At 52.9% G+C, this 230,686-nt stretch carries 205 protein-coding genes, 6 tRNA genes, 6 rRNA genes, 5 pseudogenes and 2 riboswitches (2 of these 224 cut by a window edge); of the genes and pseudogenes, 78 read left to right on the forward strand and 144 right to left on the reverse strand.

Annotated elements, in window-relative coordinates; all coding sequences use genetic code 11:
* The 3 genes in view from nrfC to nrfA are tightly spaced (at most 44 nt apart) and all read right to left on the reverse strand, a layout consistent with a single transcriptional unit that may run on beyond the window.
* Positions 1-78 carry the start of a cytochrome c nitrite reductase Fe-S protein gene (nrfC, locus tag HV314_RS23320; RefSeq protein WP_016155373.1) on the reverse strand. 594 nt of this gene lie to the left of the window's left edge, so the window shows 78 of its 672 coding nt (coding positions 1-78); the start codon lies at positions 76-78; its stop codon lies beyond the left edge, outside the window.
* Positions 75-641 (reverse strand): cytochrome c nitrite reductase pentaheme subunit, encoded by a 567-nt coding sequence (nrfB, locus tag HV314_RS23325; RefSeq protein WP_005132587.1) that lies wholly within the window; start codon positions 639-641, stop codon positions 75-77. Before nrfB ends, nrfC begins: the two co-directional genes overlap by 4 nt.
* Positions 642-685: 44 nt before the next feature.
* Positions 686-2,122: an ammonia-forming nitrite reductase cytochrome c552 subunit gene (gene nrfA / locus HV314_RS23330; protein WP_016155372.1), complete on the reverse strand. Its 1,437-nt coding sequence runs from the start codon at positions 2,120-2,122 to the stop codon at positions 686-688.
* A gap of 180 nt (positions 2,123-2,302) precedes the next feature.
* Between nrfA and HV314_RS23335 the strand changes: the two genes are divergently transcribed.
* Positions 2,303-3,706 (forward strand): ISNCY-like element ISKpn21 family transposase, encoded by a 1,404-nt coding sequence (locus HV314_RS23335; RefSeq protein ID WP_001567368.1) that lies wholly within the window; start codon positions 2,303-2,305, stop codon positions 3,704-3,706.
* 28 nt (positions 3,707-3,734) lie between these two features.
* Here HV314_RS23335 and HV314_RS23340 read toward each other — a convergent pair whose 3' ends face one another.
* Positions 3,735-4,367 carry a DUF6904 family protein gene (locus HV314_RS23340; RefSeq protein ID WP_001567369.1) on the reverse strand — a complete coding sequence of 211 codons (633 nt, stop codon included), beginning with the start codon at positions 4,365-4,367 and terminating at the stop codon, positions 3,735-3,737.
* A 472-nt stretch (positions 4,368-4,839) separates the two neighbouring features.
* Between HV314_RS23340 and acs the strand changes: the two genes are divergently transcribed.
* The 3 genes from acs to actP all read left to right on the forward strand — a co-directional run bounded on the left by acs (position 4,840) and on the right by actP (position 8,995).
* Positions 4,840-6,798 carry an acetate--CoA ligase gene (gene acs, locus HV314_RS23345; RefSeq protein ID WP_016155371.1) on the forward strand — a complete coding sequence of 653 codons (1,959 nt, stop codon included), beginning with the start codon at positions 4,840-4,842 and terminating at the stop codon, positions 6,796-6,798.
* A gap of 236 nt (positions 6,799-7,034) precedes the next feature.
* The gene (locus HV314_RS23350; protein ID WP_016155370.1) at positions 7,035-7,349 is read left to right on the forward strand and encodes a DUF485 domain-containing protein; all 315 of its coding nucleotides are present in this window, start codon (positions 7,035-7,037) and stop codon (positions 7,347-7,349) included.
* Entirely contained in the window at positions 7,346-8,995 is a 1,650-nt protein-coding gene (gene actP, locus HV314_RS23355; RefSeq protein ID WP_016155369.1) for a cation/acetate symporter ActP, read from the forward strand. Before HV314_RS23350 ends, actP begins: the two co-directional genes overlap by 4 nt.
* Before the next feature lie 42 nt (positions 8,996-9,037).
* Here the strand turns inward: actP and HV314_RS23360 are convergent, their stop codons facing one another.
* Positions 9,038-9,727, reverse strand: a complete 690-nt coding sequence (locus HV314_RS23360) for an LrgB family protein (protein ID WP_016155368.1) — start codon at positions 9,725-9,727, stop codon at positions 9,038-9,040.
* Positions 9,720-10,130, reverse strand: coding sequence for a CidA/LrgA family protein (locus HV314_RS23365; protein ID WP_065554808.1), 411 nt, complete (start codon positions 10,128-10,130; stop codon positions 9,720-9,722). Before HV314_RS23365 ends, HV314_RS23360 begins: the two co-directional genes overlap by 8 nt.
* A 101-nt stretch (positions 10,131-10,231) precedes the next feature.
* Here HV314_RS23365 and HV314_RS23370 point away from each other — a divergent pair, with 101 nt between their 5' ends.
* Positions 10,232-11,122 (forward strand): LysR family transcriptional regulator, encoded by an 891-nt coding sequence (locus HV314_RS23370; protein ID WP_016155366.1) that lies wholly within the window; start codon positions 10,232-10,234, stop codon positions 11,120-11,122.
* Between the two features lie 84 nt (positions 11,123-11,206).
* Here the strand turns inward: HV314_RS23370 and HV314_RS23375 are convergent, their stop codons facing one another.
* From HV314_RS23375 to soxR, 3 genes are all read right to left on the reverse strand, one after another.
* On the reverse strand, positions 11,207-12,853 hold the full coding sequence (locus HV314_RS23375) for a Na+/H+ antiporter (protein ID WP_016155450.1): 1,647 nt from the start codon (positions 12,851-12,853) through the stop codon (positions 11,207-11,209).
* Between the two features lie 157 nt (positions 12,854-13,010).
* The gene (gene ghxP / locus HV314_RS23380; protein ID WP_016155449.1) at positions 13,011-14,360 is read right to left on the reverse strand and encodes a guanine/hypoxanthine transporter GhxP; all 1,350 of its coding nucleotides are present in this window, start codon (positions 14,358-14,360) and stop codon (positions 13,011-13,013) included.
* 604 nt (positions 14,361-14,964) lie between these two features.
* Positions 14,965-15,423, reverse strand: a complete 459-nt coding sequence (soxR, locus tag HV314_RS23385) for a redox-sensitive transcriptional activator SoxR (RefSeq protein WP_016155363.1) — start codon at positions 15,421-15,423, stop codon at positions 14,965-14,967.
* A gap of 86 nt (positions 15,424-15,509) precedes the next feature.
* Between soxR and soxS the strand changes: the two genes are divergently transcribed.
* Entirely contained in the window at positions 15,510-15,833 is a 324-nt protein-coding gene (gene soxS, locus HV314_RS23390) for a superoxide response transcriptional regulator SoxS (RefSeq protein WP_016155362.1), read from the forward strand.
* A gap of 2 nt (positions 15,834-15,835) precedes the next feature.
* On the opposite strand, the gene HV314_RS23395 is transcribed toward soxS, so the two are convergent.
* On the reverse strand, positions 15,836-17,422 hold the full coding sequence (locus HV314_RS23395) for an EAL domain-containing protein (RefSeq protein ID WP_181546817.1): 1,587 nt from the start codon (positions 17,420-17,422) through the stop codon (positions 15,836-15,838).
* 551 nt (positions 17,423-17,973) lie between these two features.
* On the opposite strand from HV314_RS23395, the gene HV314_RS23400 reads away from it, so the two are divergent.
* Positions 17,974-18,255 carry a YjcB family protein gene (locus HV314_RS23400; RefSeq protein ID WP_016155360.1) on the forward strand — a complete coding sequence of 94 codons (282 nt, stop codon included), beginning with the start codon at positions 17,974-17,976 and terminating at the stop codon, positions 18,253-18,255.
* A gap of 66 nt (positions 18,256-18,321) precedes the next feature.
* On the opposite strand, the gene ssb1 is transcribed toward HV314_RS23400, so the two are convergent.
* Positions 18,322-18,849 carry a single-stranded DNA-binding protein SSB1 gene (ssb1, locus tag HV314_RS23405; protein WP_016155359.1) on the reverse strand — a complete coding sequence of 176 codons (528 nt, stop codon included), beginning with the start codon at positions 18,847-18,849 and terminating at the stop codon, positions 18,322-18,324.
* Between the two features lie 251 nt (positions 18,850-19,100).
* On the opposite strand from ssb1, the gene uvrA reads away from it, so the two are divergent.
* Positions 19,101-21,923, forward strand: coding sequence for an excinuclease ABC subunit UvrA (gene uvrA, locus HV314_RS23410; protein ID WP_181546818.1), 2,823 nt, complete (start codon positions 19,101-19,103; stop codon positions 21,921-21,923).
* Positions 21,924-22,017: 94 nt separating this feature from the next.
* Here uvrA and HV314_RS23415 read toward each other — a convergent pair whose 3' ends face one another.
* The 5 genes from HV314_RS23415 to dnaB all read right to left on the reverse strand — a co-directional run bounded on the left by HV314_RS23415 (position 22,018) and on the right by dnaB (position 27,329).
* A complete protein-coding gene (locus HV314_RS23415) occupies positions 22,018-22,374 on the reverse strand; it encodes an MmcQ/YjbR family DNA-binding protein (protein ID WP_016155357.1) in 357 nt (118 codons plus the stop codon).
* 126 nt (positions 22,375-22,500) lie between these two features.
* The gene (gene aphA, locus HV314_RS23420) at positions 22,501-23,214 is read right to left on the reverse strand and encodes an acid phosphatase AphA (RefSeq protein ID WP_003826615.1); all 714 of its coding nucleotides are present in this window, start codon (positions 23,212-23,214) and stop codon (positions 22,501-22,503) included.
* A gap of 249 nt (positions 23,215-23,463) precedes the next feature.
* The gene (tyrB, locus tag HV314_RS23425; RefSeq protein ID WP_181546820.1) at positions 23,464-24,657 is read right to left on the reverse strand and encodes an aromatic amino acid transaminase; all 1,194 of its coding nucleotides are present in this window, start codon (positions 24,655-24,657) and stop codon (positions 23,464-23,466) included.
* A gap of 129 nt (positions 24,658-24,786) precedes the next feature.
* Positions 24,787-25,866, reverse strand: coding sequence for an alanine racemase (alr, locus tag HV314_RS23430; protein WP_016155354.1), 1,080 nt, complete (start codon positions 25,864-25,866; stop codon positions 24,787-24,789).
* A gap of 47 nt (positions 25,867-25,913) precedes the next feature.
* Positions 25,914-27,329, reverse strand: coding sequence for a replicative DNA helicase (dnaB, locus tag HV314_RS23435; protein WP_003826610.1), 1,416 nt, complete (start codon positions 27,327-27,329; stop codon positions 25,914-25,916).
* A 64-nt stretch (positions 27,330-27,393) separates the two neighbouring features.
* Between dnaB and HV314_RS23440 the strand changes: the two genes are divergently transcribed.
* A complete protein-coding gene (locus HV314_RS23440) occupies positions 27,394-28,377 on the forward strand; it encodes a quinone oxidoreductase (protein ID WP_016155445.1) in 984 nt (327 codons plus the stop codon).
* Positions 28,378-28,609: 232 nt separating this feature from the next.
* On the opposite strand, the gene pspG is transcribed toward HV314_RS23440, so the two are convergent.
* The 3 genes from pspG to HV314_RS23455 all read right to left on the reverse strand — a co-directional run bounded on the left by pspG (position 28,610) and on the right by HV314_RS23455 (position 30,580).
* Positions 28,610-28,852, reverse strand: a complete 243-nt coding sequence (gene pspG / locus HV314_RS23445) for an envelope stress response protein PspG (RefSeq protein WP_016155352.1) — start codon at positions 28,850-28,852, stop codon at positions 28,610-28,612.
* Between the two features lie 133 nt (positions 28,853-28,985).
* The gene (gene dusA / locus HV314_RS23450; protein WP_016155444.1) at positions 28,986-29,984 is read right to left on the reverse strand and encodes a tRNA dihydrouridine(20/20a) synthase DusA; all 999 of its coding nucleotides are present in this window, start codon (positions 29,982-29,984) and stop codon (positions 28,986-28,988) included.
* A gap of 107 nt (positions 29,985-30,091) precedes the next feature.
* Positions 30,092-30,580, reverse strand: coding sequence for a cupin domain-containing protein (locus tag HV314_RS23455; protein WP_016155350.1), 489 nt, complete (start codon positions 30,578-30,580; stop codon positions 30,092-30,094).
* Between the two features lie 115 nt (positions 30,581-30,695).
* Between HV314_RS23455 and zur the strand changes: the two genes are divergently transcribed.
* Positions 30,696-31,214 (forward strand): zinc uptake transcriptional repressor Zur, encoded by a 519-nt coding sequence (gene zur / locus HV314_RS23460; protein WP_003031709.1) that lies wholly within the window; start codon positions 30,696-30,698, stop codon positions 31,212-31,214.
* 48 nt (positions 31,215-31,262) lie between these two features.
* On the opposite strand, the gene HV314_RS23465 is transcribed toward zur, so the two are convergent.
* The 4 genes from HV314_RS23465 to HV314_RS23480 form a co-directional block, all read right to left on the reverse strand.
* A complete protein-coding gene (locus HV314_RS23465) occupies positions 31,263-31,472 on the reverse strand; it encodes a CsbD family protein (protein WP_019077869.1) in 210 nt (69 codons plus the stop codon).
* 135 nt (positions 31,473-31,607) lie between these two features.
* Positions 31,608-32,927: an MATE family efflux transporter DinF gene (gene dinF, locus HV314_RS23470; RefSeq protein ID WP_047357732.1), complete on the reverse strand. Its 1,320-nt coding sequence runs from the start codon at positions 32,925-32,927 to the stop codon at positions 31,608-31,610.
* Between the two features lie 134 nt (positions 32,928-33,061).
* A complete protein-coding gene (lexA, locus tag HV314_RS23475) occupies positions 33,062-33,670 on the reverse strand; it encodes a transcriptional repressor LexA (protein WP_003826596.1) in 609 nt (202 codons plus the stop codon).
* A 109-nt stretch (positions 33,671-33,779) separates the two neighbouring features.
* Positions 33,780-34,148 (reverse strand): diacylglycerol kinase, encoded by a 369-nt coding sequence (locus tag HV314_RS23480; RefSeq protein ID WP_003826594.1) that lies wholly within the window; start codon positions 34,146-34,148, stop codon positions 33,780-33,782.
* A 171-nt stretch (positions 34,149-34,319) separates the two neighbouring features.
* On the opposite strand from HV314_RS23480, the gene plsB reads away from it, so the two are divergent.
* Positions 34,320-36,740, forward strand: a complete 2,421-nt coding sequence (gene plsB, locus HV314_RS23485; RefSeq protein ID WP_046275043.1) for a glycerol-3-phosphate 1-O-acyltransferase PlsB — start codon at positions 34,320-34,322, stop codon at positions 36,738-36,740.
* A gap of 84 nt (positions 36,741-36,824) precedes the next feature.
* Here the strand turns inward: plsB and HV314_RS23490 are convergent, their stop codons facing one another.
* From HV314_RS23490 to HV314_RS23500, 3 genes and pseudogenes are all read right to left on the reverse strand, one after another.
* Complete coding sequence (locus HV314_RS23490; RefSeq protein ID WP_181546822.1) at positions 36,825-37,868, reverse strand: pilus assembly protein; 1,044 nt, start codon at positions 37,866-37,868, stop codon at positions 36,825-36,827.
* The gene (locus HV314_RS23495) at positions 37,868-38,605 is read right to left on the reverse strand and encodes a fimbrial biogenesis chaperone (protein ID WP_181548124.1); all 738 of its coding nucleotides are present in this window, start codon (positions 38,603-38,605) and stop codon (positions 37,868-37,870) included. Before HV314_RS23495 ends, HV314_RS23490 begins: the two co-directional genes overlap by 1 nt.
* A gap of 15 nt (positions 38,606-38,620) precedes the next feature.
* Positions 38,621-38,884 (reverse strand): annotated as a pseudogene (locus HV314_RS23500) (FimD/PapC C-terminal domain-containing protein); the annotation flags it as partial.
* Positions 38,885-38,976: 92 nt separating this feature from the next.
* Here HV314_RS23500 and HV314_RS23505 point away from each other — a divergent pair.
* A protein-coding gene (locus tag HV314_RS23505; RefSeq protein ID WP_110129298.1) for an IS3-like element ISEc36 family transposase occupies positions 38,977-40,205 on the forward strand; the annotation gives its coding sequence in 2 pieces (ribosomal slippage) (positions 38,977-39,292 and positions 39,292-40,205; 1,230 coding nt in all).
* Between the two features lie 12 nt (positions 40,206-40,217).
* On the opposite strand, the pseudogene HV314_RS23510 reads toward HV314_RS23505, so the two are convergent.
* The 7 genes and pseudogenes from HV314_RS23510 to malK form a co-directional block, all read right to left on the reverse strand.
* A pseudogene (locus tag HV314_RS23510) lies at positions 40,218-42,488 on the reverse strand (fimbria/pilus outer membrane usher protein); the annotation flags it as partial.
* A gap of 84 nt (positions 42,489-42,572) precedes the next feature.
* Entirely contained in the window at positions 42,573-43,133 is a 561-nt protein-coding gene (locus HV314_RS23515) for a fimbrial-like protein (RefSeq protein ID WP_181546509.1), read from the reverse strand.
* A 560-nt stretch (positions 43,134-43,693) separates the two neighbouring features.
* Positions 43,694-44,566 (reverse strand): 4-hydroxybenzoate octaprenyltransferase, encoded by an 873-nt coding sequence (ubiA, locus tag HV314_RS23520; protein ID WP_053389642.1) that lies wholly within the window; start codon positions 44,564-44,566, stop codon positions 43,694-43,696.
* A 13-nt stretch (positions 44,567-44,579) separates the two neighbouring features.
* A complete protein-coding gene (ubiC, locus tag HV314_RS23525; protein WP_016155346.1) occupies positions 44,580-45,077 on the reverse strand; it encodes a chorismate lyase in 498 nt (165 codons plus the stop codon).
* A gap of 180 nt (positions 45,078-45,257) precedes the next feature.
* The gene (gene malM / locus HV314_RS23530; protein ID WP_016155345.1) at positions 45,258-46,205 is read right to left on the reverse strand and encodes a maltose operon protein MalM; all 948 of its coding nucleotides are present in this window, start codon (positions 46,203-46,205) and stop codon (positions 45,258-45,260) included.
* A gap of 113 nt (positions 46,206-46,318) precedes the next feature.
* Positions 46,319-47,662, reverse strand: coding sequence for a maltoporin (locus tag HV314_RS23535; protein ID WP_047357737.1), 1,344 nt, complete (start codon positions 47,660-47,662; stop codon positions 46,319-46,321).
* Positions 47,663-47,838: 176 nt separating this feature from the next.
* Positions 47,839-48,948 (reverse strand): maltose/maltodextrin ABC transporter ATP-binding protein MalK, encoded by a 1,110-nt coding sequence (malK, locus tag HV314_RS23540; protein ID WP_016155343.1) that lies wholly within the window; start codon positions 48,946-48,948, stop codon positions 47,839-47,841.
* A gap of 359 nt (positions 48,949-49,307) precedes the next feature.
* On the opposite strand from malK, the gene malE reads away from it, so the two are divergent.
* The 4 genes from malE (at position 49,308) to HV314_RS23560 (ending at position 53,458) form a co-directional block, all read left to right on the forward strand.
* Positions 49,308-50,498 (forward strand): maltose/maltodextrin ABC transporter substrate-binding protein MalE, encoded by a 1,191-nt coding sequence (gene malE / locus HV314_RS23545; RefSeq protein WP_016155342.1) that lies wholly within the window; start codon positions 49,308-49,310, stop codon positions 50,496-50,498.
* A 187-nt stretch (positions 50,499-50,685) separates the two neighbouring features.
* A complete protein-coding gene (gene malF / locus HV314_RS23550) occupies positions 50,686-52,230 on the forward strand; it encodes a maltose ABC transporter permease MalF (RefSeq protein WP_181546824.1) in 1,545 nt (514 codons plus the stop codon).
* A gap of 14 nt (positions 52,231-52,244) precedes the next feature.
* Complete coding sequence (gene malG / locus HV314_RS23555; RefSeq protein WP_016155340.1) at positions 52,245-53,135, forward strand: maltose ABC transporter permease MalG; 891 nt, start codon at positions 52,245-52,247, stop codon at positions 53,133-53,135.
* Positions 53,136-53,167: 32 nt separating this feature from the next.
* Positions 53,168-53,458, forward strand: coding sequence for a hypothetical protein (locus tag HV314_RS23560; protein ID WP_181546826.1), 291 nt, complete (start codon positions 53,168-53,170; stop codon positions 53,456-53,458).
* A gap of 45 nt (positions 53,459-53,503) precedes the next feature.
* On the opposite strand, the gene psiE is transcribed toward HV314_RS23560, so the two are convergent.
* Positions 53,504-53,914 (reverse strand): phosphate-starvation-inducible protein PsiE, encoded by a 411-nt coding sequence (gene psiE, locus HV314_RS23565; protein WP_003031674.1) that lies wholly within the window; start codon positions 53,912-53,914, stop codon positions 53,504-53,506.
* Positions 53,915-54,052: 138 nt separating this feature from the next.
* Here psiE and HV314_RS23570 point away from each other — a divergent pair, with 138 nt between their 5' ends.
* Positions 54,053-54,505, forward strand: a complete 453-nt coding sequence (locus HV314_RS23570; protein WP_016155439.1) for an acyltransferase — start codon at positions 54,053-54,055, stop codon at positions 54,503-54,505.
* 34 nt (positions 54,506-54,539) lie between these two features.
* On the opposite strand, the gene HV314_RS23575 is transcribed toward HV314_RS23570, so the two are convergent.
* The 5 genes from HV314_RS23575 to pgi all read right to left on the reverse strand — a co-directional run bounded on the left by HV314_RS23575 (position 54,540) and on the right by pgi (position 60,439).
* Positions 54,540-56,636, reverse strand: a complete 2,097-nt coding sequence (locus HV314_RS23575; RefSeq protein WP_181546828.1) for a YjbH domain-containing protein — start codon at positions 56,634-56,636, stop codon at positions 54,540-54,542.
* Positions 56,636-57,373 (reverse strand): capsule biosynthesis GfcC family protein, encoded by a 738-nt coding sequence (locus HV314_RS23580; protein ID WP_181546830.1) that lies wholly within the window; start codon positions 57,371-57,373, stop codon positions 56,636-56,638. Before HV314_RS23580 ends, HV314_RS23575 begins: the two co-directional genes overlap by 1 nt.
* Entirely contained in the window at positions 57,370-58,008 is a 639-nt protein-coding gene (locus HV314_RS23585) for a YjbF family lipoprotein (protein ID WP_181546831.1), read from the reverse strand. Before HV314_RS23585 ends, HV314_RS23580 begins: the two co-directional genes overlap by 4 nt.
* Before the next feature lie 63 nt (positions 58,009-58,071).
* Positions 58,072-58,323 carry an exopolysaccharide production protein YjbE gene (gene yjbE, locus HV314_RS23590; RefSeq protein ID WP_181546833.1) on the reverse strand — a complete coding sequence of 84 codons (252 nt, stop codon included), beginning with the start codon at positions 58,321-58,323 and terminating at the stop codon, positions 58,072-58,074.
* Between the two features lie 469 nt (positions 58,324-58,792).
* Positions 58,793-60,439, reverse strand: a complete 1,647-nt coding sequence (gene pgi / locus HV314_RS23595; protein ID WP_181546839.1) for a glucose-6-phosphate isomerase — start codon at positions 60,437-60,439, stop codon at positions 58,793-58,795.
* 302 nt (positions 60,440-60,741) lie between these two features.
* On the opposite strand from pgi, the gene lysC reads away from it, so the two are divergent.
* The 3 genes from lysC to HV314_RS23610 all read left to right on the forward strand — a co-directional run bounded on the left by lysC (position 60,742) and on the right by HV314_RS23610 (position 63,484).
* Complete coding sequence (lysC, locus tag HV314_RS23600) at positions 60,742-62,091, forward strand: lysine-sensitive aspartokinase 3 (RefSeq protein WP_080860367.1); 1,350 nt, start codon at positions 60,742-60,744, stop codon at positions 62,089-62,091.
* 92 nt (positions 62,092-62,183) lie between these two features.
* Complete coding sequence (panS, locus tag HV314_RS23605; protein WP_101700860.1) at positions 62,184-63,110, forward strand: ketopantoate/pantoate/pantothenate transporter PanS; 927 nt, start codon at positions 62,184-62,186, stop codon at positions 63,108-63,110.
* A gap of 101 nt (positions 63,111-63,211) precedes the next feature.
* Positions 63,212-63,484, forward strand: a complete 273-nt coding sequence (locus HV314_RS23610) for a DUF3811 domain-containing protein (RefSeq protein WP_003826541.1) — start codon at positions 63,212-63,214, stop codon at positions 63,482-63,484.
* On the opposite strand, the gene rluF is transcribed toward HV314_RS23610, so the two are convergent.
* Both rluF and ftrA read right to left on the reverse strand, forming a co-directional pair.
* The gene (rluF, locus tag HV314_RS23615) at positions 63,481-64,356 is read right to left on the reverse strand and encodes a 23S rRNA pseudouridine(2604) synthase RluF (protein WP_016155331.1); all 876 of its coding nucleotides are present in this window, start codon (positions 64,354-64,356) and stop codon (positions 63,481-63,483) included. The two genes, HV314_RS23610 and rluF, sit on opposite strands and share 4 nt — an antisense overlap.
* A 68-nt stretch (positions 64,357-64,424) precedes the next feature.
* The gene (gene ftrA / locus HV314_RS23620; RefSeq protein WP_181546841.1) at positions 64,425-65,405 is read right to left on the reverse strand and encodes a transcriptional regulator FtrA; all 981 of its coding nucleotides are present in this window, start codon (positions 65,403-65,405) and stop codon (positions 64,425-64,427) included.
* A gap of 84 nt (positions 65,406-65,489) precedes the next feature.
* Here ftrA and HV314_RS23625 point away from each other — a divergent pair, with 84 nt between their 5' ends.
* Together HV314_RS23625 and pepE are read left to right on the forward strand one after the other, a co-directional pair.
* Positions 65,490-65,909, forward strand: coding sequence for a rhodanese-like domain-containing protein (locus HV314_RS23625; protein WP_181546843.1), 420 nt, complete (start codon positions 65,490-65,492; stop codon positions 65,907-65,909).
* A 156-nt stretch (positions 65,910-66,065) separates the two neighbouring features.
* Positions 66,066-66,755 (forward strand): dipeptidase PepE, encoded by a 690-nt coding sequence (gene pepE / locus HV314_RS23630; protein WP_181548126.1) that lies wholly within the window; start codon positions 66,066-66,068, stop codon positions 66,753-66,755.
* 56 nt (positions 66,756-66,811) lie between these two features.
* Here the strand turns inward: pepE and HV314_RS23635 are convergent, their stop codons facing one another.
* Both HV314_RS23635 and metH read right to left on the reverse strand, forming a co-directional pair.
* A complete protein-coding gene (locus tag HV314_RS23635; protein ID WP_016155327.1) occupies positions 66,812-68,443 on the reverse strand; it encodes a Na/Pi cotransporter family protein in 1,632 nt (543 codons plus the stop codon).
* Positions 68,444-68,684: 241 nt separating this feature from the next.
* Positions 68,685-72,368: a methionine synthase gene (gene metH / locus HV314_RS23640; protein WP_047357747.1), complete on the reverse strand. Its 3,684-nt coding sequence runs from the start codon at positions 72,366-72,368 to the stop codon at positions 68,685-68,687.
* Positions 72,369-72,563: 195 nt separating this feature from the next.
* On the opposite strand from metH, the gene iclR reads away from it, so the two are divergent.
* A complete protein-coding gene (gene iclR / locus HV314_RS23645) occupies positions 72,564-73,388 on the forward strand; it encodes a glyoxylate bypass operon transcriptional repressor IclR (RefSeq protein WP_047357748.1) in 825 nt (274 codons plus the stop codon).
* 17 nt (positions 73,389-73,405) lie between these two features.
* Here iclR and aceK read toward each other — a convergent pair whose 3' ends face one another.
* The 7 genes from aceK to HV314_RS23680 all read right to left on the reverse strand — a co-directional run bounded on the left by aceK (position 73,406) and on the right by HV314_RS23680 (position 84,610).
* Entirely contained in the window at positions 73,406-75,133 is a 1,728-nt protein-coding gene (gene aceK, locus HV314_RS23650) for a bifunctional isocitrate dehydrogenase kinase/phosphatase (RefSeq protein ID WP_181546845.1), read from the reverse strand.
* Between the two features lie 102 nt (positions 75,134-75,235).
* A complete protein-coding gene (gene aceA / locus HV314_RS23655) occupies positions 75,236-76,540 on the reverse strand; it encodes an isocitrate lyase (protein ID WP_016155323.1) in 1,305 nt (434 codons plus the stop codon).
* Between the two features lie 35 nt (positions 76,541-76,575).
* The gene (gene aceB / locus HV314_RS23660) at positions 76,576-78,177 is read right to left on the reverse strand and encodes a malate synthase A (protein ID WP_181546847.1); all 1,602 of its coding nucleotides are present in this window, start codon (positions 78,175-78,177) and stop codon (positions 76,576-76,578) included.
* Between the two features lie 268 nt (positions 78,178-78,445).
* Positions 78,446-79,375, reverse strand: coding sequence for a homoserine O-acetyltransferase MetA (metA, locus tag HV314_RS23665; RefSeq protein WP_016155321.1), 930 nt, complete (start codon positions 79,373-79,375; stop codon positions 78,446-78,448).
* A gap of 340 nt (positions 79,376-79,715) precedes the next feature.
* Positions 79,716-79,831 (reverse strand): 5S ribosomal RNA (gene rrf, locus HV314_RS23670).
* 96 nt (positions 79,832-79,927) lie between these two features.
* Positions 79,928-82,834: ribosomal RNA gene (locus tag HV314_RS23675) — 23S ribosomal RNA — on the reverse strand.
* Between the two features lie 234 nt (positions 82,835-83,068).
* Positions 83,069-84,610, reverse strand: a 16S ribosomal RNA gene (locus tag HV314_RS23680).
* Together the 16S, 23S and 5S rRNA genes form the textbook arrangement of a ribosomal RNA operon.
* Positions 84,611-85,229: 619 nt before the next feature.
* Between HV314_RS23680 and purH the strand changes: the two genes are divergently transcribed.
* Together purH and purD are read left to right on the forward strand one after the other, a co-directional pair.
* The gene (purH, locus tag HV314_RS23685; RefSeq protein ID WP_181546849.1) at positions 85,230-86,819 is read left to right on the forward strand and encodes a bifunctional phosphoribosylaminoimidazolecarboxamide formyltransferase/IMP cyclohydrolase; all 1,590 of its coding nucleotides are present in this window, start codon (positions 85,230-85,232) and stop codon (positions 86,817-86,819) included.
* Positions 86,820-86,834: 15 nt separating this feature from the next.
* Positions 86,835-88,124: a phosphoribosylamine--glycine ligase gene (gene purD, locus HV314_RS23690; RefSeq protein ID WP_016157951.1), complete on the forward strand. Its 1,290-nt coding sequence runs from the start codon at positions 86,835-86,837 to the stop codon at positions 88,122-88,124.
* Here purD and zraR read toward each other — a convergent pair.
* Together zraR and zraS are read right to left on the reverse strand one after the other, a co-directional pair.
* On the reverse strand, positions 88,121-89,446 hold the full coding sequence (gene zraR, locus HV314_RS23695; RefSeq protein ID WP_181546850.1) for a sigma-54-dependent response regulator transcription factor ZraR: 1,326 nt from the start codon (positions 89,444-89,446) through the stop codon (positions 88,121-88,123). The genes purD and zraR overlap by 4 nt on opposite strands.
* Positions 89,447-89,451: 5 nt before the next feature.
* Positions 89,452-90,837 carry a two-component system sensor histidine kinase ZraS gene (zraS, locus tag HV314_RS23700; protein WP_181546852.1) on the reverse strand — a complete coding sequence of 462 codons (1,386 nt, stop codon included), beginning with the start codon at positions 90,835-90,837 and terminating at the stop codon, positions 89,452-89,454.
* 264 nt (positions 90,838-91,101) lie between these two features.
* On the opposite strand from zraS, the gene zraP reads away from it, so the two are divergent.
* Positions 91,102-91,542 (forward strand): zinc resistance sensor/chaperone ZraP, encoded by a 441-nt coding sequence (gene zraP / locus HV314_RS23705; RefSeq protein WP_016155316.1) that lies wholly within the window; start codon positions 91,102-91,104, stop codon positions 91,540-91,542.
* 59 nt (positions 91,543-91,601) lie between these two features.
* Here zraP and HV314_RS23710 read toward each other — a convergent pair whose 3' ends face one another.
* The 6 genes from HV314_RS23710 to nudC form a co-directional block, all read right to left on the reverse strand.
* Positions 91,602-92,294: a DUF1481 domain-containing protein gene (locus HV314_RS23710; RefSeq protein WP_016155315.1), complete on the reverse strand. Its 693-nt coding sequence runs from the start codon at positions 92,292-92,294 to the stop codon at positions 91,602-91,604.
* A gap of 11 nt (positions 92,295-92,305) precedes the next feature.
* Positions 92,306-92,578 (reverse strand): nucleoid-associated protein HU-alpha, encoded by a 273-nt coding sequence (hupA, locus tag HV314_RS23715; protein ID WP_001044509.1) that lies wholly within the window; start codon positions 92,576-92,578, stop codon positions 92,306-92,308.
* 186 nt (positions 92,579-92,764) lie between these two features.
* Positions 92,765-93,355 (reverse strand): YjaG family protein, encoded by a 591-nt coding sequence (locus HV314_RS23720; protein ID WP_003842015.1) that lies wholly within the window; start codon positions 93,353-93,355, stop codon positions 92,765-92,767.
* A 33-nt stretch (positions 93,356-93,388) separates the two neighbouring features.
* Positions 93,389-94,069, reverse strand: coding sequence for a deoxyribonuclease V (nfi, locus tag HV314_RS23725; RefSeq protein ID WP_181546854.1), 681 nt, complete (start codon positions 94,067-94,069; stop codon positions 93,389-93,391).
* A gap of 9 nt (positions 94,070-94,078) precedes the next feature.
* The gene (hemE, locus tag HV314_RS23730; RefSeq protein WP_016155313.1) at positions 94,079-95,143 is read right to left on the reverse strand and encodes a uroporphyrinogen decarboxylase; all 1,065 of its coding nucleotides are present in this window, start codon (positions 95,141-95,143) and stop codon (positions 94,079-94,081) included.
* Between the two features lie 43 nt (positions 95,144-95,186).
* Entirely contained in the window at positions 95,187-95,960 is a 774-nt protein-coding gene (gene nudC, locus HV314_RS23735) for an NAD(+) diphosphatase (RefSeq protein WP_016155312.1), read from the reverse strand.
* Positions 95,961-96,056: 96 nt separating this feature from the next.
* Between nudC and HV314_RS23740 the strand changes: the two genes are divergently transcribed.
* The 7 genes from HV314_RS23740 (at position 96,057) to thiH (ending at position 102,168) form a co-directional block, all read left to right on the forward strand.
* Complete coding sequence (locus HV314_RS23740) at positions 96,057-96,545, forward strand: Rsd/AlgQ family anti-sigma factor (protein ID WP_016155311.1); 489 nt, start codon at positions 96,057-96,059, stop codon at positions 96,543-96,545.
* Positions 96,546-96,594: 49 nt separating this feature from the next.
* Positions 96,595-96,717: riboswitch (TPP riboswitch) on the forward strand.
* Between the two features lie 83 nt (positions 96,718-96,800).
* Complete coding sequence (gene thiC, locus HV314_RS23745; protein ID WP_181546856.1) at positions 96,801-98,699, forward strand: phosphomethylpyrimidine synthase ThiC; 1,899 nt, start codon at positions 96,801-96,803, stop codon at positions 98,697-98,699.
* Positions 98,699-99,334 carry a thiamine phosphate synthase gene (thiE, locus tag HV314_RS23750; RefSeq protein WP_142418371.1) on the forward strand — a complete coding sequence of 212 codons (636 nt, stop codon included), beginning with the start codon at positions 98,699-98,701 and terminating at the stop codon, positions 99,332-99,334. Before thiC ends, thiE begins: the two co-directional genes overlap by 1 nt.
* Positions 99,327-100,085: a HesA/MoeB/ThiF family protein gene (locus HV314_RS23755; protein WP_181546858.1), complete on the forward strand. Its 759-nt coding sequence runs from the start codon at positions 99,327-99,329 to the stop codon at positions 100,083-100,085. The genes thiE and HV314_RS23755 overlap by 8 nt, the downstream gene beginning before the upstream one ends.
* Positions 100,066-100,266 carry a sulfur carrier protein ThiS gene (thiS, locus tag HV314_RS23760; protein WP_016155307.1) on the forward strand — a complete coding sequence of 67 codons (201 nt, stop codon included), beginning with the start codon at positions 100,066-100,068 and terminating at the stop codon, positions 100,264-100,266. Before HV314_RS23755 ends, thiS begins: the two co-directional genes overlap by 20 nt.
* Position 100,267: 1 nt before the next feature.
* Positions 100,268-101,038 (forward strand): thiazole synthase, encoded by a 771-nt coding sequence (thiG, locus tag HV314_RS23765; RefSeq protein ID WP_137380804.1) that lies wholly within the window; start codon positions 100,268-100,270, stop codon positions 101,036-101,038.
* Positions 101,035-102,168: a 2-iminoacetate synthase ThiH gene (gene thiH / locus HV314_RS23770; RefSeq protein ID WP_181546859.1), complete on the forward strand. Its 1,134-nt coding sequence runs from the start codon at positions 101,035-101,037 to the stop codon at positions 102,166-102,168. Before thiG ends, thiH begins: the two co-directional genes overlap by 4 nt.
* 120 nt (positions 102,169-102,288) lie before the next feature.
* Here thiH and cspE read toward each other — a convergent pair whose 3' ends face one another.
* Positions 102,289-102,501 (reverse strand): transcription antiterminator/RNA stability regulator CspE, encoded by a 213-nt coding sequence (cspE, locus tag HV314_RS23775; protein WP_016155304.1) that lies wholly within the window; start codon positions 102,499-102,501, stop codon positions 102,289-102,291.
* 1,090 nt (positions 102,502-103,591) lie between these two features.
* On the opposite strand from cspE, the gene HV314_RS23780 reads away from it, so the two are divergent.
* Positions 103,592-103,897 (forward strand): PTS sugar transporter subunit IIB, encoded by a 306-nt coding sequence (locus tag HV314_RS23780; protein ID WP_181546861.1) that lies wholly within the window; start codon positions 103,592-103,594, stop codon positions 103,895-103,897.
* Positions 103,898-103,901: 4 nt separating this feature from the next.
* Entirely contained in the window at positions 103,902-104,219 is a 318-nt protein-coding gene (locus HV314_RS23785; RefSeq protein WP_016155302.1) for a PTS lactose/cellobiose transporter subunit IIA, read from the forward strand.
* Between the two features lie 148 nt (positions 104,220-104,367).
* Here the strand turns inward: HV314_RS23785 and rpoC are convergent, their stop codons facing one another.
* The 13 genes from rpoC to HV314_RS23850 form a co-directional block, all read right to left on the reverse strand.
* On the reverse strand, positions 104,368-108,591 hold the full coding sequence (gene rpoC, locus HV314_RS23790; RefSeq protein WP_016155301.1) for a DNA-directed RNA polymerase subunit beta': 4,224 nt from the start codon (positions 108,589-108,591) through the stop codon (positions 104,368-104,370).
* A 76-nt stretch (positions 108,592-108,667) separates the two neighbouring features.
* Positions 108,668-112,696 carry a DNA-directed RNA polymerase subunit beta gene (gene rpoB / locus HV314_RS23795; protein ID WP_181546863.1) on the reverse strand — a complete coding sequence of 1,343 codons (4,029 nt, stop codon included), beginning with the start codon at positions 112,694-112,696 and terminating at the stop codon, positions 108,668-108,670.
* A gap of 320 nt (positions 112,697-113,016) precedes the next feature.
* Positions 113,017-113,382, reverse strand: coding sequence for a 50S ribosomal protein L7/L12 (rplL, locus tag HV314_RS23800; RefSeq protein ID WP_000028882.1), 366 nt, complete (start codon positions 113,380-113,382; stop codon positions 113,017-113,019).
* Positions 113,383-113,448: 66 nt separating this feature from the next.
* Positions 113,449-113,946 (reverse strand): 50S ribosomal protein L10, encoded by a 498-nt coding sequence (gene rplJ / locus HV314_RS23805; RefSeq protein WP_005132895.1) that lies wholly within the window; start codon positions 113,944-113,946, stop codon positions 113,449-113,451.
* Between the two features lie 359 nt (positions 113,947-114,305).
* Entirely contained in the window at positions 114,306-115,013 is a 708-nt protein-coding gene (rplA, locus tag HV314_RS23810) for a 50S ribosomal protein L1 (RefSeq protein WP_016155300.1), read from the reverse strand.
* A 3-nt stretch (positions 115,014-115,016) separates the two neighbouring features.
* Complete coding sequence (rplK, locus tag HV314_RS23815) at positions 115,017-115,445, reverse strand: 50S ribosomal protein L11 (RefSeq protein WP_003033122.1); 429 nt, start codon at positions 115,443-115,445, stop codon at positions 115,017-115,019.
* Between the two features lie 155 nt (positions 115,446-115,600).
* Positions 115,601-116,146, reverse strand: a complete 546-nt coding sequence (nusG, locus tag HV314_RS23820) for a transcription termination/antitermination protein NusG (RefSeq protein WP_003033125.1) — start codon at positions 116,144-116,146, stop codon at positions 115,601-115,603.
* A gap of 1 nt (position 116,147) precedes the next feature.
* Complete coding sequence (gene secE / locus HV314_RS23825; RefSeq protein ID WP_003033128.1) at positions 116,148-116,531, reverse strand: preprotein translocase subunit SecE; 384 nt, start codon at positions 116,529-116,531, stop codon at positions 116,148-116,150.
* 230 nt (positions 116,532-116,761) lie between these two features.
* Positions 116,762-117,946: an elongation factor Tu gene (gene tuf, locus HV314_RS23830; protein ID WP_003031109.1), complete on the reverse strand. Its 1,185-nt coding sequence runs from the start codon at positions 117,944-117,946 to the stop codon at positions 116,762-116,764.
* 118 nt (positions 117,947-118,064) lie between these two features.
* Positions 118,065-118,140, reverse strand: a tRNA-Thr gene (locus HV314_RS23835).
* 5 nt (positions 118,141-118,145) lie between these two features.
* Positions 118,146-118,220: transfer RNA gene (locus HV314_RS23840), tRNA-Gly, on the reverse strand.
* 114 nt (positions 118,221-118,334) lie between these two features.
* Positions 118,335-118,419: transfer RNA gene (locus HV314_RS23845), tRNA-Tyr, on the reverse strand.
* An 8-nt stretch (positions 118,420-118,427) separates the two neighbouring features.
* Positions 118,428-118,503, reverse strand: a tRNA-Thr gene (locus tag HV314_RS23850).
* Positions 118,504-118,522: 19 nt separating this feature from the next.
* On the opposite strand from HV314_RS23850, the pseudogene HV314_RS27460 reads away from it, so the two are divergent.
* Together HV314_RS27460 and coaA are read left to right on the forward strand one after the other, a co-directional pair.
* Positions 118,523-118,603 (forward strand): annotated as a pseudogene (locus HV314_RS27460) (hypothetical protein); the annotation flags it as partial.
* Between the two features lie 289 nt (positions 118,604-118,892).
* Positions 118,893-119,843 (forward strand): type I pantothenate kinase, encoded by a 951-nt coding sequence (gene coaA / locus HV314_RS23855; protein WP_003031107.1) that lies wholly within the window; start codon positions 118,893-118,895, stop codon positions 119,841-119,843.
* 32 nt (positions 119,844-119,875) lie between these two features.
* Here coaA and birA read toward each other — a convergent pair whose 3' ends face one another.
* The 9 genes from birA to btuB form a co-directional block, all read right to left on the reverse strand.
* A complete protein-coding gene (gene birA, locus HV314_RS23860; RefSeq protein ID WP_047498825.1) occupies positions 119,876-120,838 on the reverse strand; it encodes a bifunctional biotin--[acetyl-CoA-carboxylase] ligase/biotin operon repressor BirA in 963 nt (320 codons plus the stop codon).
* Complete coding sequence (murB, locus tag HV314_RS23865; protein ID WP_047359268.1) at positions 120,835-121,863, reverse strand: UDP-N-acetylmuramate dehydrogenase; 1,029 nt, start codon at positions 121,861-121,863, stop codon at positions 120,835-120,837. Before murB ends, birA begins: the two co-directional genes overlap by 4 nt.
* A 251-nt stretch (positions 121,864-122,114) precedes the next feature.
* Positions 122,115-122,230 (reverse strand): 5S ribosomal RNA (gene rrf, locus HV314_RS23870).
* Positions 122,231-122,328: 98 nt separating this feature from the next.
* Positions 122,329-125,235: ribosomal RNA gene (locus HV314_RS23875) — 23S ribosomal RNA — on the reverse strand.
* Positions 125,236-125,443: 208 nt separating this feature from the next.
* Positions 125,444-125,519 (reverse strand) — tRNA-Ala (locus tag HV314_RS23880).
* Positions 125,520-125,627: 108 nt separating this feature from the next.
* A tRNA-Ile gene (locus tag HV314_RS23885) sits at positions 125,628-125,704 on the reverse strand.
* 71 nt (positions 125,705-125,775) lie between these two features.
* A 16S ribosomal RNA gene (locus tag HV314_RS23890) occupies positions 125,776-127,317 on the reverse strand.
* A gap of 352 nt (positions 127,318-127,669) precedes the next feature.
* The gene (gene murI, locus HV314_RS23895; protein ID WP_016157938.1) at positions 127,670-128,521 is read right to left on the reverse strand and encodes a glutamate racemase; all 852 of its coding nucleotides are present in this window, start codon (positions 128,519-128,521) and stop codon (positions 127,670-127,672) included.
* Positions 128,466-130,304 (reverse strand): TonB-dependent vitamin B12 receptor BtuB, encoded by a 1,839-nt coding sequence (gene btuB / locus HV314_RS23900; protein ID WP_181546865.1) that lies wholly within the window; start codon positions 130,302-130,304, stop codon positions 128,466-128,468. Before btuB ends, murI begins: the two co-directional genes overlap by 56 nt.
* A gap of 65 nt (positions 130,305-130,369) precedes the next feature.
* Positions 130,370-130,556, reverse strand: a riboswitch (cobalamin riboswitch).
* Positions 130,557-130,671: 115 nt separating this feature from the next.
* Between btuB and trmA the strand changes: the two genes are divergently transcribed.
* Positions 130,672-131,772, forward strand: a complete 1,101-nt coding sequence (gene trmA / locus HV314_RS23905; RefSeq protein ID WP_019077891.1) for a tRNA (uridine(54)-C5)-methyltransferase TrmA — start codon at positions 130,672-130,674, stop codon at positions 131,770-131,772.
* A 45-nt stretch (positions 131,773-131,817) separates the two neighbouring features.
* Here the strand turns inward: trmA and HV314_RS23910 are convergent, their stop codons facing one another.
* Complete coding sequence (locus HV314_RS23910) at positions 131,818-132,177, reverse strand: YijD family membrane protein (RefSeq protein ID WP_016155292.1); 360 nt, start codon at positions 132,175-132,177, stop codon at positions 131,818-131,820.
* Positions 132,178-132,192: 15 nt separating this feature from the next.
* The gene (gene fabR, locus HV314_RS23915; protein ID WP_003028862.1) at positions 132,193-132,828 is read right to left on the reverse strand and encodes an HTH-type transcriptional repressor FabR; all 636 of its coding nucleotides are present in this window, start codon (positions 132,826-132,828) and stop codon (positions 132,193-132,195) included.
* Positions 132,829-133,019: 191 nt separating this feature from the next.
* Between fabR and sthA the strand changes: the two genes are divergently transcribed.
* Positions 133,020-134,420 (forward strand): Si-specific NAD(P)(+) transhydrogenase, encoded by a 1,401-nt coding sequence (gene sthA, locus HV314_RS23920; protein ID WP_016155291.1) that lies wholly within the window; start codon positions 133,020-133,022, stop codon positions 134,418-134,420.
* Here the strand turns inward: sthA and oxyR are convergent.
* Positions 134,403-135,320 carry a DNA-binding transcriptional regulator OxyR gene (gene oxyR / locus HV314_RS23925; protein ID WP_003028858.1) on the reverse strand — a complete coding sequence of 306 codons (918 nt, stop codon included), beginning with the start codon at positions 135,318-135,320 and terminating at the stop codon, positions 134,403-134,405. The two genes, sthA and oxyR, sit on opposite strands and share 18 nt — an antisense overlap.
* 481 nt (positions 135,321-135,801) lie before the next feature.
* On the opposite strand from oxyR, the gene HV314_RS23930 reads away from it, so the two are divergent.
* Positions 135,802-137,973: a ricin-type beta-trefoil lectin domain protein gene (locus HV314_RS23930; protein ID WP_181546867.1), complete on the forward strand. Its 2,172-nt coding sequence runs from the start codon at positions 135,802-135,804 to the stop codon at positions 137,971-137,973.
* Between the two features lie 64 nt (positions 137,974-138,037).
* Here the strand turns inward: HV314_RS23930 and argH are convergent, their stop codons facing one another.
* The 3 genes from argH to argC all read right to left on the reverse strand — a co-directional run bounded on the left by argH (position 138,038) and on the right by argC (position 141,316).
* Positions 138,038-139,411 (reverse strand): argininosuccinate lyase, encoded by a 1,374-nt coding sequence (gene argH, locus HV314_RS23935; protein ID WP_181546869.1) that lies wholly within the window; start codon positions 139,409-139,411, stop codon positions 138,038-138,040.
* A gap of 116 nt (positions 139,412-139,527) precedes the next feature.
* Complete coding sequence (gene argB / locus HV314_RS23940; protein WP_181546871.1) at positions 139,528-140,301, reverse strand: acetylglutamate kinase; 774 nt, start codon at positions 140,299-140,301, stop codon at positions 139,528-139,530.
* 10 nt (positions 140,302-140,311) lie between these two features.
* Positions 140,312-141,316 carry an N-acetyl-gamma-glutamyl-phosphate reductase gene (argC, locus tag HV314_RS23945; protein WP_046276415.1) on the reverse strand — a complete coding sequence of 335 codons (1,005 nt, stop codon included), beginning with the start codon at positions 141,314-141,316 and terminating at the stop codon, positions 140,312-140,314.
* A gap of 155 nt (positions 141,317-141,471) precedes the next feature.
* Here argC and argE point away from each other — a divergent pair, with 155 nt between their 5' ends.
* From argE to HV314_RS23965, 4 genes are all read left to right on the forward strand, one after another.
* Positions 141,472-142,623 carry an acetylornithine deacetylase gene (gene argE, locus HV314_RS23950; protein WP_019077897.1) on the forward strand — a complete coding sequence of 384 codons (1,152 nt, stop codon included), beginning with the start codon at positions 141,472-141,474 and terminating at the stop codon, positions 142,621-142,623.
* Between the two features lie 342 nt (positions 142,624-142,965).
* Positions 142,966-145,617 carry a phosphoenolpyruvate carboxylase gene (gene ppc, locus HV314_RS23955; RefSeq protein ID WP_016157932.1) on the forward strand — a complete coding sequence of 884 codons (2,652 nt, stop codon included), beginning with the start codon at positions 142,966-142,968 and terminating at the stop codon, positions 145,615-145,617.
* Positions 145,618-145,826: 209 nt separating this feature from the next.
* The gene (locus HV314_RS23960) at positions 145,827-147,560 is read left to right on the forward strand and encodes a phosphoethanolamine transferase CptA (RefSeq protein ID WP_053388896.1); all 1,734 of its coding nucleotides are present in this window, start codon (positions 145,827-145,829) and stop codon (positions 147,558-147,560) included.
* 86 nt (positions 147,561-147,646) lie between these two features.
* Positions 147,647-148,507, forward strand: coding sequence for a helix-turn-helix transcriptional regulator (locus HV314_RS23965; RefSeq protein WP_181548127.1), 861 nt, complete (start codon positions 147,647-147,649; stop codon positions 148,505-148,507).
* On the opposite strand, the gene HV314_RS23970 is transcribed toward HV314_RS23965, so the two are convergent.
* The 5 genes from HV314_RS23970 to HV314_RS23990 form a co-directional block, all read right to left on the reverse strand.
* A complete protein-coding gene (locus HV314_RS23970; RefSeq protein ID WP_016155282.1) occupies positions 148,494-148,850 on the reverse strand; it encodes a PTS fructose-like transporter subunit IIB in 357 nt (118 codons plus the stop codon). The genes HV314_RS23965 and HV314_RS23970 overlap by 14 nt on opposite strands.
* A 1-nt stretch (position 148,851) precedes the next feature.
* Positions 148,852-149,730: a [formate-C-acetyltransferase]-activating enzyme gene (locus HV314_RS23975; RefSeq protein ID WP_181546873.1), complete on the reverse strand. Its 879-nt coding sequence runs from the start codon at positions 149,728-149,730 to the stop codon at positions 148,852-148,854.
* A complete protein-coding gene (locus HV314_RS23980) occupies positions 149,696-151,993 on the reverse strand; it encodes a formate C-acetyltransferase (protein ID WP_181546875.1) in 2,298 nt (765 codons plus the stop codon). The genes HV314_RS23975 and HV314_RS23980 overlap by 35 nt, the downstream gene beginning before the upstream one ends.
* A gap of 101 nt (positions 151,994-152,094) precedes the next feature.
* A complete protein-coding gene (locus tag HV314_RS23985; RefSeq protein WP_016155279.1) occupies positions 152,095-152,415 on the reverse strand; it encodes a PTS fructose-like transporter subunit IIB in 321 nt (106 codons plus the stop codon).
* Between the two features lie 14 nt (positions 152,416-152,429).
* Positions 152,430-153,509 carry a PTS fructose transporter subunit EIIC gene (locus tag HV314_RS23990; protein WP_181546877.1) on the reverse strand — a complete coding sequence of 360 codons (1,080 nt, stop codon included), beginning with the start codon at positions 153,507-153,509 and terminating at the stop codon, positions 152,430-152,432.
* A gap of 308 nt (positions 153,510-153,817) precedes the next feature.
* Here HV314_RS23990 and ptsP point away from each other — a divergent pair, with 308 nt between their 5' ends.
* The 3 genes from ptsP to gldA are packed head-to-tail and all read left to right on the forward strand — an operon-like array spanning position 153,818 to position 158,113.
* On the forward strand, positions 153,818-156,319 hold the full coding sequence (gene ptsP / locus HV314_RS23995; RefSeq protein ID WP_181548128.1) for a phosphoenolpyruvate--protein phosphotransferase: 2,502 nt from the start codon (positions 153,818-153,820) through the stop codon (positions 156,317-156,319).
* 15 nt (positions 156,320-156,334) lie between these two features.
* Positions 156,335-156,997 (forward strand): fructose-6-phosphate aldolase, encoded by a 663-nt coding sequence (fsa, locus tag HV314_RS24000; protein ID WP_016157926.1) that lies wholly within the window; start codon positions 156,335-156,337, stop codon positions 156,995-156,997.
* Positions 156,998-157,009: 12 nt separating this feature from the next.
* Complete coding sequence (gldA, locus tag HV314_RS24005) at positions 157,010-158,113, forward strand: bifunctional L-1,2-propanediol dehydrogenase/glycerol dehydrogenase (RefSeq protein WP_016155275.1); 1,104 nt, start codon at positions 157,010-157,012, stop codon at positions 158,111-158,113.
* Positions 158,114-158,198: 85 nt separating this feature from the next.
* On the opposite strand, the gene katG is transcribed toward gldA, so the two are convergent.
* From katG to HV314_RS24020, 3 genes are all read right to left on the reverse strand, one after another.
* Complete coding sequence (katG, locus tag HV314_RS24010; protein ID WP_016155274.1) at positions 158,199-160,379, reverse strand: catalase/peroxidase HPI; 2,181 nt, start codon at positions 160,377-160,379, stop codon at positions 158,199-158,201.
* A 168-nt stretch (positions 160,380-160,547) separates the two neighbouring features.
* Positions 160,548-161,435 carry a methylenetetrahydrofolate reductase gene (metF, locus tag HV314_RS24015; protein WP_016155273.1) on the reverse strand — a complete coding sequence of 296 codons (888 nt, stop codon included), beginning with the start codon at positions 161,433-161,435 and terminating at the stop codon, positions 160,548-160,550.
* A 157-nt stretch (positions 161,436-161,592) separates the two neighbouring features.
* On the reverse strand, positions 161,593-162,501 hold the full coding sequence (locus HV314_RS24020; RefSeq protein WP_181546879.1) for a LysR family transcriptional regulator: 909 nt from the start codon (positions 162,499-162,501) through the stop codon (positions 161,593-161,595).
* An 88-nt stretch (positions 162,502-162,589) separates the two neighbouring features.
* Between HV314_RS24020 and HV314_RS24025 the strand changes: the two genes are divergently transcribed.
* Entirely contained in the window at positions 162,590-162,967 is a 378-nt protein-coding gene (locus HV314_RS24025; RefSeq protein ID WP_016157923.1) for a carboxymuconolactone decarboxylase family protein, read from the forward strand.
* Between the two features lie 37 nt (positions 162,968-163,004).
* Here the strand turns inward: HV314_RS24025 and HV314_RS24030 are convergent, their stop codons facing one another.
* Positions 163,005-164,561, reverse strand: a complete 1,557-nt coding sequence (locus HV314_RS24030) for a bifunctional metallophosphatase/5'-nucleotidase (protein WP_181546881.1) — start codon at positions 164,559-164,561, stop codon at positions 163,005-163,007.
* Between the two features lie 133 nt (positions 164,562-164,694).
* On the opposite strand from HV314_RS24030, the gene HV314_RS24035 reads away from it, so the two are divergent.
* Positions 164,695-165,870, forward strand: a complete 1,176-nt coding sequence (locus HV314_RS24035) for a cytoplasmic protein (protein ID WP_181546883.1) — start codon at positions 164,695-164,697, stop codon at positions 165,868-165,870.
* On the opposite strand, the gene metL is transcribed toward HV314_RS24035, so the two are convergent.
* Positions 165,845-168,277: a bifunctional aspartate kinase/homoserine dehydrogenase II gene (gene metL / locus HV314_RS24040; RefSeq protein WP_016155268.1), complete on the reverse strand. Its 2,433-nt coding sequence runs from the start codon at positions 168,275-168,277 to the stop codon at positions 165,845-165,847. The genes HV314_RS24035 and metL overlap by 26 nt on opposite strands.
* Positions 168,278-168,279: 2 nt before the next feature.
* A complete protein-coding gene (gene metB / locus HV314_RS24045) occupies positions 168,280-169,440 on the reverse strand; it encodes a cystathionine gamma-synthase (RefSeq protein WP_016155267.1) in 1,161 nt (386 codons plus the stop codon).
* A gap of 265 nt (positions 169,441-169,705) precedes the next feature.
* Here metB and metJ point away from each other — a divergent pair, with 265 nt between their 5' ends.
* On the forward strand, positions 169,706-170,023 hold the full coding sequence (metJ, locus tag HV314_RS24050; protein WP_003825168.1) for a met regulon transcriptional regulator MetJ: 318 nt from the start codon (positions 169,706-169,708) through the stop codon (positions 170,021-170,023).
* 53 nt (positions 170,024-170,076) lie between these two features.
* Here metJ and HV314_RS24055 read toward each other — a convergent pair whose 3' ends face one another.
* From HV314_RS24055 to rpmE, 3 genes are all read right to left on the reverse strand, one after another.
* Complete coding sequence (locus tag HV314_RS24055) at positions 170,077-171,501, reverse strand: MFS transporter (RefSeq protein WP_016155266.1); 1,425 nt, start codon at positions 171,499-171,501, stop codon at positions 170,077-170,079.
* Positions 171,502-171,588: 87 nt separating this feature from the next.
* Positions 171,589-172,269 carry an oligogalacturonate-specific porin KdgM family protein gene (locus HV314_RS24060; RefSeq protein ID WP_016157918.1) on the reverse strand — a complete coding sequence of 227 codons (681 nt, stop codon included), beginning with the start codon at positions 172,267-172,269 and terminating at the stop codon, positions 171,589-171,591.
* A 339-nt stretch (positions 172,270-172,608) separates the two neighbouring features.
* Positions 172,609-172,821 (reverse strand): 50S ribosomal protein L31, encoded by a 213-nt coding sequence (rpmE, locus tag HV314_RS24065; RefSeq protein WP_008787040.1) that lies wholly within the window; start codon positions 172,819-172,821, stop codon positions 172,609-172,611.
* A gap of 204 nt (positions 172,822-173,025) precedes the next feature.
* Between rpmE and priA the strand changes: the two genes are divergently transcribed.
* The 7 genes from priA (at position 173,026) to rraA (ending at position 181,009) form a co-directional block, all read left to right on the forward strand.
* A complete protein-coding gene (priA, locus tag HV314_RS24070; RefSeq protein ID WP_016155264.1) occupies positions 173,026-175,224 on the forward strand; it encodes a primosomal protein N' in 2,199 nt (732 codons plus the stop codon).
* 156 nt (positions 175,225-175,380) lie between these two features.
* On the forward strand, positions 175,381-176,406 hold the full coding sequence (cytR, locus tag HV314_RS24075; protein ID WP_016157916.1) for a DNA-binding transcriptional regulator CytR: 1,026 nt from the start codon (positions 175,381-175,383) through the stop codon (positions 176,404-176,406).
* 93 nt (positions 176,407-176,499) lie between these two features.
* Positions 176,500-177,471, forward strand: coding sequence for a cell division protein FtsN (gene ftsN / locus HV314_RS24080; protein WP_181546884.1), 972 nt, complete (start codon positions 176,500-176,502; stop codon positions 177,469-177,471).
* A 91-nt stretch (positions 177,472-177,562) separates the two neighbouring features.
* The gene (gene hslV, locus HV314_RS24085; RefSeq protein WP_003028805.1) at positions 177,563-178,093 is read left to right on the forward strand and encodes an ATP-dependent protease subunit HslV; all 531 of its coding nucleotides are present in this window, start codon (positions 177,563-177,565) and stop codon (positions 178,091-178,093) included.
* Between the two features lie 9 nt (positions 178,094-178,102).
* The gene (gene hslU / locus HV314_RS24090) at positions 178,103-179,434 is read left to right on the forward strand and encodes an HslU--HslV peptidase ATPase subunit (RefSeq protein WP_003028803.1); all 1,332 of its coding nucleotides are present in this window, start codon (positions 178,103-178,105) and stop codon (positions 179,432-179,434) included.
* Positions 179,435-179,501: 67 nt separating this feature from the next.
* Positions 179,502-180,431, forward strand: a complete 930-nt coding sequence (gene menA, locus HV314_RS24095; RefSeq protein WP_019077909.1) for a 1,4-dihydroxy-2-naphthoate polyprenyltransferase — start codon at positions 179,502-179,504, stop codon at positions 180,429-180,431.
* A 92-nt stretch (positions 180,432-180,523) separates the two neighbouring features.
* Entirely contained in the window at positions 180,524-181,009 is a 486-nt protein-coding gene (gene rraA / locus HV314_RS24100) for a ribonuclease E activity regulator RraA (protein WP_008787034.1), read from the forward strand.
* A gap of 221 nt (positions 181,010-181,230) precedes the next feature.
* Here rraA and zapB read toward each other — a convergent pair whose 3' ends face one another.
* The gene (zapB, locus tag HV314_RS24105; protein WP_019077914.1) at positions 181,231-181,476 is read right to left on the reverse strand and encodes a septal ring assembly protein ZapB; all 246 of its coding nucleotides are present in this window, start codon (positions 181,474-181,476) and stop codon (positions 181,231-181,233) included.
* Positions 181,477-181,904: 428 nt separating this feature from the next.
* Here zapB and HV314_RS24110 point away from each other — a divergent pair, with 428 nt between their 5' ends.
* From HV314_RS24110 to fpr, 4 genes are all read left to right on the forward strand, one after another.
* Positions 181,905-182,750, forward strand: a complete 846-nt coding sequence (locus tag HV314_RS24110; RefSeq protein ID WP_181546886.1) for an MIP/aquaporin family protein — start codon at positions 181,905-181,907, stop codon at positions 182,748-182,750.
* Positions 182,751-182,772: 22 nt separating this feature from the next.
* A complete protein-coding gene (gene glpK / locus HV314_RS24115; RefSeq protein ID WP_016155254.1) occupies positions 182,773-184,281 on the forward strand; it encodes a glycerol kinase GlpK in 1,509 nt (502 codons plus the stop codon).
* A 135-nt stretch (positions 184,282-184,416) separates the two neighbouring features.
* Positions 184,417-185,427, forward strand: a complete 1,011-nt coding sequence (glpX, locus tag HV314_RS24120; protein ID WP_016155253.1) for a class II fructose-bisphosphatase — start codon at positions 184,417-184,419, stop codon at positions 185,425-185,427.
* 95 nt (positions 185,428-185,522) lie between these two features.
* Positions 185,523-186,269, forward strand: a complete 747-nt coding sequence (gene fpr, locus HV314_RS24125) for a ferredoxin--NADP(+) reductase (RefSeq protein WP_049040560.1) — start codon at positions 185,523-185,525, stop codon at positions 186,267-186,269.
* Positions 186,270-186,307: 38 nt separating this feature from the next.
* Here fpr and HV314_RS24130 read toward each other — a convergent pair whose 3' ends face one another.
* Positions 186,308-186,739 (reverse strand): DUF805 domain-containing protein, encoded by a 432-nt coding sequence (locus tag HV314_RS24130; RefSeq protein WP_046276397.1) that lies wholly within the window; start codon positions 186,737-186,739, stop codon positions 186,308-186,310.
* A 100-nt stretch (positions 186,740-186,839) separates the two neighbouring features.
* Between HV314_RS24130 and HV314_RS24135 the strand changes: the two genes are divergently transcribed.
* Both HV314_RS24135 and tpiA read left to right on the forward strand, forming a co-directional pair.
* Positions 186,840-187,436, forward strand: a complete 597-nt coding sequence (locus HV314_RS24135) for a YiiQ family protein (RefSeq protein WP_016155250.1) — start codon at positions 186,840-186,842, stop codon at positions 187,434-187,436.
* Between the two features lie 111 nt (positions 187,437-187,547).
* Positions 187,548-188,315, forward strand: a complete 768-nt coding sequence (gene tpiA, locus HV314_RS24140; RefSeq protein ID WP_003028783.1) for a triose-phosphate isomerase — start codon at positions 187,548-187,550, stop codon at positions 188,313-188,315.
* A gap of 81 nt (positions 188,316-188,396) precedes the next feature.
* Here tpiA and HV314_RS24145 read toward each other — a convergent pair whose 3' ends face one another.
* The 7 genes and pseudogenes from HV314_RS24145 to fieF all read right to left on the reverse strand — a co-directional run bounded on the left by HV314_RS24145 (position 188,397) and on the right by fieF (position 195,098).
* A complete protein-coding gene (locus tag HV314_RS24145; RefSeq protein ID WP_016155249.1) occupies positions 188,397-189,701 on the reverse strand; it encodes an SLC13 family permease in 1,305 nt (434 codons plus the stop codon).
* Positions 189,702-189,774: 73 nt separating this feature from the next.
* Positions 189,775-190,251 (reverse strand): annotated as a pseudogene (locus HV314_RS24150) (CDP-diacylglycerol diphosphatase); the annotation flags it as partial.
* The gene (locus tag HV314_RS24155; protein WP_001254932.1) at positions 190,250-191,401 is read right to left on the reverse strand and encodes an IS30-like element IS30 family transposase; all 1,152 of its coding nucleotides are present in this window, start codon (positions 191,399-191,401) and stop codon (positions 190,250-190,252) included. The pseudogene HV314_RS24150 and the gene HV314_RS24155, both read right to left, overlap by 2 nt.
* Positions 191,402-191,467: 66 nt before the next feature.
* Positions 191,468-191,747 (reverse strand): annotated as a pseudogene (locus tag HV314_RS24160) (CDP-diacylglycerol diphosphatase); the annotation flags it as partial.
* A 104-nt stretch (positions 191,748-191,851) separates the two neighbouring features.
* The gene (gene sbp, locus HV314_RS24165) at positions 191,852-192,841 is read right to left on the reverse strand and encodes a sulfate/thiosulfate ABC transporter substrate-binding protein Sbp (RefSeq protein WP_016155247.1); all 990 of its coding nucleotides are present in this window, start codon (positions 192,839-192,841) and stop codon (positions 191,852-191,854) included.
* 206 nt (positions 192,842-193,047) lie between these two features.
* Entirely contained in the window at positions 193,048-194,010 is a 963-nt protein-coding gene (gene pfkA, locus HV314_RS24170) for a 6-phosphofructokinase (protein WP_003028778.1), read from the reverse strand.
* A 185-nt stretch (positions 194,011-194,195) separates the two neighbouring features.
* A complete protein-coding gene (fieF, locus tag HV314_RS24175) occupies positions 194,196-195,098 on the reverse strand; it encodes a CDF family cation-efflux transporter FieF (RefSeq protein ID WP_016155246.1) in 903 nt (300 codons plus the stop codon).
* Between the two features lie 286 nt (positions 195,099-195,384).
* On the opposite strand from fieF, the gene HV314_RS24180 reads away from it, so the two are divergent.
* Positions 195,385-196,098: a hypothetical protein gene (locus HV314_RS24180; RefSeq protein ID WP_088902869.1), complete on the forward strand. Its 714-nt coding sequence runs from the start codon at positions 195,385-195,387 to the stop codon at positions 196,096-196,098.
* 32 nt (positions 196,099-196,130) lie between these two features.
* On the opposite strand, the gene HV314_RS24185 is transcribed toward HV314_RS24180, so the two are convergent.
* Both HV314_RS24185 and HV314_RS24190 read right to left on the reverse strand, forming a co-directional pair.
* Entirely contained in the window at positions 196,131-196,373 is a 243-nt protein-coding gene (locus HV314_RS24185) for an ogr/Delta-like zinc finger family protein (RefSeq protein WP_001251454.1), read from the reverse strand.
* A 48-nt stretch (positions 196,374-196,421) separates the two neighbouring features.
* Positions 196,422-197,540, reverse strand: coding sequence for a phage late control D family protein (locus HV314_RS24190; protein ID WP_154850620.1), 1,119 nt, complete (start codon positions 197,538-197,540; stop codon positions 196,422-196,424).
* 157 nt (positions 197,541-197,697) lie between these two features.
* Between HV314_RS24190 and HV314_RS24195 the strand changes: the two genes are divergently transcribed.
* Genes HV314_RS24195 through HV314_RS24220 form a run of 6 tightly spaced genes read left to right on the forward strand, consistent with a single transcriptional unit; the run spans position 197,698 to position 203,288 of the window.
* A complete protein-coding gene (locus tag HV314_RS24195) occupies positions 197,698-198,891 on the forward strand; it encodes a phage tail sheath subtilisin-like domain-containing protein (protein ID WP_181546888.1) in 1,194 nt (397 codons plus the stop codon).
* Positions 198,892-198,903: 12 nt separating this feature from the next.
* Positions 198,904-199,419: a phage major tail tube protein gene (locus tag HV314_RS24200; protein WP_001207579.1), complete on the forward strand. Its 516-nt coding sequence runs from the start codon at positions 198,904-198,906 to the stop codon at positions 199,417-199,419.
* A 14-nt stretch (positions 199,420-199,433) separates the two neighbouring features.
* Positions 199,434-199,769, forward strand: a complete 336-nt coding sequence (locus HV314_RS24205; RefSeq protein ID WP_000047593.1) for a hypothetical protein — start codon at positions 199,434-199,436, stop codon at positions 199,767-199,769.
* 50 nt (positions 199,770-199,819) lie between these two features.
* Positions 199,820-199,894 carry a GpE family phage tail protein gene (locus HV314_RS27465; protein ID WP_322928566.1) on the forward strand — a complete coding sequence of 25 codons (75 nt, stop codon included), beginning with the start codon at positions 199,820-199,822 and terminating at the stop codon, positions 199,892-199,894.
* Positions 199,895-202,828 (forward strand): phage tail tape measure protein, encoded by a 2,934-nt coding sequence (locus tag HV314_RS24215; RefSeq protein WP_181546890.1) that lies wholly within the window; start codon positions 199,895-199,897, stop codon positions 202,826-202,828.
* Between the two features lie 10 nt (positions 202,829-202,838).
* Positions 202,839-203,288: a phage tail protein gene (locus tag HV314_RS24220; protein ID WP_000979934.1), complete on the forward strand. Its 450-nt coding sequence runs from the start codon at positions 202,839-202,841 to the stop codon at positions 203,286-203,288.
* Between the two features lie 106 nt (positions 203,289-203,394).
* On the opposite strand, the gene HV314_RS24225 is transcribed toward HV314_RS24220, so the two are convergent.
* A complete protein-coding gene (locus HV314_RS24225) occupies positions 203,395-203,976 on the reverse strand; it encodes a recombinase family protein (RefSeq protein WP_021567694.1) in 582 nt (193 codons plus the stop codon).
* An 89-nt stretch (positions 203,977-204,065) separates the two neighbouring features.
* On the opposite strand from HV314_RS24225, the gene HV314_RS24230 reads away from it, so the two are divergent.
* Both HV314_RS24230 and HV314_RS24235 read left to right on the forward strand, forming a co-directional pair.
* Entirely contained in the window at positions 204,066-204,518 is a 453-nt protein-coding gene (locus tag HV314_RS24230) for a phage tail protein (RefSeq protein ID WP_181546892.1), read from the forward strand.
* The gene (locus HV314_RS24235) at positions 204,518-205,117 is read left to right on the forward strand and encodes a tail fiber assembly protein (RefSeq protein ID WP_181546894.1); all 600 of its coding nucleotides are present in this window, start codon (positions 204,518-204,520) and stop codon (positions 205,115-205,117) included. The genes HV314_RS24230 and HV314_RS24235 overlap by 1 nt, the downstream gene beginning before the upstream one ends.
* Here the strand turns inward: HV314_RS24235 and HV314_RS24240 are convergent.
* The 18 genes from HV314_RS24240 to HV314_RS24325 all read right to left on the reverse strand — a co-directional run bounded on the left by HV314_RS24240 (position 205,089) and on the right by HV314_RS24325 (position 216,687).
* Positions 205,089-205,697 carry a tail fiber assembly protein gene (locus tag HV314_RS24240; protein ID WP_181546896.1) on the reverse strand — a complete coding sequence of 203 codons (609 nt, stop codon included), beginning with the start codon at positions 205,695-205,697 and terminating at the stop codon, positions 205,089-205,091. The genes HV314_RS24235 and HV314_RS24240 overlap by 29 nt on opposite strands.
* Complete coding sequence (locus HV314_RS24245) at positions 205,697-207,226, reverse strand: phage tail-collar fiber domain-containing protein (protein WP_181546899.1); 1,530 nt, start codon at positions 207,224-207,226, stop codon at positions 205,697-205,699. The genes HV314_RS24240 and HV314_RS24245 overlap by 1 nt, the downstream gene beginning before the upstream one ends.
* Positions 207,216-207,830 (reverse strand): phage tail protein I, encoded by a 615-nt coding sequence (locus HV314_RS24250; protein ID WP_181546901.1) that lies wholly within the window; start codon positions 207,828-207,830, stop codon positions 207,216-207,218. Before HV314_RS24250 ends, HV314_RS24245 begins: the two co-directional genes overlap by 11 nt.
* On the reverse strand, positions 207,823-208,734 hold the full coding sequence (locus tag HV314_RS24255; protein WP_181546903.1) for a baseplate assembly protein: 912 nt from the start codon (positions 208,732-208,734) through the stop codon (positions 207,823-207,825). The genes HV314_RS24250 and HV314_RS24255 overlap by 8 nt, the downstream gene beginning before the upstream one ends.
* Positions 208,731-209,093: a GPW/gp25 family protein gene (locus HV314_RS24260; RefSeq protein WP_000108899.1), complete on the reverse strand. Its 363-nt coding sequence runs from the start codon at positions 209,091-209,093 to the stop codon at positions 208,731-208,733. Before HV314_RS24260 ends, HV314_RS24255 begins: the two co-directional genes overlap by 4 nt.
* Complete coding sequence (locus HV314_RS24265) at positions 209,090-209,719, reverse strand: phage baseplate assembly protein V (protein ID WP_023276962.1); 630 nt, start codon at positions 209,717-209,719, stop codon at positions 209,090-209,092. Before HV314_RS24265 ends, HV314_RS24260 begins: the two co-directional genes overlap by 4 nt.
* Before the next feature lie 157 nt (positions 209,720-209,876).
* Positions 209,877-210,521, reverse strand: a complete 645-nt coding sequence (locus HV314_RS24270; protein WP_023276963.1) for a phage virion morphogenesis protein — start codon at positions 210,519-210,521, stop codon at positions 209,877-209,879.
* Positions 210,482-210,976 carry a phage tail protein gene (locus HV314_RS24275; protein ID WP_000917105.1) on the reverse strand — a complete coding sequence of 165 codons (495 nt, stop codon included), beginning with the start codon at positions 210,974-210,976 and terminating at the stop codon, positions 210,482-210,484. The genes HV314_RS24270 and HV314_RS24275 overlap by 40 nt, the downstream gene beginning before the upstream one ends.
* A 57-nt stretch (positions 210,977-211,033) precedes the next feature.
* Positions 211,034-211,318 carry a hypothetical protein gene (locus HV314_RS24280; RefSeq protein ID WP_181546904.1) on the reverse strand — a complete coding sequence of 95 codons (285 nt, stop codon included), beginning with the start codon at positions 211,316-211,318 and terminating at the stop codon, positions 211,034-211,036.
* On the reverse strand, positions 211,318-211,842 hold the full coding sequence (locus tag HV314_RS24285) for a DUF2514 family protein (RefSeq protein WP_181546906.1): 525 nt from the start codon (positions 211,840-211,842) through the stop codon (positions 211,318-211,320). The genes HV314_RS24280 and HV314_RS24285 overlap by 1 nt, the downstream gene beginning before the upstream one ends.
* 114 nt (positions 211,843-211,956) lie before the next feature.
* Entirely contained in the window at positions 211,957-212,349 is a 393-nt protein-coding gene (locus HV314_RS24290; RefSeq protein WP_181546908.1) for a M15 family metallopeptidase, read from the reverse strand.
* Positions 212,339-212,659: a phage holin family protein gene (locus HV314_RS24295; RefSeq protein WP_063159706.1), complete on the reverse strand. Its 321-nt coding sequence runs from the start codon at positions 212,657-212,659 to the stop codon at positions 212,339-212,341. Before HV314_RS24295 ends, HV314_RS24290 begins: the two co-directional genes overlap by 11 nt.
* Positions 212,643-213,032, reverse strand: a complete 390-nt coding sequence (locus tag HV314_RS24300; protein ID WP_064001002.1) for a putative holin — start codon at positions 213,030-213,032, stop codon at positions 212,643-212,645. The genes HV314_RS24295 and HV314_RS24300 overlap by 17 nt, the downstream gene beginning before the upstream one ends.
* A 40-nt stretch (positions 213,033-213,072) precedes the next feature.
* Positions 213,073-213,273 carry a tail protein X gene (locus HV314_RS24305; protein WP_001102549.1) on the reverse strand — a complete coding sequence of 67 codons (201 nt, stop codon included), beginning with the start codon at positions 213,271-213,273 and terminating at the stop codon, positions 213,073-213,075.
* The gene (locus HV314_RS24310; protein ID WP_181546910.1) at positions 213,273-213,761 is read right to left on the reverse strand and encodes a head completion/stabilization protein; all 489 of its coding nucleotides are present in this window, start codon (positions 213,759-213,761) and stop codon (positions 213,273-213,275) included. Before HV314_RS24310 ends, HV314_RS24305 begins: the two co-directional genes overlap by 1 nt.
* Positions 213,762-213,863: 102 nt before the next feature.
* On the reverse strand, positions 213,864-214,712 hold the full coding sequence (gene gpM, locus HV314_RS24315) for a phage terminase small subunit (RefSeq protein WP_063159707.1): 849 nt from the start codon (positions 214,710-214,712) through the stop codon (positions 213,864-213,866).
* A gap of 42 nt (positions 214,713-214,754) precedes the next feature.
* Positions 214,755-215,801, reverse strand: coding sequence for a phage major capsid protein, P2 family (locus HV314_RS24320; protein ID WP_181546912.1), 1,047 nt, complete (start codon positions 215,799-215,801; stop codon positions 214,755-214,757).
* A gap of 40 nt (positions 215,802-215,841) precedes the next feature.
* Positions 215,842-216,687, reverse strand: a complete 846-nt coding sequence (locus tag HV314_RS24325) for a GPO family capsid scaffolding protein (RefSeq protein WP_016246750.1) — start codon at positions 216,685-216,687, stop codon at positions 215,842-215,844.
* 153 nt (positions 216,688-216,840) lie between these two features.
* Here HV314_RS24325 and HV314_RS24330 point away from each other — a divergent pair, with 153 nt between their 5' ends.
* Together HV314_RS24330 and HV314_RS24335 are read left to right on the forward strand one after the other, a co-directional pair.
* Positions 216,841-218,553 carry a terminase large subunit domain-containing protein gene (locus HV314_RS24330; RefSeq protein ID WP_016246749.1) on the forward strand — a complete coding sequence of 571 codons (1,713 nt, stop codon included), beginning with the start codon at positions 216,841-216,843 and terminating at the stop codon, positions 218,551-218,553.
* Positions 218,554-219,603 (forward strand): phage portal protein, encoded by a 1,050-nt coding sequence (locus tag HV314_RS24335; protein ID WP_000014576.1) that lies wholly within the window; start codon positions 218,554-218,556, stop codon positions 219,601-219,603.
* 395 nt (positions 219,604-219,998) lie between these two features.
* Here the strand turns inward: HV314_RS24335 and HV314_RS24340 are convergent, their stop codons facing one another.
* From HV314_RS24340 to HV314_RS24390, 11 genes are all read right to left on the reverse strand, one after another.
* Positions 219,999-220,448 (reverse strand): hypothetical protein, encoded by a 450-nt coding sequence (locus HV314_RS24340; RefSeq protein WP_326928835.1) that lies wholly within the window; start codon positions 220,446-220,448, stop codon positions 219,999-220,001.
* Between the two features lie 43 nt (positions 220,449-220,491).
* Positions 220,492-222,882, reverse strand: a complete 2,391-nt coding sequence (locus HV314_RS24345; RefSeq protein WP_181546915.1) for a replication endonuclease — start codon at positions 222,880-222,882, stop codon at positions 220,492-220,494.
* Positions 222,879-223,058 carry a hypothetical protein gene (locus HV314_RS24350; protein WP_016246746.1) on the reverse strand — a complete coding sequence of 60 codons (180 nt, stop codon included), beginning with the start codon at positions 223,056-223,058 and terminating at the stop codon, positions 222,879-222,881. Before HV314_RS24350 ends, HV314_RS24345 begins: the two co-directional genes overlap by 4 nt.
* Positions 223,058-224,029, reverse strand: coding sequence for a DNA adenine methylase (locus HV314_RS24355; RefSeq protein ID WP_060707433.1), 972 nt, complete (start codon positions 224,027-224,029; stop codon positions 223,058-223,060). Before HV314_RS24355 ends, HV314_RS24350 begins: the two co-directional genes overlap by 1 nt.
* Positions 224,030-224,037: 8 nt before the next feature.
* Positions 224,038-224,286, reverse strand: coding sequence for a DUF7446 family protein (locus HV314_RS24360; RefSeq protein ID WP_060707431.1), 249 nt, complete (start codon positions 224,284-224,286; stop codon positions 224,038-224,040).
* A 15-nt stretch (positions 224,287-224,301) separates the two neighbouring features.
* Positions 224,302-224,514 carry a hypothetical protein gene (locus HV314_RS24365; RefSeq protein ID WP_060707430.1) on the reverse strand — a complete coding sequence of 71 codons (213 nt, stop codon included), beginning with the start codon at positions 224,512-224,514 and terminating at the stop codon, positions 224,302-224,304.
* A gap of 87 nt (positions 224,515-224,601) precedes the next feature.
* Positions 224,602-224,832 (reverse strand): phage filamentation protein Fil family protein, encoded by a 231-nt coding sequence (locus HV314_RS24370; RefSeq protein ID WP_016246743.1) that lies wholly within the window; start codon positions 224,830-224,832, stop codon positions 224,602-224,604.
* The gene (locus tag HV314_RS24375) at positions 224,822-225,025 is read right to left on the reverse strand and encodes a DUF4761 family protein (protein WP_032654192.1); all 204 of its coding nucleotides are present in this window, start codon (positions 225,023-225,025) and stop codon (positions 224,822-224,824) included. Before HV314_RS24375 ends, HV314_RS24370 begins: the two co-directional genes overlap by 11 nt.
* 1 nt (position 225,026) lies before the next feature.
* Positions 225,027-225,269 carry a hypothetical protein gene (locus HV314_RS24380; protein WP_032654195.1) on the reverse strand — a complete coding sequence of 81 codons (243 nt, stop codon included), beginning with the start codon at positions 225,267-225,269 and terminating at the stop codon, positions 225,027-225,029.
* Positions 225,270-225,276: 7 nt separating this feature from the next.
* Positions 225,277-225,480 carry a hypothetical protein gene (locus HV314_RS24385; protein WP_060707429.1) on the reverse strand — a complete coding sequence of 68 codons (204 nt, stop codon included), beginning with the start codon at positions 225,478-225,480 and terminating at the stop codon, positions 225,277-225,279.
* A gap of 10 nt (positions 225,481-225,490) precedes the next feature.
* Positions 225,491-225,772 carry a Cox family DNA-binding protein gene (locus HV314_RS24390; RefSeq protein ID WP_021312625.1) on the reverse strand — a complete coding sequence of 94 codons (282 nt, stop codon included), beginning with the start codon at positions 225,770-225,772 and terminating at the stop codon, positions 225,491-225,493.
* A 100-nt stretch (positions 225,773-225,872) separates the two neighbouring features.
* Here HV314_RS24390 and HV314_RS24395 point away from each other — a divergent pair, with 100 nt between their 5' ends.
* Positions 225,873-226,193, forward strand: a complete 321-nt coding sequence (locus HV314_RS24395) for a helix-turn-helix domain-containing protein (protein ID WP_000229411.1) — start codon at positions 225,873-225,875, stop codon at positions 226,191-226,193.
* Positions 226,194-226,262: 69 nt separating this feature from the next.
* The gene (locus HV314_RS24400) at positions 226,263-227,243 is read left to right on the forward strand and encodes a phage integrase (protein ID WP_023276977.1); all 981 of its coding nucleotides are present in this window, start codon (positions 226,263-226,265) and stop codon (positions 227,241-227,243) included.
* A gap of 176 nt (positions 227,244-227,419) precedes the next feature.
* Here the strand turns inward: HV314_RS24400 and cpxP are convergent, their stop codons facing one another.
* Positions 227,420-227,920 (reverse strand): cell-envelope stress modulator CpxP, encoded by a 501-nt coding sequence (gene cpxP / locus HV314_RS24405; RefSeq protein ID WP_016155211.1) that lies wholly within the window; start codon positions 227,918-227,920, stop codon positions 227,420-227,422.
* A gap of 150 nt (positions 227,921-228,070) precedes the next feature.
* Between cpxP and cpxR the strand changes: the two genes are divergently transcribed.
* Positions 228,071-228,769, forward strand: a complete 699-nt coding sequence (gene cpxR / locus HV314_RS24410; RefSeq protein WP_006686193.1) for an envelope stress response regulator transcription factor CpxR — start codon at positions 228,071-228,073, stop codon at positions 228,767-228,769.
* Positions 228,766-230,139 carry an envelope stress sensor histidine kinase CpxA gene (gene cpxA / locus HV314_RS24415; protein WP_137351783.1) on the forward strand — a complete coding sequence of 458 codons (1,374 nt, stop codon included), beginning with the start codon at positions 228,766-228,768 and terminating at the stop codon, positions 230,137-230,139. The genes cpxR and cpxA overlap by 4 nt, the downstream gene beginning before the upstream one ends.
* A gap of 40 nt (positions 230,140-230,179) precedes the next feature.
* Here cpxA and HV314_RS24420 read toward each other — a convergent pair whose 3' ends face one another.
* A protein-coding gene (locus tag HV314_RS24420; RefSeq protein WP_181548129.1) for an MFS transporter crosses the window boundary here: on the reverse strand, positions 230,180-230,686 show its 3' portion. The gene runs 744 nt beyond the window's last position; the window shows 507 of its 1,251 coding nt (coding positions 745-1,251); its start codon lies off the right edge, out of view; its stop codon occupies positions 230,180-230,182.

Consider the following 230,686-nt stretch of genomic DNA (forward strand, 5'->3'; position numbering starts at 1 on the left):
CACAACGCGTCCCGCCGTCCCGCTCACTGCCACCAGCGCGCCGACGCGGGTGATAAACTGGCGACGAGAGCAACTCATGGATGCTCCTTAAGCAACGGAACCGACGCCGGGTTAAAGTTCGGATTGTTACGCTGATCGCTGTGGCAATCGACGCAAATCTTGATCCGTCCTTTATCACTTAGCGTCTGCATCGTGTCTTGCTTCGGATGCAGTGAGTGACAGCTGGCACACGCCACTTTGGTTACGTGGACATCGTGTGGCCAGAACGCTTTTTGTAGCTGCTCAGGCAGGTGGCAGGACATACAGACGCTGTTCTGCTGTTCAACGTTGTACATCGGCTCATTAAAGCGCATCACATCCTTCACCCCTTCACGGTGGTTCGGTGACGGCTGGCCGTGACAGTTGGTGCAGGTGACCGGCAGTTTGTTATTCGGGTTGATGACTTCTGCATGCTTACCATGCATGCCTTCGGTATCTGGCTTGTGACAATCCAGACAGGCGGCATCCGGATTACGCTGTTGGGTAACCGTCCAGCGTTGATCCGACTCCTGCGGCGTTGGCGTGGCAGTGATTCCACTCAGGCTCCAGAACAAGCCTGACGCCAGCACCCCAGCAGTTAATAACGAACGTAATACGCTCATATTCACTCCGTTGAGTTATCCGCCCCTGACGGGGCGAAATGGGGTTATTGGCTTAACAGACCGTTTTTACGCGCCTGATCTTCCCACTGCGGAATCACCGTTTTGATGAAGTCCTGCTTCTCAGCATTGATTTGCTGCATGTTCAGACCAATCGCCGCCTGGGCTTTCTCTTTGGTAGAGATATCCGGTAACGGGATTTCATGGGTGATGCCTTTAGTCGCCAGCAGACGGACCAGTTTGGTACGCGCATCGGCGGCTTTATCCATGGCGCTACCCAGCATCCGCAGACCCTCTTCCGGAGCGTGCATGTGAATACCGTGTGAGGCGATAGACAGGTCCCAGCGCCATTGTGCGTGACGGATATCTTCCAGAATCGGCTTCATTTCCGCTTCAGTCGCACCCGCATCCCATGCGGCTTTCGCTTCGAAGTGCGCATGAACCAGCTGATCTTCGACCTTGATTTTCAGGTCATGAATAGCCTGTTTACGCTCGGCGACCACTTTTTGCAGGGACGCTTTATCCTGGGTGTGGCAGTTCGCACAGGTCTGAGCAAAGTTATCGAACGGGTTACCAATTTTATGGTCGGTGTAGATCTTGCCTTCCGCGTTTTGCACTTTCGGCATGTGACAGTCGATACAGGTCACGTTGTTCTTGCCGTGAATGCCCGCGCTCCAGGTTTCATATTCCGGGTGCTGCGCTTTCAGCATCGGCGTTTTCGACAGGGAGTTGGTCCAGTCAGAGAAGGCGATGGTGTCGTAGTATTTCTCCATGTTCTCGACTTTCATGCCCTCGTCCCACGGGAACTTAACGGCTTTGTTTTTACCGTCGAAGTAGTATTCCACGTGGCACTGACCGCAGACCATGGATTGCTGATCAAAGCGACCGGCTTTCTCAAACGGTTTGCCGATTGCTTCCATCGCACGTTCTGCATAAGGACGCGACAGCGTCAGCTCTGGCTTGCCTTTGGCGAAGTCTGGTGACGCAGTGTTATGGCAATCTGCACAGCCGAGATTGTTAACAATTTCTGGACCGCCGCGCGCCCATTTACCATGGAAGTAGCCATCTTCACCGTCTTTCTGGATCAGACGTGCTACGTCCGGGCTTTTACAGCTCCAGCAGGCCATCGGCAGCGGGCCGTCTTCAGCCGTTTTTGGTGCGCCGGTACGTAAGGTTTCACGTACATCGGTCACGGCATAGGCGTGTCCACGCGGTTTGTTGTAATCGCGCGAGAATGGATATCCCGCCCACAGGATCACCAGACGCGGATCTTCTGCCAGCGCATCTTCACGGGCTGATTGCTCAGACGTGGCTTTCCAGGAGAGATATTGATCGGGATGCTGAGGAGCGAAGGTTTCATTCTTCGCTTCAACGGTGACGGTTTTTGCGGGTACAGGAGTTTGTTCAGCGTGAACAGCAGAAATAAATAATAAAGGTAATAACAGGCTGAAGAAACGGCGTACACGTGATTTTATCCTTGCCATAGGGGTCTCATCCAGATGACGCCATTATCTGCAATGGCGGTTCTTTTATTGTTTTCCATAACAGCAACCACACGAATACTGTCTGTAATGGCTCAATAGTAATGTCCGCCTGTGGCTCAATTCAGATGTCCGCGCTATGGTAAGCTTCACTGGTCCGTTTAAACTACCGGGAGGCATATCATGAGCGCAGAAAGCTCAGGAGTGTTTACTTTGAAAGAGATCAACCGGATCAAGATTATACAGGACGTCATTGAACGTCGCATCACAACGCGCCGTGCGGCCGAGCACCTCGGTATCAGCGACAGGCAATGCCGCAGACTTCTTGCCCGTTACCGTGAAGGCGGACCGCTTGGTATGGCCAGCAGACGATGTGGCATGCGTGGTAACCGCCAGTTGCCACCCGGGCTCGCAGATCAGGCTCTGGAACTGATCAAGACGCGTTATGCTGATTTCGGTCCGACTCTGGCGCGTGAAAAGCTCGAAGAACTCCACGGACTGTTTCTTGGCAAAGAAACTGTCCGGCGCATCATGGTGCGGGCTGGCTTATGGGTTCCCCGTAAACAACGTGCCGCAAGGATCCCTCAACCACGGTACCGGCGTCCGTGTACTGGTGAGCTGATACAAATAGATGGCTGTGATCACGACTGGTTTGAAGGCCGTGGCCCGGCCTGCACCGCGCTGGTCTATGTTGATGATGCAACCAGCAAACTGATGGAACTGTTGTTTGTTAAATCGGAGTCCACGTTTTCTTACTTCGAAGCCACGCGGCGCTATATCGATAAGCATGGTAAACCGCTGGCACTGTACAGCGATAAAGCCGGTGTTTTTCGTGTTAACAATAAACACGCCACAGGCGGAGACGGGCATACTCAGTTTGGGCGAGCCATGCATGAACTGAACATCCAGACTATCTGTGCAGAAACCAGTCCCGCCAAAGGGCGTGTAGAACGAGCTCACCTCACTTTACAGGATCGTCTGGTCAAAGAGCTGCGGTTACAGGGCATTTGTTCAATGGAGGCTGCAAATGACTTCGCTGAGGCCTATATGGCTGACTATAACCGCCGTTTTGGCAAAGTACCGCGACATGATTTTGACGTACACCGTGCTGTAGAACATGATGAGGACCTGGGGCTTATTTTCACTGTTCGTGAAAAACGTAAAGTCTCAAAATCGTTGACGATACAATATGATAAAATGTTGTACCTGATTGAAGACAGCGAACTGAGTCGCCGTGCAATAGGTAAATATATCGATGTGTATCACTATCCTGATGGCAGAAAAGAGCTGCGCCTGAACGGTACGCTACTTCCCTACTCTACCTACGACCGACTGTCAGAAATCGACCAGGGCGCGATTGTCGATAACAAGCGTCTTGGCCGAACCCTGGAGTTTATCAGTCTGGTGCAGAGCAAGCGGGATAACACGCGCTCTCAGTCAATTCCCGCTGGAGATGGCCCTTCCCGACGACGGCCAAAGCAGGAAGGGAAGAAATCCCAGCGCTCACTGGATAATGATGACATGCTCGAAGCACTCAAACAGCTTCAGTCACGTTCAGAGGACATTTTTGGTAAAAGAGCCCGCTGATGGTACTCACTGGCCGGACAGTGGTTGCTCACCAGTTGATATTGTCCGGCCAGACCCATGATGTATTATTCATTTCGTTCAGCATCTTTATGTCCTGCTTTTCACGGGCATACTTACCCCATAATGAATGAAAAGAACGAACAATACTGATTAACTGCTTTTTTCTTTGCTCCGGAGATAGGCTGATAAAATAGCAGCACCTGCTGTCAATATTATCCTCAATGAAATTAAAATCAGAGTCTGATGCATATTTTACTGTTAGCATAATATCATTCGACGTTGTTCTCTCAGACTCTGTTAATGCTGATTCTATCAGGTATTCAAAGGCATACATGACAGACAGCTGGTTTTTGTCTGTCTGAATATAACCCATTGAGTTTCTGAGTATTGAGGACTGTACCAGGACCAGAGGCCATAAAAGCTCAACACCATAAAGCTTATATGTATCATGTTGATCATACTGATGTTGCTCAACACGACGATTACCTTCCCGTGCTTTACGAATATCATAGGCAAGGGATAACATAAATCCGTCTTTAACTTTAATCAGTGGGCTTTCATCCACGATGTAATGAATGAGTTCATGTAATTCATTCAGGGCTTCTGAATCTCCCCACAGTATAAAACCTGCATTGTTCGGCGTTAACTCGTATCGAAGCATGGGCTCAATCATCCTGTTGTTTCAGTCGGAGGAAAGTCTATCAGTAAAGAGAATGAGAGATCAAAGTGGTCATTTTAATTGAGCTGGATAACGGACATTTCAATTGAGCCTTGACACTGTCATGACATTGCTCCACCCTATTTGTAACAAGAAACCACACTGAAAATGTTGTCTTTAATCAATTGTAAGTGTATGTAAAATACCACTTTAGAGTTATAAACCCCCTCTAACTCCTCACTCTTTTGTCTAATTCAGAGATAGATCACCTTTTCAATAATCCTTTAGATAACTACATGTTATCGCGAGATTTAATCAATTTTTGCTAGTTCCCTTCAAAATTAAGTTTGCCGCTAATTTGCACAATTCGTTTATTGCGTGATCTGCCGCGCAAATACTAAACAAAACTCTCAAAGCCCCTACATTTAACGTTTATGAGACATATTATTAACATCCTACAAGGAGAACAAAAGCCATGAGCCAAATACATAAACACGCTATTCCCGCAAACATTGCGGATCGTTGCCTGATAAACCCGGAGCAGTACGAAGAGAAATACCAGCAATCCGTTAACGAACCCGACACATTTTGGGGCGAGCAGGGAAAGATACTTGATTGGATCAAGCCGTACAGCCAGGTGAAGAACACTTCCTTCGCACCAGGCAACGTGTCGATTAAATGGTACGAAGACGGCACCCTGAACCTGGCCGCAAACTGCCTTGACCGTCATTTACAGGCAAATGGCGATCGCACCGCCATCATCTGGGAAGGCGATGACGCCACCCAAAGCAAAAACATTACTTATCGCGAACTGCATCGCGATGTTTGCCGTTTCGCCAATACGCTACTGGATTTAGGCATTAAAAAAGGCGACGTGGTGGCCATTTATATGCCGATGGTGCCGGAAGCGGCGGTTGCTATGCTGGCTTGCGCCCGCATTGGCGCGGTGCATTCGGTCATCTTCGGTGGTTTTTCACCAGAGGCGGTCGCCGGACGTATCATCGACTCCAATTCACGTCTGGTGATCACCGCCGACGAAGGCGTGCGCGCCGGCCGCGCTATCCCGCTGAAAAAGAACGTCGATGATGCGCTGAAAAATCCGAACGTCAAAACCGTGGAACATGTGGTCGTCCTCAAACGTACCGGTGGAAAAACGGAATGGCAGGAAGGCCGTGACCTGTGGTGGTCCGATCTTATCGAGAAAGCCAGCCCGGAACATCAGCCGGAAGAAATGAACGCGGAAGATCCGCTGTTTATCCTCTATACCTCCGGTTCAACCGGCAAGCCAAAAGGCGTACTGCATACCACCGGCGGATATCTGGTCTACGCCGCAACCACCTTTAAGTACGTGTTTGACTACCATCAGGGCGATATTTATTGGTGTACCGCTGACGTGGGTTGGGTAACCGGGCACAGCTACCTGCTGTACGGTCCGCTGGCCTGCGGCGCAACCACGCTGATGTTCGAAGGCGTGCCAAACTGGCCAACCCCGGCGCGTATGTCGCAGGTTGTGGACAAGCACCAGGTCAATATTCTGTATACCGCGCCGACCGCCATCCGCGCCCTGATGGCAGAAGGTGATAAAGCGATTGAAGGCACTGACCGCTCCTCGCTGCGTATCCTGGGTTCCGTTGGCGAGCCAATTAACCCGGAAGCATGGGAGTGGTACTGGAAGAAGATCGGCAACGAAAAATGCCCGGTCGTCGATACCTGGTGGCAGACCGAAACCGGTGGATTCATGATCACCCCGCTGCCGGGCGCCACCGAGCTGAAAGCGGGTTCCGCAACCCGTCCGTTCTTTGGCGTACAGCCTGCGATTGTCGATAACGAGGGTAATCCGCTGGAAGGCGCGACCGAAGGCAACCTGGTGATCACCGACTCGTGGCCGGGCCAGGCGAGAACGCTGTTCGGCGATCACGAACGCTTTGAGCAGACCTACTTTTCTACCTTCAAGAATATGTACTTCAGCGGCGACGGCGCGCGTCGTGACGAAGATGGCTATTACTGGATCACCGGTCGTGTGGACGATGTGCTGAACGTCTCTGGCCACCGTCTGGGAACGGCAGAAATCGAATCGGCGCTGGTGTCGCATCCGAAGATTGCCGAGGCCGCGGTGGTGGGTATTCCGCATAATATTAAAGGCCAGGCGATCTACGCCTACGTCACGCTGAATCACGGCGAAGAGCCGTCACCGGAGCTGTACGCCGAGGTGCGCAACTGGGTACGTAAAGAAATTGGTCCGCTGGCAACGCCAGACGTGCTGCACTGGACCGACTCACTGCCGAAAACCCGCTCCGGCAAAATCATGCGCCGTATTCTGCGTAAAATCGCGGCGGGCGATACCAGCAATCTGGGCGATACCTCGACCCTCGCCGATCCTGGCGTGGTAGAGAAACTGCTCGAAGAGAAGCAGGCCATCGCGATGCCATCATAACCATAACCGTGAAATGCCCGATGGTGCGCGGCTTATCGGGCCTACAAATCCTACCCCTACCCCTCCCCTGACCGGGAGGGAAAATATAATAACCCACCCCAAAGGATTTCGCGTTGCAGGAAGGCGGCAAGCGAGCGCATCCCCAGGAGCATAGTTCACTATGTGACTGAGGTGGGCGAGTGCGGCCAACACACTTGCAACGTGAAAGACGAAGGGGGCCTCTGGAGAACTCTGTGATGAATGACTCTATTTATCAGCGGATAGAAGACAGTGCGCGTTTCAGGGAGTTAGTTGAAAAAAGGCAACGGTTTGCCACCATTCTGTCCATCATCATGCTGGCAGTTTACATCAGCTTTATTTTACTGATTGCCTTTGCGCCTGGCTGGCTGGGTACGCCGCTACACGCGGGAACCAGCGTCACCCGGGGTATTCCGATTGGGGTCGGTGTGATCCTCATCTCCTTCATCCTGACCGGGATCTATATCTGGCGGGCAAACGGTGAATTCGACCGCCTGAACAATGCGGTTCTGCACGAGGTTAAAGCATCATGAAGAGAGTCCTGACGGCGCTTGCCGCCACGCTGCCCTTCGCCGCAAACGCGGCGGATGCTATTAGCGGTGCAGTCCAACGCCAGCCAACCAACTGGCAGGCGATTGTCATGTTCCTGATTTTCGTCATCTTTACGCTCGGTATTACTTACTGGGCGTCTAAGCGCGTACGTTCGCGTAATGACTACTACACCGCCGGCGGTAACATCACTGGTTTCCAGAACGGGCTGGCGATTGCGGGCGACTATATGTCGGCGGCATCGTTTCTCGGGATTTCCGCGCTGGTGTTTACCTCCGGTTATGACGGGCTGATCTATTCACTCGGCTTCCTGGTCGGCTGGCCAATTATCCTGTTCCTGATTGCTGAGCGTCTGCGTAACCTGGGTCGTTACACCTTTGCAGATGTTGCTTCTTATCGTCTGAAGCAAGGACCAATCCGTATTCTGTCGGCCTGTGGTTCTCTGGTGGTGGTAGCGCTGTATCTGATCGCCCAGATGGTCGGCGCAGGTAAGCTGATTGAGCTGCTGTTTGGTCTGAACTATCACATCGCCGTCGTACTGGTTGGCGTGCTGATGATGATGTACGTCCTGTTTGGCGGCATGCTGGCGACCACCTGGGTACAGATCATCAAAGCCGTTCTGCTGCTGTTCGGTGCCAGCTTTATGGCCTTTATGGTGATGAAGCACGTCGGCTTTAGCTTCAACAACCTGTTCACCGAAGCAATGGCGGTACACCCGAAAGGTTCAGCCATTATGAGCCCGGGCGGACTGGTAAAAGATCCGATCTCCGCCCTATCGTTAGGTCTCGGCCTGATGTTTGGTACGGCAGGCTTGCCGCACATCCTGATGCGCTTCTTCACGGTCAGCGATGCCCGCGAAGCGCGTAAGAGCGTGTTCTATGCCACCGGTTTTATGGGTTATTTCTACATCCTGACCTTTATCATCGGCTTTGGCGCGATCATGCTGGTGGGCGCTAATCCGGCGTATAAAGACGCTGCTGGCGCGCTGATCGGCGGTAACAACATGGCGGCGGTTCACCTGGCGAATGCGGTGGGCGGTAACCTGTTCCTGGGCTTCATCTCAGCCGTGGCGTTTGCCACCATCCTGGCGGTGGTTGCAGGCCTGACGCTGGCGGGCGCATCGGCCGTTTCTCACGACCTGTATGCCAACGTGTTCCGTAAAGGCGCAACCGAACGTGAAGAACTGAAGGTGTCGAAAATCACCGTACTGGTGCTGGGGGTGATTGCCATCCTGCTCGGCGTGCTGTTTGAGAACCAGAATATCGCCTTCATGGTAGGTCTGGCGTTTGCTATCGCAGCCAGCTGCAACTTCCCGATCATTCTGCTCTCCATGTACTGGTCAAGACTGACCACGCGTGGCGCGATGTTGGGCGGCTGGTTAGGTCTGCTGACGGCGGTGGTGCTGATGGTGCTTGGCCCGACGATTTGGGTCCAGATCCTTGGTCACGAAAAAGCCATTTTCCCGTATGAATATCCGGCGCTGTTCTCCATCAGCGTAGCGTTCCTCGGGATCTGGTTCTTCTCTGCTACCGATAACTCAGAAGAAGGTAATCGCGAACGCGAGCAGTTCCGTGCTCAGTTCATCCGTTCCCAGACCGGGTACGGCGTAGAACAAGGTCGCGCGCACTAACCACACCTCCTCTTCCCCGGTCTGAACGACCGGGGCATTTTTTCAGAACATCACCATCGCGACCAGCGGCGCAACCAGCACCATCACCACGCCGGAAAGCATCATCACCAGGCTGGCGACCACGCCCTCCTGCTGGCCGAGCTCATAAGAGCGCGCCGTGCCCGCACCATGCGAGGCTGCGCCAAATCCTGCGCCTTTCGCCATCCCTTCCCGAATAGAAAGCCGTAAAAACAGCACATCGCCAACCGCCATACCGAATACACCGGTCACTACCACGAACAATGCCACCAGGTCTGGCTGCCCGCCCAACGGCTCTGCTGCCGCCAGCGCAAACGGCGTGGTGACGGAGCGCACCGCCAGACTACGCTGGATTTCATCAGGCAACATAAACAGACGCGCCAGCCACACGGAACTGGTAACGGCCACCAGCGTTGCCGTCACCACGCCCGCCGTCAGTGACATCCAGTGCCGCTTAATCACGGCAAGGTTGTCATAGACCGGAACGGCAAAGGCGATGGTCGCAGGGCCTAACAGCCACAGTAGCCAGTGCGATTCACCAATATAGTTTTGCCAGGAGATATGCCCAAAGACCAGCATCAGGACCAGCAGCGCCGGAGTGAACACTAACGGCATCAGCGGTAATTTACGAAAACGGCGATACAGGCGCTTGTTGGCAAAATAGATGCCCAGCGTAATCACCAGACACAGCACGCTTAGCTGGAAATTACTCACGGTTTAGCCTGCTCATTTCATAGCGATACACTCTATCCACGACCCATGCCGTTGCGCCAAGCACCATCAACGTACTTAGCGCAATGACGGCAAATATGCGCCAACCATCGACCAACAACAGCTGCGTATAGTTGACGACAGCCACCACCGCCGGAACAAAAAACAGCAACATTTCAGCCAGTAACCAGCGAGCGCCTGCGCGAATCCAGTTCAACGGGATAACCCGGCAGACAATCAGCGCCAACATCAGCACCATCCCAACCAGGTTGGCAGGAAGCGGCAGATGCAACCAGGAGACAAGATATTGAGCAAATACAAATAGACCTGCGTACAACAGAACCTGAACGGGGATCTGGAGTCGATGAATAACGGCAGGCGTCACGCGGCTTATCGCCACAGCCATGAGGGTATGTCCTTAAAAAATAGAGAGCGCCAGTATAGAGAGCCCCCGTCCAGGACTGAAATGAATTAAACTCATTGCAGGCATAGTCTTAAGGAATAATCATGGATATCAGAACGCTGCGCTATTTTGTTGAGGTGGTTCGTCAGCAGAGCTTTACCCGCGCAGCGGAGAAGCTTTTTGTCACCCAGCCCACCATCAGCAAGATGTTGAAGAACCTTGAAGACGAGCTTAACTGCACGCTGTTAATCCGCGACGGTCGGCGACTGCTGTTAACCGACACCGGACAGGTTGTTTTCGAACGCGGCCTGGCGATCCTCGCCGAGTTTCGCCAGCTCGAAGCAGAACTCAGCGACATTAATCACCTCAACAAGGGAGTGCTGCGCCTCGGCATCCCCCCCATGGTCGGTATGTTGATGGCCGGGCCTATCAGCCTGTTTCGCCAGCGCTATCCCGGCGTTGAACTGAAGGTGTCTGAATTTGGAGGCTTAACCGTCCAGCAGGCGGTGATGAATGGCGATCTGGATGTCGCGATGACCGCGCTGCCGGTTGAAGAAGAGAGCGGCCTGGCGACCTTACCGCTTTTTAGCCATCCGCTCTGTGTGCTGGTCCCCCGCTCCGGTCAGTGGACAACGTGTGAATCCATTTCCCCCGAGGCGTTAGCGGAGCATCCCCTGCTTATCTATAACGAAGATTTCGCGTTGAGCCGTCAGTTGCTTGAGCTATTTAACCAGCACAACGTCAAACCCCGCATCGCGGTACGCAGTGGGCAGTGGGATTTTCTGGCGGCGATGGTGCAAGCCGGAGTCGGGATCGCCATTTTACCGGAGCCGATTTGCCAGCGATTGGATAAGCAGACGCTGCGCTGGATCCCTTTGGAGAGTGATTTACGCTGGCAGTTGGGCATGATTTGGCGCGAAGGGGTGTATCTGTCGCACAGCGCCCAGGCGTGGCTCAAATGCTGTGAAGGGTTCTGGCTAACGCAAGAGTCGTAACATGCCGGATGCGGCTTAACGCTTATCAGACCTACAATTGGATTCCGTAGGCCTGATAAGCGTAGCGCCATCAGGCACAACCGTTTATTCGTTCTCGATCAACAGCGCTTCCAGCAAATCCAGATCGTGCAGCAGTTTTTGCAGCGTCTCATTGCTGATTTCCCGCGTGGCGCGCAGGTGATAAAGTTCCGCGCGCTCGGAACGCAGGGCCGCCAGACGGAAACGCCGCTCGAGGTTTTCTTCCTGCATCGAGCTTTCTACGTCGTTGCGTCCGTCGGCGCGTCGACGCAGGTTACCGATGACGCGTGAACTTACCTCGGTGAGCAACTGATTGTCGATGTTCTCTTCGGTGTCTGCGGCCAGACGCTCCTCCATTTTCTGGATGGCGACAATCGCCACTTCCGCCGTGGCAGCGCGGGCAATTCGTTCCTCTTTCTGCTGCTGCGAGTGGTCTGCCACTTCCAGGTGTTGCAGCAGAAGCGGCAGCATCACCACGCCAACAAACAGCGAGAACAGAATCACGCCCGCGGCAAGGAAGATCAGCTCATATCGCGCCGGGAAGCCGCTACCATCCGGTAACAGCAGCGGAATGGAGAGCACACCGGCGAGGGTAATGGCCCCACGCACGCCCGCAAAGGAGGCGATCATGATTTCACGCGTCGTCCAGGAACCAAACTCCATCGGCTTTTTCTTCAGGAAGCGCAGGCTAAACTTCTTCATCGTCCACAGCCAGCCAAAACGAACCAGCATCAGCGCCACGTAAATCAGCACGATATCGGTAAACAGCATCCAGATTTCAACATTCGGATCGGCTTCTGCCGCCGCCAAAGAAGACTCCAGAATCCCCGGCAACTGCAGTCCTAACAGCAAGAAAACCATGCCGTTAAACACAAACTCCAGCATTGCCCAGGTGCTGTTAGCACGTAAACGCATCGCCAGCGGCGCCCGGCGCATTACCCCGGAACGGGTAATCGTCATCCCGGCTGCGACCGCCGCGAGGATGCCGGAAACACCGATATGTTCCGCAATCAGGTAAGACGCAAACGGCAGCAGGAACAGCAGAACGATTTGCGTTGCCGGTTCATCACCCCCCCAACGGCTGAGAAAACGCAGGGAGCGCCCGTACAGCCAACTGACGACAAAACCGGCCAGGATACCGCCAATCGCTACCTTGAAGAATTCAAGCGTTGCGCCACCAACCGTAAACACCATCGTGCCCATCGCCACGGCGACGGCAAATTTCAGTGATACCAGACCGGAGGCGTCGTTCATCAACGCTTCGCCCTGCAGGATACCCATGATTTTCTTCGGTATGCGTCCCTCTCCCACAATGCCGGAAAGGGCAACGGCATCGGTTGGCGACAGGACAGCGGCCAGCGCAAAGGCCGGGATGAGAGGGATCCCCGGCACCAGCCAGTAAATCATAAAGCCAATCCCGACCACCGTGACCAGAACCAGCGCCAGCGCAAGGCCGAAGATCTCTCGCCCGTGCTCCAGAAACTCACGGGTTGGCGTCTTCCAGCCATCGGCGAAAAGCAGCGGCGGGATGAACAGAACCAGAAAAAGCTCAGGATCGAATTCCACATGCAAACCAAACGTCGGCCACGCCAGCAAGGCGCCGATGGCGATCTGCATAAGGGGTAAAGGGAGTTGGAATGGCAATACGCGAGTAAAAACCCCCGACAGCGAGACCACAAGGGTCATGATGAGTATGGTGAAAAAGATTTCCATGCGTTCCCTGTTTGCGATGTTTCTTATGATCAGTGATGAGAGGCGTCGTGCCTCAATTCTATCTACTTGAGAGTAACGCAAAAGACAACGAGAGTGTTGTGAAAATAAAAACGGGCGGCCAAAGCCACCCGTTTTCAGAATCTTCATCAAATGAGGATTAGATAGCCCAACCACCAGCGTAGAAGGCCACCAGCGCGATGGCGATGACCACAGTGCCGATGTTCAGTTTGCGCCATTCGCCAGAGACGATACGGCCAATCACCAGGGTAGCAAAGCCAATCATAATGCCGGTCACGATGTTACACGTCAGCACGATAAATACGGCCGTTACCAGCCCCGCCATAGCGTCGACAAAGTCAGCAAAGTCGATTTTCGCTACGTTGCTCAACATCAGCAGACCCACATACATCAGCGCAGGCGCCGTTGCATATACTGGTACAAGATAAGAGAGCGGAGAGAGGAACAGGATCAGCAGGAACAGTACGCCAACGGTGATCGCCGTCAGGCCGGTTTTGCCGCCTGCCGCCGTACCCGCTGCGGATTCAATATAAACCGCCGCCGGTGCAGCGCCCACCAGGCCAGAGAACACGCTGCTCAGGGAGTCGGTGGTCAGCGCTTTGCCGCCGTCAATAATCTGTCCGTCTTTATCCAGCAGATTCGCCTGTCCGGCTACCGCACGGATGGTTCCGGTCGCATCGAAGACAGCGGTCATGACCAGCGCCAGCACGCTCGGCAGTACGATCGGGTTTAGTGCGCCCATAATATCCAGGCTACCGATCAGCGAGTTACCGTTTTCGTCGCTCAGAGACGGCATGGCAAAAATACCGGAGAAATGTACGGCCGGGTCGAAAATCAGACCCACTACGGAAATACCGATAATAGTCAGCAGGATGCCGCCCGGTACTTTCAGTTTTTCGAGGCCAATAATCACCGCCAGACCTACCAGCGACATAATCACCGGGAAGGTATCGAAATCGCCCAGCGCAACCGGCAGGCCGTCCAGCGGGTTTTTAATAACCAGACCCACGCCGTTTGCCGCAATCAGCAGCAGGAACAGGCCGATACCAATCCCCGTACCGTGCGCAACACCCTGCGGTAGATTGCGCAGGATCCAGCTACGAATACCGGTCGCGGAAATGATGGTAAACAGGACACCCATCAGGAACACCGCACCCAGCGCAACAGGCACGCTGATATGTTGTCCCAGTACCAGGCTGAATGCGGTAAACGCCGTCAAAGAAATGGCGCAACCAATCGCCAGCGGCAGGTTTGCCCACAGGCCCATCACAATAGAACCGACGCCCGCGACCAGACAGGTTGCCACAAATACAGCGGCAGGCGGGAATCCGGCTTTACCCAGCATCCCCGGAACCACGATAACGGAGTAGACCATGGCCAGGAACGTCGTTAATCCGGCAACGACTTCCTGACGAACGGTACTGCCGCGGAGCGAAATTTTAAACCAGGCGTCGAGTGAACCGCCGGTACGCGCTGAAGGCGTAGACATAGAAAACATCCCCTGAGAGTTTATTTTTTCGTCATTATGCGTGCTGGACAATCCACTGCCTGCTAAACGTTTTCTCCATGTGCCAGGTTTGCGTCAATAGGGGTGTCGCAAAAAAGCAAACGTTTAGCTCCGCGCATAAAAAACGGGTGGTAAAAAAAAGCAAACGATTATCCAGCGATCATACGCTGGTTTTCAACTGAACTTTGCCGCTTTTTACTCATTTCTTCTTATAACGCGCAATAAATAATCAGTCGATGCGCAAACGTTATCGTCAATACGCAGTCTGGCAACAAAATTTGCGGAGTTATTACAACATCGGTGTGCCTTTTTCACGCAAACTTGCGCAAGAAAACCGGTGAAGATGCGGAAAATTTTTTGGCTAAAAAATCACCATTTCACTGGTAAATGGAGAGAGGTGGCTTACAATTACATTATCAACACAGACCGGAACCTCACCTAATGTGCTCGACTGAGGGGTGTTGATGTCGGGGGAAACCCTCCCGTGAACCAGCGGGATAGAGTGAAAGACAAAGACCGGAACCAAACTAAAGCGCCCTCTGTGGCGCTTTAGTTTTATATCCGTCAATCCATCAGATATTTCACATCAATCATCTTCCAGCAGACGTGCCCCGGTCCCCTTCTCGCCAAGCTGATCGCCTGGGTTACGCAACGGGCAATCGCTGCGCGACAAACAACCGCAACCAATACACCCATCCAGTTCATCGCGTAGCGCCACTAAAGTATGAATGCGTCGATCCAGCTCTTCACGCCATTGCGAAGAGAGCTGCTTCCACTCTTTAGCACTGAGCGAATGTCCTTCAGGTAATACGCCGAGCGCATCACCGATCGTTGCCAACGGGATCCCGATGCGTTGAGCAATCTTGATAATCGCCACATAACGCAACACATCACGTCTGTATCGGCGCTGATTGCCGCTGTTGCGCATACTGCTGATTAACCCTTTGCTTTCATAGAAATGCAGGGTTGATACCGCTACGCCGCTACGCTTTGCGACTTCACCTGGCGTAAGCAGCGCTTTTATTCGGGGTAATTTCTTTTCCATAAATCGCTTTACCTCAAGTTAACTTGAGGAATTATACTCGCCCACAGACAAAACGACGAATCGAATACTGAAAAAGAGGCAGCCCTATGTCCCATCAGCAGATTATTCAGACCCTTATTGAATGGATTGACGACCATATCGATCAGCCGCTGAACATTGAGGCGGTGGCGAAAAAATCAGGTTACTCGAAGTGGTATTTACAGAGAATGTTCCGCACGGTGATGCGCCAGACGTTGGGTGACTATATCCGCCAGCGTCGACTCCTGCTGGCTGCTGTTGAACTGCGGACGACCGAGCGACCTATTTTCGATATCGCAATGGATCTTGGTTACGTATCACAACAAACCTTCTCACGCGTGTTTCGCCGCGAGTTTGATCGTACCCCCAGCGATTACCGCCACCGCCTGTAAGATTATTGCCCGCTCTGCGTCAGTATGGCGGGCGACCGTTGCATCCAGTGCATGAACTCCTGTGGCGGCAGCGCCTTCGCAAAATACCAGCCCTGACAATACTGTACGCCACGTTCGCGCAGCCACTCGATTTGCTCAACCGTCTCTACCCCTTCCGCAATCATCTTCAGGTGTAAGCTTTGCGCCATTTCGATGATATGTTCGGCAATCCGGTGACTGGTGCTGTTGGTGGACAACGTACTAATAAATGATTTGTCGATCTTCAGGATATCGATATTCAACGCGGATAAATTGTGTAGATTGGAATATCCCGTCCCAAAATCATCAAACGCCACTTCATAACCCGCCTGACGAAACGCCTGGATTACCGCGGTCATTTTATCTACATCAATAAACCCGCGTTCCGTCACCTCGACTTTAATTTGCTGGGCCGCCACAGAGTACTCACGGTTTTTGTCGGTAATCAGGGCAATAAGTCGGGATGAATGAAAGTCAGAAGCAGAGAGGTTTATCGAGATATAAAGCTGAGGATGCGCCGAAAGAAAATATCCTAAATCGTTGAATACCTCTTCAATCACGTAATCCGTGATCCGCTCAATCATTCCCTCTTTTTCAGCCAGCGGAATAAACTCGGTTGGGCTCATTACTTCACCATCACAGCCCGGCCAGCGCAGCAGAGCCTCAGCCCCTACGCACTGACCGTTTTCGATATCAATGATCGGCTGGTAGTGCAGACACAGTTGACGTTTTTTGATTGCGCGTTTTAACAAGCGGCGGGGAGATAAGTATTCCTGACGCGTGCGCCACCACATTAACAGCATCAGGATGCTGCAGATAATCCCGAAAGGAATCGTTAAGGCAGCCTCATGATAGAAAATCGAATGTATGCGTTTATCCGAGGTCGACACAATAATCGCAATCGGGCGTTTTTCTGAATGCACTTTGGTGTAAAAGCGATCGTCCAACTGGAAGGTTGAGGCTTCACCGTGCACCAACGGCAATAACTGCGCAATAGGCGCCCCTTCGCTGGCAGAGAAAAAAGTACCCGTTACCGTGTCATACACGCCCCAGGACAGGTCCGGGTCATCTGACATAACTTCGCTGTAAGATAATGGGTTGATGACGACAACGTAGTTTCCACGTTGCATATACGTCATTCTGTAGCCAGCGAAAAAGGGGGTATCGCGATAGTAATAAATGGAGATGTCCGGCGTACGTTTATAGTCGGCGGTCGGCATAATATAGGCGACTGGCGGCGCCATCGACGTAGAGCACAAAAAATGATCGCCCTGCGCATAAATTAGCTCGCTGATATATAAACGACCACGAATAATATCTAGCATATTTTTCTGATGTGCCGGGGTACACATCTTACCTTGATACAACAGGGCCATATCTCGCGCTAAATCGGCTTGTTGGATCACCAATTCAGTTTTATTTAACACCAGTTGCGCAAAAGAGCGAAGTTGATTACGGGTTTCGGACATTGCCCGGATTTGAGCAAACCATAACGCCAGCACCACGGGGAGCAATACCACCATGAATGTTCCGAGGAACTTCAGTATCTTGCGTCGCGCACTGTGATTCATGTCAGCCCTGTTTCCCTGTTTCGTATATGCTAGAACCCATTAAGGCAAGATGCTATAAACACCGACTGATTAAGTTGCATGAATCTATCAGTATTAGCAACAGACTTCTCTATGTAAAAGTCTGATAATAGTTGATGATGATATTATTTTTCCGTAAGGCAAACTTAAAGTTATGCTTATTTCATAACGTTATTATCCCCAAGGAGTAATTTTTTATAAGCACTATCCTGGCTTTATTTAAGAAATTCATTAGATTTTTTTAACGATGAATTTAGGATAAATAAAACAGGTAATAAAAATACATCTTTAAGATTGATTATTTAGTATCGTTGCTTCCTTGAATATAACCACATATTTAACATGGTTATCGTCCTGCAAAAAATACGCCCAACACTGGTGAACAAACGAGCATATGTGATATAGTTCACAAAAATCATGTAACAGAAACGATGTTTCATTCATGTTATTGCCCGTCGATAGCCAGAGTACTACACCCTCGGTGAACACCCCCGCGCTGTCCTGGGCATCCAGACTTTCTGAGGACGTTTTTCATGGCAACGATAACAACTGGCGTAGTTCTTCTGCGGTGGCAATTACTCAGTGCAGTGCTGATGTTTTTAGCCAGTACGCTCAATATACGTTTTCGTAAATCAGATTATATTGGCCTGGCCGTCATTAGCAGCGGTTTAGGGCTGGTATTTGCCTGCTGGTTTGCGACCGGATTACTCGGCATAACCCTGGTGGATATGTCCGCAATCTGGAAGAACATTGAAACCGTAATGGTTGAAGTGATGAGCCATACACCGCCAGACTGGCCGATGGTGCTGAACTGATAACAGAATTGCATATGGCTACCCCAGTCCTGAGGTAGCCATAATTTTCAGCGAAAAGCAGAAGGATTAGAACGGAATATCGTCGTCGAAATCCATCGGCGGCTCATTAGACGGCGCTGCCGGAGCCGACTGCTGCTGCGGGCGAGACTGCGCGCCGCCGCTGAACTGATTGCCACCTTGCGGCTGCTGAGGCTGACCCCAACCACCCTGCTGCTGGCCGCCACCTGCCGGAGCCCCACCACCCTGACGACCGCCCAGCATTTGCATGGTGCCGCCAACGTTAACCACAACTTCAGTGGTGTACTTTTCTACGCCGGATTGATCGGTCCATTTACGGGTACGCAGCTGACCTTCGATATAGACCTGGGAACCTTTACGCAGATATTCGCTGGCAACTTCCGCCAGTTTGCCGAACAGCACCACACGGTGCCATTCAGTCTGCTCTTTCATTTCGCCGGTCGCTTTATCACGCCAGGATTCGGAAGTAGCCAGCGTAATGTTGGCAACTGCGCCACCATTCGGCATATAGCGTACTTCCGGGTCCTGGCCCAGATTACCGACGAGAATCACCTTGTTTACGCCTCTGCTGGCCATGATCGTGTCTCCTGAAAAACGTTACTGAATAAGTGTAAGCGCGGGATTGTAGCATTTCCAATAGCGCTTTTACTACGTTGCGAGATCGATTCCAGTAAACAACCCCAGACAGACATTGTTGCACAGGCATCTGCGTTTTGCATTCCAATACTGTATATCCATTCAGGTCAGGTTGTGTCATAATTAACCGTTTGTGATCGCCGGTAGCACCATGCAGCCAGGCAAAAAAGCGTTTAATCCGGGAAAGATGAATGGATAAGATCGAAGTTCGGGGCGCCCGCACCCATAATCTCAAAAACATCAACCTCGTCATCCCGCGCGACAAGCTGATTGTCGTCACCGGGCTTTCGGGCTCAGGCAAATCTTCGCTCGCTTTCGACACCTTGTATGCCGAAGGGCAGCGTCGTTACGTTGAATCCCTTTCCGCGTACGCGCGTCAGTTTCTGTCGCTGATGGAAAAGCCGGATGTCGACCACATTGAGGGGCTGTCTCCCGCCATCTCAATTGAACAAAAATCGACATCCCACAACCCGCGATCCACGGTAGGTACGATTACCGAAATTCACGACTATCTGCGTCTGCTGTTTGCCCGCGTTGGCGAACCGCGCTGCCCGGATCACGACGTTCCCCTGGCGGCCCAGACCGTTAGCCAGATGGTGGACAACGTTCTGTCGCAGCCGGAAGGCAAACGTCTGATGCTGCTGGCGCCGGTGATTAAAGAGCGTAAAGGCGAGCATACTAAAACGCTGGAAAACCTGGCAGGCCAGGGCTATATCCGCGCCCGTATCGACGGTGAAGTGTGCGACCTTTCCGATCCGCCCAAGCTTGAACTGCAAAAGAAACACACTATTGAAGTGGTGATTGACCGCTTTAAAGTACGCGACGATCTCACCCAGCGACTGGCTGAATCCTTTGAAACCGCGCTGGAACTGTCCGGTGGTACGGCGGTGGTCGCCGATATGGACGATCCGAAAGCGGAAGAGTTGCTGTTCTCCGCCAACTTCGCCTGTCCGATCTGCGGCTACAGCATGCGCGAGCTGGAACCACGTCTGTTCTCGTTCAATAACCCAGCGGGCGCATGCCCGACCTGTGACGGTCTCGGCGTGCAGCAGTATTTCGATCCTGACCGTGTGATCCAAAATCCGGAACTGTCGCTGGCCGGTGGTGCTATCCGCGGCTGGGATCGCCGTAACTTCTATTACTTCCAGATGCTTAAGTCACTGGCGGAACACTATAAATTCGACGTCGAAGCCCCATGGGCCAGCCTGAACCCTGCCGTGCATAAAGTGGTGCTGTACGGTTCCGGCAAAGAGAATATCGAATTTAAATACATGAACGATCGCGGCGATACGTCCGTACGCCGCCATCCGTTCGAAGGCGTATTGCACAATATGGAGCGCCGTTATAAAGAGACGGAATCCAGCGCGGTACGTGAAGAATTAGCCAAGTTCATTAGCAACCGACCGTGCGCCAGCTGTGAGGGGACGCGTTTACGCCGGGAAGCCCGCCACGTATTTGTCGAAAATACGCCGCTGCCCGCGATTTCCGACATGAGCATCGGTCACGCCATGGATTTCTTCAACAACCTGCAGCTTGCGGGTCAGCGAGCGAAGATTGCAGAGAAAATTCTCAAAGAGATTGGCGATCGTCTGAAGTTCCTGGTCAACGTCGGCCTCAACTATCTGACGCTGTCGCGTTCAGCAGAAACGCTCTCCGGCGGCGAAGCCCAGCGTATTCGTCTGGCAAGCCAGATCGGCGCAGGTCTGGTCGGCGTAATGTACGTGTTGGATGAACCGTCTATCGGTCTGCATCAGCGCGATAACGAGCGTCTGTTAGGCACGCTTATCCACCTGCGTAATCTGGGCAATACCGTCATTGTGGTTGAGCACGATGAAGACGCGATTCGCGCCGCTGACCACGTCATCGACATCGGCCCCGGCGCGGGCGTTCACGGTGGCCAGGTGGTTGCCGAAGGTACGCTAAAAGATATCATGGCCGTGCCTGAGTCGCTGACCGGCCAGTACATGAGCGGTAAGCGCAAGATTGAAGTGCCGAAACAGCGCGTGGCGGCAGACCCGGAAAAAGTGTTGAAGCTGACCGGCGCGCGCGGTAACAACCTGAAAGATGTCACCCTGACGCTGCCGGTTGGTTTATTTACCTGCATTACCGGTGTTTCCGGTTCGGGTAAATCGACGCTAATTAACGACACGCTGTTCCCGATTGCGCAGACGGCGCTGAACGGCGCCACGCTGGCGGAACCCGCGCCATATCGTGATGTTCAGGGCCTGGAACATTTCGACAAAGTGATCGACATTGACCAAAGCCCGATTGGCCGTACGCCGCGCTCTAACCCGGCAACCTACACCGGCGTGTTTACGCCAGTGCGCGAACTGTTTGCCGGCGTGCCGGAGTCGCGTGCGCGCGGTTATACTCCGGGTCGTTTCAGTTTTAACGTCCGCGGCGGACGCTGTGAAGCCTGTCAGGGCGACGGCGTGATCAAAGTCGAAATGCACTTCCTGCCGGATATCTACGTGCCGTGCGATCAGTGTAAAGGCAAGCGCTATAACCGCGAAACTCTGGAGATTAAGTACAAGGGCAAGACTATCCACGAAGTGCTGGATATGACGATTGAAGAAGCGCGTGAGTTCTTCGATGCCGTTCCGGCGCTGGCGCGTAAGCTGCAAACGCTGATGGACGTGGGTCTGACGTACATTCGACTGGGTCAGTCCGCCACCACGCTCTCGGGCGGTGAAGCGCAGCGCGTGAAGCTGGCGCGTGAACTGTCCAAACGCGGTACCGGTCAAACGCTGTATATTCTCGACGAACCGACCACCGGTCTGCATTTTGCGGATATTCAGCAACTGCTGGACGTGCTGCATCAGCTCCGGGATCAGGGCAACACCATCGTAGTGATTGAGCACAATCTGGACGTGATAAAAACCGCTGACTGGATTGTCGATCTCGGTCCGGAAGGCGGCAGCGGCGGCGGGGAAATTCTGGTTTCAGGCACACCAGAAACGGTCGCTGAGTGTGAAGCCTCACACACGGCCCGTTTCCTCAAACCACTGTTGTAATCATGCCGATGGCGCTACGCTTATCAGGCCTACAAAATATGCATCATTGCTTGTAGGCCGGATAAGGCGCTGGCGCCTCATTGCGGAAAACAGATCAGGACTGCGCCAGTATCCGGCGTTTATCTTCCGGCAGCGTGTTTACGGCCTGCTGATAAGAGGCGTCTACCAGGTAGTAGATTTGCGAATCCGGCAGCGAGCCGTCCAGATACACCGTACTCCAGTGCGCCTTATTGAGATGCCGGCTTGGCCGTACATCGCTATGCTGCTGACGTAACAACTCTGCCAGTTCCGGGCTGGTTTTCAGTGACACCGCCGGGCGTTCTTCCACCTCTTTTACCATGGCAAAAAGCACATCTTCGACTTTGATTTGTGTGGCCTTCCAGTCACTGTGTACGCTCTGCTCGGCGCCCATTTTTGCCATGCAGTATTGCAGCAACTCCGAATTCGTCATCTTAATTCCCCTTACCAGCATATTGCCTAATGAGAACATCTTTTATTCAGTGTGCAGCAAGTCCGCAAAAGGTAAAAGCAGGTAACGCAAATTTGTTTAAAAAAACAACAACCGCAAGCAACGTCCTCAATACTCCGAGTTGACGATCACCTCTTCACCAAACGCGCCGGCCTGTGGCAACGGTTTATAAGTGGAGTTAGAAGCGCGTAAAATACGAATGCCGCGAATACCCACGTCTCGGGCGGCGGTAATGTCATTATCAGAGTCGCCGTAGAACATACGGATATTTTTATCCTGCAGCCACTGCGTTTTCGTATTCTGGCCCGGCTTATCACCGGCAAAAATGACCGGGTTCATATTGCCGGCCGGGATGTGAAAGTTATCGGACAGCGTTTTCGACACCGTTTCGGTCTTCGTCTGGCTACGCCCGGTTACGAAAAAGATGCTGTCGCCGCGACGCACGTGCATATCAATCAACTGACGCGCCACTTCTTTCGGAATGCTGAATTCGTCCCAGCCATTGTTCATTTTTTCCCAGAAGGCCGGATTTTTCAGGTAATCCTCACTGTCCGGAGAATACGTTTTTTTTCCGCGCCAGAAGCCTGGGCTGGAAAAGAGGACGGTGTCATCGATATCAAACCCGACGGCCATCGGCGGGCGTCCGGTCAGGCTGTTTTCAATTTGTGCCACGGAGACCCAGTGAATGGGTGCCTGCTCAGCGAGTTTTGCAACGTTGGTGCCTGGATTAAGCTGAGAGGGAGAGGAAACTAACGCCTGGGCCGGCTGATTTAGCGTGAACAATAAACAAACGGCACTCAGTGCCAACGTAAATTTGCGCATATTTTTCCCTAAGTAGTCAGTTAGTTATCATTTTTTTATTAACAACTGGTCAAAAAACTATCTGACCTTACCCCTTAGGGGGAGGGAAAGGAAGGATTTTCTCTGGTTTTGTCCTGGAAAAAGAGCATGATCACATTGGAAAACAGACCAATAGCACGGTGAAAGAAAGTAGGCCGGATAAGGTGATTACACCGCTATCCGGCAATACAATGCCTGATGGCGCGACGCTTATCAGGCCTAAAAACCCGGTTACATGACGGCGGCAAATGCCTTCGCCACCCGCTGCACGTTACCGTGATTCAACCCGGCCACGCACATACGACCGCTGGCTATCAGGTACACACCGAACTCATCGCGCAGGCGATCGACCTGAGCAGCGCTGAGTCCGGTATAGCTGAACATCCCGCGCTGTTGCAGCAGGTAATCAAAGTTACGACCAGGGATCTCCGCATTCAATACGTTAACCAGCGCCTGGCGCATCGCCAGAATACGGGTACGCATCTCTTCGACTTCCGCCAGCCAGCTGGCTTTCAGCGCGTCATCACCCAACACTGCGGCCACGACCTGCGCACCAAAGTTTGGCGGGCTGGAATAGTTACGACGCACCGTCGCTTTTAGCTGCCCCAGAACGCGGCTGGCGGCATCAGCGTCTTCACAGACCACTGAAAGTCCGCCGACACGCTCGCCGTACAAAGAGAAAATCTTCGAGAATGAGTTGCTGACCAGTGCAGGCAATCCGGCGCTGGCAATGGCGCGGATCGCATAGGCATCGTCTTCCATTCCACCGCCGAAACCCTGGTAAGCAATATCCAGGAACGGGATCAGATCGCGAGCTTTCAGGATCTCAATGACACCATCCCATTGCGCGGGGGTTAAATCCGCACCCGTCGGGTTATGGCAGCACGGATGCAGCAGTACGATGCTGCGCGCCGGTAAGGTGTTCAGCGTGGCCAGCAGGTCGTTGAAACGCACGCCATTGGTGGTGTTGTCATACCAGGGGTAAGTACTTACTTCGAACCCAGCACCTTCAAAAATCGCGATGTGGTTTTCCCAGGTCGGATCGCTGACCCACACGCCAGAATCAGGGAAATAGCGTTTCAGGAAGTCTGCGCCAACCTTTAGCGCACCGGAGCCGCCCAGCGTCTGAATCGTTGCGACGCGCTGCTGCTGGAGAACCGGATGATCTGCGCCAAACAACAGCGGCGCAATAGTATGGCGATAAGTGTTCAGACCTTCCATCGGCAGATACAGCGAAGCGCAATGCGGTTTGGCATTCAGTCGGGCTTCCGCTTCTGCCACCGCTTTAAGCTGAGGAATAATGCCGTCTTCGTTGTAGTACAGACCGATGCTGAGGTTCACTTTGTCGCTACGTGAATCTTCTTTGAAACGCTCCATGAGCGATAAAATCGGGTCGCCGGCGTAGGCGTCAACTTTTTGAAACACGTGTGGTTCTCCGGGTTTACAGGCAGGGGTTAAGAACACAATAAACCGGAAGCGGGAGAAGATCGAGAGGATGTTGAGAGGAATATTGCCGGACAGCGGCGTAACCGCCTTATCCGGCACATCATGAATTTAATCGATATACTTCATTGCCACCCTTGAGGTCAGGCGCGTGATAAGTTCGTAAGCACTTACTTTCGTCATTTCAGCAATGCGTTCAACGGGCAGGCCTTCACCCCACAGGATAACCGAATCGCCGGCTTTGTCCTGCGCCTCAGGACCTAAATCGACGCAAATCATATCCATCGCGACGCGACCGACGATCGGCACTTCACGGCCATTGACCAGTACCGGTGTCCCAGACGGCGCAGCGCGCGGATAACCATCGCCATAGCCCATCGCCACCACGCCCAGACGCGTGTCGCGCTCGCTCAGCCAGGTTCCACCATAGCCAACCGGCTCGCCCGCTTTGTGTTCACGCACCGCAATCAGGCTGGAAGTGAGCGACATCACCGGCTGGCAGCCAAAATCGGCACCGATAGAGTGGTTTTCCAACGGCGATACGCCATACAGAATCAGCCCCGGACGCGCCCAGTCGAAGTGAGACTGCGGCCACAGCAGAATACCACCCGACGCGGCGATCGAACGCTGACCCGGTTTACCTGCGCAAAAGCTATTGAAGATATCGAGCTGCTTTTCGGTCGCACCGCACTCAGGCTCGTCCGCGCGCGCAAAGTGGCTGACGATATTGACCGGCTGGCGCACGTTTTCACATTGCGTCAAGCGCTGATAAAACGCCTCGGCCTGCTCAGGACGCACGCCCAGGCGGTGCATTCCCGTGTCGAGCTTCATCCAAACGGTGACCGGTTCAGCCAGTACCGCGGCTTCCAGGGCTTCAAGCTGCTCCTGATTATGGACGGCAGTATGCAGACGCTGCGCGGAGATAGTCGGCAGATCGGAAGCATCAAAAAATCCTTCCAGCAGCAGGATGGGCTGCGTGATCCCTCCCGCTCGCAACCGCAGGGCTTCTTCAAGACGAGCGACACCAAAAGCGTCCGCATCGGGGAGCGTTCGCGCGGTCTCTAACAGACCATGGCCGTAAGCGTTCGCTTTCACGACCGCAACCAGTTTACTGGCTGGAGCCAGTTCACGCAGACGTTGCAGGTTGTGTCGCAGAGCGCGGCGGTTAATGACTACAGTTGCCGCTTGCATTTGTATTCCTTGATAAGTATTTGCTTGAGTAACCTGATTCAGTGTTGTTATTCGTCGTCGTACTGCGGGCCAGCATAGTTATCGAAGCGCGACCACTGACCGTTAAACGTCAGGCGCACCGTACCGATCGGGCCGTTACGCTGTTTACCGATAATGATCTCGGCGATGCCTTTCAAGTCGCTGTTTTCGTGATAAACCTCATCACGATAGATAAACATGATTAAGTCGGCATCCTGCTCGATGGAGCCGGACTCACGCAGATCCGAGTTGACCGGACGCTTATCGGCGCGTTGTTCCAGAGAGCGGTTAAGCTGCGACAGCGCCACCACCGGCACATGCAGTTCTTTCGCTAACGCTTTCAGCGAGCGGGAAATTTCAGCAATTTCCAGCGTACGGTTGTCGGAGAGCGACGGCACGCGCATCAGCTGCAGGTAGTCGATCATGATAAGTCCGATACCACCGTGTTCGCGGGCGATACGACGGGCACGTGAGCGCACTTCCGTTGGCGTCAGGCCGGAGGAGTCATCAATATAGATGTTTCGTTTCTCCAGCAAAATACCCATTGTTCCGGAAATTCGCGCCCAGTCTTCATCATCCAGTTGACCGGTACGGATTTTGGTTTGGTCTACACGTGAGAGTGAGGCCAGGGAACGCATCATGATCTGTTCTGAGGGCATTTCAAGACTAAAGATAAGAACCGGCTTATCTTGCAGCATCGCCGCATTTTCGACGAGGTTCATTGCAAATGTCGTTTTACCCATCGACGGACGCGCGGCGACGATAATTAAGTCTGACGGCTGCAAACCAGCAGTCTTTTTATTAAGGTCGTCATAACCGGTGTTGACCCCGGTGACACCATCGTGTGGCTGCTGGAACAGCTGTTCGATACGCGCGACGGTAGCGTCGAGCACATCGGTAATATTTTTCGGACCTTCGTCTTTGTTGGCGCGGCTTTCAGCAATTTTAAAGACGCGGGATTCCGCGAGGTCCAGCAGATCTTCACTGGAACGGCCTTGCGGATCAAACCCAGCTTCCGCGATCTCGTTCGCCACCGAAATCATGTCACGAACAACGGCACGTTCGCGGACAATATCCGCATAGGCACTAATGTTCGCTGCACTTGGCGTATTTTTAGATAACTCAGCCAGGTAAGCAAAACCGCCGACGCTGTCCAGTTGCCCCTGAACTTCCAGCGATTCTGCAAGCGTGATCAGATCGATGGGTTTTCCCATCTCCTGCAGGCGATGCATTTCGGTGAAGATGTGCCGGTGCGGCCGGGTATAAAAATCTTCCGCCACCACACGCTCAGCCACATCGTCCCAGCGCTCGTTATCCAGCATTAAACCGCCCAACACCGACTGTTCCGCTTCAATCGAGTGCGGCGGTACTTTCAGCCCGGCGACCTGGGGATCGCGCTCACGAGCATCAGTCTGTTGTTTGTTGAAGGGTTTATTTCCTGCCATAGTGAATGGAGTTACCGAGATAATGATTGGGTCGAAAGATTACCACATTTCTTTTGGAGGAAGCATGGCAACACGTATTGAATTTCACAAGCATGGTGGCCCTGATGTACTCAAGGCTGTGGAGTTTACGCCTGTAGACCCGGCGGAAAATGAAATCCAGGTCGAGAACAAAGCGATTGGGATCAACTATATCGACACCTATATCCGCAGTGGTCTTTATCCGCCGCCTTCTCTGCCCAGCGGTCTGGGTACCGAAGCCGCAGGCGTGGTCAGTAAAGTCGGTAGCAAAGTGACGCACATTAAAGCCGGCGATCGCGTGGTTTACGCTCAGTCTCCCCTGGGCGCCTATAGCTCAGTGCATAACGTCCCGGCTGATAAAACCGCTATTTTGCCCAACGCTATCTCGTTTGAACAAGCTGCCGCCTCATTTCTTAAAGGACTCACCGTTTTTTATCTGTTGCGTAAGACCTATGAAATTCAGCCCGATGAACCGTTTTTGTTTCATGCGGCTGCAGGCGGCGTCGGTATGATTGCCTGCCAGTGGGCAAAAGCATTGGGTGCGAAGCTGATTGGCACCGTCGGTAATGCGCAAAAAGCGCAAATTGCGCTGCAGGCCGGCGCATGGCAGGTCATTAACTATCGTGAAGAGAGCATTGTAGAACGAGTAAAAGAGATCACTGGCGGTAAAAAAGTGCGGGTGGTGTATGACTCGGTGGGGAAAGATACCTGGGAAGCCTCACTGGATTGCCTGCAGCGCCGGGGGCTCATGGTCAGCTTTGGTAATGCTTCCGGACCGGTGACTGGCGTTAACTTAGGCATTCTGAATCAGAAAGGTTCGCTGTACGTGACTCGCCCTTCACTCCAGGGTTACATCACCAACCACCATGAATTAACCGAAGCCAGCAATGAGCTTTTCTCGCTGATTGCCAGCGGAGTGATCAAAGTGGATGTCGCACCGGGCCAGACGTTCGCACTGCACGACGCGCAGCGTGCTCATGAAGTGCTGGAAAGCCGGGCCACACAGGGGTCGAGTTTGTTGATCCCGTAATGCCCTCATTTCCGCTAAATAATTCAAGCCGCCAACAAACCTGCGGTTTGAATTATGAAGGGGGAAGAAAGAATTAGGGCTTCCCGTAGGAAGCCCTTTCTTTTTTTAGTTCGGCTGTATGTAGGGTACAGCTCGATGAATTCGTTAACCTGGCAATAGTGACAGATTTGATAATCAATTCCTATTTGCTTCTAAAGGCAATGTTGCAGGTTGTGACACACCGCTCAATACCTTAGTAAAATCGGCGGTTATTGCGCTGATACTGTGGGACTTTTGGCGCTTTTATCGCCTTGATAACCCACACCACGGCAACGGCCAATAACAGCCAGGGCAACAGTTTAATCATCAACGCAAATAGTCCGCCCAAAAACATCACCACAGTGGCTACCACCAATGCGGCCAGCACTCCCAGCAAAGATACGCCGGTGACCATCAGCATGATAAAAAATCCAATCACAAAAAGTAGTTCCAGCATGGCTCTCTCCCGAAATGAAATACTCTCCACAGCTTTACAAGAAACATGCCAAAATTAATATATTGATTTATAAAGCAAACGCCCCGCGACGAAGCGCAGGGCGTGGTGAAATTCACTAACTTTTGGCGAAAACTTAACGTTTGTCTGCCACCAGCTTCAGCGCATGTTCCAGAACCTCAATATCTGCCCCGGCTTTATGCGCATTTTCGCTCAGATAGCGACGCCACTGCCGTGCCCCTGGAATCCCCTGAAACAGTCCCAGCATATGGCGCGTGACATGCCCCAAATAGGTTCCTTTACTCAGTTCACGCTCAATATACGGATACATCGCACGCACTACGGCGACCGGATCGGCATCTTCGCTGGTGACAGCAAAAATCTCGCGGTCAACGGACGCCAGAATGCCTGGGTTTTGATAAGCTTCGCGCCCCACCATCACGCCATCCATATGTTGCAGATGGATTTTCGCTTCTTCCAGCGATTTTATACCACCGTTGATCGACATTGTCAGATGCGGAAAATCGCGCTTTAGCTGGTAAACACGGTCATAATCCAGCGGTGGGATTTCGCGGTTTTCTTTCGGGCTTAACCCGGACAACCAGGCCTTACGGGCGTGGATGATAAACATCTCACATTCACCGTTACCGGAGACCGTGTTGATGAAATCGCACAGGAATTCGTAGCTGTCCTGGTCATCAATACCGATACGGGTTTTCACCGTTACCGGAATCGATACCACATCGCGCATCGCTTTGACGCAATCAGCGACCAGTTGCGCATTTCCCATCAGACAGGCACCAAACATTCCATTCTGTACACGATCGGAAGGGCAACCCACGTTGAGGTTAATTTCGTCATAGCCCCGTTGTTCAGCAAGCTTTGCGCACTGCGCCAGCGCAGCCGGATCGCTCCCGCCCAGTTGCAAAGCGACCGGATGTTCTTCTTCGCTATACGCCAGATAATCGCCTTTACCATGAATGATCGCGCCGGTGGTTACCATCTCCGTGTAGAGCAGCGTCTGGCTGGACAGTAAGCGCAAAAAGTAGCGGCAATGTCTGTCCGTCCAGTCGAGCATCGGCGCGATAGAAAAACGATGAGCGGGAAAAGCGGTAGACTGAGATTCAGGCAGCATGGCGAATATTCAAGCATCCGGTTAAAAAAGGGGCGCTACTATAGCATAGACCGTTACGATAGTGAGCCACATCCTCGCAGTTCCCCCTCCCTGCTCCCCGACAAGCGCTATTTACGCCCTGGTTTTCCGTCGTGAGATCCAAAAAACTGCGGCGGATGGTCGACCCAACGGTCCTCACGCGTGGCGGCATAAACCGGATTAAGCGGATAATAAATACGATTGTATTTTTTGTTCGCCTCACCCACGACCAGCAGACGTACCTCTTCACTGGTGTTATTGATAAAGGTGTGACACACGCCGGTGCCCGCCGGGAAACCGACGCTGTCGCCCGGTTCCAGCTTCCATAAATAACCGTTAATCCAGGCTTCAGGATATCCCTCCAGCACATAGATAAACTCTTCCTCATCGCTTTCAGCGTGCGGATATGAGGTGCGTCGGCCCGGCGGCAGGCGCTCATGATGAATGCCGAGTCGCCCTAACCCCAGCTTGCGGGCAAGCGGAGCACCTATGGAAAACAGCTCATCGCTGTCGGGATAGGTGGAGTCATCAGCCCCCTCAACTTCACGCCAGTGACGAATACAATCGGGTCTTTTCATGATTATTTTCCAGTATTGCGATGGGTCAGGTATAGCACACCGTGGTGGATCTCGGTGTTTTAAACAGAACATGTTAAAGTAAGGGATTAACCTTGCACGCAAATCGAGGCGCCAAATGGACAAAACCACCACGCAGGAGTTATTGGCTCAAGCTGAAAAACTCTGTGCGCAACGCAACGTACGGCTTACGCCACAACGCCTCGAAGTGCTGCGCCTGATGAGCCTGCAGGAAGGCGCAATCAGCGCTTACGACCTACTTGATCTGTTGCGGGAAACCGAGCCGCAGGCCAAGCCGCCGACCGTGTATCGTGCGCTCGATTTTCTGCTGGAACAAGGGTTTGTGCACAAGGTGGAATCCACCAACAGCTATGTGCTTTGCCATCTGTTCGATCAGCCAACCCACAGTTCCGCAATGTTCATTTGCGACCGCTGTGGTGTGGTAAAAGAAGAGTGCGCGGAAGGCGTGGAAGACATCATGCATACGCTGGCAGCAAAAATGGGTTTTGCCCTGCGACATAACGTTATTGAAGCCCACGGACTGTGCCCGGCCTGTGTGGAGGTTGAGTCATGTCGTCACCCTGGCGAATGCCAGCATGACCATACGATTCAGGTGAAGAAGAAAGTTGGGCGTTAAACGGGTGGGAGAGCGTACATCCTTGTACTCTCAGGAGGGAAGGGTTAATTACCAGCGGTAATCATTACGTTTTTCCCAATCGGTCACTTCTTTCTCCGCCTGATCTTTCGCGTAACCGTAACGCTCCTGGACTTTACCGACCAGTTGGTCACGTTTACCTTCAATGACCGTCATATCATCATCGGTCAGTTTGCCCCATTGCTCTTTCACTTTACCTTTAAACTGCTTCCAGTTACCGCCGACTTCGTCTTTATTCATCATCAAGTCCTCATCGTTAGGTTGTGAATAGCGAGAGTGCCATGTCCAGACACATGCTGTTTTTGCTGGACGTGAGAATAAGTGTAGTCAGGGATTCTGGGTTTTATTTATTATTCGGAATTTTTAACCATCCGCTCAGGCAAACCAGGTTCCATTACGCCAGTGACGCCGCCAGATAAAGGCCAGGGAAAGCCCACGCAGCGCGAGAAAAACGGTTAACGCCAGCCACAAACCATGATTTCCCAGCAACGGTAAAGCCAGTAGCGTTAATGCGAATCCTGCTGCGGCAACGGCCATACTGTTGCGCATTTCTGCAGCCCGTGTCGCGCCAATAAACATACCGTCGAGCAGATAACACCACACTCCCACTAGCGGCAAAACCACCTGCCAGAAAAGATAGCGATCGGCCAAAAGTTGGATTTGCGGCAGCGAGGTCAGCAGCGCAACGATCTGCTCGCCAAACAGGGCATAAACCAGCGAAAACAGAATAGCCACAATACCGGACTGTCGACAGGCCGCCCGCCAGACATCAAGCAACTGGCTGCCATCCCTCGCCCCATAGGCCTGACCCGAATGCGCTTCCACAGCATAGGCAAATCCATCCAGCGCGTAGGCGGTAAACGTCAGCAGAGTCATCAGAACGGCGTTAACCGCGATGATATCGCCTCCCAAACGCGCGCCAAGAACCGTAATGGCCCCAAAGCAGAGCTGTAGCAGCAGAGAACGCAGCATGATGTCGCGGTTGAGCGCCAGCAAACGACGGAAGTTGCCACGCCACGCCAGCTTCAACATTGCCAGCGAAATTCCACGCATATGCAGGACTTTGCGTACCATCATCAGGCCAATCAGCAGCGTGGCATATTCGGCAATCACCGTCGCTAACGCCGCTCCCTGCACGTTCATATGCAGGCCCATTACCAGCCATAAATCGAGCACAATGTTGAGAATATTGCCGACAATCAACAGGATAACTGGCGCGCGCGCATACTGAACGCCAAGCAACCAGCCGAGCAGCACCAGATTCGCCAGCGACGCAGGTGCGCTTAACCAGCGGATTTCCAGGAAGCGTCGGGCCTGCTCCAGTACCGCCTCACTTCCGCCGACAATATGCAGAGCCAGCTCGATAATCGGCGTCCGAAACAGTGCGATAAGCAGCCCCGCCCCCAGCGCCAGCAATAGCGGCTGCACCAACGCGCGCGCCAGCGCCTGCGGATTTTTCGCGCCAAATGCCTGCGCGGTAAGGCCGGTGGTACTCATGCGCAAAAAAAGCAGCAGCATAAAGAGAAAGCTGGTCGCCGTGGCGCCAACAGCAACGCCGCCAAGATAGACCGGACTGTCCAGATGACCAATCACCGCGGTGTCCACCAGTCCCAACAGGGGAACGGTGATATTGGAGAAGATCATCGGTAAGGCGAGGTGCCAGAGTGCTTTATCAGAAGAGGTAAAGAAAGGCATACAGGAGAGCCTGAGAAGAAGTTAGATGTACTGAAAAAAGATGCTGTGTAGGCCCGGTAAGCATAGCGCCACCGGGCAAGTTGCCGGATAGCGACGTAAACGTCTTACCCGGGCTACAGGGAATCAACAGAAAATTACAGCCATTCACCGTTACGAATGACGCCTACCGCCAATCCTTCAATAGTGAAGTTTTGCTCGCGCAGGTCGACAACAATAGGTTTAAATTCGCTGTTTTCTGGCAGGAGTTCAACCTTGTTGCCCTGCTTTTTCAGGCGCTTAACGGTGACTTCGTCGTCGATACGGGCAACAACAACCTGACCGTTACGCACATCCTGAGTTTTATGCACAGCCAGTAAATCACCGTCCATAATACCGATGTCTTTCATCGACATACCGCTGACGCGCAGCAGAAAATCGGCGTTCGGTTTGAACAGTGAAGGATCGACCTGATAGTGGCCTTCGATGTGCTGCTGCGCCAGCAGTGGCTCGCCTGCCGCTACGCGTCCGACAAGCGGTAACCCTTCTTCTTCTTCCTGCAGCAGTCGAATACCGCGCGATGCGCCGGATACAATTTCAAGTACGCCTTTACGCGCAAGCGCTTTCAGGTGTTCTTCAGCGGCGTTTGGGGAACGGAACCCCAAACGCTGCGCGATCTCCGCACGCGTCGGTGGCATACCTGTCTGGCTGATGTGATCCCTAATGAGATCAAACACCTCTTGCTGCCTGGCCGTTAACGCTTTCATTCCGCCCCCTGGGTGTATATACAGTTATGCTGTGAGTATATACAGCTAAAGGTGATTTTGGAACCGCAAACTGCACAAAAAACAGGAGATTTATGCAGTTGTGGAATCTTTATCGCAAATGCGACCACAACAGGATGCCCCAGGTGATCAGAGCGACAAAAATAGACAGCAATACCGCCGCCGAGCCCATATCTTTCGCCCGACCGGAAAGTTCGTGATACTCAGAGCCAATACGGTCAACCACCGCCTCAATCGCACTGTTGAGGATTTCAACGATCATCACCAGCATCACGGAACCAATCAACAGCACGCGGGTAATGGCGTCAACGTCCAGCCAGCAGGCGATGGCTACGCCCAACAGCACGGCAACGCTTTCCTGGCGGAATGCCGCCTCATTGATCCATGCGGCGCGAAAACCTTTCCAGGAATAGCCTGCAGCTTTGATAATTCGGGTGAATCCAGTGGTATTATTGGCCATCAAAAAGAACCTTTTTACATTATTAGCGTCAATGTCATTGTAACGTTACCCCGTTTGTTTCAGGGTGTGGCAAAGCAGCGCGAAGTATGACCGGATACACCAGAAATTCACTAAACTTTCTGATATCCTTGCAGCGCATTTGCATTATTAACCAGAGGCTTTACATCGTTTATGTCCGGCTGGCCACGAATTTACTACAAATTACTGAATTTACCATTAAGCGTCCTGGTAAAAAGCAAGTCTATTCCGGCAGAACCTGCCCCGGAATTGGGGCTCGATACTTCTCGTCCCATTATGTACGTCCTACCGTACAATTCAAAAGCAGACTTGCTGACGCTGCGTGCCCAATGTCTGGTGCACGATCTCCCGGATCCCCTGGAACCGCTGGAGATAGACGGAACTCTGCTGCCGCGCTACGTGTTTATTCACGGCGGCCCGCGCGTGTTCACCTATTACACGCCGAAAGAAGAGTCCATTAAGCTGTTCCATAACTATCTCGACTTGCACCGCAGCAATCCAGACCTGGATGTGCAAATGGTGCCGGTTTCGGTGATGTTTGGCCGCGCGCCTGGGCGTGAAAAAGGCGAGGTCAATCCGCCGCTGCGCATGCTGAACGGCGTACAGAAATTCTTTGCTGTGTCCTGGCTGGGTCGCGACAGTTTTGTCCGCTTCTCCCCGTCGGTCTCCCTGCGTCGCATGGCGGACGAACACGGTACGGATAAAATCATCGCTCAGAAGCTGGCTCGCGTGGCGCGCATGCACTTTGCTCGTCAGCGTCTGGCCGCAGTCGGCCCGCGCCTCCCTGCCCGCCAGGACCTGTTCAATAAACTGCTGGCCTCAAAAGCTATCGCTCGCGCGGTAGAAGATGAAGCGCGCAGTAAAAAAATCTCCCACGAAAAAGCGCAGCAAAATGCCATTGCGCTGATGGAAGAGATTGCCGCTAACTTCTCATACGAGATGATTCGTCTGACAGACCGTATTCTGGGCTTTACCTGGAACCGTCTGTATCAGGGGATTAACGTTCACAATGCGGAGCGTGTACGTCAGTTGGCGCACGATGGGCACGAAATCGTCTATGTTCCGTGCCACCGCAGCCATATGGACTATATGCTGCTGTCGTACGTTCTGTACCACCAGGGGCTGGTTCCGCCGCACATCGCTGCCGGTATCAACCTGAACTTCTGGCCAGCAGGTCCGATTTTCCGTCGTCTGGGCGCGTTCTTTATTCGTCGTACCTTCAAGGGCAACAAGCTCTATTCCACCGTTTTCCGCGAATACCTGGGCGAGTTGTTCAGCCGCGGCTACTCGGTTGAATACTTTGTCGAAGGAGGCCGTTCACGTACCGGGCGTCTGCTCGACCCGAAAACCGGCACGCTGTCGATGACCATTCAGGCGATGCTGCGCGGCGGTACGCGTCCGATTACCCTCGTACCCATCTACATCGGCTACGAGCACGTAATGGAAGTGGGCACGTACGCGAAAGAGCTGCGTGGCGCGACGAAAGAGAAAGAGAGTCTGCCGCAAATGCTGCGTGGCTTGAGCAAGCTTCGTAATCTGGGTCAGGGGTATGTCAACTTTGGCGAACCGATGCCATTGATGACTTACCTCAACCAGCATGTACCGGAGTGGCGTGAATCGATCGATCCTATCGAGTCCATCCGCCCAGCCTGGCTGACGCCGACGGTGAATAACATTGCCGCCGATCTGATGGTACGCATTAACAATGCAGGCGCGGCCAATGCCATGAACCTGTGCTGTACCGCGCTGTTGGCCTCCCGCCAGCGCTCTCTGACCCGTGAGCAACTGACTGAACAGCTCGACTGCTATCTGAGTCTGCTGCGCAACGTGCCGTACGCGGCGGATGCTACGGTTCCTGCGCAGAGCGCCAGTGAATTGATCGACCATGCCTTACAGATGAATAAGTTTGAGGTCGAGAAAGACACCATCGGTGACATCATCATTCTGCCGCGCGAGCAGGCGGTATTGATGACGTATTACCGCAACAACATTGCGCATATGCTGGTTCTGCCTTCGTTAATGGCAGCCATTGTGACTCAGCATCGTCGTATTTCTCGCGCCGCGCTACAGCAGCATATTGATGCGCTGTACCCGATGCTGAAAGCAGAGCTGTTCTTACGTTGGGAGCGTGATGAACTCGCCGGAGTGATTGACGAACTGGCCAGCGAAATGCAGCGCCAGGGACTGATCGCCCTGAACGATGACGAATTGCATATCAATCCGGCCCGCTCCCGTACGCTACAGCTGTTGGCGGCGGGTGCTCGCGAGACGTTGCAACGCTACGCCATTACCTTCTGGCTGCTGAGCGCGAACCCGTCTATCAACCGTGGCACGCTGGAGAAAGAGAGCCGCACCGTGGCGCAACGCCTCTCCGTACTGCACGGCATTAACGCGCCGGAATTCTTCGATAAAGCCGTGTTCAGCTCTCTGGTGCTGACGCTGCGTGACGAGGGATTCATCAGCGATACCGGAGATGCCGAACCGGAAGAGACGATGAAGATCTATCAGATGTTGGCCGAACTGGTCACGTCAGATGTGCGTCTGACCATTGAAAGCGCAGCTCAGGACGAATAAATATGCGGCAGATATGGTTTGAAGTATAACGAGCATCTAAACAAAAAGCGGGCCACATAATGTGGCCCGCTTTTTTAGCTCTGGCTACTCATAGTTGAGCTTGAGGATCAAATCCTTGCTGAAAGGACCGAATTCAACCTCTCTCTGCGGATTTTTCGTTAGCTTCGCTTTATAGTTATGGGTCACCGTACTTGCATCATTTGGATTGTAGGCCGCAAATTCATAATAGCGATTCATCTCAAGGTCTACTGCATCCGTTTCATCTCTTATTTGCATTAATAAACCATTGCCCATATCCGCGTGGCTCAGGTCATAGAGATCGTCAGTATTAAAACTTAGGGTAACATCAAACGATTGTGAGCATTCTGCGGTCGCATCCCTGATCGTTGAAACCGAAAATGGCCTTTCGACCACAGTAGTATCACCCATTGTAAATGCCCCAAAATTGACGATTTGGCTTTCCGGGAAAACTTTGATATCGACACTACAATCAAGGAAACGAACGTTCTCCAGCCCAGTAATGTTGTAATTAAAGTTTTTCGCATCGGACATTAAATTCGCACCGCCTTCACCATCAAACTGCAACACGTTAATAGTGCCGAAGCTATAGACAGCATCAGGGTCAACAGGAAAGGCTTTTAGCTTCACATATAAACGAAAGCGAGCGGGAAAAGTAGTATTTTCCTGTAATGTGACACCATTACACACCGGATCATACCAGTAATGATTACCGTAGCTGACATCGCTTTTATCCAGACAAGCACCGGTTGGAACCTGTACATCAATTCCATCGTAATCCACACCGTTATAGGTTACGCCAAAGATAAAATAATCATTATTTAAGACGCTGGTGTCATTTTTCGCTGATAATTTAACCCACGCGTACAGTTCTTCCGTTGGGTTCCAAGTTTGGTACTCCACTGCATTATCACAATACACGGTGACGTTGATGTCCGAACTTTCCCATATTTTACTACCCAGTATTGCATTTGAAGGCACACTAAATGTCGGCAACGAAACCATGACAGATGTATTTCCGCCATGTTGCCCCTGATAGCAATCAACCGCCCATGATGACGATGAGGCAAGGAAAAGCAATGCACAAAACAGCTTAATCATCGTTTTCATTATTTCCCCCTCTGCACGGGTTCGCTATGACAAACAGGTTGCACCGTTGTACAGCTCACGCTAAACATGTTTAAACCGCCATAGTCACCGATATAACCAATCTGGAATTTAGCTGGCAGATTTTTGATCTCTGAAGTGGCCTGATCAAAAGGACTAACCATAAAACTCTTTGTTCCCGGCAAAAGCGTTTTACCATCAACACCGATATAACCGATGGTCATGTGGTAAGGCGTGCCATTTTTAACGGTAATTCCCGATACCGTGCGCGAGACGTCCACCTTTTCCATGGGTACCGCCTGCCCCTCTTTCAGAACGATAGCTTTGGGACGCCAGAATAATTTCAGCCGACTCTGCATGGCCATTTGCATGACGTTTTGTTGTTCTGTACGCGGCGGAATTTCTCGTATGTTGTAGTAAAAGAGGGATTCTCTGTCTGCCGGGAGTTGCTTCAACGCGGGTTGCCCCATCAGACGCACCTGGCTTTGTTCATTGGCTTCAATACGCAGCAGAGGCGGCAAAGGTGAGATAAACTGCCGCGTTTTTTTACTGTCTTTATCTTCAACCCACGACTGAGCCAAATAAGGCAAGGCTTTGCTCTGGTTGGTTAATCTGATAGAGACGCTTTTATCCGTCTCATTAAAGATAATGCGCGTTCTGTCCGGAGAGACCGCGGCATTTGCAACAGAGCAAACGCTTAATAAACCGATTAGTCCTTTAACAATGTATGTGGGTTTCATTTTATTCATCCTGAATTAATTTACTTTTTTACACGGTAAAATTAGTACCTGACCGCCAGTATTACTTTCGTCTGGAGGCGTGATTTCACAGGTATTATCTCCCCACTGAAGACGTAATTTACTGTCTTCCTGAAGCCCACTGAGATAGGCATAACCCTCATCAGCAACCAGACCGACATCTTTACCGCTGGTAATATCCACGATGGTCACGCCCAGCGGTGGATAGCGGCCATCTTCCTGTCTGATAACACCGAATATCTGATTACCTTTTGTTGCATTCTAGACTGGCCCCCTGAATCTCCAGACAGTTGGTATCACTTAAGTTAGTGATAGTCTTAATACTAGTTTTTAGACTAGTCGTTGGAGTCCGAATGATTGATGTTTTAGGTCCAGAGAAGCGCAGACGGCGAAGTGTTCAGGAAAAAATCGCCATTGTTCAGCAGAGTTTTGAGCCCGGAATGACCGTGTCGCTGGTCGCCCGTCAGCATGGCGTTGCTGCCAGTCAGCTGTTCCTGTGGCGTAAGCAGTATCAGGAAGGCAGCCTTACAGCCGTTGCCGCAGGAGAACAGGTTGTGCCCGCGTCGGAGCTGGCATCTGCGATGAAGCAAATTAAAGAGCTGCAGCGCCTGTTGGGCAAGAAAACCATGGAAAACGAGCTGCTAAAAGAAGCCGTTGAATATGGCCGACAAAAAAAGTGGATAGCGCACGTGCCCTTGTTGCCGGAGGATGGCGAATAAGCCTTGTCAGTCGTTGCCTCCGGGTCTCACGTGCGCAACTGCATGCCATGGCCCGTCGGTCGAAGGACTGGCAGGATCGTCGGTGCAAGCGCAAGCCTGATGATACTGACGCGCTGGCCCGTATCCATACCGTTATCGGCGATCTGCCCACCTATGGTTATCGTCGGGTATGGGCACTGCTGCGCAGACAATCAGAAACTGACGACATGGCGGTGATCAATGCCAAACGCGTATACCGCATCATGCGTCAGAATGCGCTGCTGCTTGAGCGTAAACCGGAAATACCGCCATCGAAGCGGGCGCATACAGGGAAAGTGGCCGTTGGAGAAAGTAACCAGCGGTGGTGCTCTGACGGCTTCGAGTTCAGCTGTGATAACGGTGAAAAACTGCGGGTCACGTTCGCTCTGGACTGTTGCGATCGCGAGGCACTTTACTGGGCGGCCAGTAACGGTGGATATGACAGTGAAACCGTGCAGGACGTCATGCTGGGTGCCGTGGAGCGTCGCTTCGGTAACAGCCTGCCGACATCCCCAGTTGAGTGGCTGACAGACAACGGTTCAGCCTACCGTTCTTATCAGACGCGTCAGTTCGCCAGAATGGTAGGACTGGAGCCTAAACATACGGCGGTACGTAGCCCGGAAAGCAACGGGATGGCAGAGAGCTTCGTGAAAACGATGAAGCGCGATTACATCAGCATCATGCCGAAACCCGACGGGTTAACAGCGGTAAAGAACCTTGCGGAGGCCTTCGAACATTACAACGAATGGCATCCGCATAGTGCACTGGGGTATCGTTCGCCACGGGAATATCTGCGGCGACGAACCAGTCATGGGTTAAGTGATAAAAAGTGTATGGAAATATAGGGGCCAATCCACATTCAGCTTCGCATAGCCAATTGCCCCTTCGGTGAGCGTCGTGCTAATGACTGAATTATTGATATCTACGCCATCCGGTAATTTATCGCTGTCCACACGAACAGAGGAAGTCATGTAATTACTGACCGAGTTGGTAACAGCAATACCCATCATGTTGGTCACCGTGCGTTTATCACTCAACGGAACACCGCTAATACCATCGCTGTCGACCATCATGCGGGCATTATTGCCGTTGCTGTTATCATGAAGCGCCATTCCATGACGCGTAGAAGTGAACGATCCGTTCCAGCCCGCCATAATGGAGTTATAAGCGTTGGGCTGAACGCTGCCGTTTACGTTTAAACGTCCATAAGGCGAGTAGTGCTGGTAGCCCGCACGGAGGGTCGGCTCTGCCTTGCGGAAATCACTTTCGTCGCCCGCTGCCGAAATGTTCCATGAATTGTTGAGGTCGGAAGAGTCATAGTAAGAAGCCGTATGGGACATACCGCCGCTACCATTTTTCTGCATACTCCAGGAAAGTCTTTTGTTTTGCTCCAGCGGAACTGAGAACGTCAGATAATATTGCGTTTGTTCTGTGCCATCCCATTCCGAACGACCGATCGACATTGAGGAGGAGATCCCCCTGAAGCTGCCAATATCAAAATTTCGGCTAACAGACAGCGTATAGTTAGTGCTGGCAGACTCATCCCAATACGTATTTCGTGACAGGTTGAGATAGGTATTAACCGCTAACGCATCAATATACTGGTTAAAAGAAAGGACATAGCTCTCTTTCTCGTTGTAATTCGAGTTGTCACCGCTTCGTGCCGTGAGGTATTCACTCATGGTAACGTATTCTTTGTCGGAGAAACGATAGCCTGCAAACGTCACTTGACTGCCAGTCGATTCAAACCGTTTGGCATAGTTCATTCGGTAGCTATAGCCACGCTGTTTCTCGTCATCCTTCTTATTCCCGGTGCGCAAATTTGCCTGCGCCCGCGTCACATCAAATGAGAGAGATCCAAAGCTGTTCAGGTTAAAACCCATACCTGCGGTGGCGGCCTGGTAGTCGTCAGCTGTCAGTAACGCCCCGCCATAAAGTGAGGTATTCCCCGCCCATCCCCAGGAAAATTCGCCGGTCCAGAACATGGGGTTATTTACATCGGTATGACCCACAGAGGTAGGTTTACCGGTTGAAGCTTTGTAACGTACCTGACCTTTACGGGTCAGGAAAGGGATTGAAGATGCGCCGACCTGGAAGGTATTTTTGCGTCCATCCTCTTCTTCCACGGTCACATCAAGCTGCCCCTGGAAAGTATCACCGATATCCGTGATATTAAACGGCCCAGGGGAAACCGTCGTTTGGTAAACCATTCGTCCGTTCTGGGTGACGGTAATTTTAGCGTTAGTCTGCGCAATACCGGTAATTTGCGGCGCGTATCCCTGCAAGTCAGGCGGCAGCATATTGTCGTCACTTTCCAGCGACGCACCGGTAAAATGGAACGTATCGTATAAATCTGAATTCAGATCGTACTGACCCAGAGTCAGTTTCGAGGCAATAGAGGGAATGGGACGAAACAGATAGGTACGATCCATTCCGCTATTGCTGCTGGTTGAATGGCCATCTACGTACGATTTGTCGTACTGATAATCCGAGCGCAAACGCCATGCGCCAAGGTTAAAACCCAGCGTGCCATAGGAGCTGAGACTCTGGCTCTTATCACCCTCATCAGGATCATACTGACTGGCATACACGTTGTAATCCAGTATGAGTCCGGCAATACCATCATCCCAAAACTCCGGTGGCGTCCAGTTTTTGGCCTGATATTTCATCCACGCCTGGGGCGCAATAAGGGTGACGACCATATCGGCTTTGTCCAGCCTGACGACAAGTTCAGGTTTGTTGACGACATCTAAACACCCCTGTGGGTTGATGGGGTGCAACTGCTGGATGAATTCATCCGCGAAACCAAACGCTGTTAAGTCTTCATTGGTCAGACAAAGAAGCGAACCACTTTCGTTATCGGCTTTGATCCACTCAAATGACCATGTATTCGGGAAGCGTCTTTTATTGATATCAACATTGGCAATATATTGCCCCGCCGGAATAAATCCTTTTTTTTCAAATTGGCTGAGGTCAATATTTTCTTTATCTTCAAGATCGAGCATACCAGTATTGAACTGAACCGCCCAGGCAGGTGTAAGTGTTGCCGCAGTGATGATCACCGGGTACAGAGACTGTTTTATTAAAACAAATAATTTGCTTAAAGCGACCTTTTTTTTATTTTCCATAAAATTCGTTTCTTTTAATAAAACATTGAAAAGTCGGTGATTCCCTCACCGACTTTGACTACAGAATAATCAATCGCGAAGCGATTAGTTGTAAGCCAGAACGTAATTGACGTCGGATTTAACGTTACCCGGGGTTACAGCACCCGGCGTTGCCACAGCTTCCATACGGGCTTTGAAAGTCAGAACCTGATTAGAGTTGTCCGCAACCAGATTCACGAGCTGTTCAGTGCCCATTACTACGTTTGCACCACTCTGGGTCAGGAGACGAACGCCCACGCCTGTCGCTGAGCCGTAGAGACCGTCTTCAGTGTTTTTCAGCAGGTTAGTGCTGCTATCCGCATTAGCAGATGAGAAAGTCACTTTTACTTTATCGATAGTTGTGCCCCCCGTCGTCAGAATACAATCTTGCAGACGGATATTGACGTCAACCGGTCTTGATTTGCTATCGCCATTCAGGACTTTATCAGCGACCTGGCCCAGATTAATTGTCTGATCTTCATCGCCTGGAACGATAGAGCAAGGCGCGGTAATAACGATGCCCTGGAACGTAATTTTCCCGTGGCCCTGGTCAGCAGCAGAGGCATTGAAAACAGCGCCAGAAAAAGCAGAAGCAGCGATTACAGCTAATAGTGTTTTTTTGAACATTTTATATAATCCTTTACAATAATAATACCTAGTCACCCTCCAACTGATAATTTAATATCATTAGAGGTGATTCTTAGATAAGAATGAATAAAACTATTTGAGTGTAATATTTCTCTCTAGTCCTTATTACAGATAAAAATGTACCATTAAGGATTTACTTTATTAAATTAGATAAATTTAATAAAGAATTCAGTCAACCTACATACATACACACACAAAATGAAACAAACAGAAACATAAACAAATTCTTAAAGTATAGTGATAAACACCGTTTTTCATCACATGCAAACTCATTGAAAAAACGGATTATTGATTTATTTATCAAAATTAAATAAATTAATGATATGTATAATCATAAAACATTTAAATAATATATAAATTTAATGAATAATAAATTTCAGCTCTGTAAAGCTGATTGACAAAAAATGACGTTTTATAGTGAGTAAAAGATAGCTATCACGAGAAAGGTATCATTAGAAGCAAAGAAGAGCCAAGATCTCTTTACAACGTTGGCTCTTCTTCGCTGCTTTTGCAGCATAAATGATGATGAGTACAAGCAATTAAGGCTGCCAGTAGCTCATCGCCAGCCCTAAGAACAGCACCAAACCGACGTAGTTATTGTTCATAAACGCTTTAAAACAGGCATCACGCTCGCGATTGACGATCAGTTTCTGCTGATATACAAACAGCGCGCCAGCCACCAGTAGAGACCAGTAATAACCCAGTCCCAGCCCGTTTAGCCAACCCACCAGCGCCATCAGCACCAGTACGCCCACCTGCAGGATACCAATGATCAGCTTGTCGTTTTGACCGAACAGAATCGCGGTCGATTTAATGCCGATCTTCAGGTCATCATCGCGGTCAACCATCGCATATTGGGTGTCGTAGGCCACCGCCCAGAGAATATTGGCGAGGAACATCAGCCAGCAGCTCAGCGGTACGGACTCGCTCACGGCGGCGAACGCCATCGGGATCGACCAGCCAAACGCCGCCCCCAGCACCACCTGCGGCAGGTGCGTATAGCGTTTCATGAACGGGTAAACCCACGCCAGCGCTAACGCCGCAACGGACAACAAAATGGTCATCGTGTTGAGCGTTAAAACCAGCAGGAAGGCCAGCAGTACCAATACGACGAACAGCGTTCGGGCCTCTTTTTCAGTAACGGCCCCGCTCGGCAACGGTCGATTTGCGGTGCGTTTAACGTGTCCGTCAAATTTCCTGTCGGCATAATCATTCACCACGCAGCCGGCGGCGCGCATTAACCAAACGCCAGCGACAAAAACCGCCAGGATCCACAATTGCGGCATGCCTGGGGTTGCCACCCACAATGCCCACAGCGTAGGCCAGAGCAGCAGTAAGGCACCGATTGGCTTATCCGTACGCATCAAGCGGTGAAATGCCAGCAGCTTATTCTGCGTCAGACTCCACTCCATCTTTATCTTCCTCTCAGTACAACGGCGATGCAGGTAGAAAAAGCTCGGTAAGCATCAGCGGCTTACCGCTCAGCCGCAGGCGGGAACGGCGCCCCCACAGCGCTGCATCGCGGCCAATCTCAATAAAATCTCGAGTCAATGTCGATGATGTAAACAGGTAACGTCCGAGCGGGGTTTTCCCCAGATTTTGCAAGGCCAGCTCAGGGCCGCACAAGGTTGATTCAGGCACCACGGTCCGCCCGGCAAGCCAGGGTTCACCATCCGCGCATAACAGGATCTCACGTAACCAATAACGGGACTCTTTAGGCAGCAACGGCAGCTCTTCAGGCACCTCATTTTGCCCAACGAATGCTTCGCGAATCAACGTTACGGTGACCTGTTTTCCCTGCTGCTCAAAACGTTTAGTCATGGAATCTTCCAGTAACAACCAGTCGAGCAGTTGGGCGTCCAGCGCCGGGATCGCATCAAAATAACGCAGCGCACGCAGTTGCGTTAACGCAGGGTGTGGCATGCCTTACTCTCCGATTTATAACTTGAAGGCATTGTATCGCAGAAAATGCATTACGGGGTGAGCAAACACAATTAAGTGATCGCCAGAGCAACATAAGTGTAACAATTAGCACCGAAGGATAAAAAAAGGTGCGCCAGGAGACGCACCAGTTGTTGCAAAATCAACAATGCGGGGCGATGTTTACCCCTTGCCTTTTACACTGCTGATAAAGGTGGATCGGGCAGATTTGGATCCCAGACGCTCAGCTTCATCAAGCAGCTTCAGCGCTTTATCGACATCGCCTTTCGCAACGGCATCCTTAATGCCCTGGTTAAAATAACTTTCCGTGTCGTTCAGCATCGGCTCACTTTTCTTCACCGGTTGTGGCGCTGGAGCAGCAACGGCTGCTGCCGGAGCCGCATAGGTCACCGCAGGCGCGGCGGTATTGCCCACCGTGACAGGACCAGGGCCGGATGAGCCAAACAGCGGCCCGACCAGAACACTGGAGGAGGAGCTGGTTTTGACTTTCAGTTTCAGTAAACCGTCGGTCGTATGACGGGCGATCGGGTCTGGAATATCCGGAATAGCGTTACCTACGCCCTTGGCATAGGCTTTTGCCGGGTCAAGCAGGGTTGTGGTCTGCTGGAGATCTTTATCAGTGGTAAAGACCAAAACATAGAGTTTTTGCTGACCCAGCGCTGGCGTCAGACGCATTACCCCTTCCAGACGATCGGCACTCATCACGCCGGGCTCCTGGTAGGTAAAATAGCTGCTGGGGAAGAACGCAGATGGCGTCATGTTTTGGTCAAGAATTAATACGTTTGGCGCAAATACGCTGGTTTGTTTATTCACTTCACTGGACAGCGTCAGAGTGAGCTCGCCAATATTCGCCGGGACGCTATACGCAGCGACCGGGCCAGTAATACCGGCGACATCCAGACGCTGACCCGCTGTCGCAAGCGGCGAAGACTGGGTTTTGGATTGATCAACAGGCGTCCAGGTTAACTGCTGCAGCGCCGCAGTGGGAATAGATGGGGCCGCGGTGGTGTTCTGCGGAACAATATTCACATCGGCCAGGCTGATGCCAGGTGCGCTGGCAAATAACCCTGCAGATAAACAAAGGGCAACGAGACTTTTCTTCATTTTCATTGTTATCACCTCAGATAGCATGGGTTCAGCGGTGGCCAGGCAATAGCGCGCTAAACCGTAATCAAGAGGGGCTTGCGCCCCTCTTTCGGTCTTTACGTCAGGTTAGTGCTGAATTACCACCAGATTTCCATCTGGGCACCGAAGGACCACTCATCGCTGTCGCCACGGCTGGTTGTGCTGAGGCCAGAGTTCGTTGCAGCTGCGAATTTGGTTACGTCGTTACCATTTTTGATGTAACCCCACTCTTCATCCCATTTTGCATAGGTTGCGAAGACGCGGATTGCCGGACGAGACCAGATGCTGTCACCCGCCTGCCATTGTTGGGCCAGGGTGATTTTGTACTGGCTGTTGCGATCGCTGGTCTGCTGAGATTTGACGTTGTCGTAACCGACTTCCAGCAGGGTGCTCATGATTGGCGTCCATTTATACATCGGGCGAATACCGACGGTGTACCATTCGGTCCCCAGGTCGTTATCCATGTCGAGGTTCTGGTACATACCGACGTACATCAGGTCCCACTTGTCGCCAAGGGAGATTGCACCGTGGTCCAGCACGCGGAACAGGCTACCGTTGTTATTAATAACGTTATTGGCAACGTTGTTACCGTTGTTATCAACACCGGTAGAAGAACCATAAGAACCCTGGTTCAGGCCTTTGCCCTGGGTGGTCATGGAATCTGTGGCGTACTGAACGACAAACTTGTTGTAGCCCTTGAGCATGCTCTGGGTATGTTCAGCGGTGAACATCCAACCATCTTTAGATGCGCCGTCCGCCAGCCTGTAATCATCGGTGGTATTTGCGCGACCATAGTCAACGCCCAGTTCCAACATCCCATCCGGGTTAGTTGCCAACTGCGCTAAACGAACGTCAAAGACATCGTTCGCGGTGTCTTTGGTACGATCATAGATATTCTGGCTGCTGAAAGCGTATGAACCACCCGCTTCCTGTGAACGGCTCGCTGCCAAAGACAGTTTACCGAAGCCCAGATCGATGTTTTCAATACCGGCGCCAGGACCTGAAATATCCCAGTAGTAGAAGTCGATCATGTGTACGTCATGACGCTGGTAGAAGCGCTTACCGGCCCAGATAGTGGAGCCTGGCAGCCATTCGATCAGGTTTTTACCCTGCACGTTTGCTTCACGGAATGCCGGGTCTGTGCCTTCCCAGTCATTCTGCTGTGCGACGGAGTAAGCAACGTTGGTGTCGAAGTAGAAGCTCTTATCGCCTTCTTTCCACACTTCCTGACCTAATTTGATTTCCGCATAGGTTTCACATTCGTTACCGAGACGGTATTTACTTTGTGCACCGGTTGCCTGGAAACACTGTTGTTCACCGCCACTCCCTGTCCAGCCAATACCGGAACGAGCGTAACCGTGGAAATCTACAGCCATTGCCTGAACAGACATAATGCCTGCTGCTACAGCAACCGCCAGAGGGAGTTTGCGCAGAGTAATCATCGTTCTATCTCCTGAGATCATTGCTTTTCTTTAAACGCGTCCCCCTTCGGGCTGCCTCTTTGTTGGCTGCGTTCTTTCACCCCAGTCGCGTACTCTTTGTACACTCCCGGGGATTCATTTACTTGCCGCCTCGATGTAGCTTCGAATGGCTTTGCGTTTCGTTTTTTATGGGGACCTTAAACGCCCGGCTCTTGATGCAACCGACGACATGCAGTGCCATCCTCACGGAACAGATGGCAACGCTCTGGCGGCAGGCCGATAGCGAATGTGGCACCCTCTTCTACCAACACCACGTCGTTCTGGCGGTAAACCAGGTTTTGACGGATGGCGGGGATCTGGATATGAATTTGAGTTTCGTGACCAAGCTGCTCGACCACCTGCACTTCACCTTCGAGGGTGACATCGGCGATATCGCTGGGCAGCAGATGTTCCGGGCGGATACCTAAAGACATGTTGGCACCAACCTGTACCGCATGGCTGTCCACTGGTAGCCATATTTGCTGGCGGTTGGGCAGTTCAACCTGCACCTGATCGATGGCCGTCCCGGTGACTTTCACCGGCAGGAAGTTCATCTTCGGCGAACCAATAAAGCCCGCCACAAAGCGGTCAGCTGGATAGTGGTATAGCTCCAGCGGTTTGCCGACCTGCGCTACGCGACCGGCATCCAGCACCACAATTTTGTCGGCCAGCGTCATCGCTTCGACCTGATCGTGGGTGACGTAAATCATCGTGCGGCCAAGACGTTTATGCAGGCGGGAGATTTCAATACGCATTTGCACGCGCAGAGCGGCGTCGAGGTTCGACAGCGGTTCATCCAGCAGGAATACGCGTGGCTCGGCAACCAGCGTTCGGCCAATCGCCACACGCTGACGTTGTCCGCCGGAAAGCGCTTTCGGTTTACGCTCCAGCAGGTGCGCCAGTTGCAGAACTTCCGCGACCTGATTCACGCGCTGATTCATCACCTCTTTTTTTGCGCCAGCCAGTTTGAGGCCAAACGACATGTTTTCTGCGACGGATAAATGGGGATACAACGCGTAGGACTGAAAGACCATGCCCACGCCGCGTTCGGCGGGGGGAATGTCGTTCATCCGGGTCTCCCCGATAAACAGGTCGCCACTGGTGATGGTTTCAAGTCCGGCGATCATACGCAGCAAGGTCGACTTACCGCAGCCTGACGGTCCGACAAACACCACGAATTCCCCTTCGTGAATGTCGAGATTGATATCTTTCGATACCACCACGTCACCCCAGGCTTTCGTTACATTTCGCAGCTGTACGCTCGCCATGCCCTTCTCCCTTCGTTACAACCTGTCATCGACAGCAACATTCATGATGGGCTGACTATGCGTGATCCCTTGACTGCGTGAATCCTCCACCCCCGGCTTTTTTATGGGGGAGGAGGCGGGAGGATGAGAGAACAGCGTCTGAGACCCGGGCCGTACGCCGCGGAGGAATTTCGTGATGCAGCCTGCAAAAATCAGTGGGTTTTTATGTGCGCCAGTACGCAATACTCACATTTATGTAACACAGATCACATAAAGAGCGGGTGGGGCGTAGGGGTAAGGAGGATGGAAAGAGGTTGTCGTATAAAGAAACTAGTAACCGTTAAGCCACCTCTGCAAAATCACCAAACAGGATGGGAACTATGAAAATCAAAACTGGCGCACGCATCCTCGCATTGTCTGCATTAACGACGATGATGTTTTCCGCCTCGGCTCTCGCCAAGATTGAAGAAGGTAAGCTGGTTATCTGGATTAACGGCGACAAAGGCTATAACGGCCTCGCTGAAGTGGGCAAAAAATTCGAGAAAGACACCGGTATCAAAGTCACCATTGAGCACCCGGACAAACTGGAAGAGAAGTTCCCACAGGTTGCCGCGACTGGCGACGGCCCGGACATCATCTTCTGGGCACATGACCGTTTTGGCGGCTACGCTCAGTCTGGCCTGCTGGCTGAAATCACCCCAGATAAAGCGTTCCAGGACAAACTCTATCCGTTCACTTGGGATGCCGTACGCTATAACGGCAAACTGATTGCCTACCCAATTGCGGTTGAAGCGCTGTCGCTGATTTACAACAAAGACCTCGTTCCGAACCCGCCAAAAACCTGGGAAGAAATTCCTGCGCTGGATAAAGAGCTGAAGGCGAAAGGGAAATCCGCGCTGATGTTCAACCTGCAAGAACCGTACTTCACCTGGCCGCTGATTGCCGCCGACGGCGGTTACGCGTTCAAGTTTGAAAACGGCAAGTACGACGTGAAAGACGTGGGCGTGGACAACGCGGGCGCAAAAGCGGGTCTGACCTTCCTGGTTGATCTGATCAAGAACAAACACATGAACGCGGATACCGATTACTCCATCGCCGAAGCGGCCTTTAACAAAGGTGACACCGCGATGACCATCAACGGTCCGTGGGCATGGTCCAACATCGATAAGAGCAAGGTGAATTACGGCGTTGCCCTGCTGCCAACCTTCAAGGGTAAACCGTCCAAACCGTTCGTGGGCGTTCTGAGCGCAGGTATCAACGCTGCCAGCCCGAACAAAGAACTGGCAAAAGAGTTCCTCGAAAACTACCTGCTGACCGATCAGGGTCTGGATGAAGTGAATAAGGACAAACCGCTGGGCGCGGTTGCGCTGAAATCCTTCCAGGATCAGTTAGCGAAAGACCCGCGTATCGCGGCCACCATGGATAACGCCCAGAAAGGCGAGATCATGCCGAACATCCCGCAGATGTCCGCATTCTGGTATGCCGTTCGTACCGCAGTGATCAACGCTGCCAGCGGCCGTCAGACCGTCGATGCCGCGCTGAAAGATGCACAAGGTCGTATCACCAAGTAATACGGTTTCCCTTATTTCTTAGGGAATCAGGTTTATTGAATACGTTGTTACGCGAAATCATTCGCGCTACATCGAGGCGGCAAGGAGGCAAATCCCCAGGAGCTTACATAAGTAAGTGACTGGGGTGAGCTTCCGCAGCCAACAAAGAGGTAGTGCGAAGGATAAAGCGTAAAGAGGATTGATCCCCATGGATGTCATTAAAAAGAAACACTGGTGGCAAAGCGACCGGCTGAAATGGTCAGTGATGGGTCTGCTTGGGCTGCTGGTCGGTTACCTTGTTGTTTTGATGTATGCTCAGGGGGAGTACCTGTTTGCCATCATGACGCTGATTTTAAGCTCTGCTGGCCTGTATATTTTTGCTAACCGTAAAGCCTACGCCTGGCGCTATGTTTACCCAGGCGTTGCCGGGATGGGGCTGTTTGTCCTGTTTCCGCTGATTTGTACTATCGCAATTGCCTTTACCAACTACAGCAGCACCAACCAACTGACCTTTGAACGTGCTCAGGAAGTCCTGATGGACCGTTCTTATCAGGCGGGGAAAACCTACAACTTCGGCCTGTATCCGGCGGGTACGGAGTGGCAACTGGCCCTCACCGACGGTGAAACTGGCAAGAATTATCTCTCCGACGCCTTTAAATTTGGCGGCGAACAGAAACTGCAGTTGAAAGAAGCCGAGGCGCTGCCAGCGGGCGAACGTGCGACGCTGCGTATCATCACGCAAAATCGCCAGGCGTTAACCCAACTCACCGCCATCCTGCCAGATGAAAGCAAAGTGATTATGAGTTCACTGCGCCAGTTTTCCGGCACGCAGCCACTCTATACGCTCGCTGATGACGGCACGCTTACCAACAGCCAAAGCGGCGTAAAATACCGCGCCAACAACGATATTGGTTATTATCAGGCAATTAACGCTGACGGTAGCTGGGGTAACGAAAAACTCAGCCCAGGCTATACCGTTGCCATCGGTTGGGACAACTTCACCCGCGTATTTACCGACGAAGGCATTCAGAAACCGTTCTTCGCCATCTTTGTCTGGACGGTGGTCTTCTCCGTTCTGACCGTGATCCTCACCGTGGCCGTGGGGATGGTACTAGCCTGTCTCGTACAGTGGGAGTCTCTCAAAGGCAAAGCGATTTACCGTGTCCTGCTGATTCTGCCGTATGCCGTACCGTCGTTTATTTCGATTCTGATTTTCAAAGGGCTGTTCAACCAGAGCTTCGGTGAAATCAACATGATGCTGAGCGCACTGTTTGGCATCAAACCGGCCTGGTTCAGCGACCCAACCACCGCGCGTTCGATGATTATTATCGTCAACACCTGGCTTGGTTACCCGTACATGATGATCCTGTGCATGGGTCTGCTTAAAGCGATCCCTGACGACCTGTATGAAGCGTCGGCGATGGATGGTGCAGGTCCGTTCCAGAACTTCTTTAAGATTACGTTGCCACTGCTGATTAAGCCGCTGACGCCGCTGATGATCGCCAGCTTCGCCTTTAACTTTAACAACTTCGTGCTGATTCAACTGTTGACCAACGGTGGTCCAGACCGTCTTGGTACCACCACGCCAGCAGGCTATACCGACCTGCTCGTGAGCTACACCTACCGTATCGCCTTCGAAGGCGGCGGTGGTCAGGACTTCGGTCTGGCGGCGGCGATTGCCACGCTGATCTTCCTGCTGGTCGGTGCGCTGGCCATCGTGAACCTGAAAGCCACGCGTATGAAGTTTGATTAAGGGAGACAACGAACATGGCTATGGTACAACCCAAATCTCAGAAACTGCGTCTCTTAACAACGCACTTGCTGCTGCTGATTTTCATTGCAGCGATCATGTTCCCGCTGCTGATGGTTATCGCTATCTCGCTGCGTGAAGGTAACTTTGCCACCGGCAGCCTGATCCCGGAAAACATCTCCTGGGAACACTGGAAACTGGCGCTGGGCTTTAGCGTTGAACACGCGGATGGCCGCGTGACGCCGCCGCCGTTCCCGGTGCTGTTATGGCTGTGGAACTCGGTGAAAGTAGCCACCATTACCGCGATCGGTATCGTGACGCTTTCCACCACCTGCGCTTACGCCTTTGCCCGTATGCGCTTCCCGGGCAAAGCAACCCTACTGAAAGGGATGCTGATATTCCAGATGTTCCCGGCGGTGCTGTCTCTGGTCGCGTTGTATGCTTTGTTTGACCGCCTGGGCCAGTACATTCCGTTTATTGGTCTGAACACTCACGGTGGCGTGATCTTCGCCTATCTCGGCGGTATTGCGCTGCATGTGTGGACGATTAAGGGCTATTTCGAAACCATCGACGGTTCGCTGGAAGAAGCGGCCGCGCTGGATGGCGCAACGCCATGGCAGGCATTCCGCCTGGTGTTGCTGCCGCTTTCCGTTCCGATTCTGGCGGTCGTGTTTATTCTGTCTTTCATTGCCGCGATTACCGAAGTACCGGTCGCATCACTGCTGCTGCGTGATGTGAACAGCTATACCCTTGCGGTAGGTATGCAGCAGTACCTCAATCCACAGAACTATTTGTGGGGCGACTTTGCCGCCGCAGCTGTACTTTCAGCCATTCCGATCACTCTGGTGTTCCTGCTGGCACAGCGCTGGCTGGTCAACGGACTGACGGCGGGTGGTGTGAAAGGTTAAGTTTTACCGAAGTAACTGCCCGGCAACGGGCAATGCCACTGCAACCCTCAACTTATGTTATCCCAACCTGTGACTGTTATTCGGCGCTCTACGGAGCGCCCTTTTTTTATGTTATTTTGCATTACGCTTACGATTATTTCCTTTCGTGCCCCCCATCACTGCAAATCAATTTTTCGCCTGAAACTCGACAAATTAAACAGAATGAGTTTGGCGCAGGCGTTATCAACCTAAGCTTTACCGTATTAGCGATCATGACGGTGGATAAATTTGAAGAACTGTGGGAACCCGCGGCGGAGAAAACCCAGCCGGCCTCTGCGCAGTAATTCTTACCCAAAACACGCCGCAGCCCAATTGCGGCGTGTTGTCTTTTACTCTCGCTTCAGCCGTTTGGAATTACACAGCCACAGGGTGATCACCAGCAGCAGGATCGCCGCAGAATAGATCAGCACATCCATCGGCGCTTTATGATCGACAATGATCAGCCGCACAATCGCAGTGATCCCGATATAGACAAAGTAGCGCAGCGGAAAGTGAAAACCTGACTGAAAGTACTTCACAATCAGCGCGATAAATTCAAAGTAGAGAAAGTAAACCACCAGCCCTTCCACCAGTTCATACTTGCTGGTTTGTTCCGGCGCGAACAGCACATCCGCCAGATGCAGCGTTTCTTTCCCGAGGAATACGACCAGGATCAGGCCCAGACTCAGCAACCCCAGATTCAACACGGTCTGTAAAATAGTGGAGATAAACTCCACGCGCGGACGAGATAGCGACGTCATAACAGCACCTCTTACTCAGTGGCAAGGTTCCTGTATAACGCAAAAATGTGACAGAGATCTACATTTTTTGTTTATATTTTGTGCAAGAAAGGTCAGCAGGGAATGATGAGTGTCACGACACATTTCACAGGATGAATTATGCAGCTAAGACAATCCGCTGTTCGCAACGTTACCTGCGGTGAGAACGTGGTGATCTATGAACCCGCAAATCTCTACGACTGCACATTGGGTGACAACGTTTTTGTCGGACCATTTGTTGAAATCCAGGGTAATACGCAGATTGGCGCAGACAGCAAAATTCAGTCGCACACCTTCATCTGCGAATATGTCACCCTCGGCGCTCGCTGTTTTATCGGTCACGGCGTGATGTTCGCCAACGATATGTTTCGCGAAGGAAAACCCAATGCCGACCGCAACAGTTGGGGACGTATTACGATTGGCGACGATGTCTCGATCGGCAGCGGAGCGACCATTCTGGCGGTCACTATCTGTGATGGCGTGGTCGTCGGCGCGGGAAGCGTGGTGACCAAATCGATCACCGAGAAAGGCGTGTATGCGGGAAATCCGGCAAAATTATTACGTCGTTTATAGAGCCGGATAAGCGCAGATCCCATCCGGCCATCTATCAGCGGAATTTTTCACTCCTGTCGCTGGTCATGTCGTACAGACCAAACTTACGTCCAAGCTGCTGGCCGCCATCGCGTGTTAACGGCGTCCAGCCAATCGCCGCACGACTGCGGGTTGGGCCTGACGAGAACAGATCCAGCGGCACAGAAACGTACACCCCTTTGGTAAAATCACCCTCTCCGTACTCATCCGGCGAGGCGTCGGTGATGGTCGCATAACCACCCACCACTACGCCGCTGTCAAAGCGTTTCGCCACTTCCAGCGTTCCGCCCTTATCCCCCGCCAGATACTGCCCCACGCTGGCTTTCACCAGTACATCCTGGGCGAACGAAGGATTCCAGTAAGCCGTCAAATGCCCGGTCTTCACGCTGTAGTCGGTGAACTTCATCATGTCCTGCGCGCTGCGCCAGTCACGCTGTTTCACGTAGTTGGCATCAACACCAAACGCCCAGTTGCTGTCCAGCGGGCGATACAGCACTTCTGCCCCCGCTCCGCCGTACATAGTTTCCAGATAGCCCCCGTAAACCTGTCCGTAGAACCCATTTCCGAGTGACTGGAAGTAGTTGGCCTGCAGGTTATTCACGTAGACATCGTTTTGCACATACTCACGCACATGGGTACGCACGCGTGGTAAATGCGAATCCTGCGGCGGGTTGGTGTAGTTAAACTTGTCATAGTTATTGGCGAGGTTGGCGAACAAACTCCCGGTGGTCAGCAGATGATCGGTAACCCACAAATCCGCCGTTCCCATCACGCCCAACTGATACATATAGAAGTTTTCCGGGCCGCCCACCGACTGGTTTAGCACCGGATCGATATGGAAATTGAAGCGTGACTTATCAATATACCAGCCCTGCTCGGTCGTTTTCGGTACCACGGGCTCGACGCGTTTTTGTGCCAGTTGAGTTTCATGGCCCAACGGCTCGCCTTCCAGATGGCGCTTGAGGCTGGAAACCTCCGTTTCGGTCGTCACCTGCGGCAAGTTAAGGCGGTTTTCCGTAATGCTGATCGTGCGAATCCCATCGGGAAGATCGTTCATCACGATCCGGTTAGCACGCTCGATCCCTTCGCGCGAATCACGGGATTTCACCTGTTCACCCGTCACATACAGCGTATCGCCCTGCACCTGAATTTTAGGATCCGCCAGCCCGGCGTTATATTTCAGTAGCGTTAACTGATTCGCCACCACCGAATGTTGCAGGATGGCATCCTGCGGCTGTGGTTGATATTTCGGGCGGGTATTGTCGTTATAGTTTGGTCGCAGATCGTTAAAGTTAGTCCGCAGCGTGACCCCAAACATCAAGGTGTTCCCGCGCTCATAGCTGAGGTTAACGTCGGCCCAATCGGTGACGCGATAAATAGCGCCGACGTTAAACTTGCTCTTCTGATCCAACTTGCCGGCAAAATCCTGCTGGTAATTATTACCTTCATACTCCAGTTTCAGGCGCAGCGGCTGCCAGGGAGTCTGATATTCTACGCCGCCAAACAGCGACGCCGGGCCGTGGAACATCTGGCTACCGTCAATAGAACCGGCCTGCTTGTAGCTGTTATCGCGATGGCAGAATTTATCACTGTATGAGCAAAACGGATTGCTAACGTTGCCGCTGGTCCCGAGATATCCCCAGCCAAGGCCGAGAGAGAAATCAAACGGGCCCCAGGCTTTGTTCGCCACCACATACTCCGCATCAAACAGGCCGGTACCACCGATATCCCGCGCGCCAACCGCCACCTGCGGCATCCAGTAGCTCTCTTCCCACAGGCGAAGTTTGAGATCAAAAGCCTTATCTTTATAAGTCTGATCGCCAGAAAACGACTCCACGCCGCTGTATTTTTTGGTACGCACATCGGTATAGCGCAGGGTAGTTTCCAGCCAGGGGAAGAGTTGTACCGACGCAGAGTAGTAACGGTATTGATCGTTATCGCGGTAGTTAAGGCTCATTTCGCCTTCACGCGCCATGCGTGCGGTTGGGGTTTGCAGCAGTCCCACGCCGCCAAAATCGGACTGGGAAGGTCCAATGGGCGCGGGCCAGGTTTCACCATGGCAGGCAACGCTTACGCCCAGCGCCAGTAAGCTGAGCAGATAAATTTTTCTCATTATTCGGGTATCCGCTGGGTCAGGGTGCGAAGAATGTCGGCATTGATTTCATCCGGGGTGCTGCGCCAGACGGCATCAGAGAGTCCGACAAAAATGATGCTGCCGGGCATCGGCTCAACGTGACGTTTGTTCCAGTAGGCGACCGGGACTTTTTGCGTGCGTCCGTCGGGATAGATGACCCAGGCGTAGCTACGATCTGCGCCGCTGAGCCGACGTTGCCCATCGAGATAGCTGGCGATATCGCGCCCAGGTATAAACGGTTGTTTACCCGGATGACTTAGCAGGCCAAACAGCGTTATATCCGTTGGCTGCGGTCCGACCCACAGCGTGTAATTGCCCTGCAACGGCGGGTTGCCTCGCTCACTGACGCGCACAACATCCGGGTCGAGATTAATCTTCTGTCTGCCGGTCACCTTCAGCGCCTGAATTTGCTGGCGCAATGCGTTGATAGCCGCGGCATCGTCACCGCTTTCTTCAGCGCTGAGCATCGCCAGACGAGCCAGTAATGCCTGCTGCTGACGCTCTGCTTCCGTCGTTGCCCGCTCTTCGCTGATAACCGCTCCTGGCCACCAGCTATTACTCAACCGCGGCTGCCCAACCAGGTCGAGCAGATGTTCGGCCCCGGTCAACGTTTTTGGCTCTTCGCTGGCGGAGGTAAAGACCTTAACGCTACCCGCAGCAAAAACTGACGCTGCGCTCAGGCTCAATAGCAGCGCCATAACGGCTCGTTTCATCATGATTTTGCCGCCTTAATCAGCGTGGTTTTCACCGGGAAGTAACGTGCGCCAAGATACTGTTCCGATTGGCGAATCTGCCCTTCGCTGTCGATCCAGTAGCGGTTATGCCAGCGCGTTTGAGCGGTGGTGACTTCTTCGTCAAGGATTCGTACTGGCGTATCTTCGCTACCAACCTTAATGGTGTCAGTGCCATCCCATTCGAAAACCGAGCGGGCGGTGGCATAGCGCACCTGCTGATGTTCGGTCCAGCCCATCGTGCGGGTCCATGTTGCCCCATCAACTATCTGGTTTGGTTTGATGAGCGGATCTGCCGCGAGATTATTCACCTCGATCAGGTTATCCCCGCCGAGATGCGTTTTCACCATGCGCCCAGACTGCGTGACGAGAATGGCCCGATCCTGAGTCACCCATTTCTGCTGTCCGTTTTCCACGAACGCGAGTACCACAAACAGTTGTGGGCCGCCGTTGAGCTGCATGTACTGGCTGGCGTAGGGCATGTTTTTGATTTCATCGTCCGTCATCTGTACGCCGGGAGTACCAAACACGCTATCCCATAGCGAATGACCCAGCCCTTCGGTGGTGGCTGAGCACGCCTGTAATAACAGGCAAACCATTATCAGCGCTGGTCGCTTCACGACATTTCTCCGCAGCGGCAAAATAACCACACCGAAGTGTGGTTAGAATTAAACGTACCGGTATTACTGGGTACTGGTGGTTGTGGTGGTTGTGGTGGTTGTGGTTCCGGTGTTAGAACCATCGCCGCCACCGGTTGCCGCAAGGGCAACCCCCACCGCAGAACTTACGGTGCTCACGCTGGTTGCGGAGGAACTTCCTGCCGAAACCGACGCGGCAGCCGACCCTGCAGCCTCACCCACCTGAATGGGGGCAGCATAGACAGAAGTCGCCGCAAGCGCAGATATAGCCCAAAGGCCATACAGAACTTTTTTCATCACAAATTCCCTTCATTGTATGAATGGAGATTTACCCAAAAGAATTTCGGGCGAGATCGAGTATACACAAGCCAAAGTGTGCAAATTACGCCAGGCGGGAATTTAGGATAATTAGATAGCAAGAAATAAAATGATTAACGTCAGATAATTAAATCAATACAATCATAAAGTTAAAATATAAAAACAAAAACACAACATCCGGTAATTCTGAAAAAACCAGAAACACGATAACGTTGAATGAATTATTTTAGGATTAAGCTCAATAAAGGTGTAAAGCAAAAGCGTAGATATTCGGGAGCCAGATTATAAAAAAAGCCGATATTAATATCGGCTTTTTTATAAGTAATCTGCAAATTCATTCGAATTGCAGCAAGGCGGCAAGCTCGTGAATCCCCGGGAGCATAGATAGCTATGCGACCGGGGTTAACGAACGCAGCCAACACCGCTGCGGCTCGAAGGAAGAAGCAGATTAACGCCAGGACTTATAACGGTTAATCAAACCGTTAGTTGAGCAATCATGGCTGGTGATTTCTTTATCATCATTCAGCTCTGGCAGAATGCAATTCGCCAGCTGTTTGCCCAGCTCAACGCCCCACTGGTCAAAGGTGAAGATATTCAGGATCGCGCCCTGAGTGAAGATTTTGTGCTCGTACAGCGCAATCAGCGCCCCCAGGCTGAACGGTGTGATTTCGCGCAGCAGGATGGAGTTAGTTGGACGGTTACCTTCGAACACTTTGAACGGCACAACGTGGTCAAGCGTTGCAGGATCTTTACCCTGGTCGCGGTATTCCTGCTCAACCACTTCACGAGATTTACCAAAAGCCAGCGCTTCGGTCTGAGCGAAGAAGTTAGACAGCAGTTTCGGATGGTGATCCGACAGCGGGTTGTGGGTGATTGCCGGAGCGATGAAATCGCACGGCACCATTTTGGTACCCTGATGAATCAGCTGGTAGAACGCATGCTGACCGTTAGTACCCGGCTCACCCCAGATGATTGGGCCTGTCTGGTAATCCACCGCATTGCCGTTACGGTCAACGTATTTACCGTTGGATTCCATATTGCCCTGCTGGAAGTAGGCCGCGAAACGGTGCATATACTGGTCGTACGGCAGAATCGCTTCGGTTTCAGCACCGAAGAAATTGTTGTACCAGATACCGATCAGCGCCAGCAGCACCGGCAAGTTTTTCTCCGCCGGAGTGGTGGAGAAGTGTTTGTCCATGGCGTGCGCGCCAGAAAGCAGCTCAACAAAGTTGTCGAAGCCCACAGAAAGGATGATGGACAGACCGATTGCAGACCACAGGGAGTAACGACCGCCAACCCAGTCCCAGAACTCGAACATATTGGCGGTATCAATACCAAACTCGCCAACCGCTTTACCGTTAGTGGAGAGCGCTGCGAAGTGTTTGGCAACGTGCTTGTTGTCGCCAGCGGTCGCCAGGAACCAGTCGCGCGCGCTGTGGGCGTTAGTCATGGTTTCCTGAGTGGTGAAGGTTTTGGAAGCGACCAGGAACAGCGTAGTCTCCGGATTCACTTTCTTCAGCACTTCGGCAATGTGCGTACCATCGACGTTAGACACAAAATGCATGTTCAGGTGATTTTTGTACGGGCGCAGCGCTTCGGTCACCATGAACGGGCCGAGGTCTGAACCGCCGATACCGATGTTCACGACATCAGTAATGGCTTTACCGGTATAGCCTTTCCAGCTTCCGGAGATAATCGCTTCAGAGAAGGATTTCATCTTCTCCAGCACCGCGTTCACTTCCGGCATCACATCTTTGCCGTCAACGATGATTGGAGTGTTGCTACGGTTGCGCAGCGCCACGTGCAGCACGGCACGATCTTCAGTGCGGTTAATTTTCTCACCGGAGAACATGGACTTGATGGCGCCTGCCAAATCGGTCTCTTTCGCCAGATCCTGCAGTTTAGCCAGCGTCTCTTCAGTGATGCGGTTTTTGGAGAAATCCACCAGCATCAGATCGTCAAACGTCGCGGAAAATTTAGCGAAACGATCGCTATCTTTCGCGAACAGATCCGCGATAGTAACGTCTTTCATCTCTTCAAAGTGTTTTTGTAGTGCCTGCCAGGCTGAGGTCTGCGTTGGATTGATGTTTTTCATTAGCAATACTCTTCTGATTTTGAGAATTGTGACTGAGATCGATTGTAACGCCAGTCACAGAAAAGTGTGATTGTTTTAATGCCATCGCCCTTGTATCCATCGAACCAGGGTAAAAAGTATAGATGTTATAAGCGCTGTTACTGAACGGAAACGCAGCATGAAAAATCCGCATAATCCCAGCGTTGACAGTGCAAGCTACACATTTTATTTATAAATACGGTATTTGCATTTGCGCCTGCACCGGTTTTCGTTCTGCCTTATGTGCCATGGTCGCTCTATTCATTCCCTGACACGAGGTATTTATGACTGATGTAGTTGTCTCCAAGTTTGGCGGTACCAGCGTGGCGGATTTTGATGCCATGAATCGCAGCGCTGATGTGGTGCTTTCTGATGCTAACGTCCGTGTAGTGGTACTTTCCGCTTCCGCTGGAATTACCAACCTGCTGGTCGCACTGGCTGAAGGGCTGGAGCCAACCGAGCGCTTCGAAAAACTCGACGCCATTCGTCAAATTCAGTTCAATATTCTGGAACGCCTGCGTTATCCAAACGTAATTCGTGAAGAGATTGAACGTCTGCTGGAAAATATCACCACGCTGGCAGAAGCGGCGTCACTGGCGACCTCAACCGCCCTGACCGACGAACTGGTCAGCCACGGTGAACTGATGTCTACCCTGTTGTTCGTCGAAATCCTGCGTGAACGCAGCGTGCAAGCGCAGTGGTTTGACGTGCGTAAAGTGATGCGCACCAACGATCGTTTTGGTCGCGCAGAACCCGACGTCGCGGCGCTGGCTGAACTGGCAACGCTTCAGTTGGCCCCGCGTCTGAGCGAAGGTCTGGTAATCACTCAGGGTTTTATCGGCAGCGAAGGCAAAGGCCGCACCACCACGTTGGGGCGCGGCGGTAGCGATTATACAGCCGCCCTGCTGGCCGAAGCGCTGCACGCAACGCGCGTCGATATCTGGACCGATGTTCCTGGCATTTACACTACCGATCCGCGCGTTGTTCCTGCTGCGCAGCGTATTGATGAAATCGCCTTTGAAGAGGCCGCGGAAATGGCGACCTTTGGCGCGAAAGTGCTGCACCCGGCAACCCTGTTGCCGGCCGTACGTAGCGATATCCCGGTATTTGTTGGCTCCAGCAAGGATCCAAAAGCAGGCGGTACGCTGGTCTGTAATAAAACCGCGAATCCACCGCTGTTCCGTGCGCTGGCGCTACGCCGTAAGCAGACGCTGCTGACGCTGCATAGCCTGAATATGCTGCACTCTCGCGGCTTTTTAGCAGAAGTGTTCGGCATCCTTGCACGCCACAATATCTCGGTAGATTTAATTACCACATCTGAAGTCAGCGTAGCGCTGACGCTGGATACCACCGGTTCAACCTCCACCGGCGATACGCTGTTAACGCAGTCTCTGCTGATGGAACTGTCTGCCCTGTGCCGGGTTGAAGTCGAAGAAGGCCTGGCGCTGGTGGCGTTGATTGGCAACGATCTGTCCAAAGCCTGCGGGGTGGGTAAAGAGGTGTTTGGTGTACTGGAGCCGTTCAACATCCGCATGATTTGCTACGGCGCGTCCAGCCATAACCTGTGCTTCCTGGTGCCCGGTAGCGAAGCCGAACAGGTGGTACAGAAGCTGCATCATAATTTGTTTGAATAATATTTCATCACGCGATAAACAATAACTATAGCCGGGCTCGAACCCGGCTTTTTTATAACAACACAACACATTTCAATCGCAAGGAAGATAACATGCTCGCTACTCTCACGCGGCTGTTCCCGTTATGGGCGCTGCTGCTCTCTGTTATTGCGTATTACACGCCCTCCACCTTTACGCCTGTCGGGCCATTCGTGCCGTCGTTGCTGATGCTGATCATGTTCGGCATGGGCGTTCACCTGAAGGTGGACGACTTTAAACGCGTACTCTCACGCCCCGCACCTGTCGCGGCGGGTATTTTCCTGCACTATCTGGTGATGCCGCTCGCCGCATGGATTTTGGCGCTGGCATTTAATATGCCGCCGGAACTGTCGGCAGGGATGGTGCTGGTCGGTAGCGTCGCCAGCGGAACGGCATCGAACGTCATGATCTATCTGGCAAAAGGTGATGTGGCACTCTCCGTGACTATTTCATCGGTTTCAACGCTGGTCGGCGTTGTCGCCACGCCGCTGCTGACACGGCTGTATGTCGACGCGCATATCCAGGTGGATGTGATGGGTATGCTGCTGAGTATTCTGCAGATCGTGGTCATTCCGATTGCTTTGGGGCTGGTCATTCACCATCTGTTCCCACGCGTCGTAAAAGCCGTGGAACCGTATCTGCCGGCGTTTTCTATGCTGTGCATCCTGGCGATCATCAGCGCCGTCGTGGCGGGTTCCGCCTCGCACATTGCGTCCGTCGGCTTTGTGGTGATTATCGCCGTGATCCTGCATAACACCATTGGCTTGCTCGGCGGCTACTGGGGCGGAAAACTGTTTGGTTTCGACGAGTCAACCTGTCGTACGTTGGCTATTGAAGTGGGCATGCAGAATTCAGGGCTTGCCGCTGCGCTGGGCAAAATCTACTTTGGCCCGCTTGCGGCGCTGCCCGGCGCGTTGTTCTCGGTCTGGCATAACCTTTCCGGTTCGCTGCTGGCAGGTTACTGGTCCGGTAAACCGATTGAAGAAAAAGAACGCCGCTAATTGGCGGCGGCAGGCCGGATAGCGGCTAACACCTTATCCGGCCTACCCAGCCTCTGCACTTTGCCGTACACTGCGGATATCGGCTAACAGAGGGCACCCTTATGGCACTCCCCCGCATTACCCAAAAAGAGATGACCGAGCGCGAACAGCGCGAACTGAAAACGCTGCTCGACCGCGCGCGCATTGCGCATGGTCGACTGCTGACCAACGCTGAGACCAACAGCATCAAGAAAGAGTACATCGATAAACTGATGGCCTTGCGTGAAGCAGAAGCTAAAAAAGCCCGCCAGTTGAAGAAAAAGCAGGCTTATAAACCGGATGCGGAAGCATCATTTTCCTGGTCAGCGAATACGCCAACGCGCGGCAGACGTTAACGCCCTTTCTTCTTACGCCCCGGCGAGGTAAAACGCTTCCCGTTTGCCGCCGGGCGCGATTTCTCTTTCTCTGCCGATTTTTCGATTTTCACCACCGGGCGCTTAATGCCTGCGGTTTTTGGCTTCGCTTTCGCCTTCGGTTTGGCTTCTGAGGACGAGTTCTCAATCAGCTTGAACAGGTCGATCAGTTCGTCATCCGTCAGGTCGCGCCATTCACCCAGCGGCAGGCCGGACAGACCAACGTTCATGATACGTGTACGCTCAAGCTTAGTAACTTCATAGCCAAAGTGCTCGCACATACGACGGATCTGGCGGTTCAGCCCCTGAATCAGCGTGATGCGAAACACAAACGGCGCTTCTTTCTTGACCTTACATTTCTTGGTAACGGTGCCAAGGATTGGCACACCGGCACTCATCCCACGGATAAAGTCATCAGTGACCGGCTTATCTACCGTCACCAGATACTCTTTTTCGTGATCGTTACCGGCACGCAGGATTTTATTCACCAGGTCGCCGTGGTTGGTCAGAAAGATAAGTCCCTGGGAATCTTTGTCCAGACGACCGATTGGGAACACGCGCTTGCTGTGGTTAACGAAATCAACAATGTTGTCGCGTTCGCTGTCTTCAGTGGTGCTGACAATCCCTACCGGCTTGTTCAGCGCGATAAAAACCAGATCTTCCGCTTCACGCGGCTCAATCAACCGACCATTCACTTTTACGACGTCGCCAGGCATCACCTGATCGCCAATGGTGGCGCGTTTACCATTCAGGAAGACATTCCCTTGTTCGATAAAGCGATCCGCCTCGCGGCGCGAGCAGATTCCGCTTTCACTGATGTATTTATTTAATCGGATGGATGAGTCGGGCAGCATAATTTCTCCTTTGACAGCGAAATATACCCTACCTTGCGGGGGATAAAAAAGCAGAGCGTGAAAATGTGCTATCGCATCTGATTACGTAATGCCTGCGGGCTGATACCAAATCGTTTTTGAAAGTGGTAACGCAAAGAGTTTGCGCTGCCGAACCCGGTTTGCTGCGCGATCTGCTCAATACTGATATGGGATGTATTGAGCGCCTGCTGCGCACGGTTTAGCCGTTCATTCATCAGCCAACGTGCGGGAGTAAGCCCTGTTGACTCCTGAAATCGCCGCATCAACGTTCGGGGACTCATACCGACCTGGCTGGCCAGAGCGTCAAGGGTATGCTTCTGCGCGATATTGTTATGTAACCAGTCAAGCAAAAGACCAAAACGCTGGCTTTCCCGACTGCGGGCAACAGGACGCAGTTGCTGCTGAGTCTGGCTGCCATCCCTGTGGGGCTGCAGCACCAGGCGACGGGCCACGTTATTGGCAATCTCAAGTCCAAAATCAGTGCGCACCACATGCAAACATAAATCAATCCCTGCCGCACTACCTGCCGAAGTGAGCACGTCGTGGTCACCGACATACAGGACATCTTCCACGACGTTGATGGCGGGAAAGCGTCGCTGGAGTTCACTGACGTAACGCCAGTGCGTCGTCGCCTTACGGTCATCCAGCAAACCTGCCGCAGCCAGAACAAATACACCAGAACAGATAGAGATGACTCGACAACCGCGTTGATGTGCTTCACGAAGCGCATCGCATAATGCTTCCGGGACCGGTGAGCTCACGTCACGCCAGCCAGGAATGACAATAGTGTCTGCTTCCTGCAGCAATTCATATCCACCGTCCACCACGATACGAACCCCGCCAGTTGCCCTTAATTCACCTTGATCAACCGAAGCCACAGCAAAACGATACCAGCCCTCTCCCAGTTCAGGTCGCGGAAGCCCAAAAACTTCCACTGCGACGCCAAACTCGAAAGTACATAGCCCGTCATAAGCGAGTGCAACGACCAACGGGCGAGAAGATGTTGTCATGATCCTGGCGGAATCTGTCATGGTCAGAGGGTGTTTCGAGGTTAATTTTTTGATGAGATAAGAGGTAACACAACAGCTGATTTCACCACAAGAGAAAACAACAATATGAGTACCGTAACTGATATTCCAGTCGCTTCATCTGCACAAGCTATCGCCCATTTCCAGCAACGTCTGAATATGGAGACGGATTGTTCTGACGTTCATTCCGCGATGGCTGCTGACGACAAAGATTTTGTGCTTTTACATGTAGTGGGGAGTGCAGAGAGTTTTTCTCGTTGTCATATCCCTGGCGCGATTCATCTCCCCCATCGACTGATAAATACGGAATCCTTGAAAAAATGGCCACAGGACACACTGTTTGTCGTCTATTGCGCTGGCCCACACTGTAACGGGGCCGATCGCGCGGCGCTGAAGTTGGCGCAGCTAGGTCGACCGGTGAAAATAATGATTGGTGGTATTAAGGGCTGGGAGGACGAAGGCCTGGCGTTTGCCACTACGCAAAAGGACGCTGTTTCAATCGATTGATCGTTGTTAAGTCCGAACGGGCTTTTCCAACAGGAGGTTGTGGTTAACCCGTTCGGCTTTCCCCCCTTCCAACATCGTGAGCCATATCAGTAAGGCGTTACGCTGATAGTGGTAGCATGAGCGCGGTTTGTAATTTTCTGATTACATGGAGAAATGATGGAACTGCTTTTATTGAGTAACTCGTCGCTGCCGGGCAAAGGCTGGATGGAACATGCGCTACCACTGATTGCTGAGCAGCTGAATGGTCGCCGTACGGCGGTGTTTATTCCGTTCGCTGGCGTGACGCAAACCTGGGATGAATACACGGCGAAAACGGCAGCCATCTTTGCGCCAATGGGCGTCAACGTTACTGGCATTCATACCGTTGCCGATCCGATCGCTGCCATTGAAAACGCAGAGCTGGTGATTGTCGGCGGGGGTAACACCTTCCAGTTACTGAAAGAGAGCCGCGAGCGCGGACTGCTGGCGCCGATTGTGGATGTCGTCAAACGCGGTGCGCTGTACATCGGCTGGAGCGCAGGTTCTAACCTCGCCTGCCAGACCATCCGCACCACCAACGACATGCCGATTGTCGATCCAAAAGGTTTTGATGCCCTGGGTCTGTTCCCGCTGCAGATTAACCCACATTTCACCAATGCGCTTCCGGAAGGCCACAAAGGCGAAACGCGTGAACAGCGTATTCGCGAGCTTCTGGTTGTGGCACCAGAGCTGACGGTAATTGGTTTGCCGGAAGGAAACTGGATTAAGGTGAGTAACGGCCAGGCGGTTCTTGGCGGTCCGAACACCACTTACGTCTTTAAAGCGGGTGAAGACGCGGTTGCCCTCGAAGCAGGTCACTGCTTCTAACCGACGTTGCCGGATAACGGCATAAATGCCTTATCCGGCCAACCGGTCCACCTCACTCAATAATCGTCGCGCTCATCGTCCTCATCCGGCTGTTCCAGCACGCTATAGGCCACGGAACAAAACAGCGAGTTCAGACGCTGCATATCGCCCAGCAGCGCCAGGTGCAAGGAGCTGGTCTCGATGCTCTGCACGTTCTGCTGATGCAGACGGTCAACGTGCGCATGCGAATACCGACGGTTGAGAATACGGAAACGGTGCTTGCTACGGCGCAGACGTCGGGCGCTGGTCACGTCACCAGAGAAGAACACCGACATCGCCAGCTGCAGATTGCTGAGCAGCTGATCGAAGAGCGCATCCAGCTCTTTCAATCCTTCCACGGAGAATGCGCGACGGGCAGCCAGCGACTTATCCGCTATCTCACTGCCCATACGTTCGACAATATCGGAAGCCTGCTCGAGGTTAAGCGACATTTCGATAATCTCCGCCCAACGGCGTGATTCCTCTTCCGCCAGTTCATCCTTTGGCATCCGCGCCAAATAAAGCTTGATTGCCGTGTATAGCACGTTAATGTCGTCCGCCATCCTGCGCAGCTCTTTCTCTTCACGCGGCTCGCCGTGCATCACCTTCTTCAGCCCGTCCATCATCTGCTCCATCGCGTCGCCGATGCGCAGAGCTTCACGAGCGGCATTGGCCAGGGCCAGCGTCGGCGTATCCAGCGCACTGACGTCCAGATGCTTGGGCTTCAGATGCGCATCCAGCTCCGGCTCATCGCGGATGATGCGCTTACAAAAACGCGCCATCGGTTCTGCAAACGGCACCATCGCCACGCAGCGCACCAGGTTGTAGAAGACATGGAAGTAAATAACCAGTTCAGATTTCGGCAGCGGCAGTTCATCCATCAGATTTGCCAACGGATGAACAAACGGCAGGATAATCAGGCTTCCCACCAGCTTAAACAGCAGGCTACCGAGCGCCACACGGCGGGCGGCGGCGTTAGCGGCGCTGTTATTAAGCATCGCCAGCAGGCCAGAGCCGAGGTTGGCGCCAATCACCAGACACAACGCCACCGGGAACGAGATAATGCCTGCCGCGGTCAGCGTTGCCGTCAGCAGCACCGCCGCAAGGCTGGAGTAACTGATAATCGCGAACATAGCGCCAATCAGCGCATCCAGCATGATATCGCCGGTGAGCGAGGCGAAAATAACCTGTACGCCGTTAGCCTGGGTGATCGGTGTTACCGCCTGCACAATCAGTTCCAGCGCCAGTAAAATCAACCCCAGTCCAATACCAACCCGCCCCAGTTGCCCCACACGGGACTGCTTACGTCCGAGAAAGAAGATCACGCCGATAAAAATCAGCAGTGGCGACAGCCAGGAGAGATCGAAAGTCAGGATACGCGCCATCAGCGCGGTCCCGACGTCGGCGCCGAGTACAATCACCAGCGCAGGGGTGAGCGCGACGAGGTCCTGCGCGACAAACGAGGTCACCAGCATGGTGGTGGCGTTGCTGCTTTGTACCAGCGCCGTCACGCCGATACCCGCACAAAAGGCGAGCGGCTTCTTTTCAACACTACGGCTGAGTACGGTACGCAAACGGGCGCCGAAGACGCGCATCACGCCGGTGCGCACAATATGAGTACCCCAAACCAGCATAGAGACAGCAGAAAGCAGGTGTAACAGAGTTAGCACGGAATCAGGTTCTCCTTATCGTTATATGTTCCTGAGGTTCATAGTGATGACATAGCACCTGATGACGCCACGCTTATCAGGCCTACAAAAATATGCCAGTAGCCGGCTAAGGTGTTTACGCCGCCATCCGGCAAGCACTACCGATGAACGTTCTTTCAGTATAAGGGTTTAAACGTAATAAAGAGACAAGGCACTCATTGAGTGCCCTGTTTGTTGTAAATAAAGATGACAGTTTTGTGAATCAGTCAGCGTCATAGCCCAGATTAGGCGCTAACCAACGTTCGACTTCCGCCACGCTCATGCCTTTACGGAAGGCGTAATCTTCAACCTGATCGCGCTGGATTTGCGCCACGGCGTAGTACTTGCTGTCTGGATGACTGAAATACCAGCCGGAAACCGACGCACCTGGCCACATCGCGAAGGATTCGGTGAGCTTCATCCCGGTGTGCGCTTCTACATCCAGCAGTTCCCAGATGGTGGCCTTTTCGGTGTGTTCCGGGCAAGCCGGATAGCCCGGTGCCGGGCGAATTCCCTGGTAGTTTTCGCGGATCAGTTCCTCGTTACTGAGGTTCTCATTCGCCGCATAGCCCCAGTAGACTTTACGCACGCGCTCGTGCAGATATTCCGCGAACGCTTCCGCCAGGCGGTCGGCGATCGCTTTCACCATGATCTTGTTGTAGTCGTCATGCTGGGCTTCGAAGGCGTCCGCCAGTGCATCTTCCTCCAGACCGCCGGTAACTGCGAAAGCACCGATGTAATCCGCTTTGCCACTCAGTTTCGGCGCAACAAAGTCAGACAGGCAGTAGTTGGCGAAACCGACTTTTTCCGTCTGCTGGCGCAGGTGATGACTGACGTTGATGACGTGCGTACGCGTCTCGTCACGGTAAATCTCGATGTCGTCCCCCACGCGGTTAGCCGGGAACAAGCCCACCACGCCGCGCGGATTCAGGGTCTTCTCAGCGCTGAGTTTATCCAGCATGTCATTGGCGTCTTTGAACAGACGTTTCGCCTCTTCTCCCACCACCTCATCTTCGAGGATGCGCGGGTATTTCCCGGCCAGCGACCAGGTCATAAAGAACGGCGTCCAGTCGATGTAGTTGCGCAGCGTTTCGATACTGGCTTCAACGCTCTGTACGCCGAGGCGGTGCGCCACCGGCGGCGTGTAGTTTTCCCAGTCGAAGGCCAGATCGTTGTCGCGGGCAGCCTGTAACGTTACTGGTGGGGTCCGCGGTTTCTTACGCGCATGCTGGATACGCACGGTTTCGTACTCTTTACGCGTACGGGCGACAAAGTCATCGCGCTGAGTGTCAGAGAGGAGTGCGGCAACTACGCCAACGGTACGCGAGGCGTTCTGCACATAAACCGTCGGGCCACTGTAGTTCTGCTCGATTTTCACCGCCGTGTGCGCTTTTGAGGTGGTCGCGCCGCCAATCAGCAACGGAATAGTGAACCCCTGACGCTCCATCTCTTTCGCCACGTTGACCATTTCGTCCAGCGACGGGGTAATCAGCCCGGAAAGACCAATCAGATCGGCATTCACTTCACGTGCCGTTCTGAGGATTTTCTCCGCTGGCACCATCACGCCAAGATCGACGATTTCGTAGTTGTTACATTGCAGCACCACACCAACGATGTTTTTGCCGATATCGTGCACATCGCCTTTCACGGTAGCAATGACCATCTTGCCGTTGCTGGAGCCTTTCTCTTTGCTGGCCTCAATATACGGTTCGAGGTAGGCCACCGCCTGCTTCATCACGCGGGCGGATTTCACCACCTGCGGCAGGAACATTTTGCCCTCGCCAAACAGATCGCCAACCACGTTCATCCCGTCCATCAGCGGCCCTTCAATCACCTCGATCGGACGCGCGGCCTGCTGGCGAGCTTCTTCAGTATCCTGCTCAATAAATTCGGTAATGCCTTTCACCAGCGAATATTCGAGGCGCTTTTTCACGTCCCAACTGCGCCATTCCGCCATCTGGGCATTGGCAGTGTCATCAGTTTTGCTACCGCGATATTTCTCAGCCAGCTCCAGCAGACGCTCGGTGCCATCGTCACGACGGTTGAGGATCACATCTTCAACCGCATCGCGCAGCTCGGCGGGCAGGTCGTCGTAAATCGCCAGTTGTCCGGCGTTGACGATCCCCATGTCCATGCCGTTGCGAATGGCGTAGTAAAGGAATACCGCGTGAATGGCTTCACGAACCGGGTCGTTACCACGGAAGGAGAACGACACGTTGGAGACGCCGCCGGAGATCAACGCGTGCGGTAGTTCGCGTTTGATGTCCTCACAGGCGCCGATAAAGTCCTGGGCGTAGTTGTTGTGCTCATCAATCCCGGTCGCGACCGCAAAGATGTTCGGGTCGAAGATAATGTCTTCCGGCGGGAAGCCTACCTCTTCGGTAAGAATGTTGTACGCCCGACGGCAAATCTCAATTTTACGCGCGCGGGTGTCGGCCTGTCCCTGCTCGTCAAAGGCCATCACCACCACTGCGGCACCATAGCGTCGCAGCAACTTCGCGTGGTGGATAAAGGTCTCAACCCCCTCTTTCATCGAGATGGAGTTAACGATGCCTTTACCCTGAATGCACTTCAGCCCTTTTTCGATGACGTCCCATTTCGAGGAGTCGATCATAATCGGCACGCGGGCGATATCCGGCTCACCGGCGATAAGGTTGAGAAAACGCACCATCGCCGCTTCGGCGTCGAGCATCCCCTCATCCATGTTGATATCGATAATCTGTGCGCCGCTTTCCACCTGCTGACGGGCGACATCCAGCGCTTCGTTGTATTTCTCTTCTTTGATCAGTCGCTTAAATTTCGCCGAACCGGTGACGTTGGTACGCTCGCCGACGTTCACAAACAGGCTATCGTCGCCAATATTCAACGGTTCAAGGCCAGACAGACGGCAGGCTACCGGGATTTCCGGCAAGCGGCGAGGCGGCAAGCCTTCCACTGCGCGGCTCATCGCGGCGATGTGTTCCGGCGTGGTGCCACAGCAGCCGCCGACCACGTTGAGGAAGCCCGCTTGCGCCCACTCGCGTATTTGCGCCGCCATGGTGTCTGCATCAAGATCGTATTCGCCAAAGGCGTTCGGCAACCCGGCGTTCGGGTGCGCGGTAACGTAGCATTCGGCAATGCGCGACAGTTCCTGCACGTACTGGCGCAATTCGTCCGGACCTAAGGCGCAGTTCAGACCGAAGGTCAGCGCATCGGCGTGGCGCAGTGAGTTATAGAACGCTTCAGTTGTCTGACCGGAGAGCGTACGCCCGGAAGCATCGGTGATGGTGCCGGAGAGCATAATCGGCAACTCAACGCCCAGCGCTTCAAATTCGGTTTTAACCGCGAAAATAGCGGCTTTGGCGTTCAGGGTATCGAAGACGGTTTCAATCAGGATCAGGTCGCTGCCACCTTCCACCAGCGCTTTGGTGGATTCACGGTAGGCGGCCACCAGCTGATCAAAGGTAATATTGCGGTAAGCCGGGTCGTTGACGTCAGGCGAGATAGACGCCGTACGGTTGGTTGGGCCAAGCACGCCCGCGACATAGCGCGGTTTTTCCGGTGTGCGTGCCGTCCATTCGTCTGCCGCCGCGCGCGCCAGTTTGGCTGCTGCAAAGTTGATTTCCGCCGACAGGGATTCCATCTGGTAATCCGCCATGGCGATCGTCGTGGAGTTAAAGGTGTTGGTTTCGATGATATCCGCGCCCGCCTCAAAATAGGCGTTATGGATGGCGGCGATCACCTCAGGTTTGCTGAGCACCAACAGGTCGTTATTGCCTTTCAGATCGCACGGCCAGTCGGCAAAGCGTTCGCCGCGGAAATCCTCTTCGCTCAGACGATATCCCTGGATCATGGTGCCCATACCGCCGTCCAGCACCAGAATACGTTCATTTAACTGCTGACGTAATTGTTCAACTTTGCTGCTCACACTCGCTCCCGACAACGCTCAACCAGACCGAAAAAAACTCAACAGACCATACTGGCACAAACCTGAGAGGTGGAAAAGAGAACAACGGCCAACATGAGACATGTTCAGCTTCACTCATCCGATCAGTACAGGAATTCTTGCATTATAATTGAATAAAACGAAAATGATTTCCACGATACAGAAAAGGAGTCCGCCATGGTTGCCACAATCCCCGCGAAACGCGGTAGAAAACCCGCCGCAGCTACTACGCCTGCAACCGGGCAGGTTCAGTCTCTGACCCGCGGCCTGAAGCTACTGGAGTGGATTGCAGAATCCAACGGCAGCGTGGCACTAACCGAGCTGGCACAGCAGGCCGGTTTGCCAAACTCCACGACTCACCGTTTGTTGACCACCATGCAGCAGCAAGGATTTGTCCGTCAGGTGGGTGAATTAGGCCACTGGGCCGTGGGTGCGCATGCGTTTATCGTCGGCAGCAGCTTTTTGCAAAGCCGTAATTTGCTGGCGATTGTCCACCCGATCCTGCGCAAGCTGATGGAAGACTCCGGTGAGACGGTAAACCTGGCCGTGCTGGATCAAAGCGACCATCAGGCCATTATTATCGACCAGGTGCAGTGTACCCAGCTGATGCGCATGTCCGCGCCTATCGGCGGCAAACTGCCGATGCACGCCTCCGGTGCGGGTAAGGCGTTTTTATCCCAACTGAGTGAAGAACAGGTGACTGGCCTGCTGCACCGTAAAGGGCTGCACGCTTACACCCACGCCACGCTAGTGTCGCCGGTGCATCTGAAAGAGGATTTAGCCCAGACGCGCAAGCGCGGCTACTCCTTTGATGATGAGGAGCATGCGCTGGGTCTACGCTGCGTGGCGTCGTGCATTTATGATGAACACCGCGAGCCGTTTGCCGCTATTTCCATCTCCGGACCCATTTCGCGCATTACCGACGATCGAGTGACCGAATTTGGTGCCATGGCGATCAAAGCGGCGAAAGAAGTCACGCTGGCATACGGCGGATTCCGTTAAGAAAGGGTTACCGGGCGTCAAGCCGCAAATCTGATGCAAAACCGCTGTTTGCGCCGGTAGGCGTAAACATCTTCCACGTGTCCTTCACGGATCCGCGTTTGCAGACCTCGCCAGTAGTCGGCACTGAACAGGTCTGCATGCATCTCTTCAAATAGCGGCCCGATACGCGGGTCAGCGCATAGCCAGTGACGAAACTCTTCCGGGAAGACATCCCCCGGCGATACGCTATACCACGGTTCAGCGCTCATCTCATCTTCCGGGTAACGCGGCGGCGGGATATGACGGAAATTCACCTCCGTCATGTAGCAAATTTCATCGTAGTCGTAGAACACCACGCGCCCGTGGCGAGTCACGCCGAAGTTCTTAAACAGCATATCGCCGGGGAAAATATTGGCGGCGGCCAGCTGACGAATGGCATTGCCGTACTCTTCAATTGCATCGCGCAGTTGCTGGCCTTCGACATGCTCCAGCCAGATATTCAGCGGCACCATCCGTCGTTCGATATACAAATGGCGAATGACAATCTGCTCGCCGAGATCGGTAATTTTTTCCGGGGCTTCCTGTAGCAACAGCGCCATCAGCGACGGATCGATTTGCCGTTTATCCAGCACAAAGTTCTCGAACTCCTGAGTATCAGCCATCCGCCCGACACGATCGTGCTCCTTGACCAGTTGATAACAGGCGCGGACGTGGGCGGCCGACATCTCTTTTTGCGGCGCAAATTTGTCTTTGATGACTTTAAAGACGCGGTCGAAGCCTGGCAGGGTAAATACCAGCATCACCATGCCGCGGATCCCCGGCGCTTCGATAAATTGCTCATCGCAATGGGCAAGATAGAGCAGATATTCGCGGTAACTTTCGGTCTTCGCGTGTTTCTGACAGCCGATCGCCATATACAATTCAGCGGTGGTTTTACCGGGCAGGATCTCGCGCAGCCACTCCACTAACGCGGCGGGCAGCGGGGCGTAAACCATAAAATACGAGCGGGCGAAGCCAAACACGATACTGGCTTCCGCCGTCGTGGTCAGGCAGGTATCGACAAACAGTTCGCCCTCGTCAGTACGGTGAATTGGCAGTAAAAACGGCAGCGTCCCGGAAGGGGTAATCAACTTCCCGACCAGCCAGGCGGCCTTGTTGCGATAAAACAGTTCGTTCGCCACCTGCAAATGACTGCGCTGCAACAGATCCGCTCCCAGCGTTTCGGTCAGGTGTTCGATGATGTAGTGGATATCCCGATGTCTGTTCTGCCACGGCAGACGCAAGGGCAGATCGCTGAGGACGCGCGTAAGCAGCCACTCCCAGCCGGTATCGGGAAAAAAGTCTTTCGCCAACGGGCGTGGGATCGTGCGAAAACGGCGCTCTGGCTGAGAGCTGAAAATAAACAGTCGCTCGGGAGTCAGCGAGCGGTGGTCAAATAACCGGCAATAGACGGAGTTAAAGAAACTCTCCGCAATCTCGAAGCGTGGATAATCTGGCAATAGCCGGGTGTAATGCTCTTTCACGCGAAGTAAAAAATCCGCGTCGGTACTTTTGCCATCAGTAATGCAGCGCAGTTGCTCCACCACCAGACCCACATGATGATCGTAAAGGTGGATACGGCTTTTCATCGCCTGCTGAACCGCGTGCCAGTCGGCATGTTCAAAACGCTGCTGCGCGCCGGAGGTCACTTCCAGAAAACGCCCGTACTGGGCGTCGAAACCTTGCAAAATCGTCTGAGCAATCAGTAATTCCAGGCCACGCGTCATCAATTTCTCCCATCCGGCACAATGTCATGCCGGATGGCGCGTTCGCTTATCCGGCCTACATCCCTTCGTAGGCCCGGTAAGCGCAGCGCCACCGGGCATTGATCAAAACTGCGATTCTTCAGTCGAGCCGGTCAGCGCGGTCACTGAAGAAGTGCCGCCCTGAATGATGGTGGTTACTTTGTCGAAGTAGCCTGTCCCTACTTCCTGCTGATGGGACACGAAGGTGTAACCGTCTTTAGCCGCCGCAAATTCCGGCTGCTGAACCTTCTCAACGTAGTGGCGCATGCCTTCACCCTGCGCATAGGAATGCGCGAGGTCGAACATGTTGAACCACATGCTGTGGATACCCGCCAGCGTAATGAACTGGTATTTGTAACCCATATCGGACAGCTGTTGCTGGAAGCTGGCAATGGTTTTGTCATCCAGGTTTTTCTGCCAGTTAAACGATGGCGAACAGTTGTAGGCCAGCAGTTTGCCTGGGAATTTCGCATGAATAGCATCGGCAAAGCGCTTCGCCAGTTCGAGGTCCGGCGTGGAGGTTTCACACCACACCAGATCCGCATACGGTGCGTAGGCCAGGCCACGGCTGATCGCCTGCTCAATGCCCGCATGCGTACGGTAGAACCCTTCGCTGGTACGTTCGCCAGTGATGAACTCGCTATCGTATGGGTCGCAATCAGACGTAATCAGATCGGCTGCGTCAGCATCGGTACGCGCAATCACCAGCGTCGGAACGCCCATAACGTCTGCAGCCAGACGGGCTGCCACCAGTTTTTGGATAGCTTCCTGAGTCGGCACCAGGACTTTGCCGCCCATGTGACCACATTTTTTCACCGATGCGAGCTGATCTTCGAAGTGAACGGCCGCTGCACCAGCCTCAATCATCGATTTCATCAGTTCAAACGCGTTCAGTACCCCGCCAAAACCCGCTTCCGCATCGGCAACGATCGGCAGGAAGTAATCCACATAGCGCGGATCGTTCGGCTCAATACCGGTTGACCATTGGATCTGATCGGCACGACGGAATGTGTTGTTGATCCTGTCCACCACCGCCGGAACGGAGTTCGCTGGATACAACGATTGATCCGGATACATGCTGGAAGCCAGGTTGGCATCTGCCGCCACCTGCCAGCCTGAAAGGTAGACCGCTTCAATACCAGCTTTCGCTTGCTGCAGCGCCTGACCACCAGTCAGCGCACCGAGGCTGTTGATATAACCTTTCTTCGATTCGCCGTGTAGCAGACGCCACATTTTCGCCGCGCCAAGCTGCGCCAGCGTGCATTCCGGGTTGACCGAGCCACGTAATTTCACCACTTCCTCCGCGCTATAGGGGCGCGTGATGCCTTCCCAGCGCGGTTGAGTCCATTCTTTCTGTAATTCTTCGATTTGTTGAGTACGGGTTTTCATGTGCAGATGCTCCATTAGGATAAATTGTGGGTAAATTAGGCCAACAGGCGGTAGCCCGGTAACGTCAGGAAGTCAATTAACTCGTCGGAAGTGGTGATTTGCTCCATCAGGCGCGCGGCATCGTCAAAACGCCCACTGCTGTAGTGGTGTTCTCCCAGTTCGTCCTGAATCACCAACATCTCTTCGGCCAGCATCTGGCGGAACAACGGTTTGGTAACCGGTTTGCCGTTGCTGAGCGTTTTCTGGTGGTGGATCCACTGCCAGATGGAAGTACGAGAGATTTCGGCGGTGGCCGCATCTTCCATCAGACCATAAATCGGTACGCAGCCATTACCGGAGATCCACGCTTCGATGTACTGCACCGCGACACGAATGTTGGCACGCATGCCTTCTTCAGTACGCTCACCTTCACAGGGTGCCAGCAATTGTTCTGCGGTAATCGGCGCATCTTCTTCACGGGTCACGAACAGCTGATTTTTGTTTTCACCGAGTACGTCGTTGAACACCGCCATTGCGGTATCTGCCAGTCCTGGATGGGCAATCCATGTGCCGTCATGACCGTTATTGGCTTCCAGCGCTTTGTCCGCTTTTACCTTGGTCAGAACCTGGTTGTTACGTTCCGCATCTTTGCTGGGAATGAACGCGGCCATGCCGCCCATCGCGAACGCGCCGCGTTTATGACAGGTTTTAATCAGCAGACGCGAATACGCACTGAGGAATGGCTTATCCATCGTCACCACCTGACGGTCCGGCAACACGCGATCCGGGTGGTTCTTCAGTGTTTTGATATAGCTGAAAATGTAGTCCCAGCGACCGCAGTTCAGGCCCACAATGTGATCACGCAGCGCGTGCAAAATTTCGTCCATCTGGAAAACGGCTGGCAGCGTTTCAATCAGCAGGGTCGCTTTAATTGTGCCGCGCGGCAGATTAAAGCGATCCTCTGCATAGCTGAACACTTCACTCCACCATGCCGCTTCTTGCCAGGCCTGCGTTTTGGGTAGATAGAAATAAGGGCCACTGCCTTTTGCCAGCAACGTTTTGTAGTTGTGGAAGAAATAGAGGGCAAAGTCGAACAGGCTGCCCGGGATCGATTCGCCACGCCAGGTGACGTGTTTTTCCGGCAGATGCAGACCGCGAACGCGGCACACTAACAGGGCCGGATTGGGTTTGAGTTGATAAATTTTACCGGCTTCGTTGGTGTAGCTAATGGTGCCATTGACTGCATCGCGCAAGTTGATCTGCCCGTCGATAACTTTGCTCCACTCAGGAGCCAGCGAATCTTCAAAATCAGCCATAAAGACTTTGACGTTCGCGTTCAGCGCGTTGATAACCATCTTGCGCTCAACCGGTCCGGTAATCTCTACACGGCGATCCAGTAAATCATCAGGAATACCGCGAATTTTCCAGTTACCTTCGCGAATGGAAGCTGTTTCCGAAATAAAGTCAGGCAACTTACCGTCATCAATATCCTGCTGCTGCTGGATACGTGCAGCCAGAAGTTTATTCCGCTTTGGCGTAAATCTTGTCACCAGCTCGGTCAGAAACTCCACCGCTTCAGCGGTCAGAATCTGCTGTTCCTGTTCGCCACGCGGCCTGGTGAAGATCAGTTCATCGGTTGTCGTTGCCTGTTGATTCATTGCGTAGTTCCTCGTCATTGATCCAAACACATCCCCAATGCGAACGAAGGATCGTTGTGCGGTTTTCGTTCAACACAACTAAGACTACTCATTTAAATTTCAAAATCAAAAACAATTTCCATTTTTAATTTAATTATCAATTAACCTATTGATAACAATATAAATAAAATTTAATTACACAGTGAGGTGCGTTTCGGAAATAAAAAAGGCACCCGAAGGTGCCTGATTCAACATGCTGAAACGCTTAAGGATCGTCTGTTACAGAAGATTAATCCAGCGTTGGATTCATGTGACGCAGATCATATGGCGTGATCTGGTAAACGTAATAGTTGAGCCAGTTGGTAAACAACAGATTGCCGTGGCTACGCCAGGTTGCCCGCGGTTTATTTTGCGGGTCATCTTTTGGGAAGTAGTTATAGGGCACTTCCGGCGTTAAGCCCGCTTCGACGTCACGAAAATATTCACTGCCGAGTGTATGGGCGTCATATTCAGGATGGCCCGTTACGAAGGCGATACGTTTATCTTTGCTGGCAAACAGGTAGGCATCTCCCTCTTCTGTTTCGGCAAAAATCTCGAGATCGGTGTAGTCCCTGATAAGGGCAGCAGGAAAATCGGCATAGCGCGAATGCGGGGCCAGGAACGCATCATCAAATCCACGCGTCAGCAGCGCATGAGGATGAAGAATATGGTGCTCATAGACGCCTGAGAGTTTATCCGTACGGGTTTGCTTGGGAATTCCGTACAGGATATTCAATGCGGCTTGCACCGCCCAACAGACAAAGAGCGTCGATGTAACATGATCTTTCGCCCATTCAAGCACTTGTTTAATCTGCGGCCAGTAAGCCACGTCATTAAATTCAACCAGACCCAACGGCGCGCCGGTCACGATCAGTCCATCAAAGTTCTGATCGCAGATATCCTCGAAATTACAGTAAAAGTTATTCAGATGCTCCGTAGGGGTGTTGCGTGACTCGCGGGCATCAATGCGCAATAGCTGAACATCTACCTGCAGCGGTGAGTTAGAGAGTAAACGCAGGAACTGGTTTTCCGTTTCAATCTTCTTGGGCATCAGGTTGAGGATGAGCACCTTCAGTGGACGAATTTCCTGACCAGAAGCGCGAGATGACGTCATCACAAAGACGTTTTCCTCACGCAAGAAATTGACGGCGGGTAGCTCGTCCTGCACGCGAATTGGCATAACCTGATAACCTCACTACATACGTTTAAACGTTTAGACATCCAGATAGCTGAAGATACCCAGGAATCATGCGAATGTCGAGCCTGCATCCTCAAGTTGAGAAAGTTTCACGGCTCCTTGCTGTAGATTAGTGCAGTAAAGAAAAAAGGAGAATGCTATTCGTCGTTCGCGTAACAGGCAATGTGCTGCCGGGAGAGCCAGGTGCGCTGCGCTTCTCAGGCCTGCACACCGGTTACAACATGATGGGCTGGATAAAATGGTACGCTGCATCCGGCAGTTTTCATTCCGCGCAGACGCAAAAAAGCCCATCCGGCAGGATGGGCTTTTTCACTTGTCTGATGCCTGGCAGTTCCCTACTCTCGCATGGGGAGACCCCACACTACCATCGGCGCTACGGCGTTTCACTTCTGAGTTCGGCATGGGGTCAGGTGGGACCACCGCGCTACAGCCGCCAGGCAAATTCTGTCTATCAACACACTTTTCGCATGTCGATGTAATCTGTAATCAAGCTGAATTTCGATGTCTCATCCGCCAAAACATCTTCGGCGTTGTAAGGTTAAGCCTCACGGTTCATTAGTATCGGTTAGCTCAACGTATCGCTACGCTTACACACCCGACCTATCAACGTCGTCGTCTTCAACGTTCCTTCAGGACCCTTAAAGGGTCAGGGAGAACTCATCTCGGGGCAAGTTTCGTGCTTAGATGCTTTCAGCACTTATCTCTTCCGCATTTAGCTACCGGGCAATGCCATTGGCATGACAACCCGAACACCAGTGATGCGTCCACTCCGGTCCTCTCGTACTAGGAGCAGCCCCCCTCAATTCTCCAGCGCCCACGGCAGATAGGGACCGAACTGTCTCACGACGTTCTAAACCCAGCTCGCGTACCACTTTAAATGGCGAACAGCCATACCCTTGGGACCTACTTCAGCCCCAGGATGTGATGAGCCGACATCGAGGTGCCAAACACCGCCGTCGATATGAACTCTTGGGCGGTATCAGCCTGTTATCCCCGGAGTACCTTTTATCCGTTGAGCGATGGCCCTTCCATTCAGAACCACCGGATCACTAAGACCTGCTTTCGCACCTGCTCGAGCCGTCACTCTCGCAGTCAAGCTAGCTTATGCCTTTGCACTAACCTCCTGATGTCCGACCAGGATTAGCTAACCTTCGTGCTCCTCCGTTACTCTTTAGGAGGAGACCGCCCCAGTCAAACTACCCACCAGACACTGTCCGCAACCCGGATTACGGGTCTACGTTAGAACACCAGCCATTAAAGGGTGGTATTTCAAGGTTGGCTCCATGCAGACTGGCGTCCACACTTCAAAGCCTCCCACCTATCCTACACATCAAGGACCAGTGTTCAGTGTCAAGCTATAGTAAAGGTTCACGGGGTCTTTCCGTCTTGCCGCGGGTACACTGCATCTTCACAGCGAGTTCAATTTCACTGAGTCTCGGGTGGAGACAGCCTGGCCATCATTACGCCATTCGTGCAGGTCGGAACTTACCCGACAAGGAATTTCGCTACCTTAGGACCGTTATAGTTACGGCCGCCGTTTACCGGGGCTTCGATCAAGAGCTTCTCCTTACGGATAACCCCATCAATTAACCTTCCGGCACCGGGCAGGCGTCACACCGTATACGTCCACTTTCGTGTTTGCACAGTGCTGTGTTTTTAATAAACAGTTGCAGCCAGCTGGTATCTTCGACTGATTTCAGCTCCATGAGTAAATCACTTCACCTACATATCAGCGTGCCTTCTCCCGAAGTTACGGCACCATTTTGCCTAGTTCCTTCACCCGAGTTCTCTCAAGCGCCTTGGTATTCTCTACCTGACCACCTGTGTCGGTTTGGGGTACGATTTTGTGTTACCTGATGCTTAGAGGCTTTTCCTGGAAGCAGGGCATTTGTTACTTCAGCACCGTAGTGCCTCGTCATCACACCTCAGCGTTAACAAGACTCCGGATTTACCTGGAATCTCCGCCTACATGCTTAAACCGGGACAACCGTCGCCCGGCTAACATAGCCTTCTCCGTCCCCCCTTCGCAGTAACACCAAGTACAGGAATATTAACCTGTTTCCCATCGACTACGCCTTTCGGCCTCGCCTTAGGGGTCGACTCACCCTGCCCCGATTAACGTTGGACAGGAACCCTTGGTCTTCCGGCGTGCGGGTTTTTCACCCGCATTATCGTTACTTATGTCAGCATTCGCACTTCTGATACCTCCAGCATGCCTCACAGCACACCTTCAACGGCTTACAGAACGCTCCCCTACCCAACAACACATAGTGTCGCTGCCGCAGCTTCGGTGCATGGTTTAGCCCCGTTACATCTTCCGCGCAGGCCGACTCGACCAGTGAGCTATTACGCTTTCTTTAAATGATGGCTGCTTCTAAGCCAACATCCTGGCTGTCTGTGCCTTCCCACATCGTTTCCCACTTAACCATGACTTTGGGACCTTAGCTGGCGGTCTGGGTTGTTTCCCTCTTCACGACGGACGTTAGCACCCGCCGTGTGTCTCCCGTGATAACATTCTTCGGTATTCGCAGTTTGCATCGGGTTGGTAAGTCGGGATGACCCCCTAGCCGAAACAGTGCTCTACCCCCGAAGATGAATTCACGAGGCGCTACCTAAATAGCTTTCGGGGAGAACCAGCTATCTCCCGGTTTGATTGGCCTTTCACCCCCAGCCACAAGTCATCCGCTAATTTTTCAACATTAGTCGGTTCGGTCCTCCAGTTAGTGTTACCCAACCTTCAACCTGCCCATGGCTAGATCACCGGGTTTCGGGTCTATACCCTGCAACTTAACGCCCAGTTAAGACTCGGTTTCCCTTCGGCTCCCCTATTCGGTTAACCTTGCTACAGAATATAAGTCGCTGACCCATTATACAAAAGGTACGCAGTCACCCCATAAAGAGGCTCCCACTGCTTGTACGTACACGGTTTCAGGTTCTTTTTCACTCCCCTCGCCGGGGTTCTTTTCGCCTTTCCCTCACGGTACTGGTTCACTATCGGTCAGTCAGGAGTATTTAGCCTTGGAGGATGGTCCCCCCATATTCAGACAGGATACCACGTGTCCCGCCCTACTCTTCGAGTTCACAACACATGCACTTTTGTGTACGGGGCTGTCACCCTGTATCGCCGGACTTTCCAGACCGTTCCACTACCACACATGCTGATTCAGACTCTGGGCTGCTCCCCGTTCGCTCGCCGCTACTGGGGGAATCTCGGTTGATTTCTTTTCCTCGGGGTACTTAGATGTTTCAGTTCCCCCGGTTCGCTTCATTACGCTATGTATTCACGTAATGATAGTGTGACGAATCACACTGGGTTTCCCCATTCGGAAATCGCCGGTTATAACGGTTCATATCACCTTACCGACGCTTATCGCAGATTAGCACGTCCTTCATCGCCTCTGACTGCCAGGGCATCCACCGTGTACGCTTAGTCGCTTAACCTCACAACCCGAAGATGTTTCGTAAAACACTTCAGTGTTGCGAAAATTTGAGAGACTCGAACACACCGCTTTTCATTTCTTGTTTACGGAGAAATGAAACAGTGTGTCGTTTCAATTTTCAGCTTGATCCAGATTTTTAAAGAGCAAAACTTCTTAATGCACTCGAAAGTACATTCAGAAGTTCATCATTCATCAGACAATCTGTGTGAGCACTACAAAGAACGTTTCTTTAAGGTAAGGAGGTGATCCAACCGCAGGTTCCCCTACGGTTACCTTGTTACGACTTCACCCCAGTCATGAATCACAAAGTGGTAAGCGCCCTCCCGAAGGTTAAGCTACCTACTTCTTTTGCAACCCACTCCCATGGTGTGACGGGCGGTGTGTACAAGGCCCGGGAACGTATTCACCGTGGCATTCTGATCCACGATTACTAGCGATTCCGACTTCATGGAGTCGAGTTGCAGACTCCAATCCGGACTACGACATACTTTATGAGGTCCGCTTGCTCTCGCGAGGTCGCTTCTCTTTGTATATGCCATTGTAGCACGTGTGTAGCCCTACTCGTAAGGGCCATGATGACTTGACGTCATCCCCACCTTCCTCCAGTTTATCACTGGCAGTCTCCTTTGAGTTCCCGACCGAATCGCTGGCAACAAAGGATAAGGGTTGCGCTCGTTGCGGGACTTAACCCAACATTTCACAACACGAGCTGACGACAGCCATGCAGCACCTGTCTCACGGTTCCCGAAGGCACCAAGGCATCTCTGCCAAGTTCCGTGGATGTCAAGAGTAGGTAAGGTTCTTCGCGTTGCATCGAATTAAACCACATGCTCCACCGCTTGTGCGGGCCCCCGTCAATTCATTTGAGTTTTAACCTTGCGGCCGTACTCCCCAGGCGGTCGACTTAACGCGTTAGCTCCGGAAGCCACGCCTCAAGGGCACAACCTCCAAGTCGACATCGTTTACGGCGTGGACTACCAGGGTATCTAATCCTGTTTGCTCCCCACGCTTTCGCACCTGAGCGTCAGTCTTTGTCCAGGGGGCCGCCTTCGCCACCGGTATTCCTCCAGATCTCTACGCATTTCACCGCTACACCTGGAATTCTACCCCCCTCTACAAGACTCTAGCCTGCCAGTTTCGGATGCAGTTCCCAGGTTGAGCCCGGGGATTTCACATCCGACTTGACAGACCGCCTGCGTGCGCTTTACGCCCAGTAATTCCGATTAACGCTTGCACCCTCCGTATTACCGCGGCTGCTGGCACGGAGTTAGCCGGTGCTTCTTCTGCGAGTAACGTCAATTGCTGCGGTTATTAACCACAACACCTTCCTCCTCGCTGAAAGTACTTTACAACCCGAAGGCCTTCTTCATACACGCGGCATGGCTGCATCAGGCTTGCGCCCATTGTGCAATATTCCCCACTGCTGCCTCCCGTAGGAGTCTGGACCGTGTCTCAGTTCCAGTGTGGCTGGTCATCCTCTCAGACCAGCTAGGGATCGTCGCCTAGGTGAGCCGTTACCCCACCTACTAGCTAATCCCATCTGGGCACATCCGATGGCAAGAGGCCCGAAGGTCCCCCTCTTTGGTCTTGCGACGTTATGCGGTATTAGCTACCGTTTCCAGTAGTTATCCCCCTCCATCGGGCAGTTTCCCAGACATTACTCACCCGTCCGCCACTCGTCACCCAAGGAGCAAGCTCCTCTGTGCTACCGTTCGACTTGCATGTGTTAGGCCTGCCGCCAGCGTTCAATCTGAGCCATGATCAAACTCTTCAATTTAAGTTTGATGCTCGTGAATTAAACTTCGTAATGAATTACGTGTTCACTCAGAGACTTGGTATTCATTTTTCGTCTTGCGACGTTAAGAATCCGTATCTTCGAGTGCCCACACAGATTGTCTGATAAATTGTTAAAGAGCAGTTGCGACGCGCTTTAGCGCTCTGTCGCGAGGTGGCGTATATTACGCTTTCCTCTTTCAGAGTCAACCCTCATTTTCAGGTTTTTCTCTTCAACCGAACCGGCTGTTTGTGTGAAGTGATTCACATCTGCCGTGTCGATGGAGGCGCATTATAGGGAGTTTCCCGCGGCCCGCAACCCTTAAATTGCAGAAAAATGACTGACCGCTGCATTCCACAGCAAAACCCCGCCTTATACCCATTTACACACAGAGTTATCCACAAACCACGCGATCGTTTGTGCACGTCTCTGTTTATATAAGCATCCTTCAACGGAAAAAGAAGAGGTCAAAATCGAAAATTAAAAATTCGCGAGCGTTGCGCAAACGTTTTCGTTACAATGCCCCCGCACAACAAGGATGCCCCGTAAGGGGCGTTAGCTGAGTTTTTAGCCAAGAATTCACCTAACGCTCTCTGTAATAGTCAAATCCAGGGGATTTACCATGCAACAACGTCGTCCAGTCCGCCGCGCTCTGCTCAGTGTTTCTGACAAGGCCGGTATCATCGAATTCGCTCAGGCACTTTCCGCACGCGGTGTGGAGCTGCTGTCTACAGGTGGCACTGCGCGCCTGTTAGCTGAGAAAGGTCTGCCAGTGACCGAAGTTTCCGATTACACCGGCTTCCCGGAAATGATGGATGGACGCGTAAAGACCCTGCATCCGAAAGTCCACGGCGGCATTCTTGGTCGTCGCGGTCAGGACGACGGGATTATGGAACAGCACGGCATCGCACCTATCGACATGGTGGTTGTTAACCTGTACCCGTTCGCCGAGACCGTTGCCCGTGAAGGCTGCTCGCTGGACGATGCGGTAGAAAACATTGATATCGGCGGCCCGACGATGGTGCGTTCCGCTGCCAAAAACCATAAAGATGTGGCTATCGTTGTGAAGAGCAGCGACTACGCCGCCATTATTAAAGAGATGGATGCCAACGACGGTTCTCTGACCCTCGACACGCGTTTCGACCTCGCGATTAAAGCCTTCGAACACACCGCCGCTTACGACAGCATGATCGCCAACTACTTCGGTAGCATGGTTCCGGCCTACCACGGCGAAAGCAAAGAAGCCGCCGGTCGCTTTCCACGTACACTGAACCTGAACTTCATTAAGAAGCAGGATATGCGCTACGGCGAGAACAGCCACCAACAGGCTGCCTTCTATATAGAAGAGAATGTTAAAGAAGCGTCCGTTGCCACCGCGCAGCAGGTACAGGGCAAAGCACTTTCCTACAACAACATCGCCGATACCGATGCGGCGCTGGAGTGCGTAAAAGAATTCAACGAGCCAGCCTGTGTGATCGTCAAACACGCTAACCCGTGCGGCGTGGCTGTCAGTACCTCTATTCTCGATGCTTACGACCGCGCCTATAAAACCGACCCGACCTCCGCGTTCGGCGGCATCATCGCCTTCAACCGCGAACTGGATGCCGAAACTGCTCAAGCCATCATTTCCCGTCAGTTCGTGGAAGTGATCATCGCGCCATCCGCAACCGAAGACGCACTGAAAATCACCGCCGCCAAACAGAACGTCCGCGTGCTGACCTGCGGTCAGTGGGCACAACGTGTGCCGGGCCTGGACTTCAAACGCGTTAACGGCGGTCTGCTGGTTCAGGATCGTGACCTGGGTATGGTGAGCGAAGGTGAACTGCGCGTAGTTTCCAAACGTCAGCCGACCGAACAGGAACTGCGCGATGCGCTGTTCTGCTGGAAAGTAGCTAAGTTTGTAAAATCCAACGCCATTGTTTACGCCAAAGAGAACATGACTATCGGCATAGGCGCAGGCCAGATGAGCCGCGTATATTCCGCAAAAATCGCCGGGATTAAAGCCGCCGACGAAGGTCTGGAAGTTCAAGGTTCCTCTATGGCATCCGACGCCTTCTTCCCGTTCCGCGATGGGATTGATGCCGCCGCCGCCGCCGGTGTGACCTGCGTGATCCAGCCGGGCGGTTCTATCCGTGATGATGAAGTCATTGCTGCCGCCGACGAGCACGGCATAGCGATGGTGTTCACCGACATGCGCCACTTCCGCCATTAATCCACGGAGCAGACGATGAAAGTATTAGTGATTGGCAACGGCGGGCGCGAACACGCGCTGGCCTGGAAAGCGGCGCAGTCGCCAAAAGTCGAAACGGTATTTGTCGCACCAGGCAACGCGGGCACCGCGCTGGAACCTGCGCTGCAAAACGTGGCAATCGGCGTGACCGATATTCCGGCGCTGCTGAGCTTTGCCCAGAATGAGAAGATCGATCTGACCATCGTTGGCCCAGAAGCGCCTCTGGTAATTGGCGTGGTCGATGCGTTTCGCGCCGCCGGTCTGAAAATCTTCGGCCCAACCGAAGGTGCAGCGCAGTTGGAAGGCTCCAAAGCCTTCACCAAAGATTTCCTTGCCCGTCATAACATTCCAACGGCGGAGTATCAGAACTTCACCGAGATTGAGCCTGCGCTGGCCTATCTGCGTGAGAAAGGCGCGCCGATCGTTATCAAGGCCGACGGCCTGGCCGCCGGTAAAGGCGTTATCGTCGCGATGACGCTGGAGGAAGCCGAAGCCGCTGTTCATGACATGCTGGCAGGTAACGCTTTTGGCGATGCGGGCCACCGTATCGTTATCGAAGAGTTCCTCGACGGTGAAGAAGCGAGCTTTATCGTGATGGTTGACGGCGAGCACGTGCTGCCAATGGCCACCAGCCAGGACCACAAACGCGTGGGCAACGGCGATACCGGTCCGAATACCGGCGGTATGGGCGCTTACTCACCTGCACCGGTGGTGACTGACGACGTTCATCAGCGCACCATGGAACGCATCATCTGGCCAACCGTAAAAGGCATGGCAGCGGAAGGGAACACTTACACCGGTTTCCTGTACGCAGGTCTGATGATCGACAAACAGGGCAACCCGAAGGTTATCGAGTTCAACTGCCGCTTCGGCGATCCGGAAACCCAGCCGATTATGCTGCGTATGAAATCGGATCTGGTGGAGCTGTGCCTTGCCGCCTGTGATGGCAAGCTGGATGAGAAAACCTCTGAGTGGGACGAACGCGCCTCTTTGGGCGTAGTGATTGCCGCAGGGGGTTATCCGGGCAACTACAATACTGGCGATGAGATCCACGGCCTGCCGCTGGAAGAAGTCGCTGACGGTAAAGTGTTCCACGCGGGCACCAAACTGTCTGCTGACGATCGCGTGCTGACCAACGGCGGTCGCGTCCTGTGCGCCACCGCGCTGGGCAACACCGTTGCCGAGGCGCAGCAGCGTGCCTACGCCCTGATGACCGACATCCGTTGGGACGGCAGCTTCAGCCGTAACGACATCGGCTGGCGCGCCATCGAACGTGAGCAAAACTAACGGCTGAGCTTAGCCAGCAGCGTTTTGCGCGTAATACCTAACTGACGGGCGGCTTCGGTTTTATTGCCGCCCGTTTTTTCCAGCGCCGCCAGAATCACTTCTTTTTCGACATCCACCAGCGGTTGGATCTCGCCACTGTATTCCGTTTTTATCGGTGTCGCGGCAATCGCCATCGGCAGCTCGCGTTCGGAAATATATTCCCCCGTTAGCAGCACCACCGAACGCTCAATCGCATTTTCCAGCTCACGGATATTACCCGGCCAGTCATAGTGGATCAGCAGATCCATCGCCTGCGGAGTAAAGCCCTTCACCGCTTTTCGGTTACGTGTGGCAAAACGCTGGAGAAAATGTTCGGCCAGCAGCGGAATATCTTCCCGGCGCTGGCACAGCGCAGGCATTTCAATAGTGATGACGTTCAGGCGATAGTAGAGATCCTGACGAAAGCGCCCGGCGTTCACTTCCTCAGCCAGATCGCGATGTGTGGCGGCGATCAGCCGGACATCAACCGCAATAGTCTGGTTGCTGCCAACCCGTTGCACTTCTCGCTCCTGGATTGCCCGCAGCAGACGCACCTGCATTAGCGGTGAGATATCGCCAATTTCATCAAGAAATAACGTGCCGCCTTCGGCTTCCACAAAGCGCCCTTCCCGCCGCTTATCCGCGCCAGTAAACGCGCCTTTCTCATGTCCAAAAAGTTCGGACTCCAGCAGCGACTCATTAAGCGACGCACAGTTCAGCGTCACCAGCGGTTTATCACAGCGGGCACTGCTGGCATGCAGCGCCCGGGCCACCAGCTCTTTCCCCGTACCGGAGTCTCCGCGAATGAGCACCGTTGCATCCGAGGGTGCAACCATCGCGATTTCATTGATCAACTGCTGCATCGCCGGACTGCTGCCAATCATGCCAAACTGCGCAGCCGACCCCGACGGCAGTTCAGCGCCCGTTTCCCGCGTATGCGCCAGCGCCTTTTCCAGCGTCTCCTGCAGGCGATCAAAATCCAGCGGCTTGATTAAGTAGTCCAGCGCCCCGGTTTTCAGCGCCTCAACGGCGGTCTCCACGCTGGAGAACGCCGTCATGATCAATACCGGAATCGCCGAATTCAACGCTTTAATCTCTTTCAGCGTTGCGATGCCGTCCATCTCCGCCATACGCACATCGCACAGCACTAAATCAAATACGCGTTCACGCACCTGTTCCAGTGCCGCTTGCCCGCTATAGGCCAGCGCGACCTCATAACCCCAGCCGCGCAGCAGCGCCTGTAAAATGGTGCAGTGGCTGATATCGTCATCTACCACCAGAATATTGATTTTTCCGCGCGTCATCCTTGTTAATCCTGTTGTTTCGCGTTGGTCGGCAGCCAGAGGGTAAAGGTTGCGCCTTTGCCCTCAACACTTGCCACATGAATGGTACCACCGTGCTGTTCAATTATGTTCTGCACTACCGCCAGCCCAAGGCCGGTTCCATCCGCTTTAGTCGTGAAGTAAGGCGTAAAAATGGCCTCCAGCTGTTCCGCTGCAATCCCTTTCCCGCTATCAATAACCATGATTTTAACGCGATCGCCGCTGCTTTCACTCGCTTCAACCGTAATCGTGCCCTGACGACCAATCGCATGAATGGCGTTCAGATACAGATTCAACAGAACCTGAGTCAGTCGGTCGGGATCGGCCTGAATAGCGGGCAGCGTGGAACTGGCCGAAAAACGTAGCTGGATTTCCCGGCTTGCCGCATCCTGACTCACCAGGTTTAATGAGTGGGTGATGACCTCATTGAGATCCACCTGTTGCAGAGTCAGATGCGCAGGTTTCACCAGCTCCAGCAGCTCGCTCACCACCCGATTTAAACGGTCCGCCTCTTTCGCCATCACCTGCGCCAGCTCATGCGACTCGCCACCAGCCGGAGTTCGTTCGGCAAAATACTTCGCTAAACCTTTGATCGATGAAAGCGGGTTTCGAATCTCATGCGCGACCCCGGCCGCCAGATGTCCGAGCGCCATCAGTTTTTCTTTACGCTTCATCGCATCCTGCAGTTCTTTGTACGAGCGCTGATAGCGTTGATACCAGAAGAACGTCAGCACAGTGGCCAGCAGCACGGCCGCCAGCGCAGACAGGACGATCAGGGTGTTACGCCACTCTCTTGCCTGAGTCGCAGCCAGATCGCTGGCATCAAAAGCGATAAATATGGTTTGTGCGGGGGGGATAAGCTGTCCGTCATTGCTGGCACAGCGCGCCATACCATGACGTCCTGGACCATACATCGGCTGAAACTGACGATAAATTTCCAGGACCGGTGTTTTTTCACCGTCCCCCGTAGGCATGTCAATATTCCGCCAGCTTTCTTGTTCCCCGGGGCTTAGTTGTCGCAGGACATCCGGTGAATAGAGCGTTTTACCGACCATCGCGGAATTGCTGTGAGTAATAATGGCGCCATGATCGTCAACGACGGCAAACCATAGCACGCCTGGTTGTACGGCCATTTCCTCCAGCAGCGTCTGCTGTTGAGCATGATGCATGCGCATCCCCATACCTACGCGCGTACCAGACTCCAGAGCGCGGATGAGCACGCTGCCTTTTTCCAGTAGCGTTTGCCGCGCGGCACCGCTTTCCCGCCCATAGTCCCGAATGGTCATAATCGAAAACCAACCGACCAAAATCAGGATTGCCGCCAGCAAGAGTCGGCTCAACCACTTGGCCGCCGTGTCCTTATAAAGACGCATACGCTCTCCCTTTATCCCACCTGTTCCTTTCATCGTTGCAGGTATACAGCAGAAATCATGCCATTTTTTCTCAGTGATAACCCTGCCCTCAGACACAAACCGCTGAAAGTAGCGGGTAAAAATGACCCGCCGGCGCGTTCTGGCGAGTCACTTTTACTCGTCGCCCTGTAAAGACCACGACTACAACGCCCGCGGGACCGGGATTGCCGCTTTGGCACGGAAGATGCAAAAGGAAATGTAATCTAACCAACAGGAGAACGACCCATGAAACGGAACAACAAACTGGCGCTGATTGCACTCTCTCTTATCGCGTTGGGCTCTACCCCGGCGCTGGCGCAAAATCACTGGGGATATGGTGATGGAATGCAGCAACGAGGCGGTACGCCAATGACCACTGAGCAGCAGGCTACCGCGCAGAAAATCTATGATGATTACTACTCGCAGACCAACGCCTTGCGCCAACAGCTGACCTCTAAACGTTATGAGTACAACGCGTTGCTAACAGCCAGCTCGCCGGACACTGCAAAAATTAATGCCGTGGCAAAAGAGATGGAGGCGTTGAATCAGTCACTGGATGAGCAGCGCGTTAAACGCGATGTCGCAATGGCCCAGGCAGGCGTACCTCGCGGAGCGGGAATGGGCTACGGCGGGTGCGGCGGTGGCGGTAACCATCGCGGTGGCCATATGGGAATGGGCCACTGGTAAACGGTTTTTGCCGGATGGCGGCCTCACCTTATCTGGCCCGATGTCCTGGCATCAGGTTTTCAGAAGGTTTTGGCAGTAGGCTGCCAGTGACAAAAATCTTCATTAGCGACCAGCAGTAGCTGCGACCCTTCGGGCGCTTCCAGCCATGCCACACTCACTTCTACAGATGAATGGCTCTGGCGGCGCTCAATGTGGTTTATCGCCCACGATTCCAGATCGGGCTTCAGTGTTTCACCTTCACAGGTCGTGACTGTGTTATTCGCATGCCAGCGTCCCTGACGCAATATCACCCGTCCCTGACGCAACGCATCGCTGGTCTGGCGGATTTGATCGGCACGATAGCGGTAAAGCGCAATTTGATCGCTGGAAAGCTGCTGCTTTTGCCCATCGACTTCACGCTGCATGAAACTCAGTTCGCCCCGGTCATCGAAGCGTATACGGACATGTTCCGGTGGTTGACTGTAAGTGTTGAGTTCTATCAGCGAGAGCGAATCACCCTGCCAGCGGTATTCACTGGTGGTGGTATCGCCTTTACGCCACGGACTAAATACCGAGAGCAAGTGAACATCGTCGCTGGAATCTTTACGCCAAATGCGTACCGCCCCCTGATCGCCAACATAGCCGCTGGCCGTGAACGGAGGAAGCTCAGAGTGGCGACTACAGGCAGACAGTAACAGCACACCTGAAAGCCAAAGCGAATGACGCCAGATAGACAAAAGGGGCGAAACCGCCCCTTCGATAAAACTGTTCACTGCCACGCGAATTACTTAACCGCGTCTTTCAGTGCTTTACCAGAAACAAATGCCGGTACGTTAGCTGCGGCAATTTTGATTTCTTTACCGGTCTGCGGGTTGCGGCCAGTGCGCTCAGCACGGTGGTTCACTTTGAAGGTACCGAAACCAACCAGTTGTACAGCATCGCCTTCTTTCAGAGACTCAGTAATAGCAGCCAGAGTGGATTCCAGAGCAGCTTTAGCCTGTGTTTTAGACAGTTCTGCTTTGTCTGCAATTACATCAATCAGTTGAGTCTTGTTCATAAGTTATCCTTACAATGTGTTTATCGCTTGCTAAGCATCGAGTGCGACGGAAATGCCAGAAAAGCACTCTCCTGCATACACGCACCGATAGCCACTTTTTTTCGCCCCCCAAATGTAGACCAGACCGGGGGCGGATGGGAAGCCTTCAGGCACGACAAATCAGGCGTTAAATCACGTTTTATGGTGTCATTGCTGAAAATTTATACCAATATTGCTCTCGCCAGCCTCGCGCAGGTCTGCACGAAGCCCTTTTATCAGCTCAATATCGCGTTCTTCACAGTCGGCTAAAAGTCGGAAAATTTCCCACTGAATATCCCATTCTTGCTCAACGGCCGGGTTCTCTTTGAGCTCTTCATCGGTCATTTCGCGACCAGCCTGGGTCATTTCCAGCATCGCAACCGTCGTAATCGAAGCCTTACTAACCTCAATTGCATGTTCCAGCGTTTCACCGCTAAGACGCGAATGCATCAGTTCGCTTAATGCCACACAGGCATCAATCGCCGGATAAACGCCGTACAGATCGTAATCGTCTGCTGAAGGAATAGCCTCTTCAAATTTTTCCAACTGGCTATCGAAATTGATTTTCGCGTCTTTAACCGTCAGCGCTTCCCAAATCAAATCCAGAATTCGGCGGTAGATTTGTCCATCGCCAAATTCGGTTTGCTTACAGAACATGGCGTAGTTGGGGTACATGCGTTCGCACAGACAGGCCATAAACGTGACGTGCTGCCAGCTTTCCAGCTTCTCCAGACGCAGGTGAATCGGATTTTGTAACATGATGAGTTCTCAAATACGGAAATTAGCGGCAGTTTACCCGATATGGGGCGTTTTTGCTGCAAGCCGCGTAAAAGCAGGGCGTTCGGATGCCACCGCATCTGCCCAGCGTGTTGGTTCCGGCAGACGATAGCCGTTCATACAGCGTTGTACCCACGCTAACGCGCTGTCCTGGCTCACGCGATGACCCGTAGAGATAAACAGCGGGTTACAGCGTGCTTTGCTGCGCCAAACCCATGCCAGCTGTTCGCCTTTATCCAACAACGGCGCTAACGCTCCGGGTTCGGCGGCGAGCGGCTCAAACTTGCCGCACAACCGTTTTTTCGCCACGCCAATCGTCGGGACATCCACCAGCAGGCCAAAATGGCTGGCCACGCCCAGACGGCGAGGGTGAGAAATCCCGTGACCGTCAACGAATAGCAGATCAGGCTTGTGCGAAAGCTGCTGCCAGGCGGCCATCAGCGCGGGTGTTTCGCGAAAGGAGAGAAAGCCAGGAATGTAGGGCATGGTGGTGGCGATTCGCGCCACCTTGTATTCAACCAGTTCCAGCGAGGGGTACTTCAGTAAGACCATCGCGGCTCGCGTCACTTCGCCCCCCTGCTCGAACCCAACGTCCGCCCCGCCGATCAGATCCGGCGGATCGCTCCTCAGGCGAGCCTCGCGGATCACTGAAGAGGCCAGTTCAAGCTGCTGTGCGCGTAATGACGCAAGATCCATAATGACTCCTTAGCGGTGATACTGTTCAGACAACCGATGTACCGCCTCCACGAAGACACCCGCATGCTCTGGCGGGACATCCTGATGAATGCCGTGGCCCAGGTTAAAGACATGGCCTTCACCCTGGCCAAAACCGGCCAGAATCGTCGCCACCTCTTCTTCGATGCGGGCTGGCGGCGCATACAGCATGGACGGATCCATATTGCCCTGCAGTGCCACTTTATGACCTACACGACGACGCGCATCGGCAATGTCAGTGGTCCAGTCCAGACCTAACGCATCACAGCCGGTTTCCGCCATCGCTTCCAGCCACTGACCACCGCCTTTAGTGAACAGCGTCACCGGTACGCGACGACCTTCGTTCTCGCGCATCAGGCCGTCGACGATTTTGTGCATGTAATACAGGGAGAACTGCTGATAGTCGCGACCGGTCAGCACACCGCCCCAGGTGTCGAAAATCATTACCGACTGCGCGCCCGCTTTGATCTGCGCGTTCAGGTACAGAGTGACGCTCTTCGCCAGCTTATCAAGCAGCAGATGCAGCGCCTTTGGATCGGCGTACATCATCTTTTTAATCACGGTGAAGGCCTTACTACTGCCGCCTTCGACCATATAGGTAGCCAGTGTCCACGGGCTACCAGAGAAGCCGATCAGCGGCACTTCGCCTTTCAGTTCACGGCGGATAGTGCGCACCGCATTCATCACATAACCCAGTCCATCTTCCGGGTCCGGGATCGGCAGTTTGTCGACGTCAGCCTTGCTGGCGATCGGTGAGGTAAAGCGTGGGCCCTCTCCGGCTTCAAAATACAGCCCAAGTCCCATCGCATCGGGAATCGTCAGGATATCCGAAAAGAGGATCGCCGCATCAAGCTTATAGCGACGCAGCGGCTGCAGCGTGACTTCGCAGGCCAGCTCGGCATTTTTGCACAGCGCCATAAAATCGCCCGCTTCGGCGCGCGTGGCTTTATATTCCGGTAGATAGCGGCCCGCCTGGCGCATCATCCATACCGGAGTGACATCAACGGGCTGGCGCAGCAGCGCACGCAGATAACGATCGTTCTTCAGTTCGGTCATTTTTCCATTCCTTGAGCTGTTTCACGCCAGTGTAACATGTGTGTCACTCATACTCTGCCCGGCAGAGGGCGACGGTATCTTCAATCAATCGACGCGCGACGGTGCCCGGCGGGGGCAGGAGCGGTAAATCGTCGTAGCGATACCAGTTCGCTTCCAGCAGTTCTTTCGGGTCAATAACAATTTCGCCGCTATCATACTCCGCCATAAATGCGGTCATCAAAGACTGTGGGAACGGCCACGGCTGAGAAGTGACGTAGCGCAGGTTTTTTACCTTAATGCCGCTCTCTTCCATGACTTCGCGCGCCACCGCCTGCTCGAGGGTCTCGCCCACTTCGACAAAACCCGCCAGCACGGTATGCACGCCGTTACGATGGCGAACATGTTGGGCAAGCAGGATAGCGTCGTCACGGCGAATAGCGACGATAATGCAGGGGGCAATTTGCGGGTAGTAGCGTTCTCGACAGTGGCTACACAGCATCGCCCATTCCGTTTTACTCGGGTGCATGGGATGACCGCAGTAACCGCAGAATTTATGTGAGCGGTAGAACTCGGCCAGTTGTACACCGCGTCCGGCCAGTTGAAACAGGCCAACATCCTGGTCAATGACCTGGCGCACAGACCCCATATCGTGCCGACGCTGCTGCTGCACCAGCCAGACCGTCTCCCCTTCCCATTCGCCTATAGGAAGTGCACGCTGCCCGGTCAGATCAAAACTTGCTGCGTCGCCGTAAGGCAGTTCGCCATGAGGCAACCATAACTTTTGCTCATGACTGACAATCCACCAGCCGCTATCTAATTTTTCAATTATACGATCCATATCTCTTGCGCAACCTTTGCTTCACAGGCATGTTGTTTACATTATTTTTACATTTACGGGTGAGCCGTTCCTAAACACCATCTTGCGGAGTCAATCATGCTAAACCAGCTGGAAAGCCTGACGGAGCACGTCGGAGGAAGTAACAAACTGGTTGATCGCTGGCTACATGTACGTAAGCACCTGCTCGTGGCTTACTACAATCTGGTTGGCATTAAGCCAGGCAAAGAATCGTACATGCGGCTCAATGAAAAGGCGCTGGATGATTTTTGCCAGAGCCTGGTCGATTACCTTTCCACCGGACACTTCAGTATTTATGAACGTATTCTCCATAAATTGGAAGGGAACGGGCAGCTTTTAAAAGCCACAAAAATTTGGCCGCTCCTGGAAGCCAATACGCAACTGATCATGGACTACTATGATTCCAGTCTGGAGACCGCCATTGATCACGATAACTTCCTTGAATTTCAACAGGCCTTATCGGATATCGGCGAGGCGCTGGAAGCCCGGTTCGTGCTGGAAGATAAGCTGATCATGCTGGTTTTTGATGCGATGCACGAGAGTGGCATGATCAAACGTCCTGCTTGAGATTTGCGACATTAACGCGTAATTTACATTCATTACCTCTTTTTGAGGTTACTTCTTGTCGGAGTGCTTATTTTCCACAGCAGCATGAGTGGAAAAGGCTGAGACCGTTAATTCGGGATCCGCGGAACCTGATCAGGTTAAAACCTGCGAAGGGAACAAGAGTCAATCTACAACCGTATCGCCCTTTGGCGTTCGTCTCTCTTGCTTCATCCGTCGTCTGACAAGCCATATCCTTACTTTTATTTGGAATGAGCTATGTCTGCCACTACTAAACCATCACGCCGCGAACAACGCGCCCAAGCCCAACACTTTATCGACACGCTGGAAGGTACCGCCTTTCCTAACTCAAAACGTATCTACATCACCGGTTCGCAGGCGGATATTCGCATCCCGATGCGCGAAATCCAGCTAAGTCCTACGCTGATTGGTGGTACGAAAGACAACCCGCAGTTTGAAGAGAACGAAGCCGTGCCGGTGTACGACACCTCCGGGCCGTACGGCGATCCTGATGTGGCGATTAACGTTCAGCAGGGTCTGGCGAAACTGCGCCAGCCGTGGATTGCGGCGCGTAATGATAGCGAAGAATTAGACGACCGTAGCTCCGCTTATACCAAAGAACGTCTGGCCGACGATGGCCTGGACGAGCTGCGTTTCAGCGGCCTGCTGACGCCAAAACGCGCCAAAGCCGGCAAGCGCGTTACCCAGTTGCACTATGCCCGTCAGGGGATGGTTACCCCGGAGATGGAATTTATCGCCATCCGTGAAAACATGGGCCGCGAGCGCATTCGTAGTGAAGTGCTGCGCCATCAGCATCCAGGGATGAACTTTGGCGCTCGCCTGCCGGAAAACATCACCCCGGAATTCGTGCGTGATGAAGTCGCTGCGGGCCGCGCGATTATTCCTGCCAACATCAACCACCCGGAATCCGAGCCGATGATCATCGGCCGCAACTTCCTGGTGAAGGTGAACGCCAACATCGGTAACTCGGCGGTAACCTCCTCCATTGAAGAAGAGGTGGAGAAGCTGGTGTGGTCAACCCGCTGGGGCGCAGATACGGTGATGGACCTCTCTACCGGCCGCTATATTCACGAAACCCGCGAGTGGATCCTGCGTAACAGCCCGGTGCCGATCGGTACCGTACCGATCTACCAGGCGCTGGAGAAGGTTAACGGGATCGCTGAAGATCTCACCTGGGAAGCCTTCCGCGACACGCTGCTCGAACAAGCCGAACAGGGCGTCGACTACTTCACCATTCACGCGGGTGTACTGCTGCGCTACGTGCCGATGACCGCCAAACGCCTGACAGGTATTGTCTCGCGCGGCGGTTCGATCATGGCGAAATGGTGTCTCTCTCATCACAAAGAGAACTTCCTGTTTGAACATTTCCGCGAGATTTGCGAAATCTGTGCCGCCTACGACGTTTCGCTCTCTCTCGGCGACGGCCTGCGTCCAGGCTCGATTCAGGATGCCAACGACGAGGCGCAGTTCTCCGAGCTGCATACGCTGGGCGAACTGACCAAAATCGCCTGGGAATACGACGTGCAGGTGATGATTGAAGGCCCGGGTCATGTGCCGATGCATATGATCCAGCGCAATATGACCGAAGAGCTGGAGCACTGCCATGAAGCGCCGTTCTACACCTTAGGGCCGTTGACGACAGATATCGCGCCGGGCTATGACCACTTCACCTCCGGCATTGGTGCGGCGATGATCGGCTGGTTTGGCTGTGCAATGCTGTGCTACGTCACGCCAAAAGAGCACCTTGGCCTGCCGAACAAAGAAGACGTGAAGCAAGGGCTGATTACCTACAAGATTGCCGCCCATGCCGCTGATTTAGCCAAAGGCCATCCGGGAGCGCAGATCCGCGATAACGCCATGTCGAAAGCACGCTTTGAATTCCGCTGGGAAGACCAGTTTAACCTCGCACTCGACCCATTCACCGCCCGCGCCTATCACGATGAAACCCTGCCACAGGAGTCCGGCAAGGTTGCCCACTTCTGCTCCATGTGCGGGCCGAAGTTCTGCTCGATGAAAATCAGCCAGGAGGTCCGCGACTACGCCGCCGCACAAACCATTGAAATCGGAATGGCGGATATGTCGGAGAACTTCCGCGTCAAAGGCGGCGAAATCTACCTCAAAAAAGAGGAGGCGTGATGTACCAGCCTGATTTCCCGACCGTGCCGTTCCGCCTCGGGCTGTACCCGGTGGTAGACAGCGTTGAATGGATTGAACGCTTGCTGCAGGCAGGTGTGCGCACGATCCAACTGCGCATTAAAGATAAACGTGATGAAGAGGTCGAAACCGACGTCATTGCCGCCATAGAGTTGGGGCGTCGCTATGATGCTCGCCTGTTTATCAACGACTACTGGAGCCTGGCAATTAAGCACAACGCGTACGGCGTGCATCTGGGCCAGGAAGACCTCGAAACCACCGACCTGAAGGCGATTCAGGCGGCGGGGCTACGCCTGGGTGTTTCCACTCACGATGATATGGAGATAGACGTAGCGCTGGCTGCTAAGCCTTCTTATATCGCGCTGGGTCATGTCTTCCCGACGCAAACCAAGCAGATGCCGTCGGCCCCGCAGGGTCTCACGCAGCTGGCAAGCCATAGTAAACGACTGGCGGATTACCCCACTGTCGCTATCGGCGGCATCAGCCTTGAGCGCGCCCCAGCGGTGCTGGCGACCGGCGTTGGCAGTATTGCCGTGGTCAGCGCCATAACCCACGCCGCAGACTGGCAGGCAGCCACGGCGCAGCTACTGGACATTGCGGGAGCCGGCGATGAATGACCGCGATTTTATGCGCTACAGCCGCCAGATCCTGCTCGCCGACATTGCCATTGAGGGCCAACAAAAGCTGCTCGATAGCCATGTGCTGATCGTCGGTTTAGGTGGGCTCGGCTCGCCTGCGGCACTGTATCTGGCGGGAGCGGGCGTCGGCACGCTGACGTTGGCGGACGATGATGACGTTCATCTGAGCAACCTGCAACGGCAAATATTGTTCACCACCGATGATATCGCCCGCCCGAAAGCACAGGCGGCAAAGCGACATCTGGCATGCCTTAATCCGGACAGCGACCTGGTCGTCCTTGAGCAGCGGCTGACCGGTGAGGCGCTCCGGCATGCGGTAGCGCGTGCCGACGTGGTGCTCGACTGTACCGACAACATGGCGACGCGCCAGGAAATTAACGCCGCCTGCGTGATGCTCAACACTCCGCTCATCACCGCCAGCGCTGTGGGCTTTGGCGGCCAGCTAATGGTACTGACGCCACCGTGGGAACAAGGCTGTTACCGTTGCCTGTGGCCGGATGATGTAGAGCCGGAACGCAACTGCCGCACCGCCGGCATCGTCGGCCCGGTTGTGGGCGTGATGGGCACCTTGCAAGCGCTGGAGGCGATTAAATTACTCAGCGGCATTGAAACTCCCAGTGGGGAGCTACGCCTGTTCGACGGTAAAACCAGCCAGTGGCGCAGCCTCGCGCTGCGTCGTGCCAGCAGCTGCCCGGTCTGCGGAGGACAACATGCAGATTCAGTTCAATGATGAGCCGATGCAGTGCGCCGAGGGACAAACCGTCAGCGGGCTGCTCACTGCGCTAAATCAACTTAAACCGGGAGCGGCGCTGGCGCTTAATCAACAGATCCTGCCGCGCGAGCAGTGGGAGCAGCAAATCGTGCAGGAAGGCGACCAGATCCTGCTTTTTCAGGTTATTGCAGGGGGTTGATATGTTACGTATTGCCGACAAAACGTTTGATTCACATCTGTTCACCGGCACCGGAAAATTTGCTTCGTCGCAGCTGATGGTCGAGGCGATTCGCGCCTCCGGCAGCCAACTGGTGACGCTGGCGATGAAGCGCGTGGATTTGCGCCAGCACAACGATGCCATTCTGGCCCCACTTATCGAGGCGGGGGTGACGCTACTGCCTAACACCTCTGGGGCGAAAACCGCGGAAGAGGCTATTTTCGCCGCCCAGCTGGCGCGTGAAGCGCTGGGCACAAACTGGCTAAAATTAGAAATCCACCCGGACGCCCGTTGGCTATTGCCGGATCCGATTGAAACGTTAAAAGCCGCGGAAGCATTGGTGAAACAGGGCTTTGTGGTGCTGCCCTACTGCGGCGCGGATCCGGTGCTGTGTAAGCGGCTGGAAGAGGTCGGCTGCGCGGCGGTAATGCCGCTCGGCGCGCCCATCGGTTCTAATCAGGGACTGGAAACGAAAGCGATGCTGGAGATTATTATCCAACAGGCAACCGTACCGGTGGTGGTTGATGCGGGTATCGGCGTCCCCAGCCACGCCACACAGGCGCTGGAAATGGGTGCCGACGCAGTGCTGGTCAACACGGCAATCGCCGTGGCCGACTGCCCGGTCACGATGGCTACCGCCTTCCGTCTGGCGGTTGAAGCGGGCCTTCTGGCGCGCCAGGCGGTACCAGGAAGCAAAAGTTCGCAGGCAAGCGCCACCAGCCCGTTAACCGGATTCCTGGAGGCCTTCGTATGAAAACGTTCAGCGACCGCTGGCGCCAGCTTGACTGGGATGACATCCGCCTGCGTATCAACGGTAAAACCGCCGCTGACGTGGAGCACGCCCTCAACACTTCACAGCTTAGTCGCGACGATCTGATGGCGTTGCTCTCCCCTGCCGCCGCCGACTTTCTGGAGCCGTTGGCACAGCGAGCGCAGCGCCTGACCCGGCAGCGCTTCGGCAACACGGTCAGCTTTTATGTTCCGCTGTATCTCTCGAACCTTTGCGCCAACGACTGCACCTACTGCGGCTTTTCCATGAGCAACCGTATCAAACGCAAAACGCTGGACGAAGATGAGATAAAACGAGAGTGTACCGCTATCCGTGAGCTGGGTTTTGAGCATCTGTTGTTGGTCACCGGTGAACATCAGGCAAAAGTCGGAATGGATTACTTTCGTCGCCATTTGCCCACCATTCGCCGCCAGTTTGCCTCGTTGCAGATGGAAGTTCAGCCGCTGTCAGAGGCTGAATATGCGGAGCTGAAGATGCTGGGACTGGATGGCGTGATGGTGTATCAGGAGAGCTATCATGAGGCGATTTACGCTCGCCACCATCTGAAGGGGAAAAAGCAGGATTTCTTCTGGCGACTGGAAACGCCGGACAGGCTGGGCCGCGCAGGGATCGACAAAATCGGTCTTGGCGCGTTGATTGGTTTGTCCGACAGCTGGCGGGTCGATTGCTATATGGTGGCTGAACATCTGCTGTGGATGCAGCAGCATTACTGGCAGAGCCGCTACTCCATCTCCTTCCCTCGCCTGCGCCCATGCACCGGTGGCGTTGAACCCGCATCGATCATGGACGAGCGACAGTTGGTCCAAACCATTTGCGCGTTTCGTTTACTGGCGCCAGAAATTGAGCTGTCGCTCTCCACCCGCGAATCGCCATGGTTCCGTGATCATGTGATCCCGCTGGCGATCAACAACGTCAGCGCCTTCTCAAAAACACAGCCCGGCGGTTATGCCGATAACCATCCTGAACTGGAACAGTTCTCCCCACACGACGCCCGTCGCCCAGAAGCCGTTGCTGAAGCACTAATGGCGCAGGGGTTACAGCCCGTGTGGAAGGACTGGGACAGCTATCTGGGACGCGCTTCGCAGATGCCGTAAGTCCGGAGCAATCGCATAAAACGAAAAAACCCGCTTTCGCGGGTTTTTTCTTCACTGTCACTTAACTGCTCAGGCTCTGGCCTTCATCGCTATCGTAAGCATTAGTGAAATTATCGGCGATTACAGCGCGACAACGTTAACAGCAGACGGGCCTTTAGCGCCATTCTCCACAGAGAACTCCACTTTTTGACCTTCGTCTAATGTTTTAAAATCGTTACTCTGGATAGCAGAGAAATGCACAAACACGTCCTTGCTACCGTCCTGAGGAGTGATAAAGCCGAAGCCTTTCTCAGAGTTAAACCATTTTACTAAACCAGTCATTTTGTTAGACATAGATACTTCCTTTCATATTTTTGAGCCGCTTAAGCAGCGAAGATGGCCTGTTTTGCAGAAATTAACTTATGGGGCACTTAGGGAGGAGGCTCATGAAGAAGAGTATCTGAGGATAACGCTTGAACTGAGAACTGCTTTACTAAAACTGCTTTCATAAGGTCTGTGTATCAAACCGATGTCGCTATAGTAGACTTACTTCTAATCAATAAGCAAGCATTAATTTATTTAATAATCGATTAGCGCCGAAATGTTACACCATCGCGGTTGAGCATTTCAGGTAACAACTTGATCTAAAATGAACAAAAGCCCTGACCATTGCAGTCAGGGCTTTAAGTTACTACACACTTCAAATTTAACATTAATAAACTTAACGATTTAATACTGCTGATGGTACTACTTTAAAATGTACACGTTTACTACAGATAATATTGGATATTGATACTAACTAAAACCGTCCTCTATTTACCGTTAAACACATTCCAGCCGCTTGATAATTGAACTCAAGGCTGGTGACCTAAACAAGTACACTTCCCCTCGCGACATATACTCTTTGATGCGTTGCCTTATTTCCCTTGCGATAACCAGAAAACAGAAACCGCAAACATTTACTATTAAATCATGGCGTTACATCGTCGCGTTTTACTAACTATTTGCGATTAGATATATCAACTACGTGGCCTTAAAGCATTGTCGAGGTGAATAAATAGCGTTTTCAGCATCGACTATCCCATACAAAAATACTTCGTGGCCTTTATCGCAACCCCCAATCAAGCTCTACTAACACTTACTACGTTAACAGCAAACTACAATTTCTCCGCTGTTAAGTATTAACATACGGGTTTAAAAAACGCTGTCAATACTGTTTTTTATAACATGTCTTTATTAACAGTGATTATATATTCCTGCATATGATAAATGGGTCAACAATCGCCAACCCAGGGCCAGATCGTAGGGTTGAGCCTCTTTTTGTAACCGGTTTCAGAAAAAGTAACTTTCTTTGTGATGCCTTGCACACAATCGTTGCAAAGCAGTTGTTGCTGCGGCTGGCTCGCGATAATTATCACCCCACACATGTTGATCGAGACTGCTTATGAAAAACATCGTTTTATGCTGTGCCGCCGGAATGTCCACCAGCATGCTGGTGCAAAAGATGAAAGATGCCGCCCAGAAAAAAGGAGTCGACGTCACTATCAAAGCGGTCCCGGTGGCTGAGTTTGAAGAGAATATCGCCACTGCGGATATCGTATTGCTCGGCCCACAGGTTAAGTATGAACAGGCCAAGCTGCAGGCGCTCGCCGACCCGCTAGGAAAAAAAGTCGCCGTTATCGATATGATGGATTACGGCATGATGAAAGGCGATGCGGTACTGGACAACGCGCTGAAACTACTGGAGTGATGGCATGGAAGAGTTAGAAACGATCATCATGGAATTATTGGTAAACGCCGGAGCTGCGCGCAGTCAAGCCCTGACGGCGTTGCAACTGGCGCGTAAAGGTGATTTCGCCGGGGCAGAACACGCGATGATGGAATCACGCGAGTATGTTAAACAAGCGCATAAAATCCAAACCCAGCTGATCGGAATTGACGAAGGCACTGGCAAACTACCGGTTAATCTCATCACCGTCCATTCGCAGGACCACCTGATGAATGCCATGGTGATTCAGGATCTGGCAGGCGATATGATTGAACTGTATCGACGCTTACCGCCAGTAAACTGATCGGATGGCGTAAGCCGTAGGCCTCATAAGCCTGGCGTCATCATGCCGGATGGCAGCTGATGCCTTATCCGATCAACATAATACATCTTAAATCCATCGACATAAAAAAACCCGCAGAAGCGGGTTTTTTTATTAGCGTCAGCAACGATTAATCGTTGTCAGAACCGCCCAGGCCTGCGTTCAGCAGTTCTGCCAGGCTGGCAGACGCATCTTCAGCAGTCACCTGCGGAGCAGCTGGCAGTTCGCCCGCTGCGCGGCGGCGCATACGATCCTGGTGGTACGCATAACCGGTACCCGCCGGGATCAGACGACCCACGATAACGTTCTCTTTCAGACCGCGCAGTTCATCACGTTTACCTGCAACAGCGGCTTCGGTCAGGACACGCGTGGTTTCCTGGAACGATGCAGCAGAGATGAAGGACTCGGTCGCCAGAGACGCTTTGGTGATACCCAGCAGATCGCGGGAGAATGTTGCACCCACTTTGCCGTTCGCTTCCAGATCGCGGTTAGCAATCTTGACGCGGGAGTATTCAACCTGCTCGCCTTCCAGGAAGTCGGAGCTACCAGCGCTTTCGATGGTGGCTTTACGCAGCATCTGACGAACGATAACTTCGATGTGCTTATCGTTAATCTTAACGCCCTGCAGACGGTATACGTCCTGAACTTCGTTAACGATATAACGAGTTACAGCATGCACACCACGCAGACGCAGGATGTCGTGCGGCGCTTCCGGACCGTCGGAAACAACGTCACCACGTTCTACACGTTCACCTTCGAACACGTTGAGCTGACGCCATTTCGGAATCATCTCTTCGTACGGCTCGCTACCGTCTACCGGGGTGATAACCAGACGACGTTTACCTTTGGTTTCTTTACCGAAGGAAATGATGCCGCTGATTTCAGCCAGGATTGCCGGCTCTTTCGGACGACGTGCTTCGAACAGGTCCGCAACGCGCGGCAGACCACCGGTGATATCCTTGGTACCGCCGGATTCCTGCGGAACACGCGCCAGGGTGTCACCAGAACTGATCTGTACGCCATCTTCCAGCTGAACAATCGCTTTACCCGGCAGGAAGTACTGAGCAGGCATATCGGTGCCTGGGATCAGAACGTCGTTGCCCTGAGCATCAACAATTTTCAGTGCCGGACGCAGGTCTTTACCACCCGCAGTACGTTCTGCAGAATCCAGAACCACCAGAGAAGACAGACCGGTCAGCTCGTCGGTCTGACGAGTAATGGTCTGGCCGTCGATCATGTCAGTAAAGCGGACGAAACCACTCACTTCGGTGATAACCGGCATAGTGTGCGGATCCCAGTTCGCTACGGTTTCGCCGCCAGCAACCTGTTCGCCATCACCTTTCGCCATAACGGAGCCGTAAGGCACTTTATAGCTTTCTTTGGTACGGCCGAATTCGTCGATCAGTTTCAGTTCGGTGTTACGTGAGGTGATAACCAGTTTACCGCTGGAGTTAACAACCGACTTCGCATTGCTCAGACGGATGCTACCTTTGTTTTTCACCTGGATGCTGGATTCAGCAGCCGCACGAGATGCCGCACCACCGATGTGGAACGTACGCATCGTCAGCTGTGTACCCGGTTCACCGATGGACTGTGCCGCGATAACGCCGATTGCTTCACCTTTATTGATGATGTGGCCACGCGCCAGGTCACGACCATAGCAGTGCGCACATACACCAAAGTCGGTGTCACAGGATACAACGGAACGGACTTTGACGGAGTCAACGGAGTTCTCTTCCAGCAGGTCACACCACTGTTCGTGCAGCAGCGTGTTGCGTGGAACCAGAATATCCGCCGTACCCGGCTTCAGAACGTCTTCAGCAGTCACACGACCCAGAACGCGATCGCGCAGCGGTTCTTTAACGTCACCACCCTCGATAACCGGGGTCATGGTGATGCCTTCCAGCGTGCCGCAATCGTCTTCAGTAACAACCAAGTCCTGCGCGACGTCAACCAGACGACGAGTCAGATAACCGGAGTTCGCTGTTTTCAGTGCGGTATCCGCCAGACCTTTACGAGCACCGTGAGTAGAGATGAAGTACTGGAGTACGTTCAGACCTTCACGGAAGTTCGCGGTGATTGGCGTTTCGATGATGGAGCCATCTGGCTTAGCCATCAGACCACGCATACCGGCCAGCTGACGAATCTGTGCTGCAGAACCACGCGCACCGGAGTCGGCCATCATGTAGATGCTGTTGAAGGAAACCTGCTGCTCTTCTACGCCGTCACGGTTAATCACGGTTTCGGTTTGCAGGTTATCCATCATCGCTTTGGATACACGATCGTTCGCCGCAGCCCAGATATCGATAACTTTGTTATAGCGTTCGCCCGCGGTTACCAGACCAGACTGGAACTGCTCCTGGATCTCAGCAACTTCAGCTTCCGCTTCAGAGATGATCTCGTGTTTCTTCTCTGGGATGACCATGTCATCAATACCAACAGATGCACCTGAACGCGCTGCATAAGCAAAGCCGGTGTACATTGTCTGGTCAGCGAAGATAACCGTCGGCTTCAGGCCCAGAATGCGGTAACAGGTGTTCAGCATTTTGGAGATTGCTTTCTTGCCCAGCGCCTGGTTGACGATGGAGAAAGGCAGACCTTTCGGTACGATCATCCACAGAATGGCGCGACCAACGGTCGTGTCTTTCAGGCTGGTGTGCGCAACGAATTCGCCGTTTTCATCTTTTTCGTATTCAGTGATACGCACTTTAACGCGCGCATGCAGAGAGGCCAGACCTGCGCGATAGATACGCTCAGCTTCTTTCGGGCCAGTCAGCACCATGCCTTCGCCTTTGGCGTTAACACAGTCACGGGTCATGTAGTACAGACCCAATACAACGTCCTGAGACGGAACGATGATAGGTTCGCCGTTCGCCGGAGACAGGATGTTGTTGGTAGACATCATCAGCGCACGCGCTTCGAGCTGGGCTTCCAGCGTCAGCGGTACGTGAACAGCCATCTGGTCACCATCGAAGTCGGCGTTATATGCCGCACAAACCAGCGGGTGCAGCTGGATAGCTTTACCTTCGATCAGTACCGGTTCAAATGCCTGGATCCCCAGACGGTGCAGGGTTGGTGCACGGTTCAGCAGTACCGGGTGTTCGCGGATAACTTCGTCCAGGATATCCCAAACGACAGCTTCTTCACGCTCAACCATTTTCTTAGCGGCTTTGATGGTGGTGGCCAGGCCACGCAGTTCCAGCTTGCCGTAAATGAACGGTTTGAACAGTTCCAGTGCCATTTTCTTCGGCAGACCGCACTGATGCAGACGCAGGTATGGACCTACGGTGATTACAGAACGACCGGAGTAGTCAACACGCTTACCGAGCAGGTTCTGACGGAAACGACCCTGTTTACCTTTGATCATATCGGCCAAAGATTTCAGAGGACGTTTGTTAGAACCGGTGATCGCACGACCGCGACGACCGTTATCCAGCAGGGCGTCAACCGCTTCCTGCAGCATACGTTTTTCGTTACGTACGATGATGTCCGGCGCAGCCAGATCCAGCAGACGTTTCAGACGGTTGTTACGGTTGATCACGCGACGGTACAGATCGTTCAAATCTGATGTTGCGAAACGACCACCATCCAGCGGAACCAGCGGACGCAGATCTGGCGGCAGAACCGGCAGAACGGTCAGGATCATCCACTCTGGCTTGTTGCCAGACTGTACGAATGCTTCCAGCAGTTTGATACGTTTGGTCAGCTTCTTACGCTTGGTTTCGGAGTTGGTTTCGTTCAGCTCTTCGCGCAGAGTTTCGCACTCTTGCTCCAGATCCATGCTCTTCAGCAGGGCCTGGATTGCTTCCGCACCCATCTTCGCGTCGAATTCGTCACCGAACTCTTCCAGCGCGTCCAGATACTGCTCTTCAGTCAGGATCTGTTGACGTTCCAGGTTAGTCATACCGCCTTCGATAACCACATAAGATTCGAAGTACAGTACGCGTTCGATATCGCGCAGCGGCATATCGAGCAGCAGACCGATACGGGACGGCAGAGATTTCAGGAACCAGATGTGAGCGGTCGGAGACGCCAGCTCGATGTGGCCCATACGCTCACGGCGTACTTTAGTCTGGGTCACTTCAACGCCGCACTTCTCACAGATCACACCGCGGTGTTTCAGGCGCTTGTACTTACCGCACAGGCACTCATAGTCTTTTACCGGCCCAAAGATACGGGCGCAGAAAAGGCCGTCACGTTCAGGTTTGAACGTACGGTAGTTGATGGTTTCCGGCTTCTTAACTTCACCGAAAGACCATGAACGGATCATGTCTGGCGAGGCCAGAGCAATTTTGATCGCATCAAACTCTTCGGTTTTAGTCTGCGCTTTCAGAAACTTTAATAAATCTTTCACGGATTTGCTCCCGTCGGAGTTAGCACAATCTGGCGCTGGCTGTTACGCCAGCACCAGTGACCTGTTTGATCGAGAGTTACTCGTCTTCCAGCTCGATGTTGATACCCAGCGAACGAATCTCTTTCAACAGTACGTTGAAGGATTCCGGCATGCCTGGTTCCATCTGATGGTTGCCGTCCACGATGTTTTTATACATCTTAGTACGACCGTTCACGTCATCAGACTTAACGGTGAGCATTTCCTGCAGGGTGTATGCCGCGCCGTATGCTTCAAGCGCCCACACTTCCATCTCCCCGAAGCGCTGACCACCGAACTGAGCCTTACCACCCAGCGGCTGCTGAGTAACCAGGCTGTAAGAACCGGTAGAACGCGCATGCATCTTGTCATCAACCAAGTGGTTCAGTTTCAGCATGTACATGTAGCCAACGGTAACCTGGCGCTCGAACTGCTCACCGGTACGACCGTCGAACAGTGTGATCTGACCGGAAGTCGGCAGGCCACCCAGCTGTAACAGTTCCTTGATTTCAGACTCTTTCGCACCGTCGAACACCGGCGTTGCGATCGGCATACCTTTTTTCAGGTTTTCAGCCAGACGCAGAACTTCTTCATCGCTGAAGGTATTCAGGTCAACTTTCTGACGAACATCTGAACCCAGATCGTAAGCACGCTGGATGAATTCGCGCAGTTTCGCGACTTCCTGCTGCTGTTTCAGCATGGCGTTGATCTTATCGCCGATACCTTTCGCAGCCATACCCAGGTGGGTTTCAAGGATCTGACCGATGTTCATACGCGATGGTACGCCCAGCGGGTTCAGCACGATATCTACCGGCGTACCGTTAGCATCGTGTGGCATATCTTCGATCGGGTTGATCTTAGAGATTACACCCTTGTTACCGTGACGACCTGCCATCTTATCACCAGGCTGGATCCGACGTTTAACCGCCAGATAAACCTTAACAATCTTCAGCACGCCCGGTGCCAGATCGTCGCCCTGAGTGATTTTACGGCGTTTCGCTTCGAGTTTTTTCTCGAACTCGTGTTTCAGTTCGTCGTACTGCTCAGCCAGTTGTTCCAGCTGATTTTGTTTCTCTTCGTCGGTCAGGCCGAGTTCTAACCAGCGATCGCGCGGCAGTTTGTCGAGCTTCTCAGCTTCAACACCACCGGAAACCAGCACAGCGTAGATACGGCTGAACAGGCCAGCTTCGAGGATTTGCAGTTCTTCAGACAGGTCTTTTTTCGCCTGCTTCAGCTGCATCTCTTCGATTTCCAGCGCACGTTTGTCTTTTTCTACGCCATCGCGAGTAAAGACCTGAACGTCGATAATTGTACCGGAAACACCGTTTGGCACGCGCAGAGAAGAGTCTTTAACGTCAGACGCTTTCTCACCGAAGATCGCACGCAGCAGCTTCTCTTCTGGCGTCAGCTGGGTTTCACCTTTCGGCGTTACCTTACCAACCAGAATGTCGCCACCGGTTACTTCCGCGCCGATATAAACGATACCGGATTCATCCAGTTTGGAGAGCGCAGCTTCACCCACGTTCGGGATGTCAGCGGTGATCTCTTCCGGCCCCAGCTTGGTGTCACGGGACACACATGCCAGTTCCTGAATGTGGATGGTGGTGAAACGGTCTTCCTGGACAACACGCTCAGATACGAGGATGGAGTCTTCGAAGTTGTAACCATTCCATGGCATGAATGCCACGCGCATGTTCTGACCGAGCGCCAGTTCACCGAGGTCGGTGGACGGACCGTCTGCCAGCACATCACCACGTTCAACCGGCTCGCCCAGAGATACGCAAGGCATCTGGTTGATACAGGTGTTCTGGTTAGAACGGGTGTATTTGGTCAGGTTATAAATGTCGATACCTGCTTCGCCCGGGTACATCTCGTCTTCGTTAACTTTGATAACGATACGGGAAGCATCCACGTACTGGACGGTACCGCCACGTTTAGCAACCGCGGTAACACCGGAGTCAACGGCAACAGCACGTTCCATACCGGTACCAACCAGCGGCTTATCAGCACGCAGAGTCGGAACCGCCTGACGTTGCATGTTCGCACCCATCAATGCACGGTTGGCGTCATCGTGTTCCAGGAACGGGATCAGGGACGCACCGACGGATACCACCTGCTGAGTGGATACGTCCATGTAGTCAACCTGGTCACGGCTGAACAAGCTGGATTCGCCTTTGCTACGGCAGGTAACCAGATCTTCTACAAAGTGGCCTTCGTCATCCAGGTTGGAGTTCGCCTGAGCGATAACGTAGTTGCCTTCTTCGATAGCAGACAGGTAATGAATTTCGTCAGTTACAACACCGTCGGTCACTTTACGGTACGGAGTCTCGAGGAAGCCGTATTCGTTAGTCTGTGCGTACACAGACAAGGAGTTGATCAGACCAATGTTCGGACCTTCAGGCGTTTCGATTGGACATACGCGACCGTAGTGAGTCGGGTGTACGTCTCGAACTTCGAAGCCTGCGCGTTCACGGGTCAAACCGCCTGGGCCGAGTGCAGAGATACGACGTTTGTGCGTAATCTCAGACAGCGGGTTGTTCTGGTCCATAAACTGAGACAGCTGGCTGGAACCAAAGAACTCTTTCACTGCTGCAGAAATCGGCTTAGCGTTGATCATATCCTGAGGCATCAGGGTATCCAGATCGCCCAGAGACAGACGCTCTTTCACCGCACGCTCAACACGTACCAGGCCAACGCGGAACTGGTTTTCCGCCATTTCGCCTACGGAACGGATACGACGGTTACCGAGGTGGTCGATATCATCGACTTCGCCTTTACCGTTACGGATATCGATGAGCTTCTTCATCACTTCGATGATGTCGTCTTTGCTCAGGATACCGGAACCTTCGATTTCGTCGCGCAGCAGAGAACGGTTGAACTTCATACGACCAACCGCAGACAGGTCATAGCGGTCTTCGGAGAAGAACAGGTTCTCGAACAGGCTTTCAGCAGCTTCACGCGTCGGCGGCTCACCAGGGCGCATCATGCGGTAGATTTCTACCAGCGCGCTCAGACGATCGTTGGTTGGGTCGACGCGTACAGTTTCAGAAATGTACGGACCGTGGTCCAGATCGTTGGTGAACAGCGTTTCGATACGCTTGTGGCCAGACTGGCTCAGCTTAGCCAGCAGATCCAGACTCAGCTCCATGTTAGCTGCGCAGATCAGCTCGCCAGTAGATTCGTCAACGTAGTCTTTAGCCGCAACTTTACCAGCAATGTATTCAACCGGAACTTCGATATGTTTGATATCGTCTTTTTCCAGCTGGCGAATGTGGCGCGCAGTGATGCGACGGCCTTTTTCGACGTAGACTTTGCCGTTAGCTTCGATGTCAAAGGAGGCGGTTTCACCACGCAGGCGTTCCGGCACCAGTTCCATCTGCAGCTTGTTGTCACGAATTTCGAAAACAACTTTCTCAAAGAACAGGTCAAGGATCTGCTCAGTGCTGTAGTTCAGTGCACGCAGAATAATGGTCGCAGGCAGTTTACGGCGACGGTCAATACGTACGAACAGGTTGTCCTTCGGATCGAATTCGAAGTCCAGCCAGGAACCACGGTAAGGGATGATACGCGCGTTATACAGCACTTTACCCGAAGAGTGGGTTTTACCTTTGTCGGAGTCAAAGAAGACGCCAGGACTACGGTGCAGCTGAGAAACGATAACACGCTCAGTACCGTTGATAACAAAGGTACCGTTGTCTGTCATGAGCGGAATTTCGCCCATGTAGACTTCTTGTTCTTTAATGTCTTTTACGGTGCCTTCCGGCGCTTCGCGCTCGTAGATCACCAGGCGCAGTTTTACGCGCAGCGGTGCGGAATAGGTCACGCCACGGATCTGACATTCCTGAACGTCAAACACCGGTTCGCCAAGGCGGTAGCTGACGTATTGCAGCTCGGAATTACCGCTGTAGCTCTGAATCGGGAAAACGGAACGGAAAGCTGCTTCCAGACCATACTGCCCTTCAGGATCTTGCTCGATGAACTTCTGAAACGAGTCAAGCTGGATAGAAAGGAGATAAGGTATGTCCAACACTTGCGGACGTTTACCAAAATCCTTACGAATACGTTTTTTCTCGGTATAGGAGTAAACCATTAGGGTTCCTCAGCTCGCTGACAAGTCGACCCATCTGTCCGACGAAGGGACAGTTTGTGCAACACTATTTTGTTGACCGGAAAATCGAATACTTTCCGCAATGCCTGTTGCTATCACGCTTAAACCATTTCATTGCGATTTACACAGAACTGACGTTCTGTCGCAGTATATTAAGACGTCGATAGAAACAAGCATTGAAAGGCACAGCAGTAGTCAAACAGTGTGAAATGCTACTGGCGCCTTACAGCGCAAAAAGGCTGGTGACTAAAAAGTCACCAGCCATCAGCCTAATTTCTTAGGCTGCAACCAGAAAAGTTGGCTTATTTAACTTCAACTTCAGCGCCAGCTTCTTCCAGAGATTTTTTCAGTGCTTCTGCGTCGTCTTTGCTCACGCCTTCTTTCAGCGCAGCCGGTGCAGATTCTACCAGGTCTTTAGCTTCTTTCAGACCCAGGCCAGTTGCGCCACGTACTGCTTTGATAACAGCAACTTTGTTAGCGCCTGCAGCTTTCAGAATTACGTCGAATTCAGTTTTTTCTTCAGCAGCTTCAGCCGGGCCAGCAGCTACAGCTACAGCAGCAGCAGCAGAAACACCGAATTTTTCTTCCATTGCAGAAATCAGTTCTACAACGTCCATTACGGACATAGCGGATACTGCTTCAATGATTTGATCTTTAGTGATAGACATTTAAATTGTTCCTGAAAATCAGAATAAGTTTATACGTAAGCAGATGCTTTACAAAGATAACTGCGATTAAGCAGCTTCTTTCGCATCGCGTACAGCAGCCAGAGTACGAACCAGTTTGCCAGCCGAAGCTTCTTTCATGGTTGCCATCAGGCGTGCAATTGCTTCTTCGTAGGTCGGCAGAGTTGCCAGGCGATCGATATTCGATGCCGTAATCAACTCACCTTCAAAGGCTGCGGCTTTGACCTCAAATTTTGCATTCGCTTTCGCGAACTCTTTGAACAGACGAGCAGCAGCGCCCGGGTGTTCCATAGAGTATGCAATCAGGGTCGGACCAACAAACGTGTCTTTCAGGCACTCGAACTGAGTACCTTCAACGACGCGGCGCAGCAGGGTGTTACGAACAACACGCATGTATACGCCAGCTTCACGACCTGCTTTACGCAGTTCAGTCATTTTATCTACAGTTACGCCACGGGAATCCGCAACTACTGCAGACAGCGCGCCTTTGGCTACTTCGCTGACTTCAGCAACAATCGCTTGTTTGTCTTGAAGATTTAAAGCCATTAGCTTTGCTCCTGGATGTTTGCCGGAACTCATGTTCCGGAACTCACTTCACTCCCGCCCAACGGAGAGAGCGTCTAAATACGGTGAGCAGAAACAAGCCAGAGTATCAGAAATAATCTTAGCGTTCTGTCACCGTCTACGCAGGGCATTAAGTTTCTTACGAAACACCTGCGGTCTTCGACGGAGGCCTGGATTAGGCCAGGCTCCAACGAACAAATCTTTTCTATCTGTCGCTATTCAATCTGTAGCGGCGTTGACTGCCTTGCCACAGCCTGAATATCTCGGATATACGTCTGCAATTAGCAGAATACGTGGGGGTAGGATTGTAGACAAAATCACCGCCCACGTAAAGGCGAATATTAGTTCGCCACAGTCGCAGTCAGACCAGACTGATCAACGGCAACGCCAGCACCCATGGTGGTGGAGATGCTAACTTTCTTGATGTACACGCCTTTTGCCTGAGTCGGTTTTGCTTTTTTCAGCGCAACCAGCAGAGCTTCCAGGTTTTCTTTCAGTTTGTCAGCGTCAAAATCCACTTTACCGATGGTGGTGTGGATGATGCCGTTTTTGTCGTTACGGTAACGAACCTGACCAGCTTTAGCATTCTTAACAGCTTCAGCAACGTTAGGAGTTACAGTACCAACTTTCGGGTTTGGCATCAGGCCGCGCGGACCCAGAACCTGACCCAGCTGGCCAACAACGCGCATTGCATCCGGGGAAGCAATAACAACGTCAAAGTTCATTTCGCCTTTCTTGATCTGTTCAGCCAGATCTTCCATACCTACCAGCTCAGCGCCTGCAGCTTTAGCAGCTTCAGCGTTTGCACCCTGGGTAAATACGGCTACGCGAACGGAACGGCCAGTACCGTGCGGCAGTACAGTTGCACCACGTACGTTCTGGTCAGATTTACGAGCATCGATGCCGAGGTTAACAGCAACGTCCACGCTTTCTACGAATTTAGCAGTGGCCAGCTCTTTCAGCAGAGCGATAGCTTCGTTGATGTCATACTGCTTAGTAGCATCAACTTTGTCACGGATCACGGACATGCGCTTGGTCAGTTTAGCCATTTCTTAGTCCTCCACTACCAGGCCCATGGAACGTGCAGTACCTTCAATGGAGCGAGTCATCGCTTCAATGTCGGAACCAGTCATGTCGGCAGCTTTGGTCTGCGCGATTTCCTGCAGCTGAGCGCGGGAAATTTTACCCACTTTGTCTTTGTTCGGCTTGCCGGAACCAGACTTGATACCAGCCGCTTTCTTCAGCAGAACTGCTGCCGGAGGCGTTTTGGTAACGAAAGTGAAAGAACGGTCAGCGTAAACGGTGATAACAACCGGGATTGGCAGACCTTTTTCCATGGAATCAGTTTTAGCGTTGAACGCTTTGCAGAATTCCATGATGTTCACGCCTTGTTGACCCAGTGCAGGACCTACCGGCGGACTCGGGTTAGCCATACCAGCTGCAACCTGCAGCTTGACATAGGCTTGGACTTTCTTAGCCATTCTAAATTCCTCTAGTTGGGTTATAACGCCTCAAGGAGGCTCCCCGTGATTAAATTCGTTTTACGGATAGGATCCATAAAAACAAAAGGCGCGAAATTGTATTCCAATCTCGCGCCTTGTGCAACGATTAAATCGTCGCTTTTTTGATCGGGGTGTTAGGCTTTTTCAACCTGAGCGAAGTCCAGTTCAACTGGAGTCGCACGACCGAAGATAGATACGGAAACTTTCAGACGAGACTTCTCGTAGTCCACTTCTTCAACCACGCCGTTAAAGTCAGCGAACGGACCGTCGCTAACGCGAACCATTTCACCTGGCTCAAACATCGTTTTCGGACGCGGCTTGTCGCCAACCTGCTGCAGACGGTTCATGATCGCATCAACTTCTTTGTCGCTGATCGGCGCCGGACGGTCAGATGTACCGCCGATAAAGCCCATCACACGCGGCACGCTGCGCACCAGGTGCCAGCTTGCGTCATTCATCACCATCTGGACCAATACATAGCCCGGGAAGAATTTACGTTCGCTCTTGCGACGCTGACCGCCACGGATTTCGACCACTTCTTCGGTCGGCACCATGACTTCGCCAAACAACTCTTCCATATTTTGTAACTTGATATATTCGCGCAACGATGTAGCTACGCGGCCTTCAAAACCGGAAAACGCCTGAACGACGTACCAGCGCTTTTTAGGGGCTTCAGACATCTTAGAACCTCAGGCCAGTGATAAAGGATACCAGGCGAACCAGAATACCATCCAGTCCCCACAGGATCAGTGACATTACTGCGGTAACCGCAGCCACAATTAATGTGGTGTGCAATGTTTCCTGGCGAGTTGGCCAAATGACCTTACGGACTTCGGTTCTCGCTTCACGGGCAAAAGCAACGGTCGCTTTACCTTTTGTTGTCAACAGCGCGACACCACCCGCTGCGGCAATCAGAATCACTACGGCCAGCGCACGCAGCGGCAGCATCATGTCACGATAGAGGTAGTTGCCAACGATAGCTACAAGCAGCAATACAGCGACAACAACCCACTTCATCGCTTCCAGGCCGCGCCCGCTTCCTTGAGCTTCGGTATTCGCACTCATAAACCAACCTGTCAGAAGTATTCTACAAACATTTTCACCCCGCGTAAGCGAGGCGATCCAAACCGAAATGCTCTGGTGCGTTTCGGACTAAACGCCCTCTTCAGAGCCTGTCTCAGCAATGATTATGACAAATAAAATCACTGATGAGCCAGGTTCTGGTGTGAAAGCGTGCAAAAAGGGCATCAAATGATGCCCTTTTATTGCGCATTGCGTCAAATGTTATTCGGCAATTAGCTCATTACTTTGGCAACAACGCCCGCACCAACAGTACGGCCGCCTTCACGGATTGCGAAACGCAGACCGTCGTCCATCGCGATTGGGTGGATCAGGGTAACAACCATTTTGATGTTGTCGCCCGGCATTACCATCTCAACGCCTTCCGGCAGTTCGATAGTACCAGTCACGTCAGTAGTACGGAAGTAGAACTGCGGACGGTAGCCTTTGAAGAACGGAGTATGACGGCCGCCTTCGTCTTTGGACAGAATGTACACTTCAGATTCGAACTTGGTGTGCGGCTTGATAGAGCCCGGCTTAGCCAGTACCTGACCACGTTCGATTTCTTCACGTTTGATACCACGCAGCAGAACACCAACGTTCTCACCAGCACGGCCTTCGTCCAGCAGTTTGCGGAACATTTCAACGCCAGTACAGGTAGACTTAGCAGTCTCTTTGATACCAACGATTTCAACTTCTTCACCAACTTTGATGATACCGCGCTCTACACGACCGGTAACAACGGTACCACGACCGGAGATGGAGAATACGTCTTCGATAGGCAGCAGGAACGGCTTGTCAATCGCACGCTCTGGTTCTGGGATGTAAGAATCCAGGAAGCCAGCCAGTTCGATGATTTTCGCTTCCCACTCAGCTTCGCCTTCCAGCGCTTTCAGAGCAGAACCACGAACGATCGGAGTGTCGTCGCCCGGGAAATCGTACTGAGACAGAAGTTCACGAACTTCCATTTCTACCAGTTCCAGCAGCTCTTCGTCATCAACCATGTCGCATTTGTTCAGGAACACGATGATGTACGGAACGCCTACCTGACGACCCAGCAGGATGTGCTCACGAGTCTGCGGCATCGGGCCGTCAGTCGCAGCAACAACCAGGATCGCGCCGTCCATCTGCGCAGCACCGGTGATCATGTTTTTAACATAGTCGGCGTGGCCCGGGCAGTCTACGTGTGCGTAGTGGCGAGTCGGGGTGTCATATTCAACGTGAGAAGTGTTGATGGTGATACCACGAGCTTTTTCTTCCGGCGCGTTATCGATCTGGTCGAATGCACGAGCAGCACCGCCGTAGGTTTTAGCCAGTACGGTAGTGATTGCAGCGGTCAGCGTTGTTTTACCATGGTCAACGTGGCCGATAGTACCGACGTTAACGTGCGGTTTTGTACGTTCAAATTTTTCTTTAGACATCGATTGTCCCTCTAAGACACGGATAAATCGGTGATATCACCACATCAACCAGGCCATATGCCTGAGCTGTTGAATGCTTTTAAAAGTAAACAGAGAGAAACGGGAAGGAGAAGTGAAGTGGTGCTGATACCCAGAGTCGAACTGGGGACCTCACCCTTACCAAGGGTGCGCTCTACCAACTGAGCCATATCAGCACGTCTGGAGCGGGCAGCGGGAATCGAACCCGCATCATCAGCTTGGAAGGCTGAGGTAATAGCCATTATACGATGCCCGCATCCTGAAACTCGGCTACCCAGTTCTTTCTGTAATAAAAAAGAGATTTCTCTCTTTTTTATTCGAGCTGATTAATTTTTTAACCAACTCAGGCAGCGATAACGCTGCCAGAAAGTGGTGGTGGGGGAAGGATTCGAACCTTCGAAGTCTGTGACGGCAGATTTACAGTCTGCTCCCTTTGGCCGCTCGGGAACCCCACCGGACTTGATGGTGCCGACTACCGGAATCGAACTGGTGACCTACTGATTACAAGTCAGTTGCTCTACCTACTGAGCTAAGTCGGCATCAAGTAGCGCGCATTTTATGGAGACATGCGCACTCATGCAACTAAAAAATTGCATAAAATGTTCTATCGCTCACATTTTGCTCTATACGACCGATAAATAATCTATTTCTTCTTCGAATTGAACAAATTTCCAACGTCAGCCGCGCTCCCAGAAGGCATTTTGCTCCCGCATGCCGTTATCAATAGAGAGAAAGTGCATCTTTATACATCTGGAATAGCCGTCACATTGCGTTTCAGGGGACGATTTTTTCTTATTATTCCCTCCCATCTGGTGTTACCCTCCTGCCCATTGTCCAAATTAACTGAAATGTGCGTGCCATTGCGTACCGGGGATGATTTCGTTTTTTACCGCAGACCTGATATAGCAATGACAGCCAGACCATGCGTATGAGTATAAAAGAGCAAGCGTTAACGTCGCCTTACCTACAGTTTGATCGCAACCAGTGGGCTGCGCTTCGTGATTCCGTGCCGATGACTCTGACCGAGGAAGAGATTGCTCGTCTGAAAGGCATTAACGAAGACTTATCGCTGGAAGAAGTTGCTGAGATTTATTTACCATTATCGCGTTTGCTAAATTTTTACATCAGTTCGAACCTGCGGCGTCAGGCTGTGCTGGAGCAATTTTTAGGCACCAACGGCGAGCGTATTCCTTATATTATTAGCATTGCTGGCAGCGTCGCCGTCGGCAAAAGTACGACTGCACGTGTGTTGCAAGCGTTGCTGAGTCGCTGGCCCGAGCATCGTAAGGTTGAGCTGATCACTACCGACGGTTTTCTTCATCCTAACCAGGTGTTGAAAGATCGTGGGCTCATGAAGAAGAAAGGCTTTCCTCAGTCCTATGATATGCACCGTCTGGTTAAATTCGTTTCCGATCTAAAGTCTGGCGTCCCCAACGTTACGGCACCGGTCTATTCTCATCTGATTTATGATGTGATCCCTGATGGCGACAAAACCGTTGCCCAGCCCGACATATTAATCCTCGAAGGGCTCAATGTATTACAAAGCGGGATGGACTATCCTCACGATCCACATCATGTATTTGTTTCTGACTTTGTCGACTTTTCTATTTATGTGGATGCGCCAGAAGAATTACTCCAGACGTGGTATATCAACCGCTTCCTGAAATTCCGCGAAGGGGCATTTACCAACCCAGACTCTTATTTCCATAACTATGCGAAATTGTCGGAAGACGAGGCAATCAACACGGCCACATCGCTGTGGAAAGAAATCAACTGGTTGAATTTAAAACAGAATATTTTACCAACGCGTGAGCGAGCCAGCTTAATCATGACGAAAAGCGCCAATCATGCCGTTGAGCAAGTCAGATTACGAAAATAAAAAATAAAGGGGAGCCATAGCTCCCCTTCTTATTATTCAGCGCTTCTAAGCGATATTTCCCCACCCATCCAGGGTTTTATCACGCCATTTTGTTCGAGTAGTAATGCACCTTGCGCATCTATTCCACGAGATACGCCAAATATTTCTTTATCACCAATAATGAGTTTAACAGGGCGGTCGATAAAGTTATCCAGCGCCCTCCAGCGGGACAAATACGGCGCCAGGCCCTCATGCTCAAACAGTACCAGGGCAGCGCGCAGCTCGCGGATCAGTCGGGCAGCCAGAGTATTGCGGTCAATGGTAATACCCGCCTCCTGCAGATTAATCCAGCCTTGATTAACCACATTCTCCTCAACACGACGCATGGACATGTTTATACCCGCCCCAATAACAATCTGTGCGGCATCGCCCGTTTTTCCGGTGAGTTCAACCAGGATCCCTGCCAGTTTACGGTCGAGCAAATAGAGGTCGTTCGGCCATTTAACACGTACTTTATCCGCGCCCAGATCGCGTAAAACCTCAGCCATGACAATACCAATCACCAGGCTCAGGCCAATCGCGGCTGCCGGTCCTTGTTCCAGTCGCCAGAACATTGAAAGGTACAGATTGGCGCCAAAGGGAGAGAACCATTTACGTCCACGACGACCACGACCGGCCTGCTGATACTCAGCGACGCAGGCGTCCCCTGACTCCAGTTGACCAATTCGATCCATCAGGTACTGATTGGTTGAGTCGATAACCGGCAGGACCGTTATATTCCCGCCATCCAGCTGAGAATAAATAAGTGATGAATCTAATAGCTGGATAGGTTCAGGTAAGCTGTATCCTTTACCAGGGACAGTAAATACATCAACACCCCAGTCACGTAGAGTCTGGACATGTTTATTGATTGCCGCACGGCTCATTCCCAGCTTTTCACCGAGTTGCTCACCAGAGTGAAATTCGCCATCGGCTAATAATGAAATAAGCGTCAGGGGGACGGTATTATCCTTCATGCAACGATCTCCACGGCATTCACTTCACCCAGTGGGCCAATAAACCGGACTTCCGGTTCAAGCCAGACATTGAATTTCTCACCGACTTTTTGGCGTACGTGATGCGCCAGTTGCACCACATCCTGACTCGTAGCATGGCCTGCATTGATCAGCACCAGTGCCTGCTGCTGATGTACCGCTGCGCCACCAATGCGCATGCCTTTTAGCTGACATTGATCGATAAGCCAGCCAGCAGCTAGTTTCACAGAGCCATCAGCCTGCGGGTAATGAGGTGCAGTCGGGAATTTCACCAAGAGCTCCTGCGCAATGTCCGCGGTGACAACCGGGTTTTTAAAGAAACTCCCCGCATTCCCGTTTACTTTTGGATCGGGCAGTTTTGTGGTGCGCATATGGCAAACAGAATCAAAAACCTGCCGAGGCGTTACCGTGGCAGGATCAAGACGCGTCAGGTCACCGTATGTGAGAACGGGTTGCCACTGTTTAGGTAAGCGCAGACCAACAGCTACAATCGCAAAACGATCCTGATACTCATGTTTGAAGATACTGTCACGGTAACCAAATCGGCATTCTGCGGCGCTGACGCGCAGATGTTTGCCGGTCGAAAGCTCTACGCAGTCCACGTATTCGCAGACGCGCCGCAGTTCTACGCCATAGGCACCAATATTCTGGATTGGCGATGAACCCACGCAGCCGGGGATCAGCGCCAGATTTTCCAGCCCGGGCATGCTTTGCTGCAGCGTATGCTCTACCAGATGATGCCAGTTTTCACCCGCGCCTACGTGCAAATGCCACGCATCAGGTTGTTCTGTAATCGCTATTCCCTTGATACGGTTGACGATCACCGTTCCATGGAAGGCATCAAGAAACAGGACGTTACTCCCTTCGCCCAGGATTAGCACTGGATGATGTGATGCATTGGCTGATTGCCAGGCATTTAGTAGTTGTTGCGCATTTTCAGCACAGACAAGCACATTAGCTTGTTGATCGATACCGAAGGTGTTCCAGGCTTTAAGGGAGTGATTCATAGACGCTTTCCTGATGCAAAATCGCGCTTAGTTTACCGTATATGCAGCGGGATGGCTTGTGTTATGGAAGCTTAGGATGTTGCTTTGCAACCGATGAGGCTGCAATCACAGGCAGAATAAGGTTTACAGGCGCTGTATCCGGTAATAACAGACGCTGGCCGGATAAGGCGGCACGCCGCATCCGGCAGTTCTCACTCCCTGCAGACGCAAAAAAGCCCATCCGGCAGGATGGGCTTCTTCACTTGTTTGATGCCTGGCAGTTCCCTACTCTCGCATGGGGAGACCCCACACTACCATCGGCGCTACGGCGTTTCACTTCTGAGTTCGGCATGGGGTCAGGTGGGACCACCGCGCTACAGCCGCCAGGCAAATTCTGTTTATCAACACACCTCTCGGGTCTGTCGATGTAATCTGTAATCAAGCTGAATTTCGATGTCTCATCCGCCAAAACATCTTCGGCGTTGTAAGGTTAAGCCTCACGGTTCATTAGTATCGGTTAGCTCAACGTATCGCTACGCTTACACACCCGACCTATCAACGTCGTCGTCTTCAACGTTCCTTCAGGACCCTTAAAGGGTCAGGGAGAACTCATCTCGGGGCAAGTTTCGTGCTTAGATGCTTTCAGCACTTATCTCTTCCGCATTTAGCTACCGGGCAATGCCATTGGCATGACAACCCGAACACCAGTGATGCGTCCACTCCGGTCCTCTCGTACTAGGAGCAGCCCCCCTCAATTCTCCAGCGCCCACGGCAGATAGGGACCGAACTGTCTCACGACGTTCTAAACCCAGCTCGCGTACCACTTTAAATGGCGAACAGCCATACCCTTGGGACCTACTTCAGCCCCAGGATGTGATGAGCCGACATCGAGGTGCCAAACACCGCCGTCGATATGAACTCTTGGGCGGTATCAGCCTGTTATCCCCGGAGTACCTTTTATCCGTTGAGCGATGGCCCTTCCATTCAGAACCACCGGATCACTAAGACCTGCTTTCGCACCTGCTCGAGCCGTCACTCTCGCAGTCAAGCTAGCTTATGCCTTTGCACTAACCTCCTGATGTCCGACCAGGATTAGCTAACCTTCGTGCTCCTCCGTTACTCTTTAGGAGGAGACCGCCCCAGTCAAACTACCCACCAGACACTGTCCGCAACCCGGATTACGGGTCTACGTTAGAACACCAGCCATTAAAGGGTGGTATTTCAAGGTTGGCTCCATGCAGACTGGCGTCCACACTTCAAAGCCTCCCACCTATCCTACACATCAAGGACCAGTGTTCAGTGTCAAGCTATAGTAAAGGTTCACGGGGTCTTTCCGTCTTGCCGCGGGTACACTGCATCTTCACAGCGAGTTCAATTTCACTGAGTCTCGGGTGGAGACAGCCTGGCCATCATTACGCCATTCGTGCAGGTCGGAACTTACCCGACAAGGAATTTCGCTACCTTAGGACCGTTATAGTTACGGCCGCCGTTTACCGGGGCTTCGATCAAGAGCTTCTCCTTACGGATAACCCCATCAATTAACCTTCCGGCACCGGGCAGGCGTCACACCGTATACGTCCACTTTCGTGTTTGCACAGTGCTGTGTTTTTAATAAACAGTTGCAGCCAGCTGGTATCTTCGACTGATTTCAGCTCCATGAGTAAATCACTTCACCTACATATCAGCGTGCCTTCTCCCGAAGTTACGGCACCATTTTGCCTAGTTCCTTCACCCGAGTTCTCTCAAGCGCCTTGGTATTCTCTACCTGACCACCTGTGTCGGTTTGGGGTACGATTTTGTGTTACCTGATGCTTAGAGGCTTTTCCTGGAAGCAGGGCATTTGTTACTTCAGCACCGTAGTGCCTCGTCATCACACCTCAGCGTTAACAAGACTCCGGATTTACCTGGAATCTCCGCCTACATGCTTAAACCGGGACAACCGTCGCCCGGCTAACATAGCCTTCTCCGTCCCCCCTTCGCAGTAACACCAAGTACAGGAATATTAACCTGTTTCCCATCGACTACGCCTTTCGGCCTCGCCTTAGGGGTCGACTCACCCTGCCCCGATTAACGTTGGACAGGAACCCTTGGTCTTCCGGCGTGCGGGTTTTTCACCCGCATTATCGTTACTTATGTCAGCATTCGCACTTCTGATACCTCCAGCATGCCTCACAGCACACCTTCAACGGCTTACAGAACGCTCCCCTACCCAACAACACATAGTGTCGCTGCCGCAGCTTCGGTGCATGGTTTAGCCCCGTTACATCTTCCGCGCAGGCCGACTCGACCAGTGAGCTATTACGCTTTCTTTAAATGATGGCTGCTTCTAAGCCAACATCCTGGCTGTCTGTGCCTTCCCACATCGTTTCCCACTTAACCATGACTTTGGGACCTTAGCTGGCGGTCTGGGTTGTTTCCCTCTTCACGACGGACGTTAGCACCCGCCGTGTGTCTCCCGTGATAACATTCTTCGGTATTCGCAGTTTGCATCGGGTTGGTAAGTCGGGATGACCCCCTAGCCGAAACAGTGCTCTACCCCCGAAGATGAATTCACGAGGCGCTACCTAAATAGCTTTCGGGGAGAACCAGCTATCTCCCGGTTTGATTGGCCTTTCACCCCCAGCCACAAGTCATCCGCTAATTTTTCAACATTAGTCGGTTCGGTCCTCCAGTTAGTGTTACCCAACCTTCAACCTGCCCATGGCTAGATCACCGGGTTTCGGGTCTATACCCTGCAACTTAACGCCCAGTTAAGACTCGGTTTCCCTTCGGCTCCCCTATTCGGTTAACCTTGCTACAGAATATAAGTCGCTGACCCATTATACAAAAGGTACGCAGTCACCCCATAAAGAGGCTCCCACTGCTTGTACGTACACGGTTTCAGGTTCTTTTTCACTCCCCTCGCCGGGGTTCTTTTCGCCTTTCCCTCACGGTACTGGTTCACTATCGGTCAGTCAGGAGTATTTAGCCTTGGAGGATGGTCCCCCCATATTCAGACAGGATACCACGTGTCCCGCCCTACTCTTCGAGTTCACAACACATGCACTTTTGTGTACGGGGCTGTCACCCTGTATCGCCGGACTTTCCAGACCGTTCCACTACCACACATGCTGATTCAGACTCTGGGCTGCTCCCCGTTCGCTCGCCGCTACTGGGGGAATCTCGGTTGATTTCTTTTCCTCGGGGTACTTAGATGTTTCAGTTCCCCCGGTTCGCTTCATTACGCTATGTATTCACGTAATGATAGTGTGACGAATCACACTGGGTTTCCCCATTCGGAAATCGCCGGTTATAACGGTTCATATCACCTTACCGACGCTTATCGCAGATTAGCACGTCCTTCATCGCCTCTGACTGCCAGGGCATCCACCGTGTACGCTTAGTCGCTTAACCTCACAACCCGAAGATGTTTCGTAAAACACTTCAGTGTTGCGAAAATTTGAGAGACTCGGACACACCGCTTTTCATTTCTTGTTTACGGAGAAATGAAACAGTGTGTCGTTTCAATTTTCAGCTTGATCCAGATTTTTAAAGAGCAAAACTTCGCAGTGAACCTTTTCAGGTACACTCTGAAGTTTTCTTGTGTTTTTGCAGTAAAGGATGGTGGAGCTATGCGGGATCGAACCGCAGACCTCCTGCGTGCAAAGCAGGCGCTCTCCCAGCTGAGCTATAGCCCCATCGTAGTTAAATCTCGTTTAACCTTAATTTCTGTTGAGGCAAGGCGTGGTGACGCGAAGCATACTGAAGTATGTGAGCCTCGCCGCAACGCAGCATCAACAGAAATTTGGTAGGCCTGAGTGGACTTGAACCACCGACCTCACCCTTATCAGGGGTGCGCTCTAACCACCTGAGCTACAAGCCTGCAGAGATTTTCTTACTGCTAATTTTCATCAGACAATCTGTGTGAGCACTACAAAGAACGTTTCTTTAAGGTAAGGAGGTGATCCAACCGCAGGTTCCCCTACGGTTACCTTGTTACGACTTCACCCCAGTCATGAATCACAAAGTGGTAAGCGCCCTCCCGAAGGTTAAGCTACCTACTTCTTTTGCAACCCACTCCCATGGTGTGACGGGCGGTGTGTACAAGGCCCGGGAACGTATTCACCGTGGCATTCTGATCCACGATTACTAGCGATTCCGACTTCATGGAGTCGAGTTGCAGACTCCAATCCGGACTACGACATACTTTATGAGGTCCGCTTGCTCTCGCGAGGTCGCTTCTCTTTGTATATGCCATTGTAGCACGTGTGTAGCCCTACTCGTAAGGGCCATGATGACTTGACGTCATCCCCACCTTCCTCCAGTTTATCACTGGCAGTCTCCTTTGAGTTCCCGACCGAATCGCTGGCAACAAAGGATAAGGGTTGCGCTCGTTGCGGGACTTAACCCAACATTTCACAACACGAGCTGACGACAGCCATGCAGCACCTGTCTCACGGTTCCCGAAGGCACCAAGGCATCTCTGCCAAGTTCCGTGGATGTCAAGAGTAGGTAAGGTTCTTCGCGTTGCATCGAATTAAACCACATGCTCCACCGCTTGTGCGGGCCCCCGTCAATTCATTTGAGTTTTAACCTTGCGGCCGTACTCCCCAGGCGGTCGACTTAACGCGTTAGCTCCGGAAGCCACGCCTCAAGGGCACAACCTCCAAGTCGACATCGTTTACGGCGTGGACTACCAGGGTATCTAATCCTGTTTGCTCCCCACGCTTTCGCACCTGAGCGTCAGTCTTTGTCCAGGGGGCCGCCTTCGCCACCGGTATTCCTCCAGATCTCTACGCATTTCACCGCTACACCTGGAATTCTACCCCCCTCTACAAGACTCTAGCCTGCCAGTTTCGGATGCAGTTCCCAGGTTGAGCCCGGGGATTTCACATCCGACTTGACAGACCGCCTGCGTGCGCTTTACGCCCAGTAATTCCGATTAACGCTTGCACCCTCCGTATTACCGCGGCTGCTGGCACGGAGTTAGCCGGTGCTTCTTCTGCGAGTAACGTCAATTGCTGCGGTTATTAACCACAACACCTTCCTCCTCGCTGAAAGTACTTTACAACCCGAAGGCCTTCTTCATACACGCGGCATGGCTGCATCAGGCTTGCGCCCATTGTGCAATATTCCCCACTGCTGCCTCCCGTAGGAGTCTGGACCGTGTCTCAGTTCCAGTGTGGCTGGTCATCCTCTCAGACCAGCTAGGGATCGTCGCCTAGGTGAGCCGTTACCCCACCTACTAGCTAATCCCATCTGGGCACATCCGATGGCAAGAGGCCCGAAGGTCCCCCTCTTTGGTCTTGCGACGTTATGCGGTATTAGCTACCGTTTCCAGTAGTTATCCCCCTCCATCGGGCAGTTTCCCAGACATTACTCACCCGTCCGCCACTCGTCACCCAAGGAGCAAGCTCCTCTGTGCTACCGTTCGACTTGCATGTGTTAGGCCTGCCGCCAGCGTTCAATCTGAGCCATGATCAAACTCTTCAATTTAAGTTTGATGCTCGTGAATTAAACTTCGTAATGAATTACGTGTTCACTCAGAGACTTGGTATTCATTTTTCGTCTTGCGACGTTAAGAATCCGTATCTTCGAGTGCCCACACAGATTGTCTGATAAATTGTTAAAGAGCAGTGCCGCTTCGCTTTTTCTCAGCGGCGCGGGGTGTGCATATTACGCCATCCCGCTACAGAGTCAAGCGTTTATTTTCGCTTTTCTCCGCTGACCCGGCGGTTTGTAATCCGTTGTTCCGTGTCAGTGGAGGCGCATTATAGGGAGTTATTTCAGGCTGACAAGGGGAAATTTAAAATAATCTTCCGAGTGCCTATTTTTCCACCAAAACAGCCTAAACAGCCAGTTTTTCGAGCGTCTTAAAGCCATAACGCTGCAGCACGGGCAATAATTGTTCGGCTTCTGCCGTCATTGCCATGCAGAATGCGACATTCTCATCAGTTGATTTCGCGTCTGGCGCTTCATGTTCTAATAACCAGGCCGTACGACGCGCAATCGCGGCACCAGAATCCACCAGCCGCGTCCCCTCGGGCAGGACCTGTAAAAGTTCTTCCCGTAATAGAGGGAAATGGGTGCATCCGAGCACCACTGTGTCAGGTGGTTCCGACATCCGCAGCCAAGGGCGCAGGACACGACGCAGTTCTTCCAGAGAAACGGTTTCACCATGCAGCTTCGCTTCCGCCAGTTCCACCAGCTCAGCGGAACCCAGCATCGCTATCTGACATTCGTTAGCAAACCGTGCAATCAACTCATGGGTATATGAACGCTTCACCGTTGCACGCGTAGCCAGCAGTCCCACCACACCATTCGCCGTGAGTCGCGCCGCCGGTTTAATAGCAGGCACCACGCCCACAACCGGAAAGGCAAATTTCTCACGTAATGCAGGGAGCGATACCGTGCTGGCTGTATTACACGCGATGACCGCAAGAGAGAGGGGATAGCGCTGCTGGACCGCAGTCACAATCTCAACAACACGTTCGACGATAAACTCCTCGCTCTTCTCTCCATAAGGAAAGGCGACGTTGTCGAAAGCGTATATATAGTGGAGATCCGGCAGAAGACGCCGGATCTCGTCATAGACCGACAACCCACCGACGCCGGAATCAAACACCAGCACGGTGGGACGCGGATCAGAAAGTGTAGCTGCCAGACAAGGTGTATTCCCGTCCTGCAGTTGCGTAGCCATAAACTGTCTCGTAATCTTTATCGAACAGGTTGGCGATTTTACCACGAACTGTCAGCTGTGAGGTGATTGGATATGACACGCCAAGATCCCATAGGCTAACCCCACCCATTTTTACTGGCTGGTAGGTTACGTAGTCAGTGTCATAACGCGTTCCCAGGTAATGATACGTCAGGCCCCAGTCAAAATCATAAACCTGCCAGTCGAGCTGGTACTTCACCTGGTTTTTAGAACGGCGTGCGAGCGGCTTGTCCGTAATCGCATTGCGCGAATCGACATAATCGTAGCTCAGCGTATGTGCCAACGGCCCGGTATCAAAGTTTGCGGTCGCTTCCACACCTTTAATACGAACTTTACCTTCGTTAAAGTATTTCTCGGTATGCGGGTCGTAATCGATCATGTCGTCAATATCATTACGATATCCGGATACACGCCAGTTCACGCCCGCCGTTAAGCCTTCAAACGCCCCTTCCCATTGCTTACTTTGTTCAGGATCCAGGTTCGAATTGCCGTAATAACCATGCAACTGTCCGAGATTAGGCGCTTTGTAAGATGTACCGTAGGAGGCAATAAAGCGATAGCCTTCAATAAACTCCCATCCGGCGCTGGTCTGCCATGTGCCATGACGGCCAAATTCGGAGTTATCATCACTGCGCGCCGCACCTTCAAAGGTAAAGTCGCCCAGTTGCTGCAACCCGGTCAGGTAGAGACCCGTATTACGCTGATCGTAACCGTCCGTGACATACCCGGTGCCAGGCGTCGTGGTTTGCTTTTGCCAGTCAACGCCTGCGCCTACGTTACCGTGACCAAGCACCATACTGTTGGACCACTGAACATTATATTGCTTCATATCATCCAGTGTGGCCGAGGAGTCATAGCGGCCATAATCCGGATCATAGTTGTAATCTTTACTATGGCTATAGCTGGAAACCAGTTGTGACTGGATAAGCTCGCCATTAAAGCGCAGCCCGGCATCCCAGCTTTGGCTATAGAGCTGACGGGTATCCACTAACGGCGTCCCAGGATAATAATACGCGTCATAATCTGTTCGGTTATCATAGCCGTAGCCGCGAACAAACCCGCTCCATGTATCGGAAAAGTTATGTTCCAGCGCGCCATATAGCGTCTTACTTAAGAAACCGTCTTTGTCGGGCTGAGCCTGAGAGCCAGTGCTACCGTATGCGACAACATCAAAACCTTTGGTATAGGCATAATCGCCCATTAATGTGACGCGCGTATTTTCGCCAAGCTGTTGTTGGGTTGAGACATCGTAATTCTGATACCCATTGCTCCCCACACCGGCAGTGAGTTCCGTCCCCAGCTTTTCACGCGTGGTAATGATATTCACCACACCGCCAATCGCATCAGAACCATAAACCGCCGAACGCGGCCCACGAATGTATTCGATACGTTGCACTAACGAGACTGGGAACTGGCTAAGATCGGCTGCGCCGCTAACCCCTGCCAGGTTCAGACGCACGCCGTCAATCAACACCAGCACATGGCTGGCGTTGGTGCCGCGAATAGAAATAGACGAATTTTGTCCCATACCACCGTATTGGGCGATATCCACGCCCGGCAGGCGACGAAGCACATCATTGACGGAAGTGGATTGCCAGCGATCGATATCCTGACGCGTAACAACGGTGATAGGGGCAAGTACAGCGCTACGAGGCTGCTGAAAACGGTTGGCAGTGACGACGAGAGTATCTGGGCTAGTGTCCTGTGCCCAACCAGAAAATGCCGTGACGGAGAGCGCCGTCAGCAGCGAAGCTTTTTTAATCATTGTAAAGCATCCACAATATAAGAAGGATGCCGCAGGTCCCACCGATAGTACGCGATGATGAAAGCCAGATGCGACGTTAGCCGGCAGGTCTTCGGGCTTGGAGGCAACTTAAAGAGATGATGACTTCCCACGGCAAGCCGCAGTGTCTGCACCAGGTGCGCTCATCCCCTACCTTCCTTACCGCTGCGCGTCAGCTCCAGATTCACACTGGATTCCCTTTTAACTCACAGGACCGGAAAACGGATGCTACAGTTTGTTACAACCTGGTGTCCAGACCGCGCATCACAATATCGGAAATCATCAATGACTGGACATCTGTTGAGCAATCCCTACAATCCCCGCGTACTTTTATTTTTCAGGACGCATCATGACCCCCGAACACCTTCCGACAGAACAGTACGACGCCCAGTTAGCTGAAAAAGTAGTGCGTCTGCAGAGCTTAATGACGCCATTTTATGCACAGGCTCCGGAAGTGTTTCGCTCGCCGGTCAGCCACTACCGTATGCGCGCGGAATTTCGTCTGTGGCATGACGGGGATGATCTGTACCACATCATGTTCGACAGCCAGACCAAAAGCCGTATCCGCGTCGACAGTTTCCCGGCGGCCAGCGAGCTTATCAACACGCTGATGACGGCAATGATCGACGGCGTTCGCAACAACCACGTCCTGCGCCACAAACTGTTCCAGATTGATTACCTCACTACCCTGAGCGATCAGGCGGTGGTATCGATGCTGTACCATAAAAAGCTGGATGATGAATGGCGTCAGGAAGCTGAAGCGCTGCGGGATGCGTTACGGGCGCAAAACCTGAACGTGCATCTGATTGGCCGGGCAACCAAAACCAAAATCGAGCTGGACCAGGATTACATTGACGAACGCTTGCCGGTTGCGGGTAAAGAGATTATCTACCGCCAGGTTGAGAACAGCTTCACCCAGCCGAATGCCGCCATGAATATTCAGATGCTGGAATGGGCGATTGATGTCACCAGGGGATCAAAAGGCGACCTGCTTGAGCTGTACTGCGGCAATGGCAATTTCTCGTTAGCCCTCGCACAAAACTTCAACCGCGTGCTGGCCACTGAAATCGCTAAACCGTCCGTGGCTGCAGCGCAATACAACATTGCGGCTAACCATATTGATAACGTACAAATTATCCGCATGGCGGCCGAAGAGTTTACTCAGGCGATGAACGGGGTTCGTGAGTTCAACCGTTTGCAGGGGATCGATCTGAAGAGTTACCAGTGTGAAACCATTTTCGTTGACCCACCGCGCAGCGGTCTGGACAGCGAAACAGAGAAAATGGTGCAGGCGTACCCGCGAATTCTGTACATCTCCTGTAACCCGGAGACATTGTGTAAGAACCTGGAAACGTTAAGCCAGACGCACAATGTTTCACGCCTGGCTCTGTTCGATCAGTTCCCGTATACGCACCATATGGAGTGCGGAGTATTACTGACTGCAAAGTAAATGATGTTCTGGCCGGGGGCGCTTCGCTTGCCCGGCCTACAAATATTACTCCACGATTTCCTGTCTACGGTTACGCACTTTAAAGCCGATCCAGAACACCAGAATCACAGACAGAACCGCTGGGAAGAAGTTTGAGCCAATATCTGGATATTCAGCGCGTACCACAGTGCTGTACAACAGAACGCCGAGAATAAAACAGGCGGCGGCCAGGCCCGGTAACCCCACAGGCATGGTGCGGTTTTGATAGCGTTGATGCAGACAATAAACCGTCAGCACCAGCGAAATAATTGGGAATACTGAGAATGGCACAATGGAGCTAAACAGCGCCGCAAATGTGCCATTGATCGATAAGCCAGCAACCAGCGCCAGCAGCAGCGTACCTTTATCTTGACCTGACTGTTTCATTGCTCGTCCTTCTCGTTACTCGGAGTGATGCGTCATCTTCTCTTGTTCACGGCGGTACCAATAAAATGCGCCCTTCGCGATCATGCGCAGTTGCAATACCAGCCGTTCTTCCAGCTGTCGACGCTGCTCGGCGCCAACATCCAGTGCTTCTGCCCCGGCGCTGAACACAATGGTGACCATGGCTTCGGCCTGCGCTTCAGTAAACGCACGAGGCATATGGTTTTCGAGTTCGAGATAGTCCGCAAGTTCCGCAATGAAGTGCTGAATTTCACGAGCGACCGCTGCGCGAAACGCCGCGGAGGTTCCCGAACGCTCGCGCAATAATAAACGGAAGGCGTTGGGATTGTTGCCGATGAACTCCATAAATGTTGAGACCGAGGTGCGGATCACACTCCCGCCCTTCGCGATACGCTGACGCGCCTGACGCATCAACTGACGCAGCATCAAACCACTCTCATCCACCATCGTCAGGCCGAGTTCATCCACATCGCGGAAATGGCGATAAAACGAGGTTGGCGCAATGCCCGCTTCACGAGCGACTTCGCGTAAACTGAGGCTGGCAAAACTACGCTCAGCGCTGAGTTGACTAAATGCGGCTTCTACCAGCGAACGCCGGGTTTTTTCTTTTTGTTGCGCTCTAACGCCCATCACGATGTCTGAATCCTTCCACATACCTTGCTGGCACTATACCAGAGATTAGGCGGTTGGCATGGCTTTGTGAATGATTGTTTACGCGCAGTTTGTGCTTCGAGTTCGCAAAAAAGCACAACGATAATTGGGTTATCCCGACAACGATGTTACTATTCTGTTGCTTTTATGTATAAGAACAGGTAAGCCTGACCATGTCACATTCCTACGATTACGATGCAATAGTAATAGGTTCCGGTCCCGGCGGCGAAGGCGCTGCAATGGGTCTGGTTAAGCAAGGAGCGCGCGTCGCGGTGATTGAGCGCTATCATAACGTCGGCGGAGGCTGTACCCACTGGGGGACCATCCCGTCGAAAGCCCTCCGCCACGCCGTCAGCCGTATTATTGAATTCAATCAGAACCCACTTTACAGCGACCACTCCCGACTCCTTCGTTCTTCTTTCGCCGATATTCTCAACCACGCTGATAACGTTATTAATCAGCAAACGCGTATGCGGCAAGGATTTTACGAGCGCAACCACTGTGAAATTTTGCAGGGAAATGCCCGTTTTGTTGATGAACACACACTCGCCCTTGAATGCCACGACGGCACGGTGGAAACGCTGACCGCGGATAAGTTCATCATCGCCTGTGGTTCACGCCCCTATCATCCGGTGGATGTCGACTTTTCCCATCCCCGGGTTTATGACAGCGACTCTATCCTGAGCCTGCACCATGAACCCCGCCATGTTTTGATTTATGGCGCGGGAGTAATTGGCTGCGAATATGCGTCGATCTTCCGTGGAATGGACGTCAAAGTCGATTTAATCAACACTCGCGATCGTCTGCTTGCGTTCCTCGATCAAGAGATGTCCGACTCGCTCTCTTACCACTTCTGGAACAGCGGTGTGGTCATTCGCCACAACGAAGAGTACGAGAAGATTGAAGGTTGCGATGACGGCGTCATCATGCATCTGAAATCCGGTAAGAAACTGAAAGCCGACTGCCTGTTGTACGCCAATGGCCGTACCGGTAATACCGATTCGCTGGCGCTGGAAAATATTGGGTTGAAAACCGACAGCCGCGGACAGTTGAAGGTCAACAGCATGTACCAGACGGCGCTGCCGCACGTGTATGCCGTAGGAGATGTGATCGGCTATCCGAGTCTGGCATCGGCGGCCTACGATCAGGGACGCATTGCCGCCCAGGCATTGGTAAAAGGCGAAGCTACCGCGCATCTGATTGAAGATATCCCGACCGGAATTTATACCATTCCGGAAATCAGCTCCGTCGGGAAAACCGAGCAGCAGCTCACGGCCATGAAAGTTCCATACGAGGTTGGCCGCGCCCAGTTTAAACATCTGGCACGTGCGCAAATCGTGGGTATGAGTGTCGGAACGCTGAAGATCCTGTTCCATCGCGAAACGAAAGAGATTCTGGGGATCCACTGCTTTGGGGAACGCGCGGCCGAAATTATTCACATCGGTCAGGCGATAATGGAGCAAAAAGGTGGTGGTAACACCATCGAATACTTCGTTAACACCACCTTTAACTACCCAACCATGGCGGAAGCCTATCGGGTAGCAGCGCTAAATGGCTTAAACCGCCTGTTTTAACGCACTGTCGAAATGGCCATCCATTGACCCACGGATGGCCTCTGCCAGCTGTTCATAACGGCTGCGCAGCGGCGAACCTGGACGATACACCAGGCCAATCGTACGGCGCGGTTCAGGCTTGATGCAGGGCAGATAGACAACGCCATCACGCTTACGCTCCGGCGGCACGGCCAGCGCGGGCAGTAAGGTAATACCGCTGCCTGCCGCCACCATGTTACGCAGCGTTTCCAGACTGGTCGCCCGGAAATGGGTATCCTCATCGGCACCCGCTTCAAAGCAGAAGCCCATCGCCTGATCGCGCAGGCAGTGGCCATCCTCTAGCATCAGCAGTTTCTCACCCGCCAGATCGGACATCGGCACACAGTCGCGGTTTGCCCATGGGTGATCTTCATAGATCGCCAGCAGCATAGGCTCATCAAATAACGGTACTTCGATGAACGCCTCACTCTCTTTCACCAGCGCCAGAATGACGCAGTCGAGCTTACCGCTATCCAGTTGCGCCAACAGCTGATGCGTCTGCGCCTCATGGAGATACATTTCCAGTTTTGGGAAGGTCTGGTGCAACATAGGAATAATATGCGGCAGCAGGTATGGCCCCACCGTTGGGATCAAACCAATATGCAGCGGTCCAGACATTGTCTCGCCTTGTTGGCTTGCCATCTCCTTGAGCACTTTGACCTCGCGCAGCACGGTGCGCGCCTGATCCACCAGCAGTAAACCTGCCTGAGTGAACAGCACTTTGCGACTCGTACGCTCCAGCAGCATGACGCCAAGCTCATCTTCCAGCTTGCGGATCTGTCCGCTCAGCGTTGGTTGACTAACGTGACAGGAGTCTGCTGCTCGTCGGAAGTGACGATGTTCGGCTAGCGCCACCAGGTATTCAAGATCACGAATATTCATTATTCATCCTCCATCGCCACGATAGTTCGTAGCGATAGGTAGAATAGCAACGAACGATTATCCCTATCAAGCTTTCTGTTTAATAATGCACCACAGAAACGGAACGGTACCCCTTTAACCCTTGAAGCTACTGTCCGTTTTGAGAGTTTCTCTCATACTCGAAATAACTAAAGCCAACGTGAACTTTTGCGGACCTTGAGTCCGCATTTTTTTTGCGCCCGCGCGAATACATTCAAAAAAATATATACAAAATATAAATTACATATTTCCATTCGATTATTTAAATTAAAATCATATTAAATTAAAATAATCAAAAACATTTTGTATCATTTATATATTTGACGCCCTATCAGGTTCATAAATAATAACCGCGCGATATTCAATATATGGCAAATCGCAAGAACACTCGTTTCTTCGCCACTCTAATTATTTAGAGTATATTCACCCATATTTTTCTAATATTTATCGAATGGAATCTTTTATGAAACTCAATACTATTTCGCGATATTTTCTCGCGGCAGGCCTGATGTCGTGCGCCGCAAACGCATTCGCCCTGGAAGCCTGGAGCGGTCAGGCAGGTGGAAACACCATTGAAGTTATTTTTGACAGTAAAGTTTATAGTAACCGCTGGTATGTAAATGCCGATAATTGCCCACAGGGCGCGTCAGCTGAAAACTGGGATAATCCGTGGAATTACGTGCGCGATGCCACAAAAGCGGAAATCGATCAATATGGCAACCCAACCACTTGTGAATCCGGGAGCGCCACGCCTGTTGCCCACGACGCATTCAGCGCAGAAAAAGATTATGCCAAAGATGATATTGTCGCTTATAAGGATGTGACATATGAAGCGTCCAGGCCCATTCCGGCTTATTCCTTTACCCCAGGTGCCGACAATCCGTGGAAACACTATACGCCAGTATCCGACTGGCGTTCCAGCCAGGTTTACAACAAAGGGGATGAGGTCAAAGTTGACGGACAGTCTTATGAAGCACTGTACTATACCGTTGGCGAAAACCCTTCTATTGCAGGTAACCAGAACCCGACCGGCACCAATGGCCGTCCGTGGAAACCGTTAGGCCCAACCGTCGAATTCACCCAAGAACAATTTAATAATGCCCCACAGATCAACTCCATTGCGCTTTACGAACCTGGCAAACTGGCGGTGTATAAAGGAACGCCTTATGTCGCCCAGGCGAAAGTCAAAGGCGTTATGCCGTATGATAAAAACCCATGGGCGATTTATACCAACTGGGCTGGCACCAAAGAACGCGTAGGGACGCCGAAGAATCCATGGCCTGCCCACGTTTATGCACCATACGTCGACTTTAGCCTGAACAGCATTCCGGATCTGGCGAAACTGGCGAAAGAGCAAAACATTACCCACTTCACCATGGCGTTTGTCGTCGCGAAAAGCGGCGAGCAGTGCATCCCAACCTGGGGTACGGCCTATAATCTGCAGGATTACTCACAGTACAGCAAAATAAAAGCGCTGCGTGAAGCCGGTGGCGATGTGATGGTTTCCATTGGCGGAGCGAATAACTCCCCGCTGGCGGCTGCCTGTAAGAATGTGAAAGACCTGCAAAAACTCTACTACGATATTGTTGATAACCTGAACCTGAACGTGCTGGATTTTGACATCGAAGGCACATGGGTGGCCGATCAGGATTCCATCGATCGCCGCAACCAGGCAGTAAAAGAGGTTCAGGCTCAGTGGAAAGAGGAAGGTCGCAAAGTCGGTATCTGGTACACCCTGCCGATTCTGCCGACCGGTCTGACGGCTGAAGGTCTGTATGTGCTGGAAAATGCGCGCCATGTCGGCGTTGAGCTGGCTGGTATTAACGTAATGACCATGGACTACGGTAATGCCGTCTGCCAGTCAGACGGTACCGAAGGGCAGAACATCCACGGTAAATGCGCCACGTCCGCCATCGACAACATGTTCACCCAGTTGAAAAAAATCTGGCCAGAGAAATCTGACAAAGAGATCAACGCCATGATGGGCACCACCCCGATGATCGGTTACAACGATGTACAGGGCGAAGTGTTCTATCTGTCCGATGCGAAACTGGTGATGGACGACGCGAAAAAACGCAACCTCGGCATGATTGGCGCGTGGTCAATGGCACGCGATCAGCCGGGCGTGGCGAAGCAGGTCAGCCCGGAGCACAGCGGTATGACCGCACAGCAGGCACCGATGTACGCATACAGCCAGGTATTTGCGCCGTTTACTCACGCAGATGAAAAAGAGGTCGTCACCGGTGTTTATAAATCACGGAAAAACAACCTCTGCCTGGATGTCAAAAACGGTCAAATCCGGAATGGCGATCGTTTGTTCACCTATGCTTGCTCCGGCTCCAACAACCAGACCTTTAAATTTGATGCCCGTGAACGTCTGGTAATTGGCAATAGCCAGAGCTGCCTGGATATTCAAAACGGTTATAATGTTGAAGGCAGAAATATTATTTCTTACACCTGCCACACCCCGACTGATACCAACAAAAATCAGACATGGACCTGGCAAAACAACAAGTTCGTCTCACAGAAGGAAGGCACGCAACGTTGTATGACGGTGGGTAACGACGGTTATGTCACCTTAAGTACCTGCACCGACAATAACGTCGCCCAGGAATTTGAGATTTATCGTCCGTAAACTGCTATCCAGGATAGAAACATAACAAGGCCATCCTTCGGGATGGCCTCTTTTATTACCGACGTTAAATCAGACGCGCCTTCGCGTAGTCGATCGCCTGCGCCACCTGCTGTGGCGACACGCCGCCTTTCGCCGCACGTTTATCCAGGCACGATTGCAACGAGAGGATCGGATAAACGTCATCGCCAATCACCTGACTGAACTTTTGTAAGTCAGCAAGCGACAGCGCTTCCAGCGGTTTGCCCTGACGAATCGCCTCGACCACCGTCTCACCCACAATATGGTGTGCTTCGCGGAACGGGACGCCTTTTGCTACCAGATAATCCGCCAACTCGGTGGCGTTAGCATAACCCTGCTGCGCTGCTTCCTGACAACGCTGACGTTTCACCTGAATGCCATCCAGCACCAGCGCAGCCATATGCAGACAGTCCAGCCAGGTGTCGAGCGCATCGAACAGCCCTTCTTTGTCTTCCTGCATATCTTTATTGTATGCCAACGGGAGACCTTTTAAGGTCATCATCATGCCGGTCAGCGCACCCTGCACGCGACCGCATTTGCCACGGATCAGCTCCAGCGCATCCGGGTTTTTCTTCTGCGGCATCAGAGATGAACCCGAAGTTACACGATCGGACAGCTCGACAAAGCCCGCTTCGCCGGTATTAAAGAAAATCAGGTCTTCAGCAAAACGCGACAGGTGCACCATGCCGATAGAAGCGTTGGAGAGTAACTCCAACACGTGGTCACGGTCAGAAACACTGTCCAGACTGTTACGCGTCGCCGAGGCAAAGCCCAGCCAACCGGCCAGCTGCTCGCGATCGATTTCATACGCCGTACCCGCCAGCGCGCCGCAGCCCAGTGGACTGACGTCCAGGCGCTTGAGCGAATCCTGCAGACGGCTCTCGTCACGCGCCAACATTTCGACATAGGCCAGACACCAATGAGCAAACGTCACCGGCTGCGCACGTTGCAGGTGGGTGTAACCCGGCATGACGGCGTCCTGGTTATTCTCTGCCGTCACCACCAGCGCACTTTGCAGCTGACGGTTGGCCGACAGTAATTCAATAACCGTGTCTTTACACCACAGTTTAAGATCGGTCGCGACCTGGTCATTACGGCTACGTCCGGTATGCAGTTTTTTACCAAGCTGGCCAACTTTATCAATCAGCTTACCTTCCACCCAGCTATGAATATCTTCGGCATCGCTTTGCAGGATCTGCTGCGGATTAACGCGAACCTCTTCCAGCAGAGTGTTCAGCGCCTCTTCCAATTGCAGCTGTTCATCGGCAGTCAGTACGCCGACCGTTACCAGCGCTTTAGACCAGGCCACAGAGCCGACAATATCCTGTTCTGCCAGGCGGTAGTCAAAACGCAACGAGTCGTTGAACTGTTTGAACCGCTGATCTGCTGCCTGTGTAAAACGCCCACCCCAAAGTGCCATAACTTGCTTCCTTAATATCTTGAATTTCAACGCCGGATGGCGCTTAGCTTATCCGGCGTACAGGTTCGGTTCACGTAGGCCCGATAAGGCATAACCGCCATCGGGTACAAAATAGTTTACGCTAAAATCCGCGTGCCAATTGGCATGCCGTTAAACAACGCCGGAAGTTGCTCGGCATGACGCCAGGAGGCAATATCCACAGGACGGCCCAGCGTGCGCGCGGCATCCAGCGCCGCATTGACCTTCACGATCATGCCGTCAGTAATAATACCTTGTTCAATCAGTTGTTCCGCTTTCGCGGCGGTCATTTCGGCAATACGCTGGCCTTTTCCATCCAGAATACCGCTTACGTCAGAGAGCAGGATCAGATCCGCACCCAGCGTTGCCGCCAGCGCCGTTGCCGCCTGATCGGCATTAACGTTCATCAGCAGTCCGTCTTCAGTAACACCAATAGAGCTAACTACCGGCAGAAAACCGCCTTCCAGCAGTGTGTTAATCAGCTTAGGCGAACCCGGCTGCGCCAGTCCAACATGACCCAGCGCTTTATCGAGCGGCGTCACTTTTACGCTGTCGCCATCACCAAGATACAGACCCACGGATGCGATGTGGTGCTTTTTCGCCCGGGCCAGTAAGGTTTTATTCGCTGTTCCCGCCAGGGCGCCGGTAATAATGTCAATTTGATCGGCTGGCGTGACGCGCAGACCATTTTTCTTTTTCACCGGCAGGTTCAGCTGCTTCATCAGATCGTCAACCACACAGCCGCCACCGTGCACAATGACCAGCGGTCGCTGATGTGACTCACGATAATTCACCAGTGCGGTAAACAGACGCTCCAGCGCCTCTTCGCTATCCAGTAAAACGCCGCCCAGCTTGATAATTAATGGATTCATCGTTGCACCCTTAAATAAGAGACTGCGTTTCAGCAAAGCCAAAACGAATATTTGCGCACTGCATCGCCTGTGCCGCCGCGCCTTTCAATAAGTTGTCTTCAGTTGCCACCACGATCAGGTGCTCACCCTGTACGGCAAACCCGATATCACAGAACGGTAAGCCAACCACGTTCTTCAGCGCCGGAACGCCTTTGTCATACAGACGCACCAGTGGCTTATCGCCATACGCCTGTTGCAACGTTTGAGCCACTTGCGCATGGGTTACGCCCGCTTGCAAACGGCAGGTGATGGTTTCCAGAATTCCGCGCGGGAAGTTGCCCAGATGCGGGGTGAAGATCACCTCCGCACCAAGGTGAGTAGCGATTTCCGGCTGATGGCGATGGGTAAACACGCCATACGGCTGCAGGCTCACCTCACAAAAGCTGTTGGAAATAGCCGCCTTACGTCCCGCGCCGCTCACGCCGCTGGTGGCGTTAATTACCGGCCACTGGCTGAGATCCAGCAGCCCGGCATCAATCAGTGGTTTCAGCGACAGCTGCGCCGCCGTCGGGTAGCAACCCGGCACGGCAATCAGATTCGCGTCTTTCAGTTGGTCTGCGTTCCACTCCGCCAGTCCATAAACCGCCTGCTCCAGCAGGTCGGGATGCTGATGGGTAAAGCCGTAATATTTTTCATAGAACGCGCCGTCGTTTACGCGAAACGCGCCCGAGAGGTCAAACACCACGCATCCGGCCTGCAAAAACTGCGGGGCCAGGTCATGGCTCACCTCATGTGCCGTTGCGAGGAACACAACGTCCACCCCTGCGCTAAACTCGCTGATATCTGACATTGGCTGTAACGGTAAATCGACAATGCCTTTCAACTGCGGATGCAAATCGGAGATTAATTTTCCTGCATCATTGCTTTGCGCTGAGACGGTCAAAGCGGTTATGGTCATATCAGGATGGCGATTTACATAGGTCACAAGCTCTGCGCCGGCATAGCCACTGGCGCCCACAATCAGCGTATTCAACATCGGGGCTGCTCACCTTCTTAGATTCTGTTGCCAGATATAAGCCTTTATCACCTCACCTTACACTTGGTGGGTTTTATTACGCTCAACGTTAATGTATTTTTATTCACAAATACTGCATGAATATTGATACTATCATGACCCGAGGTGTGTCAACAATGAAAAACAATTTACCGCCATTTATCGAGATATACCGCGCTCTGATTGCCATGCCGTCGATTAGCGCCACCGAAGAAGCGCTCGACCAAAGTAATGCAGGTTTAATCACTCTGCTGGCGGGCTGGTTCAAAGATTTAGGCTTTAATGTGGAGGTCCAGCCGGTTCCCGACACGCGCAATAAATTCAATATGCTGGCAAGCATTGGACAGGGAGCCGGTGGTTTGTTGTTGGCGGGCCATACCGATACCGTCCCCTTTGACGACGGACGCTGGACGCGCGATCCGTTCACCCTGACCGAGCATGACAATAAGCTCTACGGTTTGGGTACGGCAGATATGAAAGGCTTCTTCGCCTTTATCCTCGACGCGCTGCGTGACGTCGACGTCACTCAACTGAAAAAGCCCCTATACATTCTGGCCACTGCCGATGAAGAGACCAGCATGGCGGGAGCGCGTTATTTCTCTGAAACCACCGCTTTACGCCCGGACTGCGCGATCATTGGCGAACCCACTTCTTTGCAACCTGTCCGCGCGCACAAAGGTCATATCTCTAATGCGATTCGCATTTTGGGACAATCGGGTCACTCGAGCGATCCGGCTCGTGGCGTGAATGCCATTGAACTGATGCATGATGCCATCGGCCATATCATGAATCTGCGCGATGACCTGAAAGAGCGCTATCACCATGATGCTTTTACCGTCCCGTATCCGACATTAAATTTGGGTCACATCCACGGCGGCGACGCCGCCAACCGAATCTGCGCCTGTTGCGAGCTGCATATGGATATTCGCCCACTGCCCGGCATGACGCTTAACGATCTCAATGGCTTACTTAACGACGCGCTGACCCCGGTCAGCGAGCGCTGGCCGGGTCGCCTGACGGTGTCGGAGCTGCATCCGCCAATTCCAGGCTATGAGTGCCCACCGGATCATCAACTGGTACAAGTGGTTGAGAAACTGCTGGGCGCACAGACAGAAGTGGTGAACTACTGCACCGAAGCGCCGTTTATCCAGACGCTTTGCCCGACGCTGGTGTTAGGGCCTGGCTCCATTAATCAGGCGCATCAGCCGGATGAGTATCTTGAAACTCGTTTTATTAAGCCAACCCGCGAATTGATCACCCAAGTTGTGCATCATTTCTGCTGGCATTAACCGCTTATCGCCTCGCTAACCCTTTAGTGGTAAGCGAGGTAATTTATTAACATTTCCATAAGCAAAGCTTATTTGATTCGATGTGAATTAAATAACGTAAATTCCCGTCATTTTTTCGTTTGCTGAACCGATTTCGCAGCAATTGACGTCACGACTTTTACGTGGCTTTATAAAAGACGGCTAACAAACAAAGTCCGAGAGATTTCGTGTCATAGCAAGGCGGCAAGCGAGCTCATACCAGGAGCTTACATAAGTAAGTGACGGGTGGGCGAGCGCAGCCAACGCCGATGTCGCGCGAAAGATACAGGACGCATAAATTAAAGATGGGGTGTCTGGGTTAATATGAACGAACAATATTCCGCGTTGCGTAGTAATGTCAGTATGCTCGGCAAAGTGCTGGGGGAGACCATCAAGGATGCGCTGGGAGAGAACATTCTTGACCGCGTAGAAACAATCCGTAAGTTGTCCAAATCATCCCGCGCCGGCAATGAAGTCAATCGCCAGGAGCTGCTCACTACGCTGCAAAACCTGTCTAACGACGAGCTGCTGCCGGTTGCCCGCGCGTTTAGCCAGTTTCTGAACCTGGCCAACACCGCCGAGCAGTACCACAGCATTTCGCCAAAAGGCGAAGCAGCCAGCAACCCGGAAGTGATTGCTCGCACTCTACGTAAACTGAAAGAGCAGCCCAACCTCGATGAAGCCACCATCAAAAAAGCCGTCGAATCTCTCTCCCTGGAGCTGGTTCTCACTGCCCACCCGACCGAGATCACCCGCCGTACGCTGATCCATAAAATGGGTGAAGTGAACGCCTGTCTCAAGCAACTTGATAACAAAGACCTCGTCGATTACGAGCGCCATCAGCTGATGCGCCGTCTGCGCCAGTTGATTGCCCAGTCCTGGCATACGGATGAAATCCGCAAGCTGCGCCCAAGCCCGGTTGATGAAGCCAAATGGGGCTTCGCGGTGGTTGAAAATAGCCTGTGGGAAGGCGTACCAAACTATCTGCGCGAGCTGAACGAACAACTGGAAGAGCATCTGGGCTATAAGCTGCCCGTTGATTTTGTCCCGGTTCGCTTTACCTCCTGGATGGGCGGCGACCGCGATGGCAACCCGAACGTAACGGCGGATATCACCCGTCACGTGCTGCTACTCAGCCGCTGGAAAGCGACCGATCTGTTCCTGAAAGACATTCAGTTTCTGATTTCTGAGCTGTCGATGGTGGATGCTACACCGGAACTGTTGGCGCTGGTGGGCGAAGAAGGCGCAGCAGAACCTTACCGTTATCTGATGAAAACCCTGCGTTCACGTCTGATGGCAACCCAGGCCTGGCTGGAAGCCCGTCTGAAAGGCGAGAAATTACCGAAACCTGCGGGACTTCTCACCCAAAACGAACAGCTCTGGGACCCGCTTTATGCGTGCTATCAGTCTCTGCAGGCCTGTGGCATGGGCATTATCGCCAATGGCGAATTGCTCGACACCCTACGCCGCGTGAAATGTTTCGGCGTACCGCTGGTACGTATTGATATTCGTCAGGAAAGCACCCGTCATACTGAAGCCCTTGGCGAACTGACCCGTTATCTGGGCATTGGCGACTACGAAAACTGGTCGGAAGCGGATAAACAGGCTTTCCTGATCCGCGAGCTGAACTCCAAGCGTCCGCTGCTCCCGCGTAACTGGGAGCCGAGCAACGACACCCGCGAAGTGCTCGACACCTGCCGGGTCATTGCCGAAGCCCCATATGGCTCCATTGCCGCCTATGTTATCTCAATGGCGAAAACGCCATCGGATGTACTGGCCGTACATCTGCTACTGAAAGAAGCCGGTATCGGTTTTGCTATGCCGGTTGCCCCGCTGTTTGAAACGCTGGACGACCTCAACAACGCCGATGACGTCATGTCTCAGCTCCTGAACATTGACTGGTACCGTGGCTTTATTCAGGGCAAACAGATGGTCATGATTGGCTACTCTGACTCCGCAAAAGATGCAGGCGTGATGGCGGCCTCCTGGGCGCAATATCAGGCGCAGGACGCGTTGATCAAAACCTGCGAAAAAGCCGGTATCGAACTGACGCTGTTCCATGGTCGCGGTGGCTCCATTGGTCGCGGTGGCGCGCCTGCGCATGCGGCGCTGCTTTCTCAACCACCAGGCAGCCTGAAAGGCGGTCTGCGTGTGACAGAACAAGGGGAGATGATCCGCTTTAAGTACGGCCTGCCGGAAGTGACCATCAGCAGCCTGTCGCTGTATACCGCAGCAATTCTTGAAGCCAACCTGTTACCGCCGCCAGAGCCGAAAGATAACTGGCGTCATATCATGGATGAGCTTTCCGATATTTCCTGTGAGCTCTATCGTGGATATGTGCGTGAAAACAAAGACTTCGTCCCTTACTTCCGCTCCGCAACGCCAGAGCAGGAACTGGGTAAATTACCGCTCGGCTCACGTCCGGCAAAACGTCGCCCAACCGGCGGGGTAGAGTCTCTGCGCGCCATTCCGTGGATTTTTGCCTGGACGCAGAACCGCCTGATGCTCCCGGCATGGCTAGGTGCAGGCACCGCACTGCAAAAAGTGGTTGAAGACGGTAAGCAAAGCGAACTCGAAGCAATGTGCCGCGACTGGCCATTCTTCTCCACACGTCTTGGCATGCTGGAAATGGTTTTCGCCAAAGCAGACCTGTGGCTGGCAGAATACTACGATCAGCGCCTGGTCAAAAAAGAGCTGTGGCCGCTGGGTGAAGAGCTGCGTCAGCGCCTGGAAGCCGATATCGATGTCGTGCTGGCGATTGCCAACGACTCACATTTGATGGCCGACCTGCCGTGGATTGCCGAGTCCATTCAGTTAAGAAATATTTATACTGACCCGCTGAATGTCTTACAGGCTGAGCTGTTACACCGCTCACGCCTGGCGGAAGAGCAAGGCAATGCACCGGATCCGCGCGTTGAACAAGCGCTGATGGTGACAATCGCTGGTGTCGCAGCCGGCATGCGTAATACAGGCTAACGTCCCCCCTCGTCGCCTTCGTGCTATTGTACGAAGGCGACAACAAAAACTGCTGTCATAACCGCTTCTTTTTCAATATATTCCCGCCTGAATATATTCACATTGTGAATATATCAACAGCAAAACACGATCCTAAGATCTTGATGCTTAAGTTCCTCTTAATATTAAGTCGCTACTCTTGGCGCTACGATTAAAGACAGGCTCACATTATGCAATCCTTACAACTCCAGTCTAAACCTAAATTTAGCTGGAAAGCCCTGGGTTGGGCGCTCCTCTATTTTTGGTTTTTTTCCTCATTACTGCAGGGCGTTATCTATTTTAGCGGCTACAGCGGTTCTACAGGTTTACGCGACTCCTTACTATTCAGTTCGCTGTGGTTAATCCCGGTATTTTTATTTCCAAACCGTATCCGTATTATTGCTGCCGTCATTGGCGTGGTGCTATGGGCAGCCTCGCTGGCTGCTCTGAGCTATTACGTCATCTACGGACAAGAGTTCTCGCAAAGCGTTCTGTACGTGATGTTTGAAACCAATGCGAACGAAGCCAGCGAATATCTCAGCCAGTATTTCAGCCTAAAAATTGTTCTTATCGCCCTGGCCTATACGGCTATCGCTATTCTGCTGTGGACGCGTCTGCGCCCTGTTCATATTCCATCGCCCTGGCGCTATCTGGTGTCGTTTGCGTTGTTGTACGGTTTGATTCTGCATCCGATAGCCGTTAACACTTTCATCAAACACAAGCCGTTTGAAAAAACGTTGGATGGTCTCGCCTCACGTATGGAGCCTGCCGCACCGTGGCAATTCATCTCCGGGTATTATCAGTACCGTCAGCAGTTGACCTCACTCAATAGCCTGCTGAATGAGAACAATGCCCTGCCGCCGCTGGCTAACTTCAAAGATAACTCCGGCGATGCCCCACGTACGCTGGTGCTGGTCATTGGCGAGTCAACGCAGCGTGGTCGCATGAGCCTGTATGGTTACCCGCGCGAAACGACGCCAGAACTGGATGCATTGCATAAATCCGATCCTAACTTCACCGTATTCAATAATGTCGTGACGTCACGTCCGTACACCATTGAAATCCTGCAGCAGGCGCTGACCTTCGCCAACGAGAAGAATCCGGACCTGTACCTGACTCAACCGTCTCTGATGAATATGATGAAACAGGCAGGTTATAAAACCTTCTGGATCACCAATCAGCAGACGATGACGGCTCGCAACACCATGCTGACCGTGTTCTCTAAGCAGACGGATAAGCAGTTCTATATGAATCAGCAGCGTACGCAAAGTGCGCGCGAATATGACAGCAACGTGCTGGCGCCATTTAAAGAAGTACTGGCCGACCCGGCACCGAAAAAGTTCATCATCGTGCACCTGCTGGGTACGCATATTAAGTACAAATTCCGCTATCCGGATGGTCAGGGTAAATTCGATAACAATGTCGACAACGTTCCCCCCGGCCTGGATGATGATCAGCTGGAAGCATACAACGATTACGACAGCGCGAATGTCTACAATGACCATATCATTGCCACTCTGATCAAAGACTATAAAGCGACCGATCCGAACGGCTTCCTGCTCTACTTCTCCGATCACGGGGAGGAGGTATACGATACGCCACCGCATAAAACGCAGGGTCGTAATGAAGACAACCCGACGCGCCATATGTATACGGTACCGTTCCTGCTGTGGACCTCTGAAAAATGGCAGGCCGCACACCCGCGTAATTTTTCTCAGTATGTGAGCCGTAAATACAGCAGCTCAGAGCTTATCCACACCTGGTCTGATTTAGCGGGCTTCACCTACGACGGTTTCGATCCGACCCGATCCATTACCAGCCCGCAGTTCAAAGAGACGACCCGCTGGATTGGCAATCCGTACAAAAAGAATGCCCTGATTGATTACGATAGCCTGCCGTACGGCGATCAAATCGGTAATCAGTAATACTCGTATCGGCCACTCTTAAAGAGTGGCCTTTTTTTATGATGGCGGTTACTGTTTCCCCTGTCTGCTGCCTGCAAGGGATTAACATGTATCACGACGTCAGCCATCTTCTCTCCCGCCTGATTAACGGCCCCACGCCGCTGCGCCAGGTTTATTTTGCCAGCGCCAGTAGCTCAACGCCGGAGCTGGCGTATCAGGTCGATTTTCCCCGGCTGGAAATTGTGCTGGAAGGTGAGTTCACCGATAACGGAGTTGCTGGCGCATCCGCGACGTTACTGCCTTGCGATGTGCTATTCGTTCCGGCTGGCGGCTGGAACTTTCCGCAGTGGCTCACACCGGTCACCACGCTCAGCATTCTGTTCGGCAAACAGCAACTGGGTTTCAGCATCGTCCAGTGGGACGGCAAGCAGTATCAAAATCTTACCCGCCAGCACGTCGCGCGGCGTGGGCCACGAATTGGCTCTTTCCTGCTGCAAACGCTCAATGAAATGCAGATGCAACCGCAGGAGCAACAAACCGCCAGGCTAATCGTTGCGAGCTTACTGAGCCACTGCCGCGATCTGCTGGGCAGCCAGATCCAGACCGCATCACGCAGTCAGGCGCTTTTCGAAGCCATTCGCGACTATATTGATGAACGCTACGCTTCGCCGCTCACCCGAGAATCCGTCGCGCAGGCGTTTTACATCTCACCCAATTACCTCTCCCACCTGTTTCAAAAAACGGGCGCTATCGGGTTTAACGAATACCTGAATCACACGCGACTGGAACACGCGAAAACGCTGCTGAAGGGTTATGAGCTGAAGATCAAAGAAGTGGCGCATACCTGTGGGTTTGTTGACAGCAACTATTTCTGCCGCCTGTTTCGCAAAAATACCGAACGTTCGCCGTCAGAATATCGTCGGCAATACCACAGCCAACTGACGGAGATAAAAGCTAATCCAAAGTAAGATGTGTGTGCTGTGGTGCAGAAAGCAGCTTTCGCACGGCGCTCATCACCCGCTGCGGCTCACGCAGAAATGCGCTAATGCCCGACTGGACGTATCGGCTCTGCGTAAATCGCTCTGCTCCTGCCAGTTCAATATCGGTAATGAGCAACACCGCATCAGCACGGTTAATATCCTCTTCCGTCAGGCGATTTTCGGTACCCAACGCGCCCTGAGTTTCAATCTTGATGCTCCATTTCTCCTGCTGGCAGAGTTTCTCCAGCCGTTCAGCGGCCATATAAGTATGGGCCACGCCGCTTACGCACGCGGTGACAGCAACCAGATATCGTACAGGTGCGATGGCCATACTATCCTCCTACTGTTACCTGAAATCCGGCGCATTCTGCCATCTTACGTATAAAATCTATCTCTTGCGCCGACGGGACGGGCACTTCTTTCATCGACCAGGGTAATCCGAGCAGGTTGTATTTCGGTTCGCCATATTGATGAAACGGTAGCAGGTGCACCTGCTTTATGCCCAATGATGACAACAGCGTCAACGCCTGCTGCGTGTTCTCTACATTCATCGTAAAGCCCGGAATCAGCGGCAGGCGAGGTATGACATTAATTCCTTCAGCGACCATTAGTCGTAAATTCGCCAGCACGCGCGGCAGGTTCATATTAATGGTCTCACGCGCCAAATGGACATCCATAATTTTGAGGTCAAACAGCACCTCATCACACTCTCTTGCCAGCGATAACAAACGAGTGGCTGGCGCATCGCCAGCCGTTTCAATCGCACAGCGAACATCCCAGCGCCGCAGACGTTGCAGGAATCGTACGGCAAAGGGCGCTTGCATCAGCACTTCACCACCGGAAAGCGTCACCCCCCCGCCAGAGGTGCGAAAGAAAATATCATCTTTCATCACTTCACGTTCCAGCTCGTCCAGCGAGATATCACGACCGATACGTTCAAACGCACCGGAGGGACACTCATCAGCATCACGTAGACAGGGTGTACAGTGCAGGCATTTACTCTCCCGCCGTACTGTTTCAATACGTGGGGAGAGAGATTCAGGGTTGGCGCACCACGGGCAGGTATGCGGACAACCTTTAAAAAAGACTACCGTACGAATACCTTGTCCATCATTCAGTGAGTAACGCTGAATATTAAATATACGCGCGACGTCCTCGCCACGTGGGTCAATAACCTCACAGCTGATGCGCGGTGCGGCGAATGATGTCATCCTGGATCTCCTTCGACAGCTCGACAAAGAAGGCGCTGTAACCCGCCACGCGCACCACCAGCCCGGCGAAATCTTGTGGGCGCAGCTGCGCTTCTCGCAATGTGTCGGCATTCACCACGTTAAACTGGATGTGCTGGAGCTTGAGCTGGGTAAATGCCCGCAGAAAATCCGCCAGCTTGCGTAAACCAGCCTCACCTTCCAGTGTGGCTGGCGTAAACTTCACGTTCAGCAAAGTCCCATTGGAAAGCAACGTGTTATCCAGCTTGCTGACCGATTTCAATACCGCCGTCGGCCCTTGCATATCCTGCCCCAGCATCGGCGACAGCCCTCCGTCCGCCAACTGTTCCCCGGCGAAGCGACCATCTGGTGTCGCTCCGACGACCGAACCCAGCGGCACGTGCGCAGAGACAGTATATGAACCCGGCGTAAATTGCCCGCCGCGTGGATTCTGGTATTTCTCTACCTCTTTGCAGTAATGACGCAGCAGTTCGGCGCTGATGTTATCTACATCATCAATATCGTTGCCGTATTTTTCGAAGCGGTTAATCAGCCTGGCGCGAATTTTCTCGCCTTCCGGGGTAGCAAAGTTGTCTTTTAGCACCGATAAAAGTTCGTCAAAAGTTAAGCGCTGTTGTTCAAATACCAGTCCATTGAGCGCATGCAGCGAATCACTCAGGTTCGCAATGCCGATCCCCTGTACGCCGGAGAAGTTATAACGCGCGCCGCCGTCGGTAATATCACACCCTTTATCCAGGCAATCGCTAATAAACGAGGAGAGCAGCGGCACCGGCGCCCAGTCGCGATGACCGATATCGCAGATATTACTGCCTTCGACCATCAACGTAATGTAGTGGCTGATTTTGGCACGAATATGCTTCAACAGGTCTTCGTACGTCAGCGCGCGATTGCCTTCGTTCTCATGCAGGCAGATTTCCATTACTTTCAGCAGATTAAACATGGCGATGTCGTGCAAACCGTATGTTCTGCCTGGAATAGACAGCTCGACACAGCCGACTACCGCGTAATCTCGCGCATCTTCCAGCGAGACGCCACGGTTAAGAAATGCAGGCACCACCACTTCATCATTAAAGATTTGCGGGATGCCGGTCCCGAGGCGAATGGTCTGTGCCGTTTTCATCAGGAACGGCGTATCGATCAACGCGTTCGTGCGCACACCGAGATTTGGTTGCGGCAGTTGTACGCTCTGATAAGCATCAAGACAGAGAAACGACAGTACGTTTACCGCACTACGACCATTTTCCGTCAATCCCCCAAGCAGTGCGGTGTAACCCGTTGGGAAGCCAGCGAAATAACGCGCGCTACTGGTGGATCGCAGCAGTACGATGTCATTGCATTTCACCCATAGCGATTCGAGGATTTCTTTTAAGAATGCAGGATCTTCCTCCTGCGTCAGCGAGGTCTGATAAAACGGCAGCATATACTGGTCGAAGCGTCCGAGTGAGAGCGAACTGGCGTTGGACTCATATTGCAAAATAATGTTCATGTACCAGAACAGCTGACATGCTTGCCAGAAGGTTTGCGGCTTATGCTGGGCGTTATGCCGGGAGTTTTCCGCAATCGTCAGCAATTCCTGACGTCGCTGCGCATCCGGGCAGTTTTCCGCCATTTGTTCTGCCAGCAGGGCGTAACGCAGAATGTGGCTTTGCGAAGCCTCAAGCAGCAACAGAGCAGCCTGATAAAAGTGGTTATCCGGCTGCTGCAGACAATGCGCCCGCATCTGCGCTACCAGTTCGCCAAGCCCGAGATTCAACAGGCGTGGATAATCAATAATGATATGCCCCTGACCTTTATCCGTCTGGTTAACGCTAAAAATCTGCGTACGGACAGCGGCTTTTACCTCATCGGTCATCTGACCGTTGATGAAATCTTTCATCGACCGCTTTTCCCAGTACGGATACAGCACATCGCGATAGAGATGTTTATCCTCTTCGCTGATGTCAAAACGGTCCTGCGGACGGGTTGGAAACTGCTCCAGCTCGTTGAGCAGCCAGTAAGGATCCATTTCCGGCGACATTATGCCCGCCCGCGGTTTAACGGTGCGGTTCCCGGCTATCAGTTCCTCATCACGAATCGATATTTCAACGTGCTCAAGAATATATGCGGTGGCTTTCGCCCGCCGCAGAATAACCGGCTCTCCCTCCGTCTGCTGGTGGCTGGCGGTATATAGCAGCGCACGCTCAAGCGAAATTTCGCGGTTATTCTGAAACAGAGCGTTTTTTAAACGTTGGATACGGTTAGTCATGAGGAACTCCTGTAGAAAAACTAATGCCAGATGGCGCTGTGCTTATCTGGCCTATGTATCAGTAGGCCGGATAAGTCGCCCCCCCTCCGGCAAACAAACCGTTATGCGGTTTGCGCAAGGTGTGCGCCAATCTTGTTCATGATGGCGTCGGCACGTTTCACTGCATCGCTGATGTTGACACGAACGATAGTTTTGCCCGCAAAACGCTCTTCAAACTTAATACCAATGTCTTTGGTCAGAATCACCATGTCGGCTTCTGCCACATCCGCCGCGGTCAGTTCGTTTTCCAGACCGATCGACCCCTGAGTCTCAACCTTTACTTCCCACCCCTTGGCTTTAGCGGCGCTTTCCAGCGCTTCGGCGGCCATATAGGTGTGGGCAACGCCAGAAGGACATGCAGTTACTGCGATAATCTTGGTCATGACTCATTCCTCGCTTAATTCATTTCAAAATCTAAATCCAGGTCGTCTTCTTTCTGGTCGACCTGAGACACTTTTTTCCGCGCCAGACTTTTCAGTACGTTAACGCACACAGCGGTCACTACAGCCCCCACGGCAACCGCCGCGATATAACCCAATTTTCCTTCCACGACCGGCAGAACAATCAGCCCGCCCCAGCCGGCATAACACTGCGCACCAAACAGCGCGGCGGTTACCGTGCCGCAGGCGGAACCCACCATAATGGATGGGATAACGCGTAGCGGATCGGCGGCAGCAAAAGGAATTGCGCCTTCCGTTACGCCAACGCAGCCCATCACCAGCGCGGCTTTACCGGCTTCACGTTCTTCAGAAGAGAAATTCTTACGACCAATCAGCGTCGCCAAACCTAAGCCCAGCGGCGGCACGCAGATCCCTACCGCGGCGATTGCCACCACGGTATAAACCCCCTGCGCCACGCAAATCAGCATGAAGGCGTAGGCAACTTTGTTAATCGGCCCACCCATATCGAAGGCCAACATCAGTCCCATAATTACCGCCAGCAGCACGATGCTGCCCTGCTGCATACCCTGCAGCCACTCGGTCAGGCTAGTGGTTAACGCGCCAACGGGTTCTCCCAGGCCCCACATCATGATGCCTGCGGTGATAAAGGTGCCGACAATAGGAATAACGAAGATAGGCATTACCGATCGCAACACCTTATGTACGGGGATCTTCTTCAGAAAATGGACGACGATACCGCCAATAATCCCGGCAATTAGCGCGCCGAAAAAACCTGCGCCGAAGCTGTTTCCCACCCATGCGCCAATCGCACAAGGGGCGAGAGCAGAACGTTCAGCAATGGAATAACCAATGTAAGCGGCAAGGAATGGCACCATCAACGTCAGCCCTGCGACGCCAATATCAAACAGTTTCTTGAGATTAGGATCGGTCGCAGCATCCGGTACCGCGCCCTTGCCATACAACATGACGGAGACCGCCAGCAAAATTCCACCCGCGACTACGAAGGGGATCATATGCGAAACACCCGTCATCAGGTGCTGACGGGTATTTTTCAGGATTTGTACCAACTCTTTCATAAGTCGCTCCCAGGCTGCCTAAAGCCCATATCCATAAACTTGTTGCGGAAAACAATAGGCAATCCGACGCGGCGCAAACAGTGGATAAAAAGGCCATTTGCTGGACTTTTGTAATGTCAGCGCAAAAATGCGATCCGCCTCATAACTTGTAGTTTCTCGGAATTTATAGAGGACATGCTGACTTGTGAGGGATATCTCACTTTGATGGTTACATTACATTTATCCAGTTTTTGGCAGATTTGTCAGATGGCAGGTTCAGGCGTTGCCCTTTTATCCTGTAGCGAGAAATCGTTATGGGAGATGAGGCTATGGCCCTGATTGTGGAATTTACCTGTGAGCTGCCCAATGGCGTACATGCGCGCCCGGCAAGTCACATAGAAACGCAGTGCAACACCTTTACTTCGCACATTGAGTGGCACAACTTGCGTACCGAACGTAGGGGTAACGCCAAGAGCGCATTGGCACTGATTGGCACCGATACTCTGGCGGGTGATAGCTGCCAGTTGCTGATTTCCGGTGCTGATGAACAGGCAGCCCACCAGCATTTAACCCAATGGTTACGTAATGAATTTCCACACTGCGATGCACCACTAGCGGAAGCCAAAAGCAACGAGCTGGAGCCACTTCCTGCATCCCTCACCAATCTAAACCCACAGCTTTTTCGCGCTCGCACCGTCTGCAGCGGCAGTGCGGGAGGCGTTCTGAGTCTGCTCTCTTCGCTGGATCTCAACGCCCTTAACAATCTCCCATCCGCTAAAGATATTGAAACCGAGCAGGCGGCACTGGATAACGGCTTAACGCTGCTGATGAAGAATATTGCGTTTCGGTTACTCGACAGCGACGGCGCAACCAGTGCGATTCTGGAAGCACACCGCTCGCTGGCAAGCGACCTCTCACTGCGTCAGCACCTGCTCGCTGGAGTATCTCGCGGGTTAAGCTGCGCCCAGGCGATTGTCGAAAGTGCCGGACATTTTTGTGATGAATTCGCCCGCTCCAGCAGCAGTTATTTACAGGAACGTGCGCTGGATGTGCGCGATGTCTGCTTCCAGCTTCTGCAGCAAATTTATGGAGAGCAGCGTTTTCCTGCGCCGGGAAAACTAACCCAGCCTACGGTCTGTATGGCGGACGAGCTCACACCGAGCCAATTCCTCGAACTGGACAAAACATTGCTGAAAGGCTTGCTGTTAAAAAGCGGCGGTACCACTTCACACACGGTGATTCTCGCCCGGTCATTCAACATTCCTACGCTGGTTGGCGTGGATATTGAATCCTTGATGCCATGGCTGCAGCAAACGGTTTATATCGATGGTAACTCAGGAGCGGTCATTGTTGCCCCTGATGAATCCGTCGTACGTTACTACCAGCAGGAAGCCCGTATCCAGGATGCCATTCGAGAACAACAACGTATCTGGCTGACCCAGGAGGCGCGCACGGGTGATGGCATCCGCATGGAAGTCGCCGCCAACATCGCCCATTCCGTGGAAGCGCAAGCAGCCTTTGGCAACGGTGCGGAAGCGGTTGGCCTGTTTCGCACGGAAATGCTGTATATGGACCGTACCTGCGCCCCGGATGAGAACGAGCTATACAACATTTTCTGCCAGGCGCTGGAGCCCGCGCAGGGACGCAGCATCATTGTGCGCACCATGGATATCGGTGGTGATAAACCCGTTGATTACCTGAATATTCCTGCCGAAGCCAACCCGTTCCTTGGTTATCGCGCGGTGCGTATCTATGAAGAATACGCCGCTTTGTTTACCACACAACTGCGATCGATCCTGCGCGCATCAGCGCACGGTAGCCTGAAAATCATGATCCCAATGATCTCCTCTATGGAAGAGATCCTGTGGGTCAAAGAGAAGCTGGCCGAAGCCAAACAGCAACTGCGCACTGAACACATCCCGTTTGATGAGAAGATCCCGCTCGGTATCATGCTGGAGGTTCCGTCAGTGATGTTCATCATCGATCAATGCTGCGAAGAAATTGATTTCTTTAGTATTGGCAGTAATGACCTGACGCAATATCTGCTGGCGGTCGACCGCGACAACGCCAAAGTTACCCGCCATTACAACAGCCTGAATCCAGCCTTCTTGCGCGCACTGGATTACGCCGTACAGGCGGTACATCGGCAGGGGAAATGGATTGGCCTGTGCGGCGAACTTGGCGCTAAAGGTTCAGTGCTACCGCTGCTTGTGGGACTGGGTCTGGACGAGATCAGCATGAGCGCTCCCTCCATTCCCGCCGCCAAAGCGCGGATGGCGCAACTTGACAGCCGCGCCTGCCGTCAGTTGCTGAATCAAGCAATGGCGTGTCGAACGTCGCTGGAGGTCGAACATCTGCTGGCCCAGTTCCGCATGACCCAACAGGATACCCCTCTGGTTACCGCCGAGTGCATCACGCTGGATAGCGACTGGCGTAGTAAAGAGGAGGTCATCAAAGGGATGACCGACAACCTCCTGCTGGCAGGTCGTTGCCGCTATCCGCGTAAACTGGAAGCCGATCTGTGGGCGCGCGAAGCGGTCTTCTCTACCGGATTAGGTTTTAGCTTCGCCATTCCACACAGCAAATCAGAACATATTGAGCAGTCCACTATCAGCGTAGCGCGCCTGCAAGCGCCGGTACGTTGGGGTGATGATGATGCGCAGTTCATTATTATGCTGACGCTCAACAAACACGCCGCTGGCGACCAGCATATGCGTATTTTCTCGCGTCTGGCACGGCGCATTATGCATGAAGAATTCCGTAACGCGCTGGTTAACGCCGCCTCTGCCGACGCTATCGCCAGCCTGCTGCAACATGAACTTGAACTTTAAAGAGGGTGTTTTTGTATGGAACTTTACCTTGATACTGCCAACGTCGCGGAAGTCGAACGTCTGGCACGCATCTTCCCAATCGCGGGTGTCACCACCAACCCAAGCATTGTGGCAGCAAACAAAGAATCCATCTGGGATGTGCTGCCGCGCCTGCAAAACGCCATTGGCGAAGAGGGCATTCTGTTTGCCCAAACCATGAGCCGCAACGCACAAGGCATGGTGGAGGAAGCCAAACGTCTAAGCAACGCGGTACCCGGTCTGGTGGTAAAAATCCCGGTGACATCCGAAGGTCTGGCCGCGATCAAGATGCTGAAAAAAGAGGGTATCACCACGCTGGGAACCGCCGTGTACAGTGCCTCTCAGGGGCTGCTGGCAGCGCTGGCGGGGGCGAAATATATCGCGCCTTACGTTAACCGTATTGACGCGCAGGGCGGCGACGGAATTCGCACGGTACAAGAACTGCAAACGTTACTGGAACTGCATGCGCCAAACAGCATGGTACTGGCAGCCAGCTTTAAAACCCCTCGTCAGGCGCTGGATTGCTTACTGGCAGGATGCGAAGCAATCACCTTGCCATTAGACGTAGCGCAACAAATGCTCAATACCCCTGCGGTAGAGTCAGCAATAGAGAAGTTTGAACATGACTGGAACAATACATTTGGTCACATCAACCTGTGAGGGAAATAAAGTATGGATCGCATTATTCAATCACCTGGTAAGTACATCCAGGGTGCCGATGTTATTACCCGTCTTGGCAACTACCTCAAACCACTGGCAGAGCGCTGGCTGGTCGTTGGGGACAAGTTTGTCTTAGGCTTTGCCCAGGGCGCACTGGAAAAAAGCTTCCAGGATGCCGGACTGGCGCTGGAGATTGCACCGTTTGGCGGCGAGTGTTCACAAAACGAAATCGACCGTCTGCGCGGCGTGGCAGAAAAAGCGCAATGTGGCGCAGTACTTGGTATTGGCGGCGGTAAAACGCTGGATACTGCCAAAGCGCTGGCGCACTTTATGGGCGTGCCTGTCGCCATTGCGCCAACCATCGCCTCTACCGATGCACCGTGCAGCGCGCTGTCCGTTATTTACACCGATGCCGGTGAATTCGATCGCTATTTGCTGTTGCCCAATAACCCGGACAGGGTCATTGTTGATACCAAAATTGTCGCGGGCGCACCGGCGCGTCTGTTAGCCGCGGGCATCGGCGATGCGTTGGCGACCTGGTTCGAAGCGCGCGCCTGTTCACGCAGCGGCGCAACCACCATGGCGGGCGGTCAGTGCACTCAGGCGGCGCTGGCGCTGGCTGAGCTGTGCTTTAATACGCTGATAGAAGAAGGTGAGAAAGCGATGCTGGCTGCCGAGCAGCACGTGGTAACGCCTGCTCTGGAGCGCGTTATTGAAGCCAACACCTATCTGAGCGGCGTCGGTTTTGAAAGCGGCGGTCTGGCAGCGGCGCACGCCATCCATAACGGCCTGACGGCAATCCCGGATGCGCATCACTATTACCACGGCGAGAAAGTGGCTTTCGGCACGCTGACGCAACTGGTACTGGAAAACGCGCCGGTCGATGAAATTGAAACCGTTGCGGCGCTGTGTCATTCCGTTGGCCTGCCGATTACCCTGGCGCAACTGGACATCAAACAGGATATTCCGGCGAAAATGCGCATTGTGGCTGAAGCTGCCTGTGCCGAAGGCGAAACCATCCACAACATGCCTGGCGGCGCAACGCCGGACCAGGTGTATGCCGCCCTGCTGGTGGCTGACCAGTACGGTCAACGTTACCTGCAAGAGTGGGAATAACCGGCCAATAAAAATCCCCGCAATTGCGGGGATTTTTTTGTTCATACTATGCCGGACCCGCACAAGCGATATCCGGCATGGTCTGTTACAGCAGATCGAAACGATCCAGGTTCATCACTTTCACCCATGCGGCAACGAAATCTCTCACGAACTTCTCGTGAGCATCGCTGCAGGCATAAACTTCAGCCACTGCGCGCAGTACAGAGTTAGAACCAAACACCAGATCGGCGCGAGTTGCGGTGTATTTTACTTCGCCGCTCGAACGGTCACGACCTTCAAACAGCTCTTGTGACTCATCAACCGCCTTCCACTCATGACGCATATCCAGCAGATTGACGAAGAAGTCAGTGCTGAGTACGCCAGGACGATCGGTAAAGACGCCGTGCTGGCTACCATCAAAGTTGGTGCCCAGTACGCGCATACCGCCCACCAGCACGGTCATTTCCGGTGCGGTTAGCGTCAACTGCTGCGCTTTGTCGATCAGCAGCGACTCGGTGGTCGACACGTCAGGACGAGCGCGGTAGTTACGGAAACCATCGGCAATCGGCTCAAGCAGTTCAAACATCTCAATATCCGTTTGATCCTGACGCGCATCCACACGACCCGGCGCAAAAGGTACCTTGATGCTGACGCCCGCAGCGCTAGCCGCCTGCTCGATACCGACAACACCGGCCAGCACGATAATATCGGCCAACGAGGCAGTATGGGCAGACTTATAAATACCTTCCAGCACAGGCAGAACGCGTGCCGCGGTGGCATTCACATCCCAGCCGCGTTGTGGGTCCAGCGCCAGACGTGCACCGTTAGCGCCGCCACGTTTATCCCCGCCACGGAAAGTCGATGCCGAAGCCCACGCTACCGATACCAGTTCGCCCACGGACAGTCCGGAAGCAGCGATGGTCGCCTTCAGCTTCAGGATATCTTCTTCGCTTGGGTTGAAGAACGCATGCGGCAGCGGGTCTTGCCAGATCAGATCTTCTTTTGGCACTTCCGGGCCAATGTAACGCGATTTTGGCCCCATATCGCGGTGCGTCAGTTTAAACCACGCACGGGCAAACGCTTCGTTGAACGCTTGCGGATCGTTCAGGAAACGGCGAGAGATCTTTTCGAACTCAGGATCGAAACGCAGCGTCAGGTCGGTAACCAGCATCGTCGGCTTGCGTTTTTTCGACGGATCAAACGGATCGGGAATAATTTCTGGCGCGTCAACCGCTTCAAACTGAATCGCGCCTGCCGGACTGCGAGTCTGCACCCACTCATATTTGAACAGGTTCTCGAAGAAATAGTTGCTCCATTGGGTAGGCGTCTGCGTCCACACCACTTCCAGACCAGAAGTAATTGCATCCGCGCCCGCGCCACTACCGTAGCTGCTGGCCCAGCCCAGGCCCTGCGCTTCAATCGGTGCGGATTCTGGATCGGCGCCAACGTGCGATGCCGCTGCTGCGCCGTGGGTTTTGCCCAACGTATGACCGCCGCCAATCAGCGCCACGGTTTCTTCGTCGTTCATCCCCATGTTACCGAAGGTCGCGCGAATAGCCGCTGCCGCAGAAAGCGGTTCGCCGCTATGGTCTGGCCCTTCCGGGTTCACATAAATAAGGCCCATTTCGGTGGCGCCCAGCGGCGCTTTTGCCAGCTCTTCCGGGTGACGGTGAGTCAGCCAGGCTTTTTCATCACCCCAGTTTACGTCGAGATCCGGTTCCCAGACATCTTCACGACCGGCACCAAAGCCAAAGGTACGGAAACCTGAGTTTTCCAGCGCCACGTTACCCGCGAGGATAAACAGGTCGGCCCAGGAAATTTTCTGACCATATTTCTGCTTGATTGGCCACAGCAGACGACGTGCTTTATCAAGGCTGACGTTGTCCGGCCAGGAGTTCAGTGGTGCAAAACGCTGCTGTCCGCGACCCGCTCCACCGCGTCCATCGATAGAGCGATAGGTTCCCGCGCCGTGCCATGCCATGCGGATAAACAATCCGGCATAGGTTCCCCAGTCAGCGGGCCACCACGGTTGAGATTCGGACAGAAGGGCTCTGAGATCCCCTTTCAGGGCAGAATAGTCGAGTTTACTAAACTCTTTGCGGTAGTCGAAGTCCTCACCCAGCGGGTTCGAACGGTTGGAATGTTGGTTTAAAAGATCAACGCGGAGTTGATTTGGCCACCAGTCGCGGTTATTCGTTCCTGCTCCCGCGCTCTGATCGTGACCGCCTTGATGAAAAGGACACTTACCGGCAGTTGATGCGTTTTGGCTATCGTCGGACATGCTCATCTATATGCTCCCTTTACAGTGTTCTGACTACGATATACACCACCAGAGATAAGATATAGTCGAAATAACCCACAGATTCGATAGCTAATTCCTTTTATATTTTAAGTTACAGAGATGTAGATCAAAATGATCAACAAAAAGCCCTCCGTAGAGGGCTGGGGCATCTGTTTAGTTAGGTCTTACACCCAGTGTGTGACAAATAGCGTAGCTCATCTCGGCACGGTTGAGGGTATAGAAGTGAAAATCTTTCACCCCTTCGCGACTGAGAATTTTCACCATATCCATGGCGATATTCGCGCCCACCAGCTTGCGGGTTTCCGCGTCATCATCAAGACCATCAAACATGGTCGACATCCACGCAGGAATGCGGACGTTGGTCATGTCAGCAAATTTTTTCGCCTGCTTAAAGTTAGATACCGGCAGGATGCCCGGAATAATTTCCACATCGATTCCCGCAGACACACAGCGATCGCGAAAGCGCAGATAGCTTTCTACATCGAAGAAAAACTGGGTGATCGCGCGGTTTGCACCGGCATCAACCTTACGCTTCAGATTCAGTAAATCAGCCTGAGCGCTTTTCGCTTCCGGGTGCACTTCCGGGTAAGCCGCAACGGAGATATCGAAGTCTGCAACGTCTTTCAGCAGAGTCACCAGGTCGGAAGCATACATATCCGGTTTACCGCTTCCCGGCGGCAGATCACCGCGCAGGGCAACAATATGACGAATACCGTTATGCCAGTAGTCCTGAGCAATGGTACGCAGCTCATCACGGGTCGCATCAATGCATGTCAGGTGCGGGACCGCTTCAAGACCTGTGCGATCCTTAATGCCTTTAATAATGCTGTGCGTACGGTCGCGCTCACCAGAGTTTGCACCGTAAGTAACTGAAACAAACTTCGGCTTCAGGCTGCTCAGGCGATCGATGGAGTTCCACAGGGTTTGCTCCATTTCACTGGTGCGCGGCGGGAAAAACTCAAACGAAACGTTAATCTGACCCTGCACTTCTGCCAGGCTCTGATTCAGGGCTTCCCGCTGGTTGGCGTGAAAAAAGCTCATACCTTACCTCATCAATCTTTTGTCGTTATATGTTGTGTTGTGAACTGCTATACGTTTAGACGTCTAGATGTAAAAATGACGGAAAAGCATGCTGGCGTCAACACAAAAATCATCGTTAAAGGTGAGGAATACTCAGCCAACGTGAAAAAAATTCACATCAGATTGAAATGGTGAGGGATTGCGTCACGACCGTCTGTAGCCACTCTACTTTTGTTACGTTCTCAGGCAGCGTCGCTAACCCCATGCTAAGACGCAATTCTGTATCAGTAAGCGGAAGGAAGATCACGCCCTGACGCTGGATAGCGGAAAAGGAGGCCGGAACCAGGCTCAGACCGTCACCCTGCGCGATCCGTGCCAGCAGCACGTCATGTTCCATCGGCTCCTCAATAAGAGCAGGAGAGTAACCGGCACGACGAAAAATGTGTCGAGTGTAATCAAAAAAAGCAGGGTTACGTTCACGTTTGAACCAGAACAGCGGTCGGTGGTTCAGCGACGTTAACGAGAGCGAAGGCAGAGCCGCCTCTGGCCAGAGCGCGGGTAAGGCGGCAATCATCGATTCTTGCCAGCCGAGCGGCGTGACGCTAAGACCCGAATTCTCAAGCGGTAGCGCCACCAGCGCTGCATCCAGTTTTCCCCGACGCACCTGACGCGCCAGTTCAGGCGAACCATGACGGACAATATGTAGCTTCTGTACACGCGTAGCAAGCTGCGACTCAAGCGCCGCAAAAACGCCCTGCTCAAACGCCGTACTTAGCCCTAAGCGCAGAGATTGCTCTCCCGTCTTCGCTATCTGACTCAACGCCGCCCAGGTTTTATCCTGTAGCGCCAATAGCGGGCGCACGATTTCAAGTACGCGCTGGCCGTCCTCCGTCAGCGTAAGTCCACGGGTATGACGGACAAAAAGCGTCACCCCCAGGCGCTCTTCAAGCTGGCGAATGTGGCGACTCAGCGGCGGCTGCGACATAAATAAACGCAGCGCCGCTCGACTCATGTTGTTCTCTTCCGCCACCACGGAAAAATAGCGTAGGAGGCGGATATCCAGAGAGTGCAAAGGCGATGTTGTCATACCGAAAAGGTATCACGGAAACGGTATTACCCCAATCATTCCGCACGCTCTATCCTCATGCCATACACTAACTCACGAGGTGATTATCATGGATTCAGAACGCTATTTAACCGGTCAGAGAATGCTGCAACAGGTTGATGGAAAAGGCGGAGATGCGGTAGTCGAAAGTCTGCAGGATATTGCGCCAGACTTCGCCCAATACCTGATTGAATTTCCTTTTGGCGACATCTATTCAAGGCCGGGGCTGGATTTACGCAGTAGAGAAATTGCCACCGTCGCCGCGCTCACCGCCATGGGTAACGCCGCACCGCAGCTTAAGGTACACATCGCCGCCGCGCTGCACGTTGGCTTAACGCAGGAAGAGATTATTGAAGTGATGATGCAGATGGCTGTTTATGCCGGATTCCCGGCAGCACTAAACGGCCTGTTCGCTGCAAAAGAGGTGTTTGCCTCCCACAGAGGTTAAAACAAAGGCCAGCGGAATATCTGCTGGCCTGACCTCACTACGGTTTCAGATCTTCCACACGCATGCCTTTGAGTTGTTCATCCGTCAGCGTATTTCCCGCTTTGAAATAATCCACGACCGCATTAGAGACATAGTAACCGCCGGATGTGTTACGCGCTTTACCTTCAGTAAATGTCGTGAAACCATCACCGCCGTCCGCCAGGAAGCTATTGGTGGCAATGTGATAAACCGTGGCATCCTCAATGGGTTTGCCGTTTAACGTCAATACGCTAACCCGCTGACCAACCGGTTTACTGCTGTCATACTTCATCTCCAGTCCTTTGGACACCTGCAATACACCGTTGCTTAAACCCGCGCCGTGCTCCATCAGGCTACGTAACTGCTTCCCGGTGAGATCCATGGTTGCCAGCTCATTCGGGAACGGGAAGGTGCTAATGACTGCGCCCATGGTGATGACTCCAGCAGGGATTTCATTCCGGATGCCGCCCGAGTTAGTGAGCGCTAACTGGGTATCTTTACCCGCCGCAACCAGCAACGCATCTGCCGCCAGATTTCCCAGCGAAGAAGATTCACCGTAAGCACGCGTCAGCTCAACCGGCGCGTTGGCAACCGTCTGCTGCACCACTTTATCGAGCTTTTTATTCCAGCCATCAATGACCTGTTTCGTCTGCGGGTCTGGCTGCCACTCATCAGCAAAAATGGTTTTCAGCTCGAAGTTCTTCACGGTAAATTGATGCGGTTTTTGCTGGTAATCCAGCACCAGTTTACCCACATCAATGCCGCCGCTGTCGGTAGACAGAATCAGGGTGTTACCTACTTTAATCGGCTCCGGCGTGCCCACATGCGCATGACCGGTGATCAGGATGTCCAGCCCCTGCACCTGGCCTGCGGTCTGGATGTCTTTATCCAGCGCACGGCGTACATCGGTGCCCCCCAGACTGGACTGACGCGCTGGCGTGCCTTCATGGATCAGCGCCACGGTGAGATCGACTTTGCCTTTCAGCTCATCGATATAGCGTTGCAACCACTTCACTTCATCCCGCGCCTCGATCCCGACACGTGTCGCAGCGGAAACCGTATCATCAAAAGCAAACACGCCGTGCAGGCCAATCACGCCAATCTTCACGCCATCTTTTTCAATAATGGTGTAAGGCTTATCCCAGAACATTTTGCTGCTGTTTTGGTAAAAGATGTTGCCCTGCACGATCGGAAACTTTGCCTGGCTCAGCTGCAGCAGCGTATTGTCCCAACCGTGATCGAATTCATGATTACCCATGGTGACAGCGTCAAAATTCATGGTGTTCATGATATCGATAATCGCCTTCCCCTTGGTCAGGCTGCTGATATATGGCCCGGTAAAATAGTCGCCAGCATCCAAAAACCAGGTGGCGCTATTTTTCGCTTTCTCCTGCTTCACCATCGCCGAGATATTGGCCCAACCGCCAATATCTCGTGTGCCATTGGCAATCCATGGCACTTTATAAGGTTCGACATGGGCATGGAGATCGTTGGTATAAATAATCGTGACATCTTTGGCACTCGCCCAGAGCGGTAAAGATACCAGAACACCGACAGCAAGCATTTTTAGCTTCATAACCAATCCCTTTCAGTCATATAAAGATTCGCTACGTTACGTTCTGAAAGGTTTTTTTATGTGAGAAAACTCACATCCATCGGTGATAGTTGCAGGCCAAAATCAACGACCATTAAAAATCGTTGGTAACAGGATGACGTCACTGTTCACTATCAATTGCTGCAAATCCTTTGGCTGCAAAAATCTGGGGCTGGCGAGTTCAGCTGATTACAGCTGGCCAGAATATCGGCTGGGTTATGCCGCACTGCATTGTCGGGCATGCGGCAGCCTTCCACCGCTGTTTGATGAGGAACAGTTCCGTTGCTGGTTGTCGGCATATTTAGCGGATTTTGCCGCTAATCGTGGTCAGTTTTGCCCATGTTGCTACCAACGAGAAATCATCCGCTATGGGCATAATCCCCAGGGCAGCCAGCGCGTCCAGTGCCGAAACTGCAAAAAAGTGTGGACACCAAAGCAGGCGCCTCCCACCAGCATCGTTTTGCCAGAACAAATAGCGACGATTCCCTTGCTCGTCCCTTTTCAGGGCGTTAGCGCAGGCCAGCAACTCTATGTATTACTCTCTTTTGACGCTATTCGCGGCAATGTTCTGCATATTTCCAGCAACTTCACGCCGCACACTGCCGGCATATCATTGCTTTACCGCTGGCGTGACACCGCTGAGCCAACAGTCATTCACGACGATATCATTGAGCGAGTGAGTCAGCGGGAAACCCAGTTTTTACGCCGCAGCCAGTTTGATGAAATCCAGTACGGCAGCGCCATACTCAAACGGAACGCCAGCGGCGCGATTTTACGCCCGGTCATTACTGCCCATGGGCATTTCCGCCTGCTGAGCCATCTGTGGCCAGAGGTAAAAACCCATATTATTGCCCACGAATGCTTCCTGCGCGGCGCAGCGATTACCGCATGGGCGGAACAGTTTCGCCATCATCGCGCCTCGCTGTGGTTTATTGATGAAGAAATGAATAGCGATCAGCGCACGCTGCCCTGGCAATTGCTGGGTAAAACGTATCAGGGATGGTGGCGAAATCAGTGGCAAATCTGGCAACGAGGCGATATGCGTAAAATGGTGTGTTTGTTAACGCAGGGGCGGGTTGAAGAAAGCGCGTCAATAACCCTGGCGGCAAGCCATCATTTTCTCGCCTGGTTGCGGCAACAGACAGAATTTCAGCAAAGTACCCGTTACTCTGCCCATTCGTTGTTTCAGGCGATAAGGTCGCTGGCAGATAAATACAACGCCCTCATTGAGGGCGATGTTTACACATGTTATCCGGCAACAAAAACTACAGCAGTTGCGCCAGGCGGTTGATATCAGACTGAATCGCCCCGGCGGTCACGTCGCGGCCCGCCCCCGGTCCACGAATGACCAGCGGGTTATCACGATACCAACGGCTTTCAATGGCGAACACGTTATCGCACGGCAGTAGTGCCGCCAGCGGGTGCTCAGGGCGTACCGCTTCAACGCCAACGCGTGCCTTACCGTTAGCATCAAAACGCGCCACATAGCGTAGCACCAGTCCCATTTCACGTGCCGCTTCCAGGCGTTGCACCATCTGCTCGTTCAGCTCATCGCCATTTTCAAAGAAATGGTCAATAGAACCTGCTTCACAGTGCGCAGGCACCAGCGATTCTACGCGCACCTGGTCCGGTTCAATGTCGTAACCCGCTTCACGCGCCAGAATCACCAGCTTGCGCATCACATCTTTGCCGGAAAGATCCACGCGCGGATCAGGTTCAGTCAGACCCTGCTGCCACGCCTGATCCACCAGATCGGTGAACGGGACCGTGCCATCAAATTGCAGGAACAACCACGACAACGTGCCGGAGAAGATCCCGCTGATCGACAGAATAGTATCTCCGCTATCAATCAGATCGCGCACGGTATGGTTGATCGGCAAGCCTGCGCCGACGGTGGCGTTATACAGCCAGTGGCGACCGGTTTTTTCAAAGGCGTCATGAATCTGGCGGTAATTATTACTGCTGCTCGCCCCCGCCAGCTTGTTGGCGCTGATAACGTGGAAGCCATGACTGGCGAAATCCAGATACTGCTCCGCCAACTGCTCGCTGGCAGTGACGTCCAGCACCACTAAATCATCATACGGGTGGGCACGCATCCACAGGAACAATGACTCTTCATCCTGTTCTACCGCCTCGTCATCGAAGAAGGCCAATGCGCGGCTGGCATCCAGCCCTTCGTAATTCAGCAGGCTACGGCGGCTATCAACCACTCCTGCCAGCACGAACTCTAATCCGGTACGCGCCGAGAGCGTGCTCTGCTCGCGGGCAAACAGCTCCAGCCAGCGCGACCCAATGTTGCCTTTGCCGAACAGCACCAGACCAATGCGTTTTTCCGCGCGAAAGATTGACTGGTGCAGACCCTGAATCAGGCTCTCCGTTGGCCCGGTACGCAATACGGCGACCAGGCTGATGCCCTCTTCCGACTGCCAGGTGAATTCGACCGGCTGACCTTTCAGCTGTTGCCAAAAGCGATGGCAGTGCAGCGGGTTACGGGTGACGCCCGCCCCAACCATCGCCACCAGCGCCAGCCCCTGGCGCAGACGCAGTTCGCCCGGCAGGCCAGCTTCATCCAGAATTTTCAGTGCGCCATCAGCGACTTCGGAGGTATAGCAAAATTGCAGCAACTGGCGGTCAGGATGCACACCCACTGCCAGCGGACGCACCTGGGTGCGTTTTAAAATCTGATCAATCTCTTTATAGGCCAGTTTAAAGTCCTGGCCAGTGGGAACCTGAAACTCAATCAGGCAAACGTCGTCATGGCTGGTCACAATACGTGCCCCGGTACCGGAAGCCAGCACGCGTTCAATACGCGTCGATCCCTGCTCCGGCGTATAGCTACAACGCAACTGGAGATCGATATCGCTGCCGGAAACCGGCTGGAGGGTGCGGGCATGGAGAACCGGAGCCGCCAGACGCGCCAGCTCGCTGGCTTCATCCAGACGCAGCAGCGGCAGCAGACAGGCATCTTTTACTTTACGCGGATCCGCGCTGTAAACCCCGGCGACATCGCTCCAGATGGTTACGCGGGAAACCCCCGCCAACGCGCCAACCTGCGTCGCCGAGTAGTCGGAGCCGTTACGCCCCAGCAGTACCGTCTCACCGGCGTTGCTGCGGCTAATGAAACCGGTAACGACCAGGCGTTTGCCCGGATGCTGCGCCAGCAGTTGCTGCAGCAATGGGTAAGAAAGACCTTCATCCACCTGCGGCTGAGCGCCGCGCTCGGCACGTAAAAAATCGCGCGCATCCAGCCAGGCTGACTCCAGCCCCTGTTGGTTAAGGACGGCAGACATCAAACGCGCCGACCACACCTCGCCATGCCCGACGACTTCAGCATAGACGGCATCATTCACGCCGCTGTCGAGTAATCCGGCCAGGCGCTCCAGATCGTGAATAAACGCGCCGATCAGCCCATCCGCCACCTCAGGAGGTAACAAACCGCTGATAAGCTCACTCTGATAGCGACGTAACGCCTGTTGAACCTGATGCGCAGACAGACGATCGGTCTGGCTTAATTTTAGCCAGCTAATCAACTGGTTAGTGGTACTGCCTGCGGCTGAAACAACCATCATGTCATCAGGCTGCGAGTACTCCGCCATAATGCCTGCGACACGCAGATAACATTTCACATCAGCCAGACTACTACCACCAAATTTGTGCAGTTGACGACCCTTCGTCCCTGCCTGCGCAATCACACTCATGTTTACCCCTTGTTTGCAGCCCGGAAGCCATTTTCCAGGTCGGCAATTAAATCTTCGCCATCTTCAATACCGGTGGAGATACGCAACAGCGTTTCCGAAATTCCAGCAGCAGCACGCGCTTCTGGCGCCATTCCCGCGTGTGTCATGGTTGCGGCATGGGAGATCAGACTTTCAACGCCCCCTAACGATTCCGCCAGCGTAAACAATGACAACCCGCCGAGGAAGCGACGCAGCGTTTGCTCATCGCCATCCAGCTCAAAACTCAACATCGCGCCAAACCCTTTTTGCTGACGCGCGGCAATCTCATGGCCCTGATTATCCGGCAATGACGGGTGATACAATTTTTTCACCAGCGGCTGAGTTTGCAGATAATCCACAATCGCCTGAGCATTACGTTGCGCCACCTCCATACGAGGTGACAGAGTACGCAGGCCGCGCAACAGCAGATAACTATCAAACGCGCCGCCAGTCACACCAATATTATTCGCCCACCATGCCAGTTCAGTGACCATTTCCGGATCTTTTGCTATCACCACACCAGCCACTACGTCGGAGTGACCGTTTAAATATTTCGTGCATGAATGCAACACCAGATCGGCGCCTAATGCCAGTGGATTTTGCAGTGCCGGGCTTAAAAAAGTGTTGTCCACCACGCTGACCGCTCCAGCTTCGCGCGCCAGCTGGCAGATTTTCGCGATATCCACCACGCGCAACAGCGGGTTGCTTGGGCTTTCTACCAGCACCAGCTTCGGTTTTTCCGCCAGTGCCGCCTGCAACGCCTGCTCATCTCCTTGATCGACAAACAGTACGCGATAACAGCCACGCTTTGCCAGGCTGTCAAACAGACGATAGCTCCCGCCGTAGCAGTCGTGTGGTGCGACCAGCAGATCGCCAGGCTTGAGGAATACCGTAGTCACCAGATGAATCGCCGACATGCCGGTATTGGTCAGTACAGCCCCCGCCCCACCTTCCAGTTCCGCCAGCGCACGCTGAACGACATCACGCGTTGGGTTACCGCGGCGCGAATAGTCATGGGCGCGAGGCTCATTAAAACCGGTAAAGTTATAGGTGCTGGAGAGGTGGATCGGCGGGACAACGCAACCGTACTGTTCGTCGTCATTTAACCCGCTACGCACTGCGATGGTGGCCTGTTTACGCGTCATATTGAGGAGATCCTGGCTGAGTCGGTGAAAAGTCAGACACCAGAGTAATCATAGTTACGATAGCCGTCAATACATCTGGACATCTAAACTTCTTTGCGTATAGATTGAGCAAACCGGAAATAGCCGTTAAAATTATATGCATTAGCGTACATCTGCGTCGGCTTACTTCGTGTCAGGGCCACGCCACTACGATAAACTACGCGCAATTATGGTCCGGGCTCAGGTTCTGGCCTCAATATTAATGACAAAGAGGATTAGGTATCTCATGGCTGAATGGAGCGGCGAATATATCAGCCCATACGCTGAGCACGGTAAGAAGAGTGAGCAAGTCAAAAAAATTACGGTTTCCATTCCTCTGAAGGTGTTAAAAATCCTTACCGATGAACGCACACGTCGTCAGGTTAACAACCTGCGTCACGCCACCAACAGCGAACTGCTGTGTGAAGCGTTTCTGCATGCTTTTACCGGGCAACCATTACCCAACGATGACGACCTGCGTAAAGAGCGCAGCGATGAAATCCCGGAAGAAGCAAAGGTAATCATGCGTGAACTGGGTATCAACCCGGAAACGTGGGAATACTGATTTTTCAAGACAGATGAGAAAAGGCGGGATTACTCCCGCCGCTTCTCACTACGTTACTTACTGATACCATTAATCTTATTCAATGTTTCTTCCATTTTGAGCGTCTCTTTACGGTTCAATGGATAGAAATAAATCAGAATGACCGCTGCCAAAAACAGGCATAAAGCCGGTAACAGATTTGCCATCGTATAGATGTTTTCCTGCACAATGCTGGTTTGCACAGCGCCGCCCGTTGACGAAGATTGATAACCAATGATGGCCAGCATAAAGCCGCCAATAGCCCCTGCGCACGCCTGGCCAACCTTGCGGGCGAAGAAGTTCACGCCATAGACGGTCCCATCTTCACGATCGCCGGTGACATACTGGTGATAATCACACACATCGGTCATAAACGCCCAAATCATCAGGTTGAATAACCCGGCTCCCAGCGTCGCCAGGAACAGGAAAACCAAATAAACCTTCGCGTCGGTAATGTGGGTGAAGTACATAATCACATACATGGCTACCGCAAAGAGCAGCGCGCCTACGCTGGCTTCTTTCTTACCAAAGCGCTTCGTGAGCCAGGATGCTGAGGGTGCCAGCAAAACCAGAGAGCCAAAGGTGAAGAGCAATGCAACGGACATGGCCTCTTTGTTATGGAAATAGTCATTAAACAGGTAAGTCATGTTGGTACCAGACAACCCCTGATTAATCACAATCAGCAGATCCACAACCACTAAAACAATCAGCGCTTTATTGCGTATCAACCCCTTCAGCAGCACAGAAACCGGCATGCTCTCTTTTCTTTCCACCCGCACGCGTTCCGTCGTTAACTGACAGGTCAACGTTAAAAAGATAAACCCCAGCACAGAACAACCAATGGCAATCCAGAAGAAATGCTGCCCAGAGATCACCTGGCTCCCGTCCACCAGAGTGGTGTACATCAGGATCGGAATAAAAAAGCCGGTTGTCCCGCCGCCGATGGCGGACCCAACGCTGCGCCAGGTTGACAGCGATACGCGATCTTCCGGATTCGAGCTAATCGCCGCAGACATGGCGCCGTACGGAATACTCACTGTCGATAACAGCGAACCGTAAATAAAATAGGAACAGCAGATGTAGATAATTTTCGCCGTATAAGAAAAATCATGCACAAACGGCAGGAACAGAACGACCGCAATGATGCAAAACGGGTACTTCATGCGGCGCACCCAGGGGTTAAATCGCCCATGTACCGTCAGTTTAGAGGTATCACATAAGCGCCCTACGCCAACGTCGACAAACGCATCAAAGAGTTTGGTCACAAAATAGAGTGAACCAACAATAACACCGGAAATACCGAGTACGTTGGTGTAATAAATCATTAAAAAACTATTTACCAGCCCAAGAATAAAACAGGTTCCGAGGTCACCACATAAATAACCGAATTTATCTCTTAATCCGAAAGGCCTGACAGCAATATTTTGATTGCTTCCGATCATTGTTCCATCATTAGACATGATGTTAACTCCTTAGACACATTATTCACGCAAACTATGCGTATACCGATGCTCAGCGTAATAAATCGATACGAAGTGTATTAACGGTCAGAAGTTATAACCGAGACCAACGCGATAGCGGGTCTGACGATCGTCTGTGGTTGTGGTGTTATACCCCGAGGAAACGTTACCCACCTCAACAAATGGAACCCATGAGCCTATTTTATACGCCACACGGAAGTTATATTCGTAATCGTCTTTTCGGTTGTTATATAAATCTTCGCTATCGGCAATTTTATAAATACCGTTCAGCTCAAACATCCAGTCATTGATGTTATAACCGAGCCATGCTTCCGGACGATAGACCATGCGGTCATCCTTGCCGTCAGTGTTTCTGCGCATGTACTCCTGACGATAGCGGAACGCAGTCCACCAATGGTCATTGATATTATACTGCACGCGAATATAAGGCTTATAAATCGCGATGTTATCGCCCGTTTCGATCGCAATACCCGGCTGCCAGACAAGGTCCTTCCAGGTGAACTGGTAGCTGGCCGTATACTCGTTGCCATTACTTTCCATATTATTCCACGCATCATTAGATTGCGTATTTTCGGAACGTGAAATGGCCTCGACTGCCACACCAAAACCCGTAGCAAAACGATGCGACATATAAACACGGTCGTAATTACGACCATCATCATAATATTCATGTCGATAATCAACATAACCCGCTTGCGCGGCCGCAGAGAATAATGAAATCAGTAATAACGCGGATTTAAATTTCATGACCATCCCTCTTCACACTAAATCTAGGAAATTGCCCATCTCGCTCCGTCCATAAATGAAGAAACGATGAAGGAATAAGAATAATTTTATATTTCCACGAAAGTGTATTTTAGAAAGAAGGAAGAAACCTTTGGTATTTTGCCAAAGATTGGCATAAGTGGCAAAAACAAGAAGATAAAAAGGACGCAGATCACCAGTTGAAACATTTTATCGTAAAAATAAAAACGCTGTTTTATTTATTAAATAAAAGACATTATTCAATACATCAATACGAATTTCAGTCTGCAGGCGCAGATACAAAAAAAGCGCCATAAGGCGCTTTTTTCTGACAGCTGAAACTTACTTGCTGCCTGGGATGCTGAAACGCTTGTTGAAGCGATCAACACGGCCACCGGTAGCAACATCACGCTGCTTGCCAGTATAGAACGGGTGGCACTGACCGCACACGTCCAGGTTCAGATCGTGACCGACGGTAGAGCGGATTTTCATGACGTTACCGCAAGAGCAGTTTGCAGTAATTTCTTCGTATTTCGGGTGAATATCTTTTTTCATGGGAAAACCTCGGTTTAAGGCCGCGTCGCTCTTCCAGCCCTAACGCCAGACACCACGCGATGTTAATAGTATAGGCCTATGATACAAATTCATATCAAAGGCGGCGAATCATACAGAAATTAACCTGCTCATGCAAACTGATCCGCATTCCAGCCTTCACTAATGTGTATACTAACCCGTCAGATTTCAAGTCAGGATGATTCAATGCCCGTTGCGCACGTTGCCTTACCCGTTCCGCTACCTCGCACCTTTGACTACCTGCTGCCGGAAGGCATGAGCGCCAAAGCTGGGTGTCGTGTACGCGTGCCCTTTGGCAAGCAACAGGAGCGCGTGGGCATCGTTCTATCCGTCAGCGAGCACAGCGAACTGCCGCTGAGCGAATTGAAAGCCGTTCTCGAAGTGCTGGACAGCGAGCCGGTTTATTCGACCTCCGTCTGGCGTCTGCTGTTGTGGGCGGCTGACTATTATCACCATCCTATCGGCGACGTACTGTTTCATGCCCTGCCGATTCTGCTGCGCCAGGGACGCCCGGCGACAAACGCGCCTATATGGTACTGGTTTGCCACTGAAGAAGGTCAGGTTATTGATCTCAACAGCCTGAAGCGCTCTCCCAAGCAACAGCAGGCGCTGGCTGCGCTACGCCAGGGAAAAATCTGGCGCGACCAGGTGGCTGAACTCGAATTTAATGACGCCGCATTACAAGCGCTGCGGAAAAAAGGGCTGTGCGATCTGGCGAGTGAAACGCCAGGCTTTAGCGACTGGCGTACCCACTACGCGGTTTCCGGTGAGCGTCTTCGACTGAACACCGAGCAAGCCACCGCCGTCGGGGCGATTCACAGCGCCGCGGACAGTTTTAGCGCCTGGCTATTAGCGGGCGTGACGGGCTCAGGCAAAACAGAGGTCTATCTAAGCGTACTGGAAAATGTCCTGGCCCAGGGCAAACAGGCGCTGGTGATGGTGCCGGAGATTGGCCTGACGCCGCAAACTATTGCCCGTTTTCGAGAACGCTTCAATGCGCCAGTCGAAGTCCTGCACTCCGGTTTGAACGACAGCGAACGTCTTTCGGCCTGGTTGAAAGCAAAAAATGGCGAAGCGGCGATTGTTATCGGCACGCGCTCGTCGCTGTTTACACCGTTTAAAAATCTCGGCGTGATTGTCATCGACGAAGAGCACGACAGCTCTTATAAACAGCAGGAAGGCTGGCGCTATCATGCGCGCGATCTCGCGGTTTATCGCGCCCACAGCGAGCAAATCCCGATTATTCTCGGCTCAGCCACTCCGGCTCTGGAAACGCTGTGCAACGTGCGACAGAAAAAATATCGCATGCTGCGCCTGACGCGCCGTGCCGGAAATGCGCGCCCCGCCACTCAGCACGTGCTGGATCTCAAAGGTCAGCAGGTGCAGGCCGGACTCGCCCCTGCGCTTATCACCCGTATGCGTCAGCACCTGCAGGCGGATAACCAGGTGATTCTGTTTTTGAACCGCCGGGGCTTTGCTCCTGCGCTGCTGTGCCATGACTGCGGCTGGATTGCCGAATGTCCGCGCTGCGATCACTACTACACGCTGCATCAGGCACAGCACCATTTACGCTGCCACCACTGCGACAGCCAGCGCCCAATACCGCGTCAGTGCCCTTCCTGCGGCTCAACGCATATGGTTCCGGTTGGACTCGGCACCGAACAGCTTGAGCAGGCTCTGGCCCCTTTTTTCCCCGGCGTGCCAATCTCACGCATCGATCGCGACACCACCAGCCGTAAAGGGTCGCTGGAGCAGCATCTGGCGGAAGTACATCGCGGCGGCGCACGAATTCTTATCGGCACGCAAATGCTGGCCAAAGGCCACCACTTCCCGGACGTCACCCTGGTGGCGCTTCTGGACGTTGACGGCGCACTATTCTCTGCAGATTTCCGGTCGGCAGAACGCTTCGCCCAGCTTTACACGCAGGTCTCCGGGCGAGCAGGACGCGCCGGGAAACAGGGCGAAGTGGTGCTACAAACGCACCATCCTGAACATCCGCTGCTGCAAACTTTGCTGTACAAAGGTTATGACGCGTTTGCCGAGCAGGCGCTGGCCGAGCGACAAACGCTCCAGCTTCCACCGTGGACCAGCCATGTGATCGTGCGGGCAGAAGATCATAACAACCAGCATGCGCCTATGTTCTTACAACAGTTGCGAAATCTGATCCAGGCCAGTCCGCTTGCCGATGACAAACTGTGGGTGCTCGGCCCGGTTCCCGCCCTGGCCCCCAAGCGCGGCGGTCGCTATCGCTGGCAAATTTTGTTGCAACATCCGTCGCGAATTCGCCTGCAGCATATCGTCAGCGGCACGCTGGCGCTGATCAATACGCTACCCGATGCACGTAAGGTTAAATGGGTGCTGGATGTCGATCCCATCGAGGGATAATCCCTCACGATGCGAGGCGGATCGTAAAATTAAAGATCCATCACACTTTTTATGAAAATTCTGTAACCGCTTCCATTAACTATCTGATAAAAATGTTTCAGATGAAGGCTATTCAAGGACGAGTCTGTGCCAGCAGCTCTCTGGCGAGGAGAAAGAGTGAAACCGAATAAGCAGGTTGCCGCCGCTACGATGAAAGATGTTGCTCTGAAGGCGAAAGTCTCAACGGCAACCGTATCCCGCGCATTAATGAACCCGGACAAAGTCTCGCAGTCAACCCGTAACAAGGTTGAACAGGCTGCGCTGGAAGTGGGATATTTACCCCAATCAATGGGACGCAACGTTAAGCGTAATGAATCACGTACCATTCTGGTGATTGTGCCGGATATCTGCGATCCGTTTTTTAGTGAAGTGATTCGCGGCATAGAAGTGACCGCCGCTGAGCAGGGATATCTGGTGCTTATCGGCGACTGCGCCCACCAGAATCAGCAGGAAAAGACCTTCCTCAACCTCATTATCACCAAGCAGATCGATGGCATGGTGCTGCTCAGTTCGCGACTGCCGTTTGATGCCAGCGTGGAAGAGCAGCGCAACTTGCCGCCGATGGTCATGTCCAACGAGTTCGCGCCAGAGCTGGAACTCCCCACCGTGCACATTGATAATCTCACCGCCGCCTTCAACGCGATGAACTATCTGCTGGAACTGGGGCATAAACGCATTGGCTGTATCGCCGGACCAGAGGATATGCCGCTGTGCCATTACCGTCTGCAAGGTTACGTTCAGGCATTGCGTCGCAGTGGAATTACGGTCGATCCGCATTTCATCGCGCGTGGTGACTTTACCTATGAAGCGGGAGCCAATGCGCTTAAGCAACTCCTTGAGCTTCCACAGCCACCTACTGCGGTCTTTTGCCACAGCGATGTCATGGCGCTGGGGGCACTCTCTTACGCCAAACGTCAGGGTCTAAAGGTACCTGACGATTTATCCATCATTGGCTTTGATAATATTTCGCTCACGGAATTTTGTGATCCACCCCTGACAACCGTCGCACAGCCGCGTTTCGATATCGGACGTGAAGCTATGCTGTTACTGCTCGATCAATTACAAGGTCAGAACGTCAGCAGTGGCTCACGTTTACTGGACTGCGAGCTTATTATTCGGGGCACTACCCGGGCACTGACGTAAAGTAAAGTGCTTTCGGACTCCCCTGTCTGGTCAAAGGCCCGCCGCTTAAGTAACATGGCGGGCTGACGAACGAATAAATACAGCGAAACGATAGTGGCACAACGAGATTATGTACGTCGCGGCCAACCGGCACCTTCGCGGCGCAAGAAGAGCACATCACGGAAAAAACAACGCAATACGCCTGCGGTATCGCCCGCTATGGTTGCTATTGCTGCAGCCGTACTCGTGACCTTTATCGGTGGTCTGTACTTCATTACGCATCACAAGAAAGAAGAGTCCGAAACGCTGCAAAACCAGAAAGTCACCGGTAATGGCATCCCGCCAAAACCGGAAGAGCGCTGGCGATACATCAAAGAGCTGGAAAGCCGTCAGCCTGGCGTACGTGCGCCTACCGAACCGTCTGCAGGCGGCGAGGTACTGAACGCCGATCAGCTTACCAATGAGCAGCGCCAGTTGTTGGCGCAAATGCAGGCCGATATGCGCCAACAGCCAACGCAGCTCAACGAAGTACCGTGGAACGAACAAACTGCTGAACAACGCCAGCAAACGCTGCAGCGTCAACGTCAGGTGCAACAGCAGCAGTGGAATAACACCCAACAGCAGGCTCAACAGCCGCGCCAACGGGTAACAGAACAGCCGTACCAGCAGCAAACGCGTACTGCGCAAGCCGCACCGGTACAGCAGCCGAAGGCGCAGCCAAAACCGGCGGCCCAACAGCCGTATCAGGATCTACTGCAAACACCTGCGCATACCACCGCCGCTCAGCCGAAAACGCAGCCGGCCGCGCCGATAACAAATGAAACGCAGCCGCCAAAACAGACGGCGGAGAAAAAAGATGAACGCCGCTGGATGGTACAGTGCGGCTCATTTAAAGGCGCTGAGCAGGCAGAAACCGTGCGCGCGCAGTTGGCCTTTGAAGGCTTCAACTCACGTATTACCACCAATAACGGCTGGAATCGCGTGGTCATTGGTCCGGTCAAAGGCAAAGAGAATGCCGACAACACCATCAGCCGCCTGAAAGTTGCTGGTCACACAAACTGCATTCGACTCGCCACTGGGGGTTGAAACCCCCAAAATCCCCCCCATCTATACTTGCATTACGCCCCGCATACTGCGCGGGGCCTGTGTTTTGCATTTGTAACCAAGGGGTCTGCTCGTGACAACAATAGTAAGCGTACGCCGTAACGGCCATGTGGTAATCGCCGGTGATGGTCAGGCCACACTGGGTAACACCGTAATGAAAGGCAACGTGAAGAAAGTCCGCCGTCTGTACAACGACAAAGTCATCGCGGGCTTTGCGGGTGGTACTGCGGATGCATTCACGCTGTTTGAACTGTTTGAACGCAAGCTGGAAATGCACCAGGGTCACCTGGTGAAAGCTGCCGTTGAACTGGCAAAAGACTGGCGTACCGACCGTATGCTGCGCAAACTCGAAGCGCTGCTGGCCGTTGCGGATGAAACTGCATCACTCATCATCACCGGTAACGGCGACGTCATCCAGCCAGAAAACGATCTGATTGCCATCGGCTCCGGCGGTCCCTACGCCCAGGCTGCTGCACGCGCTCTGCTGGAAAACACCGAGCTTGGCGCACGCGAGATTGCTGAGAAAGCGTTGGATATTGCAGGGGATATCTGCATTTATACCAACCACTTCCATACCATCGAAGAATTGAACTCCAAAGCGTAAGGATCCCCCATGTCTGAAATGACCCCACGCGAAATTGTCAGCGAACTGAACAAACACATCATCGGCCAGGATAACGCTAAGCGTTCCGTGGCGATTGCCCTGCGTAACCGCTGGCGCCGCATGCAGCTCAACGAAGAGCTGCGCCATGAAGTTACGCCGAAAAACATTCTGATGATTGGCCCAACCGGCGTCGGTAAAACCGAAATCGCCCGTCGTCTGGCAAAACTGGCCAACGCGCCGTTCATCAAAGTTGAAGCAACGAAATTCACCGAAGTCGGCTATGTTGGTAAAGAAGTTGACTCTATCATCCGCGATCTGACCGATGCTGCCATCAAAATGGTCCGCGTTCAGGCCATCGAGAAAAACCGCTTCCGTGCCGAAGAGATGGCGGAAGAGCGCATTCTCGACGTGCTGATCCCACCAGCTAAAAATAACTGGGGACAGTCAGAGCAGCCGCAGGAACCTTCTGCAGCGCGTCAGGCGTTCCGTAAAAAACTGCGTGAAGGCCAGTTGGATGATAAAGAGATCGAAATCGATCTCGCGGCCGCACCGATGGGCGTTGAAATCATGGCGCCTCCGGGAATGGAAGAGATGACCAGCCAGCTACAGTCCATGTTCCAGAACCTGGGCGGTCAGAAGCAAAAACCGCGTAAGCTGAAAATCAAAGACGCGATGAAGCTGCTGATTGAAGAAGAAGCGGCCAAACTGGTGAATCCGGAAGAGCTGAAACAGGAAGCTATCGACGCGGTTGAGCAACACGGAATCGTGTTTATCGACGAAATCGACAAAATCTGTAAGCGCGGCGAATCCTCCGGCCCGGACGTGTCCCGTGAAGGCGTACAGCGCGACCTGCTGCCGCTAGTTGAAGGCTGCACGGTCTCCACTAAACACGGTATGGTGAAAACAGACCACATTCTGTTTATCGCCTCTGGCGCATTCCAGGTAGCGAAACCGTCTGACCTGATCCCGGAACTGCAGGGTCGTCTGCCGATTCGTGTCGAGCTGCAGGCGCTGACCACCAGCGATTTTGAGCGTATCCTTACCGAACCGAATGCCTCCATCACCGTCCAGTACAAAGCGCTGATGGCGACCGAAGGTGTGGACATCAACTTCACCGAATCGGGCATTAAACGCATTGCCGAAGCGGCCTGGCAGGTCAATGAAACCACCGAAAACATCGGTGCACGTCGTCTGCATACCGTTCTCGAGCGTCTGATGGAAGATATTTCCTATGATGCGAGCGATTTAAACGGCCAAAGCATCACAATTGATGCCGAATATGTGAGCAAACATCTGGATGCGCTGGTCGCAGATGAAGATCTGAGCCGTTTTATCCTATAATCGCGTTCAATGCATTTTCATCACTGTTGATGGGGCTGATAAAGCCCCATTTTTATTGGCGCTAAATATGACTGAACAACAAAAAATTAGCCGCTCACAAGCCTGGCTGGAAAGTTTACGACCTAAGACCTTACCGCTCGCCTTCGCGGCGATCATCGTCGGTACGGCATTAGCATGGTGGCAAGGATACTTCGATCCGCTGGTTGCTCTGTTGGCATTGATTACGGCAGGACTGCTGCAAATTCTGTCCAACCTCGCTAACGACTATGGCGATGCCGTCAAAGGTAGCGACAAGCCCGACCGCATTGGACCACTGCGCGGTATGCAAAAAGGGGTTATCACCCAACAGCAGATGAAGCGTGCGCTGATCGTCACCGTGGTGTTGATCTGTTTGTCGGGCCTGGCCCTGGTTGCTGTGGCCTGTCACACGCTGGCGGATTTTGTCGGTTTCCTGGTACTTGGTGGCCTGTCGATTATCGCGGCGATCACCTACACCGTGGGTAATCGCCCTTACGGATATATCGGTCTGGGCGATATTTCCGTGCTGGTATTCTTTGGCTGGCTTAGCGTGATGGGAAGCTGGTATCTGCAGGCGCATACGCTGATTCCGGCGCTGATTCTGCCTGCCACCGCCTGTGGCCTGCTGGCAACTGCCGTGCTCAACATCAACAACCTGCGCGATATCAACAGCGACAGAGAGAACGGCAAGAACACGCTGGTAGTACGTTTAGGTGCCGTCAATGCCCGCCGCTACCATGCCTGCCTGCTGATGGGTACGCTGGTCTGCCTGGCGCTGTTTAACCTGTTTTCGCTACAAAGTCTGTGGGGATGGCTGTTTATCCTTGCCGCTCCGCTGCTTTTCAAACAGGCGCGTTACGTGATGCGCGAAATGGATCCTGCGGCAATGCGTCCGATGCTGGAACGCACCGTAAAAGCGGCGCTATTAACTAACTTGCTGTTTGTCGTTGGAATTTTCTTAAGTCAGTGGTCTCTTTAACTGACAAATATCAATTAACAATTGATGATTTTGCCAACAGTACACATAGCGCGATATACTAAAAATTCTCGCAGCAACTGAACGTTAAGCCTATGAAATACGATACATCCGAGCTTTGTGACATCTATCAGGAAGATGTCAACGTCGTGGAACCGCTGTTCTCTAACTTTGGAGGACGGTCGTCGTTTGGCGGACAAATCATCACGGTAAAATGTTTCGAGGACAACGGGTTGCTGTACGATCTGCTCGAACAAAATGGCCGTGGTCGCATTCTGCTGGTCGATGGCGGCGGTTCTGTCCGTCGTGCGCTGGTCGATGCCGAACTGGCACGACTGGCCGTACAGAATGAATGGGAAGGTCTGGTCATCTACGGCTCAGTCCGCCAGGTAGACGATCTGGAAGAACTGGATATCGGCATTCAGGCGATTGCCGCAATTCCGGTAGGTGCTTCAGGAGAAGGTATTGGGGAAAGCGATGTGCGCGTCAACTTTGGCGGCGTGACATTCTTCTCCGGCGACCACCTGTACGCCGACAACACCGGGATAATCCTCTCCGAAGACCCGCTCGATATCGAGTAAGTGAAAAAGGCACCGCAAGGTGCCTTTTTTATGCGTTGTCACTGATTGCCGGTTGGCGGCTTACGCCTTATCCGGCCTACAGGCACTCGCAGTCTACATCCTTTATAGATTTCGCGTCAGGGCAAGGCGGCAAGTAAGTGAATCCCCAAGAGCATAGGCCACTATGTGACTGGGGTGAATGTACGCAGCCAACGCCGCCATAACGTGAAATATGACGAGGATTAGACTTCTTCCATACGCCCCAACAGGGCATGCAGACGATCCTGCCAGCCGTTCTGCTGTTCTTTCAGGTTGTTGTTCTCACGCTCCAGCTCTTCACGCTGCTGCTGTGCAGACTGAACTTCCTGCGACAGTGAGTTGTTCTTTTCTTTCAGCTCTTCGATTTCCATCTGCAACAGCGTGATGGTATCAATCGCCTGCTGTACTTTTGCTTCCAGTTTCTCAAACACTTCTAATGACATCGTCATACCTCTCCTGAATTGCAAGGCGTTGATGGATAAAAATCCTCGTCCCGATAACCGGCGACGCCTTAATAAAAACGAGCGCACTCTACTTAACACCGATTGTATGAAGCCGCGTCATCCCTGTCCAGCGGCATCCCGCGCAGATTGCGGTTTGCAACACTTTTCGTCTTTCTCCTGGTGACATTACTATCATAACTCTTAAGTGTTAACGAATTGATCATTGAAATGATTCAGCTCACACTATTTTTGTATAACAAATACCGCGAAATGGCGCGATAACGCTCATTTTGTTGATGGAGTACACACATTTTAATTTCGATATTTCTCGTTTTTGAGCGTTAACGATAAATTAACAGTGTGCCTACCGGCTCCGGGGATGTCAGTGACCTTCTCGCATACAATAAACATTAAACTCTCTTCAGGATCCGATTATGAGTCAAACATCAACCTTAAAAGGCCAGTGCATTGCTGAATTCCTCGGTACCGGGTTGTTGATTTTCTTCGGTGTGGGATGTGTCGCTGCACTCAAAGTTGCTGGGGCTACTTTTGGTCAGTGGGAAATCAGTATCATCTGGGGTCTGGGGGTAGCGATGGCTATCTATCTGACTGCAGGCGTTTCTGGTGCACACCTGAATCCAGCGGTAACCATCGCACTCTGGCTGTTCGCCTGTTTTGATAAACGCAAAGTTGCTCCTTTTATTATTTCGCAAATTGCCGGCGCCTTTTGCGCAGCGGCACTGGTTTACGGGCTTTATTACAATCTTTTCATCGATTTCGAACAAACTAACCATATCGTGCGCGGCAGTACCGAAAGCCTGGGTCTGGCAGGTACTTTCTCGACCTATCCGAACCCGCATATCAATTTTGTGCAGGCCTTCGCGGTTGAAATGGTCATTACCGCTATTCTAATGGGGCTGATTCTGGCTCTGACCGACGATGGTAACGGTGTACCTCGTGGTCCGCTGGCACCACTGCTGATCGGCTTGTTGATCGCCGTTATTGGTGCTTCCATGGGTCCGCTAACAGGTTTTGCGATGAACCCGGCACGTGACTTCGGACCGAAACTCTTCGCCTGGATGGCCGGATGGGGTGAGATTGCCTTCACGGGTGGTCGTGATATCCCTTACTTCCTGGCCCCGGTGTTTGGCCCGATTACCGGCGCGATTTTAGGCGCATGGGCATATCGCAAACTGATTGGTCGCCATTTACCGTGCGATGTCTGCGCGATTGAAGAGAAAGACGTTGCGACCAACACTCAACAAAAAGCTTCGCAGTAATGTGACTACGGGACAAATAATCATGACTGAAAAAAAATATATCGTTGCGCTCGACCAGGGCACCACCAGCTCCCGCGCGGTCGTAATGGACCACGATGCGAATATCGTTAGCGTTTCACAGCGCGAATTCGAGCAAATCTACCCGAAAGCAGGTTGGGTAGAACATGACCCAATGGAAATTTGGGCGACCCAAAGCTCCACGCTGGTAGAAGTTCTGGCGAAAGCCGATATCAGTTCCGATGAAATTGCAGCGATCGGTATTACCAACCAGCGTGAAACCACCATCGTCTGGGAGCGTGAGACCGGTAAGCCTATCTATAACGCAATTGTGTGGCAGTGTCGTCGTACCGCGGATATCTGCGAAAAGCTCAAGCGCGACGGAATGGAAGAGTACATCCGTAATAACACGGGTCTGGTAATTGACCCGTACTTTTCCGGCACTAAAGTGAAGTGGATCCTCGACCACGTGGAAGGCTCACGTGAGCGCGCTCGTCGCGGCGAACTGCTGTTCGGTACGGTAGACACCTGGCTTATCTGGAAAATGACGCAGGGACGCGTACACGTAACGGATTACACCAACGCCTCTCGTACCATGCTGTTCAACATCCACTCCCTGGACTGGGATGACACGATGCTGGATGCGCTGGATATTCCGCGTGCAATGCTGCCAGAAGTGCGTCGTTCTTCTGAAGTGTACGGCCAGACCAACATCGGTGGTAAAGGCGGCATTCGTATTCCTATCTCCGGTATTGCCGGTGACCAGCAGGCCGCTCTGTTTGGCCAGCTGTGCGTGAAGGAAGGGATGGCGAAAAATACTTACGGTACCGGCTGCTTCATGCTGATGAACACTGGCGAGAAAGCCGTTAAGTCCGAAAATGGACTACTGACCACCATCGCCTGTGGACCGACCGGGGAAGTGAACTACGCGCTGGAAGGTGCGGTATTTATGGCTGGCGCATCCATCCAGTGGCTGCGCGATGAAATGAAACTCATCAGCGATGCATTCGACTCTGAATATTTCGCCACCAAAGTGAAAGATACCAACGGCGTGTACGTCGTTCCGGCATTCACAGGCCTTGGCGCACCGTACTGGGACCCGTATGCACGCGGAGCCATCTTCGGCCTGACCCGTGGCGTAAACTCCAACCACATCATCCGCGCAACGCTTGAGTCTATCGCTTACCAGACCCGTGACGTACTGGAAGCGATGCAGGCTGACTCCGGTATTCGCCTGCACGCCCTGCGCGTTGATGGCGGTGCGGTCGCCAACAACTTCCTGATGCAGTTCCAGTCCGATATTCTCGGCACGCGCGTTGAGCGCCCTGAAGTCCGCGAAGTCACCGCATTGGGTGCGGCTTACCTTGCCGGTCTGGCAGTAGGTTTCTGGCAGAATCTGGATGAACTGCAGGAGAAAGCGGTCATCGAGCGTGAATTCCGCCCTGGCATTGAAACCACCGAGCGTAATTTCCGTTACAGCGGCTGGAAAAAAGCGGTCAAACGCGCCATGGCGTGGGAAGATCACGACGAGTAATTCGTCATTGCCGGATGGCGACGTTACCTTGTCCGGCAATATCTTCGTGCGGGGGCAACCCCGCACACACATCAATAATCTAGTCCCCTCCCCTGTGCTACACTTCGCGCCATTCCTTTCAGCTACGAGTTTGCAATGAGACGAGAACTTGCCATTGAATTTTCACGCGTGACCGAAGCGGCCGCGCTGGCTGGCTATAAATGGCTGGGCCGCGGCGATAAAAATACCGCTGATGGCGCGGCGGTGAACGCCATGCGTATTATGCTCAACCAGGTCAACATCGACGGCACCATCGTGATTGGCGAGGGTGAGATTGATGAAGCGCCGATGCTGTTTATCGGCGAGAAAGTCGGAACCGGCCACGGTGATGCGGTCGACATCGCCGTCGATCCTATCGAAGGCACGCGTATGACGGCAATGGGCCAGGCGAATGCGCTGGCGGTGCTGGCTGTAGGCGATAAAGGCTGTTTCCTGAACGCGCCAGACATGTACATGGAAAAGCTGATTGTCGGCCCTGGCGCAAAAGGGTCCATCGACCTGAACCTGTCGCTGGAAACCAACCTGCGAAACATTGCAGCCGCGCTGAACAAACCACTGAGTGACCTGACCGTCACCATCCTGGCAAAACCACGCCATGACGAGGTTATTGCAGAGATGGCGAAACTGGGCGTGCGCGTCTTCGCCATTCCTGACGGCGACGTTGCGGCCTCGATTCTGACCTGTATGCCAGACAGCGAAGTTGACGTGCTGTACGGTATTGGCGGCGCTCCGGAAGGCGTGGTTTCCGCGGCCGTCATCCGCGCGCTGGACGGCGACATGCAGGGCCGCCTGCTGGCGCGCCATGACGTCAAAGGCGATAGCGAAGAGAACCGTCGTATTGGCGAACAGGAACTGGCCCGCTGCACCGCGATGGGCATTGAAGCGGGCAAAGCGCTGCGTCTGGATGAAATGGCGCGCAGCGACAACGTCATTTTCTCCGCTACCGGCATCACCAAAGGCGATCTGCTGGAAGGGATTAGCCGTAAAGGCAATATCGCAACCACCGAAACGCTGTTGATCCGCGGCAAATCGCGCACGATCCGCCGCATTCAGTCGATTCACTACCTCGATCGCAAAGATCCCGATGTGCAGGCGCACATCCTGTAATTGATTTGATCAATAGAGCCTTCCAGCCCATCCGGGCTGGAAATCTTTCGTCCAACGAACGAAGATAAGGCAATCAAAGCAGACAGGAGAAAACCATGGCAGATTGGGTAACAGGCAAAGTCACAAAGGTGCAGAACTGGACCGATGCCCTGTTTAGTTTGACCGTGCGAGCTCCGGTTCTTCCCTTCACTGCAGGTCAGTTCACCAAGCTTGGCCTTGAGATCGACGGTGAGCGCGTCCAGCGCGCCTATTCCTACGTGAATGCGCCCGATAACCCCGACTTAGAATTTTATCTGGTGACGGTTCCCGACGGCAAACTCAGCCCTCAACTGGCGGCGCTAAAGCCTGGCGATGAAGTTCAGGTGGTGAGTGAGGCCGCTGGTTTCTTCGTGCTGGATGAAGTCCCTGATTGCGAAACGCTATGGATGCTGGCAACCGGCACGGCTATCGGCCCGTATTTGTCGATTCTGCAGTTAGGCAAAGACCTGGATCGCTTTAAAAATCTGGTGCTGGTTCACGCCGCACGCTATGCCGCCGATTTGAGCTACCTGCCATTGATGCAGGCGCTGGAAAAGCGCTACGAAGGTAAATTACGCATCCAGACGGTTGTTAGCCGTGAGACAGCCGTAGATTCGCTGACCGGGCGTGTACCGGCGCTGATTGAAAGCGGTGAACTGGAAAAGGCGGTAGGGCTGCCAATGGATAAAGAAACCAGCCATGTGATGCTGTGCGGAAATCCACAAATGGTACGCGACACGCAGCAACTGCTGAAAGAGACCCGGCAGATGACCAAACATCTGCGCCGTCGACCGGGCCATATGACTGCTGAGCACTACTGGTGAGGGTTGCCGGGAGGCGCTTGCGCTTCTCCGGTCGGCAACTACTGGCGCTCGGCTTTGTACTTTACGTCCTGCGTATCCTTACCATATTTATTTTCGTCCTGGGTGCCAACGAACGCGCCCAGATCGATGAGCATACCAACCAGAATGAGCGTCGGAACAAAGCGACCAACCGCCCATTGCCAGACGCCGGGTAACACCGCCCAATTTCCGGCCAGCAGCATCCACGCCAAAATCATCAGCAGCGCCCACGCTCCAGAACGTCCCCGATCGTGCAGGCGTTTTACCGTCACTGCCGCCGTCGGCCATAGCAGACAAACCAGACAAAATGCCGCAGTCTGAATATCGAGTAATTGCTTGCTCGCCAGCGAGAACAGAACCAGCATTCCGACGATCCACAGACCTATCCAAATCCAGAAATCACGGCGCCCGATGCGCCCTTTAAATGAGAATAACCACTGCTGTATGGTCATGTAAGTTCCTTTATTATTACCTTCCAGAACAGTTTACCCTTTTGACAAGCCCGACAGTTACCGTTTTAATCGTGAGCAGTCATAACGAAAGGTACGATTGATGAAGCAAGGATTTACACTGTTTTTATTATTGTTTTCAGCCTTCACCGCGAGCGTTGCGGCACGGGCGGAAGAGCCATCGACGGCAACCACGGCCCCCTATTTACTGGCGGGTGCGCCGACCTTTGACCTGTCGATTAGCCAGTTTCGCGAAAACTTTAATACGCAGAATCCGAAGCTTATCCTGAATGAGTTCCGCGCCATCGACAGCAGCCGCGATCGGGCAAACCTCACCCGCGCGGCCAGTAAAATCAATGAAAACCTGTATGCGTCCTCCGCCCTTGAGCGCGGCACGCTAAAAATCAAAAGTATGCAGATAACCTGGTTGCCGATTCAGGGACCAGAACAAAAGGCGGCCAAAGCGAAAGCGCTGGAATACATGACCGCCGTCATTCGTACCGTCGCGCCGCTACTGACGAAAGAGCAGAGCCAGAAAAAGCTGCAAAAACTGCTCGCTGCCGGCAAAGGTAAACACTATTACGCCGAAACAGAAGGCGCAATTCGCTATGTTGTGGCAGATAACGGTGAAAAAGGGCTGACCTTCGCTGTTGAACCGATTAAGCTGGCACTATCAGAAAGTCTTGAGAAGGCGAATTGATGACAAAAAGCAAAGCCTTTCCGCAGACGAATCTCTATACTGTTTCACAGACCATGCTGCCCTGACGGGCGGCCATATTCCTTAATTCGCTGACAAGCGTGGAGAAATGAAATGCGACATCCTTTAGTGATGGGTAACTGGAAACTGAACGGCAGCCGCCACATGGTAAACGAACTGGTTGCTAATCTGCGTAAAGAACTGGCTGGCGTTGCTGGCTGTGCAGTAGCAATCGCTCCGCCGGAAATGTATATCGACCTGGCGAAACACGCCGCTGCCGGTAGCCACATTATCCTGGGCGCGCAGAACGTTGACCTGAACCTGTCTGGCGCATTTACCGGTGAAACAAGCGCTGAAATGCTGAAAGATATCGGCGCGCAGTACATCATTATCGGTCACTCTGAGCGTCGTACTTACCACAAAGAGTCTGACGAGCTGATCGCTAAAAAATTCGCCGTGCTGAAAGAACAAGGTCTGACTCCGGTTCTGTGCATCGGTGAAACCGAAGCAGAAAACGAAGCGGGCAAAACTGAAGAAGTCTGTGCACGTCAGATCGACGCCGTTCTGAAAACTCAGGGCGCGGCAGCATTCGAAGGCGTCGTTATCGCTTACGAACCAGTATGGGCTATCGGTACCGGTAAATCTGCAACTCCTGCTCAGGCTCAGGCTGTTCACAAATTCATTCGTGACCACATTGCTAAAGCTGACGCGAAAATCGCTGAACAAGTTATCATCCAGTACGGCGGTTCCGTAAACGCAGCGAACGCAGCAGAACTGTTCGCTCAGCCGGATATCGATGGCGCGCTGGTTGGCGGTGCTTCTCTGAAAGCAGATGCCTTCGCGGTCATCGTTAAAGCAGCAGAAGCGGCTAAACAGGCGTAATGCTGTTGAGGCGGGTAGCGCTTCGCTGACCCGTCCTCCAAGACTGTAGGCCCGGTAAGCGTTAGCGCTACCGGGCTTTTTTTACAACTTACCCAACACGCTAAACCACAGATAATCCAGCGGCAGAAGAAGCAGATATGTTGCCGTCGCCAGCGCAATACACAGCAGCATCCCCGCCCTCGCAGGCACTTTCCCAAGCGCCATCGCCACCACAATCGGCGAAGCCTGATACGGCAGTAGCGGTGTGGAATACCCCAATACCTGAATCATAATTACCGACAGCAGCGGGAACCCAGTCGCATCGGCAAAACTTTGCGCCAGAGTGGTATACAGCGCCGGAACGCCGTTCGCCGTCATAATAAAATTGAGTGCGGTGGTAATGCCGGTCAGCGCGAGAAAGCTGGTAAATGGTTTTTCCGCATCCAGCGGCATCACCTGTAACAGCGCCTCGCCCACTGCACTGCCAATGCCGGTCTGGGTAACGGTGATTGCCAACCCCAGAATCCCCGCCACGTAAATGCAGGTCCTGATATTTACCCCGGAGGAAAACTCATCACCATTGATAAAGCCAACCCGTGGTAGCAGCGTGATAACCGCCGCCGCCAACCCGGTCCACGCAGGCCCTATACCGTGCCAGCTTTCACTTACCCACAGCAGCAGCACCACTGCTAGCATCCATGCCAGACGTTTTTCATCCCGGCTCATTGGTTCCGCTGGCGTGAGATCGCGCGGTGCGTGGGGCTTGCCAGGGAACAGCCAGCAGATAAGCATGATGAGCACCGCGCCTTTCAGCCAACCCAGAACCGGCGTATGCAGCAGCAAATAGGGAAGATAATTGAGGTGGATGCCGTAAGAGCCTTCCGCCGCGCCGCTCATTACCAGATTTGGCACGTTAGCGGGTAAAATCGTCGCGGAAAGCTGGAACGTCCCAAACCCGACGGCCAGCGCCAGACCATACCAGGCGCGCGTACCCTCGTTAATTCCGGCACGCTTCGCCATTGCGGCAACAATCGGCATCAGCAGCGCAATACGCCCCATATTGGACGGCATCACAAACGCCAGCGCGTAACTGAGCAGCACCACGCTCGCCACCATTAACGGCCAGGAATCGGTCAATCGCGATGACAGCGCTCTCGCCGCCCTGTCCGCCAGCCCCGTTTTGCGAATCGCGATACCCAGCACAAAACCACTAAAGACCAGCCAGAATGCCGAAGACGCAAATCCGCCAAAGATCACATCCGCAGGTGCGATTTTGGCGACCATTGCTACGGCAAAGAACAGCAGCGCCGTTATAAACTCCGGCAGTAGCGACGTCGCCCAGAGCAAGATAGTAATGCCAACCACCAGAGAGGGGATAAACAGAGGGTGTGTAAGCCAGAGCGACATGCCTGTCTCCTGTTGTTTTTTTCAACAAGAATACGGGGACAGACATGCGGAGTAAATGCCAGATTAGGTGGGGTTAACGCAGAATATCACATTGATGATCCTGAATTTCCTCAGCGGAGGCGAGATTGAGCGACAACAGATTGCGCTGGGTCGCCAGCAGGACAAAGGACTCATCGCTCTGACGCACCATCGCCAGCGCATAGCTGCCCATGTGCTCACGCGCATCCGGCACCTCTTCTGCCAGCATCATAAACGGGCTGCGTTGCGCCAGTTCATTTTCCGTGACGCGACGCGCCAGATATTCATGACCGCGCAGCCCACCCGGTAATGGCAGCCAGCGGGTGCTGATTTTCGCTAGATTGTCATCCAGCTGTTTTCTGACATCGGTTCGCAGGCAGGAGATATGAATATGCAGATGATTTTGCGTACGCCCACTACGCGAGTTAATGGTCAGCGATACCGCTTTGTCAGGGATTTCGTGGCCGTATTTTTGGCTCATAAAGCTACGCGCCTGCCAGGCCAACCAGAAAAAGTTCGGCGTTGTAGATTCAATCTGTCAATGCAACACCCCTTTCAATTATCTCTTTCGGTGTTTTGAACTTCAGTGTCTTTCTCGGTCTGTTGTTTAGCTGAGCAGCAACCAGATCTAGTTCATGTTGAGTATATTGGGCAAGACATGTCTTTTTAGGAAAGTACTGCCGAATTAGCCCATTTGTGTTCTCATTTGTTCCCCGCTGCCAAGGACTCTGAGGATCGCAGAAGTAAACTTTAACGCCGGTGCTGACAGTAAATTCTAGATGTCTGGCCAGTTCCATTCCTCTGTCCCATGTCAGTGATTTTCTGAGTTCTGACGGTAAACTCAGGAATTTGTCGGTAAGAGCCTGATTTACTGAGACAGAATCTTTGCCCCTGAGTCTGAGGATGATCGTATAACGTGATTTTCGGTCTACAAGTGTGGCTATATGAGAGTTTTTTGTACCTGAGACTAAATCGCCCTCCCAATGCCCCAGAGAGCGTCTGTTATCGATATTTCGGGAACGTTCGTGAATTGGTGTTCCGTTCACTATGTTAATCGTACCTCTTTCGCCTTTGCGGGTATGACGCCTGCCATGGCGAAGGCTATGCGACCGTCGCAGATGCTGTATATTCAGGTGGTGTAGCGCTTCACGGCTACGAAAGTACAGCGTTTTATAAATTGTCTCAGGTGATATTCGCAGCGTTTTTTGACGTGGTTTTGTTCGCCTTAACCATCCTGATATTTGCTCTGGAGACCATTTCATCTCCAGCTTTTCCAGAACAAGCTTTCGCAATGGTAAATTTTGATCCAGTAAGCACGGTTTTGGCCTTTTCGCCATTCTGTTGGCTCGGTTATTAGCATCAACAGCTTTGTAATAGCGTCTGCCCCGATTACGCTGAACTTCACGTGAGATCGTCGAAGGACTGCGATTCAGCGCAGTAGCTATCGCACGAATGCTCATTTTGGCTGACAAACCAGCTCGTATCTCCTCGCGCTCAGACAGTGTCAGGTGAGCTACAGCCCGCTTACGCTCATGGGGTTTTATGCCGCCAGTATCCCTTAACATAGTGAAGATCGTTCCGGGTTTTGAACCCAGGATATTCGCTATTTCACTGAAGCCTGTTCCGTTCTTCCATAGTTCAAAAACAGAGGCTTTTTCCTCTGCTGTAAATGTTCGTCTCATTCAAAAAACCTCCGCAACCCCATGTTTTCACATAACTGTTGCGTTGACCAATTGAATCTACAGTGCCTGATTTTAACAGCAGTGGGCTTTCTGTACCGTTGATGCGGTAAGTGGGCATCAACAAATATTGCAAAGGGCCATTTCGGTCTTTGAACACCGCATATCCGGCATCTGGCTTCACTTCTGCGCACGGCGCAGGATCCTGCTGCTGCAACTGGTGTGGCAGGCATTGCTGAAGAACAATCTGGCGTAATGCGTCCGGGTTGCCGGTGAATTTCCAGTACCCGATACCTGCAGCAGCGGCGACTACAATCACCGCCAGTAAAAGATAGCCTGCTTTTTTCATTACGCGTTCCCTGTATCTCATTGAAGAGCAAGAGTAACGCAAAACCATGACAAATAAAAAACCCGGTCGCGTTATGCCACCGGGTCGGTAAATCACAGACTTATTTAGCGCTTACTGATCTGGTCAAACGTACCACCGTTAGAGAAGTGCTCTTTCTGCGCTTTCGTCCAGCCGCCAAACTCTTCGTCGATGGTGAACAGTTTCAGCTTCGGAAATGCATTTTCGTATTTCTTCGCAACGTCTGCATCACGCGGACGATAGTAGTTTTTCGCTGCAATTTCCTGACCTTCCGGTGAGTAGAGATATTTCAGGTAGGCTTCCGCCACCGTTTTGGTGTCTTTCTTTTCCACGACTTTATCGACCACGGAAACGGTCGGTTCCGCGAGGATAGATTCACTCGGCGTCACTATCTCGAATTTGTCTTTGCCCAGCTCGTTTGTCGCCAGCAGGGCCTCGTTTTCCCAGGCGATCAGCACATCACCGATACCGCGTTCAACGAAGGTATTGGTTGAGCCACGCGCACCGGAGTCCAGCACTTCAACATTCTTATACAGGGCCTTCACGAAGTCTTGTGCCTTGGCCTGATCGTTGTTGTTGTGGTGCAAGGCGTAGCCCCATGCCGCCAGATAGTTCCAGCGTGCGCCGCCTGAGCTTTTCGGGTTTGGCGTAATGACCGACACGCCTGGTTTGATCAGATCGTTCCAGTCATGAATTTGTTTGGGGTTGCCTTTGCGGACCAGGAAAACGATGGTGGAGGTGTATGGCGCGGAGTTATCCGGCAGACGCTTAATCCAGTTTTTATCGATACGACCACGTTCAGCAATGGCATCCACATCGTAAGCCAGCGCCAGCGTCACGACATCGGCTTCAATGCCGTTAATGACGGAGGTCGCTTGTTTACCCGAACCGCCGTGCGACTGGCGGATCACGACGTTGTCGCCCGTTTCCTGCTTCCAGTGCGCGCTGAAGGCCTTATTGTACTGCTCGTACAGTTCACGCGTTGGATCGTACGATACGTTAAGTAACTGAATATCCTTTGCCAGAACGCTGGTCGATGCCAGCAATAATGTTAACCCTACGCCCCATTTGTTCATCGCCCAGCTCTCTTATGTGGTGTTGTGATGAGCAAAGCGTGCCAGAAAGGTATTCAAACATTAAAGAATAAAAAAAGATTTGCTATAACTTGGGGGAATAAATGCGGGGAATTGTGCCGAATGGTGGTTAGCGGCTCATCAGGCCTACAAGTCTTTACAACCTGTAGGCCTGATGCGCTTAGCGCCATCAGGCGCGGAAAAAACAATCAGTACAGTTTTTTCGCGCAGTCCAGCCAGTCACCTTTGAACGGACGCTTCATGTTTTCAATCGCGTCGATGATGTCGTGGTGAACCAGTTGCTCGTTCTGAATACCTACACAGCGACCGCCGTGACCGGCCAACAGCAGTTCAATGGCATATGCGCCCATACGGGACGCCAGGATACGGTCGTAAGGCACCGGAGAACCACCACGCTGGATGTGACCCAGTACGGTTGAGCGCGTTTCACGACCCGTTTCTTTCTCGATGTAATGCGCCAGTTCGTCAACGTCACACATGTGCTCAGTGATCGCCACAATCGCGTGTTTTTTACCTTTCGCGATGCCTGCTTTGATTTCAGCAACCAGATCGTCACGGCTGAATTCCACTTCCGGAACCACCACGAACTCACAGCCACCAGCAATGGCAGCAGCCAGAGTCAGATCGCCACAGTAGCGGCCCATCACTTCAACGATGGAAATACGCTGGTGAGAAGAAGAGGTATCACGCAGACGGTCAATCGCTTCGACTACGGTACCCAGAGCGGTGAAATAACCGATGGTGTAGTCGGTGCCTTTGATATCGTTGTCGATAGTGCCTGGCAGACCGATGCATGGGAAGCCCATTTCAGTCAGGCGTTTTGCCCCCATGTATGAACCATCACCACCGATAACAACCAGTGCGTCAATGCCACGCTTTTTCAGGTTTTCGATAGCCACGGCACGCACGTTTTCGTCGCGGAATTCCGGGAAGCGGGCAGAACCGAGGAATGTACCGCCACGGTTGATCATGTCGGACACGCTGTAGCGGTCAAGTTGAACCATACGGTCTTCATACAAACCCAGGTAGCCATCATGGATCCCCATGACTTCCAGCCCTTCCGTCAACGCTGCACGTACAACACCACGGATTGCTGCGTTCATGCCCGGCGCATCACCGCCGCTTGTCAACACACCGATTTTCTTAATCATGACTACCTCTGAACTTTGGAATGCAAAATGAAATCTGCTGCCGGAAGTCGATTCCGCATATCGAAACGATCCAACGAATATGCAGATAGTATAACAATCACTTCCTGCTGAATTGATTCAGGTCAGGCCAAATGGTGGTAATTTATACACAAAATGCTGGCCCGGTTCACTTTTTTTACAACGAATTATAAAAGCTCAAACATCTTGCCTTCCTTGGGTACGACCGAACAGGGATCCTGATGAATGATGACATCCGATCCCGGGAAACGCCGTAAAATTGCCTGCTCTACCTGTTCAGCCACTAAATGCGCCTGAACGAGCGGCAGATTATCTTCCATTTCCAAATGAATCTGAATAAAGCGGGTCGGCCCTGACTGCCGCGTGCGAAGATCGTGAGCGCCGCTGACTCCAGGCCATGACGTCACAATATCAATAATTTCCTGACGTTCTTCATCGGGTAAAGCGCGATCCAGCAAAGACTGTACCGCCTCATAACCCATGCGTAATGCACTATATAAAATATAGATGCCAATCCCGAGCGCAAACAAGGCATCTGCGCGATGCCAGCCGTACCATGCCAGCCCAAGCGCCACGAGAATTGCACCGTTCATCATAACATCAGACTGATAATGAAGCATATCCGCCCTAACGGCCTGACTTTGCGTGCGCTTCACCACCCAGCGCTGAAACGAGACCAGAATGATTGTACACACTAACGCAATGATGGTGACAACCACCCCGACGCCAGGATCTTTCATTGGCGTGGGTTGGATGAGATGCTGAATCCCGGTCAGGAATAAAAACAGCGCCGAACCGGAAATAAACATGCTTTGCGCCAGCGCCGCCAGCGATTCCGCTTTTCCGTGTCCGAACGTATGTTCATCATCGGCCGGTTGCAAAGAATAGCGCACCACCAACAGGTTGGTTAACGACGCGGCGATGTCCACCAAAGAATCCACCAGCGCTGCCAGAATACTGACCGATCCGGTGTACCACCACGCAAAAATTTTGATCAAAAGTAACAGCGATGCCATCACGGTCGCCGCGATTGCCGCCCGGCTAACCAGCCGCCCATAGGTTTGATTCATAAACACTCCTGCCAGGATATGCCGCTAGTATAACGGATGAAGTAAAACAGTCAGGCAATAACCGAGTGACAAATTTTGGGCAAAAAAAACCCCCACATCATGTGGGGGAAGACAGGGATGGTGAAGATATTCCGCACGTAACAAACTGGAATAAAAGGATTTATTCTAATCTTCGTCTACATTTTGACTACACTTCGACAAAGAAGCAGCCAGACCTTACCCGTCTGGCTGTTTCGTTTTTGTCCACCCTAAACAATAATACCCCTCTCACTACGGAGGGTTCTCAATGGAAAAAGTTATCACAATTATTGCAGCGGTTGCCGGTCTGGCCTTTTGGGTGGGTTTAATCAGCCCAAAACTGGTGCTTATGCCAAACAGAAAACGCTCATCTGCCGTTTACTTGGTTATCTGCCTGGCGGCTGGAATTGTTGGATCAGTTTTATATCCGACTCAAAAAACTGCGACTATCGCACAAGAGAAAAAACCTGAACCAGAGAAGGTTTATAAATTCGCAACCCAAACGCTGAAAGACTGGAGATTAAGCACACAAGCAAAACGCCATGAATGGATCGACAACTACGCGGAATTTGCAGGCTTAACCAAAACAGCAGCAGGCGATTTTTACAGTTGTGTAAGCGAGTATTCTTACACGAAATCCGAAGGCTTACAGTTGGGTATGGTTCTGGGTTGGTGCAAAACCGACTACGATAACAATCCCGGCTCACTCTCTAAACGCATCAACTTCGACACCTTCGAAGATCAATTCAGCCACTGGAATGGTACTTATAAGCCTTTAGAAGCCCGCATCAAAGAAACCATGCACGACGATTCTTCTTATAAACACGTTGAGACAACGTACCGCCTTTTACTGAAAGATACACCTCACGCCATCGTCAGCACGACATTTCGCGGTAGCAACGTATACGGCGCAATAGTTAAGCAGACCATTTCTGCCGATGTTGATATTAAAACAGGGCAAATAATTAAAATCGTTGAGTAATAAAAACCCGCCAAAAAGGCGGGTTCTTTTTTTTAAAGCGCCAGCGATAACTGATCTTCGCCGTGGTGACTTCGTGGAAACGCTTCTTGTGGCACCATCGCGCCGGGCGCTGGCTGGGTCTGGTTTAGTGAACCGTCTATTTCCGTCATGCTGGTGAAACAGTACCCGCACAACATATTTTGACACTGGTGATAGCTGCGTCGTACAAGCAAACTCAGCTCAACGCTGGTTCTGGTTTTTGCTATTGCACGGCAGCGAGGACAGCGCATTGCCATACGCGGGCCTCCTTTCAGGACTGGTTAATATCAACGCAAGTATAACGCTTAAGACATTGAATCGTCACTCTCCGCTGTCCAGTCGTCGATTTTTACTTCCAGTTCCAGCGACGTGGTAAACCCTCCCCCGCCAATATCGTGAACACACCGCGTTATCGTCCAGTTCCCACTGTCGATCGTGGACTTAAAGCCGTAGACGCTGGCGGGCTGTTCCGGGTACAAATCTGCGCGGCCACGCGCCAGGGTGATGCTGAACGTCGCCGCTCCACGCTGCAACTCCCGCCACTTAGCCGCAGCGGCACGCTTCGCCGCCTTTTCCGTCTTGAAGGTTTTACGGATAACAAAAACGTTACCTTCGGCCCCGGCCAGATAATCACCCTCTTTTTTGCTGGATGCAGGCTCTTTCTTTTTGGCCTGGCTGGTTCGTCGCCTGCGGGTTGTTTTCTTCACGGTAGTGGATGGTTTTTTACCAAAGTTGAGATCAAGCCAGTATGCAGTTACGCCCGTGTACGCGTCGCGGTCAGCTACGTTAAAGCTATGTTTATCACCGCTTGACCGGACTATCTCGATCACCGGCAGCGGCTTGCCGCTCTGCGTCACTCCCTTTCCCGGCGTGATAAACAGAAGCATACCGTTTTTAATGGTTGCCACCGCGCCCAACATTTCGGCCATGCGCGTTAAGAAGCTGATATCTGATTCACTCGTCTGATCGGCGTGGTCTATCTCAATCTTCGCCAGTTCTTCGCTGACGCCCGCACGCAGATCGTAGCGGCTGGCAATGCTGGCGACCACATCCCCCACGGTAATATCGTGCCAGCTATATTCCCTCTTCACGTTGAAGGTATCGCGGAAATCTGCGCTTCTGGCACTGATCGTTAGCTGGTCAGGCGGGCCAGCGTGTCCGATCTCGTCAACCGTATAGACGCCCTTAAAAACCAATGGATCATTATCCCAGCCCAGCGCCACCGATATCTTTGCGCCGCGTGGTGGTAATGCTACCTGCCCGTCTGCATCATCCAGAGTCAGATCCAGCGTGTCCGCTTCAAAGCCCCGGTTATCTGTCAGGGAAAGGGAGATCAGCCGGTTATCCAGCGCCGTAAGCTGATTACCTTCAATTTCAATACTGAACGCCGGGCGCGGCGAATATCGGTTTTCTGTCGTGTCCATATCAACCCCTTCATCATGATGGGGTACATCGTCGCCACGCGCGCGCGCATGAACAACGCCCCGTCATTGTTGCAGGTTGCTGACAACCCTTATTCATCGCATCGGCCTGCCATTGCCGCAATGATATTCGCAGTCATTAAACTGGCGAGGCAAATACATGGCCACTAACCACCATCACGGTGTAACCGTCACGGAAACCACCGACCTTAGCACGATGATCACCGACATTGATTCGGCGGTGATCGGCGTTGTCTGCACCGCTGATGATGCGGACGAAGACGCGTTCCCGCTGGATACCCCTGTACTGATCACCCGCGTGGCTAACATGCTGGGCAAGGCAGGCAAAACCGGCACCCTGTTTACCACCCTGAAAGCGATTTCAGACCAGACCAGCCCGCAAACCATTGTGATCCGCGTTGCCGATGCGTCAAAAATTGTCCCACCAGAAGGCGGCACCGCACAGACACAGGATCAACTGGTTATTGGCGGCACCGATGCAAACGGGCGCTTTACCGGCATGTACGCGCTGCTGTCTGCCGAAATGCGCGTAGGCGTGCGCCCGCGTGTACTGGCTGTTCCCGGACTTGATACGGAAGCAGTAGCCGCACAACTCGGTGTCATTGCGGAAAAACTGCGCGCGTTCGCATATGTAGCCGCGAACGGCTGCAATACGATTGCCGAAGCGAAGACCTACCGCGAACAGTTTGCACAGCGTGAAATGATGGTCATCTGGCCTAATTTCATCTGCTACGACACCAACGCCGGGGCCAATGCCACCGTACCCGTGGGTGCCCATGCTGTTGGGATGCGCGCCAAAATCGACGCAACGCAGGGCTGGCATAAAACCATTTCCAACGTTCCCGTTAATAACGTGCTGGGGATGGATCGGGATATCTATTTCACGTTACAGGGCACCGATACCGACGCCGACGAACTGAACGCAGCAGGCGTTACCACGCTGATCAAGCAGGACGGCTACCGCATCTGGGGATCGCGCACCTGCGACGCGGAAACGTATATCTTCGAAAGCTATACCCGAACCGCGCAGATCGTTGCGGATACCGTCGCCGAAGCCCATTTCGCCTATGTTGATAAACCGCTTACCCCGTCGCTGGTAAAGGACATTGTGGACGGCATCAATAAGAAGCTGACCTCATATGTGACGGCTGGCAAGCTGCTGGGCGCCCGCTGCTGGTATGACCCGGAACCGAATACCTCGGAAACCCTGCGCAATGGTCAACTGACCATTAAGTACAACTACACCCCTGTTCCACCGCTGGAAAATCTCAGCCTGGTACAGGAGTTCACCGACGAATATTTCGCTACGTTTTCCAGCGCAGTGAATAACTAACCGGGGGCGCTTATGGCACTGCCTAAGAAACTCAAATATTTCAATATGTTCTTTGACGGGGATAACTACTTCGGCATGGTGCCGGAAATCACCCCCGCCAAACTCACCAAAAAAACCGAAGACTACCAGGCGGGCGGTATGCCGGGTTCGGTTGCGGTGGATCTGGGCTTCGACGCTGGCGCCCTGGATATGGATATCACGCTGGGCGGCATGGATGCCGGGCTAATGAAAAAATGGGGCGTTACCACTGCGGACGGAATGCAGGTGCGCTTTGCTGGCTCTTACCAGGACGATGCGACCGGCGACGCCGTACCGTGCGAAATCCAGACGCGTGGCCGCTTCACTGAACTAGATCCCGGTTCGGCAAAGGTTGGGGATGATACTTCGCATAAGTACACCCTGAAAAACACCTATTACAAGCTGACCATCAATAGCGAAGAAATTATCGAAATTGATGTGCTCAACATGATCTACAAAGTTGCCGGTGTGGATGTGCTGGAAAAACACCGCGCTAACATCGGCTTATAAGGAAACCCGGCACCATGAGCAAGACCAAAGAAAACACCGTTATTCTTACCGCCCCTATTACGCGCGGTAAGACCAAAATCACCGAAGTGGCGATCACTTCCGTGCTTAAACAGGCTGGATCACTGCGCGGCTTAAAAGCCTATGACGTGCTGACGTCCAACTATGACGCGCTAGTTATTCTGCTGCCCCGCGTTACCGCTCCGGCATTAACCGCCGATGAGATTGCCCGAATGGATACCTGGGATTTTTGCCAGTTAGCCAACGCGGTGGTTGATTTTTTGCAACCCTCTTCGGATCTGACCGCGACGGATACGGGCAACGAATCATCCGATGCCCCTGCGAACGCATAGAAGACCTGATGGCAGATATCGCCGTCATATTCCACTGGCGGCCGGTAGAGATGGACGCCATGACGGTACAGGAAATACTGTTATGGCGTGATCAGGCGGCTGCGCGCAGTGGTGGAGATCACTAAATGGCAGACCGCAATTTAAATATCAGGGTGGCATTCAGCGCCCTGAATAATATGTCCCGCCCTGTCAACGCGGCGCGCCAGAGTGCCGCCGCGTTGGCGTCTCAAATCAATCAGACCAAAACCAGCATTAAAGGGCTCGAGCGTCAGGCAACCAGCTTTGACCGCCTCACCGCAGCCAATAAAAAAACCACCGAACAACTGGCCCAGGCGAAAGAACAGGCCCGGCAAATGGCGGCGGCTTATGGCCCGTTACGCCAGCGCAGCGCCGAACAGGTTGCCGCCCTCAATCAGCAACGTGCAGCCATTCGCCAGTTAACCCAGCAGCAGAAAGGCGAGCAGACGCAGCTTAACCAGTTGCGCGCCAGCTTCTACAGCGAAGGCATTGCGATCAGCAGCGCCAGCCGGGCGACGGAACAGATCAACCAGCGCACTGCGCAATACAATCGCCAGCTTGCCGAACAGCAGCGACGGCTTGACGCTGTAAACCAGGCGCAGGCCCGTTACAACCGCGCTAAAGAAACCGGTGAGAAGCTGCAAAGCACTGGCATGAAGACTGCGGCGACTGGCGCGGCGATAGTGGCTCCTGTCGTCGCCGCCATCAAGAGTTACAGCAGCCTAGAAGACGCCATGAAGGGCGTATCCAAACAGGTGAATGGTCTGCGCGATGATAACGGCAACCGCACGGCTCAGTTTGCTGAGATGCAAAAGGCCATAAAAGACGCCTCCGAAAATCTGCCTATGCCCAACGGGGCGGTTGATTATGCCGCGCTGGTAGAGGGCGGCGCACGTATGGGTGTGGCTAACAGCGATGATCCATGGCAGAAGCAGAAAAAAGATCTGCTGAATTTTGCCAACACCGCCGCCATGGCCTCAAAAGCGTTTGAGCTACCTGCCGATCAGTTGTCGGAAAGTCTGGGTAAGATTGCAGGCCTTTACAAAGTACCGATACAGAATATTGGCGAATTAGGCGACGCCATTAACTATCTTGACGATAACGCCAAATCAAAAGGCTCCGAAATAATTGACGTTCTGTTGCGAGTGGGCGGAACCGCCGATCAGCTCGGCTATAAGAACGCGGCGGCATTAGGGTCTACATTTCTAAGCCTTGGTGAAGGCGCGGAGACTGCTGGCACTGCTGTTAAAGCGATGGTGCGCGAGCTGGGTAACGCCATGGTGCAACCGGATCGGTTTATGGAAGGTCTGGACGCTTTGGGGCTAAGCGCGGAGAAGGTGCAGAAGAACATGGCAAAAGACGCCATGGGCACCATCATGGCGGTCATGGAGGCCACCAAAAAGCTTGACGACGACAAACAGCTAAACGTTCTTACTCAGCTTTTTGGTGATGAGTATGCCATGGCAGTAAGAAAGGTAGCCAACAACCTTCCTGAGCTGCGCAGACAACTAGAATTGACCCACGGCACCGCGGCGAAAGGCTCCATGAAGCGGGAATCCGATATTGATAAAGGTTCCCTTTCATCACAGTGGCAGATAACTAAAGCGGAGTTTGGCAACAATTTCAGCGCGCTGGGCGAAACCATGCGCGGGCCGATGATGGCGATCATGAAATCAGTCGGCGGCGTCCTGCAATCAATCCGGGGCTGGATTGAAGCCAACCCGGTACTGGTTGCCGCCATCATGAAGACCGTCGCGGCGATTGGTGCCATTCTCACGGTGCTGGGTACGCTTATGCTGGCGCTGGGTGCAGTACTCGGCCCGATGGCACTTGTGCGCCTCAGCTTTACCACGTTGGCCGGTGAAGGAGGAATAGCGCGGCTGACTGGTGGAGTAATGCGCCTGGGTGGTGCGTTCCAGTGGCTTGCTGGCTCGCCTATGCAGGCATTGTTAAGCGCCTGCCGCATGGTATTCGGCCCGCTTATCACTCTACTGGCTGGTATTTCTGCGCCCGTCTGGGGGCTGATTGCGCTCTTTGCTGCGGCAGCAGTGGCCGTCATTAAATTCTGGGAACCAATACAGGCATTTTTCACTGGTTTCTTTAACGGCATCATGACGGGCTTACAACCTGTATTTGATGCTTTCAACGCTGTTTTCGCTCCATTAGCCCCAATCTTTGACGCGATAGGCTCCGCTATTAGCGGCGTTTGGGATTGGTTTACAAAATTGCTTGAACCGATCAAATTTTCCAGCGATGCGCTAGAAACTTGCACTACTGTTGGCGAAACATTTGGGAGGGTTCTGGGTACTGCAATAAGCGGTTTGCTTTGGCCGCTACAAAAACTGATGGAGGGTGTCGGCTGGGTACTGGAGAAACTTGATCTAATTCCTGCTGGACTTGATGCAGCAAACGCCAAAGCAGAAAGCCTTAAAAAAGATCCCGTTGTCTGGGAGTGGGATCCGCAGCAAAAGAAAATGGTTAAAAAGGATTGGCAGTGGTCACCGGATAAACCAAACCAACCTAAACCGCCAAAACCACCAATAACGCCGAAGCCAGTTGGCATCCCAGACCTTATGGGAGCGCCAAACTTAACGCCGAAGATGAGCAAGAGTCTGGATAAAATCGCAGACAACACGGGAAAAATGGCGGCAAAAGACGGCCCCGGCGAAATCGTCTTCAAGAATAAGCAGCCCTATATCCCGATCCGGGGCGGATATTCGGAACCGCTTAAGCAGGCGCAGCGCCAGCTACCATCCCTTACGGATTGGGTGACGCAGCAGGCCGGATCGCTGATCGCTTCCGTTACGCCGTGGCAGGTTGAGAAGCCCGCCGCACGGGTGCCCGTTTCGGCGTCGCCGTCTGCGGCTTCCGTCGCTGCGCTGATGCCAGCACCGGGTGGCGATGTATATAACCTTAACTTCGACTTTAGCGGCCAGAAACTGGATGAAGAAACCATTATCAGGCGCGTGCGCGAAGAACTTGCGTTAGCGAAGCAGCAGGCCGACCGGCGCAAGCGTTCCCAACTGACCGATCACGTCTAAGGGCAATATCATGATGATGATTCTGGGGATGTTCCCCTTTTCACTGCAAACCACGCCTTACCAGAGTGCGAATAAAACCAACTCCTGGCGGCATGTCAAAAACGATCGCGTGGGAAAATCCCCGCGCTATCAGTTCATCGGCGCTGATGAAGAACCGTTCGTACTCAGCGGCACGCTGTACCCCGAAATAAGCGGCGGTGATGTGTCGCTTGTCATGCTGGAAACTATGGCTTTTTCCGGGCGCCCGTGGCCCCTGATAGAAGGCACAGGCAGGATCTACGGCATGTATGTAATTGAGCAGATCACGCAAAACCGGACTGAGTTTTTTAAGGACGGGAAGGCAAAGAAAATTGATTTTACGCTCAACCTGAAACGGGTAAGCGAGGACATACGGGAAAAGCTGGCTGAAACGACCACAGACGATCTGTTCTCTCTGGTGAAAACCAACCTTTCGATATAAGAAAAGCGGGCCATTGCCCGCTTCGTCTTCCGTAATACACCACCATAACTGACCGTGCTACAGCACCGTTAAAAGTGACCGTACTCGATACACACGGCCAGCACGGTTATAACCGGCCATGCGTGCCGGAATTCTTATCTCTGGTCGCTGGGAATTTTTTGTAAAGCGTAGATATCCCAACATCATAAATTATGGCAACCCTCCGGCGCGATTCCCCTGCCGCTATTAACCTACCCGCCTGCGCCCATTGTTCTGGTGTTAGTTTTGGACGTCTACCGCCGATCCTTCCCTGCGCGCGAGCGGCCACCAGTCCTGCACGCGTACGCTCGACAATCAATTCTCTCTCCATCTCTGCCAGTGCTCCCATAACATGAAAAAAGAAACGCCCCATTGGTGTTGAGGTATCAATACTGTCAGTCAGGCTGCGGAAGTTCACGGAACGTTGCTTTAGTTCCTCCACCAGAATGACCAAGTTCCGCATACTCCGCCCAAGACGATCCAGCTTCCAGACAACAAGCGTATCTTCTGGAGAAAGGCGCTTTAGTAATTTTTTAAGCCCTGGCCTTTCCGCTGTTCTCCCGCTCATTTTATCTTCAAAAATTAGCTCACATCCTGACCGCTCAAGCGCATCACGTTGCAAAGCCGTGTTCTGGTCATTTGTTGATACGCGCACATATCCAATAAGCATGGTTTTTCATTCCTTTAAAACGATAAATCATGCCATTCGGCTAATAATTATGCATTTTCAAAAACGTTGGTTTAGGGGAAGGCTCTGCATTGCCTGTCGGTGTACCTGTTCCATGGCCGTCAGCAACACCGCCGACAGGGTGGCTAAAATGCAACGGAGCAGCGTTCACGGCTTCCCAGTACCCGAAACTGGCACTGGCCTACCCATCCCTCAAACTGCCAGATCTTCGCGGGGAGTTTATCCGTGGTTGGGATGATGCGCGTGGTGTGGATTCAGGGCGTGGTCTGCTTTCGACTCAGTCCGATGCTATTCAAAATATTGTTGGTTCTTTTGGTAGGACGCAACTGTTTAAAGATACCGTATATTCTGGGCCATTTCGTCAGGATAGTGCGTCATTATTGTCTGTAGGGCTTGCGCCATCAGACGGGAGTACGGGTTACGGAGCGACAAATTGGTCATTTGATGCATCTCGTGCAGTTCGTACTGCGACAGAAACCCGCTCGCGTAACATCGCATTTAACTACATCGTGAGGGCCGCATAATGACGCAGGCAAAACTAAACAATGAACTTATAGCCTCGGTGGCAGGGGAAATCACCGTCTACAACTACGATGGCGAAACACGAGAATATCTGTCTTCATCCATCGAATATCTGGCCCAGGGGGTCGGAATTCCGGCTAATTCATGCATTGATGCGCCAAGCGAAAGCAAAATCGGTTTCGCCATTTGTCGCACAGCAGACCGTTCATCATGGGAATATATCACCGATCACAGAGGGCAAACCGTTTATAACACAGAGACAATGCAACAGGTTGAAGTGACGGTACTGGGGGATTATCCCAAACATACAACCCCCATAGCTCCAGCATCACCGTATGATAAATGGGACGGAGATAAATGGGTCACGGATGCTGACGCAAAACTTCAAGGCGATATTGCAGATGCAGAACAACACCGGCAAATGCTCATCGCTCAGGTGGATGAACTAACCTCCGACTGGCGAGTGGAACTGATGCTCGGTGATATCAGCGAAGAAAACAAAAAGAAACTGTCGTCGTGGATGGCTTATAAAACTGCGGTTAAAGCCGTCGATATTTCGACGGCTCCTGATATTAACTGGCCTGTCCAACCGGAGGTGTAGGCCATTTGATACCTGGTGCAGCGTCAGGAACGACCGCCTGCAATTCCTTTATGTAGGTCAGCCAGAGTATCAGGCTGGCCTTATCTTTATCACTGATAATGCCTAACTGTAGTTCTGTCTGCCATAGACTAATCGCAGCCTGTGCTTCAGCTAAGAAAGCTGATTTTTGCTGTTCTGCTGCTTTCACATCTGCAATATGCTGTTCTTCGGTATCCGTTACCCACTCACTGCCGTTCCACGTATCGTATGGCGTGGCAGGTGCCAGCGTAGTAGTGCTCTCCAGATAATCGCCAGGCACAGTGATGGCAAGCGCTTCACCTGTTTCAGTGCTATAAACTGTTTCACCACGATGATCGGCTATATATTCCCACGCGGTAAAATCAGCCGTCCGGCAAATGGCAAAACCCTCCTTTTTTTCGCCTGGTTCATCAATGCAGGAATTTGCCGGAATTCCGACCCCCTGGGCGAGATATTCGATGGATGAAGACAGATATTCGCGTGTATCACCATCGTAGTTAAACACGTTGATATTACCGGCAACCGTTGCAATCAGCTCTTTATTCAATTCAGCTTTCGACATTATGCAGCCCTCACAATGTAGTTAAATGCGATGTTGCGCGGACGAGTCTCAGCGCCGCCGGTATTGCCGACACGACCTTTTGTATGCAGAGTTGGATTGGCTATTAAGGTTCCACCGTTTGTTGATGCGTCAATCCCTCGCCCCTGAGCATAAGTTGATTTAACAATTGCACCGATATCCCATTCGTCGGTTTCTTCATAAACAGTATTCGCGACAATAAAATGCCTGTGTTTCTCCAGCATTCCCGACTGAGCATTCAGTAGCCCGCGACCTGCATCAACCCCGCGCCCGTCATCCCATCCACGGATAAACTCCCCGCGTAAATCAGGCAGTCTGAGTGCCTGATAGGCCTGAGCAAGTTTAGGGTATTGGGAGGCTGTGAACGCTGCTCCGTTGCATTTTAGCCACCCTGTCGGCGGTGTTGCTGACGGCCATGGAACAGGTACACCGACAGGCAATGCAGAGCCTTCCCCTAAACCAAGGTATGCGAGAAGACCAGCTACATCCTTTCCACTCAAATTAGTCAGCGTATTGTCCAGCGGTTGTTTACCTGCCAGTGCATTAAGCATTGTCGTGGCAAAGTTCGGGTCATTCCCCAGCGCCGCCGCCAGTTCGTTCAGTGTATCCAGTGCCGCAGGTGCAGAACCCACCATTGCCGCAATCGCCGATTTCACAAAAGCCGTAGTGGCAATCTGTGTATTGTTGACCGACTGCGCCGCCGTGGGGGCTGTTGGCGTTCCGGTGAGTGCCGGACTCGACAACGGTGCTTTTAGTGCCAGCGCATTGTTAATGGTGGTACTGAAATTCGGATCATTGTTAATGGCTGCGGCTATTTCTTTCAGCGTGTCCAGCGTGGCTGGCGCACCATTAATAAGGGCCGTCAGTGCCGCCTGTACAAACGCAGTGGTCGCAACCTGCGTGGTATTATTCCCCGCCGCTGGCGTTGGCGCTTTGGGGGTTCCGGTAAATGTCGGGCTGGCTTTTGGCGCGTACTGTGAATGCGGGTCCGGTGCGGCAAGATGTTTTGCCATCTGATCATCCGCGTACACCTTCAGCTCCAGTGCCTTGTCATCCACATACTTGCGGGTTGCCAGCACTACAGCAGGGTCGATTTTCAGCGTTACGGCAGCGGTGCTGCTGACAATCAGGATCATGCGTACAACCTGTACGCGCCCGCTTCCCTCCTGTAACTGCGGCTTATACGTTTCCGCACAGTTGGCTACGGCAATCATATCGCCGTCTTTATCGAATAAACCGATTTCACGGATCCACCACCCGCCCTCGTCTTCAGGTATCACCTGCTCGGCAATAATCTGGTTGGCGTTATTCGGGTCAATGCTCAGACTATTAAGCGGCTTGCGGCGCAGCTCATGAACCAGCGCCGTTTGTGCCGGGTTCGGCGTCGGCAACACGCCGTTACCATCGCCTACAGCCATCTGGGTGATTTCAACCTGCGCACCCAATGCCGTGGCATTTGCCAGTTTCGCCGCGCCCACATTGGTTAGCACGGCATAATATTTAGTCGCCACTTGCGATCTCCACGATGTCAATTAAATGGATTGCCGCCCCGGTGTAATCATCACCACCCACGGCTATGGTTTCAGGGAAATACGGGTATACGGTCAGCGTATCGCCGGAATAACTGCCCGCGCCGATATACAATTCGCCGGTTGTTTGCAGGTGAAGAGACATTCCCAGCATATGACGGCTGCACGGCTTCACATCGGCGATCAGGCGTTCAAGCTCCTGATAGGTTTCTTCACTAATGCCCTGGTCTTCCACGCCAATATCCAGCGTGAAGGTGCCCGGTGCGGTGTCGATGTTCCACCACTCGTTAACCCGGATGAAGAAGCCGAACGGCTCCACAACCCGGCGCATGGCGCCCGTTGTACCCTTGTACTTATGCAGGTAGAACGCATCGGCCACCGCCTTACGCTTCGTGCTAATCGGCCAGGCCTCATCCCATCGATCAACGGAGAAGGCCCACGCCAGATAGGGCAGCAGATCAGCCCGACACGTCCACGGGTTCCACAACTGGCGCAGCGGCACAGGCACTTCACCCAACGACGCACAGACGCGCGCGGCGACTCGCTCCATTCGGCTGGCGCTGGGTGGTAACAGGTCATTACTCATCGTAACCACCCACCGTTATGGTGTATTCGGTGCAGTGCGATGCCTGGTAGTCACTCAGCACGATATCCGCAACAGGCTGCGCCAGTTCAACGCGCTGGACGCCTTCGACGTGCAGGGCGGCATAGATAGCCGAAAGGCGGATATCACGACCTAAGCGATTCTGCGCGGCAATATACGCCTGTAACTGCTGTTCCGATGCCTGCCGGACGGGTTCCGCTTCCGGCCCCGGATAGATGTAAAGCGTTGCATCAATCTGGTACGGCACGATCTCCGCAGACTGCACCGTTACCCTGTCGGCCACCGGGCGCACCTCTTCATCGTTCAGGGCAGCAGCGACCACAGAAAGCAGATCATCGCTGGCCGTTCCGTCACCCTCACGCGACAGCACCGAAATGGTGACGCAGGCAGGCGTAGGACTGACCGCCGAAATATCAGCTACGCGCCCGTCAGCCGAACGCCCCCAAAACTCATATGCCGCCGTTGGCCCTGCCACGCTCAGACCTTCAAAAGCCTGCTGGGTACGCGTGCGTAAATCCGCGTCTGACTCCATCACGGCTTCAATTGGCGGGGTAACGCTGTCGTCTTCTTCCTGAATGGTCAGACGTTCAACGTTGAAATTGACCGCCAGATTATCCAAATCGCTATCCGTGGAATAAGCCAGCATCACCGCGCGGGCCGCTTCATTCACCCGCTGGCGCAACAGCAATTCGCGATAGCAATTCTCTTCCAGCAGCATGGTGATCGGCTCCGATTCAAGCTCAAGCGTGCGGGCGATCTCTTCCTGCTCATCTTCCGGGTACATCGCAACAAATGCGGCCTTGCGCTGCGCGAAAAGCGTTTCGAAGTCCAGCGGTTCAACCACCACGGGCGGCGGTAGCTGCGATAAATCGATCGTGCCGCTCATGCCTGGCCCCTCAATGTGATATCGGCGTTAAATGGCGTCTGATTGTCGGTGCGATTGGCCTGGATAGTGGCAACCAGCCGACCGGCACCCGGCGCGCTCAGGGTGATACTGGTCAGAGAGATCCGCGGTTCCCATAAATACAGGGCGCTGTAGATGGCAGACATAACGCGCAGCTTCGTTATGGCGTTATCGACCGGCTGATCTATCAGGTTGAAAAGCTGTGAACCGTAAGCGCGGCGCATTACACGGGAACCGATCGGCGTTAACAGAATATCGCCGATAGACTGCGCTATATGCTCGTTGTCGGTGATGGCATGGCCTGAACTGGCATTCATGCCGCTGTAACGGACTGTACTCATACCGGGCCACCTGTATTACTACCACCGGACTGGACGCCGCTATGTTTGTGAGAATGGACAACGACACCATTAGACGAAAGCGATCCACCTGAATGGGTAATATTGCCCTTCATTTCCCCGCCCTTTTGCACTTCCAGCGTGGCGGTGATCAGCTTGTTGGTGCAGACCACTTCCGGCGTGTCCAGGGTAACGCGCGTATCTGCCTTGACAGTTACCACCGGCACGGTGGCGGTAATGGATTCCGACGCGGTGACGCTTGCCGTTTTCACCCCGCTGACAACCAGCGCGCTGGCCTCCGGGTCATATGAGATACGGGCGCCATCCGGGTGCAGGATCACGCAGGTGGTAGCGCCAGCATCTGGCGGCGGTGCGTCTTCGCTGTAAAGGCTTCCGGCAATGAATGCCGTTTCCATCTCACCGCAGGGGCACAAAATATAAACCTGTTCGCCCACTGTCGGCGCCCACCACGTCACGGCTTCACCGGCGCGCGGCACTGCCCAGCGGATCCAGTCGGTTTTGTTCTCGCCGGTTTCGACGCGTGCAAGATACTTTTTCGTGTCCACTTCCAGCACGGTGCCAATGCGGGCGAGATTGCAGATAAGGCGATAGAGTTCGTTTAAATTCATAGTGCTGACTGTTTCCCTTGGTGCCGGTTACGCTGTCCGGCGTCGCTTCCGCCCGGTAGCAGGCTTTACGACCGTTTCGGCTTTTGGGTTATGCAGTCAGTATCAGGAGTCGCGCGCGCGCAAACAACGCGGCGCCATTGTGGCGGGTTGGTGACAATCAAATCTCTTGCATGAAGGCGACAACAGTATCGGCCAGCCAGTCTAAATCCCCCTCGGTCATGCCCAGGAGTTCACGCACCGGGTAGCGTGCACGGGCACCCGGCACCACGTTATCGACTTCACCGTACTGGTGAACGCTGGCGATTTCGGCGGTATGCCCCTGAAAGCCAACCACTGCCATGCCGCCCGTACCGTAAGCCTTAAGAAAGCGTGCGGTGCGCAGCTTGCGGAACATCGGATCCTTTCTGGTGCGGTTCTGCTTGGACTGGTTGAGATTGATTTCAATATAGCGCTGGATATCGCGTTTATAGAACGTGCGCAGGGCACCGCGATCCACGTCATAGCCGGTGATTGCGCGGTGCTCACCCCTGCCCGTGGTTCGCCAGTTGCGTAACTCCCTGGCCTCATCATTCCATATGAACTTTATCCCGCCCTGGGTGCGCAGGATTTTGCGGCGGCGGGCCGGATAGCTTTCACCGCTGGGGTTCTTCTGGCTGGCGATACGCTTTTGCTGGCGCTTACGCAGCCCGATCGCAACGTCACGCGTCAGCTTGCGACGGTGCCCCGGCGAAAGCTGCGCGGCCACGCTGGCTAGCCAGTCGTCTAACTGCTGGAAGAGGGGATCGGTTTGTTGTCCTGCCATGTTTCGCCGCTGACCTCATCAACAAATACCAGTGACCACGCGCCAATTTCTGGCCCCGGTGCAGGGTCAGCACGGTGACGGGTGACGATCTCGCCATCTTCACGGGTAACTATCACTGCTTCATCAGCCTGAATCTGGATCAGCACGTCCATCGTGCTGTTACTCAGAATATCGGCTTCAAATGTTATGCCGTTCTGCTGCCTGTCCGGGTTAAACAACAGATCAGGCTGATATAAGCGCGCCCATGCCAGCACCGGCACGCTGATAGTATCCAGAGATTCAGGGTAATCCATCACCAGCACTTCCAGCGTATAGCGATACTCAAACGCAGCAGCACGCTGGCCGGTGCTGACCATACGGCCTTTACGCAGGTAAACCGCCAGATTATCGGGATTCTCGCGCAGCCAGGGCACATGCTGGCTTATCATCTGGCGCAGTAAATCGGGTTTAAGCATGGCATCCCCTCGCGAAATAGCATTATCGCAGGCACCCGCAGACGCCTGCTGGAATGCTTATTCTTCGACTACTGCACCTTTGGGCAGATCGATAGCACCAAATACCGGGCAACCCGGATGTTTATCATCCTCCACCGCATCCAGTACCGATTGAGTAAACCACTCAGTACGGGCGCATTTATCTGCTGCCTGGTAGTGAATGAGATATTGATTCTCACTATTTGAATATTGAGCGCGGGCCTGTACCTCTCCCCATTCATCGCTAATACGAATATTCACCAGTAGCGAGAGGCAAAATTTAAATTTCTGCGGTTCAGCCGCATATTGCATTTTCTCTTCCATCACTTTTTCTTACTTATTGAGTTATAAGCAGCTTCACAGGCTAGCCCTCTGGCTCTTGCCTCGTCAGCATCTTTTGCCAGTTGCCCCGCTCGATCGTCAGCGCGGCGGAACAGGTCGGCGAGCAGTACGGCGCCGCTGGTTTCTGCCTCGCTTCTGCCGGAAGTTCCGGCACCGCAGGCGCGTTCACGGTCTGCCAGTTGCCTGGCGAGTTTGTCGGCCCTGTCGTGCAACCCACGAGAAGCAGCACGGGCACGATCGGCATCAGCCTGCACGCCAGCAAGCTGCTGGCTGGCTTGTTTTCTGATCGCATCAATTTCACCTTGTCTGCGTTGTTCTTCTGCCCTGGCCTCAGCCTGCCTTTGCGCCAGCGCGGTGGCGTCGCGTGCATCACGTCGCGCCCACTTTTCACGCCAGTGCTGATCGGCATCACCGTAACCGGCGCTGTAACGCCAGTAGCTAAAACCCCATACAGCAGCAGCGGCCAGCACAAGACAAACGATCACTTTCCAGCGTGACAACCCCATCTCTAAACCTCTCGCCAGCTCGCACTGTCATTACCGGACGTGCTGGAGCACTGTCAAAAATGACCGCGCTCGATACGCACGGCCAGCACAGTTAAAAATGACCTGCACGGCACATCAGGCAGGGTAATCGGCATAAGGTAACTGGAAGTGTGGCCCGTCTTTGAGCGCCTTCCAGTCTCCGCCCCACTCCACCGGAATGCCCAGATTTTTACCCGCCTGCTTAAACGCCTGTGAAATCTGCTGGTAATACTGCCAGTCCCATGAACCGGCAGGCGTTGGATAAGCGAAAACATCAACGGCGTGACCGGAAATATGCCTGCTGTTCATAGTCTGGCTTCTACCTTCCGCAACCAGTTGCTTTTGACGTTCGACAGTACGCAAACCTTCCGTAATGCCGAAATCAACCGGCGAAAGCTCCAGCGCCAGCCTGACTACCTTCACCAGATCGGGATGCACACCACGCAGGTTATTTTCACTTCTCTGACTGAATTTAAAGTTATTTGCCATTACGGGCACCTCGTTTGCTTATGCTCATTACGTCCGATCTATTAACAATCTTCATTACGTTGCCTTTGGCCGATAAAACAGCCACACAGAGCGCCATATTGATCGCCGTCTCCGCAAAGTTTGCGGTTGAATACCTTCCGGTAACGATCAGGATGGTGACTGAACCGCACGCAACAATGAGCACCCAGGCAAACAAAGCAGCCATGCGCTTATGCTTTGCCCCGTTGCGCTGATAAGTACCCAAAGTTACCGCGATTACTGCGCATGTAATTGCATTCACGATAAGCAGAAGTTCATTTAGCGTTACCATCGCCACCCCCCGAAAATAAACGCCCTGGGTTTATTTTTCTGAGCATGAGAAGCACATAAACCCCCAGCGCGGCGGCGACGGTTGCCCCAATAGATTTACCCACCGTAATGCCGTCAGGTAGGTACTTACCGATCGCCAACGTGATAAACCCAGTTGTCATATCTGCCGCGAGTACACCAATCAAAAAAGAAGCAATGAAATACCCAACTTGAGCAAACCGGCTTAACTCAGCAGCGGAAAGCACATACACCACAGCCCCGGCAAAAGCGCCGACAAAAACGCCCGCGTCAGTGCCTGATAACATGCTGGCAAATGTGACGCCTGTAATTGTCACCGTTGCAGCGGCAGCGCCGGAAATTGGCTCACCGACCATACTTACACCCCGCTTAATCCTCTGAATTATTCATTTTTAATCAATCCCATAGCTGCACGGTTTCCCGCTGGGCTGGCGGCTGGATCTCTGGCAGGTAGACAATCTGCCCGGCCTGCAACTCAGTGGCGGCGGAAATGCCCTTATTGGCATCGATCACCGCCTCGGTAACGCCTGCTGTTCTGCCGTAATAGCGCCAGCAAAGCAGGTCGATCGTGTCGTTTTGCTGCGCCTGAACGTTCATTACACCAACTCCGCCAGGCCCCGGCTTTCGTCCTGGATATCACGGATTGACCAGCGCACATCCCGCCACAGCGTATCGATCTGCGTGCTCAATGCCGCCGCGTGGTCTTCGCCTTTACTGGTGGTGTCAATATCACGGTAGCCTTCAATCAACAGCGCCTTAGTGAGTGAATACACGGCGTTTTTATAGCGCCATACCTTCACGGAAGTGCCATTCACCGGACTGGCCGGAATTTCTGCCAATGACTCATAGCCCGCATCAATCTGCACCTGGCGCCACAGGAAAAGCTGATCATTAACATGGGCCACCGCTTCCACCGTTCGCGACATCAGGCGATCGGTTGTCACCTGCCCATCAAGACGCATCGCGCGGCGTAGTTCAGCCAGCGAAATGACCGGCCAGAATGGCAGGCTTTCAACCTTCGCGCTGCCATCATCAGGCACTGGATCGGATGGTGGCCGTACTGGCTCAGTGGCTACCAGACTCATGATCTCTACTCCGTATAAGTCAGGCGGTGGACGGCAGGACGAAGACGCGGCGTTGCCTGTTTTCGCCTGCCGTGCCGCCTGGGTGCGCGGGGGCACGTTCGGTTATGACGCCGCCTTCTGGCGGGCTGTCGTGGTTCTTTTCTTCGCTGCCGGCTTGCTTTTAGCGGCGGGCTTTTTGGTTTCCCGCTTCGCTTTTGGCTGGGCTGGCGGCGTTGCCGTCTGGGTTTCGGTGCTGTTTGCTTCTGGCTTGCCGTCTGCGCCCTCACCGTCAGCAGGTTGCCCGGACTTCTTAAGCGCACGTTGCAGAAGCTCAATATCACGGGTTACGCCTGCTTTTTTCGGGTTCAACACTGCCGCCTGGCGCAGGTATTCAACCGCAGCGGTAAGCGATTCAACGTTGTCAGTCAGGCGCAGCGTATACCCCAGCGCCTTAAGCAGCTTTGAGCGCACCTCATCCGGCATATCTTCGTTCAGGGTTAAGCCCCGTAACGCTTCCAGCAGGTCAGCGGCGACCGGCGCAACAGCCGGGTTAGCTTTGAATGCAGCCAGGACGGGATCGCAAATTTCTTCCACCAGTACGGTGGCAGTGGTGCGGCGATACTGATCCGGCATCGGCAACTTATGGCGCAAGACATATTGACCAATGCGCAGGGCTTCGGCGATGTTTCCGCAGTCACAGCACCAGATCATGACGGTGGTTAACACGTCGTCAGACTGGCCGGAATCTGCCGTAAGTACGCCTTCGATCCACGGCTGGTAGTCCGGCAGCAGTTCGCGTTTTAAATCCGCTTTAGCCTTCTGGGACTGGACACGGCTTAAACGGGCTTTATCCAGTCGCAGGCGGTGAAGCATGGTTTCGTAGGCCGTCATTTCAAGCTGCGACGGCTCACGGCTGGCGTGGCGGCGTTCAGCCATCACGCGGTTAAAATGTTGTTGAGCAGGTGTCAACATGATGCCCCCAAAGCGGCCAGCAGTTAGCTGGCCTGCGCTGATTTATGGTGCCAGTGCTGGTTCGGCGGCGGTAATGCCTTCGATCAGACAGCCGAAGCCGTAATCTTCAACAACATAGGCATCATTTGACGAACTGTAGGTAGAGACGCGGTTATATTCCGGCTCTTCCACAATGCGGCGACGGTGCGCACCTTCCTGCCAGTAAATCGACAGGTTTTCCCACGAAGTGATAAACATGCTGCCATCAGGGAAGAAAGGCGCGATGAACGAAGGCAGGTTGCCGATCGTCTTACGCGATGCGATCAACTGACCGGCCAGCGCTTCGGAGTTCGGGTTATTGGTGCTTACAGCATTGATGATCGGGAACGAACGGCTAACCGTCAGATTACGACCGGTGATTACCACCAGATTGGGCGAATCTTTGTACCATTCGTCCATCAGTGAGTTAACCGCGTCATAAACCAGCGAGTCGTAGTTACCGTAATCACCTTTAGCGATCACCTGGTTGGAATCGTCGCGGCTGGTCACGGTGATATCTTTCATGACTCGTTGCGGCGCGTTCGCGCGGTACTGTTGCAGCCAGCCGATACCACAATCCTGCAAAAGCGGGTTAGCGTTGCGGTCGGACTTATCCGCATAGCTGGTTCCGTTAAAGCCGATCATGATGCGGTCAAGCGCGATACGCTGAATGATCTGATTGCTCAGACGCTGCTGGAAATCCGGGAATTTAGCCCACGCATCAAGCTGCGCATAAGAGGCGAAAGTATCCGCGTTCACCTTATTACAGGTGTACTTGTTCGAATCCAGCGCCGTGACGGAAACAGGCTGACGGCGATCGGTGGTGGAATTGTTGGTGCTGGAAATCGGGCCGCTCACGCCCAGACCGATTTTTTCACCGGACTGATCGTTAACACCGTAGATATTAATCTTCTTCAACATTTCGGAAGACTGCTGCACCTTGTCTTCAAGCGTCTGCTCAACGCTCGGATCAATGCTGAACGCCTTTGTTACGTGGGATTTGTTGATGTGATTGAGTTCGGCCTGTCGCTCAAGATACGCATCAAACAATTCACGGGTAGAATTACGCATAGTTATTTTTCCTGTACTGTTCCTTCGTTACTGACGGCGATCAGCAGTCAGCAAGCTGGGCGTTAGATTTTTCAGTTGCGCCGGTCGCTTCCGGGCGGCGGTATTTACTGGCGTCCTGGGTAGAAAGCTGCGCTTTCATCTCGTCGAACTCAGAGCGCAACTTATCCACCGCTTCGGCGGTCTGCTTGTTCTTAAGCTGTCCTGCGCTCAGTTTTTCCATCTTGTCCAGCAATTCACCCTGACTTTCCGCTACCAGTTCAACCGCCTGGCGGATATCGCCATTTTCACGATCGAAGTGCTGGCGGGTTCCGGTCAGCATTTCCTTGATACGGGAAAAGAAATTCTTCCCGGTGTCGGACGCTGGCGGCTCTTCCTGCGCAAATTCGAGGGATGACTCCAGGGTTTCAGTGAAGAAGCATTCAGGTGCGTAGTGACGCGCAGCCAGTGGGTTGGCACTGGCGTTCTGGGTGCAAAACTTCATCATTTCGGTGCCCAGGCTCGCCGGGTTATCGGTACAGGCCAGCCCCATAAGGTAGGCTTTTCCGGTGTCGGCAAAGGACGGATGCACCTCAATGCTATGGTAGATTTTCTGGCGTTTGCCTTTCAGTTCTACCAGTTCGTCCGTGGCGTCCACCTTCACCAGAAGCGCCAGTTTGCCCTTTAGCGGGCCCTCGGCAATCTCTTCGGCTTTGGCTTCAACCACGTCACCATACGCGCGGAAATCGCTTGTCGGCGACCAGCCTAAAATGTGCTCCAGATTGACGCGGGCGCCATATACCTGGGGATCGTACTGTTCGGCCATTTCGGTGATGTGCTGACGTTCCAGTACTCGACCGTCACAGGTTGCGCCCTCTACTGCGGCGCGGAAAAAATTTGTCATTGGCATGGTGACAAAGCTCCGGGTTGGTAAGCGATTGATATTAACCAGTGCCCCAATCATTCCCTTTGCGGCCGGAAGGCGCAAAGCCTTCACTTTGTCGGACTCAGGCGACAACCAGCGGCGATATTGTTGCGCGCGCGAGCGCGATAGCCTGTTGCCATGAATACAGCCGAAGACCTCAGCACAAAAGCCAAAAGCCTCTACTGGCAGGCGTTTAGCATCACTCAGATTTCTAAGGAAATCGGGGTGAGCATTAACACGATCTACAGTTGGCGCCGCCGCTATGAATGGGATAAAGCTACCCCCATGCAGCGGGTGCAGGATCGCACGCACGTTCGTTACCTGCGCCTGGTGGAAAAGGACGACAAAACCCCGAAGGACTTTAAAGAAATTGACCTGCTGGCGCGCCAGCTTGACCGCTTTGAACGGCATGAGCGACGCGACCAGGAGAAAGAGAAGAAGGCGAAGACCCCGAAAAACCATTTCACCGAAGAACAGATAACCCAGCTTCGCGCCCTGATCTTTGATTCGCTATACGAGCATCAAAAACGCTGGTTCAAACAGTGGAACCGGCGTAACCGCTTCATCCTCAAATCGCGCCAGATTGGTGCCACCTGGTACTTTGCCCGCGAAGCGTTGTTGCGTGCGCTGGAAACCGGAAATAATCAGATATTCCTGTCAGCCAGCCGCGCCCAGGCGTTCCAGTTCAAGCGGTTCATTCAGAAGCTGGCAAGGGAAATAGGAGTAGAACTTAAGGGCGGTGATGCCATTGAGTTAAGCAACGGTGCGATCCTGTATTTTCTCGGCACCTCCGCCGCGACGGCCCAGAGCTACACCGGCGATCTGTACCTTGATGAAGCCTTCTGGATCAGTAATTTCATCAAACTGCGCTCGGTGGCCGCAGGCATGGCGACACAAAAAGGACTGCGCCGCACCTACTTTTCGACGCCTTCCAGTGAAGAACATGAAGCCTATCCCTTCTGGACTGGCGATCAGTTCAATGAAAGCCGCCGCCGATCCGATCGGGTGGATATCGACACCAGTTATAAGGCACTGAAAAACGGCAAGCTATGCGGGGATAACATCTGGCGCCAGATAGTCACGCTGGAAGACGCCATGAAGCTCGGTTTCGATCTGGTTGATATTGATGAAATCCGTAGCGAAAACTCCCTTGACGAATACGCCAACCTGTACGGATGTACCTTCGTTAAAGCAGGGGAACGCGCCTTCGACTACAACACAATTTTGGGCTGCGGCGTTGATGGCTACATGCCGGACGCGTGGCCGGACTGGAACCCGTTTGCACCTCGCCCGCTGGGTAATCGCCCTGTCTGGGTTAGCTATGACCCCAACGGCAGCAGCGGCAAAGGCGACAGCGCCGGGCTGGTTGTGCTGGCCCCGCCAGCAGTGCCGGGTGGTAAGTTCCGCGCGGTAGAACGTCACCAGTTACGCGGCATGGAGTACGAAGAGCAGGCCAAATTTATTAAAGAGATAACCACCCGCTACAACGTGCAGCACATTGCTATCGACGGCACAGGGATCGGCGATGCGGTTTATCAACTGGTGATCAAGTTCTTCCCGCAGGCGGTTAAATACAACTATTCACCGGTTCTTAAGCGGTCGATGGTGCTCAAAATGTTGATGGTCATTCGTGCCGGGCGCTTTGAGTTCGACGCCGGAATGATGGATCTCGCACAGTCGTTTATGACCGTGCGTAAAGTCACCGCAGGCGGCGTTATTACCTACCAGTCCGATCGGGCCCGTGGCAGCAATCACGGCGATCTGGCATGGGCAACTATGCAGGGCATTTACAACGAACCGATCGGCGCGGAAGTAACCGGCGATAACGGCAGTTTTGTGGAGGAGTTTTAATTGAGCGGCAAAAAGAAATTCAGGGCGCCAACTGCTGCGCCAGCCAGCACGGCCAGCAACGCAGCCACCCCGCTGGAAAGCGTGGAATCTTTCAGCTTTGGCGACCCGATCGCAGTCAACGATCGCGCGTCTCTTATGGAGTGCCTCGAATGCCATAACAATGGCCGCTGGTATGAACCACCGATCAGCCCCTACGGGCTGGCGCGCATGTTCGACGTTGCCGCCTATCACCAGTCACCGCTGATATTTAAACGCAATGTTATCGCCAGTTGCTACATACCGCACCCGCTGTTGACCCGGCAGGAGTTCACCGCCTGGGTGCAGGATTATTTAATTTTCGGTAACTGTTACATGGAATGCCGCCGCAACCGACTCGGCCAGCCGATCGAGCTGCGGCACAGCCAGGCAAAATATACGCGGCGTGGCATAGACCCGGCGCAATTCTGGTTTGTTCCGCGCTACGTTGACGATCACGCGTTCGAACCGGGCAGCGTCTGCCAGATCAAGAACCCCAGCCCGCACCAGGAGATCTACGGTGCGCCGGAATATCTGGCCGCGCTACAAAGCGCCATGCTGAACGGTGAAGCAACGGTGTTCCGCCGCAACTACTACATTAACGGCAGTCATGCGGGTGTGATCGTCTACCTCACTGACCCGGTGGCGAATAATAACGATGTGGAAAAGCTTAAGAAGTCGCTGAAAGATGCACGCGGCAACGGTGCTTTTAAAAACCTGTTTGTCTACGCGGCGGGCGGGAAAAAAGACGGCCTGCAAATTATGCCGTTCAGCCAGGTGGCGGCGAAGGATGAGTTTACCGGCATCAAAGACGCCACCCGCGACGACCTGTTAGCCGCGCACCGCGTGCCGCCCGTTCTGATGGGGGTAATGCCGAATAACTCCGGTGGCTTCGGCGACGTAGAGAAAGCGGCGAAGGTGTTTTCCATCAACGAACTGGCCCCGATACAAGAAAGCCTGAAAGAGTTAAACGACTGGCTGGGGATCGACGTGGTGCGCTTCAACCCTTACGCACTGTTGCAGGCAGCAATCTGACGCCAGCCCGGACACACCCACCACCACCGCGCAAAGGCCTACACGGCCATAACTGACCACACCGCACGTAAGCCCCTCAGCAGCCTGCTGGCAGGGGCTTTTCTTTTTCCTCAACCCACCACGGCGAACCGAAAACGACGCAGCAGCGAGGCGCAGCGGCGCGAAAATCGGCGCAGATAATACCGACCCTATCCCACCCCTCAGCGCGCGCTCGTTCCCCCGCCTCGCCCGCACGCAGAAACCCCGCTTTTTTGTGCAAATGTGCAGACCACCGGAAGGCCCGCCCCGTCTGGTCTGCACTGATAATACGAATGCCGAAACATTTGTGCATTAACGTGCAATTTTTTGCAGTGTTTTTAACCCAATAAAAAAGGGCTTTGTTAGCCCTCAATTTTTTACCTTCCCCACTCCCGATCAGGAAGCCGATCTTTGAAGGCAAGGTAATCGTAAAATTCACGAGTATGGGAAAAAATACATTCGCACATTGCAGCGCCAGCATTTGAAAGAGCCAATTTCAACATGCCGTCAGGTTTAGGATTGCTCACCAAATTTTCATAAACTTGAGCCTGATCTGTACCGTGGACACATAACAAAAGTGACGACTCAAATGTAACAACGGCATCCAATAAGCGCTGATGAACCACGGCAAGGGCTGGTTGGTTTGCAACAATTGCATTCAAACAGCGGCGATCACCTGTCATGAAAATGGCTTCCGGGTTCTCTATGCACGACGCAAGCAATAGCTGCTCGCCTACATCAATTCCGGGCACACTCCCCAAAAGCTCAATAAGCTGTGAGTCCTGAACTTCCGGGATATCCTGCACAGATTCGATGAAGGCACCCACCTGCTCGTAAACAACCTGACTACCACACTTCCTGATTGCTTTATCAGGATTTTTTGGCAGAAGCTGAAAACGAGCAGCAGGGGTTCCGCGAAAATGCTGCTTTCATCCTGTTTACAAGATCACTTGTTTTTTGCTTCGCCGCCATCACTTGCGACGGCAGCTTATCCAGCCCGGACGCTGCGCGGTTGCGCGATACCAGCCGCCCGTTCTGCACGGTCATAACAAGATCGCCGCACGCCATTGACGCACCGGCCATCATCGATCTGACCATTCCGGCGCTGGCATCGATACCACGCAGCGCCAGCAGTTCACTGATCTGCTGCTCTTTCACGGATAGCCCGGCCCTCTCTTCCCGTTCCGGTGGCCGTTTTTTACGCTTACTTCGCACATCGTCACTTAGCCTCTGTGCCAGTTCTCGCTTTTCCTGCCGTGAAAGCACATCAAAATTCACCGTCTCGCCCACTTCGTGATCGGCATGTTCAAGACCGTCAGCACCTGCCGCGGGATCCCGCGTACAGTTATTGACAGAACTCCGAGGGGCGGCGTTGCCGCCTGAAAAACCAACGTCAACGGCCACACCGTCAGCGCTCTGGCGCTTCGGCACGATTTTGTATTGAGTGGTGCGGGTGAAGATCAAAGAGTCATTGCCCGTAATCGGGCAGTAAATACCAGTGATTCGCTGGACGTTATCGCCGTAGGCGTTGCCGTTTTCAGTGGTTTCATAATTCAGACGGATGCGCAGCTTATCGCGCTCAACCAACGGGCCACCCTGGGCTAATACGTAGTTATCCCATTCGCCACCGTTAGCGGCCTGCCGGGCGGTTTCCAGTTCAGGGTGTAACACCAGTTCGCGATCGCCCAAGCGGCGAAGTTCGCGATATACCGTGACCGGCGCACCGCCGATCTGCTGAAACTGACGAATAGCCCAGCGCGATGCCCACGCGCTAACGCGGAGTGACATTTCTTTCAGGTCTTCCCCGGTTTCGTCGTCCTTCTCACCATCCAGCGCGAAGCCGTCGATATTCTTCGAAATGTATTTCGCTATGTAGCCAGTTGCGCTGCCGTGGGCATCGTCGATCGGCACGACCTGAAAGCGGTTTTCCTGCGCTCCCGGTTCGTTGCCGTCTTCTTTCAGGGCATATTTACGGAAGATTTCGCGCGCCTGCTCGACGCATTCCGGGCGCATAAAAAGAAGCAAATGCCAGTGTGGCGTTGCATCGTGGTGCGGTTCGACCACGCGGAAACCAAAGACGCGGATCCCTTTTCTCTTCCATGCGGCGCGGGTTCTCGCCCAGACTTTGCAAAGATATTGCTGTGTCTCACGCGGCGACGCGCCACAGTATTTGTTATTACGGCGCCCGTTATGCTGCATAGCGTGATAGCGGGAAGGCGCTGTCAGCGTGTAGAAGTCACCGGCCAGCCCTTCCAGCTTCGCCAGATCTTCAAATCCGCGCATTCTCGTCATGAGTTCGCGGCGACGGTTGGCCGGATTGGCAACACTGCCGGCGACTTTATCGATCAGCGAAATGCGCTCGCCCGTGTCCTGGTCTTCCAGTTCCATAGCCTTGAGGTATTCACGGTTAGCTTTTTTCTGGGCCAGCCATTCCGTAAGGCACGGGGCGCTACTGTATGGGGAGGATTTTTTCTGGACGTATCCCGCTGCGATCATCAAATGCTCACGCCACCGGGCATGGATACGGCGCAGGCGGTTTAACCACCACTGCGGTGACTCAAGACGGAGAACTGCGCGTAACGCGTCCTCCGCTTCAAGTTCTTCATTGCAATAAGCTGTCCAACCGGGGATCGGCGTTTTCAGATGCACTGCCAGCGATGCAATACGGCCATAGCCAGAAAGCGCCGCGAACTCAGGATCGCCGGTGCGCACCAACTGGTGATCGGACTCGCGTATAAACTCGCTCGTAAAGATATCGGCAAGCGTATAAGCCAGTCTTTTTAACTCTTTTTTCCCTGCCCAGAGCATACGGAAAAGCTGATCGCGAATTGGCAGCAGAATGCCGGGCATCACAGTATCAGGCTGGTAAACACTGTTCACGCTATCAATACGCGTTAATACGTGGCGCTCAAAGGTGTTAAGCAGCCAGTGATCTGCCGCTTTGCGGTCTTTCACATCCAGCGCATCAAGCTTCGCTGCAAAGTGGCGGCGGACATATTGCGGAAGAGAAGCCAGACGGCGACGCAGCAGCTTACTGCGTTCCGGCTTTTCGTCCTCCGCTACCAGTTCACTGAACGCAATATGCTTACGCGTGCCGTCCGGCGTGAGATAGTCGAAACCATCCAGCCCCGGCGCTACATCAACGCCAATCGGCTGGTATGGTTTGTTCCCGCCATAAGCGTAAGGGATAGCATTGTCAGTGCTGCCCGGATACGGTGGAGGTGGAGAAGGGGCGCGACGGCCACTGGTTGCCGTGGTCATATTTGAACTACATCCCCTACTTTAACGGCTTTGGCTTCCTCTTCTGATTTCTTCAGAATTGTGGTTATTGACTCCCTTCCATAAGCTGTTACTTTCGCCTCAACCAACCAATACGGCACAATCTCGCCACGACTCACGCTTATGATTTCAACGATCCAGGCGTCTACAAGATTCATTAAAACGCCTCCAGATCGTCAAACGTGCCTGCCGCAACCATCGCGTTGTAAGTCGCATCACCCATCACGGCGCCACAATCAGGGCAACCGCCGCCGTAACGCCCGCAGCAGTCGCAGACAGGCAGCACGCCGATCACTTCTTTGGCCTTCTGGCGGTTGTCTTTGTCAGTGCTGACGGAACGTTGCACGCTGATTTCGTGCATCTTGAAAGGCTGATAAATCGCGCGGGTGGCTTCGGTGTCGCTGTTGGAAATGACAACCTTCACGCCATGCTTACGGTTAACTTCCAGCAGTGCCTGGACTAACTGGCGGTGGTTGTCTTCCGTGAATGGTTCGGTGTGGTATTGGGTAAAATCGGCTGTTTTGCTTTCAGGCAGGTAAGGCGGATCGCAGTAAACGAGAACATCGCCACCCGTGACGACCTGTAGAGAACGCTGGAACGGCGCGCAAAGAAATATTGCCTTTGTATCGTTGGCCTTTTCGGCAAACAGGCGGATTTCATTTTCAGGAAAGTAGACGCTCTTATACTTGCCAAACGGCACGTTAAAGCCGGTCTTACGGCTGTAACGGCATAAGCCGTTATAACCGTGGCGGTTCAGATACAGGAATTGAGCAGCACGCATGATGCGCGCCATTTCGACGCCATAACGCAACCCACCGCTTTTTACCGTACATACCTGCTTATTGAACGCGGCGCGGACTTCGTTGTACCCCTGCGGGCTGTTCTTGCTGTTGAACAGTTCGCGGGCCGCATCGATCACTAAGTCCGGGTAACGGGTGACTTCCCGATAAAGGTTAATAAGATCCGGGTTGATATCAGCCAGCACATAGCGGCGGTACTCAGTCGCCAGAAATACCGATGCGCCGCCTACGAACGGTTCGATCAGGCAGTCGGCTTTAGGAAGGTGCGGCAGCAGGTCAGGAAGGACACGGGTTTTACCCCCTGCCCATTTGATGAACGGGCGAATAATAGGGCTGCTCATGATGCGTGCCCCACTTTCTCAGCTTTCAAAACCATGCGGCTACCGTCCGACAGGTTCCAGCCGATTTCCCCTCCCTCAGACATAACCAACTGCCAAACTAATTGCGCAGCTTCGTTAGTCACATCACGACCAGGATCACTACCAACGCGAAGGCGGCGCCCTTCCCCATCATCGCGCATCTTTGCCAACTGGATTTTTTTAGTCAGCGGTGAAAAACCTAATTGAAGTTTCGCTACGTTACTCATGTAAAAGACCTCTATTTATAAATAACCGTAAGGAGAAGAAGGAATGGAAGGGCGCTGCAATTCTTCAATGCAGTGCTGGCGCAGGTTGCTGATAAAATTAGTGGTTACTGATCCAGTGGCAGAAAGGGTTAACTCACCATCACGGCGGGTTTTAATGGTTAAGCCTTCATTTTCGATAGCAGGTAAAAGAACATGCAAAATGAAGCTATATTGATCACGTCTGGTCATAATCTCTTCCTCAAAAAAAGAATGAGTTGAACCGCCGCCACTTAATAAAAAGGCGGAGAAAACATAGTTGATTTTTTTAAAACCGAATTACTTAATTAGCTTTTTAAATAATTCAGCCAGTGTAAGCAGGAAGCCTTTATTTATTCTTTGGGTATAAATAAACGGTTTATTTTTACCTTTGATAAATTGAACCTTCGCCGGTTCGGGTTTAAAAAATCTTCCGTCCGGCGTTTCCAGCCAGCCGCGTGAGTTCTTGAAGTGCGTGACCTGGCACCCGTGCTTAAGCAGGCTTGCCAGTGATGGGCCTTCATCGTGCATTACTGCCCCCTTGCTTATACATCTGATCAACCGTGCGCATGGCTTCCGCTAAAGCAAAGTCACGCCCGTAATAATCGCCATTGCTGGAAATACGATAAGAGTGCTTAAACGTAAATGGATTACGCGGGCACTTTTGAATCGTGAAGCCACGATATAAATAAGAGTGGCGGCTTAATTGCACTAACTGGCTCATATCATCTTCCTGTGATAGCCACTTTAAGATCAGCAATTAAACGGTTTAATTGCTCGCGCCCTTCTTCGTTCAGTGCTTCAATGCCGTAATCGTAAGCAGCAAGAATAGATATTTCCTGCTCACGCGAATCAATGGCAACCGTTACTTTAGTGCCCGGCTTTATATATGTCGGCACATCATAGGTATTGTTATCAGAAAAAGGGTTGATAACTGCCGTGTAGCTTTTATTCAGTGGATTGAACATATCGCCCTCACATTCCCAGCTTAAGCAATTCACCATCAACATGGCGGGCCACGTCTTTGGTTATTTCCTTAATCAGCTTTTTATCCCTGATCATGAACTCGCCGCTATTGGTGCGAATCATGAAGCCCGTTTGCATATCTTTTAAATGGGTGTCCAGAATGTCGTTACATTCACGCACCCGGTTTTCGTGGTTGGCTGTTTTCTGGCTCATCGCGATAACCTCAAAGACCGATCCACAACAACCACGCGTCGCGCTGTTCTCTCGGACGGTTGTAATAGGCGTCACGCATTGCGCGGTTGAACTCAGGAATATAGATCCAGTTCTCAGCGCGGGCGCCCAGGCTTTCCGGGTTCTTCCACGGGATGATCGGCAACTTACCGTCTTCAATCATGCTCTTAACCGTGGCGGGCTTCTTACCGATTAACTCGGCAAATTTAGGGTATGGAACCGCGTCAACGGCGTGACGCACTTCAATGAACCCCTCTAACTCTTTCTCTGTCATGTGTCATAATCCCCATCGGCGCTAGGCGCTTATTTCGGCTTGTAACTGCTTATATTGGCGGTTGCTCATGGTAGAGATTACCACCCTTAAGGAGAATGTTATGGTAGAGATCCCTACCCCGTCAAGCGGCGTGGGTGAAAAAATCAGAGCTATCAGGGATGCGGAGGGGTTAACAAGGCAGCAATTCTTTGAATTAACTGGAATACCTGCTGGCACGCAGAAGTATTACGAGACAGGAAGAGTGGAGAGTATTGGTAGCGATATCTTGCTTAAGATCACTCAGCATTCACGTTTCGCAAAATACACGCTCTGGCTTATGACTGATAAGACCGCCCCTCAAGCTGGTCAAATCGCACCGGCCCTCGCACACATTGGGCCAGAGTCAACTGGATCAGACCGCTCCGAGAAACAAACTGGTTAACTGTTTATAAACATTACATTTTCACTATCTGTTATCAGGATGGGGAAATAAACGCCGGAGGGCTTTCTTATGTCGATTAAGAAGCTCGAAGGTGGTCAATATGAAGTGGACGTATGGCCGCGCGGACGTAACGGAAAACGTATCCGCAGGCGATTTGAGAAGAAACAAGAGGCAGTTCTTTTTGAGCGTTATGTATTAGCCAACGCCGACAAAAAAGAATGGCTGGGCGCGAGCGTTGACCGCCGCACCTTAAGCGAGTTGTTAGATACCTGGTGGCTGCTATATGGACAGACTCAGGAAAATGGCGAGATTGAAAAGCGGCACCTGAATAAAACAATCAGGGCGCTTGGTGATCCAGCCGTTAACCGACTGAACAAGCGAATGATTGCACAGCACCGAAGCCAACGGCTGGAAGACGGTATCAGCGCAGCAACGATCAACCGGGATATTTACCGTTTGTCCGGGATGTTCAGCACGTTGATAAAGCTGGAAGAGTTCAGAAAGGAAAACCCCTGTAAGGGTCTGGAACCACTGAAAGAAGCGCCGCCAGCTATGACTTATCTCGCCAAATCAGAGATCAGCAAATTGCTGGATACTCTGACCGGCGACGATCGACGTGTAGCACTGCTATGCCTCAGCACTGGCGCACGCTGGGGTGAAGGGAGCACGCTGCGAGGTGAGCAGGTTAATCACGGGCGTGTGACGTTCCTTAAGACCAAAAATGGGAAAAAGCGCACGGTGCCGATATCGGAAGAACTGGAGAAAGAGATCAAGACCAGCGACACCGGGCCACTGTTCAAAGTTGACTATGAAAACTTCTGCGAACGGCTCAGGCTGGTTAAGCCTGACTTACCACGCGGGCAGGCCACGCATGTGCTTAGACATACGTTCGCAAGCTGGTTCATGATGAACGGGGGGAACATTATTGCGTTACAGCAAATTCTGGGGCACGCCAGCATACAACAGACGATGGTTTATGCTCACCTTGCACCTGATTACCTGCAACACGCAGTAACGTTAAACCCTCTTGGCGGCGGGCTGATGGTGTGACAATGTTGTCTACATCTTGTCTACACCCGTAGCGCTATATCCTTCTTGTAACTGCTTATGGCTGTTGCAATGAGGATTGATTTATAAGGGATTTTTTCTAAGTGCCTGATAAAAAAAACCCCCACATCATGTGGGGGAAGACAGGGATGGTGTCTATGGCAAGGAAAACAGGGTTACTACTGGGAACGTGAGTTGCTACTACTCAATAAATTCAACGATGAGCTTTTTTTCCAGTGCGCTACGTCGCGCAGTTGCTCCATTCGTTGTTCATGTCTCTCATTTAAAACCGCTTGCTGCTCGGGCGTTAACAGGCGATACATCTGGTTGCGAACCTTGGCTATTTCAACCTGGCGGGCAACCTGTTCTTGCGCCATTCTTTCTGCCTGAGCGCGCACAGCGCGTTCATCAAATTTCTCTGCGGTGACAAGGCGATGCATTGTCTCCATTTCGCTAACATTAACAGGAGGCTGTTCGTGTCTTGCCTGCTGCATTAAATCTCGCATCTGTTGACGTTGATGTTCGGTTAAACTGATACCGTCGAACATGTGGCTCTGAACGCTGCGTTGCGCGGAGCCTTCACCCAGGTGCCAGTGATCGCCTGTGACGACTTCAGCTGCATGGCTTAAAGTACTCAGTGCCAGCGTTGAGGCCATGACGGCAGCGGTAACTTTGCCCATCACTTGCTCCCAAAATCTTTTCTGTCGCGATTCAACGAGAGACAGTTTACGATTCGGGCTGCAAACATGCGTCAGGGGGTGTAAAACAACGTAAAGTCATAGATTAGCGACGCCTGATGACGTAATTTCTGCCTCGGAGGTACGTAAACAATGAATAAAATCCTGTTAGTTGATGATGACCGAGAGCTGACTTCCCTGTTAAAGGAGTTGCTCGAAATGGAAGGTTTCGATGTGCTGGTTGCCTATGATGGGGAACAGGCGCTTGAGCTTCTGGATGACAGCATCGATTTACTTTTGCTCGACGTCATGATGCCGAAGAAAAATGGCATTGATACGCTGAAAGCACTTCGTCAGACACACCAGACACCCGTAATCATGCTGACCGCTCGCGGCAGCGAATTGGATCGCGTACTTGGCCTTGAGCTGGGCGCGGACGACTATTTACCCAAACCGTTTAACGACCGTGAACTGGTCGCGCGCATCCGCGCTATTTTGCGTCGCTCACACTGGAGCGAACAGCAGCAGAACAGCGACAACGGTTCGCCGACTCTGGAAGTGGATGCGTTAAGCCTTAATCCGGGTCGCCAGGAAGCCAGCTTTGACGGGCAAACCCTGGAATTAACCGGCACCGAATTCACCCTGCTCTATTTGCTGGCACAGCATCTCGGTCAGGTGGTTTCGCGTGAACACCTGAGCCAGGAAGTGCTGGGCAAACGCCTGACACCTTTCGATCGCGCGATCGACATGCATATCTCGAACCTGCGTCGTAAGCTGCCAGAACGTAAAGACGGACACCCGTGGTTTAAAACCCTGCGCGGTCGCGGCTACCTGATGGTCTCCGCTTCATGATAGGGAGCTTAACCGCGCGCATCTTTGCCATCTTCTGGTTGACGCTGGCACTGGTGTTGATGTTGGTACTGATGTTACCCAAGCTTGATTCACGCCAGATGACCGAGCTACTGGACAGCGAGCAGCGCCAGGGGTTGATGATTGAGCAACACGTTGAAGCTGAACTGGCGAACGATCCACCCAACGATTTAATGTGGTGGCGTCGCTTGTTTCGGGCGATAGACAAGTGGGCGCCGCCAGGACAGCGGTTATTGCTTGTTACGACGGAAGGACGCGTGATCGGCGCAGAACGCAACGAAATGCAGATCATTCGTAACTTTATTGGTCAGGCCGATAACGCCGACCATCCGCAAAAGAAAAAATACGGTCGCGTTGAGATGGTCGGGCCTTTCTCCGTCAGAGACGGCGAAGATAACTACCAGCTGTATCTCATTCGACCTGCCAGCAGCTCACAATCTGACTTTATCAATCTGTTGTTCGACCGACCGCTGTTGTTGCTGATTGTCACCATGTTAGTCAGCTCTCCGCTACTGCTCTGGCTTGCCTGGAGTCTGGCGAAACCGGCGCGTAAGTTGAAAAACGCGGCGGATGAGGTGGCCCAGGGCAACCTGCGCCAGCATCCGGAACTGGAAGCCGGTCCGCAGGAATTTCTGGCGGCAGGTGCCAGCTTTAACCAGATGGTGACGGCGCTGGAGCGAATGATGACCTCGCAGCAACGCCTGCTGTCGGACATCTCCCACGAGTTGAGAACGCCGTTGACGCGTCTGCAGTTGGGCACCGCGCTGCTGCGCCGTCGTAGCGGTGAAAGCAAAGAGCTGGAGCGTATTGAAACAGAAGCACATCGGCTGGACAGCATGATCAACGACCTGCTGGTGATGTCACGTAATCAGCAGAAAAACGCGCTGGTCAGTGAAACGGTGAAAGCCAATCAGCTGTGGGGCGAAGTGCTGGATAACGCCGCCTTTGAAGCCGAGCAGATGGGTAAATCACTCACGGTGAATTTCCCGCCGGGCCCGTGGTCGCTGTACGGCAACCCAAATGCGTTGGAAAGCGCGCTGGAAAACATTGTGCGCAACGCCCTGCGTTATTCACACACGCAGATTGAAGTTGGCTTCGCGGTGGATATCGATGGGATTACCATCACTGTCGACGACGATGGCCCGGGCGTTAGCCCTGAAGACCGAGAACAGATTTTCCGTCCGTTCTATCGTACCGATGAGGCGCGCGATCGCGAGTCTGGCGGAACAGGTCTGGGTCTGGCGATAGTTGAAACCGCAATCCAACAGCATCGTGGCTGGGTGAAAGCCGAAGACAGCCCGCTGGGTGGTTTACGGCTGGTAATTTGGTTGCCGCTGTATAAACGCGCTTAACAGGCTTCCCCGGTAACGTAATGCCGGGGAAGTTCTCACATTATGCTGCCACAGTCGCAGCCGCTAGCTTTTGCTTTTTAATCCGCTTCACCAGAATGGTCGAACAGATAAAGCCCATTAAGCTGAACGCAATCATCACGCTAAAGACATAGTTATAGCCCGTGATGCCGCTATTGGTATCCAGTAAATAACCGTATAACGTATACGCAAACATGGCGGGCATATAACCGATGATACAGCCAAATGCCATCGCCGAACCGGCATATTCACGCGGGGTACCAATCTCATCCATTGGTGCAAAGAAAATGGTGCGCTGTGAGAAAATAATCGCCCCAAATCCAAGCGTCGCCGCCATACCGATATACACATTCATCGTTTGATGTGGCAACAGCATAAAAACAACCATAGCAGCAGCAGAGATCAGAAACGTCCACTTCAGGTAAACCGTAGGTGATTTAGCAACCTTATCCGCCAGCAGCCCACCAATCGGCCCTCCCACCATTTTCAATGCATACTGGTTGATGATGCCGTACGCGCCGACGAGCGC

The organism is Citrobacter sp. RHBSTW-00887, from assembly GCF_013728095.1.
GTDB classification, from domain to species: domain Bacteria; phylum Pseudomonadota; class Gammaproteobacteria; order Enterobacterales; family Enterobacteriaceae; genus Citrobacter; species Citrobacter braakii.

What these genes read in the sequence shown, in the direction of transcription:
- lysC (WP_080860367.1), top strand. Translation starts at nt 60,742, where the DNA reads ATGACTGATGTAGTTGTCTCCAAGTTTGGCGGTACCAGCGTGGCGGAT.
- HV314_RS24285 (WP_181546906.1), bottom strand. Translation starts at nt 211,842, where the DNA reads ATGGGGTTGTCACGCTGGAAAGTGATCGTTTGTCTTGTGCTGGCCGCT.
- aceA (WP_016155323.1), bottom strand. Translation starts at nt 76,540, where the DNA reads ATGAAAACCCGTACTCAACAAATCGAAGAATTACAGAAAGAATGGACT.
- malK (WP_016155343.1), bottom strand. Translation starts at nt 48,948, where the DNA reads ATGGCGAGCGTACAGCTGCGAAATGTAACGAAAGCCTGGGGTGACGTG.
- dusA (WP_016155444.1), bottom strand. Translation starts at nt 29,984, where the DNA reads ATGCTGCCTGAATCTCAGTCTACCGCTTTTCCCGCTCATCGTTTTTCT.
- ssb1 (WP_016155359.1), bottom strand. Translation starts at nt 18,849, where the DNA reads ATGGCCAGCAGAGGCGTAAACAAGGTGATTCTCGTCGGTAATCTGGGC.
- aceK (WP_181546845.1), bottom strand. Translation starts at nt 75,133, where the DNA reads ATGACGCGTGGCCTGGAATTACTGATTGCTCAGACGATTTTGCAAGGT.
- HV314_RS23720 (WP_003842015.1), bottom strand. Translation starts at nt 93,355, where the DNA reads ATGTTACAAAATCCGATTCACCTGCGTCTGGAGAAGCTGGAAAGCTGG.
- cspE (WP_016155304.1), bottom strand. Translation starts at nt 102,501, where the DNA reads ATGTCTAACAAAATGACTGGTTTAGTAAAATGGTTTAACTCTGAGAAA.
- HV314_RS23975 (WP_181546873.1), bottom strand. Translation starts at nt 149,730, where the DNA reads ATGACATCATTCGCCGCACCGCGCATCAGCTGTGAGGTTATTGACCCA.
- rplA (WP_016155300.1), bottom strand. Translation starts at nt 115,013, where the DNA reads ATGGCTAAACTGACCAAGCGCATGTCCGTGATCCGTGACAAAGTTGAT.
- btuB (WP_181546865.1), bottom strand. Translation starts at nt 130,304, where the DNA reads ATGATTAAAAAAGCTTCGCTGCTGACGGCGCTCTCCGTCACGGCATTT.
- HV314_RS23930 (WP_181546867.1), top strand. Translation starts at nt 135,802, where the DNA reads ATGAAACTCAATACTATTTCGCGATATTTTCTCGCGGCAGGCCTGATG.
- HV314_RS24020 (WP_181546879.1), bottom strand. Translation starts at nt 162,501, where the DNA reads ATGACAACATCGCCTTTGCACTCTCTGGATATCCGCCTCCTACGCTAT.
- malE (WP_016155342.1), top strand. Translation starts at nt 49,308, where the DNA reads ATGAAAATCAAAACTGGCGCACGCATCCTCGCATTGTCTGCATTAACG.
- zraP (WP_016155316.1), top strand. Translation starts at nt 91,102, where the DNA reads ATGAAACGGAACAACAAACTGGCGCTGATTGCACTCTCTCTTATCGCG.
- pspG (WP_016155352.1), bottom strand. Translation starts at nt 28,852, where the DNA reads ATGCTGGAACTACTTTTTGTGATTGGATTTTTTATCATGCTGATGGTC.
- HV314_RS24360 (WP_060707431.1), bottom strand. Translation starts at nt 224,286, where the DNA reads ATGAGTAACGTAGCGAAACTTCAATTAGGTTTTTCACCGCTGACTAAA.
- HV314_RS23990 (WP_181546877.1), bottom strand. Translation starts at nt 153,509, where the DNA reads ATGAAAGAGTTGGTACAAATCCTGAAAAATACCCGTCAGCACCTGATG.
- fpr (WP_049040560.1), top strand. Translation starts at nt 185,523, where the DNA reads ATGGCAGATTGGGTAACAGGCAAAGTCACAAAGGTGCAGAACTGGACC.
- HV314_RS24220 (WP_000979934.1), top strand. Translation starts at nt 202,839, where the DNA reads ATGATGATGATTCTGGGGATGTTCCCCTTTTCACTGCAAACCACGCCT.
- lexA (WP_003826596.1), bottom strand. Translation starts at nt 33,670, where the DNA reads ATGAAAGCGTTAACGGCCAGGCAGCAAGAGGTGTTTGATCTCATTAGG.
- rraA (WP_008787034.1), top strand. Translation starts at nt 180,524, where the DNA reads ATGAAATACGATACATCCGAGCTTTGTGACATCTATCAGGAAGATGTC.
- HV314_RS24350 (WP_016246746.1), bottom strand. Translation starts at nt 223,058, where the DNA reads ATGAATCTTGTAGACGCCTGGATCGTTGAAATCATAAGCGTGAGTCGT.
- HV314_RS23400 (WP_016155360.1), top strand. Translation starts at nt 17,974, where the DNA reads ATGGCAACGATAACAACTGGCGTAGTTCTTCTGCGGTGGCAATTACTC.
- purD (WP_016157951.1), top strand. Translation starts at nt 86,835, where the DNA reads ATGAAAGTATTAGTGATTGGCAACGGCGGGCGCGAACACGCGCTGGCC.
- HV314_RS24385 (WP_060707429.1), bottom strand. Translation starts at nt 225,480, where the DNA reads ATGAGCCAGAAAACAGCCAACCACGAAAACCGGGTGCGTGAATGTAAC.
- ubiA (WP_053389642.1), bottom strand. Translation starts at nt 44,566, where the DNA reads ATGGAGTGGAGTCTGACGCAGAATAAGCTGCTGGCATTTCACCGCTTG.
- murI (WP_016157938.1), bottom strand. Translation starts at nt 128,521, where the DNA reads ATGGCTACGCAACTGCAGGACGGGAATACACCTTGTCTGGCAGCTACA.
- HV314_RS24240 (WP_181546896.1), bottom strand. Translation starts at nt 205,697, where the DNA reads ATGTCGAAAGCTGAATTGAATAAAGAGCTGATTGCAACGGTTGCCGGT.
- murB (WP_047359268.1), bottom strand. Translation starts at nt 121,863, where the DNA reads ATGAATCACTCCCTTAAAGCCTGGAACACCTTCGGTATCGATCAACAA.
- zur (WP_003031709.1), top strand. Translation starts at nt 30,696, where the DNA reads ATGGACAAAACCACCACGCAGGAGTTATTGGCTCAAGCTGAAAAACTC.
- HV314_RS23370 (WP_016155366.1), top strand. Translation starts at nt 10,232, where the DNA reads ATGGATATCAGAACGCTGCGCTATTTTGTTGAGGTGGTTCGTCAGCAG.
- HV314_RS23910 (WP_016155292.1), bottom strand. Translation starts at nt 132,177, where the DNA reads ATGAAACAGTCAGGTCAAGATAAAGGTACGCTGCTGCTGGCGCTGGTT.
- sbp (WP_016155247.1), bottom strand. Translation starts at nt 192,841, where the DNA reads ATGAACAAATGGGGCGTAGGGTTAACATTATTGCTGGCATCGACCAGC.
- metA (WP_016155321.1), bottom strand. Translation starts at nt 79,375, where the DNA reads ATGCCAATTCGCGTGCAGGACGAGCTACCCGCCGTCAATTTCTTGCGT.
- dinF (WP_047357732.1), bottom strand. Translation starts at nt 32,927, where the DNA reads ATGCCTTTCTTTACCTCTTCTGATAAAGCACTCTGGCACCTCGCCTTA.
- cpxR (WP_006686193.1), top strand. Translation starts at nt 228,071, where the DNA reads ATGAATAAAATCCTGTTAGTTGATGATGACCGAGAGCTGACTTCCCTG.
- HV314_RS24280 (WP_181546904.1), bottom strand. Translation starts at nt 211,318, where the DNA reads ATGGAAGAGAAAATGCAATATGCGGCTGAACCGCAGAAATTTAAATTT.
- thiS (WP_016155307.1), top strand. Translation starts at nt 100,066, where the DNA reads ATGCAGATTCAGTTCAATGATGAGCCGATGCAGTGCGCCGAGGGACAA.
- zraS (WP_181546852.1), bottom strand. Translation starts at nt 90,837, where the DNA reads ATGCGTCTTTATAAGGACACGGCGGCCAAGTGGTTGAGCCGACTCTTG.
- plsB (WP_046275043.1), top strand. Translation starts at nt 34,320, where the DNA reads ATGTCCGGCTGGCCACGAATTTACTACAAATTACTGAATTTACCATTA.
- HV314_RS24325 (WP_016246750.1), bottom strand. Translation starts at nt 216,687, where the DNA reads ATGCCAATGACAAATTTTTTCCGCGCCGCAGTAGAGGGCGCAACCTGT.
- argB (WP_181546871.1), bottom strand. Translation starts at nt 140,301, where the DNA reads ATGAATCCATTAATTATCAAGCTGGGCGGCGTTTTACTGGATAGCGAA.
- HV314_RS24370 (WP_016246743.1), bottom strand. Translation starts at nt 224,832, where the DNA reads ATGCACGATGAAGGCCCATCACTGGCAAGCCTGCTTAAGCACGGGTGC.
- HV314_RS24060 (WP_016157918.1), bottom strand. Translation starts at nt 172,269, where the DNA reads ATGAAATTTAAATCCGCGTTATTACTGATTTCATTATTCTCTGCGGCC.
- HV314_RS23495 (WP_181548124.1), bottom strand. Translation starts at nt 38,605, where the DNA reads ATGAAACCCACATACATTGTTAAAGGACTAATCGGTTTATTAAGCGTT.
- malM (WP_016155345.1), bottom strand. Translation starts at nt 46,205, where the DNA reads ATGAAAATGAAGAAAAGTCTCGTTGCCCTTTGTTTATCTGCAGGGTTA.
- HV314_RS23480 (WP_003826594.1), bottom strand. Translation starts at nt 34,148, where the DNA reads ATGGCCAATAATACCACTGGATTCACCCGAATTATCAAAGCTGCAGGC.
- HV314_RS23535 (WP_047357737.1), bottom strand. Translation starts at nt 47,662, where the DNA reads ATGATTACTCTGCGCAAACTCCCTCTGGCGGTTGCTGTAGCAGCAGGC.
- HV314_RS24255 (WP_181546903.1), bottom strand. Translation starts at nt 208,734, where the DNA reads ATGAGCGGCACGATCGATTTATCGCAGCTACCGCCGCCCGTGGTGGTT.
- actP (WP_016155369.1), top strand. Translation starts at nt 7,346, where the DNA reads ATGAAGAGAGTCCTGACGGCGCTTGCCGCCACGCTGCCCTTCGCCGCA.
- HV314_RS23755 (WP_181546858.1), top strand. Translation starts at nt 99,327, where the DNA reads ATGAATGACCGCGATTTTATGCGCTACAGCCGCCAGATCCTGCTCGCC.
- HV314_RS24365 (WP_060707430.1), bottom strand. Translation starts at nt 224,514, where the DNA reads ATGACCAGACGTGATCAATATAGCTTCATTTTGCATGTTCTTTTACCT.
- cpxA (WP_137351783.1), top strand. Translation starts at nt 228,766, where the DNA reads ATGATAGGGAGCTTAACCGCGCGCATCTTTGCCATCTTCTGGTTGACG.
- aphA (WP_003826615.1), bottom strand. Translation starts at nt 23,214, where the DNA reads ATGCGCAAATTTACGTTGGCACTGAGTGCCGTTTGTTTATTGTTCACG.
- soxR (WP_016155363.1), bottom strand. Translation starts at nt 15,423, where the DNA reads ATGGAAAAGAAATTACCCCGAATAAAAGCGCTGCTTACGCCAGGTGAA.
- rpoB (WP_181546863.1), bottom strand. Translation starts at nt 112,696, where the DNA reads ATGGTTTACTCCTATACCGAGAAAAAACGTATTCGTAAGGATTTTGGT.
- HV314_RS24390 (WP_021312625.1), bottom strand. Translation starts at nt 225,772, where the DNA reads ATGACAGAGAAAGAGTTAGAGGGGTTCATTGAAGTGCGTCACGCCGTT.
- HV314_RS24145 (WP_016155249.1), bottom strand. Translation starts at nt 189,701, where the DNA reads ATGTCGCTCTGGCTTACACACCCTCTGTTTATCCCCTCTCTGGTGGTT.
- HV314_RS24395 (WP_000229411.1), top strand. Translation starts at nt 225,873, where the DNA reads ATGGTAGAGATCCCTACCCCGTCAAGCGGCGTGGGTGAAAAAATCAGA.
- fieF (WP_016155246.1), bottom strand. Translation starts at nt 195,098, where the DNA reads ATGAATCAAACCTATGGGCGGCTGGTTAGCCGGGCGGCAATCGCGGCG.
- HV314_RS24380 (WP_032654195.1), bottom strand. Translation starts at nt 225,269, where the DNA reads ATGTTCAATCCACTGAATAAAAGCTACACGGCAGTTATCAACCCTTTT.
- HV314_RS23415 (WP_016155357.1), bottom strand. Translation starts at nt 22,374, where the DNA reads ATGACGAATTCGGAGTTGCTGCAATACTGCATGGCAAAAATGGGCGCC.
- HV314_RS23440 (WP_016155445.1), top strand. Translation starts at nt 27,394, where the DNA reads ATGGCAACACGTATTGAATTTCACAAGCATGGTGGCCCTGATGTACTC.
- HV314_RS23785 (WP_016155302.1), top strand. Translation starts at nt 103,902, where the DNA reads ATGGAAGAGTTAGAAACGATCATCATGGAATTATTGGTAAACGCCGGA.
- cpxP (WP_016155211.1), bottom strand. Translation starts at nt 227,920, where the DNA reads ATGGGCAAAGTTACCGCTGCCGTCATGGCCTCAACGCTGGCACTGAGT.
- coaA (WP_003031107.1), top strand. Translation starts at nt 118,893, where the DNA reads ATGAGTATAAAAGAGCAAGCGTTAACGTCGCCTTACCTACAGTTTGAT.
- HV314_RS24190 (WP_154850620.1), bottom strand. Translation starts at nt 197,540, where the DNA reads ATGGACACGACAGAAAACCGATATTCGCCGCGCCCGGCGTTCAGTATT.
- argH (WP_181546869.1), bottom strand. Translation starts at nt 139,411, where the DNA reads ATGGCACTTTGGGGTGGGCGTTTTACACAGGCAGCAGATCAGCGGTTC.
- trmA (WP_019077891.1), top strand. Translation starts at nt 130,672, where the DNA reads ATGACCCCCGAACACCTTCCGACAGAACAGTACGACGCCCAGTTAGCT.
- malG (WP_016155340.1), top strand. Translation starts at nt 52,245, where the DNA reads ATGGCTATGGTACAACCCAAATCTCAGAAACTGCGTCTCTTAACAACG.
- HV314_RS24375 (WP_032654192.1), bottom strand. Translation starts at nt 225,025, where the DNA reads ATGAGCCAGTTAGTGCAATTAAGCCGCCACTCTTATTTATATCGTGGC.
- HV314_RS23780 (WP_181546861.1), top strand. Translation starts at nt 103,592, where the DNA reads ATGAAAAACATCGTTTTATGCTGTGCCGCCGGAATGTCCACCAGCATG.
- HV314_RS23490 (WP_181546822.1), bottom strand. Translation starts at nt 37,868, where the DNA reads ATGAAAACGATGATTAAGCTGTTTTGTGCATTGCTTTTCCTTGCCTCA.
- alr (WP_016155354.1), bottom strand. Translation starts at nt 25,866, where the DNA reads ATGCAAGCGGCAACTGTAGTCATTAACCGCCGCGCTCTGCGACACAAC.
- HV314_RS23570 (WP_016155439.1), top strand. Translation starts at nt 54,053, where the DNA reads ATGCAGCTAAGACAATCCGCTGTTCGCAACGTTACCTGCGGTGAGAAC.
- HV314_RS23395 (WP_181546817.1), bottom strand. Translation starts at nt 17,422, where the DNA reads ATGAATCACAGTGCGCGACGCAAGATACTGAAGTTCCTCGGAACATTC.
- HV314_RS23515 (WP_181546509.1), bottom strand. Translation starts at nt 43,133, where the DNA reads ATGTTCAAAAAAACACTATTAGCTGTAATCGCTGCTTCTGCTTTTTCT.
- HV314_RS23610 (WP_003826541.1), top strand. Translation starts at nt 63,212, where the DNA reads ATGGCACTCCCCCGCATTACCCAAAAAGAGATGACCGAGCGCGAACAG.
- nfi (WP_181546854.1), bottom strand. Translation starts at nt 94,069, where the DNA reads ATGGATCTTGCGTCATTACGCGCACAGCAGCTTGAACTGGCCTCTTCA.
- rpmE (WP_008787040.1), bottom strand. Translation starts at nt 172,821, where the DNA reads ATGAAAAAAGATATTCACCCGAAATACGAAGAAATTACTGCAAACTGC.
- rplJ (WP_005132895.1), bottom strand. Translation starts at nt 113,946, where the DNA reads ATGGCTTTAAATCTTCAAGACAAACAAGCGATTGTTGCTGAAGTCAGC.
- nrfB (WP_005132587.1), bottom strand. Translation starts at nt 641, where the DNA reads ATGAGCGTATTACGTTCGTTATTAACTGCTGGGGTGCTGGCGTCAGGC.
- fsa (WP_016157926.1), top strand. Translation starts at nt 156,335, where the DNA reads ATGGAACTTTACCTTGATACTGCCAACGTCGCGGAAGTCGAACGTCTG.
- HV314_RS24180 (WP_088902869.1), top strand. Translation starts at nt 195,385, where the DNA reads ATGGAAAAAGTTATCACAATTATTGCAGCGGTTGCCGGTCTGGCCTTT.
- HV314_RS23455 (WP_016155350.1), bottom strand. Translation starts at nt 30,580, where the DNA reads ATGAAAAGACCCGATTGTATTCGTCACTGGCGTGAAGTTGAGGGGGCT.
- HV314_RS23465 (WP_019077869.1), bottom strand. Translation starts at nt 31,472, where the DNA reads ATGAATAAAGACGAAGTCGGCGGTAACTGGAAGCAGTTTAAAGGTAAA.
- HV314_RS24195 (WP_181546888.1), top strand. Translation starts at nt 197,698, where the DNA reads ATGGCCACTAACCACCATCACGGTGTAACCGTCACGGAAACCACCGAC.
- priA (WP_016155264.1), top strand. Translation starts at nt 173,026, where the DNA reads ATGCCCGTTGCGCACGTTGCCTTACCCGTTCCGCTACCTCGCACCTTT.
- purH (WP_181546849.1), top strand. Translation starts at nt 85,230, where the DNA reads ATGCAACAACGTCGTCCAGTCCGCCGCGCTCTGCTCAGTGTTTCTGAC.
- thiH (WP_181546859.1), top strand. Translation starts at nt 101,035, where the DNA reads ATGAAAACGTTCAGCGACCGCTGGCGCCAGCTTGACTGGGATGACATC.
- hemE (WP_016155313.1), bottom strand. Translation starts at nt 95,143, where the DNA reads ATGACCGAACTGAAGAACGATCGTTATCTGCGTGCGCTGCTGCGCCAG.
- tuf (WP_003031109.1), bottom strand. Translation starts at nt 117,946, where the DNA reads ATGTCTAAAGAAAAATTTGAACGTACAAAACCGCACGTTAACGTCGGT.
- soxS (WP_016155362.1), top strand. Translation starts at nt 15,510, where the DNA reads ATGTCCCATCAGCAGATTATTCAGACCCTTATTGAATGGATTGACGAC.
- HV314_RS24235 (WP_181546894.1), top strand. Translation starts at nt 204,518, where the DNA reads ATGACGCAGGCAAAACTAAACAATGAACTTATAGCCTCGGTGGCAGGG.
- sthA (WP_016155291.1), top strand. Translation starts at nt 133,020, where the DNA reads ATGTCACATTCCTACGATTACGATGCAATAGTAATAGGTTCCGGTCCC.
- zapB (WP_019077914.1), bottom strand. Translation starts at nt 181,476, where the DNA reads ATGACGATGTCATTAGAAGTGTTTGAGAAACTGGAAGCAAAAGTACAG.
- yjbE (WP_181546833.1), bottom strand. Translation starts at nt 58,323, where the DNA reads ATGAAAAAAGTTCTGTATGGCCTTTGGGCTATATCTGCGCTTGCGGCG.
- nusG (WP_003033125.1), bottom strand. Translation starts at nt 116,146, where the DNA reads ATGTCTGAAGCCCCTAAAAAGCGCTGGTACGTCGTTCAGGCGTTTTCC.
- gldA (WP_016155275.1), top strand. Translation starts at nt 157,010, where the DNA reads ATGGATCGCATTATTCAATCACCTGGTAAGTACATCCAGGGTGCCGAT.
- secE (WP_003033128.1), bottom strand. Translation starts at nt 116,531, where the DNA reads ATGAGTGCGAATACCGAAGCTCAAGGAAGCGGGCGCGGCCTGGAAGCG.
- nrfA (WP_016155372.1), bottom strand. Translation starts at nt 2,122, where the DNA reads ATGGCAAGGATAAAATCACGTGTACGCCGTTTCTTCAGCCTGTTATTA.
- aceB (WP_181546847.1), bottom strand. Translation starts at nt 78,177, where the DNA reads ATGAATCAACAGGCAACGACAACCGATGAACTGATCTTCACCAGGCCG.
- HV314_RS24305 (WP_001102549.1), bottom strand. Translation starts at nt 213,273, where the DNA reads ATGAACGTTCAGGCGCAGCAAAACGACACGATCGACCTGCTTTGCTGG.
- HV314_RS24055 (WP_016155266.1), bottom strand. Translation starts at nt 171,501, where the DNA reads ATGTCTAATGATGGAACAATGATCGGAAGCAATCAAAATATTGCTGTC.
- zraR (WP_181546850.1), bottom strand. Translation starts at nt 89,446, where the DNA reads ATGACGCGCGGAAAAATCAATATTCTGGTGGTAGATGACGATATCAGC.
- panS (WP_101700860.1), top strand. Translation starts at nt 62,184, where the DNA reads ATGCTCGCTACTCTCACGCGGCTGTTCCCGTTATGGGCGCTGCTGCTC.
- gpM (WP_063159707.1), bottom strand. Translation starts at nt 214,712, where the DNA reads ATGTTGACACCTGCTCAACAACATTTTAACCGCGTGATGGCTGAACGC.
- thiC (WP_181546856.1), top strand. Translation starts at nt 96,801, where the DNA reads ATGTCTGCCACTACTAAACCATCACGCCGCGAACAACGCGCCCAAGCC.
- acs (WP_016155371.1), top strand. Translation starts at nt 4,840, where the DNA reads ATGAGCCAAATACATAAACACGCTATTCCCGCAAACATTGCGGATCGT.
- HV314_RS24225 (WP_021567694.1), bottom strand. Translation starts at nt 203,976, where the DNA reads ATGCTTATTGGATATGTGCGCGTATCAACAAATGACCAGAACACGGCT.
- pgi (WP_181546839.1), bottom strand. Translation starts at nt 60,439, where the DNA reads ATGAAAAACATCAATCCAACGCAGACCTCAGCCTGGCAGGCACTACAA.
- HV314_RS23965 (WP_181548127.1), top strand. Translation starts at nt 147,647, where the DNA reads ATGTATCACGACGTCAGCCATCTTCTCTCCCGCCTGATTAACGGCCCC.
- HV314_RS23335 (WP_001567368.1), top strand. Translation starts at nt 2,303, where the DNA reads ATGAGCGCAGAAAGCTCAGGAGTGTTTACTTTGAAAGAGATCAACCGG.
- HV314_RS23985 (WP_016155279.1), bottom strand. Translation starts at nt 152,415, where the DNA reads ATGACCAAGATTATCGCAGTAACTGCATGTCCTTCTGGCGTTGCCCAC.
- HV314_RS24205 (WP_000047593.1), top strand. Translation starts at nt 199,434, where the DNA reads ATGAGCAAGACCAAAGAAAACACCGTTATTCTTACCGCCCCTATTACG.
- metB (WP_016155267.1), bottom strand. Translation starts at nt 169,440, where the DNA reads ATGACGCGTAAACAGGCCACCATCGCAGTGCGTAGCGGGTTAAATGAC.
- argC (WP_046276415.1), bottom strand. Translation starts at nt 141,316, where the DNA reads ATGTTGAATACGCTGATTGTGGGCGCCAGTGGCTATGCCGGCGCAGAG.
- HV314_RS24265 (WP_023276962.1), bottom strand. Translation starts at nt 209,719, where the DNA reads ATGAATTTAAACGAACTCTATCGCCTTATCTGCAATCTCGCCCGCATT.
- nudC (WP_016155312.1), bottom strand. Translation starts at nt 95,960, where the DNA reads ATGGATCGTATAATTGAAAAATTAGATAGCGGCTGGTGGATTGTCAGT.
- HV314_RS23575 (WP_181546828.1), bottom strand. Translation starts at nt 56,636, where the DNA reads ATGAGAAAAATTTATCTGCTCAGCTTACTGGCGCTGGGCGTAAGCGTT.
- ubiC (WP_016155346.1), bottom strand. Translation starts at nt 45,077, where the DNA reads ATGCCACACCCTGCGTTAACGCAACTGCGTGCGCTGCGTTATTTTGAT.
- HV314_RS23625 (WP_181546843.1), top strand. Translation starts at nt 65,490, where the DNA reads ATGAGTACCGTAACTGATATTCCAGTCGCTTCATCTGCACAAGCTATC.
- glpK (WP_016155254.1), top strand. Translation starts at nt 182,773, where the DNA reads ATGACTGAAAAAAAATATATCGTTGCGCTCGACCAGGGCACCACCAGC.
- HV314_RS23970 (WP_016155282.1), bottom strand. Translation starts at nt 148,850, where the DNA reads ATGGCCATCGCACCTGTACGATATCTGGTTGCTGTCACCGCGTGCGTA.
- HV314_RS24295 (WP_063159706.1), bottom strand. Translation starts at nt 212,659, where the DNA reads ATGGTAACGCTAAATGAACTTCTGCTTATCGTGAATGCAATTACATGC.
- HV314_RS24275 (WP_000917105.1), bottom strand. Translation starts at nt 210,976, where the DNA reads ATGCTTAAACCCGATTTACTGCGCCAGATGATAAGCCAGCATGTGCCC.
- menA (WP_019077909.1), top strand. Translation starts at nt 179,502, where the DNA reads ATGACTGAACAACAAAAAATTAGCCGCTCACAAGCCTGGCTGGAAAGT.
- HV314_RS24270 (WP_023276963.1), bottom strand. Translation starts at nt 210,521, where the DNA reads ATGGCAGGACAACAAACCGATCCCCTCTTCCAGCAGTTAGACGACTGG.
- HV314_RS23375 (WP_016155450.1), bottom strand. Translation starts at nt 12,853, where the DNA reads ATGGAAATCTTTTTCACCATACTCATCATGACCCTTGTGGTCTCGCTG.
- HV314_RS24200 (WP_001207579.1), top strand. Translation starts at nt 198,904, where the DNA reads ATGGCACTGCCTAAGAAACTCAAATATTTCAATATGTTCTTTGACGGG.
- HV314_RS24400 (WP_023276977.1), top strand. Translation starts at nt 226,263, where the DNA reads ATGTCGATTAAGAAGCTCGAAGGTGGTCAATATGAAGTGGACGTATGG.
- argE (WP_019077897.1), top strand. Translation starts at nt 141,472, where the DNA reads ATGAAAAACAATTTACCGCCATTTATCGAGATATACCGCGCTCTGATT.
- HV314_RS23980 (WP_181546875.1), bottom strand. Translation starts at nt 151,993, where the DNA reads ATGACTAACCGTATCCAACGTTTAAAAAACGCTCTGTTTCAGAATAAC.
- HV314_RS24345 (WP_181546915.1), bottom strand. Translation starts at nt 222,882, where the DNA reads ATGACCACGGCAACCAGTGGCCGTCGCGCCCCTTCTCCACCTCCACCG.
- hslU (WP_003028803.1), top strand. Translation starts at nt 178,103, where the DNA reads ATGTCTGAAATGACCCCACGCGAAATTGTCAGCGAACTGAACAAACAC.
- ppc (WP_016157932.1), top strand. Translation starts at nt 142,966, where the DNA reads ATGAACGAACAATATTCCGCGTTGCGTAGTAATGTCAGTATGCTCGGC.
- HV314_RS24290 (WP_181546908.1), bottom strand. Translation starts at nt 212,349, where the DNA reads ATGGCAAATAACTTTAAATTCAGTCAGAGAAGTGAAAATAACCTGCGT.
- HV314_RS24320 (WP_181546912.1), bottom strand. Translation starts at nt 215,801, where the DNA reads ATGCGTAATTCTACCCGTGAATTGTTTGATGCGTATCTTGAGCGACAG.
- psiE (WP_003031674.1), bottom strand. Translation starts at nt 53,914, where the DNA reads ATGACGTCGCTATCTCGTCCGCGCGTGGAGTTTATCTCCACTATTTTA.
- metJ (WP_003825168.1), top strand. Translation starts at nt 169,706, where the DNA reads ATGGCTGAATGGAGCGGCGAATATATCAGCCCATACGCTGAGCACGGT.
- HV314_RS24110 (WP_181546886.1), top strand. Translation starts at nt 181,905, where the DNA reads ATGAGTCAAACATCAACCTTAAAAGGCCAGTGCATTGCTGAATTCCTC.
- HV314_RS24135 (WP_016155250.1), top strand. Translation starts at nt 186,840, where the DNA reads ATGAAGCAAGGATTTACACTGTTTTTATTATTGTTTTCAGCCTTCACC.
- HV314_RS24130 (WP_046276397.1), bottom strand. Translation starts at nt 186,739, where the DNA reads ATGACCATACAGCAGTGGTTATTCTCATTTAAAGGGCGCATCGGGCGC.
- HV314_RS23580 (WP_181546830.1), bottom strand. Translation starts at nt 57,373, where the DNA reads ATGATGAAACGAGCCGTTATGGCGCTGCTATTGAGCCTGAGCGCAGCG.
- metF (WP_016155273.1), bottom strand. Translation starts at nt 161,435, where the DNA reads ATGAGCTTTTTTCACGCCAACCAGCGGGAAGCCCTGAATCAGAGCCTG.
- HV314_RS23740 (WP_016155311.1), top strand. Translation starts at nt 96,057, where the DNA reads ATGCTAAACCAGCTGGAAAGCCTGACGGAGCACGTCGGAGGAAGTAAC.
- thiG (WP_137380804.1), top strand. Translation starts at nt 100,268, where the DNA reads ATGTTACGTATTGCCGACAAAACGTTTGATTCACATCTGTTCACCGGC.
- rplL (WP_000028882.1), bottom strand. Translation starts at nt 113,382, where the DNA reads ATGTCTATCACTAAAGATCAAATCATTGAAGCAGTATCCGCTATGTCC.
- HV314_RS24025 (WP_016157923.1), top strand. Translation starts at nt 162,590, where the DNA reads ATGGATTCAGAACGCTATTTAACCGGTCAGAGAATGCTGCAACAGGTT.
- HV314_RS24300 (WP_064001002.1), bottom strand. Translation starts at nt 213,032, where the DNA reads ATGGTCGGTGAGCCAATTTCCGGCGCTGCCGCTGCAACGGTGACAATT.
- HV314_RS24030 (WP_181546881.1), bottom strand. Translation starts at nt 164,561, where the DNA reads ATGAAGCTAAAAATGCTTGCTGTCGGTGTTCTGGTATCTTTACCGCTC.
- HV314_RS23960 (WP_053388896.1), top strand. Translation starts at nt 145,827, where the DNA reads ATGCAATCCTTACAACTCCAGTCTAAACCTAAATTTAGCTGGAAAGCC.
- hupA (WP_001044509.1), bottom strand. Translation starts at nt 92,578, where the DNA reads ATGAACAAGACTCAACTGATTGATGTAATTGCAGACAAAGCAGAACTG.
- HV314_RS23350 (WP_016155370.1), top strand. Translation starts at nt 7,035, where the DNA reads ATGAATGACTCTATTTATCAGCGGATAGAAGACAGTGCGCGTTTCAGG.
- glpX (WP_016155253.1), top strand. Translation starts at nt 184,417, where the DNA reads ATGAGACGAGAACTTGCCATTGAATTTTCACGCGTGACCGAAGCGGCC.
- HV314_RS23365 (WP_065554808.1), bottom strand. Translation starts at nt 10,130, where the DNA reads ATGGCTGTGGCGATAAGCCGCGTGACGCCTGCCGTTATTCATCGACTC.
- pfkA (WP_003028778.1), bottom strand. Translation starts at nt 194,010, where the DNA reads ATGATTAAGAAAATCGGTGTGTTGACAAGCGGCGGTGATGCGCCGGGC.
- birA (WP_047498825.1), bottom strand. Translation starts at nt 120,838, where the DNA reads ATGAAGGATAATACCGTCCCCCTGACGCTTATTTCATTATTAGCCGAT.
- katG (WP_016155274.1), bottom strand. Translation starts at nt 160,379, where the DNA reads ATGAGCATGTCCGACGATAGCCAAAACGCATCAACTGCCGGTAAGTGT.
- pepE (WP_181548126.1), top strand. Translation starts at nt 66,066, where the DNA reads ATGGAACTGCTTTTATTGAGTAACTCGTCGCTGCCGGGCAAAGGCTGG.
- HV314_RS24250 (WP_181546901.1), bottom strand. Translation starts at nt 207,830, where the DNA reads ATGAGTAATGACCTGTTACCACCCAGCGCCAGCCGAATGGAGCGAGTC.
- HV314_RS24185 (WP_001251454.1), bottom strand. Translation starts at nt 196,373, where the DNA reads ATGGCAATGCGCTGTCCTCGCTGCCGTGCAATAGCAAAAACCAGAACC.
- ftrA (WP_181546841.1), bottom strand. Translation starts at nt 65,405, where the DNA reads ATGACAGATTCCGCCAGGATCATGACAACATCTTCTCGCCCGTTGGTC.
- malF (WP_181546824.1), top strand. Translation starts at nt 50,686, where the DNA reads ATGGATGTCATTAAAAAGAAACACTGGTGGCAAAGCGACCGGCTGAAA.
- rplK (WP_003033122.1), bottom strand. Translation starts at nt 115,445, where the DNA reads ATGGCTAAGAAAGTCCAAGCCTATGTCAAGCTGCAGGTTGCAGCTGGT.
- HV314_RS24035 (WP_181546883.1), top strand. Translation starts at nt 164,695, where the DNA reads ATGACGTCACTGTTCACTATCAATTGCTGCAAATCCTTTGGCTGCAAA.
- tpiA (WP_003028783.1), top strand. Translation starts at nt 187,548, where the DNA reads ATGCGACATCCTTTAGTGATGGGTAACTGGAAACTGAACGGCAGCCGC.
- rluF (WP_016155331.1), bottom strand. Translation starts at nt 64,356, where the DNA reads ATGCTGCCCGACTCATCCATCCGATTAAATAAATACATCAGTGAAAGC.
- iclR (WP_047357748.1), top strand. Translation starts at nt 72,564, where the DNA reads ATGGTTGCCACAATCCCCGCGAAACGCGGTAGAAAACCCGCCGCAGCT.
- oxyR (WP_003028858.1), bottom strand. Translation starts at nt 135,320, where the DNA reads ATGAATATTCGTGATCTTGAATACCTGGTGGCGCTAGCCGAACATCGT.
- HV314_RS23340 (WP_001567369.1), bottom strand. Translation starts at nt 4,367, where the DNA reads ATGCTTCGATACGAGTTAACGCCGAACAATGCAGGTTTTATACTGTGG.
- metL (WP_016155268.1), bottom strand. Translation starts at nt 168,277, where the DNA reads ATGAGTGTGATTGCGCAGGCAGGGACGAAGGGTCGTCAACTGCACAAA.
- ghxP (WP_016155449.1), bottom strand. Translation starts at nt 14,360, where the DNA reads ATGTCTACGCCTTCAGCGCGTACCGGCGGTTCACTCGACGCCTGGTTT.
- uvrA (WP_181546818.1), top strand. Translation starts at nt 19,101, where the DNA reads ATGGATAAGATCGAAGTTCGGGGCGCCCGCACCCATAATCTCAAAAAC.
- HV314_RS24310 (WP_181546910.1), bottom strand. Translation starts at nt 213,761, where the DNA reads ATGAGTCTGGTAGCCACTGAGCCAGTACGGCCACCATCCGATCCAGTG.
- HV314_RS23560 (WP_181546826.1), top strand. Translation starts at nt 53,168, where the DNA reads ATGCCACTGCAACCCTCAACTTATGTTATCCCAACCTGTGACTGTTAT.
- HV314_RS24330 (WP_016246749.1), top strand. Translation starts at nt 216,841, where the DNA reads ATGAATACAGCCGAAGACCTCAGCACAAAAGCCAAAAGCCTCTACTGG.
- ptsP (WP_181548128.1), top strand. Translation starts at nt 153,818, where the DNA reads ATGGCCCTGATTGTGGAATTTACCTGTGAGCTGCCCAATGGCGTACAT.
- thiE (WP_142418371.1), top strand. Translation starts at nt 98,699, where the DNA reads ATGTACCAGCCTGATTTCCCGACCGTGCCGTTCCGCCTCGGGCTGTAC.
- HV314_RS24155 (WP_001254932.1), bottom strand. Translation starts at nt 191,401, where the DNA reads ATGAGACGAACATTTACAGCAGAGGAAAAAGCCTCTGTTTTTGAACTA.
- dnaB (WP_003826610.1), bottom strand. Translation starts at nt 27,329, where the DNA reads ATGGCAGGAAATAAACCCTTCAACAAACAACAGACTGATGCTCGTGAG.
- HV314_RS24215 (WP_181546890.1), top strand. Translation starts at nt 199,895, where the DNA reads ATGGCAGACCGCAATTTAAATATCAGGGTGGCATTCAGCGCCCTGAAT.
- HV314_RS24260 (WP_000108899.1), bottom strand. Translation starts at nt 209,093, where the DNA reads ATGAGTACAGTCCGTTACAGCGGCATGAATGCCAGTTCAGGCCATGCC.